This window comes from Treponema sp. Marseille-Q4130, assembly GCF_014334325.1.
Lineage (GTDB): Bacteria > Spirochaetota > Spirochaetia > Treponematales > Treponemataceae > Treponema_D.
In genome coordinates this window covers 115,344-346,029 of sequence record NZ_JACSET010000002.1, presented here as the reverse complement: position 1 = coordinate 346,029, position 230,686 = coordinate 115,344, and the positions used below count along the sequence as shown (strand labels likewise).

The following is a 230,686-nucleotide window of genomic DNA, read 5'->3' as shown; positions in this document are numbered from 1 at the left end:
ATATTGCCTTCGATGCCTTGTCCGATCTTTTCTATCCCTTCAGCCATTTCATACGGAGTTCTTACCCGAACGGCGGTCGCGGTACCGTTAATTAAATTGCCGTCCAGATTTATCAATAAAAATCCGTTGTCGCTCCATTCGGGATGCTTGTGCGTCAGCATCGTCGCGCCTCGCGCCCAATCGTATCGGGTGCCTTCGATGCCCCATTCTTCCGCTCCGTGTAGACATACGCGCAGCGTTCGTTCGGGTGTATAGCCGTCTTCGATCAATGCTTTGCATATTCCCATTATACAGCCGATACCGGAAGTATTGTCCGCAAAAGCCGTAAAATATGCGTCATAGTGTCCGATGAGGTAGACGATTTCGTCTGTCTTTCCCGGTATTTCACCGATGATACAATTTGTAATGCCGTTGTTGACAACGCTCACTTCCGCATTCAAAACGGCTTCAATCTCTCCGCCTTGCAGTTTTAATTGCTCTTTAAATAATTCGGCTTCCCTTACCGTCATTGAAAATGTCGGGAGATCGCAGTTCGTGGAAATATCTTGTACGCCTAAAGTGTCTTTCGACCACGAACAGTAGCCGCCTATTTGAACGATAATGACGCCTTTCGCTTTTTTGAATTTTGCCTGCGTAACCGGCCAATTGACCCACCAATCGTCGACCATGTTGATATCGATCAAAACATATTTTCCTTCGACATCTTTGTTTTCATAATCGATATCTCTGCCCTTGTTGACATAAACGATTTTTATTTTTTCATCTTCCGCCAAACATCTTGCTTGGAAACTCGAAAGCAAAACTTTCCTCGTATTCCCGTTGTGCATTTTGTAAGAAATGTCGGCCCGCTTAAATTCGAAATTGTCTACGACGACGGGATCCTTATGCACGTTTTTTAAGCCGATTCTTTTCATCTCATCGTGGAGAAAATCTCCTGCGGCAACTTCCGCTGCAGAACCGGACGTACGATAACCGAGATCGGGATTACTCTTAAACGAAATCAGTTTTTCCATCAGATTAAGGGTATAATTTAAATCCAAGTGTTTGCTGAACGTCGCCATCATAATTTCACTCCCATAAATTTAATTTTTGTTTTCGTAGATGATATCGCCGTCGAATACCGTCATGAGCACTTTTGTGTCGGGTATTTTTTCTTCATCGACAGTAAAAAGATTTTGATCGAGTACGGCTATATCCGCCAGCTTTCCTCTTTCCAATGTGCCTAATTCTTTTTCTCGTCCCGATACATATGCGCCTCCAAACGTATAAGCCTTTAAGGCTTGCGACATTGTAAGCCGTTCGGACGGATTTACGCCCGTCGGCTTCCTATCATAACCGTTACGCGTAACGCCGTAGTATATCGTTTCAAACGGATCGAAATCGACGACAGGGTAGTCCGTCCCTAAGGCGAGGATTCCGCCCGATTCAAGGATAGAGCGGCACGGCCATTCCCAGCGGCATCGTTCTTTTCCCAATCGTATGAGCTTTTCGTTCGCATCGAGGGCTAGATGGCGCGGCTGCATAGACGCTATCACCCCCAGCTGTTTAAAGCGCGCTATGTCGTCGGGGTGTATGTTTTCAATGTGCTCGATTGAATTGCGTATTAAACGGTTATCGTTTACCGCATTCGATTTTTCAAAACAATCCAAAGCCAATCTTACCGAACCGTCGGCGATGCAATGGAGTCTCACGCTGAAGCCGTATCCGTTTGCATTTATGATACATTGTTCAAAATACTCTTCGGAAGCGGTCAGCAAACCCGACGTATCGGGTTTATCGTCGTACGGTTTCAACAGATATCCCGTATACGTTGAAGTTACGCCGTCTATGACGCCTTTCAGTCCCGTAACTTTGAGCTTATCCGAGCAATATTTTTTCTTCAATTCGGCAAGCGTTTTTTGATCTTTATCGGGCCCGATGGCGGGATTCAAATTTATTCTGACGGTTAATGTACCGGCTTTATCCATGCGTTCCAAAGAATCGTATTTTACGCCGTGTAAAATTCCCGAAACGTCGCAGAACGTAGTAATGCCTACTTTTGAGAGTTTACGCATTAAGTCCGTATTGACTTCATCGCTGATCGAATCGGTGGGTACAAACGTTTTACTCGACGCCAATTTGAACCAAGCGTTTTCTCGCAAAATTCCGCTCGGTTCTCCGTTCGGTAAAAGTACGATATTGTTCCCGTATTCCGGCTTGCCGGTACCTATGCCTATTTCATCGAGTGCTTTGCTGTTAAGCCATCCCGTGTGCGCATCCGCCGCGGCGAGGTAAACAGGCCTGTCGGGAATAGCGCGATCCAACGATTTTTTCGTCGGCAGTTCGGCGTTGTTCCAATTTGCGGGAAACCATCCCTGTCCTATGATACAGTCGTATTCAGGATGAGCGTCTGCAAAAGCTTTTACCATTGACACGCATTCCTGTTCCGAATGCGAGTACAGTATGTCGTTGATAAAATACTTGCTGTCGTACAAAGCTCCCATGGAATAATGGCCGTGCGCATCGCATATTCCGGGCATTATTAAGCAATCGCCGAAATCGTAAACACACGTATTTGTTCCGTGGCAGGATAGGATTGCCGCCTTTTCACCGACGGCGATAATTTTATTGCCGCTGACGGCGACGCCGCCGGGAAACGGCAAAGAGCCGTCTCCCGTAAAAATCGCATTACTTAAAAATATTTTATCTGCGATATTATTGTTCATACATATCTTTTACTTTACGATAAATCCTGCGATTGTGAATCCGATTATGGTTAATATATAGCCTATCAAAGCGTACGGAAACGTTCCGAGCATTTGGTAGTATGGCTTGATTTCCACCGCGCCCGATGTGATCATAACGGCATCGCCTGCGACAAAAGTCGTGCTTCCGAGCGTCGCCGCGCATACCAGTGCCATGCACGACAAAAGCGGATTGACTCCCAATGCGACTGCGATAGGCACGACTATGGGAGCAAATATCATGGAACCGTCCCAAAAACCGCCGGCAAAAAACACATACGCGCCGCAGAACGCGAATACGATCGCGGCGAATATGGAACCGTTGAGCAGCGGAGTAAGAACGGTGATGACATAGTCGGTCATACCCGTCGTCTTGTTTATCTCTACGAGAGTCAGCGCAAGAGCGATAGTCGCGTCGACGGTAAGCATACTTGCGATTCCTTCAAAAGAATGCGAAAACACCTCCGTCAGTTTCAGCTTTTTTTCAAATACGATGATGCCGACTACTACGACTATAGCGCCCATACAAGCGACCATAACATTTTTCGTGACGATCGTAATCGTAACGATGGTGATCATAGTAGCGAGGAATTTTAAAGGATTGTTTTTTGTTTGCGTTTCGCTGGAATTCGCAGAGTCCGCATGTAATTCTTTTCCGTCAAGGGATTCTTCTTTCGAACACACTATACCGGTTTGCATCGCCAATTCATTATCTTTTTTGGTGATTCCGAGCAGCGGGAATACTCCGATGATGATAAGAAAACAGATGAGCAATAAGATGACGGGATAAAATAAAAACGGCATACCCGCAATATATGCGCCCAAGCCCGTTCCGTTTACCCGTACGTTCATCTCTTCGAATAAACCGGAATAAAAAGCCGCCCATGTCGATACGGGGATCAATACGCACACCGGTGCTGCCGTACAATTGACCAAAAAACCGAATAAAGTGCGCGGAATTTTATGTTTATCGCAGATATTCTTCATAGCGGTCGAAACGGCCATATTGTTCAAATAGTCGTCGACAAAGATCAGCCATCCCATTGCAAACGTGATAAGCATCGCTTTTCTGCGCGTATTTGCATACTTTCCCATCCAATTTGCAAATTCGAGAGAGTAGCCCGATACGTCCAAAAGCTTGATCAATATGCCGAATAGGGAAAGCATAACGACGAGATATCCGCAGGTACCTGCCGCCCACGCAGTCTGCAGTTTGTCGAGCCATACGGTCGGAAAAGTAAATCCTCCGATCAAAACGGAACCGACCAGCGTTGCTACAGTAAACGACAGCAACATCCGTTTCGTCCAAAACACGAATACAAACATGACAATTGTAGGTATCAGAGAAATAAACCCCAAGTGCATGGTTTCCATAAATCGCCTCCTCAATAAATTTGATAAATCTATCTTTCGGGACAGGAAAACAAATTTGTTAATGAGACATTATAAATTAAACCATCTCATTGATATATCATTAATATATCAATGAGATGGTACCACAGAAATACGAATTGTCAAGGAAATAATTAAAAATATTTTATGATTTTTTTGCGATCATTATACAAATACCGCACTTATTATAAGGAAAACAGAAAAAGCGCGATTGCCTTTTTGAAAGCTTCGTTTTCGAATATTTTTTTCAGATCTATCTTTTAAATCCGCCGATATCCATACTCAAATATTTTAAAGCGCTTTCTTTGTCGTCGTTTTTTATTGCCCTGATAATATTTTCATGGTACAGGTTGAGGGTGTCGTTTGAAATTTCCGCCCAATTTTTCCAGTAATTCTGAATGAAAAAACGTGTCAGATTTTTTATGGCGTGTTCCAAACTGCTTAACGCATACGCATTGCCGTGCAGTTTGAATAATTCTATGTGAAATAATGTACTGTTTTGCCATTCACTCACCGCATCCGTATTCGTGAGATTTTTGGTATATCCCAATAAATAATCCAATACGCCGGGATTGCACATAACGATTTTTTCCCAATTTTTATCCAAAAAGCCGCACTCCAATATCAATCGGTAGTTCAGCATTTCGATTAAATCTTCTTGTTTGAGGACGATTAATTCATAGCCGTATCTCGGGATGCTTTTAAACACGTTTTCGCTGCAAAGCTCTATCAAAGCGTCTCTGATGGGAGCTCTGCTGAGTTTTAGATGTTTTTCCAAATCAGCTAAATTGATAATATCGCCCGGTTTTATAACATTTGTCGTCACGAGATCGTAAATTTTTTTATATGCGTCTTGTTTTAACGAATTTTTTTTTATTGTAAGCTTGTTGTTTGCCACAGATATGCCCTTAAGTTTACGTCAATATACCGTAAGTCGGATTTTCGGTAATTAATTATATCATAATTTACAACCGTATAGCAACGCTCCGTGTGTTTCCTTGCTTTGCATCTGTGCATGATCGGGGGCACCGCCGCTTCTCACGTACGCGTCTGCAGGCACACGCTGCAAAGCCTTGCGACTTACGCCAGATTCGACGTAAGCCATGATTTGAACGCTTCGTAATCGTTTTCCATCGGGACGGCGTTGTCGGGGAGCTGCATCACTTGCATGAGCCTGTCGGGCATGGGCGGCTCTCTTCCGCAGGCTTCGGCGACGGTTTCGCTGAACTTTGCGGGATCGGCGGTTTCGAGGATGATGCCGACGCTCTTTTTTTCCGTGACGAAGCGCGCCCAATCGGGGATATTCGGCGTGAGACCGGGCTTTTCGCTTGAGCCTTTGATGCCGCCCATGAGATTTTGCATGGAGCCGCTTCTGATGTCGTCCCACGCTTTCCACGCTATCGCTCCGTGCGGATCGGTGATGTATCCCGTTTTTGCGTGACACGATCGGACGGCGTTCATAATGCCGTCGTTGTCGAGCCAGTACGATGCAAAGAGATGCCGCACTTGTTCAAGCGAATACATTGCGGCTATGCGCTCGTAGTTGCTCGGAGCGCCGACATCCATCGCGTTTGCGTATGTTTCGACGGACGCTCGCGCGCGGTATTCTCCGGTGGCGATCCAGTCGGGAACGGTGTGATTCGTATTTGTTGCGGCGATGAAACCGGTGATCGGCGCTCCCATTTCGCGTGCGATGAGACCCGATGTGAGATTTCCGAAATTGCCGGACGGAACGGACATGATGACGGCAGGGTCGTCGATTTTGCTGTCGAGCTTTGCTCTGTCGCGAGAAGCGAGAGAAGCGTACATATAATAAAAGCTCTGCGGCAAAAGGCGCGCGATGTTTATCGAATTTGCGGAAGAGAGGCGAAAAGTTTTTCGCAATTCGGCATCGGTAAAGGCGGTTTTGACGAGTTTTTGGCAATCGTCGAAAGTACCGCGCACTTTGAGCGCTCGTACGTTTCCGGTAAAGGTCGAAAGCTGTTTTTCCTGCAGGGCGCTCACTTTTCCTTCGGGGTAGAGGATCGTCACGTCGAGACCCGCCACGTTGTGGAATGCGCTTCCGACGGCGCTTCCCGTGTCGCCCGAAGTTGCGACGAGGATGTGGAGCGTACCCTTTTCGGTTTTATTAAAAAACGACATGACGCGCGCCATAAAACGTGCGCCGAAATCTTTAAACGCGCATGTCGGTCCGTGAAAGAGTTCCAGCACATAGGTGATCGAATCGAGGGGAACGAGTTTCGGCGAAAACGGATATGCGTCTTCGATGATACCTTTGAGTTCGTCGTCCGGGATTTCGCCTTCGACGTAGGGTTTTGCCATATTGAATGCGATATCGCGGAAACACGGAGCGGGCGTTTTATTGATAAAGGTCCGATCGATGTGCGGAAACGATTCGGGCATATAGAGGCCGCCCGTTACGGGATTCATGCCGCTCATTACGGCGGTTCGAAAATCGGTTTTTACGCTTGCCTCTCGCGTATCGGTGTACTTCATATCATATCCTTCCGAAAATTAATAATATCGATTTTATCGTTACATTCCGTAGAGTATCGCCTGCACCGTTTGCGAAGCGATTTTTTTGCGGCACGCTTCGACGGCGAGATATTGCGATGTCCCGCTCTCCGATGCCGTCTGCCGCGTTTTATATAACACTGCTCCGTTTTGCATATCGATGCATACAATGTCGGCGACGAGTGTGCACGCATAGGTGCCGTCATCTTTGCGTTCCGAAGGAGCGGCGAATTTTATCGAACCCGATACCATAAAACCGGATGAGTCGCCGACGATGGCGCGCGTCGCTTTGTAAAGAGACGCGATGCTTTGATTCAGATAATTGGGAGAAGGGATGGGAGAGTTTCCCGATCGGACGCCGGAATTGATAAAGTCTCTCAGAATGTAGCGCGAATTGGTAAGTGCGCGCCCGTTTTCATCGAAATCGAACACGTAGAGAATGCCGCTTTTTTTTGCCGAGTCGGTTCGGACTTTGTAAGGTGCCGTAACGCTCGCGGCACGGGCGGCTTTGACGGTTTCGGGATTCGAATTGACGGGTGTCGGATAAAAGGTTACGACCGCGTTGAACGACGAAGTCGGAACTTCGGGCATAAATTCGATGCGTCCGTTTTCGTCCGTCGTTAAAACGATTTCGTCGTAGACGATCGAATCGTCCGTGCGCGATGCGGGGTATGAAACGGTGATCGGCATGCCGGGAACCTCTTTCCCCTCCACATCTTTTACGAGGAGCGTATACGCCGACGGAAAAGGGACGTGCTTTACCGTTTGCTTCGGAAAAGAAACGATGTTCAAAGCGATGCCGGAAATCCTCGTTAAAAATTCGTTTTGTTCGATATCGGCAGGACTCGGCGTTTCAAGTGCGCCTTCCGCGGCCGGTAGGGGAAGTGCGGATTTTGCGCCTTTTTTCGATGCATACGCACCGGATAAAAAAGCCGAAAAAAGCAATACCGCCGGAGCGATCGAACGGTATCTTTTTATTAAAACAACCATAGGAACCCTTGTTGAAATTATTAATTTAAAAATCGAATGCACAATACGTTTGAAAACGGAATTTCGCTCAAAGAACTCGAGCGCGGCAAAGCGGACGGGGTATCGCCGATTATAAGCCTGTAATTTCAAAAGTCGTCATTCATCTATACAGTATATCGTCTTTTTGAAAAAATCTCAAGATTTCGGATTGTCAAATTTCCCGCTTGCCCTGTTGCTCAAAAGGCGCCGTCTATCTAAAATAGGCATACTATGAGAAGTACGAGGGCGGTCGTTTATAAAAACAATTTGATACACAATCTTTCCGTCGTTAAATCCTTTATTAAAAACGATGTGAAAATCTGCGTGGCGGTGAAAGCGAACGGTTACGGCTCGGGCGCGGTTTTTGCCGCAAAGACGGCGCTCGCTTCAGGCGCATCGTTTTGCGCGGTTGCGACCGTAGACGAAGGGATCGAGCTTCGTGAAAGCGGCATCGCCTCTCCGATTTTGCTTTTAAGTCTGTGTACGCCCGACGAGATGAAAGACGCCGTTTTATATAAGCTTACCCCCCTCGTGTGCGACGAAGCCTATGCCGAACTTTTCAACGTCGCTGCCGGAAAATATGCTGCCGGGAAATTTCCCGTACATCTTGCAGTCGATACCGGCATGCGCCGCATAGGATGCTCCGTCGATGAAGCTTCGCTCTTTGCAAAGCGCATCGTAAACTTGCCCCACCTTGCACTCGGAGGGGTGTGTACGCATTTTTCTTCGGCGGATGAAACGGATGAGGCGGCGAGGCGGTATACGGACGATCAATTTTCGCATTTTATGTGCGCCGTCAAATCGATCGAAGATGAAGGTATAGACCCTGGCATCAGGCACTGCGCGGCGTCTGCTGCGCTGATCGACCGGCCGGAAATGCAGCTCGATATGGTGAGACCGGGGATCCTTATGTACGGCTATTTTGACGGGAGCATCGACGGCGCTTACTGTGCCGAGCGGGGAAAGCCGTGTACGCTCGAACCCGTGATGGCTCTTGAAAGCGAAGTCGTTGCGATCAAATCGATAAAAAAAGGGGAGGCGGTTTCGTATAACCGCACGTGGACAGCCGAATGCGATACCGCCCTCGCAACGCTTCCGATCGGCTACGCCGACGGATTGCCGCGCGGCGCATCTCCCGGTCTGTGCGTCGCGATAAACGGAAAAAACTATCCCGTCGTCGGGCGCATCTGTATGGATCAGTGTATGGTCGATGTCGGCTCAGGCGGCGTCCGCCGTTGGGATAAAGCTCTCATATTCGGCCCTGAAAATTCCGGTGCGCTGCAGACGGCGGCGGACATTGCAAAGGCTTCCGGCACGATTTCGTATGAGATTTTGACGGGGATCGCAAAGCGCGTGCCGCGCGTAGAAGTGTAGCGCGGAAATGTTGTTTGCCGAACATTAACAAAAATGCATAATGCGCTTCGCATCGGCGGCAAGGTAAAAAGAGCCTGAAACGAGCAGGACGGCGGAAGCGGCTTCGGCTTTTTCGAATGCGCTTTGTACCGCTTTTTCAAAATCGATTTCACAAGTGAACGAAAGGTGCGCGCTTTTACAGGCGGCCTCTGCGCGTTCTATGTCGCCGTGTTTTGTAAATCCCGGTTTTGTCAACGTGATCGAATGAAATGTGCCGCGAAAAAGGCGGGCAATCGCTTCGACATTTTTGTCGGCTGCAAGCGCAAAAAGCAGATGGCGCGGGCGGGACGGGAAGAGGGAAGTGAGGGCGTCAAGCGTATTTTGCATACTCAAGACCGTATGCGCTCCGTCAAAGACGACGACGGCATTGCGGTAGGGTATGATTTCAAAGCGGGCGGGGAGGCTTGCCTTTGCGAGTCCCTTTTCGATAATGGCCTCATCGATTGAGGGCAGTGCCGTTTTTACCGCGAGGGCGGCTTGAGCCGCATTTTGTGCCTGCACCGAGCCGAGCATACGCAGTGTCGTTTGTACGGGACGGGAAAACAGAGGGCTTTCGAAACATAGGTTCATACAGCAATCATTTGTATACGAAATTTCTCGAAATCGTATCATATCGTCTAAAAAAGTGCACGATGTATCAAGTTTTTGAGCTTTTTTTTGAAATATTCGGTAGACAGAATGTGTCGTTTGATGCGAAACGATGACGGGGATGCGCGGTTTTATGATGCCCGCTTTTTCCGCGGCGATTTTTTCAAGCGTGTCGCCGAGGTATTCGGTGTGCTCGAGTTCGATCGGCGTAATGCAGCAGAGTTTCGGCGTGACGACGTTTGTCGCGTCGAGCCTCCCGCCCAATCCGACTTCGAATACGTTCCAATCGGTGCGCGCTCGACGAAAGCACAAAAACGCGTAGAGCGTCACAAGTTCGAACCATGTAAGAGTGCGCGGTATTTTTTTTTCGCTTTCTGCCGATTGCACCGCATGCATCAATTCCGCTGCAGCGTCACTGTAGACCGCGTCCTCGAAAAAGCCGCCGGGTGTCGCGATGCGTTCACGGAAATCGCTCACGTGCGGAGAAGTGTAGAGACCGACGGAAAAGCCTGCTTCCTGCAAAATGCATGCGATCATCTTTGAAACGGAGCCTTTGCCCTTGGAACCGGCAATGTGAATGCACGGAGACGAGGCTTCGGGATGTCCGAGCCGTTCGCAAAAAAAACGCATCGTGTCGAGCCAAAACATATTTTTTTGCGGAAGCTTTTCAAAATTGATAAAAGAATCGAGCCATCTTTCAAAGCTGCGCATCGAAGGAACATATTCCATGACGGCGAGTATAACACGGATTTGCAGGAGAGCACAGGGGTTGTCTCAAAAGTCGGTTCCTATAAACGTGGCATTGCAGGAAGTGTCAACTTCCGAAAATGCCGCGTTAGTGCGCAAAAGCGCACACGTATATGGGCGAGTTTTCAAAAGAAAACGGTTTGCTCTGCAAACTTGCAGTTAAAAGTGCCGCGCCATTTCAGCGGCGCTTTTAAACGTTACTTTTTCAACAGCCAGTCGCGAAACGTCCGGAGTGAAATCGTCCGAAATGTCTCGATCTCGCGGTTTGCAAAACGCGAGATTTGTGCTATTGTTATTTTACTATGAAATTATGCATACACAATGCGACGGTGCTGAACGGCATTTCGCAGATGGGCGACTGCGCCGTTTTAATCGACGGCGGGAAGATCGCCGATATATTTTCCGAAAACCGTTTTCGTCAAAAGTCATTCGATAAAGACGTCGCCCTTATCGACGCGCGCGGCATGTACGTCGCCCCCGGTTTGATCGACACTCATATACACGGCTTTAAAGGGCACGGTACGGACGATTGTACGACCGAAGGCATACTCGAAATGTCGGCCGACCTTGTACAGTACGGAGTTACTTCCTTTAATCCGACGATGTATCCATCCGATGAAGCGACGATGATTTCGTCGATCAAAGCGATCGTGCGCGCTATGGGAAAGGAAAGGGGCGCGAGGATTATGGGGATACACCTCGAAGGGCCTTTTATTTCGCCGTATAAACTCGGCGTGCAGCGCCCCGAAACGGTAAAGAGCGTCGACCTCGATTTGATGGAGCGGTTGTGGGAAGCGTCCGAAGGACACATCGTAAATATGACCGTCGCTCCCGAATTGAAGGATATGCGGCGCCTCGCGCTTATGTGCATCGATAAGGGGATCGTGCTGCAGGCGGGACACACCGATGCCGCTTACAGCAATATGGTCGAAGGTATGCAGGCGGGGATTTTTCACGCGACTCATTTTTTCAATGCGATGAGTCAAATGCATCACCGGAACCCCGGTGCGGTAGGAGCGGTTCTCATTCATCCCGAAATGACGTGCGAAATTATCGCCGACGGCGTGCACGTACACCCCGACCTCTTTAAACTTTTGCAAAAAGACAAGACGAGCGATCAAATTGTCCTCGTCACCGATGCGCTTACTCCGACCGAAGAGAGAGGCGATCATTTGACGGCGAACGGCGAAGAAGTCGTTTTCAAAGACGGCTGCTTTCATCGGAAATCGGACGATGTCATAGCAGGTTCCTCGCTTACGATGATACGCGGATTGAAAAATCTCGTAGCCTTCGGTTTTCCTTTGAGCGATGCATTAAAGTGCGCGTCGGCGAATCCTGCGCGTATTATGAAGTATCAAAAAAAAGGCATGCTCGTGCCGGGGTACGACAGCGACGTCATCGTCTTCGATAAGGATTTTGTGCTGCGCTTTGTGATGGTGCAGGGACGTACGGTCAAAAATACGTTTTAAGTTGTTGCGGTATTCATTTTAATAATTAATAATAGGAGCTTAGTATGCGGGTTATCATCAAAAAAGATTACGATGCGTGTTCGGCTTGGGTTGCGCAGCACATTGCGCGGCGCATTGTCGATTATAATCCGAGCGGATCGAATCCCTTTGTGCTCGGGCTTCCGACGGGCAGTACGCCTATCGGAACCTATCGGGCGCTTATCGAATTATACAAGGCGGGAAAGGTTTCATTTAAAAACGTCGTCACGTTCAATATGGACGAATACGTCGGTCTCGACGACAAACACCCGCAAAGCTATCATTATTTTATGTTCGATAATTTTTTTAATCACATCGATATCGATAAAAAAAATATCCACATATTGAACGGGATGGCACAGGACAAAGAAGCCGAATGCGCCGCTTATGAAAAAGCGATCGAAGCTGCGGGCGGCATACGTCTCTTTTTCGGCGGCATCGGAAGCGACGGGCACATCGCGTTCAACGAGCCGGGTTCGTCGCTCGCATCGCGCACGCACGCGGCGACACTGACGAAAGAAACAGTCGATGCGAACGCTCGGTTTTTCGGCGGCGACCTTTCGAAAGTTCCGACTCAGGCGCTGAGCGTCGGTGTCGGAACCATCTGCGATGCGGATGAAGTGGTCATCATGGCGACGGGCAGGGTAAAAGCCCGTGCGGTCGCTCAGGGCGTCGAAGGGGCGATTTCTCACCAATGGGCGGTAACGGCGCTTCAGCTGCATAAAGATGCCGTAATCGTGTGCGACGATGAAGCGAGCGAAGAGCTGAAAGTGAAGACGGTGCGCTATTTTACCGAAATCGAATCGCATATCGAAGAAAAGGCGCTGTGACGGATTTGCGCGTTGCGCCGTTTTTGGAACGCTTCGGCTTTTCGCTTTCCGCGTACGATGTCGAAAAAATCACGTGTGCTCTCCTTGCCGATATGCATCTTTCGCTCGATGTAAAAGGAGGCGGAGATGAGCTTATGCTGCCGACGCACAGAACGCTTCCCGCCCTGATCGAGACCGGCAAAACGGCTGTCGTCATCGACGCGGGAGGAACAAACTTCCGCTCCTGCCTCGTTTCGTTTGATGCTGCGGGAAAACCGATGATCGAAGGCGTGCGCAAAAAGGCGATGCCCGGAACCTGTCCAAAAGAAGCGTTTTTCGATGAAATCGCGGCGAACCTCGATTACATCAAAGATGCATCCGATACGATAGGTTTTTGCTTTTCGTACGGCATGGAAATGCTTGAAAACGGGGATGCGAAGATACTCGAACTTTCGAAAGAGATGAAGGGGAAGGGCATCGTCGGTTCTCTTGCAGGCGCTTCCCTTTCCGAAGCACTCGTTCGGCGCGGCTGGAAAAAAAAGGCGCGTATCGTCGTCGTAAACGACGCGGCGGCGGCTCTCCTGGCGGGCTTTGCGGGAAAGGCGGAAGGCAAATCGTACGATTCGTATGCCGCCTTTATACTCGGCACGGGGATCAATTCCGCCTATATCGAATACGAAAAAATCGGAAAACTCTCCGGTATAAAGCGCCTTGAAAATCAAATCGTCGTCTGCGAATCGGGCTCTTTTTCGGATTTGCCGAAAAGCGTATTCGATACGGAACTCGATGCGGCATCGACGACGAAGGGCATGTATACGCTTGAAAAGATGTGCGGCGGCGTCTATCTCGCACAGCTCGCTTCCCTCATGCTCGACCGTGCGTGCGTTTCAGGGCTCGTTTCGGAAAAAGCGGCAAAACGGCTCGACAGCTCGGGACGGCTTTCGCTTTCCGACATCGACGGCTTTTTGCATACGCGCTCGGCGGATAATGCCCTGCTCGCGGGTGTCTCCTTTGCAGCCATGCCTTCCGATTTCGATGCGCTGTATTCCGTATTCGATGCGCTTATAGAACGGGCAACGCGGATTGCCGCCGCCGCAGCTTCGGCTGCAGTGATAAAAACCGGCAAGGGAAAAGACCCTTCGCGTCCCGTGTGTCTTTTGTGCAACGGAACGACCTTTTATAAAACGCACGATTTTGAAAAGCGTTTTCGCTCATACGTATACGATGCGCTCACCGAAAAGCGAGGAATTTATTTTGATGCGGTATCGGTACAGGACGATATCGCGATCGGTACTGCCGCGTCGGCGCTCGGAACGGAATCCGTCTAATGTGCGGGCGGCGATTCGAATCGGGTGAAAGGATGTCCGTATGCCGTGCCTGCCGCAGGTAATTTTTACTACGGTTGGTTTTACCGTTGACAGGGAGCGTGCAGTTCTTTATACTCAGAAAATACGCGGACGATTAGCTCAGCTGGTTAGAGTACCTGGTTTACACCCAGGGTGTCGGGGGTCCGAATCCCTCATCGTCCAAACATACTCCGTACGTCGGCGTACACGTTTCAATGATGTCAGATAAAAAAAAATACGCAAAACATTTTTTACTCGACGTACGGACGGCTGTCGAATATGTGCGAGAGGTGCTCGACTATTTTGATGCGGACGAAGAGCTCGGCTGCACGGAAATCGGTGACGGAAATATCAACTATGTGTTCAAAGTGTTCGGCAAAACGAGCGGCAAGTCTCTCGTCATAAAACAGGCGGACACGCTGCTTCGCTCATCCGGACGTCCGCTCGACATGCATCGAAATAAAATCGAAGCGGAGATTTTGAAAATCGAAAAATCGCTTGCGCCCGACTTTGTGCCCGAAATCTATCACTATGACGAAGCGATGTTCGCACTGTCCATGGAAGACATTTCGGCGTATAAGAATTTGCGCAAAGAGCTTGCCGCGGGGAAAATCTTTCCGGCATTGAGCGATGAGCTTTCGACCTTTCTTGCGGATACGCTGCTTCCGACGACGGATTTGGTTATCGGAAGAGCTGAAAAAAAAGAGCGCGTCAAGCTTTTTACGAATCCCGAACTCTGCGATATTTCCGAAGATTTGGTGTTTACCGAACCGTATTGGGATTACAAAAAGCGTAACGTCGTCATACCGGAAAATGCGCATTTCGTCGAAAAAGCGTTGTACGAGGACAAAGCGCTGCACGCGTGCGTCGCGCGCCTCAGAGACGATTTTATGAATCACGCGCAGGCGCTCGTTCACGGAGATTTGCATTCCGGTTCCATCTTCGTAAATGAAGGCGGCATAAAAGTAATCGATCCGGAATTCGCGTTTTACGGTCCCATGGGCTACGATGTCGGAAACGTCATCGGAAATCTCTTTTTCGCGTATGCGAACGCGTACTGGACGAAGCCTGAAAATGCGGAATTTTTATCGTGGCTGCAAAAGACGATTGCGGACGTTTTCGATTCGTTCAAAACGAAGTTTGAAAAAAAATACGATACCCTTGTCGAATTCCCTCTGTATAAAAACGAGCGCTTTAAAAAAGCGTATACCGAAGGGGTGCTCGCCGATTCGGCGGGTTATGCGGGGACGGAAATCATCCGGCGAGTCGTCGGGGATGCGAAAGTGTCGGAAGTGACTTCCGTGACGGATACCGCGCTGAAAGTACCGCTCGAAAGGAGTCTCATCCTGCTCGGAAAAACTTTTATAAAGCGGACGGACGATATGAAATCGGGAAGCGATCTTGTGCAGGCGGCAAACGATATTTTCGGCTGCGCAAAGCGGGGTGAACTATGAAGCGGTGTGATTTCGATTTGCCCTTTTTGCTGAGATACGAAAACGTCGCGTGGTACGAAAACGGAAAAGTGCGCATATTGGACAGACGCATCTATCCTACGGAAATAAAATTCGTCGAATGCGCTTCGTATCGGGAAGTCGCACAGGCGATCGCCGATATGGTTACGCAGAGCGCCGGTCCCTATACGGCAGCCGGTATGGGTATGGCGCTTGCGGCTTACGAAGTAAAAGACAAAAGTACCGCTTCTCAGCTCGATTTTTTGCGCCAAGCGGCGCACGACATATCGCATGCAAGACCGACGACGGCAAACAGAATGAGTATCGTCACGGAGGGCTGCCTCAAAGCGGCCGAAAGCGCTCTTGCTGCCGGAAAAAACGTGTGTGAGGCGATCTTCGAGCGGACAATCGATTCGCTTGAGCGCCGCTACGGCACGATGGAAAAAGTCGGCGAATACCTCGCTTCTCTTTTTCCGAAAGGCGGAACGGTACTTACGCAGTGCTTCGGCGAAACGATCGTCGGTATGATGCTGCGTGCGGCGAAAAAAAACGGTAATGAGTTGAAACTCTACTGTACGGAAACGCGGCCCTACCTGCAGGGTGCGCGCCTTACGTCGAGCTGCTGTTATGAAATGGGTTTCGATACGACGGTCATCACGGACAATATGGTCGCCTACGCGATGCAAAAAAAAGGCATCGACGTCTTTACGTCGGCGGCAGATACGATCGCTCGCGACGGACACATCGCAAATAAAATCGGCACGTTTCAAATCGCGATTTTGGCAAAGCACTTCGGCATTCCGTATTTTGTGACGGGCATACCGGACGCGGATAAAATGACGATGCGCGATATCGTCATCGAAGAGAGAGACCCGTCCCTCGTGCTGAGTTCTGGCGGAAGGGTGAATACGCTTCCGGGCGTCAAAGGAATCTACCCTTCGTTCGATATTACGCCTCCGCATTTGATAAGCGGCATCGTTACCGATAAAGGCGTTTTTACGCCCTATACGCTGAACGACTATTTCAACACGAAAGCGGATGAGTATTATTGATGAAAAAAAGGCACACGGCGGAGGTAGGACAGATATGTATGACAAAGAGCGCAAAGCCATCGTCGATTTCGGCAAGCGTTTGATTTCGGAGCATCTTACATCGGGGACAAGCGGAAACATAAGCATTTTCGATCCGCGAAAAAAACTAATGATCATCAGTCCGTCGGGTATTCCGTATTTCGATACGAAAGAAAGCGATATCGTCGTAGTCGATCTTGACGGAAAAATCGTCGAAGGGGACAGAAAGCCGTCGAGCGAATGGGCGCTTCATGCGGCGATGTACGCGGCGAAAGCCGAAGCGAGGGCGGTCGTACACACGCATTCGATGTACTGCACCGTGCTTGCATGTCTCCATGAGCCCATCCGCGCAGTTCACTATGTCGTCGCGGATGCGGGTGCTCCGGAAGTTCCGTGCGCTCCGTATCGAACTTTCGGCACGATCGAATTGGCGGAAGCGGCAAAAGAAGCGATCGGAAAAAGCGATGCACTTCTTTTGGCAAATCACGGTATGCTTGCCGTCGGAAAAGATTTGCCTTCGGCATTCGGTTTGGCGCGCGGCATGGAATTTTGCGCCGAAGTGCAGTACCGGGCGATGTGCGCGGGAAAACCTTTCGTGCTGCCGGATGAAGAGATGGAGCGGGTTATCGAAAAATTCAAAGGCTACGGGCAGGTAAAAAACAGATAGGTGCAAGGCTCTGTCCGAAAGCGAACGCTTTGAACCGAGCCGGACAAAACAGACGCGGGAACGCTCGGTACGGGTTCTTTTACCCTTATCGGCGTTTCCCGATCACTCCATCGGATTTTTTACGTCGCTTCGAAATAAAAACAAATCCTGTATTTTCAGCGAATAAGAGGTGCTCGCTTCGTTGCGCTGTTCGGCTTCGCTTACGAGGGGGATGCTGAATGCGTGACTTACGGGCGTATAACCGTTTGCGCTCACTTCCACCGTAAACGTAAAGTATTTGCTTTCACCGAGTTTTTCCGCTTTGAAAGGCTTTACCCAAAACGAATACGATCCGTTTGTCGGCGCGTATGTTTTGCACGGATTCGACCACGTTTTGTCGATCATATCGGCATTGTGCTCGTCGCATTTAAGCGTGATCGTACAATCGATAAGCGGCTCAAAAGACGCACCGTCGAAAACGGTTCCCGAAAAAATCGGAAAATTGAACGAAATCCGAGGTTCTTCCGAATGTACGCTCGGCGCAATATCCTTGTGATACGGACGTTTTACGGAATTGATGACGCGTATGGCTTCCATAGTGAGCGCGTCGATATCGGCTTTTATCTGCGGCATCGGGATGTTCATCGTATGTACGATACCGCGTCCGGAAACGACGTAGCGCGGCGGAATGCGGTTGAGCACATAGCTTACGGCATCGATCCGGCAATCTTCGCAGTCGCAGGTAAGCCATGAAGGCCTCGTTTCGTTGAGCCGTTCATACATGAGAGCGACGCGTGACGTTACCAATTCTTCCATTACGTTGTGAACTTTCATATTCCTCCCGCAAAACTCCCGCATTTCAAAAACCGTATTTCATTTTGTTAATATTAATTTAATTTCCGCCCTTGCGGGTATAGGATGCGAGTCCTCCCGCAAGCAGAATCGCGCGGCTGCGCTTGCTTAAATCGTTTGTGCCGTTGATTTTTTTCCCGTTTACGGCTATCTCGAACGGAGATCCCGTTTTCAACGCTTCGGCGATATTTCCGATTTCAAGCGTATCTCCCTGTTTGATTATATCATAATCGGCGGGATTTGCAAATTCCATCGGAATGATACCGTAGTTTATGAGGTTCGCTTTATGGATACGTGCAAAGCTTTTTACGATGACCGCGCGTACGCCCAAGTACATGGGACCGAGGGCTGCGTGTTCGCGGGAAGAGCCCTGTCCGTAATTTTCACCTGCAACGATAAAGCAGCCGGAAAAACGCATTCGTTCGGCACGCTCGTAAAAAGTTTCATCGATACGCGAAAAAGTGAATTTGCTTATCTCGGGGATATTCGAACGGAACGGAAGCACTTTCGTTCCCGCCGGCATGATATCGTCGGTCGAAATATTGTCTCGAGCTTTCAGCAGTACCGGCAATTTGAGAGAGGATGCGCACGGAGGGCAGGGCGGACATTTTTTTATGTTCGGCCCGCGGAGCACTTCGACTTTTTCCGCTTGTTCCTGAGGAAGCGGGGGGATGAGGAGCCCTTCGTCTTTCGCCGCTTTTTTAATAATTTTTGCATCGAGCCGCGCATCGGTTCCGTCGAGGAGACTCACTCGCTTCGATCGCACGTAGGCGCAGTCGGTATATGAAAGCGTTTCCGCTTCGATAAACACGCCCGTAACTGCGGAGGCAGCCGCGGTTTCGGGTGAGACGAGGTAAACCTTTGCATCGGCCGTTCCGCTTCTGCCTTTAAAATTGCGGTTGAACGTGCGAAGCGATACTCCCTCGCTGTTCGGCGCAAAGCCCATGCCGATGCACGGACCGCACGCGCTTTCGAGGATGCGGAAGCCCGCTTCGATGAGCGTACCGAGAATGCCCGCTTTTTCCGCCATCATGAGCGTTGCCCGGCTTCCCGGCGCTATGCCGGCTTCGACTCCCGGAGCTATGTGTTTGCCTTTGACTATCGCTGCGACCGTTTCCAAATCGTCGAGGGAGCTGTTCGTGCACGAGCCGATGACCACCTGCGTTACCGGTTTTCCCGAAAGATTTTTTACCGGAACGACGGCGTCAGGAGAATGCGGCTGGGCGGCGAGTGCCGACAGTTTCGTCAAATCGATTTGGATGATTTTATCGTATTCGGCGCCGACGTCGGCTTCCTGTTTCGTCCAATCTTTTGCCCTCCCCATCGACGCGAGAAAGGTTTTTGTTTTGGCGTCCGACGGGAAAACGGAACAGGTTGCGCCGAGTTCCGCGCCCATATTCGTAATCGTTGCGCGCTGCGGAACGGTGAGCGTTTCAACGCCCGAACCGAAATATTCGTAAACCGCGCCGACTCCTCCCTTTACCGTTTCCCGCCTCAGCACTTCGAGGATGATGTCTTTTGCGCTGACTCCTTTTCGAAGGCATCCGGTGAGCTGTACGCCGAAGATTTTCGGCATCGCCAAGTGAAAGGCTCCGCCCCCCATTGCGACGGCGACGTCAAGTCCGCCCGCTCCGATGGCGATCATGCCGATACCGCCGCCGGTCGGCGTGTGACTGTCGCTGCCGAGCAGCGTTTTACCCGGCTTTCCGAAACGCTCGAGGTGTACCTGATGACAGATGCCGTTTCCCGGTCGTGAAAAATAGAGACCGTATTTTTCGGCGATGCTCTGCAGGTAGCGGTGATCGTCCATATTTTTAAAATCGGTTTGCAGCGTATTGTGGTCGACATAGGAAACGGAGAGTTCCGTTTTGACGCGGGGGACGCCGATCGTTTCGAATTGGAGATAGGTCATCGTTCCCGTTGCATCCTGCGTCAGCGTTTGATCGATACGGATCGCGATATCGTCTCCTCTCCGTATCGGCTCTCCCGGAACAAAGCGCGTATCGGGACATGCTTCGGGAATGATGTGCGCCTGTAATAATTTTTCCGTGAGCGTTAGGGACATAGCGTTACCTCGATATTTTACACGAAATATATTTTAACAGATTTTATACTTCTGTTCAACGCGCCGATGTACGGCCGATGTACGGTACACATCGATCTACCGATGTGTCCACTTTATGTGTGCCGCATGTGCCTGTCCTCATATACGCACGTTCGACTGCGCTTCAAACTTGCTTGGATTTTTTCGTAAAATTGTGCTATGCTTATCGATATGAAGCGTGCGGTGCGAATATTGACGATCGGTGTTCTCGTTGCGGTTTTTTTTATCGCATCGTGTTCGGACAATCAAGCCGTCATCGCTTCCGATACGGGCGAAACGCTCCGCGCAAAAGCGGCCATAAAAGATGAGGATGCGTTGTGGACGCGCGAAGTTGAAAAAGAGCGCCTTATGCGGACGATCGAAGCAAACGAAGCGCTTTCGTCTTCGGTAAAACTCAGCCCCGAATCGCTGATCGCTTCTCTTTCGTCCTCCGAAGCGGTGTATCCCTGCATACAAGGATTTGCAAGTCTCGATACGACTCTCATGTCGAGCGAGCTGCAAATGGCGCTCGACGCTTTCGTTTCAGCTCTTTCCCGCAACGAGAGTGCGGACGCGTCGTTTGCTCCTGAAAATTTGTTTTCATACGTCTTTTTTCTTTCCGATTTGAAAAGCGGATGGAAAGCACATTTCGATTCCGACTTCCCCGCCGCGCAAACGCTGCTTTTTGTTTCGTCGATTTACGGTTCGCCTTTTATCGACGATGAGGGGGCGGAAGTTCCCGTGCGCTTCGGATTTTCAGGCGGCTTTATCGATGTGCTGCTGTATTTTGAAAAAGACGGGGAAACCTATACGATCAGTAATATCGAAATACGGAAATGGGAGCGGGTCAATGGAAAATAATAATTTAACCGGCATAGAGCGCGAGCTCGTACTCCAATACCTGATCGACGGAAACGTTCCCGTCACCGTAACGCCGATGGAAAAAGACGGTGCGGCAGGAGACGCGATACACCCGCTTTCGTCGGCAGTGTTTCCCGTCGCGCTCAAAGCAGAACAGCTCGCTTCGGGCGGCAGCGGCATAATTTTATTAAAAAATCCGCCGCAGTCGGTGATCGGCTTTGCGGGAAAACGCGTTCGCATCGAATTTTATTTCAACCGTGTCGGCCTTTTTTTTATTACGGAAATGCGCTCGGTAAAATCGGGACTCGCCTTTGTCGTTCCCGAAGCGATTTGCCGTATCAAAGATACGGAAGCGAAGCACGATTACGATTTTTCCGCGACGGTCTATTATTCGTGCAGCAACAAAGCGACCGTCAACTTCGACTGCGTGCCGTGTGAAGGCTACGAACTTTTCGCGCGTCCGGTGTGGGCTTCGATCGCGCTCGAACAGCAAAAGACGGCAAAGGCTTATCTTGAACGATTTGTCGCCCAAGCAAAAAAGGAAAAAAATGCGGGCAACGGTCTGCAGCTCATTCCGATATGCCGCTACCTCACGGAAAGGCGCACGAAAATCGAATCGTTTTCGGGAAGCGTAAAACCGCTCGATATCCTGTACGTCGACCACGAGCGCATCGTTTTCGGAAGCGTCGATGAAAATTTTCAGCTTTCGCGCGGTGCCGAATACGCGCTCAAATTGTCGTTTTCACTGCACGAAGGTCCAGTCGCAAGCCGCGATGTCTTTGCTACCTGCGCGCCTGCGAAAGTATACAGTGCGGAAGCGAGAGGTCGCACGTGCGCTGATTGCGTCTACACGTCGCTGCAGGAAGAAGACCTGAGATTCATATACGAAAAAGCGACGAAAAATTTATACCTGTGACCGGCTTGATGCCGTATCGCCTTCCTCTGTTTTCTTTTCGCCGTCTTTCTTTTGTCCGTTTTCCGAATCATATACGGTAAATTCGAGCCGTGTGTCCTGCGGTTTGTTCCCGAGCAAAATCGCAACGGGGTGCAAAAGCGGTATGTTTTCGCAGATGATCTTTATGATGACGGTGAGCGGGACGGCGAGGATCATGCCGACAAAGCCCCACATCCAGCCCCACAGAGAGAGCATGACGAGGATGACGAAGGGGGAAATGCCGAGGTTGTGCCCTTCGATACGCGGTTCGACGAAATTGCCGAGTACCATATTGACCGTCGTTGTTCCCGCAACGATAAAGACGATGGGAGCGGGATGCGGAAAAAACTGCAATAACGCAAATACGGATGTCGCCGCGACCGAAACGATCGAACCGAAGTTCGGGATAAAGTTCAGCACGAACGCAAAAAATCCCCATACGATCGCGAAGTCGAGATCGACGACTTTTGCCGCAGCATAGATGAGCACTCCCGTCGCAAGAGAGATGAAAAATTTTATCGAAATGAAGCGCACGACTTGCGTCATCGTCCGCTTGACGATTTCGAAAAGTCGGTTTTTCATTCGCCCTTCAAAAGCTTCTCTGAGCTTTTCGCCCGTGACGTGCATTTCGACGAGCAAAAAGATAAACATCAATACGATGACGAGTATGTTGCGGACGATGGACACCATATTCGCCGAAAGCGAAAACAGCATACGGCGCATCATAACACCGATATTGAACTGTTCCCCGAGCGCGGTCTGCAGATTGTAAAAAAAACTTTTATCCGCATCGAAACCTAAATTGAATTTATTTGCAAAAAATTTATAGATTGAAAGAAATTTCGATTCGTATTTCGAATATTCGGAAAGGATCGTACGGAGGCTTGCAAATACGAGAGTGCCGAGCACCGCGATAGCGACGACGAATAGAATCGTGACGACGGCGATGTTGAATACCCACGGCAAGTGAATTTTATTCATACCGCGGACGATCGGCAAGAGTACGAATGAAAACATGATCGCGATGATGACGGGAATGACCACGCTCGCCGTTACTTTCAAAACAACAAAAAGCAAAATCGTTGCGATAAAAATCAATAAATATGCGATCTGCCGTGAAATCTGTTCTCTGCCGGTCATCGCTTAGACTCCGCGCTTTGCGCTTATCGTATCGAAGCCGCATAGCGCTCGCAGCACTTCGGGGACGGTAACAGAACCGTCTTCGTTTTGATAATTTTCGATGATCGAAAGCATCGCGCGTCCGACTGCGATTGCCGTTCCGTTCAGCATATGGACGTATTTGTTTTTGCCGTCGTCGTCTTTGTATTTGATGTTGAGACGCCTTGCCTGGTAGTCGGTACAGTTCGACGTCGACGTTACTTCTCCGTAGTCACCTGCGGGATGCGCTTCGTCCGCGCGGCCGGGCATCCACGCTTCCAAATCCCATTTGCGGTATGCGGGCGCTCCCAAATCTCCGGTGCACGTATCGACGACGCGGAAGGGGATACCGAGCCCCGTAAAGATTTCCTCTTCGATCAGGCGGAGCTTTTCGTGGATTGCGTCCGATTCTTCGGGCAGACAGTATACGAACATTTCGACTTTATCGAATTGGTGAACGCGGTACAAGCCTTTGCTGAAATGCCCCGCCGCTCCCGCTTCGCGTCTGAAACAGTGCGAAAGTCCGCAGTAAAAAAGCGGCAGCTTCGATTTGTCGAGTATTTCGCCCGAGTGATAACCGCCGAGCGTGATTTCCGCCGTCGCGACGAGGCATGTGCCTTCGTCTTCGATACAGTAAACGTTCGATTCGTTGCCGCGCGGATTGAAGCCGATGCCTTGAAGCACTTCCTGCTTTGCGATGTCGGGCGTGACGAAGGGCGTAAAGCCGTGTTTTCTCAAAATGCCGAGCGCATACATGATGAGCGCCTGTTCGAGAAAGACCGCTTCGTTTTTAAGATAATAAAATTTTTGTCCTGAAACCTTCGTGCCCCGCTCGAAGTCGATGATATCGAGCGATTCTCCGAGCGCCACGTGATCTTTCGGCGGGAACGAAAAAACGCGCGGCGTGCCGACTTTTTTTACTTCGAGGTTTTCCGTATCGACTTTTCCGATCGGGCAAGCCGGATGCGCCATATTCGGAATTTTCCGCGCGGCTTCTTCGAGCTTCGCTTCCGTTTCCGTCAATGTTTTTTCCGCATCCGCGATGGCATCTTTGAGCTCTTTCCCTTTTTCGATAAACTCCCGGCGCTTTGCCTCTTCGAGCTTTCCTTTCATTGCTGCGGCGTTTTCATTGCGCTTTTGCTGTAGCTGCTGCAGACGCGTGACAAGAGATGTCCGCTCGTCGTAAAGGCGCACGACTTCATCGGCGTCGGCCGTCATATTGCGGTTTACGATATTTTGTTTTACCGCTTCAAGATTGTCTTTGATAAATTTATAATCGAGCATATTTTATTCCTTGTTAATTAATAATGGGACTATCCGAAAATGTCGGTTTTCAGCGGCTTCCCCTGATTTTTCTGCGCGCTATTGCAAAGCGTACGTGATCGTGACGGTCGAACTCACTTCGATTTTTCCGGACGATATCGGTGTTGCGGCTCTGGTGCTCATTGCCGCCGGTGCGTAGTTCATCATGCTGATGCCGCCACCACCGCTTTCTTCGGTGATAGTAATCGCTTCTCCGATTTTGCAGCCGCTCGCTCCCGCTAAAAGCGCTGCCGTCTCCTGCGCCTGCCTTACGGCGAGCGTACGCGCTTCACGAATGAGAGCCGTGTCGTCCGCGACGGTAAACGTGAGGGAGGTAAGTTCGTTCGCTCCTGCTGAAATCGCCGTATCGATGACATCGCTTACAAGGGCGGTGTTGTGTACAACGATCTTCATTTCGTTCCGTACTCGATAGCGTCCGACTGACTGCCTCCCGCCATCCCATGATTCCTGCCGATATATGCTGTAGTTCGTCGTCGTTATATCGTTTGCGTTCACTCCCGAAGCGACAAGCGCAGCGCGTACGCGCGTCATGATTTCACTGTTCCGATCCGCGGCGGTTTTCGCAACCCATTCCTGCGTTACGACCGAAACGACGACGGACGCTTTATCGGGTTCTGCTTCCGAGACGCCGCGGCCTGTTACGGTGATCGTCCGCGAGGAGGCTTCCGCTTTTTTTACGAGCGAACACGACAGCGATGAAAACAGCACGACAGCCGCTATGATAATTTTAATAAACCGTTTCATATATTCCTCTGGTTCCTCCGTTCGATGTATCAACAATCTCCGCTTTCGATTTTTATTAAAATCAAAAGCCGTTCGTTGTTTCCGCTTACCGGATATCGACGTACATACGTTTCAAATAAATGCTGCGTTTGCGCGCGGACTGCCACTGTTTACTCTCCGGCCACTTTTGCAAAAGCTCATCGTATGCACCGATCGCGCCTTTGATATTTTGCAGTGCGGATTTCGCTTCGAGCGTTTGCCCCTTGAGATAGAGCCCTTCGTCGATACGGCTTGTCGCACGCGCAAAAAAAAGCTCGAGGAGGGCGAGTGCGCGCGCATAGTTTTTTTCATCGTATGCGCTTTTCGCTTTTTCAAGCAAATCCGATTCGCCGAGCGCGTAGTCGTCCGCGCTGAGATCGGCTGCCGAAGCCGATCCTGTTTGGTTTTGTGCGCTTTGCGAAGATGCGGAATCGTTTTCATCCGCCGAAGCTTGCCGCATCTGCGTTGTACCGGAAGCTCCGCTTTCACTTTCGCCCGATGCTCCGTATTCGGAATCTGCAGTCCGTCCGGAAATCGGAGTGCTGCCTGTTCCCTCTTCCGAAAAACTTTCCGTGCCGTTTTTTGCAGTTTCGAAAGGAGCGGTTTCCGCGTTTTCTCCTCGTTCGTCGCCGGCCGAAGAGGCGGGACGGGGCGGGACGATATCCGCGTACGAAGGAGCGGTGATGCGTTCGGCCGCGCTTCCGACTTTATCTTCGACGATCACTTCGAGCCGGTCGTCGATAGCGTCTCCGGTGAGTATATCGTTTTTGTAAAAATGCAGTATCGCTCTTCCGGCATTTTTTGCACGGAGCGTAAAAATCGTGTCGGCATCTCCGAGTTTTTTTCCGAAAAACGACAGCAGTTTCGTACCGTCCGTCTCTCCGAGATAGATCCATCCGCCTCCGGGATAGACGACATCGAGGTATTGATTTTTTGCGATATGCACCGATCGCGACGGAAGTGTTTTCGTGTCGATTTCATCCGTTTCGTCGAGCGGATCCGTCTGTTCCCGCGAGGAGTCCGTACCGTTTGCTGATCTGTCGGCGGAAACGCTTTCCGCTTTTTCCGCGTCCCCTACTTTTGAAAGGGCGGGGATATCCGCTTGCCGTTTGCGGACATTTTGCACCGAGCGTGTCGTTTCGCCTGAAGCGTTCGTCGGCTTTGTGCTTTTTTGTGCCGCGTTCGTACCGGCTCGTTTCGTATTTCCGACTGCAGCGTTTGCACTTGTCTGCGCGGCGCTTGCACTTACCTGCGCAGTATTTTCTCTTGCAGCGTTCGCCGTCGGGACTCTTTCATCTTTCGGTGCGGCGTCTTTTTGAATCGGATTTGAAAGCGCTTCGTTTCGCACGGTAAAATCGGCACCGTCGTTTTCCGAAAATCCTTCCCGTACGACAGGTTCGTCTATGGCAGAACTTCCGCGCATGGCCTCTTCGCTTTTTTCGGGAAGATCGCTTCGGATGCGCTCGGAAAGATTTTCCTCATTCGAAAACGCATCTTCAAGTTTGCCGGAGGTTTTGACCGGCTTCGGCATTCTTTCCGCATCCGTCACTTTTTCCGTATCGGGCATGGCGCGCTCTTCGTTCGAATCGCCGTCCGTTTTCGCTTCGTCCGCGAGAACTTTTTCACTCGTACCGGCGGCGCTTGAGCTTTCATCCTTCTGCAAAGCGTCGTCGTTTTTTTCGTGTATTGCTGTGTTTTCGTTTTCCGCCGATTCCGAAACTTCGTCACGATGTTCCGATTGGCGGGAAGAAGCGACGCTTTCGGTTTGCGTTCGATTATCTCCGGCTCGTTCGTTTTTCGGAAGAGACGCGCAGGATACGAAAAAAATCGACAGGCAGACAGCAGCCGTAAACGACGCTTTTATCGATTCGCGTGCAAAACTTGAGGTGCGCTTTACTATTATTAATTTCGAGTTCCGAAAACCTTGAAACTTTCCGACGTGTTCGTCCGCCATTCGCTTGATCGTTTTTTTCACGGAGCGGCCCCCAATATATCCGAAACGATTTTATCGTTCGCACGGCGCAGGTCTTCCATCTCTTTGCCCTCAGGCGGCGTAAACCATCGATCCGTATCGGTATCGCTCCACGCATCTTTCACTTCGCGCGAGGCGATATAATCCTTTTGCTCCTGCGGACCGTCGGGAGCAAGGAGCTCCTGTGTCGGCGTAAAGGTGCGTTCGGCGGCGGGCGCTCTGCGCGTCTTTTTCGATTTTTGTGCGATAAAAACTGCGAGCGCGATGCATGTCATCAAAATAAGCGTACCCGAAATGAAGGCGACGTATTTTTTCCTTCCGTAAAAGAGAACTTTGATACCGTCGAAAAAATCACTTTTCCCGATCATCGCTTTTTTTCTCCGCGGCTTTCGCTTTTTGCGCCGCTTCTTTTTCGAGGCGTTTTTCTTCTTTCACTGCGCGCTCGCGGTCGGGATCGGTTATCGTTCCGTCGGGATTGTGAATGCGTTTTGCTGGCCTCGGCGGAACGGTCGCTTCTTCGGGCGGCACGTCCTCTTCGATAAAGTCGTCATTGCTTTCGGAAATGACCGCGCCGAGCTTTATGTCTTTGTCGAGGCGGAGCGAAAGTATTTTCGACACGCCGGACTCTTCCATCGTGATGCCGAGCATCGTCGTAGCTCCCATAACCGTTTTTTTGTTATGCGTAATGACGATGTATTGACTCACGTTTGCAAAAGAGCGCAGCGTCGTCACAAAACTTGAAACGTTTTTGTCGTCGAGCGCCGCATCGATTTCGTCGAGGAGACAAAACGGAGAAGGGCGCACTTGGTAGGTCGCAAACAAAAGCGCAACGGCCGTCATCGTTTTTTCTCCGCCCGAAAGAAGGGCGATGTTTTCGAGCTTTTTTCCCGGCGGCTGCGCGTAGATGTCGATGCCGCTCGTGAGCACGTTTTCCGGATCGATGAGACGAAGCTCGGCTCTTCCGCCGTTGAAAAGGCGGCGGAACATATTGTGAAAATTCTTTTTGATTTTATTGTATGTGTCGAGAAACATTTCGGACGATTTCGATTTGATTTCTCCCGAAACGCGCTGCAGATTTTCGAGGCTTTTTTTCGTATCTTCGCAGTTCGTCTGCTGCCGCTCGTAGCGTTCTTTTTCTTCGGCGAATTCTTCGACCGCCATCAAGTTCACCTGACCGAGCGCTTTCAGCCGTTCTTTCGCGTCGGAAAGTTTTTCCCGAATTTCCGAAGCGGGTTTTGTGATTTTATACATGCGCTCTTCGAATTCCATAAGATCGCGCGAATGCGTATCCTGAAAATTCTGTTTGACGTTTTTGATTTCCGTGTCGGACGAGACGAGCAAAAGCGAAATGCGCTCGTACTGCGCCTGCAGCTTATTTTGTTCCTCCTGCTTTTGACGGAGCGCGTTCTGCTTTCCCGACACGCTCGTATTGCACGCGGCGATCGCATCGTCGAGCTTTTTCAGTTCATCCGCGAGAGAGAGACCGCGCTTTTCTATTTCCGAAAGCTCTTCTTCGGCGCCGGATATTTCCGCATTCAAATTTTCGGCGCGCTTGTTTTCCGAAGCGATCTCTCCGTCGGTATCGGAAAGCGTTTTTTGCTGGCTTACCAAAGTGCGGCGGAGCATCGATACCTGCTCTTCGGCCGCCGTAATCTGCTCGTGCATCTGCGCTTCGTTTACTTTGAGCTTTCCGAGCGTTTCTTTATATTCGTCGATTTTTTTCGAAAGGTTTTCATTTTCCGCATGCAGTTCGGCTATGCGTTCGTTGATCCCGGCAACGCGGGAACGGTTGTCGGAAATCTTTTGATCGATGGCGCGCTTTTTCGTCATGATCCCTTCGGGCGCGAGGAATTCGGTAATAAAGGCGGGGGAGGCTTTCATATAATCGTCGAGCGCTTTTTCAAGTTCTGCGACAAGCTTTCCCGTTTCAAAAAACGCGTCGGATGCTTCCTTCACCGTTTTGACGCATTCGTCGGCGGAGCGGGAGGGAGAAGCTGCAAAATCGGCAAAGATGTTTTTACGTCCCGCCGTAAAAATTTTCAGGCGGGCGATGACGTTGTCGAGCGTTTCTTTGGCGTTTTTCATCGCATTTTCGGAAAAGCCCGCGTCTTTTAATTTTGCGTCGAGCTTCGTGACGATGTCTTCGGTGATTGCCGTCAAATCTTTTTGCAAAAGCGTGCGCGCTTCACGCAGCGCTTCGATTTGCGATTGCGATTCGGAAACGAGTTTTTCGTTTCCGTCGATGCGGCTTCCCGCGTCGGTAATATGTTTGTCGAAAGATGCGATATTTTTTTTGATATCGTCGAGCTGCTTTGTCTTTTCGTAAAGCTGGGCGTTTTTTTCGTCGATTTCATCGTTCAGCGCATCGATCTGAACTCCGATCGCTTTTTTGTGCGCTTCGAGCTGTTCGAGTTTTTCTTTCGATTCGGAAAGGCGCACGTTGAACTGCTGAATCAGATCCTGTTTGCCGCTTTTTTCTTTTTGAATGCCGATTAAATCCGCCTGCTTGGCATACACTTCTTCCTGCATGGCTTTTACTTTGTCCATGTTTTCCGAAAGCGTATTGCTGATCGCTTCGATTTCGTTTCGGATATCGCCGCGTTTTTTTTCGACTTGTTTGAGATGCTCTTCGTTTTGCGCTTTCGTCTGCACGAAGTTTTTTAATTTTAATAATGTTAAATCGAGTTCGTCGTTGAATATTTCGTCTTTTACCGCGCGGTATTTGATCGTCTTTTCGGACTGCACTTTGAGCGTGTCGTATCTCCGTTTGACTTCCGAAAGCGCGATTTCGATTTGCTGAAGATTGTTCCGCGTGCGCTCAAGTTCCCGTTCGGCTTCCGCACACTCGGCTTTGCTCCGGCTTATGCCCGCCGCCTCTTCGAAGAGATAGCGCCGGTCTTCGGGCTTCGACGAAAGCACTTGATCGATCTTTCCCTGTTCCATGACCGAATAGGCCGCTTTGCCGATGCCCGTATCCATAAAAAGCGAGCGTATTTCGCGCGGGCCTGCCTGTCGGTTATTGATAAAGTATTCGTTTTCGCCGGAACGGTAGAGCCGCCGTTTGATTGCGATTTCGGGCGCTTCGAACGGGATAAGCCCGTTTTCGTTCATGATCGTGAGCGTCACTTCGGCGACGTTGAGAGGCGGACGGCGTTCGGTACCGTTGAAAATGATGTCTTCCATCTTGTCGGCACGCAGATTTTTCGAGCGGTTTTCGGCTAAAACCCATTTTATCGAATCGACGACGTTGCTTTTGCCGCAGCCGTTCGGGCCGAGCAGGGCCGTGATGCCGTCCGAAAAATCGATATGTGTTCTGTCGGCGAAGGATTTGAAGCCGAATATGTCGAGACTTTTAAGAAACACCTGTCCCCTCTCAAAGTGAAAGCTGTTTTTACATTATACACGATATGGCAGCCTCAATCAACTATTCGGAAACGGCATCGGCTGCGACGATTTCGCCGCAGTAGAGCATTTTCGGGTAGACGACGATTTTAAGTCTCTTTTCGAGCGCGCTGTAGCGCCGCATTTCGTACTCGTCCCCGACGACGATATTGATTCCCGTTTTGCCTGCACGTCCCGTGCGCCCTGCGCGGTGGATGAAAAAATCGTCGTCGTCGTTTAAATCCATTTGAACGACGTGCGAAACGCCTTGAAAATCGAGTCCTCGGGAAGCGACGTCGCTCGTAATCAAAATACGGCAGCTTCCGCTTTTAAATCGGTCGAGAGCACGCTTGCGCTTTTGCTTGTCTTTTTTTGCGTAGAGGGATTCGCAGTCGATATTTTTATATTTGAGTTTCGATGTGATGTTTTCGACTTGATCGCCGCGGCTCGTAAAAACAAGCATCTTTTGTATATCGAGGGCGGCAATCAGCTTTTTCAGCGTATCGATTTTATCGCGGCTTTCGGCGTAAATTGCCCAGTGTGAAATGCGCTTTCGAAGCACGTCTTCTTCCGGCAGCGAAATCGATTCGCATTCGGCAAAAAACGCTCTTACGGCTTTCGTTACCGTCGCCGAACATCCGACAAGCTGTACGCTTTTCGGAAAAAGCGAGACGAGGGATGCGAGGTCGTCTTTGATCTCTTTTTTGACGAGCCGATCGACTTCATCGAACACCGCTGCGCGCAATCCGTTCAGTTTTAATTTTTTTAAACGCGCGAGCTCCAAAAGGCGCACGGGGCTTCCGACGGCGATTGCGGGATTCCCTTTTAAAAGCTCGGTTTGCCGCCGTATCGGCGCGCTTCCGGCAAAGAGCGCGCATTTTGCGTTTGAAATCGACATGGCAGCGTCTCTGATTTGGGAAGAAAGTTCGAGCGTCGGAGCGACGACGAGGATTTTTACGCCGTTTTTTTCGTCCTTTTCCATGCCGTCTATGAGCGGTAAAAGATAAGCGAAGGTTTTACCGGTACCCGTTTCCGACTGAAAGAGAAGATTTTTCCCTTCTGCAATGAGGGGGATCGTCTTTTGCTGTACAGGCGTCGGTTGTACGATCAAAAGCGTCTGAAGTTTTGCGCGTATTTCGGGAGAAAGGAGCGAAAATGCGTTTTGCGTGTCCATGCGCAAACTATAGCGCAAAAACGGAATTGCTGCTATAATATTTTGTCATGAAAGCAGGCATAGATACATTCGGCTGCGATCACGGGCGCTCCGGGATCGGCTCATACCTCCATTCGTTTGCGGCTAATCTCCCGCTTTCAGGCGATGTCGAATTCGAACTCTTCGGTTCCGAAATCGATCGGTACACGTATAATTCGGTGCGCGAAATTCCGTTTCAAGCGCTCTCCGTTCCCGACAGTCTCGGCGCCGAGCGTTTATGGCATTTTTTTCGCCTGAAAAAATTCGCACAAAACGCAAAGTACGATGTCGTGCTCTATCCCGCCATCGAGCGCGTGCTGCCGCTTTCGTTTAAAACGCCGGGAGTCGCCGTCGTCAACTCCATCGTTTCCGTCATGCTCAAAGAAAAGGGCGACGGTATGATGCGTATGCAGATAAAGAGGGGACTTGCAAAGGTGCAAAAGATCGTCGCTGCGAGCGAATTTTTGCGAAATGATTTGATAGGACTCGGCATCGACGAAGCGAAAATCGAAATCATCCACAACGGTATCGACCACCGGCTCTTTTTTCCGCAGCTGCAGATCGATGCCGAAACGGTAACCATAAAACCCTTTGCGATAAAGCGGCCGTATTTTATCTACGGTTCGCGTCTTTCCGGGCCTGAAAAAAAGCACATCGAACTTATAAAAGCCTTTGCGCTTTTTAAAGAGCGCACGAAGTCTCCGCACCGCCTCGTCATCGCGGGCGCCGAAGGACCCTCGTCCGAAGAAGTGCATAGAGCCGCCTCCCTTTCTCCCGCGGCGTCGGACATCTTTCTTACGGGGTTCTTTCCTCACGAAAGTTTTCCGCTTTTATACGCGGGAGCCGATGCGTGCCTTTTCCCGTCGGTCAACGAAGGAGTGGGGCTTCCGATACTTGAAGCGATGGCGACCGGCATTCCCGTCGCATGCGCGAACGCAGGTGCGCTTCCCGAAATGGGCGGGGAGGCAGCTCTCTATTTCGATCCGAACGATATCGAAGAAGTCGCCTCCGCTATGGAAAAACTCGTGTCGGATTCCGCTTTCCGCGAAAAGATGATCGCATCGGGTCTTCAAAGGGCACAGCGTTTCAGCTGGGAGACGACGGTGACCGAAACGATCGAAGTTATGAAAAAGATTGTACGGTGAAAGTATTATTGCATACTTTTATATACAATATAAGAAAGTTTCGAAAGTAAGTCCTTGTAAACACCGAAAAACCACGGAAATCAATTTTTACCTAAAAGGTCGGATGTCGAGCTTTTTGAAAAGCAAATGACACTACAGTTTTTCGATCTCCGCTTCCGAAAGACCGGTCGCTTTCGCTATCACTTCAATGCTCAGTTGCATACCTGATAAAATTTTTGCCGTTTCCCGCTTTGCCTGATAAGCTCCTGCGGCAATACCGTCGCGTCGTCCTTCTAAGAGTCCGTCTCTTCTGCCTTTGCGTACCCCCGCAGCAACGCCCCGCTCAAAGCCGATCTTTTCACCCGCCATGCGTAAGTCATCTTCTCTGATGTTTAACGACATATACCAGCTCCTGAATTTTTCGTTCCGTTTCGCTTTTTCGACAAGCTCATCGATGTGCTGTGTAAAACCGCTCGTCGCCCGCCTCTCGCAAAGATACTGCAGCAACGCGCTCAATTCAGGCTCATCTTCTTTACCGTAGGCACCCACATTATAAAACACCTTAGCGCTTTTGTCATCAAGAAAAAGAGTACCGTCTTCACTGCATACGTTGCGGAATGTATAAACGGGCAAGCCCTCTCCGAAGGGATCCTGCGTACAGATAAAGATGACATAGCTCTCTTTCAGTTCGGCGTAGTTTTGTCCGCGTAAGAGGTTATCGACATCCATAAGGCTTTGGTAATAGCGTGTGCGTTTGGGAAGAGAAGGCGGGATCGATGTTTGTATTTCTATATCGAAGATGCGCTGGGGTTCTGAGACATAGACGTCGAGGCGTATGCCCTTGCTTTCGTAAAAGGGCGCTATCGTTTTTTGCAGGGAGGGGTATTCTATTTTACCGACTTTGATGTGTAATAAGCGCTCCAATACGCCTTTACAAATTCTTTTGTTTTTCATGACCGTACCGAACATAAAGTCATCGGTAAAGGAGAGTTCTTCGACAGGTTTATGGGTATATTCCATAGCTGCACCTTCGGTTGTTGAGATAGTGCGGCAAGGAAGCCGCTGTAATATATATCGCCTGCAAAGTGATAAATTACGCGGTTTTTTGTAAAAATAAACGGGAATATCGTTTCCTGCGCGGGGAACTTCGCGCTCCGCGTTCGTTGCAAGTTGCGCGGGGAACTTCGCACTTCGTGCTCGTTGCAAGTTGCGCGGGGAACTTCGCGCGATGTACGGCACAGTGTCGCCTTTCGTCTCCGTATGAAACTCATTACCCATTACACATTACCAATTACTCATTAGAAAATACCCATTACACATTGAAAATTGATTTCCGTGCCGAAAAACCGCCTGCTTTTGTATACAGCTTAAGAAGAATTCGATAAAAAGTGCTTTATCAATCCGTACGTTCGCGTAGCGTAAACTGTACCTAAAACACAAAATCCGTAAAGTAATTTTTTGTACGAAAGTATACACAACATCTCCGTTGAAATTCGTATAAAAACAGGTTATACTGTAACAGTGATGGCAGAGAAACGCACCGATAAAAACAGTACACGTTCTCACAAAAAAACGCACAAAAATTTTGCAAAAGCAATTGACATAAGACGGCGTATCGGGCAAAATTCGCAGCCTCGCAGCCTCGCAGCCTCGCAGCCTCGCAGCCTCGCAGCCTCGCAGCTGAGGGCGAACTATAGCCGAATAAATTTACATTCAAACACACACGATTTTTCTCAACGAATAAAACGCACAAAGGGCGCACCGTCCCCGTGCGTTTTTTTATTTTTTGAAGTTCTACGGATTGGAACGGATCAAGGCAATGGATAATTGGTAATTGATAATTTAATTACACATTACAAATTCCCTATTAAAATGAGGAGGTATTTATGAAACATCTAAGTAACAAAAAGGGAGCCGCGGCGCTCGCCACAGCCGCAGTTTTGGCATTCGCTTTGCTTTTTACCGGCTGCTCGCAAACGACAGACGGCAGTTTCGGAGGAGGCTCCGGAAGTGGAGGAGGTATCGGGGGCAGTGCTCCGCAAGCGCCCCTTGTGTCAGGCGGTGCTTCGCTTATTTTAAGCCCTAATGAGCTCACTATCACTGTTACGGTAAAAACCGCCGATAACTCCCCTGTTACGGTGGAAGGCTGTACCGAAACGAAGCTTACAATTAATAACTGGGAAACAAAACTGCACGCAAAGGGTACGACCGTCATCCTGAAAGGCAACATCATCGAGCTTAAGTGCGGCATCGCTGCCGACGGCAATTCCAATAAACTGCTTGCCCTTAACGTACAGGGCTTAAGTACTTTGCAAGAGCTTGACTGCAGCAGCAATCGGCTTACCGCCCTTGACGTACAAGGCTGCACCGCTTTAAAAAAGCTGCACTGTTACAATAATCAGCTTACATCCCTTAACGTACAGGGCTTACACGATTTGCAAGATCTGTGGTGCAGCGGCAATCGGCTTACCGAACTTAACGTGCAGGACTTAAGTGCTTTGCAAGAGCTTCTCTGCTACGGTAATCGGCTTACATCCCTTAACGTACAAGGCTTAAGCAAATTGGATACGCTACGGTGCCGCGTCAATCGGCTTACCGAGCTTAACGTACAGGGTTGCATCGCTTTGAGAAGTCTTGACTGCACCGGCAACCGGCTTAATACCCAAGCGTTTATAAAAATCTTTAATGATTTACCGCAGATCCCGGCTTCCTACGTATATTCCGTACTATGTTATCTGTACACCGAAAAGACCGGCGTTCCCGAAGGCAATCTCAAAGACTTTAGCGCTCCTTCGGAACTGAAAGCAGCCTTCGACAACGCAAAAGCCAAGAAGTGGGCGATGTATAAATATGATGCAAGCGGGAATACGGTTAAGCTTTAATCCACCGATGTACAAATGATCGAATGCGCTGCGGACGATATTGTAAAATCGTCCGCGCTTCGCATTTACGCCGTCAAAAGCGAGCCTACGTCGAGATGGGTTTTATTTTGCACGATGTCTTTCGAAACGACGAGCTTTTTTTGCTCGCGGTCTTTGATCGACGGGAGTTCGTACATGATATCCTGCAGCATTTTTTCGACGATGCTGCGAAGTCCGCGCGCGCCGGTTTTTTGGCGGACGGCTTCGTCGGCGATCTCCCCGATCGCTTCATCGGTGAATTCGAGTTTGACGTTGTCGAGGGCGAAAGACGCCTGAAACTGCTTGGTGATCGCGTTTTTCGGCTCGGTGAGGATGCGCACCAAATCGTCCCGCGTGAGTTCTTTGAGCGCGACGGTGATGGGCATGCGTCCGATCAGTTCGGGGATGATGCCGAATTTGACGAGATCGTCGGGCGTGCAGCGGTTGAGCAGGTTCATGCGCTCTTCTTCGTTCATCATACCGACGTTGCTGCCGAAGCCCATCGCGCGCTCCGCAGTGCGCTGTTCGATGATCTTTTCAAGGCCGACGAAAGCTCCGCCCAAGATAAAGAGGATATTCGTCGTGTCGATATCGATCATCTCCTGATTCGGGTGCTTGCGTCCTCCCTGCGGCGGAACGCTCGCGTGCGTACCTTCGATGATTTTCAAAAGCGCCTGCTGTACGCCTTCACCCGACACGTCGCGCGTGATCGACGTATTTTCGCTTTTGCGCGAAATTTTGTCGATTTCGTCGATAAAGATGATACCGCGCTCGGCAGCTTTGATATTGCCGTTTGCAGCGTTTATCAATTTTAAAAGCACGTTTTCGACGTCTTCTCCGACATAGCCCGCTTCGGTGAGCGTCGTCGCATCGGCAATGGCGAAGGGTACTTTGAGCTTTTGCGCGAGCGTTTTTGCAAGCAGCGTCTTTCCGCTTCCGGTCGGCCCCATGAGCAGTATGTTCGATTTTTCGATGAGCACGTCGTCGTCTTTGCGCATGCTTTTCGGAACCGACATGCGTTTATAGTGGTTGTACACGGCGACGGAAAGCGTCTTTTTCGCTTCGTCCTGTCCGACGACATATTCATCGAGGTATTCTTTGAACTCTTTCGGAGTCGGCACATCGCTCATCGTAATCGGCGCGACTTCTCCTTCTTCCTGATCGAGCATGCTCTGACAGACGGCAACGCACTGATTGCAGATGTGGATATTGCCTGAAGGCGCTCCTACAAGATGACGCGATGCGTCTGCGGGTTTTCCGCAAAACGAACAAAACTGCGCGTCGCTTCCGAATCGTTTCATTGCTTTTTTCTCCCCGGCATAATGTGATCGACTATGCCGTATGCGAGCGCGTCTTCGGCCGACATATAAAAATCGCGTTCCATATCGGAAGCGACCTGTTCGATCGTCTTTTTCGTGTGGTGCGCAAAATAATCGATCGTCAATTTTTTCAAGCGCACGATTTCTTTTGCCTGGATCGAAATGTCGCTTTCCTGTCCCTGCACGCCGCCCCACGGCTGGTGGATCATAACGCGCGAAGAGGGAAGGGCGAACCTTTTTCCCGCAGTGCCGCCTGCGAGGAGGATTGCACCCATGCTTGCAGCCTGTCCCATGCAGATCGTTTGGATTTGGCACTTGACGTACTGCATGGTATCGTAGATCGCAAGACCTGAGGTAACCGATCCTCCGGGACTGTTTATGTATATGCTGATGTCTTTATCGGGATTTTCCGATTCGAGAAAGAGAATTTGCGCGACGACCAAGTCCGCCGTAATGTCGTTTATCTCCCCGTCGATAAAGATGATTCTGTCTTTGAGCAGCCGTGAAAAAATATCATAGGATCTCTCGACGTTTCCGCTCCGCTCGATGACGGAGGGGACGAGCGTGTTCATCCGTTCATTCATAGTCACATCCTGTATTACTACAATATACTAAAAAAACGAGGCGGCGTGGGTTCAGTTGCTTTCCCCTTTAAACAAATCGGCGAATGACATCGTATCTCCCTTTACCGTTTTCACTTCTTTATACAGTTCGGCGTAAAGCTTTTGCTCTTTTGTGTCGTCGATGAGATATTCTTTCGCTTTTGCATCTTCGTAGTGTTTTTTCACTTCGTCGACGCTTATGCCGCCCCTGTCGGCGATTTCTTTATAACGCGCTTCGACATCTTCGGGCGTAACGGAAATATTGCGCGCGCGGATCAAATTGTCTACGATGATTCTGCTTTTAAGCATTTTTTCGCTTGAGGGCGCCCACTCTTTGAGTATATCGGCTTTCGTCTGTTTTGCCGACGAAAACATTTTGTCAAGCTGTTCCGGCGTCGTCTGAAACTGCTGCGCCATCGAATACCAGCGGTTCTCGAGTTCCGCATTGAGCATGGAAGAAGGGATATCGAAGGGATTTTTTTCGACGAGCTGGGAAAGCAGATCGTTGTTTTTGATTTCCACGATGCGCCGCTCCTTCGCGCTTTCCATATTTTTTACGATATCTTTTTTTAAGTCGTCGAGCGTTTTGTATTTTTCGCTCACGTCCTGCGCAAGTTCGTCGTCGAGCGCGGGAAGATTGCGTATTTTGATTGCGGTAACCGTTACGCCGATTTTTTTTGTCGTACCCGCAAGTGTTTCGTTTTTGTCGTCTTTTGCGTATGTTTTCGTAATCGTTTTCGTTTCGCCTTTTTTCATGCCGATGACGTCGTCGTCGATGCGGTAGAACGTACCGTCCGTTCCCGCTGTAAAGACGAAGTCTTCGCGCTTTGTCCCTGCGATTTCGTTTCCGTTTTCGTCGAGTTCGGCATAATTGATCGTGACGATATTGTCCTTTTCGACTTTTTCATCGTCTTTTTTGTCGATGACGACCGCATTGCGCTCCTGTACGGCTTTGAGTTCTTCATCGATCTCTTTGTCGCCGATTACGACCTGCGGCTCTTTTATCGTAATGCCCGAAAAGTTTTTAACGTCGACTTTGGGATACACGTCGTAGGTGAGCGAAAAACTTAAATCTTTTGCAGCGTCGAGTTCCGGCATTTTTTCCATGACGGGCTCGGCGTAGGGGAGAGGGCGGTTTGCCTTTTCCGCATCGTCTTCAAAGATTTCGTTGAGCGCTTTGTCGATTATATCGCTTACCGTATCGGCTTTGATGCCGTCTCCGAATTTGCGCTCGAGAATATTCGCCGGCACGTGACCTTTTCTGAAGCCGGGGATCTGCGCCTGCTTTAGATATTTGCCGAGCGTTTCCGCGTATGCGGCCGCGACGTCTTTTTGTGAAACGGTGACGGTGAGTTTTACCGCCGATTTTTCAAGGTCGGTGAATTCTTTTTTGAGTTCCACGCTTCGCTCCTTACCAGTAATCTCCGTACGAATAAAAAAAGCGATTCAGATTGCTCCGAATCGCTTTTGGTTTCAAGCGGGAAACGGGAGTTGGACCCGCGACATCCACCTTGGCAAGGTGGCGCTCTACCACTGAGCTATTCCCGCAAATAATTCTTTGCGTTTTCCGGCGCTGTAAGCTTCGGTACTCGAGCGGGAAACGGGAGTTGGACCCGCGACATCCACCTTGGCAAGGTGGCGCTCTACCACTGAGCTATTCCCGCAAATCTGTATGTCGCAACACCTCAGGCAACGGAATTGCGAGAGAAGGGACTTGAACCCTTACGCCGTAAGGCACCGGAACCTAAATCCGGCGTGTCTGCCGTTTCACCACTCTCGCATAAAGAGTGCGTGCCTTCTCGTCTCACACAAGGCTTGAGCCATGCCGGCTTCGAACCGACGACCCACAGATTAAGAGTCTGTTGCTCTACCAGCTGAGCTAATGGCCCGTACTCAATCCACGACAGTGGCTGAATGTTGTAACTATAGCAAAAATAAAATAAAATGGCAAGTACGTCGTACGATTTTTTTAGGGCTTACGCATGAGAATCTATATTCCCCAAAAAATAACCATTACCGTAAAAAAATCGGCTGCACTCCCGGCAACAGCCCTGCCGTTTGCGCGGGGAACTTCGCGCTTCGCGCTCGTTGCAAGTGCCGCGGCAGACCGTGATTGGAATCGAACTGCGCAAAATTTCTTCGAAATTTTGCTTGCCATCGGTCAGAGCGGCTCGGCGGCATTGCCGCTGCCTCGCGTTCCGCCTTTTTTATATATTATACGCTTTTTTCCGTGTATACATTTTTCATGCGTAAGCCCTGACGATTTTTTTGTAGCACGGCAGGTTTTTTGCAGTACTGCAGGAATCGGCGAAGACGGTGCGGATGAGGGAACATTGCGTTTAGCGTGACTCGAACACGCAACCTACGGATTCGAAGTCCGTTGCTCTATCCAGTTGAGCTATAAACGCTTTTGCAGGATTTGGCGCCGCACCGAACGTCCGGCTCGCGGACACATCGTCGGGTAACCGTTTTATTAATTAAGAAAAGCGGGTGCCTGGTGGGGATTGAACCCACGACAACCAGATCCACAATCTGGCGCTCTACCACTGAACTACAGGCACCGTAGCGCATTTGCAATGCCCGAAGACTATAACAAATTTTTTGACGGTACGTCAAGAGCGCGATGCGCGAAGTTCCCCGCACATAGTCCCCCGCTTTTATCATCGCACGGCTTTTATTTTTTTTCGCGCTTCATCGGAAATTTTCAGCGCGTCCTCCTGCAGCTTCAAATGCGTGCCGTACATGGATGCCGCAAGCGCGTCGATTTTTCCGCCTTCGCCTTTCGTTTCGGCAAATACGCGCTGTCTCAAGCGGACTTCCCGCACGAGCGTATTATCTTTTTCAAGAAGGGCGATGAGATCCCAATGCCAATTCAAATCGCTCGGAGGGAAAAGCGGCGGAGGCGGATCTTTTCGGCGCGAGTTCGCTTCGGCGACGATTTGCATCAAGCCGGGCGCGCTGTCTTTACCGAGCACTTTCGTCATATACGGTTTTCCGAAAACGCATATCATCCCCGTTTCATCGAGCTTGTAATCGCCGAAATCGATCGGCGTCTTTACGATATTTCTGATGCGATTACTTCGTCCCGTCACGCAGGTAAAGATGCTCGCGCTCGAAACGATATGCTTTGCGACGGAAAAAGTTTTCCCCGTGTCGTCGAAGGACGCGAGGTCGTCCGTGTACGGCATCGTCGTCTCCCAAAAACGGAGCACGTACATACCGTCATCGCTTACATAGTACGAGCGTATTTCAGGCGCTCTCGGATAGGGTGCAAGACGTATGCTCTGCCGCTTGCACACACCCTGCCAATAACCCCTAAGCTCGCCGCCTAAGAGCGCGGAGGGACTGCCGACCGAATCGACACGGAGTACAAAATCGAGATAAAGTTCGTTTCCGATGACGGCGACGGGGATGCGCGTTTCGTATTTTTTTTTGCCGTTGTATTTGACGACGAGTTCCCACGCGCCGCTCTCATAGGGAAGGACATTTCCGTTTGCATCGTAGCGCGGGGGACGATTCAAAAGGTCTTCCGCCGTCACCGTAAGACGCTCGGCTTCTTTTGTCGTCGCAGTACACAAAAATCGTTCGGACTGTTCTGCAAAGGCTTCGGGTTCCGCCGCTCTGTCGTAAAACCAGCCGTAATACGTTTTTAAGATAAGGGCGATATCGGTCGGTTTCACTGCCGCCTTTTCTGCAGTATTCTCCGGTACAAAAAATACGTAGCGGTCATCTCCCGTCCAAATGCCTTCGAGCAATGCGGGAAAGTTTACCGTCTCCCGTTCGGGAACGCTCACGTAGTCCCAGCCGTACATAGCGGCAATCGTACGCGCGTCGAGTTCCGTTTGCGCACAAAGAAAAGCGGAGAAAAAAACAAAAAGCGGCAAGAGGCGAAGGGCTTTACCCATATCTATCATATCGGCAAATTTTCCCGATATACGCACCGTATTATGCGATGAGCAAAGTAATCGAGTTTTGAAACAGCCTCTCTACACTTTGTATAGAGCATATCGAAAACTCACCTTAATATCCTTTCATGATGAAGACATGGATTACCTAAAGCCTCTCACTTACGCCTCGCGCGTTGAAAAGGGCTGCGTTTCACGCTATCATTGTGCGGTATGCCTATAAGCGTTACGGCGGAAAAACTTGCGTTCGGCGGAGCGTCCATTGCGCGGGTAAACGGCAAAGCGGTCTTTATCCCCTATGCGATTCCGGGCGAAATGCTCGACATCGAAATCATCTCTTCAAAACGCGATTACGATGAAGCCGAAATCGTGAGCATCATCGCGCCGTCATCTCACAGACGGATTCCCCTGTGTCCGTATTACGGAATCTGCGGCGGTTGCAATATGATGCATATAGACGATGCGTATCAGCGCGAGCTTCGAAAATCGGTGCTCGCCGACTGCTTTTTGCGGGCGGGAATCGATGTGCCGGAAATCGATGTGGTTGCTGGAAAAAGCACGGGCTACCGCGCGCGGTTTTTGCTGCACGATGGCGGGCTTGTCGTACGCAACGGGGAATCGATCGTACCTGTAACTCGCTGCACGGTCGCGACGGATGCAGTGAACGCGTGGCTTTCCGAAACGGCTTTCGAAAAGCGTCCGCGCGGTCTCCTCCGCATATTCGGCGACGAAAGAGTCGTAAGCGCGAATTCGAACGGCAAAAAAATCGTTTCGGTACAGTGCGCGAAATCGGAAGAATCGGAAACGGTAAAAACCGTGCAAAGTGCGCGCGGAAAAAAAATCAAAACGCCTCCTAAGCGATTTTCGGGAACGCTTGCATCGCCCGATACGGCGGTAAAAATCGCACTCGGAAGAAAAGAAATCGGCTTTGACGTCCGGGGGTTTTTTCAATCGAATATCGATGTGCTCGAGCGCGCAATCGAAAAAGTATGTGACGGTCTTTCGGGAAAAAACGCGCTCGACTTGTATGCGGGCTGCGGCACCTTTTCCGTTTTTCTTTCGGACAGTTTCGAACACGTAACGCTCGTCGAACACAACCGCGATGCCCTCGTCTTTGCCGAACAAAATATGGCGGGAAAACGGCACGCGAGTTTCGGTGTCAGCGGAAAAACGTGGGTACGCAATTTTGCAAAAACCGCTCCGCTTTTCGACGCCGCCGTCGCCGATCCGCCGAGGAGCGGAATGGAAAAAGAAACGTGCGACTGGCTTTGTAAAAGCGGCATTCCCCACATACGCTCGCTTTCATATGATCCCGCAACGCACGCGCGCGATGCGGCAAAGCTTGTCCGTTCGGGCTATCACCTCACATCTCTTTCTCTGCTCGATTTTTATCCGAATACGTGCCACATCGAAAGCTTGGCAATCTTTGAAAAACGAGCCGAATAAGGTAGGCAGAATGCAAGGATTGTCTAAATTTCTATACAGCTTTATACTCTTTTTAATATTTTCGGTTGAAAATACGCTTTTTTCACAAAGCCGTGCAACCCTTCGGCGCGATTTTGCAACCGAAGAGCCGAATTGGACGCTGACGCTCAACGGTAAAATCATCGCGCCTCCGCAGGCGACGTCCTACGGTTTTGCAGTCCTCACCGACGGCCGTACAGTGTATGCCTCACGCGACGACGGTACCGTCCTCTGGCAAAAGGAAATGGGCGGTAGAATCAGCCCCTACCTCACCGTACTCGACGGCGATTTCCTTTTAACCGTTTTCCGCGGCAATACGCTCACGCTTTTAAATCCCGAAGGACTTTCGCTGTGGTCGGTTCGCGTACCCTTTACGCTTGCAGCTTCTCCGTTTATCGGGCGGGATGCGCGCATCTTCGTGTGCGGAAAAAATGACATCGCATGCTACGGCATCAAGGGCGTGTGCAAGTGGCATATCCGAACCGAGGAGCAAGATATGCAGCCGATACAGGAACTGCCCGACGGGAGCATCGTCGTTCTGCTTGCAAAACCGGACGGCGGCAGAACCGCCGCACTTCGCATATCGCCGTTCGGGGAAATTATGGAAAAATTCGCGTTTACCGGAATCGTCGCGTCCTGCGTTTCATCCCCGCAAGGCGGCATTCTCGTGACGCTGAAATCGGGGGGCGCAGGGTTATGCGCACTCGACGGCAAAAATAAAACGACGACAAAGTGGGCGCTTTCCCGAACGGCAGGCGGACTTCCGCTTCTCGCAAACGACGGCAGTTTTTTTATCCCCTATTCGACGACACGAGCCGCGCTCGTGCAGCCTGCAGGAGAAGATGCCGCCGTCACGTTTTATAAACTGTCCGACGGAGAGGCTGCAACGCATTATCGCGTTTCCGATATCGACGTTTTGCGCATTTCGTATGTCAAGCCCTTTTTGCGCGGCATGGCGTTCGCGGATGCAAAAGGAGCTGTCTTTTGTACCGAACGCGAAAGCGTCGTGTGGAGCGTGCGCCTTCCCGACATGAACGGCACCTCCGATCCGTGGAATTATCTTCTGTATACCGAAAGCGGCTACCTCATCGTGTGCAAAAAATCGTGGACGATCGCGGGTTTCCGCGTCGTACAGAATGTCGGAGGCGAAAAGCTGCAAAGACAGGATCGAGGAAATTACGGCGCATTTTTTGCAAAAGAAACTCCGCTTTACGATATATATGAAATCGAGGGAAAACTCGATGCGGGATTAACCGGAAGCGAACGACGGGCGGCGCTCGAAAGCGGTATGTACGGTCCGCTCGAAAAATCGTGGATGTCGGAATTGCGCAGCGCGTGCGATGCTTACCGTTCGGCGATCGCAAACGCATCATCTGCGGGAAGACGCGAAAAACGTTCGATTTTTATCGAAGACGTTGCCGGCACCGACGCGATGTTCAAGCAGCTTTCACGATTCGGCACGAGCGCCGAAAGCGAAATCATCGCGCGCCTCATCGATGCCGAAGGGATCGGCGTACATTTGCCGATGCTCATCACACAGGCAGGAGAATGTGCATACGATCCTTCGGGCAGTATGCTCGATTCGCTCGACAAAGCGTTCCGTACGATACCCGCACAAAATACGCGACTTTTGCAAACCCTGTGTGACGCAGTCTTTTCGATATGCCGCTTTATGGGACGCCCGGCCTTTTATCGGCACGGCAAAGATATACTCGCCCGCCTTTTGTACCCCGAGTACGATGCAAAAGTGAGAGCGTATGCGGGACAGACGCTGCAAAAAATCGCTGCGCTCGGAAAAGAGCAGGCGTAAAAAAACAAAGGTTTAAACGAGCCGATGAAATGGCGCGACTCGTTTAATTTCGAGTTTTCTTTCGAAAACTCGCGGATATATATGTGCGCGAGCGCACACTAATTCAACAGTCTCCAAAATTGATATTTTGTTCTCGATAAAAGAACGAATTGACGCAGCGTCGATATTTTGCTATTATACTGGAACATCCGCCCGGATGGTGGAATTGGCAGACACGCTAGCTTCAGGTGCTAGTGAGCGTACGCTCATGGGGGTTCAAGTCCCCCTCCGGGCATATTCGAATATTTCAGGAAAAAATAACTTCTTAACATATTAATCGCAATCAAAAAAAGATTCGGGACTTGAACTCGTGAGCGAGCGTATCCCTATCACACAGCGCGCCGTAAACATCGTAATAAGGAATTGCAGTCGGGAGCGCCGAGCAATATCGTTGCAATCCACCCACGTACTGCACGTGAACCGTTTTCTAACAAAAAAACCTCTGAAAACCGGATAGGTTTTTCAGAGGTTCATACATACCGCCTGCACAGAAAATATTGGCTGCAAAAAATTGAAACGCGTTTTACTCTGCGGGTTCGAAATCGTCGGGATATTCGACGTTTGTGTATACGTTTTGCACGTCGTCGTTTTCTTCGAGCTTGTCGATGAGCTTTTGCACTTTTTCGGCCGTCGCCGCATCGACTTGCGCGTTCGTATCGGCGACCATGCCCACTTGCGCGGAAAGCGATTCGAGTCCCTTTTCCTGCAACGCTTCGAGTACGCCGTCGAAAGCGGAAGGATCGGTCGTCACGGTGATGATACCGCCGTCGTTTACGATATCGTCCGCGCCCGCTTCGAGACCGACTTCCATAACCGTATCTTCCGATACTTTTTCGGCGTCGTATTCGATCGTTCCTTTGCGCGCAAACATGCGGGAAACCGAACCCGTTACGCCGAGCTTTCCGCCGTTTTTGTCGAAGATGTTGCGTACGTCGGCTGCCGCGCGGTTTTTATTGTCGGTAAGCGTTTCGACAAGGACGGCCACTCCGCCCGGTCCGTATCCTTCGTAGACGAGCTCTTCGTAGGTTTTTCCGTCCGTGTCGCCGGTACCTTTTTTGATCGCGCGTTCGATATTGTCTTTCGGCATACTCGACGCGCGCGCTTTTAAGATGGCGGTGCGGAGTCTGGGATTCGAGTTCGGGTCTCCGCCGCCCATGCGCGCAGCGATTGAAATTTCTTTAATAAATTTTGTAAACATTTGGCCGCGTTTTGCGTCGGCGATTCCTTTTGCATGTTTAATCGTTGACCATTTACTGTGTCCTGACATGGTTTATCGAACTCCTCTGAAAAAATTACTGAATAATGATTGTTTTGTAACTATAGCATAAAACGAATATGACTGTCAACGATGTGAAAAGCGTGTGAAAAGCGATGTCTTTAACCCGCAGGGTGCGGCGGCATTAGATGCTCCGCGAGATAATAGACAGTTTACCCGTATTCTGATATAATGGATAAAATGAGTACGATTAGGCTTTCTCCGTCGCTGCTTTCCGCCGATTTTGTGAATTTGAAAGCGGCACTCGCATTGATGGAACAAAAACGCAGCGCTTCCGTGCACATCGACGTGATGGACGGAAGCTTCGTGCCGCAGATTTCATACGGGCAGCCGGTTATCGCTTCGCTGAGACCGCATACGAAGTTGCCGTTCGACGTCCACCTCATGGTCGAACATCCCGAGCTTCAAGTCGATGCTTTTGCCGATTGCGGCGCCGACTGGATCACTTTTCACATCGAAGGAACGGTACACGTTCACCGGCTCATCGAGCGCATCAAATCGCTTGGCAAAAAAGCGGGCATCGCGTTCGTACCGTCGACGCCCGTTTCCGCGCTTTCCGAAATTTTGCCCTTCGTCGATCTCGTGCTCGTCATGACGGTCAATCCGGGCTTCGGCGGGCAAGCCTTTATTCCGTCGTGTGTTAAAAAAATCGAAGCGCTCGCTGCAATCAAAAAGGAAAAAAATCTTTCATTCGATATTTCCGTCGACGGCGGCGTCAACAAAGCGACGGCGCCTCTCGTTATCGGTGCGGGTGCCGATATCCTCGTATCTGGCTCCGCATTTTTCAAAGGCGAATTCGATTTGGAGTCGATATGATCGATACCGTAAAACGTTTTGCGCTCGTCCTTGCCGTCTTTGTTTTTTGTGCGGCGGCCGTTTTTTCCGCATCCCGTGAAGGGCAGGTCGCTCTCGCTCAAGGCTGCGATGCATTTAAATCGGGCGATTGGTATTCGGCGATGATTTCGCTCCGTAAAGCGGCCGCCTATCCCGAAAATGATACGGCTGATACGCGCTATATGCTCATCGCGGCGGAAATGTATGCCGGCGCGTATGCCGAAGCGCTCGCCGATTGCGATTATTACCTTCGGGTTTTTCAGGGCGGTCCGTATGAATCCTACGTGCAGTATCAAAAAGGGCGTGCGTCTTTTTATCTCGGAGACTATGAAAAAGCGGTTTTGCTTTTGAGCGATTTTTGTCATCAGTATGCCGATCACGAAATGTACGCGTCGGCTTTGTTTTGGATCGCCGAATCCTTTTATGTCGGCTACAATTACGATGAAGCGCTTCCGCTGTACGAGCGCATCGTACGCGAATTTTCCTCCGATGCAAAAGCTCAGGCGGCCGAACATCGCATTGAAGCGATCGCACAGCGCACGCGTGAAGAAAAATTATTATATCTCCTGAAAAAAACGGGAGAAGCGTATTTGGCGGCAAAAGAAGATTACGAAAAGCAGCTGCACATGTACGATGCGGTGAGCGTCACTTCTTCGGGGAGCGAAAAAAGGGCGGCCGATTTGCAGAAAAAAAACGAAGCGCTCGCGGCGGAAAATAAACGCCTGCAGGCGGAGCTTACCGATCTGCAAAATAAACTTGCTTCTCAAAAAGCCGAAGCGAACGAGCGCGTGCTGCGCCTCAAAGCGAAAGCGCGCGAAGCGGAAGCGCTCATGAAGGAGGAGGCACAGTGAACGGGCGAGTCTTTTTGCGCGGCGCCGTCTTTGCCGTCTGTTTCGTCTTATCGTTGTCCGGATATCTTTTTGCGAAAGAGGGTGCGGACGCGAAGACCGTGACCGTATCTTCGGGAAACGCAAAACTCGTGCTTCGCGGGGAGCGGGGAACCTTTCAGCTCTATGCGCTCGGAGAAGACGGGAGCGAAACTGCGGTTCTTTCAGGAGCGGATGCGTTTACGTCGACGTATTTTTCCCTCCTCGCCGGAAAAAAAGAATACCGTTTAAGTTCGTCCGGCGGAGCGGCAACGGGTGCGACTGCAAATCCCGACGGCGGAACGCTCGTCTATAAGCTGCACAAAATTGCAGATGTTACGGTCGATTTTTCGTTTGCAAGGTCTCCCGAAAGCTCTTTCGACGATATCGTAAAAGTTCGCATTTCCGTCGTCAACGCGGGAAAAAAAACGAACACCTTTGCGCTCAAGGGCGTATTCGATACGGTGCTCGGAGAAAAGACGAAAACGCATTTTTCGACGGCGGATATAAAATCGATCAATGCGGAAACGCAGTTTCACGATATGAGCGCATCCCGCTGGATTTTGTCGCGGGGGCAGGAAGCGGCCGTGCAGTTTTTATTGTACGGAGCGGATACGACAAAGATCGAAGAGGCGACGCTCGGCAATAAAGACGTGCTTTCCCTTCCGATGTGGTCTCCGGTTTTTGTTCCCGTCCGTTCTTTCGACAGCGTGACGTCGTACAACAATTCCGCGCTCGCGGTAAATTGGCCGAAAGCGTCGCTCGAAAGCGGGGCGGAAGCGGAAGTCGTTTTTTATATCGCGCTTTCCTCCGACGGGACTGTGCCGAAAGGTGGCGCATATATCGCTTCTTTCGATAAAACGCTTCCTGTGGATGATAAAGCGAATGAAAACTCGAAAGCGATCGTCGGCGATGAAAGCGCCGTCCCCGAATGGAAGCTCGACAAAGCGTACGTCGCTTCTCTTTTGCAAAGAATACAGGCATTGAGCGATTACGATGCCGATGCGGATGAACTCGCGGAACTCAACGCGGAACTCGATGCGATCCTCGAGCAGCTGAGGCGGCGATAAATATGCCGCGCGATGTTCTCGATGTCGCTTCAAAAATGCTCTCTCGCAGAGATTTCCCTTCTGCGATAAAGCTCCTCGAAGGGCGAAGCGAAATTTACGAAGGCAATTTCGATTACTATATTTTGCTCGCACACGCGTGTCTCTATGCGGGAGACGCGGGAACGGCGTCGATGTATTATCAAAAGGCGCGGGAGATAAAGCTCACCGATACCGGCTTGCTTTTGGGACAAGCCGCTCTTTTTTTGCGGCGGGGCAATACCGACCGCGCGGTGCAGTATTATCTCGAAGTGCTCGACGGCGATCCCGAAAATAAAACCGCAAAAAGGGCGCTCGAATTTATTCGAACGCGGGGCGATTACGATACGATTTGCCGATGGATAGACAGCGGAAAGATCGAACGGTTTTATCCGCCGCTCGGTGTGAATATCGGAAAGATTTTAGGAATCGCCGTTCCTGCGGCGGCCTGCGTGCTGGGAGCGCTTTTTATGCTGCTCATTATCCGATTTCCGCGAAACGCTCCTGAGGGGGAGAGGGCGGACTTATCGGCGCTCGCGCTTTCTTCCGACGAAACGAAATTCGCTCAGGAAAAGGATATGGCGTCTTCGGCCTATGCGTTTATCCTGTCGAACAAAGAGATAACCGAAAGCTATGCGCGTTCTCAGCGGTATTTTCAAGCCTATCGCGACAATGCGGCGCAGAGCGAAATCAACCGGATCTTGCATTCGAACGCATCGCTTTCGATCAAACAAAAAGCGCGCGTTTTGATGAGCTATCTTTCACCTCCGACTTTCGACACGATAGCCGACAATCCCTCGTATGAAGATGCGGTGAAAAATCCCGTGCTCTACGAAGATTGTTATGCCGTCTGGTCGGGACGCGTTTCAAATGCCGTCACGCAGGGTACTTCATACCGTTTCGATCTGCTTGTCGGCTACGAAACGATGGAAAAAGTCGTCGGCATCGTGCCGGTGCAATTCCGATCCGATCCGGGGATTACGAGCTCGCTTCCGGTCAAAGTGCTCGGAAAGATCGTATTCGATAACGGAAAGATGAATCTTGAAGGGCGGTCGGTGTATCAAAGCGTAAAGGATTTTCTCGAAACGCCGTAAACTGCAGTTTTTTATGTGATTTCCGCGTAAAACGACAAAGTTTCGGCGATATATATAGAGGGCAGCTCTAAAAAAATCGAGTCGATTTCGGGAGTCTGTCCGAGTTTTGCGGCGCCCCGTTTTGTGCGAAAGCGGTGCGGAAAAAAATTGATAAAGGAAGGTGTGTAATGGCAACGGCAGCTGTAAACCAGATGGCGGATAAGTCGGAAAAATTAAAGGCTTTGGAAGCCGCTCGGCTCCAGATCGAAAAGCAATACGGCGCGGGTTCTCTGATGAAGCTCGGCACGAAGGCGGATACAGCGGGTTTCGACGTAGTCCCCTCCGGCTCGATTTTGCTCGACGAAGCGCTCGGCATCGGAGGGTATCCTCGCGGACGCATCATCGAAATGTACGGGCCGGAGTCTTCGGGAAAGACGACGCTTGCCCTCCATGCGATCGCCGAAGCGCAAAAGCTCGGAGGCATCGCCGCTTTTATCGACGCGGAGCACGCCCTCGACCCCCAGTATGCGAAAAGCCTCGGCGTCAATATCGACGATCTTTGGGTATCGCAGCCGGACACGGGAGAGCAGGCGCTTGAGATCGCAGAAGATTTGATCCGCTCGGGTGCGGTCGATATCATCGTCATAGACTCTGTCGCGGCTTTAACTCCGCAGGCGGAAATCGAAGGAGAAATGGGCGACAGCCACATGGGTTTGCAGGCGCGCCTTATGAGCCAAGCGCTCAGAAAACTCACGGCGATCATCGGCAAGTCGAATGCGATCCTCGTGTTTATAAATCAAATCCGCATGAAGATCGGCGTCATGTTCGGAAATCCGGAAACGACGACGGGCGGCAATGCGCTTAAATTTTATTCGTCGGTGCGTCTCGAAATCCGCCGCATAGAATCGATCGAAGGGAAGGGCGACGAAGACGCGATGGGAAACCGCGTGCGCGTAAAAGTCGTCAAAAACAAAGTCGCCCCTCCGTTCCGCAAAGTCGAGCTCGACATCTATTTCGGAAAAGGCGTATCCGCTTCGGCGAGCCTCCTCGATTCTGCGGTAAAGCACGGCCTCATCGAAAAACGCGGCGCGTGGTATTCTGCGGGAGAAGATAAAATCGGGCAGGGTAAAGAAAACGCGGTGCAGTTCCTCGAAACGAATAAAGACTTTGCCGCAAATATCGAAAAAAAATTGCGCGCCGAACTCTTTCCGGGGCAAGCGCTCAAGATGAAAGACGGCGCGGCAAAGGGCGATGCGGGAAAAGCCGACGCAAAAGCGGAAGCGGCAAAACCCGCCGCACAAAAAGCGGATGCTCGCTCTGCCGCCGATGTGAAAAAAAGCGACGGGGTAAAGGCGGGGGTAAAACCCGCGGCGAACGAAGAGGAGCTTTTTTGATTGCATGAAGTGACGCTCGGTATCGGCTCGAATATGCCGTACCGCTCCATGCCGTCGATCGATATAGTAAAGGCGGCCTGTGCGGAGCTGCGCCCGCTTTTCGTTACGTTTGCCGCTTCTTCGCTGTACCGCACACAGGCGCTCTACATCGCCGATCAAAGCGATTTTTACAATATGGTCGTCTGCGGCGCCGTCCGCGAAGGGCTTACGCCGCACGATCTCCTTGCCGAAATTCACAAGATTGAAGCGAAGTACGGACGCAACCGTAAAAAAGAAGTGCGCTTCGGACCTCGTTCCCTCGACATCGATATCGAACTTTTCGGCGATATGGAAATCGACGACGAAACTCTTACGATCCCGCATCCGAGAATGCGCGAAAGAGCCTTTGTGCTTGCCCCGTTCCTCGAAATATTAAAGCGCCGTGCCCGCGGAGATGATGATAGGGGTGCGGCTTCTCTTTTGATAAAAAAATACGGTGCGGATTTGGAAAAGCTCTCCGATCAGCGCATAGAGCGCTGCAGCGATTGATAAAACTGAGACGCGTAAACGCAATGCGAAGCTTGCGGAAACGGTGCGACGGATTTTTAGAACCGATTTTGCTTTTTTAAGTCGAGAGTCGAAAAACGCTCATCGCATTTTTCTTTTATGGGAGACGCGCGGAAATTTCTGCGCGGGGAACTTCGCGCTCCGCGCTCGTTGCAAGTTCCGCACTGCTCGAAATCTTCGCGCTCCGTCTTGCCACTGCCTTTCCGTGCAAGTATAATGAAAAACGCGAAAATAATTTGCAGTGCGCACAAAACGATTGGAGTACCTATGTCAAAATATCCTTTTGAATCGATCGAACCTAAGTGGCAAAAATATTGGGAAAAAAATAAAACCTTCAAAACGACGGAAGACGAATCGGTGCCGAAAGAAAAGCGGCGCTACGTTCTCGATATGTTTCCGTATCCGAGCGGCGCGGGCTTACACGTCGGACACCCGGAAGGTTATACGGCGACCGATATCTATTGCCGCTATCTCCGCATGAACGGGTACAATGTTTTGCATCCGATGGGCTACGACGCATTCGGTTTGCCCGCCGAAAACTATGCGATTAAAACGGGCACGCATCCGGCAACTTCGACGATGGCGAACATCGAACACTTTACGCAGCAGATCAAAGCGCTCGGTTTTTCCTACGATTGGGACAGGTGCGTCATCACGTGCAAAGAAACTTATTATAAATGGACGCAGTGGATTTTTTTACAGCTGTACAAGCGCGGTCTCGCTTATGAAACGGATTCTCCGATAAACTGGTGTCCGAGCTGCAAGACGGGGCTCGCAAACGAAGAAGTCAAAGAAGGAAAATGCGAACGCTGCGGTTCTCCCGTTACGCGCAAAACGATCCGGCAGTGGGTTTTAAAGATCACCGCGTACGCCGACAGATTGCTCGAAGATTTGGACGAACTCGATTGGCCTGAAAGCGTCAAGCTCATGCAGGAAAACTGGATCGGACGATCGACGGGAGGAGAAGTCGATTTCGCTGTCGCAGGCAAAGACGGCAAAGCGAGCGGAGATAAGCTCACGGTTTACACGACGCGAGCGGACACGCTTTTCGGTGCGACGTACATGGTTATCGCGCCCGAACACCCGCTCGTTTCAAAGCTTACGACCGACGAGCAAAAAGAAGCCGTCGCCGCATACGTCGAAAGCGCCGCAAAAAAATCCGACCTTGAGCGCACCGATTTGGCAAAAGATAAAACGGGCGTGTTTACCGGAAGCTATGCGATCGACCCGGTAAACGGTCGTGAGATTCCGATTTGGATTTCGGACTACGTACTTATTTCGTACGGCACCGGTGCGATTATGGCCGTTCCCGCGCACGATGAGCGCGACTGGGACTTTGCAAAAAAATTCGATTTGCCGATCGTAAAAGTCGTCGCATCGAAAGAAGAAGCCGCTTCCCTCGGCGGCGGAGACGAAAAAGCGGGACAGGCGATTTTATTGAACGCCGCAAAAGACGAGGCGGCATATCGAAAACTTGTCGAAGCGCATCCCGAAATCTTCAACGTCGCCGATGCGTGCACGAGTGCGGACGGGTATTCGATCAACAGCGGTGCCTTTACGGGAACGGCTACGAAACAGACGATCAAAGACATGATAGCATGGCTTTCCGAAAAGGGTATCGGCAAAGAAGCGGTAAACTATAAACTGCGCGATTGGATTTTCAGCCGACAGCGCTATTGGGGCGAGCCGATCCCGCTCGTGCATTGCCCGGCCTGCGGCGTCGTTCCCGTCGACGAAAAGGATTTGCCCCTCGTATTGCCCGATGTAAAAACCTATCAGCCGACGGGCACGGGGGAAAGTCCGCTTGCGGGGATCGACGAGTGGGTGAACTGCACGTGCCCCAAGTGCGGCGGAAAAGCGAAACGCGAAACGAACACGATGCCGCAGTGGGCGGGAAGCTGCTGGTATTATCTGCGCTATCTCGACCCGCACAACGGCGAGCGTTTTTGCGCTCCCGAAAAAGAAAAATACTGGATGCCGGTCGATCTCTATGTCGGAGGTGCCGAGCACGCGGTGCTTCACCTTTTGTACGCGCGCTTTTGGCACAAAGTCCTCTACGATATCGGAGCCGTGTCTACGAAAGAACCCTTCCGCCGCCTGGTCAATCAGGGGATGATCACGTCGTTTGCATACGAGCGCAAAAATAAAACCCTCGTGCCAACCGACATGGTCGAAGAAAAAGACGGCGTCTATATCGAAAAAGCGACGGGTGAAAAACTCGAACGCGTCGTCGCAAAGATGAGCAAGTCGCTGAAAAACGTCGTAAATCCCGACGAAGAGATACAGCTTTACGGCGCGGACAGCGTACGCATGTACGAAATGTTTATGGGGCCGCTGACGATGTCGAAGCCGTGGAATACGCAGGGCATCGTCGGCATAAACCGCTTTCTCGAAAAAGTGTGGAACGTGAGCGAAAAGGAAATCGGCGATATCGATATCTTCGGCACACTCGACGACGCTTCTCTTGCATCTGCGCGGAAAACCTACGCGCAAACGGTAAAAAAAGTGAGCGACGATACGGCAAGCCTTTCGTTCAATACGGCGATCAGTCAGATGATGATTTTTATCAATGAAGTGTCGAAGCTTTCCGTCGTGCCGAAAGTCATGTGGGAAGGCTTTGTCAAAATGCTTTCGTGCTACGCGCCGCATTTGGGCGAAGAGCTGTGGCAAAAACTCGGTCACGACGGGACAGTCGCATACGAATCGTGGCCCGCGATCGACGAAAAATATTCTGCCGACGATACGAAAACGATAGCCGTTATGGTAAACGGAAAACTCCGCGCAACCTTTCAAGCGGCAAGCGGTACGCCGAAAGACGAACTTGAAAAGACGGCGCTTGCGGAGGAAAGCGCTGCAAAGCACATCGAAGGTAAAAAAATTGTTAAAATGATTGTCGTGCCGGATAAACTCGTCAATATCGTCGTACAGTGATTCGGCGGCGGGATGCGGCGGGGATACTTCGGAACACGGTGATAAGGGGCGTAAAGCGATGAGCGGATTGCATTATAAAGCGGTTATCTTCGATATGGACGGCACGATCCTCGACACGCTCGACGATTTGGCATCAAGCGTAAACTACGCCCTCGAAGCGAACGGTTTTCCGAAGCGGACGCGCGAAGAAGTGCGGCGCTTTGTCGGAAACGGTGCGGTAAAATTGATTCGGCGCGCAGTGCCCGAAGGTACGGCGGATGCCCTTTTCGATAAAGTATTCGAAGATTATAACGCCCGTTATAAAGCTCACTGCGCCGATGCGACAAAACCCTACGACGGCATTCCCGAACTGCTCGCGTCTCTGCGCGCGTCCGGCATAAAAACCGCTGTTGTTTCGAATAAGCCGGATGAAGCCGTGCGGATTCTTGCCGAAATGTATTTTCCCCGCCTTTTCGATGCCGCCGTCGGAACGAGAGACGGTATCAAAACGAAGCCCGCACCCGATTCGGTGTTTGAAATTATTAAAAAAATCGGAGCGGAAAAAAAAGACTGCGTGTACGTCGGCGATTCCGAAGTCGATATAGAAACTGCAAAAAATGCGGGCATCCCGTGCATCAGCGTTTCGTGGGGTTTTAAGGAAAGCGAATTCCTTGCCGAACACGGAGCGCAAAAAATCGTCAATAACGCAAAAGAGCTTTCGGCTGCCGTCGGTGCGTGACGGAGCGTTTAATCCGTCGCCTTGCCGATAAGCCATTTTCCTCTGCCGTAGTAGATAAAAAAAGCGACAGCGGTCGCAGTCCACGTGATCGGATAACAGGCGACGACGGTTAGAAGCGTGTTATGCAGCGGAACGGCTGTGAAAATCCACGCGACGCGCAGCACGCATACGCCGAGCATCGTTATGATCATAGGCTTGAACGTTTCGCCCGTACTGCGGATCGTGCCGGAAAGTATTTCGATCGGAACGTAGGCGATAAAAAAGAGCGGCAAAAAATGCAGCAGCGATTTTCCCTGCTCGATTACCGCTTCGTCGTGCGTAAAGAGCAAAAAGAAATATTGTCCGAAAAGATAAAAGATCAGCGTATAAAAGAGGGCAGCTCCTCCCGCCATACCGAGCCCCTGTATCGTCGCCTTTTTCATACGATCGATTTTGCGTGCGCCGTAGTTTTGACCGGCAAAGGTTGTGATTGCAATGCCGAAGGAGCTTACGGTCATCCAAAAGACGGAATCAAGCCTGCCGTATGCCGCCCATGCAGCTGCGGCGTCCGTTCCGAATGAATTGATATTCGATTGAATTATTAAATTTGAAACGGTATAGAGCGATGCTTGCATGCCGGCCGGAAGTCCTATTGCACTCATGCGTGAAAGGAGGTGCGGCGTAAAACGGATTTTTCCGATGACGAGGCGGGCGTAGCGGTTCGGTTCCCGCATGAGTTTTACGAGCGTCAAAACCGTACAGATGACTTCCGAAATAACGGTTGCCCACGCCGCCCCCGCAACTCCGAAGCGGAAGACTGCAACGAAGAGGAGATCGAGGAAAATGTTCGCGACGCAGCCTACAACGAGTATGATAAAGGGGCTTTTGCTGTCGCCGAGCGCGCGCAAAATGCCCGATCCGACGTTATAGACGAACATCGGAAGGGCGCCGGCAAAAAAGATTCGGAGGTAGGTTACCGAAAGCGGAAAGATATCGTTCGGTGTCGATATCGCTTTCATCGCGGGAGCGGAAGCGAAAACGCCGGCGACGGACATAAAGATGCCCGCCCATATCGACATCGCCATAGCGGTGTGTACGGCTCGGCTCAGCTCGTGCTCGCGTTTGGCGCCGTAAAATTGAGAGATTATGATCGTTGCGCCGCTCGATACTCCGAGAAAAAATCCTACGAGGAGATTGACGTAGACGCCGCTTCCTCCGCTTACGGCGGCAAGGGCTGCTTTGCCGAGAAATTGCCCGACGATAACGGCATCGACCGTATTGTATAGCTGCTGAAAAAAAGTGCCGAGCAGAATCGGGAAAAAAAACGAAAGGAGCGAGCGCCATACCGGTCCTGTGAGGATGAAAGCGGATGTGCCGTTGTTGCCGTCACGCGTCATGCGTTTTACTGTACCGCGCTTTTACGCCTTTGTCCAGTTTGTACGAAAGCGAGTGTAGAAAGCGAGCACGCGGGGCATTCGCTGTAATAGCGTTCTTGACAAATAGGAGCGATTAAAGAAATATTAGCAAGTAAATATAAATTGAAAATAGGAATTGCGACTTCGTAAAGTGAAGATAAAACCATGAATAAAACTTCACGACTGCCGTACATCATCGGTTCTTTTTTGCTTATTGCCGTTTGGTTAGTGTGATATGCGTGTCCTTGCTCCGTGCGGGAAATTGCTATATACTGATTATATGGGTGGTATTCAAAAAAAAGGCGGACTGCTTGCCGCGGCCGCAAAAAAAACCGATGCGAAAAGCGGAGCGAAAGCTGCTCCGGCAAAAAAAACTCAAGCGAAAGAAAAGCGCGCCGAATCTGCAAAATCGAAGAGCGCAAAGCCGAAAACGGCAGCGAAAAAAACGGCTTCCGCCGCCGGTAAAAAAAGCGCGGTAAAAGAAGCGAATAAACTGTCTGCAAGCGCTGCAAAAAAAAACGCGGCGAAAACAACAACCGGAGCTTCGCGGGAAGCAGCGAAAACCGCTTCGGGCGGAGCGCATTCGGCGGCTGCAAAAAAACTTTCCGACATCGCCAAGCGGCCGACTCCGAAACACGGCATATACGATGAAGACAGCATTTTGCACCTCGAAGGGCTCGAACACATACGGCTCCGGCCCGGCATGTATATCGGCAGTCTCGGCGACGGATCGAACGAAAACGACGGCATCTATATTTTATTAAAAGAAGGTATCGACAATGCGGTCGACGAATTTTCTCAAGGCTTCGGAAAGCGAATCGATATCGATATCCGCGACGGGCGCGTAAAAATCCGCGATTACGGGCGAGGCATTCCGCTCGGCAAACTCGACGACTGCGTGTCGAACGTAAACACCGGCGCAAAGTACAACAATACGGTGTTCAAGCAGGCGATCGGTATGAACGGCGTCGGCATCAAAGCGACGAATGCGCTCTCTTCGTATTTTCGGGCGGCATCGGTGCGCGACGGCAAAATGGCCGTCGTCGAATACGCGCACGGCGAAAAGACGGGCGAAAAACTCGGCAAAGCGAAAGACGGCGTCAAAAACGGCACCTATCTCGAATTCGTTCCCGACGAAGAAATTTTCGGCCCGTACACGTTCAATATGGATATGGTCGAAAAGCGTTTGTGGAATTACGCTTACCTCAATCCGGGGCTCCTCATCAGCTGCAACGGTAAAGAATATAAAAGCGAAAAAGGATTGGAAGATTTGCTTTTAAACGAAATGGGAAAGAGCAAGCCGCTCTATCCTATGTTTTCGTATAACGGCAAAGCGATTCAATTCGTCCTCACGCATACGAACAGTCTCGACAAATTCGTTTATTCGTTCGTAAACGGACAGAGCACCGAAGACGGCGGTACCCACGTAACGTCCTTTCTCGACGGCTTTACGAAGGGTATCAGCGCCTTTTATAAAAAAGAATACGACGTACGCGATGCGGCGGGCGGGCTTTTCGTCGCGCTCAAGATCGGCATCGACAATCCCATGTTTACGAGCCAGACGAAAAACAAGCTCGGCAACGTCGAAGTGCGCTCGCCGATTATGAAAGAAACGCAGTTCGCGATCGACGATTGGCTGCGTCACAATCCCGACGTCGCAGGCGCGATCGAAGAAAAAATTATTAAAAATCAAAAAGCGCACGCCGAAATCAACAACGTTACCGACAAGCAGATCCGCGAAGCGGCAAAAAGCGTTACGCTCAAAATCCCCAAACTTAAAGACTGCCGCTATCACGTGCAGGACGGAGAAGAAGGCGCGGAGTCGATGATCTTTATAACGGAAGGCGATTCGGCAACCGGCTCGATGGTCGGCTGCCGCGACGTTGCGACGCAGGCGATTTTTTCACTCCGCGGAAAACCCGAAAACATGTACGGCAGGCGGAAGTCGGCGCTCTATGAAAACGAAGAACTGAAAAACCTCACCTTTTCGCTCGGTATTCAAAAGGATATCGAAGATCTCCGCTACGATAAAATCGTCATTGCAACCGATGCCGATAACGACGGCTTCCATATCCGAAATCTCGTGCTCACGTATTTTTTGCTGTATTTCGAAGAGATAGTTTTACGCGGTCACGTGTACATCCTTGAAACGCCGCTGTTCCGCGTGAGAAATAAAACGACGACGCGCTACTGCTACAGCGAAGCGTCCCGCGACAAAGAATTGAAAGCGCTCGGAGCGGGCGCGGAAGTGACGCGATTTAAAGGCTTGGGCGAAATCAGCCCGAACGAATTCGGACAGTTTATCCGTCCGCGAAAAGAAGGCGACGGTGAAGACCGCGGTATGCATTTGACTCCGGTGTCGATCGAATCGCTGAAAAACGTGCCGAAAGTGCTGCAGTTTTATATGGGAAAAAATACGCCCGAACGCAGAAACTTTATCGTACATCACCTCGCTTCCGAAATCGACGCGTAAGCGTATCGGTCGGCGCCTTTGACTCGGCGTGTGCGCATCGGTTCGGTGAATCGAAAGATGCGTGTCAGAAAGTGAGAGCTTTTAAGACGACTTCATTCGTATATGTTTTTATACGGAGGATTTTATGGATAAGGCGGAACGGATCAGAAACGAAAAACTCGGAGCAGGCCTCATAAAAGCGCTTTCGCTTCGGCACTTCGACGCTTATTACTGCGCGTCATGCGCGGAAGCGGCTGAAAAAATTCTCTCACTCATACCGAAGACGGATGTCGTATCCTGGGGCGGCTCCGTGACGATGGAAGCGCTCGGCGTCATAGATCGCGTAAAAAAAGGCGGATGGCGCGTCATCGACCGCAGTACGGCACAGTCGCAGGAAGAGAAAATCGAAATCATGCGGCGCGCGCTTTTGTGCGATACGTATTTGACGGGAGCGAACGCGATTTCGGAAGACGGCGAAATCGTCAACGTCGACAGAAACGGCAACCGAGTTGCAGCGATGACGTTCGGTCCGAAAAGCGTCATCGTCGCGTGCAGTATGAACAAAGTCGTAAAGACCGCCGAAGACGCGACTTCCCGCGCGCGCAATACGGCGGCTCCCGTCAATGCACAGCGCTTCGACATACGAACGCCCTGCAAAACGACGGGAAGCTGCGCCGACTGCAAAAGCACCGACAGCATCTGCTCGTACATCGTGCACACGCGCTTGTGCAAACCCGCGGGAAGGATCAAAGTCGTCCTCGTCGGAGAAACGCTCGGGTTTTAATCATAAAAAAATTGACAACAAAGAAGTATCAACTTTGGTTCAAAATGAACCGTGGCAAGAGCACGACCCCGGTGCAGGGATACAGGAATATACATTGTCTGTCATACGTCCTTTACAGCAATTAAAATTGGGAGATTAACGATGAAAAAAAATATTATAGTTTTACTGCTTACAACCGTTGTGTTTTGTTGTACGGCGAAAGAAAGTCTCCCCGTGATCGAAACCGTATTCGTGCAAGGCGGAACGTACAATTGGAAAAAGCTGCTGGGTATCGGTTCCGAAGAAGTAACGGTTCCCGATTTATACGTACAAAAATATGAAACGACGCGCAACGAGTGGGAAGCATTTATAAATGAAACCGGCAAAAAGGAATTCTATAAGATTACGGCGGTACAGCTGAATTATTATAATCTCATGGCGTATCCCGAATCGGCTGCTGTGGGTATGACATTTTATGAAGCGCTCGAATATTGTAACTGGCGAAGCAAAAAAGAAGGGTATACGCCTGTTTATACGTTAAAAGGAGATATGCCGGTACAAAGCTCGTATACGTATCCCGAACCGGTAAAAATGCCTGAGATTGTTGTGAATAAAAAAGCGGACGGATACAGACTTCCGGAAGAAAGCGAATGGATATATTTTGCACTGGGCGGTTTGGAGGGAATAAAAACGAAGTGGTGGGAAAAGAGGCCGGTAGAAAGGTATGCATGGGTTGCTACGAATTCATCATCGACCGAGCCGGTGGGAAAACTTGAGCCGAACCCTGTCGGTTTATACGATGTATTCGGGAACGCATGGGAATGGTGTTGGGATATAAAGCCGAATTCCGCAGGTGAGGAAGGAATAAATAAATCACGTCTTTCATGTGGTGCTTGTGTAAGTTACACAAAATCTCAAAATGTAGGGAAAGATGTGCTTTTATTTATGGCGGTCTTGGCAAAAAAAGGCGGTAGCGACCCCTTGGAAAGATATTATACAGGGGTTCGTATGGTTCGGAACGCAGCGGGTATTAGTGAATCGGCACAAGGACTTTTCGGCAGCCGTTATTCGGCGGGTAAGAGAGTATATGCTGCGGATAACTTGAATATTCGCGCAGCTCCGAATGTACGGGGTGAAAAAGTCGTACTGGCAGGAAAGGGAAGTCCGCTTACGGTACTTGAAGAAGGGAAAAAGGAAACGATAGACGGCATAACGGCTCCGTGGATAAAGGTACGCTTACATGACGGCACGGAAGGCTGGTGCTTTGCAGGATATGTTGCGGCGCAAAAGCCGTGAACGAAATACCGGCTTGATTTCAGCGGGGTGCGGTAAGAGCGGAAGCGAAAGAAGGGAAAAGAGAATAAGTCTCTGCCCGCCCTCTAATCGACCTTCTCCGAGAGCCTCTCCGCAAGGAGGCAGGCGCCTTCGACTATCGCTTCGTGTTCGACTGGCGCTATCCGCGCGTACAATGTGTCCGCCGTATCGCCGGGCATGACGTCTACTTTTTTTTGCACGAGGATCGCCCCCGTGTCGCAGCCCGAATCGACAAAATGCACGGTGCAGCCGCTTTCCTTTTCGCCTTCGGCGATGACCGCTTCGTGTACGCGCCGTCCCCACATACCCACGCCTCCGAATTTCGGAAGCAGGGCGGGATGCAGATTGATGATCTTTCCGCCGTACTCGCCTATTATGGGGCCGCATAAAACCGTAAGCCAGCCGGCAAGAACGATCGCGTCCGCTTTGTGTTTTTTGCATGCGGCGAGAGCCGCGTTCGAAACGGAGAGGCGCTTTTCATCGCGCGATGCGGCCTCCGCTTTTTCTTTTCCGAGTACCGCGTACGCGCTTACGAGCTCCGTCGCGACTCCCGCCTTTTTTGCGCGTTCGAGCGCATAAGCGTCTTTTCTGTCGCTTACGACGAGGCTGACACGGTAGGGACACGAAGCGTGCGATTTTTCATAATCGATGAGCGCCTGCAAATTCGTGCCGCTTCCCGAAACGAAAACTGCGATCGAAAGCATTTCATTCCTCAAAGAGCGTCATCGCTTTATTGCCTTTGACGTTTCCGCGGATTTCTTTTTCGGATGCGGCGACGCGCCCTATCGTATAGGCTTTCATGTCGGGGATGCCTTTGACCGAAAAGCGCTTTGCGTGTTTGTTGAATCGATCGACGATCGCGCAGGCGTCGCTTTTTTTTACTGCAAGCACAAAGCCGATTCCCATATTGAAAGTTTCGAACATGCGCTTTTCGTCGGCTCCCCGCCTTACGAGCTCCGCAAAAATAGGGGGCACGTCCCAGCTTCCGTTTTTAATAATCGATATGAGCTGTTTTTGATTTTCCTTTGCACGGGGATACATGCGCGGGAGATTTTCATAAAATCCGCCGCCCGTGATGTGTACCATGCCGTGTATCGAAGTCCGGTACGTTTTGAGTACGTCCATAACCGGCCGCACGTAGATGCGCGTCGGCGTCAAAAGTACATCACCGATCGTTTTTCGATCATGCTTTCCGTCCGAACAAAAAGGTTCGCTGAAATCGGTAACGAGTTTTCGTACGAGCGAATAACCGTTCGAATGAACGCCTGTCGACGAAAGACCGATGAGTACGTCTCCCGCTCGTGTTTTGCTCCCGGTTATAAGCTCTTTTTTTTCACCGATGCCGACGCCGAAACCCGCGACGTCGTATTTGCCCTTGTCGTAAAAGCCCGGCATTTCAGCGGTTTCGCCTCCGAGCAGCGCGCAGCCCGCATCTTTGCAGCCTGTGGCGATTCCTTCTACGATTTTGCCCGCGATCTTCGCATCGAGCGAACCGCAGGCGATGTAGTCGAGAAAAAAAAGCGTCGGCACACCTGAGCAGAGGATATCGTTGACGCTCATCGCAACGCAGTCGATGCCGACGGTATCGTATTTTTTCATCTTAAAGGCGATGTCGAGTTTTGTGCCGACGCCGTCCGTACCGCTTACCATAACGGGTTCTTTGATGTGTTTCGGCACGGCGAACATACCGTTGAAGCTTCCGATACCCGTCAAAAGTCCCGGGATCGCGGTTTTCGCCGCCGATTTTTTGTATTCGTCGACCGCTTTATATCCTTCGCCGACGTCGACGCCGCTTTTTTTGTAATCGATGGTTTTCGCCATATCGCCCCGCCTTTATCGAAATAATTACAAACCGTCTTCCGAAAATAGTGCTGTCTCAAGAGTCGGTTACTTTTGGACAGCTCCACATTTAGTCAGATATTATTAATTAATAATTTTTACTAGCACCGCAGCTGTACGCTTCGGATCTCTCCGGGCACCGCTACGGGATATTCGCCTGTAAAGCAGCCTTTACAGTAACCGTATTGTTCGGGATTGCACGAGCGAAGCGCTTCGAGCATACCGTCCATACTCAAAAACGCGAGCGAATCGGCACCGATCTCTTCGCGTATCGCTTCGACGTCGTGATCCGATGAGATGAGTTCCGCTCTGCGCGGCGTATCGATTCCGAAATAACACGGAAATTTTACCGGCGGGCTCGAAACGCGTAAGTGTACTTCTTTTGCGCCCGCTTTGCGCAGTATTTGAATGAGGCGCCTGCTCGTCGTACCCCGTACGATCGAATCGTCTATGACGATGACGCGCTTTCCGTTTATTTCGTTTTTGATCGTATTGAGTTTGACGAATACGGTATTTTCCCGCTCTTTTTGCGTCGGTGCGATAAACGATCTGCCGATGTATTTATTTTTGACGATACCCGTCGCATAGGGAATGCCCGCCGCCCGCGAATAGCCGAGTGCGGCTCCGAGTCCGCTGTCGGGCACTCCGATGACGACGTCCGCCGATACGGGATTTTCTTTTGCAAGCATCGCTCCCATGCGAAGCCTTGCTTCCTGCACGGGGATTTCGTCGAGTATCGAATCGGGACGCGCGAAGTATACGTATTCGAAAATACACGATCGCTTCGATGTCTTTTCCCCGAACTCGAACGAGAGTACGCCGTCGCCGTTGATGATGACGATTTCGCCGGGACGGATATCGCGCACGAAATCGGCTCCCATCGCATCGATCGCGCAGCTTTCGCTTGCAAGCACCCAGCCGCCTGCGAGTTTTCCGAGACAGAGCGGGCGGATGCCGTTCGGATCGCGCGCACCGATGAGGCAGTCCTGCGTCATAACGCAGAGCGCGAACGAACCTTTGATAAGCTGAATCGTATCGGTAAGTGCGCGTTCGAGTCCCTTTTTATAGCTTTTTGCGATGAATTTGACGATAACTTCCGTATCGCTCGTCGAATTGAACGTCGAGCCGCTCTCTTCGAGCATTTCGCGAAGCTGTTCGTAATTGACAAGCTGACCGTTGTGCGCAACGGCGACGGTGCCGAGCTTGAAGCGGTAGACCATGGGCTGTGCGTTTTCGATCGTACAGCCGCCGGCGGTCGCATAACGGACGTGCGCGACGGCGATCCTTCCCGAAAGAGCATCGAGGTCTTCGCGTTTAAAAACGTCGGCGACAAGCCCCATAAGCTTATGTGCTTTGACGTCGCTTCCGTCCGATACGGCAATCCCCGCGCTTTCCTGACCGCGGTGCTGCAGCGAATACATACCGTAATAAGCAAGGGAAGAAGCGCTCATCGAAGCCGTATCGCCGGATGCATTATTCAAATACACGCCGACAACACCGCATTCGTCATGGAGAACATCTTCTTCATCGGTTAAATCGTTCATACCGCCGCCGTCCGTAAAATTGTTAATTAATAATCAGAGTTCTTTTTCGATGCGGCCGAGCATTTCGACATAGGCTTCTTTGACGTTGCCGAGGTCGCGGCGGAAGCGGTCTTTATCGAGCTTTTCGTTCGTCTTTGCATCCCAAAAACGGCATGTATCCGGCGAAATCTCGTCGGCGAGAAATATGACGCCGTCTTTATCCTTACCGAATTCGAGCTTAAAGTCGATAAGGCGCACTCCGCAGCGCAAAAAGAAATGCGTGAGGATCGTGTTGACTTGAGCCGTGATTTCGTAAACGCGATGGAGCTCATCCCACGTTGCAGCTCCGATAGCGACCGCGTGGTAATCGTTGATGAGCGGATCGTCGAGCTCGTCGCACTTGTACGATATTTCAAAAACCGTCGTTTTAAGCTCCGTTCCTTCGGGCACTCCGAGACGTTTACTGAACGAACCCGCGGCGACGTTCCGCACGATCACTTCGAGCGGAATGATTTTCACTTTTCTGCAGAGCACTTCGCGGTCGGAAAGTTTTTTAATAAAATGCGTCGGCACGTCCCATGAATTGAGCAGCTCGTAGAGCTTTGCCGAGATTTCGTTGTTCATGATGCCCTTGTCTTCGATCGTGCCTTTTTTTGCACCGTTAAACGCCGTCGCGGAATCTTTGTATTCCATAATGACGAGATCGGGATCGGAAGTTGCAAAGATTTTTTTTGCTTTGCCTTCGTAGAGCTGTTCTTTTTTAACGACGTTTTCGTTCATAGCGATACTCCATTGCCGCCCTGCTGCGCGGCGTCATCCGCAAGTTTTTTGCGAAATTCGATAAGCTTTGTTTTTATTTCGGGATATTTCAATGCAAGAATTTCAAGGGCAAGATAAGCGGCATTTTTTGCGTTTCCGATGCCGACGGTCGCGACGGGAATCTGCGGCGGCATCTGCACGATGGAAAGGAGCGCGTCGAAACCTGCAAGACCGTTCGAACCTTCCGATACGCTTTCAAGAGGCACACCGATAACCGGCAGCACCGTCATACCCGCGATCACGCCGGGTAGGGCGGCTGCAAGACCTGCACCGGCGATGATTACTTCGGCGCCTTCACGTTCGACTTTTTCGACCGCCGCACGGAGCAGGTTTCCCGTACGGTGCGCGGAGATGATAAACGCTTCGTACTCGACGCCGAAGTCTTTGAGTACATCGGCAGCCTTTGCCATTTTTGCCGTATCGGATTTCGAGCCGAAAAAGATTGCGACTTTCATATACGAACTATATCACAACGATCGCGCACAATCAAGGTTATGTAAAAAAAATATCGGCATCGCCTTGTGGGAATGACAATTTCCAAAATCGATGACGAATTCGAGCGACAAACAGCTTATCGGGTAATGTACAAAACTCGCCGTAAAGGTTATCATAGCGCCTATGAATGATGCAAAAAGCGCTTGCCGCATTGTGGTTGCTGCGGCTTTGAATCGATTTATCGCCGAAAAAAATCCGGATGCATCGAGCATTGATGCCGGCAGTTTGACGCTGCAGACTCCTCCCGATCCCTCTATGGGCGATATCGGCGTTCCGATGTTCGCCTATGCGAAACTTTTCCGACTCGCACCTCCCGCGATCGCACAAAGTGTCGTGCGCATTATCAATTCCGAAACGTCGTTTGAAGAGATCTCCGTATCTTCCGTCGGCGAATTCCTTGCTGTGGGCCCCTACGTAAACGTCAAGCTCGATAAATCGGCGGCTTCTTTTGCCATCCTTTCGCGTATCGCCCAAGAGGGAAGCGAGTACGGTTCGAAAGGCGACGGCGGGGAAAAGCCCTTCGCCGGAAAGCGGGTTATGGTCGAATATTCGAGTCCGAACACGAATAAACCGCTCCATCTCGGACACATGAGAAACGATGCGCTCGGTGAAAGCGTGAGCCGCATTTTAAAAGAAGCCGGTGCGGAAGTGTACAAAGTGAACATCATCAATAACCGCGGCATACACATCTGCAAGTCGATGCTCGCGTATAAACTCTTTCACGAAGCAAAAGGCGACACGCCTGAAACGCTCGGCATAAAGGGCGATCACTTTGTCGGCCGGTGCTATGTCGAATTCGATGCGTATGCAAAAGAGCATCCCGAAGCCGTATCCGAAGCGGAAGAGATGCTGAGAGCGTGGGAATCAGGCGATGAGGATGTGCGCGCGCTTTGGAAAACGATGAACGATTGGACGCTTTCGGGTATCGAAAAAACCTATACGCGCACCGGCGTATCCTTCGATAAACTCTATTTCGAAAGCGAAACCTACCTCAAAGGTAAAGACGAAATCAAAGCGGGACTTGAAAAGGGCATATTTTTCAAAGCTGCCGACGGATCCGTGCGCATCGACGTGAGCGAAGTCGTCGGAAGTAAAGATGACCGCGAGCACGAAAAAGTGCTGCTCCGGAAAGACGGTACATCCGTCTACATGACGCAGGATATCGGTACGGCGATCAGCCGGCATGACGACTGGCCGTTCAACCGTCTCGTCTATGTCGTCGCAAGCGAACAGATCTATCATTTTAAAGTGCTCTTTTACATACTGAAAAAACTCGGCTTCGATTGGGCGAATGACCTTTATCATTTAAGTTACGGTCTTGTCAATTTGCCGAGCGGCAGAATGAAAAGCAGGGAAGGCACGATCGTCGACGCCGACGATTTGATCGACGAACTGCACGCCCAAGCTTTCAAGGAGATCGAAGCGAAAGGCAGAGAAGCGGAAGTCGGAGATGCTGACGATGTCGCGGAAAAGATTGCGCTCGCAGCCCTCCATTATTATTTATTGAACGTAGCTCCTGTCAAAGATATGCTCTTTAATCCCGAAGAGTCGCTGTCCTTTACCGGAAACACCGGCCCCTATCTGCAGTACATGGGTGCGCGCATCGCGTCGATTTTGCGGAAAGCGGAAGAAAGCGGCATCGCTCCGGATAAAAGCGGAGAAGCCGTTTCTCTTCTTTCGTCGGAAAGCGAATGGGATTTAATAAAAAAACTCGGCGACTTTCCGTCCGTCGTCGCAAAAGCTGCGGAAGCGCTCGATCCGAGCGTGGTCGCGCAGTATTTGTACGACATAAGCAAAGCGTTCGGCAAATTCTATCAGCAATGCCCGATCCTCGCCGCGGAAAAAACGGAGCTCGTGAGAGGGCGCCTCTTCCTTGCCGAATGCACACTCACCGTTTTAAAGAACGCGATGTATCTCGTGCTCGTGCCGTATTTGGAAAAGATGTAGAGGAGCGGGGCAGCGGAAGAGACATCGCCAACAGGACGAACGTACCAAAAATGTACACCATAAAAAAATCATATGAGTAAATAAAAAAAGCGGAACGCGAGGCAGCGGTACTGCCGCCGAGCCGCTCAGACCGATGGCGCGCAAACTTTTTTAAAAAAGTTTGCGCAGTCCGATTCCGATCACGGTCTGTCGCGGCGAACGGCAGGGCTGCTGCCGGGAGTGCAGCCGACTTTTTACGTTACATACTATTTTTTAGCGAATATAGTTTTTGGTGCGGTTGCCCTGTGCATATATTGGCGCTTCAGCCTAATAGCGCTTTATGAGTGACTGCGTGCCGTCTTCGCCCAATCCTTCTTTTTCGAGCGCTTTATAATTTTCGAGTACGTGTTCGAGCACTCCGAGATGCAGTCCCGCTTTTTTCGCTTCTTCATCGGCGAGCGTCATGTCTTTAATAAAATGCTTGAGCTTAAAGCCCGGAGCGTAGTCGCCCGCGATGAGCTTCGGGCCGAACGCGTCGAGCTGCTTGCTTCCTGCCGCTCCGGTCGCAACCGATTTTAACAATACGTTCAAATCGAGGCCCTTTGCTTTCGCGTACGCAAACGCTTCGCACACGCCCGAAAGTGCGCCCGCGATCAGTATTTGATTCGCCATTTTCGCATGCTGACCGTTTCCCGCTTTGCCCTGATAATTGATATTCGTTCCCATCGCTTTGAAAAGCGGCATACACGCTTCGAAATCTTCTTTGTCTCCGCCTGCGAGAATGGAAAGCGTACCCGCTTTTGCACCCGTGTCGCCTCCGGTAACCGGCGCGTCGATCACGTGAAAGCCCTTCGCTTTTCCTTCGCGATACAAACGCTCGGCAAGCGTCGGGCTCGTCGTCGTCATATCGATGAGATATGTTCCCTTTTTCGCGCTGTCCATAATTTTTCCGGGAGAAAAATACACGTCTTCGACGTCGGGCGGAAAGCCTACGATCGTGATAACCGCGTCGGAGCCTTTGACGCAGTCCGAAATGCTGTCGCAAAAGACGGCGCCTTCGGAAATGACGTCTTCGACGTTTTGCTTATGCCGGGCGAATATGCGAAGCTCGAATCCAGCTTTCATGAGATTGCGAACCATCGACTTTCCCATGATCCCGACTCCGATAAAACCGATTTTTTTCATACTGCCGCTCCTCCTGTACCGTATTGTCGTTTTCATTTTATATAAAACGACAGGTTTATACTACCGGAAAACGGAGTGATGTGCGGCTGCATCGCTCACGGATGGAATTCGAAAACCCTCGCAAGTTGACGCGTTCTTTTCAATGTGCGACAATAAGCTATGAAGCGTATAGCGATATTTGCCGCCACTTTGCTTTGCGTCTGTGCTTCGTGTACGCGCGTTCCCGAAATGACCGAAGAAGAAATTGATTCGGCGATCGAAGCGATGAACGGCGAAATGCTTTCGCACACTCGATCGAAGCCGTGGACAGGCGGCCCCTATGTTCCGGGAAGGGCGGGCGGTACGTGGTACGATTCGGTTATGACCGATCCGAAAACGTTCAATCACTATATCGCCGAGCGCGATGCATCGTCGAGTTCCCTTATCGCGCAGACGACCGATTTTCTTTTCGATTACGATCCGACGCTTCGAAAGTGGTCGCCGCGCGCCGCCTCTTACGCGATCGACATCGACAAGCAAAAAGGGACGCTCACGCTGCACTGTACGCTCCGTGACGATATGTACTGGACGTATTACGATTCGCCTGAAAAGATTCCCGTTACGAGCGACGATGTCGTTTTTTGGTATGATGAAATTGCGGGTGACAAAGCCTTTCAAAGCTCCGGTTATCCGCAGCAGTTTATGACGATGGACGACGGTTCCGTCCGCCATATCGATATCGTAAAGATCGATGAAAAGCGTTTCGATTTTCTGTTTCCGCGCATCGTCGCCGAACCCCTCCTTGCAGTCAATATGAATATCTGTCCGTCGTTTATCTATCGTCCGGCAAAAGAGACGGGAGGTATCGATGCGGTAAAAAATCTTTTCAGCATCGCGTCTTCTCCGCGATCTCTCCCTTCGGCGGGTAAGTGGTATATCGCAGAATATGCGCCTTCTCAGCGCATCGTGCTCAAGCGCAATCCTCACTATTGGAATAAAGATGCAAACGGAGGCGCGGAACCTTATCCCGAAGAAAAAGTTTTGCAGATCGTCGGAGATCAAAACACGGATTACCTTTTGTTCCGTCAGGGAAAACTCGAAACGTATCAGCTCCGTCCCGAAGACGTAAACGAAGCGGTCGCCGATCAAAGAGATTTTACGGTATTCAACGCTGAAGGCTCTCTCGGATCTTCTCTGTGGTCGTTCAATCAAAATCCCGTAAACGAAGAAAAACCTTTTTATTCGTGGTTTACGCAAAAGGAATTCCGTCAGGCGATGAGCTGCCTTTTAAATCGCGAGCGCATCATCGTGCAGACGTATCGGGGGCTTGCCGAGCCGATGTACTATTTTTTCTCTCGTGCAAATCCGTACTACAATCCCGACATCACGCTCCGCTGGCGTTATAACATCGACGAGGCAAAAAAAATATTAAAAAAATGCGGCATGGAAGAGAAGGGCGGCATTCTCTATGATTCGAATGGCGCTCTTGTCGAATTCGATTTGGCGATTCCGTCGACGAGTACGCTTGCAAACGATATCGCGCAGATCATCGCCGACGAATGCGCAAAGGCGGGCATAAAGGTAAACGTCCGCCAAGTCGATTTTCAAAAGCTCGTCGAATCTTTGACGGCAACTTACGATTGGCAGTCGGTGATCATCGCGCTCGGCACTCCGCTCTTTCCGTCGCAGGGGAGCAACGTGTGGCCCTCGTCCGGAAACCTACACTTGTGGTACCCGCTGCAGGCGGCTCCCGCTACCGAATGGGAAGCGCGTATCGACCGGCTCTACAGTAAGGGAAATTATACGATAGATCGGGATGCGGCCTTTGCGATTTGGAACGAATACCAGCGGATTTTGCTCGACGAGTGTCCCGTCATCTATCTCGTCCGCCCCCGGAGCTTTTTTGCGATTCGAAACCGATGGGATCAGTCGAACGTGTATTACGACAATTTGAACGGTGCGATGCTTGATTACGTTTTTTTAAAACAATAGGACACTGTGATGCGTAGTACGGATAAAATCAATATTAATAATATAATCGCTGCCGCCTTCGGCTCGCTTTCGTTTCCGTGGCGGAGGTTTCGAAAAACTTTTCCGCTCGCGTCGTATATAAGCGCCCGTTTTATTACGATGCTTGCCCTTCTTTTTTTGCTCGGCCTTTCGATGTTCGCTCTTATGGCGCTCGCTCCCGGCGATATCGTCGACCGGATGATGACGCAGCAGATCATGTCGAGTGCGCAAAGCGCTCCTTCAGCTTCCGGCGCAAAAGCCGACAACGCGTTTTCTTCCGAACAGATGGCATCCCTCCGCGCGGAGTACGGACTCGACCGTTCCTTTTTCGTGCAGTATTGGAAGTGGCTCGGCCGCGTCGTCGTTCATCGCGATTTAGGCGTGTCTCTCGTTTCTCGCGCACCGGTTTCTTTTTTGATAAAATCGCGCCTGGTCAATTCCGTCGTGCTGAATCTCATTTCGCTCGTGTGCATTACCTTTACGTCTTTTTTGCTCGGCGTCTACCTTTCAAGCAAAGCGGGTACGAAACTCGATACGGCTGTAACTTTCGTCGCGCTTTTTTTTCACGCGTTTCCGGGCATACTGCTTTTGATTTTGCTGCAGCTCTTCGCATCGGCTACCGGTCTTTTTCCGGTGACCGCTTATCCCGATTTTCCGTTTTCGCTCTCTCCCGGACGATTTGCGCTTTCTTATATGCATCACACATTTCTTCCGCTCTTCGCTTCGTTTTTGGGCGGCACCGTCGCCACGCTCCGCATGATACGCGCGACGATGCTCGATCAAATGGGAATGCCCTATATCACCGCTTTGAGATCCCGCGGTACGAGCGAAAAACGGGTGTACTTCAATCACGCGTTCCGCAATACGCTCAACCCGTATATCACAGGAAGCGCGAATTTGCTTGCGGGTCTTTTTTCGGGCTCCCTTGTGCTTGAAATCATCTTCGCCTATCCGGGCATCGGGCGTCTTATGTATGAAGCGGTTTTGCAGGAAGATATCAATCTCGTGCTTGCGAACAGTATGTTTATTTCGTTTCTCGTTCTCGTCGGTATGATCGCATCCGATATCGCGCTCGCCTTTGTCGATCCGCGCATCCGCTACGGAAGTCAGTGAGGCGCGCATGAAAAAATTTATTAATTTTTTAAAGACGAAACGCATCGCATTCGCTTCGCTTATCGTCATTGCAATTTTATATATCGTAATGCTCTTTGCGGAATTCGTTGCGCCCTATCCCGCATCGATGAGTTTCGGCCGCGATACGTTTCATCCTGCGAACATCCGCATAACGAAACGGGGAATCGTAGCACAGGAATGCCGCGTCCTCGATCCCGTTTCGTGGAAATACGCGCGCGTCAAAGGAAAGTACCGAAGGGTAACGTTTTTTGTAAAAGGCGAGTCTTACAAATTGCTCGGGCTTATCCCGTGCAGCCGACACCTTTTCGGCACGATCCCCGACGAAAAGGGCGAACTCTATCCCGTCTTTATCCTCGGCGCCGACAATCTGGGACGCGATCTTTTTTCGCGCATCGTCTACGGAAGCCGCATTTCCCTTACGATAGGTTTTGCCGCATCCGCCGTTTCGCTCCTGCTCGCCGTCCTTTTGGGCGGGCTTGCGGGATTTTACGGAGGAGCTGCGGACTGGGGTCTCATGCGCCTTGCGGAATTTTTTATGCTCATTCCGAGCTTGTATCTCATTTTATTTTTGCGATCGCTTTTGCACACACAGACGGACAGCGGTGCTTCTTACGCGCTCATCACGCTGATCCTCGCCTTCGTCGGCTGGCCGTCGAGCGCCCGAACGATACGCGGCATGGTGCATGCGATAAAGCGTGAAGATTTTATTCTCAACGCGCGGCTTGAGGGAATCCCGCCGGCAGTTATCATCTTCGGTCACATCATACCGCAGACGGCGAGCCTTCTTATCGTAAGCGTTGCGCTCAGCGTGCCCGGTTTTATCATGAGCGAAACGACGCTTTCGTACCTCGGACTGGGTATCAGCGATCCTGCCGTCAGCTGGGGCTCTCTCATCAACCGCAATATTTCGACGCTTTCGAATCTGCAAAATTATCCGTGGCTGCTCGCTCCGGTTCTTTTGCTTTTGACCGTAACGCTCGCGTTCAATTTTTTAGGCGACGCGCTCCGCGATTACTTCGATCCGTATCACGCGGTTTTCGCCGGAAAAAAGTTTCGGCGAAAAAATACACACGCTTTCGGCGAGATCCGCCGTACCGCTTCCTCCGCTTTCGACATAGGCGCGGCGGACGATACGGAAAGTGCGCCGGATGTGCAAAGTGCGTATCCGGCGGCACGTAATTTTCTTTCGGTCGAAAATCTTTCGGTTACCTTTACCGTTTTCCGTGAAGGAAAACGCATCGATGTCTATGCCGTGCGCGGCGTTTCGTTTTCGATGCAAAGGGGAGAAGTGCTCGGTATTGTCGGGGAATCGGGAAGCGGCAAATCGGTGACGGTAAGTGCGATCCCGGATCTCCTTCCGCAAAACGCGTTTCGATCGGGACGCGTGTATTTCGAAGGGATGGAGCTATCTGCGCTCGGTGAAAAAGAGCTGAGGGCATTCCGCGGTAAAAAAATCGGCATGATCTTTCAAGAGCCCGCGCTTTCCTTTGATCCGCTGCAAACCGTCGGAAGCGTGTTTTTCGAAGCGCTCCGCACGATTGACAAAAGCTGTACAAAGGATGCTGCGTATGAAAAAGCCGAAGCGCTGTTGAAAGAAGTAGGACTTCCCGATCCGCAAAAAAGGCTTGCAAGTTATCCGCACCAATTTTCGGGCGGCCAGCTGCAAAGGATCGGCATAGCGCTCGCTCTCGCACAGGGCTGCGAACTGCTCATTGCGGACGAGCCGACGACAGCCCTCGACGTGACGATTCAAGCGCAGATCGTTTCGCTTCTTATGCGCCTGCAAAAAGAAAGGGGGCTTTCGGTCATCTTTATCAGCCACAATATCGACATCGTTTCGCGCATCGCAGACCGCATCATCGTCATGTACGGCGGAAAAGTGATGGAAGAGGGTAGTGCCGAATCGATCGTGCGATCCCCCCGCCATCCGTATACGAAAGCGCTCCTCGCATCTTCCGCAAACTTCGGCATGCATTATACGAAAGAGCGCATGAAATCGATTCCGGGAAAAGTATGCGATCCGTCCGCTCCCGAGCGGGGCTGCCCCTTTGCTCCGAGATGCGCCTTTGTGCGCTCATCCTGCGCTACCGACGGAAGGTCGTGCCCGGAGATGAAAATCGACGGAGGAGCAAAAAAATGAGCGGCGCGATAATCGAAGTACGGCATCTTTCTAAAACGTTCAGCTTCGAAGCGGGATTTTTTGCGCGCGGAGAGCGGACGGTGTACGCGGTAAACGACGTATCCTTTTCGATACGGAGGGGAACGACGTACGGCCTCGTCGGAGAATCGGGCTGCGGCAAAACGACGACGGCGCGCCTTTTGGTCGGCATGTACTCACCGACATCGGGGGAAATACGCTATGCTCCGGAAGAGGGGGAAGCGCGGAACATCGCATCGTACACGAAAAACGAAATGCGCGCTTACCGCGAAAAAGTAAAATATATTTTTCAGGATCCCGCACGTTCGCTCAACCCGCGTATGAACGTTTTTGAAATCCTGACTTCGCCGCTTCGCTATTCGTCGAAACGGAGAGGAAAAGACGATGCAAAAGAAAGGGCGGTAAAAATTATTAAAGAAGTCGGTATGAGCGAAGTCGACCTTTTCCGCCGCCCGTCGGAATTTTCAGGCGGACAGCGGCAGCGCATTTCGATTGCGCGCTCTCTTATCATGGAACCCGAAGCGCTCATCTGCGACGAAGTGATTTCGGCGCTCGACGTTTCGATTCAGGGACAGATTATCAATCTGCTCGACGATCTTCGAAAAACGCGGAGTTTAAGTTTTTTGTTTATTACGCACGATTTGAAAGCCGCTTCTTATTTTTGCGATGTGATCGGCGTCATGTACCGCGGCATCCTTGTCGAAGAAGCTCCTGCCGCCGATCTGTATGAGACGAAATTGCATCCGTATACGAAGCTTTTGTTCGACGGCGCGCTCGGAAAAGAAGCGGCATCGAACGCGGAAGTAAAGACGACGCTCGAAGCCGAAAAGGGCTGCCCCTTTGCGTACCGCTGCCCTCATGTGGAAAAGGCGTGCTGTGAAACGCTTCCCGAATTGACAGAAACGGAAAGCGGTCACCGCGTGCGTTGCCTTCTTGTACAGTAGCGGATGCTTCCTTAAAATGCGGCATTGCAGAAAATGTCGATTTTCGAAAATGCCGCATTGGTGCGCAAGCGCGCACACGTACATCCGCGAGTTTTCTGCAAGAAAACGGTTTGCTCTGCAAACTTGCAGTTAAAAGCGCCGCGCCATTTCAGCGGCGCTTTTAAACCTTCGATTTTGCGCGCCGGTATGTATGCGATGGGCTAAGCCGTCCGCCGACTTCCTATTTCATTTATTCGGTTTTTAATTTTTCGAGCATGCGGCGGAACGCGCTTCCGTCTTTGTGCAGTTCGCGCGATCCCCTCGTGATTTTGCACAACGACATACCGAATCTCCTTGCGATTTCCCGTTGCGTCGTACCCTTGTCGATTTCTTTGACAAGAAGCCACCTGTTTGCAAAATCCTTCCGTTCGGCAGGCGTAAAAAGACAGCCGAAAAAATCACGGATAAAGCGCTCGTCGTCCGTTTCGGCGATGAGGCGGCAGAGTTCCAGAAAACTTTCTTCGAGCGTTTTTTGTACCGCGCCTTTTTTTGTGTGTTTCACTGCCTGTGTGCTCATAACCCGCTTTCGCCCCTGCGTTGAAATCCTATGCATAGTATCACGAAAGCTTGTAAAAGTCCAATATCTTGTGTACTATAATTGTATGACCGATGCATTAACTTCTCTCGAGCGGCAATACGACGAATGCTTTGAAGGCGAACTGCGCATGCTCGCCCGCCGTCGCAAACAGGATAAGGATTTGACGATCGAAACGCTTGAGATGACGCTCAATGTGTTGTATGAAATCGACGGAAACAATTGGCAAGGACGCAGCGCCGTCGTACAGCGCGCCCTCGACGCGCAGATCGACGCATACGAAAAATTTATCAACGATTGGAAAAAAGAAAAAGATGCAGGGCAGGCTCATTCGGTGTGACGCGTGAGCGGGGAATGGCGTTTTAAGAATTGGGAAGAGACACTCGGTGAAAAATTGAATTGGACATTGTCTTTCGAACAATATAAAGAAGATGAAACGATGAGTCTTACAAATACACAAATGACTGAAATTGAAGATATTTTAAAACAAAGCCTACGACATAAATTCATGCATTATAATCCCGAACCTGCCGTAATGCTTTTTCATACCCGCTTGTTAGGAAAAGACAGAATGGCATTGTTCTCATTTATTCATTCCTTAAAGCAGTAACGCTCGCCGAACATCCGAAAGCTCATATTCATACACTGCTTGCAATTCCGTATAATCCGTATGAACCGAAAGAATACGGCCGCTGGACAATGCGCGGGATGGTTGATTTGGAATATGAGCTAAAAGTTGCGGCAGAATTTTGGGACTTTTTAGGCGGCACCGGATCATACGAAGCATTGTTGAATATTTTTGAAAAAGTCGGAATTGAATTGCGTTCCGAAATCGATGCGTATTTTGCACAGCATAAATGATAGGAAAAAAAGGTTCAAGATTATTGCAATAAAAAACCACCGCACCGTACAAAAACCCTCGCGGTGCGGCACGGAGAAACGGCAGTGATACACATAAGGACGGCGGACAGCGCGGAGGCCGAACCGCTGCGCAACGTCGGCGCCCCTCTCGGCCGCTCCCGCGCTCCACGCCATAACAAGTCCGTCGCCGGTCGCGGTTTTGACAAGTCCCGTACCGGCTTTCGTTCCCGCGACGACGACATCGACCGAAAGCTCTGTCACTTCCGTCTTTTTGGCGACCCTTTTATTTTTTCAAAGCAGTCGCATCGCCGCCTGCAGCTTTGACCGCTTTTTCGACGGCTTCAAGGATCGCACGGGAGGTATTCGTAGCTCCCGAAACGGCGTCGACGGCGAGCGTCTGTTTTTTTACGATCGCATCGGGGATCTTTGCGAACGCGGGATCGGAAAGACCGGGCGTTTCTTTGTGCGAAACGACTTTAATGCTTTTGATCGCATTTTTTGAAAAGGTTACTTCGAGCGTTATATCTCCGTTGTTGCCCTTCGCCGTTCCTTTGTACGTTCCCGCTTTGTACGAGACATCTTTACCGCCCGCATACAGCGAACACATTCCGATTACGACCGCCGCAATCACACACAGCTTTTTCATAAAATTAAGCCTCCTGTTATTTTATACCTTTCGATATTTGCTTCGAATAATAAACGATATTCGAAAAAATCTCCAGACGCCCGTCACATATCTCCGTTCACATTCGGGCTTTCGCGCTTCGAGATTTCATCGGCACGGGCGATCAGCTTTTTTGCCGTATCGATTTCAGCCGAAAAAGGATATTTTTTCGAAATCTTTTCCAAGCGGGTCTTTATACGGGAAGCTTCGCGAACGTCTTTTTCCACGAGGAGCGTATATGCGTATTCGGTCTGTATGGACGAAGGCATATTTTTCATTCGTTTCATAAAATCGATTTGCGTTTGCGTTATTAATTTTTTCAATGTGCCGTCGTCCCGATCGCCGATCGACTCATAATAGATGCGCATACAAGTCAATAAGCCTTTGGCTATACCTGAAAGAGCGTGGTTTTCCGAAAGCTCTTTTTCGATAAGCGCGCACACTTCTTTCGGCTCATCGGTTTCAGTCCGTGCAAGAAAGCGCACCGCGCGTATCGATGCGGCATAGACGCTCTGCGTATCGTCGGTTTCATTAAACCATTCGGAAGGGATGTCTTCGAATTTTACGCCGCGGTACTGCGCCGCGCTTATTTTTTCGCAGGCCCAAAACGATTTACGCATATTTTTATGTTTTAATAAATCGAATAATTGCTTTCCGTCGGTATTGAGAAATTTCGTTTTTATCGGCAAAATCGAAACGATCGCAAGATACGCATTGACAAAAGCGGGAAACAAAAATGCGTGAGGGAAAAACAATACTCCGCTGCCGATGCCGGATACAAAGGCGAAGATGCAGACGAGCGCCAAAAATGTGTTGCCGAAAGCGCCGCCTGAAAGATAGAGCGCAAAGGGGAACGTACCGTTTTTCATATCGGGCACTTCCATAGCGCAAAAGCCGAGCGCTCCGGGAAGTTTATAGACAAAGCGCCGCAGGCGTCCGTCCCGCCGCAAAAAAAGATGATGGGCGAAACCGATTGCAGCGAATGTATAACCTGTCAAAAGACCGAAAATCAAATGCCCGAATTCGTGAACGATTACCGCAGAAGCAAACGAAATATACCATGAAGCACCCAGTAAAACGATCGTTAGGATCGTCGGTAAAAGAGCGTCTGAAGTAAATCCGTAGTCGCGTACCCATGGGCGCGCGATAATCGCAATGAGAGCGACGATGTACAGGATAAAAAATATTTTTGAAAATCTACGGCGGTTTTTCATTTTACCTCTCATAAAAATTTTTTCGGTATATATTCCGTGCGATCGCCAAAAGCTTCTCTTTTGTGTTTTCTTTCGGATCGTCGAGTACCGTGTCGAAGAGTTCTTTGAGCACGCGCCCCATCTCTTTTCCCCGAGGTATTCCGGCGTCTGCAAGATCGTCTCCGCTTACCGCCAAATCCTTAAGCGAAAGAGCGGAGTTTTCTTTTTGCACGGCTTCGATCCGCTTTTTCAGTTCGACGAGATTTTTTCCGACAGCGCTGTCGTGCATTCGCACGGGTTCCTTCTTCATGCCGTAGATATCGGCAAGGCGCAAATCGAAGAGGTCGTCGATAGACTCCGTTCCTGTGCGTACGATAAAGCGGCGGACGGCGGCATCGCTCCATGCGCTTTCGTAATGGAACATGTGTTCGGCTATGAGGTGCGAAACCGAAGCGACGGTTTTTGCCGGAAAGCGAAGTCGTGTGAGGATTTTTTTCGTCATTTCGGCGCCTGTCCGTTCATGGTTGTAAAACGTTATCGTTTCGATGCCGTTTTCAGTGAGTATGCGCTTTGTTTTCGGCTTTCCGATATCGTGGAAGAGGGCTGCAAGGCGGACGGTAAGATTGTCTTTCGGTGCGCCGTCGCAGGCGTAAAAGAGGTGATCGAGCACGTCGAAGTCGTGAAAGCCGCGAGAGTCGGACTGGAGACAGCCTCGTCCTTCGAGGAGTTCGGGGATAAAAAAAGCGAGTATGCCCGTTTCTTCGAGCATTTTCAGCGCGACCGAGGGTTCGTCGGAAGCCAGCATTTTGATGAATTCGTCACGAAAGCGCTCGATCGAAATTTTTTGAACGACGGCGAGCGTTTTCTCCTCGAAAATATCTGAATATGTATACTTTTCTATACAAAATTTTAATTGCGCGGCGAATCTGATCGCGCGGACCGGGCGGAGTCCGTCTTCTCCGAAGCGTTCGTGCGGATTTCCGACCGCACGGATGAGTTTTTCTTTGATGTCGGCTCTGCCGGAAAAGGGGTCGACGAGTTTTCCGTCGGCGAGGTCGACGGCGATCGCATTCATCGTAAAGTCCCGCCGCGAAAGGTCGTCTTCGATCGACGCCGCATAGGCAACGCTGTCGGGATGCCGTCCGTCCGAATAGCCCGATTCGGTGCGGAAGGTCGTCGTTTCGATGTGGTATCCCATGAGGTGTACGGTTACCGTCCCGTGCGCGATCCCCGTCGGAACGACGCGGTGAAAGAGACGCATGACGTCTTCCGGCTTTGCGTCGGTTGCGACATCGTAATCGTGCGGGGAAATGCCCATGAGCATATCGCGTACGGCTCCTCCGACGAGATAGGAGCGGAAACCGCCGCGGGAAAAAATCTCGTGCATTTTTTTGAGGACGGAGGGAATTTTTATATTTTTTGCGCTACTATACATGTATGAGCGATTATAAGTTTTCCGAGCGGAAAAAGTCTATACGCTGCACGATCTTTACCGGAGGCGATGCCCCGGAGCCCGAAGCGGTCAAATCGCATTTCGTCTCCCATGTGCCCGACATCGTCATCGCTGCGGATTCGGGACTCGATACGCTCAAGCGTTATGCGGACGCGTTCAAAAGCGGCGAAGCGGCGCACATCGATTTGACGCCCGATTTCATCGTCGGGGACTTCGACAGCATTTCCGATGTAAAGCTCATCGATCTGTACGACCGGAACGATGATGAAAGTCCGCAGTTCGGAGAAAAACGGGGAGAGGTGCGCATTGAACGTTTTCCCTGCAACAAAGATTTTACCGACACGGAGCTCGCCTTGGATGCGGCCTTCCGTGAAGCTTCTTTACAAAATGCAATTCCGTTTATCACGCTCATCGGCGGCGGGGGAGGCAGGCTCGACCACCTTTTGGCGATATGCGATTCGTTTTGTACCCCGCAGCATGCCGACCTATGGCTTCTTCCGAACGAAGCCGTCCGGCTGCTCAAAAGCGGAACTGCTTGCGACATCTTAGATTTAAAACGGGATGACATCGTTTCCGTTGCCCGCACGGCTTCTTCCCGTACCGGAGGAAAGCTTATATCGCACGGTCTTTTTTGGGAAGGTTTTCGAAGAGAGGGTATGCCGAGCATCAGTAACCGTATTTCGGAAAATTATTTTACGGATCGAAAGCCCGTGACGCTTACCGCATGCGAAGCGGATTTTTTGCTCATCCTGCCGCTATCCGCAACGGTTACATTCCGGCCGCAAGAAAATCGATGAGGCGGGAAGCGAACATGCACACAAAACCGAAAGCCGCCGTAAAAATCATGACGGCTGCCGATACGATATAAAGAGCGCGGTGCGGGCTATCGTTTTTGAGCGCATAGCAGAGTGAAACGGCAAAGCCCCAAACGGAAAAGACGAAGAGCACGATCGAGGCGAGAGAAGCCGCGCTTAAAATAACATATTGATTTTCGTCGAGAAAATTTTGATAATTTCCGATCGCGTAAAAGACGAGGAGCGAAAATAAAAAGAGGGCGAAAAATAAAACGGTGCGCATGACGAGCCGGTATAAAACGGGTTTCGAATCGTCCTTTTCAATTTCTTTACCGCCCATCGCTCCACCTTGCAGTTATCGCAAAAAAGATTATAATTTCGAGTATACAGCAAAAACATACATAGAGGAAGTATGAAAAAGGTTATCGCGATATTTTTTATTTTACTTGTTTCAGCGGGCGTCGTATTTTATTTCGGATGGACGCAATTCAAAGTCGAAGCGGGCGAATGCGGCGTGCTCATATCGAAGACGAGCGGCGTCAACCGCGAACCCGTTTTGCCGGGCAGATTTTCGTGGCATTGGGAATGCCTGCTTCCGACGAACGCGGTACTCCGTGTATTCAGCTTAAAACCGCGTACGGTGACGAAAACCGTATCGGGTTCCCTCCCGTCGGCTGATGTGTACAGTACCGCCTTTCAATCGGCTCCCGATTTTTCATATCGATTCGATTTTATCTGCACGGCCCGCGTTACGCCTGAAAATATCATCGCCCTCGTAAAAAGCGGCATCGTCACCGACACCGAAAGTCTCGATGCATATCTCGATTCTTCGTGCACGGCCCTTGCGGGAAAAGCCGCATCGTATATTTTAATAAAAACATCCGACAGTACCGACTTCCGACCGGAAACCGTTACGTCGGAAGAACTCCTCGAAGGAGTGAGCGCATCGGTCGATTATCCGAACATCGTCTTCGACAACTTTGCCCTTTTTTCGTCGAAGCTGCCCGACCGCACATTGTACAACAGCGCGCGCGATGCGTACATCGAAGCGCAGCATATGCAGCAAGCGCGCACGGAGGCGCGGAACAGAGACATAACCGAACTATTAAAAACCTATCCCGAATTGCAAAGCAGTTTTTCAGGTACGACAAAGAGCGGTCGATGACAAAACGTCTCTACGGTTTACGCGGAGCTTCCGGCGCGGAAAATACGGCCGAATCGATTACGAAAGGGGTGTGCGATATGTGCACATCTATTTTTAAACTTAACAATATCGCGTCGGAAGACGTCGTATCGATACAGTTTACGATGACGCAGGATTTGGACGCAATAAATCCCGCATCCGCGCTCAGATGCGGACAAAACGAAATCGACGTTTCCGCCTGCGCGCTTTTTTGCAGCCAAGAAGCTTCTGTCCGCGGCATGGCGAAAGGTATGATCCGCGTGCTCGTCACCGCATACATGGACGAGGGCGCCTCCGTGCGCCACGTATACATAAACGGAGCGGAAACGCTGCGCCCCGATTTTTCCCAAAAAACTACTTGACGAAATTTATATTATTATATAGTATGTGCCGACCTGCAGCGCCGATTTAGCTCAGCTGGTAGCAGCGCGTGATTTGTAATCTCGAGGTCCAGGGTTCGAATCCCTGAGTCGGCTTTTTGGGGAGTTTCCAGAGTGGTCAAATGGGACAGACTGTAAATCTGCTGGCTATGCCTTCGTAGGTTCGAATCCTTCACTCCCCATTGCAAAAAGCCCGTTGCCTGTAACGGGCTTTTTCTTTATACTGATACTATGCCGGCTTTTTTTGACGACGGTCTTCATTTTGAGTGCAATCGATGTTCCCGCTGTTGCAGAATCGAACCAGGTTTTGTTTTTCTCTCGCAAAGCGATTTGACGGATCTGTGCCGATGGTTTAATCTGTCCGAAGATGAATTTATTAAAACCTATTGCCGTCTTGTTCCTCAATATGACGATGAATACCTTTTATGCTTAAAAGATACGGAAAACTACGACTGTATTTTGTGGAAAGACGGCTGCACCGCTTACGGCGCGAGGCCGGTGCAGTGCAGAACATATCCCTTTTGGACGGGATTTTTGACGGATAAAGAATCCTGGGAAAAAGAGGGAGATGCGTGTCCCGGCATAAACCGCGGAAAGCTTTGGACGAAAGAGGCCATAAACGCATCGCGCGCCGCGTACGAAAATAACGAACCGCTCAAATTCAAGCGCGGAGGAAAGTGCAGATGAAGGTATATTTTTGGGGAGTGAGGGGTTCCGTTCCGACGCCTCTTACGCCTCGGCAGATTCAGGCAAAAATAACCGCAGTCGTTCAGCGCATTACGCAAAAAGACATCGCATCGGAAGACGCCCGCGAACGATTTATCGCTTCGCTTCCCGACTGGCTGTACGGCACGACGGGAGGCAATACGCCCTGCGTTGAAATAAAAAGTGCAAACGGTACGGAGATCGTGCTCGATGCGGGTTCGGGTTTGCGCGTACTCGGAAAAAACGGCACAAAACCCGCCGACAATCATTATAATCTGCTTTTATCGCATTTTCACTGGGATCATCTGCAGGGATTTCCGTTTTTCGACGCGATCTACGATCCTTCGGTCAAAATCGATATCTATTCCGCCTTTCCCGCAGCTCCTCGCATTCTTGCAACTCAAATGTCGCGCCCGTATTTTCCGGCGCCTTTTGACGTCTGCGCCAAGCGGATCACTTTTCACACGGTAAAATCGGGCGAACCGTTCAGCGTCGGAGGAGTTCCCGTATGTTGCTGCAAAATGTCGCATCCGGGAAATTCGTATTCGTATGCGATAAGCGAAAACGGGAAAAAATTCGTATATGCGACTGATGTCGAGCTTTCGCAAAGGGATTTCGGAAAGACGCCCGAGCGCATAAAAGTCTTTCAGGACGCCGACGTCATCGCTCTCGATTCGCAGTACACCGTCGCCGAAGCTTATCAAAAAGAAAACTGGGGTCACTCGGCGTTTTGCTATGCGATCGATTTTGCCGTTCACTGGAATATCAAATCAGTGTACCTCTTTCATCACGAACCGACATACGACGATAAAAAACTCCATTCGATTTTGCATGCGGCGCGGTGGTACGCGCAGTATATCGAGCACGCGAATATGCAAGTTTACCTCGCGACGGAGGGCGCGGAGATAAACCTATGACGGACGATGTAACCAAACCCGCATCTCTTTCGTTTTTATACGAGTTTTCACCGAACGAGACGGCGCTCATCGCGCGTTTTTTCCGCGAGCACGAAGAAAGCATTCCTTCCGGTCTTGAAAAATTTGCGCACGCCGTGGAAAAAGCGGTGTACGATTCCATTTCGATCGGAGATGCGGAGCGATTTTATTCATGAGTCAAAAAAAATCCGGCGGCGACGGGGAGCGCGATAGACGCGGCACGAGGACATTCGTCACAAAAGGAAAGCGCGTTTTTTACATAGCGCTTGCCGCACTCGTGCTCGGCGCAATCGTCGCGTCTCTTTTTTTTATATACGAAACACGGTCTGTATCGAGCGCGGAGAGGGCGGTAACCGAGCGCGTCGAAGTTCCCGAAGGGATGACGGTAAAAAAATTCGCTCGTACACTCAAAGAAAAAAAACTTATTAAAAATGAAAATGCGTTTTACCTTGCCGCACGCTATCCGTTTTTCCGATTTCTTGCAGGAGGTGCAAAGCTCAAGCTCGAAAGCGGCGTATACCGCATTTCAAGCGGTATGAGTATCTCCGACATATTCGCCCTCGCATCGTCGGGAAAGAGGGAATACGTGCGCACATCCTTTCCCGAAGGATTGACGATTTCGAAAATCGGCGAGCGCCTCGAAAATGCGGGTATCTGTACCGCAGCTGATTTTAAAGCCGCAGCTGTAAACGGTGAGCTCATAAAAAAATACGACATACGCTCATCGACCCTTGAAGGATATCTCTTTCCCGATACCTACTTTTTTACGCCCGACATGGCATCTTCGTCGGTCATCGACATGATGGTAAAAAATTTTTTCGAACATATACGCGCAAATCCTACGCTCGCATCCCTTTCTCCTGACGAACTTCAAACGACGCTCGTTCTCGCGTCCATCGTCGAGAGGGAATACCGCGTCGCGGACGAAGCGCCTCTCATCGCAAGCGTGTTCAAAAACCGCATCGCAAAAAATATCGGCTTGTATTCGTGCGCGACGATCGAATACATCATCACCGAAATACAGGGCAAAGCGCACCCCGACGTCATCACCTACGACGATTTGAAAATCGACAGTCCCTACAACACGTATAAGTGGGCGGCTCTTCCGCCGACTCCGATTTCGAATCCCGGCATGATCGCGCTCGAAGCGGCAGCCGACACTCCGAAAACGAATTATTATTATTTTCGCCTCACAGACGAAAAAACGGGACGCCACGCATTTTCGGACTCATTCGGCGAACACATCAAAGAAGGCGTTCGCTATACGACAAAAAAGGCGGCGGAAAACTGATGGCTTCTCTCATATCGCAGGATACGATCGAAGCCGTCCACAGTACGTCCGATATCGTTTCGATTGTCGGAGAATACACGAAATTGACGAAGCGGAGCGGCAACGATTGGTGGGGCTGTTGTCCGTTTCACAACGAAAAAACCGCGTCGTTCCACGTCGACGGCGATAAAAAATTGTATTACTGCTTCGGCTGCCATGCAAGCGGAGATGTTATCAAATTCGTTACGGAGACGGAAAAGGTCTCTTACGCCGATGCCGTGCGCTCACTTGCAAAGCGGGCGGGAATCGAAGTGACGTATTCGGGGGGCGACATACCCGAGCGGCCGAAAGACGACGGCATAAAAGATCTCTATATCGATCTCTACGAACGCACGGCAACTCTCTTTCACTATCTGCTCACGCAGACGCCCGGTGGAAAAGATGCGCTTTCGTATATCACCGGACGAGGTATTACGGCCGAAACGATAGCGACGTTCAAACTCGGCTATGCACCCGCCGACAGGAGCTGGCTCAAAAAATTTTTGCGCGGAAAAAACTTCAGCGACGCCTTCCTTGCGGAATCGGGGCTTTTCAGCAAAAACTATCCCGACACGGCTTTTTTTTCCGATCGCCTCATGTTTCCGATTTTCAACAGGAGAGGGCAGTGCTGCGCATTCGGCGGCCGCCTGCTGCACGGAGACGGACCGAAGTATTTGAATTCGGGGGATTTGATCCAGTACAAAAAAGGCGAAACGCTCTATGCGTTCAATTTCGCCAAAAATAAAATACGTGAAGAAAAAAAAGTCATCTTTTGCGAAGGCTATATGGACTGCATCGCCTACCACCAGTGCGGTATCACCTATGCGGTAGCACCGCTGGGGACGGCGCTCACGGAAGAACAGCTTCGCATTGTGCGCGGTTTTGCGGACACGATACTGCTTTCTTTCGATTCGGACAAAGCGGGCGAGGCGGCGACCGTGCGCGCGATCATCATGTGCCGCTCGTTTGATTTTACGGTAAAGATCATCAGACTGTCGGAAGGTAAAGACCCGGCGGAGATCATGGCAAGCTATGGGGCAGAGACCTTGACAAATGACGTAAATAATGCTATATTGGATAGTGACTTTCTTTTATCCAAATTGGGCAGCGATTTTGCTGTCGATACCCCCGAAGGCAAAACAAAGGCATCGCTCGAGTTTTTTCGGTATGTCGACGCGCTCCGCTCCGATATTCAAAAAGAGTCATGCCTTGAGCAGCTGTGCCAGGCATTCAATCTAAAGCCGGAGGCTGTTAAGAGAGATTTTGAAAATCGTGAACAAGCCCGCGACCGCTTAAAAAACCGGCAGCAATCATCGACAGGCAGACAGAATTCGGACATTTCCCTCAACGCCGAATTGCGAACCGTTCTCGCCGTCATAGCCGAACTCGACCTGTATACGGTCATGCGCGCGGAAATAGCCGTTGACGATTTTGAAGACCCTCTCGCAAAAAAATTATTTATTATCTTGGAAGATTGTTTCAGAGAAAAGACCGTATCGATAAGCAACATACTGAACCGATGCGACGATGAAGAACTCGGACGGATGATAACACGTGTCATATCGTCGGGAGAATTTTCCCGAAACGGGAAGCGCATCGTGGAAGACGGTATCAAACTTATCAAACGGAATGCGCTCGAACGCAAACGGAGCGCGCTCATGAGCAGAATCCGATTATTCAATCCCGCAACGGAAAGCGATCGAGAACAGCTCAAATCGCTCCTTGCAGAAAAAATGAAACTCGACAGCGAATTAAAACAGTAATAAAACAGGTACCGAAAAAAAATATGGATCAACAAAAAGATCAAAACGACCGTGAGATGGATCCCAATGTGCAAAAACTTTTCGAATACGCAAAAGAAAAGTCGGCCGTCACGTGGGACGAAGTGATCGATATGCTGGGACAGGATTTCGTCAATTCCCCGAAAATGGAAAACGTCCTCCAGCTTTTTTCAAGCGAAAATCTGCAGATCGTCGAAAGCGATGATTTACTCGCCGAAGAAGAAAGCGATGAGCCGGAAGAAGATGACGATGGGGAGACAGAGGACGACGCTATCGCGGATGACGACATAGCGGACGGCGTTCCGAGCGAAGCGGTCGATGTCGCAAAGGCCGTCGACATCGTCAAAAGCAGGCTCGTCAACAGCGACAAAGAGACGAGTATCGACGATCCGATCCGGCTTTACCTGCGAGAAATCGGAAAAGAAAATCTGCTCACCGCCGAACAGGAAGTCATTCTGTCCAAAAAAATGGAAAACGGTAAAAACATCATCAAAGACGTCATCAAAAATTCCGGCATCATGATTCCCGAATTTTTCGCCGTCGCGCAAAAAGCGTTTACGAGGATCGATATCCACGAACCCGGACGCCCGCGAAAAGAGATAAACGAAGAGATGGCGGAAAAGCGGCGGCTCAAAAGCTGCTACAGCGAATACATCAAACCGGTGCTGCCCGAAATCAAACAGTACATGACGATCAAAAAACAGCTTTTCGAAACCGACCAAACCGTCCGTATATTCGATGCACCCCAGCTTGCCTCTCTGCATAAAAAAATTCAGCCCCAACTGCAGCGGATCGACATACAGTCGGAAGAACTCGACAAATTTACGCTGAAGTTCCGCGACGCTATGCAAAAGATTGCCGACTATCATCAAAAGCAGGAAAAAAAGATGAAAGAGCTGCGCGTCGTCAACATAGCCGACCTCCGCAGTCTCGGTCGTCGTATCGCCATCCGTTCCGAATCGCAAAAGCTCGAAAAAGAACTCAACATGACGACCGACGATATCCGCGATATCTACACGCAGATACAAAAGATCGACAGAAAGCTCTACCGCCTCGAATACGAATTCGAAAACAGCGTTGACGAAATTTTGAGCATGGGCAAAGAGATCGAAAGAGGATCGGCGATGATGGAGCAGGCGAAAAACAAGCTCATCAATGCGAACCTGCGCCTCGTCGTTTCGATCGCAAAAAAATATACGAACCGCGGTTTGCAGTTTTTCGATTTGGTGCAGGAAGGCAATATCGGACTCATCAAAGCCGTCGAAAAATTCGAATACCGCAAGGGCTTTAAATTTTCGACGTACGCGACGTGGTGGATCAGGCAGGCGATCACGAGATCCATTTCCGACCAGGCGCGCACGATCCGCGTTCCGGTGCACATGATCGAACAGATCAACAAAGTCGTTCGGGAATCGCGGCAGCTCATGCAAAAGCTCGGACGCGAACCGAGCGACGATGAAATCGCACAGCAGCTGGGCTGGCCGGTCACCCGCGTCAAGCAGGTAAAAAACGTCGCGCGCGAACCGATTTCGCTCGAAACGCCGATCGGCGAAGAAGAGGATTCGCTGCTCGGAGATTTTATCGAAGACAAAGAAGTCGAAAACCCCGCCTCCCAGACGGCGGATACGCTGCTTCGCGAACAGATCCGCTCGGTGCTCGACACGCTGCCGCCGCGGGAACAGGAAGTGCTCAAAATGCGATTCGGGCTGGACGACGGCTATTCGCTCACACTCGAAGAAGTCGGCTTGTACTTCAACGTCACGCGCGAGAGGATCCGGCAAATCGAAGCGAAAGCGCTCAGGCGCCTCCGCCATCCGCGCCGCGCGAACGGTCTTCGCGACTACATCGATCCCGCGCAACAATAGCGTGTCAACAATAGCGTAGACACAACGTTTTTTTTATTATACAATAGGACGTTACAGACCTCTGAAAATTGCAATTTTTAGAGGTCTTCCTTAGATGCGGTAATCTGGAAGGGTATAATCGACATGGTGATGACAAAGGTTTTCGACAAATTAAAAGATCTGCAGGAAATACTCGTACACAAATACGACCTTGAAAAAAAAGTGCGCGAAGCGCCGAAGCAGCTTTCGTCACAGGAAGAACTGCTCGATCGCATGAAAAAAGAATTTATCGGAAAAAACGCCGACTACGAAGAAGCGCGGGCAAAAGTCGCCGAGCTGCAGAGAGAGCTCGATGAAGCGGTCAAATCGCGCGAATCCGGCGAAAAAGGCATGGACAACATCACAACGCACCGCGAATACGAAGCGCTCGATCGTCAGATTTCGGAAGCGTCGCTCAAAGAGCAGGATATCCGCAAAGATCTGCAAAAAGAAGAAAAGACGCTTGCCGATTTGAACGACAACTTAAAGCAAGTCGAAGCGATGATCAAATCCCAGGAAGCCGATCTCAACGCCGGCCGCGCATCGCTCGACAAAGAACTCGATTCGTACAAAAGCGAACTCGCATCCCTGCAAAAAAAAGAAAATAAAATAACACCCGACCTCGATCAGGAAATATTGTTTAAATTCGAACGCATCATCCGGCGCAACACGCAGGGCATCGTCGCCGTCAAAAACGGTGTATGTCAGGGCTGCTGTATGTTCCTTCCGGCGCAGTTCGCAAATGAAGTGCGCAAAAACGAAGATATTCTGTTCTGTCCGTACTGCAGTCGCATCCTCTATTACGAAGAGACCTCCGAAGATCAAAAACAGAACTTTACGGGCAGCCTCGCAAACCTCGATGACGATGACGACTTTGAAGACGATTTCGAAGACGAAGACGAGGAAAACGAAGAAAAAGAAGCGGTCGGAGAAGACGACGAAATCTTCGATGAAGACGACGATATCGAAGACGAAGAAAACGACGACGACGATATCGAAGATGAAGACGAGGATCAGTCCTAAGCGATTCGATTCAGAGCGTACAAATGCCGGTGCGAAAAAGTGCCGTGCATAAAATTGTTAATAATACGGATGGGATATAACCGCGCGGGTATTCTCTGATGAAAGAGCATACCCGTGAGGCAAAGTCCGGGCTCCGCCGGAAAAAATGCCGGGTAATCACCGGGCGGATGCGGAAACTGCAGAAATGCAAAGCCCGCCTCCGACAGACAGTGCAGCAGAAAATATACCGCCCGTTGTAAAACGGGTAAGGGTGAAAAGGCGGTGTAAGAGACCGCCGCGCATCCGGTAACGGGTGCGGCAGTGCAAACCTCATTCGGAGCAAAACTAAGCGGCAGCGGGTTTCCGGACCGTAACTGCAGGTAGGTTGCTTGAAACGCAGGGTAATCTGCGTTCGAGACAGATGGTTATGTCGGCTCACAGCCGATACCAGAACCCGGCTTACCGTCCCATCCGTTTTTTTTATTAGGTCAAATGTCGAGTTTCGGCGGTTTCCGAACGTGATTTTGTTAAACAGTATGAACGGCAGCAGTAAAGAAGCGCATATATTCAAACGCAAAAGCAATCTCGTACGCAATGCACTCATCGCGTTTTCCGTGTGCCTGGTTGCCGCCGCCCTCGTGTTTTCGTTTTATCGATTCGTTTTTCCGCGCCTCGCATCCGGATCCGTGTACGCGCTTTCCAAAAGCTGGAAATCCTACGACTATGAAAGCGTATACGAAACAAGCAAGGGTATCTTGCGCTCGTCCCCGTTCAACAATGCCGCTCTCACGTACCACGGATATGCGGCGTTTTACCTCGGCGTATCGTCTCTCGATAAGATGAACGAACAGAATTACCTCGACGAAGCGATCAACAGTTTGCGTCTTGCGCTGCTCGATGCGCAAAATTCGCTGAAATCCCAGCTTGCATACATGCTCGGCAAAGCCTACTTTTATAAAAATACCGTTTCGTCGTATTATTATGCCGACCTCGCGGTAAAATATCTCGAACTGGCAAAAGCGCGCGGTTACAAAGCCGACGACATAGCCGAATATCTGGGATTAAGCTATGCCGCGCTCGGCATGACGATGGACAGCATCGCTTCGTTTACGGAAGCGCTCCTCGTGCGGGAATCCGATACGCTTCTCTTTTCGATCGCGGAGCAGTATCATAAAGCGGGGCAAAATGCGGCGGCGGAGCAGTACCTCTTCCGCGTCATAAAAGAATGCGACGACGAAAATTTAGTCTTGCAAAGCCGTATGCTCCTCGGTAGTATTTACATTGCTGAAAACAAATACCGTGAAGCGACGGAAGAATTTTTAAGCGTTTTGGGAAAAAATGAAAACTCCGCCGATGCGCATTACAAGCTCGGCATACTATATGAAAAACAGGGCGATATGGTGAAAGCCAGATCTGAGTGGCGAAACGCGCTTCGCATTCAGGTAAATCACCGCGGCGCTTTGGAAAAACTGGCGGACTAAATCGTTTCGGGAGGCATAGCAAAATGGGTCTGTTTGATAATTTTTCGATCGATATCGGTATCGATCTCGGTACCTGCAATACGCTGATCTACGTACGCGGCAAGGGCATCGTCATAGACGAACCTTCCGTCGTCGCCGTCGAAAAAGGGACAAAGAGAGTCAGAGCCGTCGGTGCGGAAGCTAAGAGTATGCTCGATAAAACGCCGAGCAGCATCATCGCGATCAGACCGCTCGCCGACGGCGTCATCGCCGACATCGACAGTACCGAAAAGATGATCAAATATTTTATCTCGAAGATCACGCCCCGCCATCAGTTTTTCCGCCCGATGCGTATGAGAATCGGAATTCCCTCGTGTATCACCGATGTCGAACGCCGTGCGGTCATCGAAGCCGCTCTCCGTTCCGGCGCAAAACAAGTCGAAACGATTGCGGAATCGAGGGCAGCCGCAATCGGCGCAAAGATCCCGATTTTCGAGCCCGCCGGTCACATGGTATGCGACATCGGAGGGGGCACGACCGAAGTCAGCGTCATATCCCTCGGCGATATGGTCATCACGAACGCGATCCGCGTCGGCGGCGACAAATTCGACGAAGCCATCGTCAAGCACGTCAAAAGCGTCCACAATTTAATAATCGGCCGCCAGATGGCCGAGCGTTTGAAAATTCAAATCGGAAACGCCACCCCCGACAAGACGATCGAAAAGATGGAGCTGCGCGGAACGGACGCGATCACCGGTCTTCCGCGCCGCCTCGAAATAGACAGCGTCGAAGTCAGAGAAGCTCTCAAAGATCCCGTCACGCGGATCGTCGAAGAGATCAAGAGCACGCTCGGACATACGCCGCCCGAACTCGCCGCCGATATCGTAGACCGCGGCATCGTTATGACAGGCGGAGGCTCCATGCTCAAAGGGCTTCCGAAGCTCATTTCAAAAGAAACGGGAGTACCCGTCATCCTCGTCGAGCATCCGCTCGAATGCGTTGCGATCGGAGCGGGAGAGGCTTTCGAACTGTTTAAAGACAGATCGGTCGACCGCGCGATCTATGCGAACCTCAACGATTAGCGGCGCCTCATGCATATCCGCATAAAATCGTCGTTTCGATTCAGATTTCCCGAATTCGTCCTCGCTTTGCTCCTCCTCGTTTCGGGCGTTTTTCTCGCGTTTACGTCAGGGAGCTTTGTCGTCGATTTCAGCCGCATCGGTTTTTCGATTTTTTCGACGGCGGAAAAGGGCGTTTTTTTCGTGACGAATTTCGCCGGACGACAGTTTACCGCAGTGCGCGAACTGTCCGATCTGAAACGAAATTACGACGAACTCGTCCTCAAACTGCAAAATTACGAACAGATGCAGCGGACGAATGCGGAAATACGCAAAGAAAACGAACAGCTCAAAGAGCAGCTCGATTTCGTTAAATCGCTCGAACAAAAAAATTACCCCGCCCAGATCATCTCTCGCAATATAGACAAGCTCTACGCATCACTCACGATAGATAAGGGAAGCGTAAACGGCATCGGAAAAAATATGCCGGTCATCGCATACCAAAACGGTAACATCGCCCTCGTCGGAAAAGTCGTCGAAGTCGGTCGATTTACGAGCACGATCATGCCGGTGTACAGCATAAACTGCACGGTTTCGGCACGCATTCAAAATACACGCGATTTGGGACTCGTATCGGGATTCGGTGACGATACGAAACTTGCGCTCAAATACATTAAAAAACGCGTCATGGATACGCTCAATTACGGAGACGTCATCGTGACGTCGGGCGAAAACGGAAACTATATGCGCAATATGCCGATCGGCTCCATCTCCGAAATCCGCGTCGTAGAATACGATTCGTCGCTCGAAATCGACGTCGCTCCTCTCATCGATTTTCCGCGTCTCGAAACGGTCATCGTTGTAGATGTCAAAAGCGAAACGGAGGAAAGGCGATGAAGTCGTACATCGTATCGGCGATCGTTCTCTTTTGCGCTGTGCTCATTGAAACGGCAGTCCTCTCGAATATCGCCTTTCTTCCGGCCGTTCCCGATATCGTACTTTTGTGTTCGCTCTATATCGCGTTTTTAAACGGCAAAACGTCGGGCGAAATAAACGGATTCGTTTCGGGTGCGTTTTTGGATTTTCTTTCAGCCGCTCCGTTCGGTTTTCATTGCCTGTACCGGACGCTCATCGGGTACGTTTTCGGCGTACTCGGACGCGTTTTCAATTCGGACGGGATCGTTATGCCCGCCTTGTGCGCGTTCGGAGCGACCTTATTGAAAGCGTTTTTCGTGTGGATCATTTCGCTTCTCTTTCCGTCGTCCCCCGCAGTGTACCGTGTGTTGTCCGTACCGTTTCTGTTCGAACTCGCATGCAATACGATCCTTGCGCCCCTCGTTTTTAAATTCCTGTCGCTGTTCCGCTCGTCGCTTTCAATCGAAAGGAGGAGCGCGCTGTGACGGACGATTTTTTACAAAAGCGTCGACCTCCCGTTTTTTCCAAAACGCAGCGCATTATCTTTTTGCAGACCGCGATCGTCCTGTGTTTTGCGCTCTACGTCTATCGCCTTTTTTCGATGCAGGTCGTTCTCTCCGATACGTACCGCACCCAGTCGCGAACGATTTCAAGCCAAGTTTCCCGCATCCCCGCACAGCGCGGCGAAATATTCGACAGGAACGCGACCGTACCGATGGTCATCAATACCGATTCGTTTGCGGTCGAAATAACGCCTGCGGAGATACCGGCAGGGCATTACGACACGGTCGCTTCCCGTCTTGCCCAGTACCTCGGCGTTTCGAAATTCGATATCGATAAGCGTATTCCGCAAAAGCAGCGAAAATCCTATACGGCGATCACCGTGCGCACGAACGTTCCGTTTGAAACTATTTCGAATATCGCCGAAAACAAAATCGATCTGCCGGGTGTGTCGTGGGTATCGCGGCCGAGGCGGAACTACGTGGAAACGGGTTCTCTTTCCCACATCATCGGCTACGTCGGAGACATCACACAGGAAGAGATCAACGTTTTATACAATCAGGGTTATACGCGAAACAGCGTCGTCGGTAAAACCGGAATCGAGCGGCAGTACGATCAGCTTTTGCAGGGAACAAGCGGTCTTGAAAGCCGCACCGTAGACGTGCGCGGACGGATCCTTTCGGACACACCCGACGTTCGTCCGCCCCAGCCGGGAAAAAATCTCGTATTGACGATCGACTCGCGTATTCAGACGCTCGCGGAAAAGACGCTCGGGAATAGGGTAGGGGCGGTCGTCGTTTTAAAACCTGCGACGGGTGAAATACTCGCACTCGTATCCTATCCGTATTTCGATCCGAACATATTCAATTCCGACGACTACGCGCAGGAATATGTAAAACTCCGCGACAGTCCCGAAAAGCCGCTTTTAAACAGGGCAGTCGCCGCCCAGTATCCGCCCGGTTCGACATTTAAAATCATCATGGTATCGGCTCTTTTGCAGGAAAAAAGTTTTTCTCCGTTCGAAAAAATCGAGTGCAAAGGAAAACTTCTTTACGGCAACCGCACCTTTCACTGTCATCTCAAAGAACCCGGACACGGCTGGCTCGATTTGAAAAATGCGCTCGCTCAGTCCTGCGATGTCTACTTTTGGACGATCGGACGCGATTATCTCGGCATCGACAAGATTGCACAGTATTCGACTATGTTCGGCCTCGGAAAAAGCGCCGAAATCGATTTGCCGAATCAAGTGTCGGGTTTTATTCCGACGGCACAGTGGAAAGAGCGAAAGTATCACGAGAGGTGGCTCGGCGGCGACACGATGTCCGCTTCCATCGGACAGGGCTATATTCTCGCCACGCCTCTCCAAGTCGCCGACATGATGGCGATGGTGTGCACGGAAGGAGTCGTGTATAAGCCGCACCTGCTCAAAGAAGTGCGCGATCCCGTGACAAATGAAGTCATTACGGAAGTAAAGCCGGAAGTGTTATTCAAATCAGACATACCGGTCGACGTGTGGAAAACGGTTCAGGAAGACTGCCGTTATACGATCACCGACGGCACGCCCCAGTACCCGATGCGCAATAAGCGTTTTCAAAGCGCAGGCAAAACGGGAACGTCGGAAGTCGCACAGTATAAAAAAAGCTGGCACTCGTGGATGGTCGCCTATGCACCCTACGATGCGCCGGTCGAAGATCAGATCGTCGTGTCGACGCTCGTCGAAGCGGTAAACACGTGGGAATGGTGGGCGCCTTACGCGACGAATATCATCATACAGGGTACGCTGGCAAATCAAAGCTATGAAGAAGCCGTAAACTCACTCGGCTTTCATTATCTCCTTGCGAACGGGAACAGACAGGAGTAGGGCAGTGAAGCTGAAAATCATCGATGCATTCGATTACATCCTTTTGATCTGCGTTCTCATCCTTACCGCATCCGGTATCGCATTTATCTATTCGTCGGCGATCAATTCCGACGGTATCCTCGTCACGAATGAATACGTCAAACAGATCGTATGGGCTTCCGTCGGCATCTTACTTGTAGTCGTAACGGCGCTCTACGATTACCGCAAAACGGCGCGCTACGCCTATATTTTATATGCGGCTCTCGTGCCCGTGCTCTTATATACGGTCGTATTCGGCCGCCACGTCAACGGCGCGAACAGCTGGATCGGCATCGGTCACTTCGGCATACAGCCGTCCGAATTCGGCAAAATCATTTTTATTATATTTCTTGCAAAAAAACTTTCCGACAGTCAGGGCGAAGTTCCCTTAAAACGATTTTTGATCGCCGCCTCGATTTTCGCGCTTCCCGTACTGTTGATACTTGCACAGCCCGATTTGGGAACGGCGAGCGTTTACATCCCGATTTTTCTCGTCATGTGTTTTATGGCGGACATTCCGCTGCGCTACATAGTGTTCGTATTCGCCGTCGGAATGGGGACGATTTTTTTGACCGTGCTCCCCGTTTGGAACAACGTCATCGCGCATCGGAAAATTGCCGCAATCGGAGCGCTCACCGATATACGCTTGCGTCTTTTGCTTATCGCCGCCTCGCTTTCGATTGCGCTCATCGGGATCGTCGTACGACGCTATTTGCGCGGACAGCGGTATTTTTACTGGATCTCATATGTTTCGCTCATCATCGCGCTGTCGTTATTCGGCTCATACGGAGCAGGGCGTGTCCTAAAACAATATCAAATCAGCCGTCTCATCGTTTTTCTCGATCCCTCGGTAGACCCGAAAGGAAGCGGATGGAACATCATCCAATCGAAGATCGCGATCGGAGCCGGCGGCATATTCGGCAGATCTTTTTTACACGGAACGCAGAGCCACTATCGATTTTTGCCCCAGCAGAGCACCGACTTTATATTCAGCATTTTGTCGGAAGAACTCGGCTTTATCGGAGGTCTGGTCATCTTCGTGCTCTACGGCATTATATTTTTTCGGACGCTGAAAATCATGCGGAACTCGACGGGCTACGGTTTGTATATTGCAGCGGGCATACTCGCCATGTTCTTTTTCCATTTTTTCGTCAATATCGGTATGGTTATGGGCATCATGCCGATCACCGGGATACCGCTTTTGTTTTTGTCGTACGGTGGTTCGTCGCTGTGGACAGCAATGGTCGCCGTAGGGCTCCTCATGAGTATCAATTACCACCGATACGGTTTGGATGCGTAGAGTTAAAGCCGTAAAAAATAAAACGGATAAATTAATAAAAATAACCGGCATTTGAATAATTTTAAAATTCGAAAATTTACTCGCTGTATCAATTTTAGGTTTTTCCCGACATTCCGGTAGACAGAATTCGGCACATAAATAGCATTTTCGGCAATACCCGCAAAAATAGGGGAAAAACGCTCTGTTTTAATGGGTATTTCGTATATCTGTTGGTAGACAGAATATACATTATGGGATGTAATTTACAGTGTGAAAAAAGACGATTGATTTTGATGGATGCAAATGCCGGGTAACTTGAACTTGTTTGATCGATCCCACCCACGTGCGTCTTTCTATCATTGTTTTTAACCGCAACACCGCAGGTGTTTTGTCGGCTTTGAAAACAGTGCTATGTGGTTTATTCTAAAATTCCATCAAACTCCCTTTTTCAAAAGTCCATTCCGGAGTTTTTAATACTTCATCCTCTACAAAATACCACGGATTTATATTTTCATAACTTTTTAATATATGGAACTCTTGTGAAGGCATATAACTTTGACCGAGTAACATTATCTTTCTTCCCGTTTTTTTATTAATTGCTACATCCAATACCAGAACAACATGTCCTGGACTCCCTCCGTAAATAAAAAAATCACCCGGTGTGATATTACCTATGGATTTTCTTTTTGCTTCTTTAGAAAGTGAATATGTACCGGCATAGCTATAAATAAATTTTAAATAATCATCAAAGCTGTCTCTTACAACCTCTTTTTTATATCCGCTTTTCCAAGTTACATTATTTCCCGAAATAATAAGTTGTTCACCATTAAGAAAGCGTTCAAAGGGAACAATCATTCCATTTGTAATATGAAAAGTTATTTCTGAATACTTGCCATATTTATATAAATATTCAGCTTTTAATTTTATTACTGCATCTGCACATTGAATTAAATCTGTTTTTAATAATGGAAAGTCAAAAACTGAAATATAAACTTTATTTCCTTTTTCATTGCCATTGTACAATAAAACAGGTGAGCCGTATTTTTTTAACGGAAATGTTCTTAAATAATTTCCAAATGATTTTTCTTCCACTGCAATCCTCTCATATCCTTCAGGAAGTAAAAACCTTTCAATTATTGAATTTCCTTTTTGATTAATATTTTGAGAGTATACTTCTATTACTGTAAGAAAAAGTAATCCTAATAAAATATGTTTTTTCATTTTTCTCCCCTGTGCCGAAGGCGTCCACATAAAATACTCGATAACGCATCACTTGAGATAGGTATATCGTTCATGCAAAACGCCCCCAATGCCGGGCGCCCGTCTTAAACATTCGCTTACATTAAGGATCCTTTTAATCTTTTTTCAGCTCTTCTACGAGACGCTTAGCCGCATCTTCGTTTTCAGGTCTCACGTATACGGACCACAGGTACGGGCTGTAATTTGGGTTGATGACTTTGCGCATATTGATCTTTGCGCCGCAGCCGCACGCGACTTCCGTCTGTACCCAGCCGGTGCCGTAGGAGATGCCGTTTTTTTTGAGCAGCTTTTTGAGCGCTTTGAATTCGTTGTGATTCCGACTTTCATAGATTTCGACTTTTTTTCCGAATAAAAGCATATCTACCTCGCATAAAAATTTTTGCAGAAATTAGAACCTCCGGATCGTTCTACAAAGAATCGATCCTACACGTGTTCGCTTCCTCATTATACCACGTTCCGAGCCGATACTGCAAACCTTATGCAAGTTTTTCGAGGCGCTCTCTGATAAATTCGCTTTTTTCTTTGAGACCGATTTTTCCGAGTTTTAAAAACAGCATATTCGGTTTTGCCGCGTCGAGCCATACGCTGCCCGAACTTTCTTTTATCAGCTGCAATACGCGATCGACCGAAATGTCGGACACTTTTGCAAATTCGATTTCGACGACGCCCTTCGATTCTTTGAGCGCGCTCACCGAAAGCTTTTTGCACAGAATGCGTATTTCGGCAAGCGACAGGAGGCTCGCAACTTCGTCGGGCACGGGACCGAAGCGGTCTTCGATTTCGTTCATCACCGCGATCAATTCGTCGTCCGTCTGCACCGACGCGATTTTTTTGTAGATTTCCATTTTCGTCTCCGCCGAGCGCACGTAGGCGTCGGGGATAAAGCCCGTGTATTCGAGTTCCATGAGCACTTCGCTCTGCGTTTTGTAATTTTCAGAGGCGGTAAGGCGTTCAACCGCTTCGTTCAGCAATTTCAAATACAACTCGAATCCGACGGCATACACGTCTCCCGACTGGTCGCGGCCGAGCAGGTTTCCCGCCCCGCGGATTTCCATATCTTTCATTGCGATTTTAAATCCGCTTCCGAGTTCGGTAAAATCGCTGATGACTTGCAGGCGCTTCATCGCAACTTCGGAAAGAGACGTATTTTCGGGATATAAAAGATAGGCGTACGCTTTCCGGTCGCTCCGCCCGACACGCCCGCGGAGCTGGTAGAGCTGCGATACGCCGTACATATCCGCCCGGTCGATGATGATCGTATTGACGTTCGGTATGTCGATGCCGTTTTCGATGATCGTCGTCGAAACGAGCACGTGAAATCCACCGAGTTTAAAACGGCGGAAGATGTCTTCAAGTTCGACGCTCATCATCTGTCCGTGCGCGACGTCGACGAGCATTTCGGGGACGAGCCGTTCGATTTTGCGCCGCACTTCAGAAAGGGATTCGACTCGGTTGTGCAAAAAAAACACTTGCCCTCCCCGCTCCGCTTCCCGCCTGATTGCCTTCGCTACGCGTTCGTCGCTGTACGGCTCGATCGTCGTTTCGATCGCCTGCCGGTTTTGCGGAGGCGTCGCGAGCAAGCTCATATCGCGGATTTTCAGCAAACTCATGTGGAGCGTGCGGGGGATCGGTGTCGCCGAAAGCGCAAGGCAGTCGATATTCGCTTTCATCTCTTTGAGTTTTTCTTTATCCTTTACGCCGAAGCGCTGCTCTTCGTCGATTATCATAAGTCCGAGATTTTTAAAGACGACATCCTTTTGAATGACGCGGTGCGTACCGATAACGATATCGATATCGCCCGATGCGAGGAGAGTTAAAGTCTTTTTTTGTTCCGCATGCGGAACAAAGCGCGAGAGGACTGCGATTTTGACGGGGAAATTCGCAAAGCGTTCGACGCAGGTTTCGTAATGCTGTTCGGCAAGGATCGTCGTCGGCGCCAAAAAAACGACTTGCTTTCCGCCCATTACCGCTTTGAACGCGGCGCGCATCGCGATTTCGGTTTTGCCGTAACCGACGTCTCCGCAGATGAGGCGGTCCATCGGAACGGGTTTTTCCATATCGCGCTTGACTTCTTCGGTGACGACAGCCTGATCTTTCGTATCTTCGTAGGGAAAGGCCGCTTCGAACGAAGTCTGCCATTCGGTATCTTTCGGAAACGGAAACCCCCTCGACGCTTTTCTTCTCGAATACAGGTCGATGAGCTTTTTTGCCAAATCTTCGACGGCTTCCTGCACTTTGCGCTTTCGGTTTTCCCAGCTTTTGCTGCCGATTTTATCGAGCTTGGGGGCATCTCCTTCGCTTCCGATATAGCGCTGCACCATGTTCACTTGTTCGATCGGAACGAAGGCGACCTCTTTGTCCGCATACTCGAGCTTTATATAGTCCCGCTCATTGCCGCCGGCTTTTACGCGCTCGATGCCGCAAAAGATGCCGATGCCGTACTGTACGTGCACGACATAGTCGCCGGGGGTGAGTTCGACGAAAGTATCGATCGCGGCGCTTTTCGCTTTTTTCAGCGATTTCGGCACCGCCCGCCTTCTGCCGAATATTTCGTTTTCCTGTATGACGATGAGCTTTAAGTCGGGGATCGAAAAACCTTCGGATATCGCTTCGGGAAAAACGGCGAGCGCATAGCGTTTTTCGATCGGAGCGGAAGAGCGCTCGAGCGTGCGGTGTTCATGCGTACACTCTTCGTGCGGTTTTGCATCGCTTTCGTTCGAGGAGTTTTCGTTTCCGCGCTCTTCGGTAAAATCTCTAAGTAACTCCGCGATACGCCGCTCCTGGTTTTCGCCGTCCGCGAAGACTGCGATCTTCCAGCCGGCATACTGCAGCTTTTCGATTTCCTCTTTCAAAAACGGAATATTACCGAAAAAGCTCCGCGATACTTCGCACGGAAAGACGATATCGGACGGAGATTCGTCAGTTGAAGCTGTGTCCGCACGGGAAACCGTATGAAAAAGTATACTTCTTGAGATGGTTTTTAAGTTTTTTTGAAAATCGGAGAGCATTTGTTCGGGCGGGAAGGCAGGAAACGAAAGACGCGCTTTTCGATACATACCGCCGTATTCCCGAACGATCGTTTCTTCGGCGTTTACGAGACGGTCGTAATCGAAGAAAAAAACGGTCGTCCGCTCGCCGATATAGTCCGAAATCGTAGAGCGTTTTTTCCACAACACGGGATATAAGAGCTCTTCCCCTTCGCACGATTTTGCCGTTTCAAGCTCGGAAAGCATATTCGAAAGGACGGCTTTCGCTTCTTTCGTAAACGGAAGGTGTGCGCGAAAATTTTTGCGAAGCGGCTCTTTGTCATCCGGTGCGCCTGCATCGGAGAACTCATCTTCGTCGGAAGACGGCGTCTCACCTGCACTCGTGTCATCCGCCGTATCGGAGTGCCTGTCCACATCGGAAAACGGCGTCTCCCCGTTTTGTGATGCCGCATCCGACAGCCTCATTTCGTCTTCGGCGCTCACGGCCGTCGATTCATAGGCTTCGATCGCATTTTTCAAATCGGTCAAAAGCGCATCGTCCCAAATCACTTCGCGCATCGGGGAAATAAAAACGCTTTCGAGGGAGCCGGTCGTCGTTTGCGTATCCGTATCGAAAGTTTTGATCTGTGCGACGGTATCGAAGTCGAAAATGATGCGGCACGGAGCGGCGCTGCCGGGGACGAATACGTCGAGCACTTCGCCCCTCAAACTGAACTCTCCCTGCACGTAGACGCGCGGCGCTCTCGTATAGCCGAGAGCTGAAAGCCTTTCCGCCGTTTTTATCGTGTCGGTGCGCAAGCCGCGAAAAAGAGAAAACACGCGGCGCTTTACCGATTCGGGAGGCGGAAGCGGCGAGAGAAAAACGCGTTCGCTTACGATAAAGGTCCTCGGCTTTTGAGAAAAACCTTCCCTCCCCGCTCCGGCAAGTTTTGCAAGAGCCGCCGCGCGCTCTCCGAATACGGCCGCTCCCCGCGATACCGGACGATAGGGTATCATACCCCACCAGGGTATATCGATTATCTCCGCTTCGGGAAAAATCGAAGTCAAATCGGTGCGGATATCGATCGCTTCGTTTTCTCCGGGAGTGACAATGACGATGTCGGATGAGCGCGAATCGAAGGATACTCCTCCCGATACGCTTTCTTTAAACGCCAGAGATTTTATGCGTTCACAGTATTCGGCGATAAAATAGGCCGAAAGAGAGCCGTGAAGTCCTCTGACCGAAAAAGGAAAGCGGCACGAGGCATCCGTCAAACGGGAAACGGCATCGCGCATGGGAGGCCATGAGTGTATTGCTTCTTTGATAGAATTTGTCGATAATGTATACATACGGTTTGTCCGATACTATAGAAAAGGTCTATTACCCTTATACCTTTTGGGAGACGTAATTGAAACGTGCTGTTTTTTTGATTATATCGTGTTTCACCTTCTTTGGACAGTCGGCATTCGCACAAAGCCGTATGCAAAACGCAGCGGTTTCGATAAAGTTTTACGATAAAACTATGTATTATCCCGATGCTGCGGATTCGAATCCCGTGTTTATTCACATAACGGTGCGCAACACGGGGACGGATACGCTGCGTTTTAAGCTCGCCGACGACAGAATGTTTTCGATCGATTTCAATGCGTATACGATAAAAAACGAACGCCTTGCACAAACCGAAACGCTTATCCGAAAACGCACGACAAATCAAACGGTGTATTTCCGGGAAATCGCGCTCGAAGCGGGCGAAGAATATTCGTTCATCGAAAACTTAAAAGAATATCTTACCGTTGCAAATCCGTCGGTCTACTACGTCGATCTTGCCTTTTACCCCGAGCTTTACCGCACGAGAGACGAGCGCATTTCGTCGAACAGACTCACGCTCGAAGTGCGCCCTTCTCCGTCGGCCGCTTCGTCTTCATCGATTCCCGTCGAAGCGGGAACCATGCGTATCCTGCAGCCTGAAGCGATTCCGCCGGATCAAGTCGTAGAGCGGACAATCGTCGCGCGGCAAAAATCGCTGTGGGATCAGTATTTTTTGTATATGGACGTCGAAGCGATGCTCGAACGTACACCTTCTCAAAAGCGGCGCTATCGTGCGGCTTCGGCCGACGAACGCGAGCGCATGGTCGACGCGTATAAATCGGATTTGATGCAGTCGCGGATCGACGGTGATATCGTTTCAGTACCCGAGCGCTTTCAAATCGAAAAGACGGTGTATTCGCAGACGGAAGGGAGCGTGCTTGTCACCGAATGGTTCAACAACCGCACCTATTACGAAAAGAAAAGCTATACGTATCGTCTTCGCCAAAGGGAAGGCGTTTGGCAAATCTACGATTACACGGTCGTAAATCTGGGGACGGAATGAAAGCGATCATCATCTGCGACGACGAAGAAGTTATCGGCAAAGTCGATGCGGCACTCGCATCCCTGTCATATGATACGATTATCTATCGCTGGCTTTTAAAAGCCCTTGACAATATCGAAGAGATCCGGCCGGATATCGTCGTCGTGAGCGCGTCGGATTATCCGCGCCATTGGAAAACATTGACGCAATTTATTAAAAGCGGCATCGGAGGAAAAATCCCCGACGTCGTACTCTACGTACCTTCTTCTTTTTCGGTAGCGGAAAAAAAGAAAGCGCGAAAGCTCGGCGTCAAAGGTATATTCGCTTCATGCGATGAAAGCGGCATCTCTCTTTTCCGCTCGATCGTCACTTCTCCTATAGGAGGACTCTCACCTTCTCCCGAAGAAATCGAAACGGATGTGCCGGATTCGGATTCGGAATCGGATGAGATATCGAAGACAGAGGCTTTTTCGATTGAGGGGCTTACGAGCGGCAAAGCGGGAACGGCCGTTTTTACGCATCCCAAAACGGGAGTTTTCGTTACCGGAAAGATACGGAGTCTCTCTGACGGAAATGCGGAGTTCACGGTCGACATCCCCGCCCTTACAGCGGGAATATCTTGCGGAGACAGGATCGAAGAGCTTTCGCTTCGCACGGCGGGCGTTCCGACGTATTGTACGGCTTCCGTCATAAGTGAGGAAAACGAAATTATTATACGGCCGGATAAAGCATGAAATCGAAACAGCAGGCAAAATTTTTTTGTGAAAACTGCGGTGCTGAAGTTCCCGCGGACGCGCGAGTATGCAAAAACTGCGGACGTTTTTTTTCTTCCGTGCGCTGTCCCAACTGCGGTGCCAGCGGAAGCGCTTCGAAATTTGCAAAAGGCTGCCCCGTCTGCGGCTATGCGATGGATTCGGGCACTTTCAACATATCGGCATATTCGGAAGAAGAAAAAGAAGAAGTCCACCGTCGTCTTTCCGGCGCCGAACAGAAAAAAATAAAAAGCGCTTTTGCCTCATACGAAAGAAAACGCGCAAGAGGAGCAGGCAGCGCGCTTCCGCTTTGGGTGTACGCCGTCACGCTCGCAGTCCTTTTAGGAGTCGTCGCGGCCGTCGTAAAGCTTGTACGGTGAGAAGCGACGCCGCCCCTAATAATAAAATACGCTAAACTTCCGCCGCAATATATTTTTTAATTTTCTTTCACAGGCATAATTATTCCAACTTGTTTACAAAGTTTTATGAGTTCGTCAAAAAATATATTTTCGGAATTTGTTAATATTATTTTTTTCTCATAGTTATTGAATATCCTGTATTTCGTTTTACAATGTGCCGCTTCTATAAATATTGAGAGATTCGCGTCCGTTTTTAAATTTAAGCCGAACATTCTACGGGTGCGAAATTTATAAAATATCAATTTTTCATTTTCGTAATCCGCGCGGATCGTTTTACGATAAGGTATTATGCCGCAATTTTGCATACCTAAAAAGAGTATGCATAAAAAAGTACACGAACCGATTACATAAAAAATCTTTTTTCGCATTTCGGCATCCGAAGCCGCTCGACGGTTTCTTTCAATACGTAAACGTGCTGTAAATCGCTTTAAAAGTATCAGCGTAGCGGTCGAAATCTTCGGGAGTCGAAGAAAAAGTCAATACGTACGCTTCGGTTCCGCTGATCGACACGAACTGCATCTGCTGCAAAGCGATTCCGTTGAGCTCGCCTGAAAATATCTGATAATCGTCGCCTTCTTCGATGAGTTTAAAATTCGCGTAAAGCTTTTTCAGCACTTCCCTTCCCGCTTTTATCGAATATTTTGACGGAAGTTTTTCTACGGTCAAATTAACGTTTTCCTGAAACGTATCGTTTTCTTCGATCGGAGAATACAGGATAAACACGGTCGCGGAATCCGTCCGCTGTGCGAGCCAAAGCGAAGGAATCGTTATGGAATAGTTGTCTATCTTTATCTGCATACCGTCGTCGCCGAACGCAGATGTTACAAACGCCAAAAACAAAACCGCCGCCAGAGCCGTCGCTTTTTTCATACGAACCTCGCTGTTATTTTTTGTGAATCGGGGCTGATTTCAATTAAAACTGTAAAACCGCAATAGGGTCATATCATTACTTATTGTGTAAAGTCAATATGTATGAATGGAAAATTCGAAAATAATTGGGCATCTATACGCGATACCGTACGGAATACATCTTTTTGCTGTACATTCCGTATCGTAAGGTTTTTCCGAAAGCAGTCGCGTCATTGGCAACCCGGAAAAAGCAAAGCCGGAAGAGGGATTCGCTATGCGGAGCCGGACCGCAAATCCGGAATTGCGGAAAAGAGCAAGTAGGTGTTTTGCCGAACATCTTCCCCTCTTGTTTTTTTAAAGCGCAAAGCCGCGCGACGAAACCGTGATAAAGCGTATGCACGGCTGTACACGCGCTTTAAAATCGCTTACAATAATCGTATGATATTCCGTGCAGCCCTACCGTCGGATATCCGCGCGATTATGGATATCGAGGCGGCATCCTTTGACGCCGCTACGCGCGAAAGCGAAGAAGTTTTTTTATCGCGCATCGAAATCTGCAAAAACTGTTTTATCGTCTTCGAAGATGAAAACTCGCGTGTACTTTGCGGCTATTTCAGTGCGGAAAAATGGGAGCACATTCCCGACGGCGACAAAGCCTTTTCGCTCGAACACGATCCCTCTTTTTCGCACCGTCCTACCGGCAGCGTACTCTATTTGAGCTCCTTTGCCATACTCCCTTCATACCGCTCAAAAGGCATCGGAAAAAAACTTTTCGCCCAATCGGTCGACCGGTTTTCGTCACAGAATCCGGAAGTAAAAACCGCACTTCTCCTCGTAAACGAAGCGTGGCGGGGTGCACTGCACATCTACAAAAAAAACGGATTTTCGGAATTCCGCCGCATCGAAAATTTTTTTACCGAAGACGGCGTAAAAACGGCCGGTATCGTCATGACGAAAGCTCTGTAAAGCGGCATCACATACGCACTCGATTTTGATTTTGACTAAATACGGTAAATCAATTACAATACGGCTTGTCAGGGAATGCAGCGTAAGACGGATGCCGGCAAAGCGCGCAAAAAACCTCTCTGAAAAATCGCGGATGCGCGATTATCGATTTTTATCAATGAGGTATTTGTATGAAAGAATCCGAAGCGAAATCTTCCCCGACGGAAAGTTGCGGCATCACGAGCGCGCTCTTTACCGACTTTTACGAACTCACAATGGCGCAGGGCTATTGGAAAGAAAAAATGAACCGCCCCGTCGTCTTCGATATGTTTTTCAGGCGCCAGCCGTGGGCGGGAGGTTTTTCCGTCCTCGCGGGAAACGAAACGCTCCTCGACGTTCTCACGTCATTCCGATTTGAAGAGACCGACATCGCTTACCTCGCCGAACAAAAGATATTCGATAAAGGTTTTCTCGATTATTTAAAGGATTTTTCGTTCGGCGGAGACGTCTACATGATGGACGAAGGTTCCGTGATTTTTCCGCAGGAACCGCTTATCCGAATCCACGCAAATCTCATCGAAGCGCAGATCGTCGAAGGATTGATTTTAAATTACGTAAACTTTCAAAGCCTCATCGCAACGAAAACGTCTCGCGTATGGCTCGCATCGAACAAGGGAAGCCTCATGGAATTCGGTTTGCGACGAGCGCAGGGCCCGGACGGAGCGATGAGCGCATCGCGCGCAGCTTTCATCGGAGGAGCTGCGGGAACGTCGAACACGCTTGCCGGAAAGCGATACGGCATCCCGGTTATGGGAACGATGGCGCATTCGTGGATCATGTCGTTTTCGTCCGAGCTCGAAGCCTTCCGTGCGTACGCGAAAATCTACCCCGAGCATTCTGTCTTTTTGATCGATACCTACGATACGCTGAAATCGGGGATCAAAAACGCGATCATCGCGGGCAAAGAGCTCGCCGAAAAAGGATATAATTTCGGTGTACGCCTCGATTCGGGCGATATCTCCTATCTGTCGACGGAAGTGCGGAAAGAACTCGATGCGGCGGGCCTGCCGAACGCGAAGATTTCCGTTTCAAACGAGCTCACCGAAGACATCATTTCAACGCTCGTCGCCGAGCGCGTTCCGATCGACAGCTGGGGCGTCGGCACGCACATGGTAACCGGCGGAAAAGAATCGTCGTTTACGGGCGTGTATAAGCTTGCCGCCCGGCACGATGAAAAAACGGACGCCCTCATCCCCGCGATGAAGTTTTCGGACAATCCGGCAAAGACGACGAACCCAGGCATAAAAAACGTGTTCCGCCTCTACGACGAGTGCGGTATGGCGAAAGCCGATATCCTCGCCCTCGACGGAGAAAAAATTGAAAAAGGAAAAGAATACCGATACTATCACCCGATGATCGACTATCGCCAATTCGCTTTTACGGCTTCCCGCGTCGAACCGCTTTTAAAAAAGCGAGTCGAAGGCGGGAAACGCACGACGGCGCGCATTCCCGACAGCGAACAGCTTGCGATAAGCCGGAAGACGATGCGGGAACAGCTCGAAACGCTCGACGAATCGTATAAGCGCTTATTGAATCCTCACATCTATAAAGTGTCCATAACGGAAAAACTGAAAGATTTGAAGCTGCACTTTATCAAAGACAATATCGCGCGCGGCGAATAAAAAAAAGCCGCCGGAAGAACCGCGCAGTACCGCACTTTACAAATGCAAAATCCGGTACTGCGCACGAAGCGAAAGCGAACGAAGTTTTCGCCGAAAGCATATTAAAAAATACTTTCAAAACTCGCTATTTAGGATATTACTTTTTGCCGCAAGCGCGGTACAGTTTTTTGAGGATCGCATTTCCGAAAATGCCGCCCGCGACGAGCGCAATGAAAAAGATCCAGCCGGAAAGCGAAAAGTTTGCAATCGGCGTATAGAGCGCTCCGACGTTGCAGCCGTTCGAAAGTCGCGTACCGAATCCCATCGCAAAGCCGCCGACTGCATAAATGAGGGCGTCGATGGGCGTAATTTTAAGACCGCTCGTAAAGACCTTCGTAAACATGCCGGCCATAAGCAGATAGATAAGAGTCCCGACGACGATGCCGATATTTTGCATATTCATCGGATTTTCGGTAAAGGGCACCGTAAAGGGGCCTGCGGGCTTATTAGCAAACGATGTAATCGCATCGGTTGAGACACCGAAAACTCTCAGGAGTCTTCCGAACCAAAAGCCGAACGGCGTCGACGCGCCCCAGCCTTCTTTCGTAACGCCCATCAGCAGCGTAAACAAAACCGACAGAATCACCGCGCCTTCGACAAGTGTCCACGGTTTTACAAAAAGACGGTCATAGGTAGCGCCGCTCAAAATTGTATAGTGCGCGCTGTCGAGGTCTGAAAGTTTTTCCTGCACTGTTTCCGTATCGACGCCGGTGTACGTATTCGATTGCTTGCGCTTTTTTTCATAGAGATACGAGAGTGCGATAACGATACCGGCAAAGACCATCGTTACGGCTATCGCTCCGATGTACTCGATACGCTTGTTGCCGCCGAACCAGTCGGGAATAAATACACCGCTCGGGAAGGTCGCCGTCGAAACGAGGGATTTTTTTACCCAGTCCGCTTTCGCCTGGATCGGAAAGCCGACAAATACGCCGATGCCGAAAAAGAGGAGCGTAATGAGCGCGCGCGGTAAACCGGTTACCAAATCGGTGAGCGTGCCGGTCGCACAGCACGACGAACAGCTCATACCGAAACCGAACAAAACGCCGCCGATGACAAGTCCCGCATTGATCGGGTTGACCCAGAGATCGTACTTTGTCGCGTCGCCGAAAATCAAAAACGATGCGGTGAGGATCGCCGAAAGAACAAACATGAGCATGAGAGCGCGCATGAGCTTTGTAGAACCTGCGCGATAGGCGCGGTTGATACTGCCGGCGAATCCGAAAAACGAACGCGAAAGCACATAGCCGAGCGCGAGCCCCATGACCCAGCGGAAAAAAACCATATCCGTTTTTAATAAAACGGATCCCGACGCGATGCACAAAATAAGCAGCGCGACTCCGATAATCTTTTCAATCGTTTTCATATTATCTCCCTTAATAATTAATAATTAATTGAAATTATAAGCCGTGACGATGGGCTTTCTGTTTTGCACTTTATCGGTAAAGTATTCGTATTCGCTCACGCCGAGAAAAGAGCCCATGATATTGTACACGTTTTTCCAGCCGCTGCCCTGCAGCGCGCAGATTGCGTTATAGCTTCTCTGGCTCGAACGGCAGTGCAAGTACACGGGTTTGTCTTTCGGTATTTCATTCATGCGCTCTCGCAGGGCGCTGAGGGGGATGTTGACCGCGTTTACGATGTGTCCCGCTACATATTCTTTCGGCTCTCGCACATCGACGATGTACGCATTCGCTTCAACGAGTTCGCGAACTTTCGTAACGGGTACTTGTTTAAACACTCCGTTCAATATGTTGAGACCGACAAGCGCCGCGTGATTGACGATGTCTTTTGCGGTACCGAACATCGGTGAATAACACAATTCGAGCTCTTTCAAATCTTCGAGCGTTCCGTGCAGCATAATGCAAGTCGCGATGACATCGATGCGCTTATCGACGGCCCCCTTACCTATCGCCTGTGCGCCGATGATCGCTCCTGACGGTTTTTCGAAAATCAATTTGAAAAAGAGCGGATTCGCATTCGGCATAAGAGAGACTTTATCGCCGGGGATGACGTACACGTAATCGTAATCGATTCCCGCTTCTTTACACGCCTTTTCGTTTAAGCCGGTGCACGCCGCATTGAAATCGAAGCAGCGGATAACCGATGAACCGATGACGCCGGTGTTGCGGTGCGGAATGCGGTACATATCGTCGGCGGCCGCTCTCGCTTCTCTTTGGGCGGGACCTGCGAGCGTGAGGCGCGTTTTTTTATTTGTGATAAAATGCGTCACTTCGACCGCATCGCCTACGGCGTAGATGTCGGGAACGTTCGTGCGGTAATTGTGATCGACGAGGATGCCGCCCGTCGCACCGAGCGCGACGCCTGCAGATTTTGCAAGTTCGGTTTCAGGCCGTACGCCGAGCGCCATGATGACCGCCCCTGCAGCGATCTTTTTGCCGCTTTCGGTCGTAATGTCTTTTTCGCCGATCTCTTTGATGCCGTCGCCGAGGACGAGAGCGACGCCTTTGTCGTACATTTCTTTATGCAAAATCTGTGCCATATCGTGATCGAATGGCGCGAGCACTTGGTCGAGTTTTTCGACGATCGTGACGTTTTTTCCGGCAAGCTTAAAGTTTTCGGCGACTTCGATGCCGATAAAACCGCCGCCGACTACAACGATATCGCTTACCGAGTGCTCCGTAACGTAATCGTCGATCTTTTTGATATCGACGACGTTGCGTACCGAAAATACGTGGCTTCGATCGATGCCCGGAATCGCTCTCGGCATGACGGGAGACGCGCCCGGAGAAAGGACGAGCGTATCGTAGCTTTCGTCGAATTCTTTTCCGCTCGTCAAATCCTTGACGCTAACGGTTTTTTGCGCGGCGTTTACTTTGAGCACTTCGTGCGACGTTTTCGCGACGATATTGTATTGTTTTTTAAATTGTTCGGGCGACATAAGCACGAGATCGTCGCTCTTTTTTACGATCCGGCTCAAAAAAAAGGGCAGCGAACAGTTCGAGAATGAAACGTTCGGCCCCTTTTCAAACATAATCACTTCAGCACTTTCATCGAGCCTTCGGGCACGGGCGGCAACGGAAGCACCGCCTGCGACTCCGCCGACGATTACGATCTTTTTTGCCATTTTTTTTCAATTACCTCCTGTTTTAGTATGTTATTGAGTATACATCCCATAATAAAAAACTGTCAAGATTGATACAAATATTTTTCTATAATTGTTACATATCTCAAAAATAAAAGCATACATCGACAAGTTCGGCAGCGAAAATACAGGTATCGAAAACGGTAAAGATGACACCAAACCTTCCTGTCAACAAAAATTTGATTTTCCTTTACAAGACTGGAAAAGTCGAGTTATGATAGACTATTACGGTATGGATATTCGAATAGCCTCCATCATCAATATCTTATTCGACGCGAACGATTATATCTCTTCCATCGTTATCGCGGAAAAATTGGGTATCAGTGAAAGCACGCTGTTCCGCCTGTTGCCGCAGCTGGAGGAGTGCACGGCATCCTACGGTTTGTCCCTTTCCAAACTGCGCGGCAGAGGTTTTATGCTGAGCGGCAGCGAAAAGGCGAAAAAAAACCTCATTGCAGATTTTGCGCAAAAAAATTACAAGCCCGAATTTTCACCGGCGGAAAAAAGCTTTTTAGCCTTTCTCCATCTGCTCAATGAAAAAGACGCGGTAAAGCTCGCCTCCCTTGCAAACGTTTTAAAAATATCGGAAAGCGGTGCTGCAAAAATCGTATCCGAACTTGAAACACGTCTTACCGGCTCAGGCTGCGAAGTCATCCGCAAAAGAGGTTTCGGCACCTGTATCGGCGGAAACGAAATCGCAGTCCGCCTCGCAGCTCTAAACAGCGCCTGCCTCTATGTAAATTTCAACGAATTGATGAGCCTGCTCTACGCCTACATTCATCGCAGCGCATCGGAGCGGAACATATTAAAACTGTATTCATTTACATCCGCCGTCTTTGAATTTTTCGATGCCGAAACAACGATAAAAAATAATTTCGATATCGTCGAAACGATCGAACGCAGTACCGGCGTTTCTTTTTCCGATATCGATTTTATCCTCATGTTTTTATACATCGGCATAACGGAACTGCGACGCAAAAACGGTTTTTTTATAGAGCCGTCTGCGGACGAACGGACCGAAAAGGATGAAAGCGAAGCAAAGATTGTGCAAGCCGTTTTCGATGCGGATTTTTTTACCGACGGCGATCCTCAGTACGACAACGAAATACGGGTTTTGACGGAAGTATTTCAAAGCACGGAAGCGTACAACAATATCCTGCCGAATCAAAAAGAATACGAACGGATCGCCGAAGATTTTATAACTTTTATCGAAGGCGCTTTGGACGGCCGCGTCGCGGAACAGAAAAGAACGGCATACATCGTTTACCTGCAGATACTGCACTTGATAAAAAGGCACAAGGGACTTTTTTCCATTCAGCAAAATACATCACGCCTTGCCGAAAATATCGTTCTCAAAAACAACGGTATGCAAAAAATCGTCAAACCTGCGGCCGAATACCTGCAAAAGCGTTTACACATTCCCGTTTCCGAAGAAGACGGAAGCGTTATGCTCGGCTTTATCTCTCCTTTTTTCGAGCGCAATACGCGGAAAATTTCCGCCGGACTCGTATGCGCTTCGGGTCTCGTCGTCAGCAGCATATTGAAAGAAAAACTCGGCAAAGCTTTTCCCGAATTGGATCCGATCGAAACGATTTCCATCCGAAAATTAACCGATGCATACGTAAAAGAAAACAATATCGATTTTATTATTTCGTTTATCGAAACCGCGCCTCTTGCAGTCCCTGTTGCTCATATTTCGGTCAGGCTCGAAGATTCGGACATAGAACAGGTAAAATCGATACTGCAAAATATACGACGGGGGTATGAAAATGCTGGCTGATTTTATTTTACAACACAAAACGTTCGCACTCAAAGCGCAGTTTGCGACATGGCAGGATGCCGTAAAAAAAAGCGTCGATCTGCTCATCGGCTGCGGATGCGCCGCCCCTTCGTACTACGAGGCCATACTGCAGTCGGTACGGGATTTCGGTCCCTACTTCGTAATCGCCCCCGGCATCGCGATGCCGCACGCGCGGCCTGAAAGCGGCGCGTTGAAACTCGGCTACAGCTTGGTGTGTTTGCACAAGCCGATCGCCTTCGGACACAAAACGAACGATCCCGTCGACATCCTGCTGTGCATTACGGCGCCCGACAAACAATCCTTAAATGAAAAAGCGATCATCGAAGTGATGACGCTGTTCGACAACGACGATGCGTTACAGGCTTTACGCAAAGCGGAAACGGAAGCCGATTTGGAAAAAATACTGAAAACTGCGGAGGCGCATACATGATTGCACAAGAGATAACGATTCAAAATCCGACGGGATTACACACGAGACCGGCAAACGATTTTATCACGCTGGCAAACACTTTCGGCTGCGCGATTACGATTCGCAAAGGCGATAAAAGCGCAAATGCGAAAAGCATTATCAAACTGCTGCGCATCGGAATTTCGCAAAACGACGTCATCACGCTGGAAACCGACGGCGACGACGAAAAAGAAGCGATGGACGCTTTGACGAAATTTCTGGCCGAACTGAAGGAGTAGCGCGGCATGTATAAAGAATTGCACGGAACGGTATTATCCGACGGCTTGTGTATCGGACGGATTGTAAAATCGGCGCACCGAAAAAAACGGGATACGGAGCAAAAGATAGGCGCTGATGCGATCGACGCCGAATGCGCCCAATTTCAAAACGTAAAAAATACCGTCCGGCAAAAACTCGAAGCGCTCATGCGCAAAGCCGATGCGGATTCGGACAAGGCACAGGCCGATATTTTAAAAAGCTATATCGCGATTTTGGACGATCCCGAACTCGAAAACGACGTCGTCGAAAAAATAAAAAACGATTTCGATACGCTGCAAGCCGCCCTCGCCCGCACCGCCGACGAATATGTCGAAGCTATGAGCGCTTTGGAAGACGAATACCTTCGCGCACGGGCGGACGACTTCAACGAATTGTTTTCGATGCTGCTCTTTTGCACGGATCCCGAAACGGCACAAGCACCGCGCTTGACGGAACCGTCCGTTTTGGCGGCCTATGCGGTCACGCCGGTCGATATGGCCGAATTGGATAAAACGCTCCTTTTGGGGATCGTCTGCGAAACGGGCAACAGAACATCTCACGCGGCCATCATCGCGCGTGCAAACGGCATTCCGATGCTTTCGAATATCCCCTACGGCACAGCGGAAAACGGCGATACCGTCATCATCGACGGAAAAGCGCTGTTCGTAAACCCGGACGAAGAAAAGATACGGTCGTACGAAAAAAAATACGCCGAAGTGCAGGCGGAAAAGCGTTCTTTGCAGACGCTCACGGAAAAGAGAGCCGTGACGCTCGACGGTACGGTTATAGAACTCGAAGCGAATATCGGTTCGGAAGCGGAAGCGGAAAGGGCTTTGCAGGAACGCGCGGACGGCATCGGTTTGTTCCGCACCGAATTTATTTTAAATGAAAATCCGGATCGCATTCCGTCGGAAGAGCGTCAATACAAAATCTATGCGGCCGTTTTGAAAGCGATGCACGGAAAGCCCGTGACGATCAGAACCTTCGATATAGGCGGAGATAAACAGTACCCGTGCCTGGCGATGCCGAAAGAGGAAAATCCGTTTTTAGGCTGGCGCGGCATACGTTTTTGTTTGGACAATAAAGATTTTTTTTACACGCAGCTGCGCGCGCTTTTTCGCTCAAGCACGGAAGGAAAACTGCACATCATGTTTCCGATGATCACGGAAGAAGAGGAAGTGCGAAGGGTTTGCGAAATCGTTTCGGAAATAAAAAGCGATTTGGACGCCCGGCGCATTCCCTACAGTAAAGACGTGCAAATCGGCATCATGATCGAAACGCCGGCTGCCGCCCTCATCGCGGAACGGCTCGCTCCCCTCGTCGATTTTTTCAGCATCGGTTCGAACGATTTGACCCAGTACACGCTCGCCGCGGACAGGGGCAACGACAAGATAAGCGCCCTCTACCGAGAATCGCATCCTGCCGTATTGCGTCTTATACAAAACGTCATCGAGGCGGGCAAAAAATACGGCAAACACGTTTCCGTCTGCGGAGAGATGGCGGGAGACGTTTCTTTTACAAAAAAATTGCTCGATATGGGATTGCGCTGCTTCAGCATGTCGCCGGCGAACATACAAAAAGTCAAAAGAGCGATTCTTTCGGCAACAATAGAGGAATACACAGAGGAATGATCATGGAAGATCTGATATACAGATTGTCGCTGCTGACCGAAAACAAAGTCATCGCGGAGACGACAAAAGAAAAAATCGTTACAATGATTTCTCATTTGGATTCCAAATACGGGATTTCGCTGAACGAAGAAAACGGCAGCCGCTTCGTCACGCATTTGGCGATGGCGCTCACAAGAATCGAAAAAGGAGAAGGCATCACCGAAGTTTCCGATACGATGATAAAAGAAATCGAACTGGAAAAGAATTTCGCTGCGGCTAAAGCGCTCGCCGAAGAACTCGAACGCGATATCTTCAAAACGGAATTCCCGATGCAGGAGCGGTATTTTATTATCACCAATTTATTAATACTTATGGACGAATAAGGAGGCGTTATTATGCTAAAGAAGATCGCCGTCGGCGGACAGATGGATAAACAGCTGATCGCAAAGCTCATCGCGCAGTACGGAGGCGAAGAGGTTGCGGTCGACATAAAGGGCGATATCGAAGCTGCTATGGGTGTCAAAACAAATGCGTACGATTACTATGTCGGCGCATGCGCTACCGGAGCCGGAGCGGCGCTCGCTATGGCCATAGGTTTGCTCGGAGCGGACCGGTGCGTTTCGCTCAGCATTCCGGGTAAAATTTTAAGCGACGAAGAGATAGCGCAAGCGGTCAACGACGGGAAAAAAGCATTCGGTTTCGTCAATACCGACGCGGAACGGGTACTGCCGGTTTTGGTACAAGCGATACTGAAAAAAGAAAACTAGAAAAACTTAATAAAATCTTTCAGGAGGAAAAAGAAAATGATTTTTCACATCAATGTATTGACCGTTTTGGTCATGGCGGCTTTGGGAGGACTTTCGTCCCTCTTGGCAAATCAAAGCATCGCCGTCTTTCACGACGGACTGAGACCGCTCTTGCCTCAGTACTTGAACAAAGCGATGGACAGACGGAGTCTCTTTGCGACAAGTTTTGCACTGTCGTTCGGTCTCGTTATCGGATTCGGCTTGCCGACATCGATTACGGGAAAAATCATCATCGTGCATACGATTCTGCTCGCCTGCGATATCATCGGTACGGCGTTCAACGATACGAAACGCGGTATGATTTTGTCGGCGGCGGTCGGCTGCGCATACGGCATACTCCTGCTCTTCGGTATGCAGGCGATCATGAATCTGTTTGCAAAAATGCCCATCAACTTTACCAGCAATTTAAGCAGCGTCGGAAATTTGATCATCATTTCGTTTTGCGTGTTTCCCGCAATCGCCGTCGCTTACCAAAAGGGCGTCAAAACGGCAGCCGTCGTCCTCGTATTGACGATGCTCATCAAGCACGTTACCTCTCTCTACGGAAAATTTACGGTCAACGGAGTAAAGGTCGCGCTCAACGCGGACGGTATGGCTCTTCTCTTCGGTATCTGTGCGATGCTTGTCGTCGCCGCCCGCGTCAAATCCGATAAAACGGGAGAAGCGACGAAAGTGTTTTCGCTGTTCGAAGACAATATCGCGCGCATACGTAAAAACGTCGTTTTGCTTGCGATAAGCGGAGGCGTCGTAGCGCTTGCGACGACGCTACTCTTGATTTCCGAAGGCCCCGCGTCGCTGACTTTGACCGCAGAGGGAAATTACACGGAAGCCGCGATGGTAGCGCTCGGAAGGATGCTCGGCTTTATACCGCTCGTCATGACAACCGCTATCATGTCGGGTGTCTATTCGCCTGCCGGAACGAAAGCCGTGCACGTCCCCGCCCTCCTGCTCATCAACTTCGGCATAGTCGGTCTGGTCGGATCCTTCTTTATCGGCGCGCTGATCATGGTCATCGAAATCCTCTTGCTCAACGTTATCGCAAAAGGTATGGATAAATCGCCCGGATTAAAGGATTTGGGAGACAATACGCGGACGGCCATGTCGAAAGTGTTGGATTTGGCGCTCCTCGTCGGCGGTATGATCGCCGCAAACGCCATCGCACCGACGATGGGATACATCCTCGTCATCGGTTTGTATTTCTTAAATCAGAATTCGAAAAAGCCGATACCGACGATGGCGGTGGGACCTGTCGGCGCGATATGCACGGGTATTTTGGTAAACATTCTGCACGTGATAGGATTATTCCCCGTCGCAAAATAATTTAATAATTTAATAGGCGAGTTTTGCGGATCCGATGCGCCGTAAAACTTGCCGTGTCATCGATATACGAAAATTGAAAGAGGTTTTTATGCTTGCAGACGGTTACACGCTGATGCACGAACACATTCATATCGATCTGTCGAAGGTAAAAAACAATGCGGACTGCCGGCTCGACTGCAGGGAAGAGACGGTCGCCGAATTAAAAAAGCTCTATGCAAAAGGCGTACGAAATATAACCGAAGTTACGAATATCGGCATGGGAAGAGACGTACGCTATGTCGCTTCCGTCGCCTGTGAAACGGGTATCAATATCCTCTGCGCTACCGGCTTTTATAAAGAGCCTTTTTTGCCCGAGTATATCTATGAAAAAAGCGAACGCGACATCGCCGGTATCATGATCAAAGAAATCGCGGAGGGTATCGACGATACGGAAATCAAAGCGAGCATCATCGGCGAAATCGGCTCAAGCGAAAATGCGATAAGCGATATCGAAAAAAAAGTGTTCAATGCTGCGATCATCGCGCACAAAGAGACGGGCACCCCGATAACGACGCACACGACGCTCGGAAAACTCGGAGCGGAACAGATCGCCCTTTTTAAAAAGCAAAACGTCGATCTCGGCCGCATTTGCATCGGACACCTCGATTTAAGCGGCGATATAGACTATATACTCAAAATACTCGAATCGGGAGCATACGTCGAATTCGATACGATCGGAAAAAACAATTATATGCCGGACGACGTCCGTATCTCCATGCTGCAGGAAATCGAAAAAAGAAATTTAATCGACCGCATATTTTTTTCGATGGACATCACGCGGAAGTCGAATATGGAACACAAAGGCGGCATAGGCTATTGCTATCTTTTCGACACGTTTATTAAAAATCTGCTCGGTGCGGGATTCAAAGCGAGTTCGATAGAAAAAATATTAAAAGAAAATCCGAAAAAATTTTACGGACAGACAGAGGACAAACACTGATGCGCGCATATCCGCTCGAATCCGTCAGCCTGCGCGGCGCGATGGAAAAACAATTTGCATTGGTCGATATCATCACAAAACATTTCAGCGGTTCCGAATTTCTTTCTACAGGGGATTTGGGACTCAATACCGCCGTTCATAAACCCGTGTGTACCGAAACTGCGGAAAAAGTGTTGGCCGAATTTTTCCATGCGGAAGCATGTATGTTGACGCGGGGAGCGGGCACGCAGGCGATCCGCTGGGGACTCATGTCCGCGCTGCACCCGTCGGACTGCATCCTCGTACACAGCGCACCGATGTACCCGACGACGGAAGTGAGCGTCGCATCGATGGGGCTCCGCGTCGTACGCGCAGACTTCAACGACGATGAAAGCATCCTTCGCGAACTCCGGGAAAACGATATCGCGCTTTGTCTCGTGCAGCATACGCGCCAAACGCTCGACGATGCCTACGATCTGCAGCACGTAATCGATTTGATAAAAAACGCAAAACGAGAAACGGTCGTACTGGTAGACGATAATTATGCGGTTATGAAAACCGAAAAAATAGGCTGCGAATGCGGTGCCGATCTGTCCGCGTTTTCGCTTTTCAAATTATTGGGGCCCGTCGGCATAGGCTGCCTCGTCGGAAAAAAATCGCTCATCGACACGGTGTGCGCGTACAACTATTCGGGCGGCGGACAAGTGCAGGGTTTCGAAAGCATGGAAGCGCTGCGTTCGTTGGTATATGCTCCGGTCGCCCTTGCGATTCAGGCGGAACAAAACGACAGGCTCTTGCGTGAACTGAACGACCGCGAAAAATTTCCGTACGTACGGCAGTGTCTTTTAGCAAACGCGCAGTCAAAGGTACTGCTCGTCGAATTCGACAAACCCGTCGCACAAAAGGTATTGGCCGCCGCCGAAAGATTGGGTGCACTGCCCTATCCCGTCGGTGCGGAATCGAAATTCGAAGTGCCGCCGCTGTTTTATCGGGTATCGGGAACATTTTTGAAAAAAAATCCCGAACTGCGCGATACGATGATCAGGATAAATCCGAACCGCAGCGGAGCGCAAACGATCATTCGAATTTTAGACGAAGCGTATAAAGCTGCGACGGCGGATTAAAGGTTTAAGGAATATCAAGGAAGGCTATGTTTTTACAAACGCTCATACGGCGAAATCAAAAACTCGTACGCGCGGCATACAAGCTGCATAAAGATTGCAGGATTTTGCCCGATTCGTATATCATCGATGTCGATATGCTTTTGCAAAATGCGCGCCGTATTGCGGATGAAGCGAAGCGATGCGGCGTATGCCTCTACTATATGACAAAGCAGATCGGGCGAAATCCGTATATAGCACAAAAACTGGAAGCGCTGGGTTACGACGGCTGCGTCGCAGTCGATTTTAAAGAAGCGGAAACGATGATGAAGTACGGCGTAAAACTCGGGCACGTCGGTCACCTCGTGCAGATCCCGAAAGCTGCGGTAAACGATATCGTAAACTATGCCCCTGAAGCGATTACGGTCTATTCCGCAGAAAAAGCGAAAGAGATTTCCGATGCCGCGCTTCAAGCGCACCGAATACAAAATATCATGCTCCGCATTGTCGGAAAAAGATCGAATATATACGCGGGACAGGAAGCGGGATGCACTGTGAGCGAACTGGAAGAATTAATAAAAAAAATACAAACGTACAAAGGGGTAAAGCTCTCAGGCTTAACGTCGTTTCCGTGTTTTTTATACGATGAGCGAACGCAAAGCGTCGAACGGACGAAAAACATCGAAGATTTGACGGAAGCAAAAACCTATATCGAATCGCGATTCGGCATACCGATCGAACAGATGAATATGCCGTCCGTGACGAGCGTGCGAACCGTACCGCTGATAAAAGAATCGGGCGGTACGCACGGAGAACCGGGACACGCGCTGACGGGCACGACGCCGTTTAACGTGCACGACGATTCGGCGGAAATACCGGCATACGTATACGTATCGGAAATCTCCCATACATTTAAAAACAAATCGTACTTTTACGGCGGCGGTTTTTATCCTCGCGGGCACTTTCAGCACGCGCTCATCGAAGACGGAGACGGCACACTCGCGATACAAAACGTATCGGCATTTCCCGCAGGAAACATCGATTACTATTTGGAAACGCCTTCGCGGCAAAGTATCGGAAAGACGGTGCTCGCGTGTTTTCGCACACAGATGTTCGTCACGAGATCGGATATCGTTTTGGTTGGGGGCATTCAAAGCGATGCTCCGTCGATTATCGGCGTGTATACGGGACAGGGTATAAAAAAAGAAGGTGATTGATAATGGCGCGATTTATCGTTTTAGTGATAGACAGTTACGGGGTCGGCTATATGGACGACGTGCTGCAAGTGCGGCCGCGCGATTACGGAGCTAATACGTGCCGTCATATTTTGGACAGCGTTCCCGATCTGTACTTACCGCATTTCGAGCGGCTCGGTTTAATGAACGCGCTCGGCTGTGATTACAAAAAGATGAAGATGAATGGAGATGCGGTATTCGGGAAATCAAGACTGCAGCATTACGGCGGCGATACCTTTTTGGGACATCAGGAGATCATGGGTACGCGCACGCAAAAACCGCTTATGAAGCCGTTTTCGTTTTATATCGATCAAGTGGAAGCGGCTTTAAAAGCTGCGGGGCATTCGGTAATCCGCCGAAAACAAAATGCCGAATATTTATGGGTAGACGATTGCGTCGCCGTCGCCGATAACCTCGAAACGGATCCCGGACAAGTATACAATGTGACGACAAGCTTCCGAAATATATCGTTTGAAAAAGAATTGGAAATCGCACAGATCGTGCGGAACGTCGTCGAAGTCGAACGGGTCATCGTGTTCGGCGGAACGAAGGCGACGACGGAATCGATCCTCGCTGCGGAAACGGAACGGGAAGGAAAATATATCGGTATCGATGCGCCGAAATCGCTCGTGTACGAAGAAGGCTATATGGTGCGCCATTTGGGGTACGGCGTCGTGCCGGAAGTGCAGCTGCCGTTTTTGCTCGGCAAAAAAAATATTCCGTGTATACTCATCGGTAAAGTTGCCGATATCGTAGCCAACGCTTCGGGAAAAAGTTTTTTGAACCTCGTCGACACGAAAACGATTTTGGATGTAACGACGGAGCAGATATCCTTATGCGATCACGGTTTTATCTGCGTCAACGTGCAGGAAACCGACCTCGCAGGACACGCGCAAAATCCCGAACGCTACGCCGAAGTTCTCGGTATCGTCGACGGCTATATCGGAAAAATCATCCGGCTGTTGAAAGAAGACGATATACTCGTCGTAACGGCCGACCACGGAAACGACCCGACGATCGGACATTCGCAGCACACGCGGGAATACGTCCCGCTTTTGATATACAAACAAGGTGTGCGCGCGGTCAATATCGGCGTCAGAAAAACGATGGCGGATACCGCCGCGACGGCAGCGGAATTCTTTTCAGCAGAAAAGCCCGAAGCGGGAGAAAGCTATCTGTCGTATCTCGTATAGAAAAAGATTGCGAAATTTGCAATTCCGGTGTATCGTATATACGATAATAATATGAGGATGATAAAAAACGGCAAAAAGACTGCCGGCGTTTTTATCTCGCCGTTTAATTGGCTTTATGGGAGGAAGAATGAAAATTCTCGTGGTATGCGGAAGCGGTTTGGGCAGCAGCTTTATGATGGAAATCAACATAAAAAATATTTTGAAAGAATTGGGGCTTTCGGATATTGAAGTTGAGCACACCGATTTAAGCTCCGCAAAAGGTATGCAGGCGGATATCTATATGGGTACCCGCGATATCACCAATCAATTTATCGGATTTAAAGGCGAGATAATCTCTTTGGACAATATGATCGACAAAGAATATATGAAAAGCAAACTCGTCGAAAAGCTCAAAGAGATGAAGGTTATCTGAATTGCCGATCGAAAGAGTTTTAATCGGCGATACGGCGCCGCCGCCGGTTATAACTCCCGCTCATTGCAGTGCCGCCGTAAAATCTCTCCGTAGGAGGAAAAGATGGGATTTTTTCGTTTTTTGATGAATGACGTATTGAGCGTTCCCGCCGTGCTCGTCGGATTGGTAGCTTTAATCGGCTTATTGATCCAAAAAAAAGATGCGTCGGAATGCGTAAAAGGCTTTATCAAAAGTATTTTGGGATTTTTGGTGCTTGGAGCCGGTGCATCGGTGATCGTCGGCGCCTTAGGCCATTTTTCGGGTATGTTTCAGTATGGCTTCCATATACAAGGAATTGTTCCGAACAATGAAGCCATCGTGTCCATCGCGCAAAAGTCGATGGGTTCCGAAATGGCGCTCATCATGTTTTTCGGCATGGTGGTAAATATTCTCATCGCCCGCTTTACGCCGCTGAAATACATATTCTTAACGGGACATCATACCATTTACATGGCAATTTTAATTGCCGTCATCCTTTCCGTCGGCGGATTAAGCGGCTGGCTGCTTATCTTAGTCGGCTCGTTGATTTTGGGTTTTGTCATGGCCGTTTTCCCCGCGTGGGCGCAGCCCGTTATGCGGAAAATCACCGGAACGAACGATATCGCATTCGGACACTTCGGTATCTTCGGCTATATGACGTCTGCATACATCGGCAAACTCGTCGGTAAAGATTCGAAATCAACCGAAGAAATTCAATTTCCCAAGTGGCTCGGATTTTTCCGCGATACGCCCGTTGCGATTTCCGTAACGATGGGACTTATCTTTATCATCTCGGCCATCGTCGCAGGACCCGAATACGTACAAACCAATGAAAGCGGCGGACAAAACTTTATCGTATTTTCGATTTTGCAATCCATCACTTTTGCAGGCGGCGTATATATCGTTTTGTCGGGCGTCCGCTTAATCCTCGGAGAAATCGTTCCGGCATTTACCGGTATTTCGCAAAAACTCGTACCGAATGCAAAACCTGCTTTGGACTGCCCCGTCGTATTCCCCTATGCACCGAACGCGGTTCTCATCGGATTTTTGTCGAGCTTTTTGGGCGGTGTCTTGGGAATGCTGCTGTGCATCGTGTTTAAACTGCCGATCATCATTCCCGGCGTCGTTCCCCACTTTTTCTGCGGCGCTTCGGCCGGCGTTTTCGGCAACGCGACCGGCGGACGCAGGGGCTGCTTTTTCGGTTCGTTTATACACGGCCTGTTGATTACATTCCTGCCGATCATACTCATGCCGCTGCTTGGAAATCTCGGTTTTGTCAGTACGACGTTCAGCGACGCGGACTTCTGTCTGGTCGGTATCGTCTTAGGCGGAATTATCAATATTTTCCACTGATCATCGGTATCATGTGAATAACGCTGGGGCTGTCGAAAAAGTAAACGACTTTTGAGACAGCCCCGCTTGCTTTTATCGGCGCACGGTAACAACGCCTGCCGCATTTTTACATCTTGCTCTCATTCGCCTGCACGATACATTTCGGTTCGCTTGCGTTCTCTTACTCCTCATCTTCGGGAAGTCGTTTTAAAAACCGTACGATAACCGGAAGCGATAAAAAACACGCAAGCACGTTCGCCGCGCTCTGCGATATTTCAAGACCGAACAATTCCATCGTCACTGAGCATACGATAACGATCGGAACGAAGAGGACGCCGCTTCGAAGCGAAGATATAAGGAGTGCTTTTCCCGCAAAGCCCGTCGACTGAAAAAGCATTTCGCCGACGATCGACAGAGGTACGAAAGGAAGAGAAGCGCATGCGGCACGGAGCGCAAAAGCTCCGATCGCGACGACTTTTTCATCGTTCCGCATGGAGCGGACAAGCTCGGGTGCGAATATAAAAGCTGCAAGGCCGAACGCGGACAAAAAAATCGTTCCCATAACGGCGGCGGTAAAAAAAGCAGTACGCACGCGGCTGTATTTTCCGGCTCCGTAGTTGAACGCGGATACGGGCTGAAATCCCTGCCCGATGCCGACGGCTACACAAAATAAAAAATTGGAAAGTTTTCCGACAATCGCCATAGCGGCGACCGCCGCATCTCCCCACACGGCCGCGCAGTTGTTGAGTACCATTGCGGAAACGCTGTGCAGCCCCTGCCGCGTCAAACTCGGAGAGCCGACTCTCCAAATGTCGAAACAGATTTCGCGCGACGTTTTCGAAAGCGCTTTTACGGAAAGGCGGCTCTGCGTCTTTCCGCTCAAAAACATGGATATCAAAATAACGACGGAGATATATTGACTTATCATCGTTGCAAAACCCGCACCCGAAACGCCTCTGTGAAATACGCACACCATAAGCCAGTCGAGAAAGATATTGATGATCCCGCCGCTGACAAGTCCGATCATCGCAAGAGCCGCCCTGCCCTCATAACGCAAAATATTGTTCGTCACGCAGCCGACGGTCATCGCGGGTGCCGCAAGGAAAATCCAAAATGCGTATTCGCGCGCATAGGGCAAAATCGTATCGGTACTTCCGAAAAGGCGGCACAGCGGATCGATGCATAAAAAGCCGAGGGCGATAAAAAGCAGTCCCGCCGCGAGCGCGAGAAAAAAACTCGTCGACGCGTAAACCGACGCTTCGTCGACTTCCTTTTTTCCGAGGTGCCGCGCGATATTGCTTCCCGCTCCGTGTCCGTGCATAAAACCGACCGCTTGAAAGATAGCCTGCAAACCGAATACGACGCCGACCGCGGCGGACGCGCTCGTACCGACGAGGCCTACGAAAAACGTATCGGCCACGTTATAGATATTGGTGACGAGCATGCTGACCGTCGTCGGAAAACCGAGCGAAAGCACAAGACGCGACGCGGGCGTTGCAGTCATTTTTTCATAGTAGCGGTTCCGGTCGATGTTCATAAAAATCAGTATAATCCGCTTTCGGAAAATGCACAATGCGCTTCCCTTGACTTTGTTCATATTTTCTACTAGGATATTGAAATATGAACAAGCGTTTTACTTTTATCCGGTACGTTTTATGCGCAGCTTTTTTGATCGCATCGTTTACAGGCTGCAGCAAAAGCGCTCAAAAGATCACCGTTTTTTCGAGCGCCGAAGAATACCGCAACGCGTATATCGCAGGTGCGCTCCGCGAAAAGTTTCCGCAGTATGTTATCGACGTGCAGTATATGCCGAGCGGCAATCAGATGGCAAAACTCATCGCTGAAGGAAACAGTACCGCATGCGATATCAGTTACGACATCGATTACGGCTATGCGGAAAAAGCGTGGGACTGCTTTGCGGAAATCGCATACGATACGTCGAAATACCTTCCCGATACGCTCTTTCGCGACGGGAGCAGGATCGAGCCGGACTACCGCAACGGCGGCTGCATCATATTGAACAATAAACTCATCGCGGAAAAAAAGCTTCCCGTGCCGAAATCCTACGGCGATCTGCTCGCACCCGAGTTTAAGGGATTCATATCGATGCCGAATCCGAAAAGTTCGGGAACGGGCTATATGTTTTTAAAAAGTCTCGTCAACGCGTGGGGCGAAGAAAAGGCTCTTGCATACTTCGACGATCTTGCCGAAAACATCCTCCAGTTTACGTCTTCCGGTTCCGGCCCTGTAAACGCGCTCGTACAGGGAGAAGCCGCCGTCGGACTCGGCATGATCGCACAGGCGGTCGAAGAGATCAACAAGGGAGCCGATCTCAGCATCGTGTTTTTTGACGAAGGCGCTCCGTACTGCCTCTACGGTATGGGCGTCATCAAGGGCAAAGAAACGAAATCGGCCGTCATGGAAGTGTACCGCTATATCGAAGATACCGTAAGTCCGAAAGACAAAGAACGATTTGTTCCGGAAAAGATCTATACGGACAGGGATTTTACCGTAAAAAATTTCCCGGAGCATATCCCCTATGCCGATATGAGAAGCAATACGCAGGAAGAAAAGGAGCGTCTGCTCGCAAAATGGCAGCATTGACAAAAACCAAACTCGAAATACAAAACCTTTCGAAAGCGTTTTCGTCGGAAACGCCCGTTCTCCACCACATCGATTTTACGGTGCGCGACGGAGAATTTTTATCGATACTCGGCCCGTCCGGCTGCGGTAAAACGACGCTGCTGCGCATTATCATCGGGCTTGTCGCCCCCGATACCGGTTCGATTTTAAAAGACGGAGAAGACATAACGAATTTTCCGCCGGCAAAGCGCAAAATGGGAATCGTTTTCCAAAACTACGCGCTTTTTGAAAATATGAACGCACTCGACAACGTGAGCTATGCGCTCAAAATTCGAAAGAGTACGAAAAGCGGCGCGGAAGAAAAAGCGCGAACGCTTTTATGCCGCTTCGGGCTTGAAAACGAATTGTACAAAAAGCCGAACAAACTCTCCGGCGGACAGCAGCAGCGGATCGCCATCGCGCGCACGCTCGCGCTGAACCCCGATGTCATACTCTTCGACGAACCGATGTCGGCGCTCGATGTCGACACAAGGCTTTCGCTCCGCGCCGATTTGAAAAGTATTCAAAGCGAATTCGGCTCGACGATGATTTACGTGACGCACGATCAGGAAGAAGCCTTTGCGATGAGCGACCGCATTATGGTTATGTATCAAGGCTCGATTCAACAGCTCGATACGCCCGAAGCGATCATACGAAAGCCGGCGAACGACTACGTCGAACGCTTTGTCAAGCGCAATATCCAAATAAAAATCGATTCGCTTTTGCCGTTTGCGACGAGGAACTGACATGCGCGTGCAAAAGCTTACGGCGGCGAAACTGCTGCTCATCGTGTTTTTTCTGTTCGCCGTTTTTTTCCCGCTTTCCCGTATGTTCGCGTGTATGGCGGGAACCGACGTCCTCTCCGTCGTCCGTTCGGGACGCTTTTTATCCGCGGTGCGCAATTCGCTCTCCGCTTCTCTCGCCGCAACGTGTATCTCCGTCGTTTTGGGTATCGTACTCGCGTTTTGTACGGAGCGCATAAACGGTAAAGGCCGGCACGTGTGGACTTTTTTGTTTCTCATCCCGATGCTCATCCCGTCGATCAGCACGGGTATGGGACTCGTCATTTTGCTCGGCCGGAACGGTATTCTCACGAATCTTTTGCGCCTTCCGCATCCGATCTACGGCTTCGGCGGTATCGTCGCGGGATCCGTGCTGTATTCGTTTCCCGTAGCGTATATTATGACGGCGGATATCATACGCTACGAAGACTCGCGCCCCTACGAAGCCGCGGACATACTCGGCATCCCGAAAGCGAAACAGTTTACCGCGCTCTTTGTACCGTATATCAGAAAGCCGCTCATCTCGGTCGTATTTACGGTTTTTACGCTCATCGTTACCGATTACGGCGTACCGCTCATGATCGGAGGCAGGTGCATTACCCTGCCCGTGATGATGTATGAAGACGTCATCGGCCTCCTCGATTTCGGCAAAGGCAGCGTCATCGGCGCGGTACTGCTCGTTCCCGCTGTTATCGCTTTTATCCTCGATACGATAAATCGCGACAAAGCGTCGTCGTCGTTCGGTATCCGTCCCTTTAAACGCATCGACAATCCGATCGCCGAAACCGTTGCGTTCGCGTTGTGTGCCCTTACGGGAGCGGTCATCGTTTTGCCTGCCGCGTCGTTTTTACTCATCAGCATCGTTCAAAAATATCCGATCGCGATGCAGCCGACTTTCGATAATTTCAAACGCGCGTTTTCGATGAACACCGGAACCTATCTCGCCAATTCCCTGCTCATATCGTCTTTCGTTTCGCTTCTCGGCTCCCTTAGTGCGTGCATCCTCTCGTATTTGACGGTCAGAACGCGCTCGAAGATTTCAAAGCCGCTGCATTTGTGCGCCATACTCACGCTTGCGATACCGGGTCTCGTCCTCGGTCTTTCATACGTTCTCTTTTTTAAGGGAAGCTTTTTATACGGTACCTTTGCGATCCTCATCATGGTCAATATGATTCACTTTTTTTCTTCTCCGTACCTCATGATGTATAATACGCTCGGAAAGCTGAATCCGAATTTGGAAATCATCGGAAGTACGATGGATATTCCGCGTACAAAAATCATCGTCGACGTCATTTTGCCGCAGGCGAAAAGCACCGTCGCCGAAATGGCGATGTATTTTTTCGTCAATTCGATGATGACGATAAGTGCGGTTTCCTTTCTCGCGACGACGGCGAATCAGCCGCTATCGCTTATGATCCCGTCGTTTGAAAGCCAAATGCTTTTCGAATGCGCGGGCGTCGTTTCGCTGTGTATCCTCGCGGTAAATCTTTTAATAAAAGCGCTTGTCATACGATACAAAAAAATCGTCGCGCAAAGAGATGCGGCATGAGTCTCACTAAAAATCAATTCGACGTCCTTTCGTTTTTTGCCCAAGCAAAAGGGCATCCGACGCAGCGCGACACTGCGCACGCGCTCGGAAAGTCGCTCGGACTGGTCAATAAAACCGTTGCGGAATTGAAAGCGCTCGGCTGTATCGACGAAAAAGGCGAGCCGACCGAAAAAGGAAATCTTTCGCTCGAACCGTACCGCGTCAAGCGTGCCGTCATCATAGCCGCAGGATTCAGCTCGCGTCTCGCACCGGTCACGCTCAGCACGCCGAAACCGCTCGTGCGCGTACACGGCAAGCGCATCATCGATTCGCTGCTCGACGCGCTTACCGCCGCCGGCATCACCGAAATATACGTCATACGCGGCTACCGGGGAGAGCAGTTCGAAGAACTCAAGCAAAGCTATCCGTCGATCCGCTTTATCGAAAATCCGCGTTACAACGAAGAAAACAATATTTCGTCGATGGTCGCCGCCTCAGGACATTTTGAAAACGCCTATGTCTGCGAAGCCGATTTGATTTTGCAAAAGCCCGGCCTCATTTCAAAGTACCAATACCACACGAATTATCTCGCCTTTCAAACCGACAAAACCGACGATTGGTGTTTTTACGAGCGGAACGGCTGCATTTCGCGCCTTTCGGTCGGCGGCGTACGCTGCTGGCAGATGATAGGTATTTCATATTGGAACGAAGAAGACGGAAAACGGCTTTCGCGCGACATCCGTGCCGTCTACGATATGCCGGGCGGCAAAGAGCGCTATTGGGATCAAGTGCCGCTCGAATATCGTCTCAAAGACTACAACGTGCGCATCCGCGAATGTGTCAAAAACGATATAATCGAAATCGACACGTTTCCGGAACTCAAATCGATCGATGCGGCGTATTGTTAAAAATTATTAAGAAAAGCAAGGAGCGTACAAGGAGCATATATGAGTAAAACGGTATATCTGGGCATAACGGGCGACATCATCCATCCCGGCATCATCAATATCATCAACGAAGGCGCAAAGAGAGGAGAGCTCATCGTCGGATTGCTCACCGATTCGGCTATCGTCTCGCACAAGCGCCTGCCCTATTTAACGTACGAACAGCGCAAAGCGGTCGTCGAAAGCATCAAAGGCGTTTCGCGCGTCGTGCCGCAGGAAGCGTGGAGCTACGTGCCGAATTTAATAAAATACAAACCGGACTATATAATTCACGGTGACGATTGGAAATCGAATTACTTAAGCAAAATACGAGATGAAGTGTTCGAAGCGATGAAAGCATGGGGCGGCGAAGTGATCGAAATCCCGTATACGCAAGGAATCAATTCGACCGCCCTCGTCGAAGGCGCAAAGACGATCGGAACGACGCCCGATATCCGCTTAAAAAGTCTCCGCCGCCTCATCGCCGCAAAGCCCGTCGTGCGCATCATGGAAGCGCATTCGGGTTTGAGCGGACTCATCGTCGAAAACGCCGAAGTGACGAAAGACGACGGCATCCACCGCTTCGACGGCATGTGGTCGTCGAGCCTCACCGATTCGACGGACAAAGGCAAACCCGACATAGAAGCGGTCGATTTGACGACGCGGCTGCAGAGTCTCACCGACATCCTCGAATGCACGACAAAGCCGATCATCTACGACGGGGACACGGGCGGCATCACGGAGCACTTCGTGTTTACGGTGCGCACGCTCGAACGGAACGGCGTTTCGGCGGTCATCATCGAAGACAAAGTCGGTCTCAAAAAAAATTCGCTGTTCGGGACGGACGTAAAGCAAGAGCTCGCGACCGAAGAAGAGTTCTGCCATAAAATCAGCGAAGGAAAAAAAGCGCAGGTGACAAAGGATTTTATGATCATCGCGCGCATCGAAGAGATCATCGCAGGCCGTTCGGTCGACGAAGCGCTTGCAAAAGCCTTTGCGAGCGTTGCAGCCGGAGCCGACGGTATTATGATCCACAGCAAAGACAAATCGGGAGAAGATATTCGAACATTTTGCGAAAAGTTTCGGAAAGAATACAAGAGCATTCCGCTCGTGCTCGTTCCGACGACGTACAATCAGTTTACCGAAACCGAGCTCGCCTCTTGGGGTGCAAATATAGTCATCTATGCGAACCACATGCTGCGTGCGGCTTACCCCGCGATGAAAAAATGCGCGGAAACGATTTTGCTCTCGGAGCGTTCCCTCGAAGCGAACGAACTGTGCATGCCGATCAAGCAGATACTCGAACTCATCCCCGGAACAAAATAACTTAAGGCGGTACCTATGATTCGACCGGAATATTTTTACGATCTTTTGCAAAAGCGCGGCTCCGATTTTTTTACCGGAGTACCCGATTCGCTTTTAAAAAATTTTTGCGCCTATGTGACGGACACGGCTCCCGAAGACAAACACATCATCGCGGCAAACGAAGGTTGTGCGCTTGCGCTCGCGTCGGGCTATCACTTGGCGACGGGAAAGACGCCCGTCGTCTATATGCAGAATTCGGGACTCGGCAATGCGGTCAACCCGCTTTTATCCCTCGCGGACAGCGACGTCTATTCCGTGCCGCTCGTCCTCCTCATCGGATGGAGGGGTATGCCGGCCGTCCACGACGAGCCCCAACATATAAAACAGGGCAAAGTGACGTTCGCCCTGCTCGATGCCATGCGCATCCCCTACGTCGTCACGGCGGAAAGCGAAGACGAACTTAATAAGCAAATCGATTACTGTTACGCATGTACGGAAAAAGCGTCGGCGCCCTTTGCCTTTGTCGTAAAAAAAGATACGTTTGCGCCTTACGCGCTCAAAAATAAAACTTCTTCCGATGCGGAGATGACGCGGGAAGACGCAATAGAGCGTATCGTGCTGCATTCTCCGAAAGATGCGGTCTTCGTCTCTACGACGGGCATGGCATCTCGCGAACTCTTCGAGCTCCGCGTTAAACACGGCATGAGCGGCGCGAACGATTTTCTCACCGTCGGCAGCATGGGGCACGCGTCGCAAATCGCGCTTTCGATCGCCATGCAAAAAAAGGATCGGCTCGTCATCTGTCTCGACGGCGACGGAGCGGCTATCATGCAGATGGGCGGACTTGCGACGATCGGCGTGCGAAAGCCGGATAATATGATACACGTCGTCCTCAACAACGGCGCCCACGATTCGGTCGGAGGTCAACCGACGGTCGGTTTAAAAATCGATCTTCCCGGAATTGCAAAAGCCTGCGGCTACGTGCATACGTATTCGGTAGAGGATGCCGCTTCGCTCGAAGCCGCCCTGGCAAATGCGCTCTCCGAAAAAAAGACGGCGTTTATCGAAGTAAAGATACGAAAAGGTGCGAGAGCGGATTTGGGACGGCCGACGACATCGCCTCGGGAAAATAAAAAAGCGTTTATGGAAGTCCTACGGAGGAATGTATGATCAAAGAAGCGGTTATCGTTGCGGGAGGATTGGGCTCGCGCTTCGGCGGACGGACGGAAGCGATGCCGAAAGGGTTTATCGAAATCGAAGGAGAGGCGATCGTCGAGCGTTCGGTGCGGAAACTCATCGCAAACGGCGTCGAACGCATCATCATCGGTACGGGACACTGCAGCGAATGGTACGACCGGCTCGCAAAAAAATACCCGTGCATCGTGACGGTACGGAACGACGATTACGCGAAAACGAGCAGCATGGGAACGCTTGAAGTGTGCGCGCCGCTCGTTACCGGAGATTTTTTTCTGCTCGAAAGCGATCTCATCTACGACGCCGTCGGATTAAAAGTGCTCGCAAACGATGCGCGCGAAAACGTCATCCTCGCATCAGGCCCGACGAACAGCAAAGATGAAGTGTACCTCGAAACCGACGAAAACGGCGTGCTCAAAAGCGTGAGCAAAAATCGAAGCGAAATTTCCTCCGTCGCAGGCGAACTCGTCGGCATCACAAAACTCGGCAAAAAAACGCTCGATGAAATGACGGTGTACTACCGAAAAGATTTTCCGGCACATATAAAAATCGATTACGAACAGGTGCTTAAAGCTGTTGCACAGCAAACGCCGGTCTATGTGCGCACCGTGCAGTATTATGCGTGGACGGAGATCGACGACGAAGCGATGTTCACCCGTGCGATCGAAACGATATGGCCGCGCATCGCCGAAAACGAAGAGCTGCAAAATATCCGGCGCGAAGTGCTCTTGAACCCGGGGCCTTCGACGACGACCGACAGCGTAAAATACGCGCAAGTCGTAAGCGATATCTGCCCGCGCGAGAGCGAATTCGGAGAACTCATGGAGTGGTGCTCGAAAGAGCTCACGAGATTTGTCGCAAAAGAAGACTCGTACGCGACCGTCATGTTCGGCTGTTCCGGCACCGGAGCCGACGAAGCGATGATCTCTTCGTGCGTGCCGCCGGGAGGCAAACTGCTCGTCGTCGACAACGGCTCTTACGGAGAGCGACTCGCGAAGATCGCAAAGATATACGATATCGATATGACGGTGTTTAAAAGTTCGACGTACGAAGCCCTCGATACGCAAAAACTCGAAAACGCTTTTCAGTCGGAAAACTATGCGGCGCTCGCGATCGTCTACCACGAAACGACGACGGGATTGTTAAATCGACTCGATATTCTGTGCCCGCTCGCAAAAAAGTACGGTATGATCACCCTCGTCGATGCGGTAAGCGCATACGGCGGCATGCCGATGGATCTCGAAAAGCTCGGAATCGATTTTATGACGTGCACGTCGAACAAACACATTCAGGGTATGGCAGGCATCGGTTTTGTCGTCGCAAAAAAATCGGAACTTGAAAAGCAAAAAGACTGGCCGATGCGGAATTATTATTTCAACCTCTACGATCAGTACCGCTATTTTCTCGAAACGAAGCAGACGCGCTTTACGCCTCCGGTACAGACTTTTTACGCGCTGCGCCAAGCGATCATCGAAACGAAACAGGAAACGATCGAAAAGCGCTTCGAGCGCTATACTGCGTGTTGGAACATACTGACGAAAGCGCTCGAAGAAATCGGTTTAAAGATGCTCGTAAAAGCGGAACTGCAGTCGCATTTTATCACCGCTATCCTTATCCCCGAAACGAGCGAGTATAGTTTTACCGCCCTGCACGATCACGCGAAAAAAGCCGGTTTTACGATCTATCCCGGAAAACTCGGAAACATCGATACGTTCCGCATCGCAAATATGGGCGACATACGGCCCGAAGAGATGGAGCGATTTACCGTCCTGCTGCGTGAATACATGCATTCCATAGGAGTTTGTTGATCGATGAAAATCGCCGTCGATGCGCGCATGCTCGGTTCGGGCGGAATCGGCACTTATATCGCATCTCTTTTGCCGTACTTTTTGGAAAAAAACGAATGTTTCATTTTCGGAGATACCGAAGCGATCGCTCCGTTCGCAAAATACGAAAATGCGGAAACCGCCGAATGCCGCGTCAAAACGTTTTCGCTTGCCGAACGCTTTGCCTTTCCGTGCGAATTGCGCAAAAAAATCAATTCGTGTGACGTGTACTATACGCCCTATTGCAATATTCCGTCCGGTATCGAAATCCCCGTTTTTTCGACGATCCACGACGTCGTCTTTCTCGACGTTCCCGGCCTTGCATCGAAAGCGGGGACAGCTGTGCGGAAATACTTTTATCAACGCGCCGTCGACAGATCCCGTGCAGTCTTTACCGTTTCGGAATTTTCGAAAGATCGTATCAGAGCGACGCTCGACTGTAAAAACCTGTCGATCGTCGTCGCATACAACGCTCTTCCCCTATGGTTTTCTTCAAAACCTTCTCAAACCGTACACAAAATCAGACAGTTGCTCTTTGTCGGCAATATAAAAAAACACAAGGGGCTTTCCGTTTTGCTTGCAGCACTGAAAAAAGCGCGGAAAACAGGCTTCGATATGCCGCTCGTCATTGCAGGAAATGCCGATAATTTTCGAACGCGCGACACCACGATTGCACAGGAAATCGCCTCGCTTCCCGAAAGCGCTGTTCGTTTTACGGGGCGCATTTCGGATACCGAACTTTCGGAACTCTATCGGACATCGACGCTGCTCGTTCAGCCTTCGCTCTATGAAGGTTTCGGACTCCCGCCTCTCGAAGCGCTTTCGCTCGGCACGAAAGCGCTCATATCGGATATCCCGGTGTTCAAAGAGATATACGAGGGATTTCCAGTCGTCTTTTTTAAATCAGGCGATTCGGACGATTTGGCCGAAAAGCTCGTCATCTGCGCAAATGATGAGAGACCGCTTCCGCCCCTTCCCGATCGCTATTCATATAAAAAATCCGCCGACATCATATTGGCCGCCCTCGATTTTTACCGCGCATAGCCGCCGATGCGCGCACGGAATACGGACTGCCTCGGTACAACGATATCGAATGCATAATGCGGCGATTGTTTTTTCGTTCTCGATGCGATACAATCGATTTTATGATAGATTATATTTCCGTTTTATTGTCGCGATACCCTTCTCTTTCGGTATGCGAAAAAGACATACGCCTCGCATACGAGTTCATCAAAACCTGCTATAAAAACGGCGGAAAGCTCGTCATCGCGGGAAACGGCGGAAGCGCCGCCGACAGCGATCACATCTGCGGAGAATTATTAAAAAGTTTTGTAAAAAAACGCCGGATCGAAAAATCGTTTATCGACGCGCTCAGCGCGATCGACGCCGAAGCGGGCGCATATCTTTCGGATAAACTCGAAGGCTCGCTTCCCGCGATTTCCCTCGCAAATCAAGCCGCTGTGATGACGGCAAGTTTAAACGACGTCGACGGCAACGCGCTTTTTGCGCAGCAGCTTAACGGTTACGGCAAAGCGGGCGACGTTTTTTTAGGCATTTCAACGAGCGGAAATGCAAAAAACGTCATCTATGCGGCGGTCGTCGCAAAGGCAAAAGGGATGAAAACGATCGCGCTTTCCGGCAAAACGGGTGGAAAGCTAGTGTCCCTGTCGGACGCTGCGATCGTCGTGCCGGAAAACGAAACGTATAAAATTCAAGAACTGCACTTGCCGGTATATCACGCGCTCTGCCTGCAGATCGAAGCGTATTTTTTTGCCGACTAGTTGTGTATCGTACGAGGAGATTTTTATGTACGCAAAAAAAATTGCCGTCGTCCTTGTCATGGTACTCTGTGCGGGATTCACATACGCGGCTTCCCCCAAACCGTACAATTACTACGAATCGGCGCCCGGTTATGCCGAACCTTTCGATTCGGATGACGATGCGTCCGCCTTTGACCGAAATATTCCGATCGACAGAGAGTACGAAGGAAGCGATCCCGTCGAAGGCTATTGGATCGCGACAAATCAGCGGACGGGAGAAGCGTTGTGCGGCTGGCACATGTTCGTAAAGGACGGCATATTGTACGGCGTCATCCTTTCGGCAAAGGGCGCGACGAACGAAAGCATCGCTTTCCGCGCACGAGGTCCCTATCCCGATTTTCCCGAAAAAGGCAAACTCGACAAAAAACCGATGTTCGGTCCGACGTGGATTTACGGTCTTAAAAATGCGGGAACGGGTCGATGGAAGAGAGGCTATATCATAAACCCCGACGACGGAAATTGCTTTCGCTGCAAAATTACGTTTTGTAAAGCGGACGGAAAACGGTATAAACGCGATTATATAAAAATGCGCGGTTCGCTTCGCGGCATCGGCATCGGCATAACACAGCTGTGGCCGGCGGCGACAAAGGTCGAAGCGTCAAGCATACGTTAAGGAGAAAAAGCGTGAAAGTTGCGATCGTACATGACTGGCTTGTCAATTACGGAGGAGCGGAATCGGTCGTCGAATCGATTTTAAAAATTTACCCCGATGCCGATATCTTTACGCTCGTATACGACAAACGCAAAATCGGAAATCATTTTAAAAATAATAAAATCCTTACAAGCCCGATGCAGCATCTTCCCTTCGCTTCCCGCCTGTACACAAAACTTTTGAAGTTTATGCCGAAAGCCTTCGAATCGTTTGACTTTTCAAACTACGATCTCGTCATCTGCTCGTCCTCATCGTGCGCAAAAGGCGTCATCACGCCGCCGGACGTTCCTCATATCGCATACGTGCACACGCCGATGCGCTACGCGTGGGATCTCTTTTTCGATTATCGAAAGCGAAGCGGCCGCCTTACCCGCTTTTTTATGGACAAGTGGATGCACGAAATCCGAGAGTGGGATTATATTTCGAGCCAGCGGATCGACACGCTGATCGCCAATTCGAAATACATCGCGCGGCGAATCGAAAAATTTTGGAAGCGGGATTCCGAAGTCATCTATCCGCCCGTGCATCTCGAAAAATTTACGCCCGTAAAAAATCCTTCACTCGATTATTACGTCGCATTTTCGCGCCTCGTTCCGTATAAGCGAATCGATATAGCCGTAGACGCATGCAAAGCGCTCGGAAAAAATCTCGTCGTTATCGGTTCGGGCTCGGAAGAAAAAAGCTTAAAAAAACGTGCGTCGGGCGCAAAAAACATCACGTTTACCGGCAGGATAAGCGATGAAAAACTGTGCGCATATCTGCAAAACTGCAAAGCGCTCATCTTTTGCGCGGAAGAAGATTTCGGCATCGTACCGCTTGAAGCGCAGGCGTGCGGGAGGCCGGTCATCGCCTACGGAAAAGGCGGCGCGTGCGAAACGGTCAAAGACGGAAAAACCGGCGTCTTTTTTTCGGAGCAGACGGCAGACTCCGCGAAAGAGGCGATCGAACGCTTTGAAACGCTCGATAAAAAGGGTACATTTAAAAGCGAAACAATCGCACGGCACGCGGCCGCCTTTTCCGAAGAGCGCTTTATCCGCGAGTTCAAAGCGGCCGCCAAGCGGGCGCGGGAAGAGGTACAATAGCGCGCAGATAATATCGCAGCATACGCTCTGTACGGCGTCTTATCGACTTGGTCAATACCGGAAAATGAAAATCGCTCTCTGTAAAAAAACGAATACCAACGCTTGAAATGCCGCCTATTTTACTTTATAATGATTTCGAAGACGATAAGTAGAATGTGGAGCATATAATGCAAAAAAAGATTTACGTTGCCGGTATGTTTGACGGCGATACTGCGAAAAAAGTTGAAAATGCCGTCCGTGCAGTAAGCGGCGTCACAAGCGTTACGGCTTCTCCCGAGAAGGCGCAAGTGCTTGTCGATTACGCCGATGATGGCGTATTGTCTGCGATCAACGCTGCCATTTCGGCGCTCGGTATCGATGTTCTCGATTAGCGTTTTGCAACGTTCTTGACCTTCATATCGGTTTTAGCTATGCTGTAATTATTTAGTAATACTAAAAATATTTTAGGAGCACAGCAGCATGGGCAAAACAATAGCACAAAAAATATTCGATGCGCACCGGCTCGACACGCCGTTTTCGGGTACATCCGTATTGAAACTCGACCGCGTATTTTGTCACGAAATCACGACCCCCATCGCGATCACCGATTTGATCGAACGCGGAAAAGACAGCGTATTCGACAGCGACAAAATCAAAGCGGTCATCGATCACGTCACCCCTGCAAAAGACAGTAAAACGGCGACACAAGGAAAAATACTGCGCGATTGGGCGCACCGGCAGCATATCAAAGACTTTTTCGACATCGGTCGAAACGGCGTATGTCATGCGATCTTTCCGGAAAGCGGCTTTGTACGTCCGGGCTTTACCGTCATCATGGGCGATTCGCACACCTGTACGCACGGCGCGTTCGGCGCGTTTGCCGCGGGAGTCGGCACGACCGACATCGAAGTCGGTATATTAAAAGGCGTGTGCGCATTCCGCGAACCGAAATCGATTAAATTTATATTAAACGGAAAACTCCGTCCGGGCGTTTTTGCCAAAGATGTCATCCTTTCGATCATCGCAAAAATCGGCGTAAACGGTGCGACCGACCGCGTTATGGAATTCATCGGTCCCGTCATCGAGGGCTTCGGCATGGAAGAGCGCATGACGCTGTGCAATATGGCGGTCGAAGCAGGCGGCACATCGGGCATCTGCGCTCCGGATATGCACACGGTCGACTACCTTTGGGAATTTATTAAAGACGATTATCCGTCGAAAGAAGCCGCCCTCGCCGACTACTCCAAGTGGACAAGCGATGCGGACGCCGAATACGAAAAAACGATATCGATCGACTGCAGTGAAATCGAGCCCGTGTGTACCGTCGGCTACAAACCCGACCAGGTCAAAAACGTGTGCGATATGAAAGGCACGAAAGTCGATCAAGTCTATATCGGCAGCTGCACGAACGGACGCATATCGGATCTCCGCATTGCGGCGGAAGTACTGAAAGGAAAACGCATAGCCGAAGGCGTGCGCGCCATCGTAAGCCCTGCAACTCCGAAAACGTACAAAACGGCGCTCAAAGAAGGCATCATCGATATCTTTATGGACTCAGGATTTTGCGTTACGAATCCGACCTGCGGCGCGTGCCTGGGCATGTCGAACGGCGTGCTCGCAGAAGGAGAAGTGTGTGCGTCCACGACGAACCGCAATTTCAACGGCAGAATGGGAAAAGGCGGCATGGTTCACTTGATGAGTCCCGCAACGGCGAGCGCAACGGCAATCGCCGGCACGATATGCAATTCATCGCTTTATCAGGAGGTATGAGGTGAAACAATTCGGAGGGAGCGTGCTCTTTCTCGACCGCTCCGACATCAACACCGACGAAATCATTCCGGCGAAGTATCTTACCGAGATTTCAAAACAGGCGCTCAAGCCCTATCTGCTCGAAGATTTAAAACTCGACGGTTTTAATCCGAAAACGGATATCGCAGGCAAGCGCGTCATCATCACGCGGGAAAATTTCGGCTGCGGCTCTTCGCGCGAACACGCTCCGTGGGCGCTCGAAGTGAACGGCATTTCCGTCGTCATTGCGGTAAACTTCGCGCGCATATTCCGGCAAAACATGTTCAACTGCGGCATGATGGCGATCGAACTCGATAAAAAATCGATAGACGATATATTCCGCACATTTTCGGATAAAGACGCCGAATGCAAAATCGTGCAAAACGACGACGGCAGCGCAAAGGTAAAGCTGATCGCAGGAAGCCTTTCCAAAAGCTATCCGTTTACGCTCGACAGTTTTGCAAAGACGCTCGTCGAAAACGACGGGTGGATCGGTTACGCGGATAAAAAATATTGATGCGTTTTTAAATTCGCACGGACAGGCCGCCGTGCGAATTATTATAATATGAATGTTATCCTATAGGGATTTTCACGTAATATCGGATAAACCTTTTTTAATATCTTTCTCATACTTGAGTATTTCATTCCCATATCATCGACAAGTATCTCATTCATAGTGTAATTAAGCGTTGCATATTCCAGATAATTTGAGATTGTTCTTTTCTGCCCGGCAGCAGCCGGTTTGAAAATATTATATGTACTGTCATCTATACGAACGGTAATTGTCTTTGCCGTTTTACGCCTCTGTTTCAGATATATTCATTTATATTCAAAATGTCAATCAGCACCCTCAGGATACGGCTTCGGAAATGGGATCTTTACATATAATCATCGGGATATTATTTTCAGCAAAATACTCGCGGTATTCATTTGGAATGCCGCTGTCCGTGATTACCATATCGAACTCCGAAATTTTTGCAAAATATACCGAACGCACTAAACCGAATTTAAAACTGTCTGCAACGAGAATTTTTTGTTGTGCCGAATTTATCACGGCTCGTTTTGTCGAAAATTCATAATTATTTTCACACGTAATCCCAAGGTCTAAACTGACTCCGCTTGCCGCAATAAAAGCTTTTGTTGCGCGGCTTCGATTAATCAAAGATATGGCCTCCGCACTTTCAAACATCTTTGAATTTTTATGAAAGTAACCTCCAGCAAAAACGATAGTACTGTTCGCCCTATTCCATACATGCATAAGCGTATTCAACGTATAACATAAAATCGTTAACTTTATGTTACTAGGCAGGTTTTGCGCAATAAAACTGCACGTCGACCCCGTATCAAGTATGATGCTGTCATTATCGGAAATCAAGCTTGCCGCTCTTTTTCCTATACTTTCTTTTTCCGCACGATGTATCTTTTCCGCTGATATTACAGAATAATTATATGCGGCATTTTGAATGTTTCCGGCATTGTATACGACAACACCGTTGACAAGCGATACGAGTTTTTCATCTTCTAGAAAAGAAACGTATTTCTTTGCCGTCATATAGGAAACATCAAGAATACTTGCCAATTTATTTAATAAAATAACCTTTTCTTGCTTTATCAGTTCCAATAATTTATCTTTTTTATTATCAAATTTACTCAAAAAAGCTTTCCTCGATATCGTATCATAATCGCATTAAAAAATAATTTCAAGAATCTTTACAAAATATCCGGATGATTTCAGTATGCGCGGTAAAAGCGGCATATTTCAACGGATCGTCAAAATATACCGCTTTAAAAGTTATTTCATTACTGCAAAAGAATTTTTTTCATTATAAAATGTTTTTGCGTTGGATTTATCGATAAGGTTTGTTCCTCCATCGATATATTCGGGTACTTTTTCCTTGTTTTTAAGCTTGATGGCCGTTTCAACTGCTTTTCGCCCCAAGACGGCGGGATCGTTCATAGCCGTACCGTTATAACGCCCGTCGATGATAGCTTTGACGGCTTCCATTAAACCGTCTACGCCTACAACGTATACTTTTTTCTTTGCCTGTTCAAATACTTGTAAGCCGCCGAGCGCCATATCGTCATTATGCGCATAGATGAGGTCGATGTCGGGATGAGCTTGTATGATATCTTGAGCGGCTTTGACTGCATTTGCACGGATATAATTGCAATACGGCGATTGTATAACGGTTATATTCTCTTTATCGACGGCGGTATGAAATCCGTCACGACGCGCCATCATTACCGAACCTCCGGCATCTCCTTGCAGCTCCAAAATCTTGCCTTTTGCTTTGCCTTTCCCGCCTAATAAATTTACCGCCAACTCGCCGGCCAGTTTACCCATCGTTCGATTATCTCTTCCGATAAAACAATCGACTTTATCATTTACGGGACGATCGACAGTGATAACGGGGATACCCGCTCTTCTGGCTCTTTCCAAAGCCGGTTTTACGCCGTCCGGATCGACAGGATTAATGATCAATGCGCTGACGCCGCGGTTTATCAAATCGAGAATATCGTTATTCTGCTTTTGAATATTATTTTGGGCATCCAGATAGATAAAGTCGATATTGTGCGATACCGCGGCCTCTTTAGCCGCATCCATCAACGCTACATAAAAAGGAGAATCCAAAATGCATTGTGAAAAACCGATCGATTCTTTTCTTTTTGCACTAAATGCAGACATCGTAAGCGTTGCTGCAAATAGTAAAACCATACACATTTTCTTCATACCATCCTCCGAAGATGTTTGGCTGTCATTGTTCCTTATAAAATCATACGATTTTATAGTTCAGTTTTTTTCCTCCTTGTTTACCGTTTTTTGGATTTCCGTATCGCTGTCATACGGAACCGAGACGACTTGCGACGCAAAGCGTCTCGGACGTACTCCCCTTACAGCGGTTTTATGTTTTTTTCCTTGTTATAAAATTATTTCCGATCAGTGCGGCAAGTATAATTGCACCTTTTACGATTTGCTGAAAATACGAAGGAACTCCTACAAGATTTAATATGTTTGTAATAATGCTTAAAAGGAAAACGCCTCCGAATGTTCCCCATACTCCTCCTATACCTCCGGCAAGACTTGCACCTCCGATAACGGTAGATGCTATCGCATCCGTTTCTATACCGCTGCCGGCATTCGGCTGCCCGGTCGATAACCATGACGCCAACATTACACCGGCAAAAGCGGCGAGTAAACCCGAAAGTATATATGCAACGGTTTTATTTCGTTTTATTAAAATACCGGATAACCATGCCGCAGTATTATTTCCGCCGATCGCATAAAAACTTCTTCCCAACGGCGTATACTTTAAGAAAAAAGCCGCGGTACAGGTTATGATAATCCAAATTATACCGCTGATGGGAATCGTATCGAATAAAAAACCGCTGCCTAAAAACCTGAAAGAATCGCTCAATCCGAAAACCGGTTTTCCGTTCGTTAATAACAGTGCAACTCCCCTAAGGCTGATCATCATCGCCATAGAAGCGATATAATCGGGTAAATTGAAACGCGTAATAATGGATCCTGTTATAAAGCCGGTGAACGCACCGAGTGCAATAGCTGCAAACATGGATACGAAAGTGGAACAGCCCAGATCTTTTGCTAAAATCGATGAAATCATTCCGGCTAGTGCGACATTTGAACCGACGGAAAGATCAATGCCTCCCGTTATGATTACAAAGGTCATACCGACGGCGACGATCCCCCCGACTGCCGATTGCTGTAACAAGTTAAAGAAATTTTGCCATGTTAAAAATCTGGGACTCAGGATAACGGCAATAAGGACAAAAAATAAAAGCAGCATAAACAAATTGTATTTTTTAATAAAATCAACCAAACTGATTTTTTTTAACGTATTCATTTTATATCCTCCCGGTGATAGCGCATTCCTGTATTTTTGTCGCATCCAGTTCATGTGCCGAAAAAGTTTTTATCAACTTGCCTTCATACATGACGCTGATGGCAGAAGCAACCGACAATAATTCATTCAATTCCGAAGAAACGATAATTATCGTTTTTCCTTTATCCGATAAATCTTCCAATATTTCGTACAATTCGGCTTTTGCTCCGATATCGATGCCCTGCGTCGGTTCGTCAACCAGCAGAAGATCGCATTGTTTTATAAGCCATTTCGAAAGGACGACTTTTTGCTGATTGCCGCCGGATAGCGTGATAACTTCATTGGCTATGCCGGGCGTCTTAATCGAGAGTTTTTTTACGTATTGTTCGGTTTCCGCATAAATCCGTTTATATTGAATAAAACCGAAACGCAGAAATTTTTTTATGCCCGCCAACGATGCGTTTTCCCATACCGGCAATCCTAAAACAAGGCCTTGTTTTTTTCTGTTTTCGGGAACCAAACCGATTCCTTTTTTGATCGCACTATAAGGATTTTTATTATGCATTTTTTTATTTTTATATATAATTTCGCCGGATAGAATCGGATCTATACCGAAAATCGAATGCAATACTTCCGTTCTTCCCGACCCGACGAGTCCGTAAATACCGTGTATTTCCGATTTGTTAATTTTCAGATTGACCTGTGAAATCGCTTTTGTCGTTACATCGTGCAATTCCAATGCCGTCTCTTTACTCTGTGTTTTTTCTTTGCGGAAAAACGTCTTAATCTCGTGACCGATCATCAACCTGACGATTTCTTCTTGCGTTATATCCTGCATCGATACCGTAGCTATATGTGTTCCGTCTAAAAGTATCGTGACGGAATCGCCGACATCGAATAGTTCTTCAAGCCTATGAGAAATATAAATGATGGTTATCTTTTTTTGTTTTAATGCAGCGATAATCCGCAGCAGCGATTTATATTCGTCTTTTGAAAGCGTAGCGGACGGTTCATCCATGACGATTATCTTCGCATCGCGGGCAACGGCTTTCAGTATTTCGATAAGCTGTCTGTGCCCGATCGTCAAGTCGCCTGCCAAAGTTGCCGGCGAAACGGAGATGTTGAATTCCTGCAATAACGCTATCGCTTTCTTATTCATCGCATTCCAATTGAGCATCATCCCATTTTTTACATTTTTATAATTGTTAAGAAAGATATTTTCCGCTACCGTCAGAGAATCTATGAGAGACAGCTCCTGGTATATTACGGCGACCCCCGCTTGTATTGCGTTTTGCGTATTGAGTACGTGCATTTCTTTACCGTTAATAAAAATTTTTCCGCTGTCTCGCTGACATGCGCCGGATAGAATTTTCATTAAGGTTGACTTTCCCGCGCCGTTTGCGCCGATCAAACACCGTACTTCTCCCCGATCGACGGAAAAGTCGACATCCGACAACGCTTTTACGCCCGGAAACGATTTAGAAATGCCTTCCATTCGAAGAATTTTATTTTCCATAAGAATCCTTTTGTTCATTTTTTTCTTCTATCTCTTCCATGCAATACGAAATATAGCGTGCAAATATTTTTTCATATTCGGATCCGGATGCGGCATCGGGCCGTACGCAAGAGGTTTCGTGTATCATGGTTTTTGCGGCGGCGGTATGGTTTTCGTATACTCTTTCCGATACTGCCGATACAAGCGCACAGCCCATGATTCCCGCATACGAACTCGTATTGACCAGTGAAATCGGTCTTTGACAGATATCGGCAAGTATGGAAAGCCAAAGGGGGTCTTTTGTTACGCCGCCGCACGCCACGATCTTTTGTATGTTTACGCCGCCCTTTTCCATCGTGTCTATGATATTTTTCGTACCGTAGCCCACCGATTCCATCAACGCTCTGTATATGTCGCCTCTCGTATGAGCCAAGCGCAACCCGCGGATTTGCCCCGAAAGGTAAGGGTTTTTATACGGCGTTCGATTCCCTTGAAAAAAATCGAGAGCGACAAGCCCTTTCGCGCCGATACCGGAAAGAGCTGCTTCATTTGCTAAGGTTTCCATCGTCAATTCCGAGTCATTGGCTGTTAAATTTCTGAACCACTTTATGACGGAACCGGCAGATATTTGTCCGCCTTCTATTACATAGAAATCCTTGATGAGCGCATTGCAATACGGTCCCCAGATTCCCGGCATATGTATTTCTTTTTTTGAAAAACAAAGATGCACAAAACTTGTTCCGAGTATAGCCGCTAAAGAATTTTCATCTACGACACCTAAGCCCAACATTCCCAAATAAGCGTCTATACCGCCTTCATAAACCGGGATTCCTTCCGGTATACCCGTCTCTTTTGAAGCTTTTTTTGAAATATAGCCGACGACGGATCCGACGGGATAGATTTCCGTTATTATTTTTTCAGTATAGTCGGCAAAGCCTATCGAATCAAAAAAATCGTTTTTCCATCCGCCGAACTTTGAAACATAGTGACCTTTGCATACGGCATTGCATTCCGAAGCTGCAAGTTTATCCGTTAAAAGATAATTTATCCAATCGAGCTGCTCCACAAATTTCCATGTTTGTTTATAAAGCTCAGGCTTGTTTTCTTTTATCCAAAGAACTTTCGCTATCAGCCATTCTGCAGAGCTTTCGCCTCCGCAAAATTTTAAAACTTCATCTTTCGTCGCATTGATCCTATCCGCCTGTTTCGAAGCCCTGCAGTCCATCCACATTACGGCATTCGCCAAAGGCTTACCTTGCTTGTCGATAGGGATAACGGTACTCGATGTGGCACAGATACAAACGGATGCAACGGCTTTCTTTTGGTTTTCGCTCAGCTGCCGAGCGGCTTTTTTTTGCGCACGGACAAAAGCCGCAAACCAATCTTCAGTGTTTTGTTCTACGCAACCGACACAGGGATATAACAAAGGATAAGCTTCTTCGGCAACGGAAATAAGCATGCCCTTTTCATCGATAAAGCCGACTCGTACACCTTGCGTTCCGAAATCTGCGCATAGAAAAATCTTCGAATTATTCATTTTCAGCTTCCTTGTTACAGATTTTCAGATTGTCGATAAAACAAGAACGCTCTTGTTTTAATCCATATAGTATCCGCCGTTGATATTGACGGTTTCTCCGGTTATAAAACCCGAATCGTCCGAAGCCAAAAAACACATTAAAGCGGCCATGTCGCTTTCGGTTCCGAGTCTTCGTATCGGTATTTTAGCCGCCATTGCAGCTTTTTTTTCTTCCGTCCAATAGCTCATCATTTCAGTCATAACGGCATGAGGGGCTATGCCGTTACATGTTATTCCGTAAGGACCCAATTGACGCGCGACGGAACGGGTTATTGTCAAAACCGCACCCTTTGATGCACCGTAAACGAAGGTTGTCGAATTATCGCCGTTTTTACCGGTTATAGACGAAACATTGACGATCCGTCCGTAATTTTGCTTTTTCATGATAGGCGTTACCGCGCGTATTGCGTATAAAACACCTTTTACGTTTATGTCCAGTGTTTTTTCTATGATCTCATCCGTTGTCTCTTCAATAGGTGCAGTCAATAACAATCCCGCATTATTGATAAGGATATCTATTTTCCCGAATGCTTTTACCACTTCATTTATGAGATTGTCTACTTGACTACGCTTTGATATATCACAAAGCACGGAAATAAAATCATATCCGGCCGTTTTGAATTCTTCAGCCGTTTTTTCTATTGCAAGTTTATCTATATCGGTCAGTACGATAGAGGCTCCTTCCATAGCCATCCGTTTGGCGGTTTCTTTTCCCATCCCTCGTGCCGATCCGGTAATGACGGCAACTTTACCTTCAAATCTGTTTTTCACTTTTGACTCCTTATTTGGCGTGATCACGTATCATGCTTCCGTTACGATTTTGATTCCGGCACTTGTGCCCAAACGATTTGCCCCTGCTTGTACCATCTTTTCGGCATCGGCTTTTGAGCGAATACCTCCGGAAGCTTTTACACCGAGTTTCGTACCGACCATAGCGCGCATCAATTTTACGTCTTCAACGGTAGCTCCGCCTGAACTGAATCCCGTCGACGTTTTTACAAAATCGGCGCCTTCATCGATACACATTTGAATGGCAAGCTTTTTTTCTTTTTCCGTCAATAAACACATTTCCAAAATAACTTTCGTAAGAATGTTACCGTTGCAAATTTTGACGATGGTCCGAATATCATTTGCAGCTTTTTCGTACAATTCCGATTTGAGCGCACCTATATTGAGCACCATGTCGACTTCTTGTACTCCGTCATCGATTGCCTGCTTTGTTTCATTTTCTTTTCCGAATGTCGACATCGCCCCCAGCGGAAAGCCTATAACGGTACATACTTTTACAGCGGAATCCCGGAGTTCCTTCGCACATAATTTGACCCACGTAGAATTTACGCACACGGAATGAAACGCATATTCCCTTGCTTCCGAACACAACTTAACGATAGCGTCTTCCGTTGCATCGGGTTTTAGTAACGTGTGGTCTATTATGGAGTTAAGTGCCGGATTACTCATACAAGCCTCCTTGTAAAATAATAAACAAATGATAAATTTCCACAATTCATTTAGTTTATATTTATATTTAAGCACGGTTTTTTGAATATGTCAAATAAAATTTAAATATTTTATAAAAATATAAAACAAAACCGATTTTCCCCTTTGCACATTTCAATAGCTTGTTTTCAAAAATCATGCTATCATGTTTTTCGTGAGCACAAATAAAATATCTATCCGCTTTTTCAATAATAAGGAAGTGCGTGCCGTCTGGGATGAAAAAAATTCCAAATGGTGGTTCAGCGTACTTGATATTGTCGGAGTTTTAAACGAACAGAGCGAATATGAAAAGAACCGTAACTACTGGAAATACCTCAAAGCAAAACTGAAAAAAGAAAATTCTGAGTTGGTTAGTACTGCTACCCAACTGAAATTGACCGCTGCCGATGGGAAAAAATATAAATCGGATGTGATGGACTATAATCAAGTAATAGAGCTTGCAAAAAATTTTCCCAATAACAAATCCGCCCCCTTCATTCAGTGGTTTACCTACAGCGATGAAACGCTCGACGGCAAAAGCAAAACAAAAGCCTATGCCCTTTTTGAAAGCTCGCTTTTCGACAGCATAGAAATCGGAACGGTAAACGGACTCAAGCAAATTCACGCATACCTGTTCGGCGGACTTTACGAGTTTGCAGGAAAAATACGGACAGTGAATATTTCAAAAGGCGGATTTAAATTTGCCGCTGCGGAATTCCTTCCGCAAACTTTAGACGGCATAGAAAAAATGAGCGATTCAACATTCGAACAGATTGCCGACAAATATATCGAAATGAATATCGCACATCCGTTTCGCGAGGGCAACGGAAGAACGACGAGGATATGGCTCGACTTGATGTTAAAACGCGCTCTAAAAAGATGCGTCGACTGGAGTAAAATCAATAAAAAAGAATATTTGGAAGCTATGGCGGAAAGTGTAACCGATTCAAGCAAAATAAAGTCTTTATTGCAAAACGCCCTGACCGACAAAATCGCTGACAGGGAAATATTTATGAAAGGCATCGACTATTCATATTATTATGAAGAGGCGGAGTAGACGATGCGATTCCGTTTTTATAAGTCGGTATCGGCTACTCGGAGATATCGATTAGTGATACGTCTTGCAGTTTTATTCGCAACTCTCGACATTCGACCTAAAAAAAATCGGTACCCACCCTCACCCGCTCTCCCGTCACGGGATTTGTAAACTCAAGGGCGACGCATTCGAACTCGAGCGCTTCGCCTCCGAAGCCTGCGTTATACAGTTCGTCTCCGACGACGGGAAGTCCGTTCCACGCAAGATGGCAGCGCACTTGATGGCGAAAGCCCTTTGCGATCGAACACTGCGCAATGATGCCCTCCGCCGTCCGCTCGGCGATTTTTATATGCGTCGTATAGAGCGCCCTTCCTTTTTTTTTCAACGCCGCTTCGTTCGAATCTTCGGTAACGGGTCTCACGCTTTTTCTCCCTTTTCCGTATGCGCGAAAATAAGACGATGCGGAAAACTCATCTTCTTCTTTCAACGGACGCACCGAAGCGATTTTCGGAAATCCGCCGAGCTTTATCGCATTCCCCTCGTCGTCGCTGCAAAGCGCACGGTATGTCTTTATAAAATCGCCCTTTTTTTGCGCCTCGGAAAAAAACGCATACGCTTCGTCCGTCGCCGCGATGAGCAAAAGTCCCGATGCCTGCGTGTCGAGCCGGTGAATCAAACCGTATTCGTACGGCTTTTTGCCTTTAACCTTTTGCAGTTCGGGAAAGAGGGTTGCGGCAAGCGTTAGGGCGCAGTTTTTTTCTCCTTCGAAAAGCGGAGAGGATGCCGTGCCGTGCGGTTTTTTGATTATTAAAAAAGGCGAATCGGCAGACGCTTCGCGAATCACGTCGATCCGTGAGATCGGCATGTCATCTCTTTTTCTTTGCATGATTTTTTCCCCACACGGGTACTTCTTTCGGATATTTTTTTTTGAGAGAAGAAAGCGTCCTTCGAAAGCGATCGGGAACGGCCGAGCGGAACGTCGAAAACTTTTTTTTACCCGGCAAACGTATCGTCAATTTTTTTGCGTGGAGCATGAGGCGAGCTTCGGGAAAAAGGTCGTCTTTTTTTCCGTAAACCGCATCTCCCAAAATCGGACAGCCGATGTATTTCATGTGTACCCGTATTTGATGCGTGCGCCCCGTTTTGAGACGCAGGCGCATAAGCGAATAGTTTCCGTAAGAGGCGATGCAGCGGTAAATCGTCCGTGCGCTCTTTCCGTCTTCCGTCTGAGTCGCGGCTTTAAAACGCTTTCTGTTTTTCGGATCGCGGATGATCTGCGTTTTGATGTCGCCTGCGAGAGCGGGCGGCCTTCCCTTTACGATCGCGATGTATTCTTTTTGCACGAAGCGGCGGGCAAACTGCTGTCCGAGCCACTCTTCGGCATCCCTGTTTTTCGCCGTAATGATGAGTCCCGACGTATCTTTATCGAGCCGATGCACGATGCCGGGTCTCCTCGAAGATGCGGCAAGAGACGGGGGCGTATCTTTTATGCGGGAAATCGAAGATCTGCCCCAGCGGTATAAAAGCGCGTTTACGAGCGTACCCGTCCAATTGCCCGCCGCCGGGTGCGTTACCATACCCTGCGCTTTATCGATGACGGCGACGTTTTCGTCTTCATACAGCACACTGAGCGCGATGTTTTCCGGTGTTATGTCGTCGGGAACATTATCGTCCCATTGCACATCGATGATATCGAGCGCTTTTACGGCGGCCGAAAGCTTGTGCTCTTTTCCGTTTACGAGGATTTCGATCGCACAGGATTTCAATTTCGAGCGGTTCATGCCGCCGGGAAGAGAGGCGATGTATTTGTCGAGCCGGAGGCTGCCCTGGAAATCGGCGGGAACTTGTACGCTGAAAGACGGCACCGCTAGTCTCCGCTTTGCGTTTCGAGCGCAAGCTCAGAAAATGCCGATCGCCCTTCCGCCTCGCTTACAGATTTTTTATCGGACAGCGTATTCAATTCCGCTGCATCCGATTTTTCAGATTCTCCGCTCGCATCGTTTTCCGCGTCCGCACCTTCCTGCGACGCTTTTTGCGCCTCTCCATCTGGATTCTCGGTATCGCTCCGAGTTCCGCCGGGCGGTGCCTCTCTCGGCGGCATATCGATGCGGACGGCATCTTCGTCTTCGGCTATCGGCGTGACGACGATGGGCGCTTTTTCTTTCCGCTCGAGTTTTTTCTTTGCGGCCTTCCGCCTGATCACCGAAACGAGGAGGTCGGTAAGCCCGATGCCGACGCTGATACCCGCCGATGTGAGTAAAATACCCGCCTGTTCGGCCGTCGAATAGCCGTTGCTCGCCGACGCTTTTGCAAAGGGATTCGGAAAATACTCGGAATCGAAACCGTGCTGCGCATAGCGTGCGGACGAATACACGATCGTCGACGTAAGCGTCACAAAGGGGAGCGCACCGAACGAAATGATTTCCGCCCTCCGCAAGTCTTTCATAAATTGAGGAAACTCATCGTCCGTATACGGGACAGGCGTCGTATCTTTCGCTTCTTTCGCACGGCACGGAAAAGCGATGACGCACAATAAAAGCAGGACTGCGCATTTTCTTACGCAAAGCCTCATAGCGCCGCCGTCTCCCGCTCGCCGAAAATAGCCGTTCCGATGCGCACTTCGGTAGAACCCTCTTCGATCGCGATTTTATAATCCGCCGACATTCCCATCGAAAGCGTTGTAAGATCGAAGGCGGGAAATTCTTTTTGCAGCTTTTCCGAAGCATCGCGGAGCGAAACGAAGGACTTCCTCACGGCAATTTCGTCGTCGGTAAAAGGCGCCATCGTCATAAAACCCTTCGGTACGATGTGCGGCGCATTTCCTTCGGCACAATAGCGAAGCGCTTCGTACATATTTTCGTATGAAAGAAAGCCCGCCTTCGACGCTTCCCCCGTGTGGTATTCCAATAAAATATCGATCGATTTATCAATCTTCGCGCACTGTTTTTCGAGCTCTTCGATGATGCCGAGCCTGTCGACCGATTCTATGCAAGAGGCGATCCGCACCGCGCGGGCGGCTTTGTTTTTTTGCAGCGTTCCGATGATGTGCAGTTCGGCAGACGGAAAGTCTTCATAAATTTTATTAAATTTTTCGTATGCTTCCTGAACACGGTTTTCGCCGAATGCGTTCTGTCCCGCTCCGATCGCCGCAATGACGGAAGACGCCGGATGAAATTTGCTTACGGCGAGGAGCTTTACGCTTCCCTCTTTTCTTCCAGCTTTCCGTTCGGCGTTCCGCACCGATTCGACGACTCGTTTGAGATTTTCCGCTATCCGTTCCGTATCCATAACCGCCTTCTTTTTATCGCACTTCACGAAAGTATAGCGCTATTGAGCGCATCGGACAACTGCAAAAGTTCTGCAAGAGACAGCGTCTCCGCCCTGAGCGAAGGATCGAGAGCTGCGCGTGTAAGCGCACGCTCGGCTCTTTCGGCGCTTCCGGTAAAAGCCGTTAAATTATTGCGGATATTTTTTCTGCGCGATGAAAAAAGAGCGCGCTGCATCTTTATAAAAAGAGACGGATTTTCACACGCGGGAAAATCGTTTTTTTTCGTCATAACGACGGCGCGCGAGGCGACGTGCGGCTTCGGCCAAAAATTTCCGGAAGCCAAATCGGAAAGCCCTTTGACGTCGTACGCCCACTGGCACAGCACCGAAAAAGACGAGCGCTCGTCCCCTCCTTCTTTTGCCGTCATCCGATCGGCGACTTCCTTTTGTACCGTAACGACAGCCTTGTCGAATCTTACGCCGTGCTCTATCGTGTCGGCGATGAGGGATGCCGCAATCGAATACGGGAGATTACCGAAAAATCTCGCAGGCAGCCCCGAATCCTCATACGCGCTTTTCCACGTTTTTACGGCATCGCCCGAAACGATTCGTAGCGCACCCTCTTCGATTTCCGCCTTAAAAAAATCCGAAAGCAGTTTTATAAATCCCTTGTCGATTTCGAATGCCCTAACGCGGACGCCCTCATCGAGCAAAAGCTTTGTCATGCAACCGAGTCCCGGCCCTATTTCCCATACGCGCATACCGCGCTCTATTTCGAGAGCACGGACGATCCGCTCACGCGCCTGTGCGTTTACGAGAAAATTTTGTCCGAATTTTTTTTGCATCGAAAAGCCGTTCGCATCGAGGAGAGCTTTGAGAGCTGCCGGTGAATTGTAGTCAGGGATCGTCATACGCAAAAGTCATAGTAGCCCGAACGGCGATTTTTGTAAATCCTGCATAACAAGGCAAGTACACCTCACTACTGTATTTTACAAAGTTCCGCACGACATCCGTACCCGTTACGCCATACGCACGTACGGGGCGCGTGCGAAAAAAAGCACGAGGAGTTTTATAAGTCCGTAGATCGCATTCATCACCGCTCCCGCAAAGGGCGCGAAAAACGGCAGGGCAAGCGAAAGCGCAATACAGACAATGCCCGCATAGACGAACACGGTTACAAGGGGCGAAACGAGTGCCGTCGCAACGATGCCGACGGGCATAAAGGTTCCGAAAAGCGAAAGCGTCACCGGAGCGGTGAACGTCTGTGCGCCGAGGGATGCGGCAAGAGGCGCGGAGAGTTTTTTAGGCAGAGCTCGAATCAAAAAAACGTCGAGCGTTTCCGAAAAAAGCAAAATGCCTAAAAGCGCTCCGTACGAAAGCATAAAAGCCGCGCTCAAAATATGAGCGGGCGCGATCGCGGCATGCAGGATAAAGGCCGCGCACAAAATCAAAACCGTATCCGCCCCCGCGATGCCGCACACGGAACACAAAAGGAGCAGTACGCTGCATAAAAACGCTCGCAAAAGAGAAGGCGAAAAACCTGCAAACCACACGAAAAGCGATACGGCGCAGAATTGAAAAATATACGATTTCGTTTTTCCGAAAATCTTCATACCCGCAAAAAGTGCGATACCCGACACGAGCGATAAGTGCATTCCCGAAAGCGCGAGGATGTGCGAAAGACCTGCATTGCGAAACGCGTCCGAAACCGCAGAGTCGGTGTATTCACGGGAACCCGAAAGGAGGGCGAGCAAAAGCCCTCCCGCCCCGCCCCACGCGTACATGAGACGGCGAAACTGAAGGCGCGAGAGCGCGCGGATATACGAGAGATTTCCGACAAAGGATCTTTTCCAGCCCAAGCTTTCGGCTTTTGAAACGAAAAAAACGCCGCGCTTCCCCGCCGCACCCGAAAGGAAAAGCCGCGCGCCGCTTTCACACAGGACGGCACCCTTTCCGTAAGAAGCCGAATAGAGTTTTCCCGGAAAATACGCTTCGACCGTTTTTTCGTCGATAAACACCGTCATGTGCCCGCGCGCGGAACTTTTTACGCCGGCTTTCGATACGACGAAGTCGGGTGCAAATTCGAGCGAATACGCGCCGCTCTTTTGCGATTTTACGGGATTTGATACGACGGTACCGTACATCGAAACGATATCGAGTGTCGGGACGAGGGATGCGAACGCGTGACGGTTTTTAACGGGAACGATGCCGCCGTACGCCAAAACGGATGAGATAATCGCCGCACAAAAAAGAGGGTGTTTAAGTCTTTTTCCTATCACCATTTAAGCCTCGCGAGCGCGTCGCGGGCTGCGGCAATCACCGGTTCGGGATAGCTGACATAGGTCACGTACAAAAGCGTGTCGAACGACGATTTATTGCCGATCCTGCCGAGCGCGCCGATAAGAGCGAGCGCAATCGTGTCGGACACCTTTGCGCCGCTTTCGGTTTGTCTGTTCAACGCTGCGAGATGGGACGCAAGGCGGGATGAAGCGTCGACCGGCGCTATGTCAGCGACGGCGTTTATCGTTTTGACAAATTCGCCGTCGGTCATAACGCCCGCGCTGTATTCGCGCTCGGCGAGATCGAAAAACGAAAGCACTGCCGGAGCCGAACGCGTCCACTTGTTTTTTACGATAACGTCGAGCGCATCGACTTGCAGGCCTACCGTTTCCCTCGTTATCGACGAAGCGTTGTTCGCTATATATATCGTCTCCGACAGCACATTTTCGGCGATTTCCGATTTAAAAGCTGCGGATATTTTTTCGTTTTTGATGAGCACATCGAACAGCGGCCGTATGTCGCTTTTGACGTTTCCTTCGCGGATGATGGCGATCACTTGCGGAAGCGATTTGTCGGACAGGAGCGCTATCGCATCGTCGATATCTTTACCGTATTGCGGCCACTTTTGCTGTCGGCGGGACGCAAAGAGTACGGAAAACGAACGGCTGTCTCCGATTTCACCCAGTGTACGCACGGCCGCTTTTACGACGCCGTTTTCACCGGCAGCGCCTTGAGCGTTTGCGAGGTAGTCGTTTAAAAGAGCGACACAGGGTTCGGGAGGAAGAGAATCGCGGAGAGCGAGCATTTTATTGAGGAGGGCAATGCGCACCGTATCGCTCGAAAAAAGCGAAAAGAGTTTTACGAATTTTTCCGAAAGCGCTTCCCGCCCCCCGTAGTCGAGAGAAGCGACCGAATCGGGGGGAAGCGCGAGAATACCCGCAAGCGCAAGTCCGTCCAAATCGCGGTCGTTTCCGAGCAGCGCTTTGTGTTCGAGCGCAAAATCGATCGCTTCTTTTGAGAGAAACACAGCGTCTTCTCCGGAACTTTCGCGCACGGCTGCCGTTTTATCGGCGATATTGCCTTTGACAAATCGTATGCGAAGCGAAGCGGAAGAAGCAAAACAGGAAGCGCATGCAAACGCGATAATCGTCCTTATAAAACATCTGTTCATTTTCACCTCGTTGATAAAACAAACGATCAAGTCTATCCGTTACCGACGGCACCGGCGATCAATGCATCCGTCGTGTCGGGTATCTTCGTATCGGACAGTTCATAGGCAAAGGCGGTATCGGATCCGGCTGCCCCTTCGGCTTTTTCCGCATCGTCCCGCATCTCCGCTCCGTGCTCCGCATCTTCGAGATTTTCCACAACAGAAAGAAGCTCGTATGTTCTGCGCTCTTCGGGCGACATGATATTATACACGAAACTCAAAATTTGGTTTTTCATCTGGGGTTCGACGTGCACGCATTCGAAGTGAAGGCGCGACTGGTCGATGTTGCTATTGTATTCGACCGTGCGTACGACGCCGAACATGATTATCAATTTTCCTTCGATTGTAAATTGCAGTTTCAACTGAATATTCGGTACGCCTTTTCCTCCGATTCTCACCATAGCTCCCGATTCGGAAATATCTTCGATAAGGCAGCGGTAGCCCGGCTGCGTTTCGACTATATTGTAATCGATCACTTTATCTTTAATAATAAAAAGACTCGCATACATATTGCACTTTGTGCGTACCGCATGCCGCTTTTGCGTACGCAGCAGTTTTTCCGTGTGCTTGAGATACAGCACCGCTTTGCCGAAAAACACACCGCTTCCGATCACAGTCGTATCGAAAATATAGCGCGCATCGCCGGTGCGCCAGAGGTACACGCTTATCGATTTTCCGATCCAATCTTTGCTTTCGACGGGCATCTGGCCGTTTTGCGTCGGAAAACTTATCGTCAGCTCACGCGCGTTGTTGACGATCTTGGCCGCAAACACGCCCCTTCCCGCAAGCACAATCCTCAGGCGCAGTCCGCTTTCGAGCGAATGGGTCGAAGTCAGTCCGCGTTTTTGCGACGCTTCCGCTTCGACATGAGTGCGGTATGCGTAGAGCTTTGCGAGCAGATGCTGCATCCCCGGATCGTTTGCTCTCTCCGCATTCGATTTGATTTCGGAGATACAGCGTGAAAGAGCAGGCTTTGACCAAAACAGCGAATGCGGATCGTCAAGACCGCACACGGCGGCAGTACGCCACAAGAGGCTTATTTCCGAAAGCGAAAAACGGGAATCGAAACCGGTCAAAAAAAATTTTATTTTTTTTCGATACATCTGCGCGAAGGTCAGAACAACGATAATGGCCGCAAGAGCGGCGATAACTTTTAGGATATACACAAGAGCCTCAATATTATATAATTGTTTTTATTATATTGCATATTATATCACAAATCGACAGCTTTTCATAGTGTAGCGTATGGAAACACCTGTAAACCTGCGGCGGAACGCCGTCTTTGCCGCATCCCTATGCCTCTTTGTCATCCCGCCGCTTTTCGCAGGTTCGGTTCCGGCGCGGGCATTTTCCTCGTGGACATTTCCGATTAAACCGCTGTGCTATGCGGTGCTCGCATTTGTGCTCGTACGTTTTTCATTTCCGCCTTCGACCGAACGCACACAACACAATGCATTTCGCTTTGTGCAGACCGGCTGGGCCATCGCTTCGTTCGGCTCTCTGTGCGTCATCGCTTCAGTCGTTGAACTTGCTGTGCGTTTTTCGGGCGGTACAACGAACCTGTATCCCGCGCTTCCGTCGTCGATTGCCGAAACGTTTTTTTGCATTGCCAATTTTGCGTGCGCTTCGTTTTATGAAGAAGCGATCTACCGTCTCTATCTCCCCGAAACGCTCGGCGCAATTTTGAAAGACGTTTTTTTAAAAAGCAAAAAATGGAAAAAACGCGCTCAAGCGACCGTGCAGATTTCCGAAACGCTTTCCGTCGCCGCGTTTGCGCTCTCTCATCGCTACCTCGGTCTGCCGTCGGTCGTAAACGCTTTTTTTGCGGGCATCGTACTCCGCATCTGCTGCAAAAAAAGCGGTACACTGTGGACAAATACGGCTGCTCATTTTGCGTACAATATGCTCTCCCTGGTTTTATTTGCCCACATGCAATAACGTATTGTCCGAAAGCCCGGTTGCAACCGCCTTATTCGGCATAGAATACGCGGCCTGTCCTTCGAGGCGGCATCTCTCGATCGGCTGCAGGCACACCCAACACGCAGTGGCCGATCCCTTCGAACTCGCCTTCAATACCGAGCTCTTTTAAGATCGCTTTACCTTCATCGCTTTCGAATTCTTCTTTCGCGCGGTGGATCCAACAGCTTCCGATTTTGAGCGCATGTGCGGCGAGCATCATGTTTCCGATAACGAGGCTCCCGTCGTAGACGCGGTTCGGCCAGTTTTTGTCGGCAAGCACGATGAGCACGACGGGCGCTCCGTAAAACGGATCGAAGCCCTCGTCCCAACCGCCGACTTTGCGGTTCATATCCGACAATCGGTCGCGGAGTTTTTTATTTGTCACGGCGACGATGATCGGCACCTGTTTTCCCTGCGCGCTCGCGGCATAGAGTCCCGCTTCAATGACGCGAGCGATGATTTCCTTCGACACGGCATCGCTTTTAAAGCTCTTTGTACTCCGCCGCGCTTTTATCGCATCGATGATTTCGTTCATAGTACCTCCCATAAAAACTTTTGCAGGAAGTTGCAACTTCCGAAAAAGTTTTTAGCGGTGCGCGAGAGCGCACACGTTCAATACTCGAGTTTGCGAAAATACACTGTATCGTATTCATTCGATTTTCATAAAAACGATATGTGTACATATCCTTCGCAAACATCCGCACAAACTCGAGATAAAAAGCGACGACGATATTTCAGACGGCGCTTTTTATCCTACCTCCATATTCTATCGATATTAACTTCTCCGCACGAGTAAAAAAGCGAAACCGCTACCTTCGGAAGCGTTGGGGTTATGCGTCGACTTCGAGCCGTATCGGACAGTGATCACTTCCTGTAACGTCGCTCAAAATCTCGCTCGATATTACGTGCGGTGCAAAGCTTTCGTTTACGCACTGATAATCGATTCTCCATCCGATATTTTTTTCCCTCGCGTGAAAGCGGTAACTCCACCACGTATACCGTTTGGGTTCCGCGCAAAACATTCGGAACGTATCCGTATAGCCGCGCGAGGTAAATTCGTCCATCCACGCCCGCTCTTCGGGAAGATAGCCCGCATTGCCTTCGTTCGCTTTAGGGTTTGCCAAATCGATCGGTTTATGCGCGATATTGTAGTCGCCGCACAGCACGACGTCGAAACCTTTTTTGACGAGCGTATCGAGATAGTTTAAAATCGAAGCGCAAAAGCCGAGCTTGTATTCGAGCCGTTTGCCGCCGTCTTGACTGTTCGGAAAATACGCGCTTATGACGACGAGTTTTCCGAAATATGCGCTCACGACCCTTCCTTCCTCGTCGTAGGCGGCATCTCCGAGGTATTCGACTTTGTCGGGCGCTTTTTTCGTATAGAGCGCCGTGCCGCTGTAGCCCGCCCTTTGTGCCGATGCAAAAAAGGACGTGTAGGTATCGGGCTGCAAAAGAGCGGACGAAAGCTGTTCGGGTTTTGCTTTCGTTTCCTGAATGCACACGATATCGGCACCGCAAGAGGCGAGCCAGTCGACAAATCCTTTTTTTTCAACGGCGCGGATACCGTTTACGTTCCACGAAATGATGTTCATACTTTCCCTATATCGCCATGTTCATGACCGTCCGCACTTCGTCGAGCGTTTTTTCCGCAACAGCGCGTGCACTTCGTATGCCGTCGGTGAGGACAGTTTTGATATACGCTTCGTCCTTTTCGAGTTTTTTCCGCTCGGCGCGGAGCGGGCGGAGTTTTTCGTTGAGGCTTTCGGCGAGCAGGCTTTTAAGCATTTTTCCGCCGCCGTCTCCGATACGCTCGGCAATCGATTCGGGAGCTTCATCCGTGCACAGCGAAATGAGCTGCAAAAGGTTCGCCACTTCCGGACGATTTACCGGATCGTAGGTAATCCGCCGCTCGCCGTCGGTTTTCGCTTTTTGTATCAAAGCCGCCGTTTCGTCTTCGCTCGCGCACAGCATGATCGCATTGCCGCGACTTTTGCTCATCTTTTGGCTGCCGTCAAGCCCTTTGATATTCGGCGTTTTCGAAAGGAGCGCATAGGGTTCGGGAAACACGGGAGCGTCTTTTGCAAAGCGGTCGTTGAAGCGCCGCGCGATCGTGCGCGTCATTTCGAGGTGCGGAAGCTGATCCTTTCCGACGGGAACGACGTTCGCTTTACAAAAGAGAATATCGCATGCCTGATGGACGGGATACGTGTACATGCCGGCGTTTACGTTTTTTATACCGGCGGACTGTATTTCCTCTTTGACCGTCGGGTTCCGCATAAGTTCCGCGTTCGACACGAGCGTCAAAAACGGCAGCATGAGCTGATTGCATTCGGGTACGCAGCTGTGCGGATAGATGACGACATCTTTTCCCGGTTTGATCCCCGCCGCGAGATAATCGATGACGAGCTGTTTCGTATTTTGGCTGATTTCGCGGAAAGCGTCGTGATCGGTGAGCACTTGGTAGTCGGCGATCAGCACCATAGTCGGAACGCCGAGATTTTGCAGCCGCACGCGGTTTTGAAGCGAGCCGAAATAGTGCCCGATGTGCAGCCTTCCCGTCGGACGGTCGCCCGTGAGTACGCGGTATTTTTTCGGATTGAGTTGAATATCTTTTTCGATTTCCCGGCTTTTGGCGAGAGAAGCTTCGTAGGTGCCGCTCTCGTCGGCATACTGTATTTCATCGCGTTCGTTCATTGCTTGAATATAGCACATCACGCGGATGTAAGCTATACTGTCGTCGGTTATGGATTTTACGGATTTTGCTGCGGGAAGCGACGACGGCGGAAGACGGGTCGACAGAGTGCTCCGCCGCTTTTTGCACGGCGTAAACCTTTCTTCCGTGTACGGCGCCCTCCGCAAAGGCCTCATCCTCGTCAACGCTCGACGCGTAAAACCCGATGCGCGCATCGAAAGCGGAGATGTCATATCGATCGCATCGTTTTTGCTGCAAAACGAAAACTCCTCCGGCAGCGAAAAATACGGCACCGATATCGAAAAAGATTCACACGAACACGTACCCACTTTATCCGGCGATAAAAATACTTCGGACAGCGAAAATAACCCGATCGAAAATCGGCGAGAGAACAAAGCAGCCCCCCTGCCCTACACCGTCATTTTTGCAAACGAACATTTTCTCGTCATCGACAAACCGTACGGTGTGGCGGTTCAAGGAAAAAATTCGATTGCCGAAAAAATCGCCGTCTATTACGATGCATCCGTGCCGAAAGAAAAACGCTCGCTCTCTTTTGTCGCAGGCCCCCTCCACCGCCTCGACAAAAATACGACGGGCATCCTTTTTTTTTCGTGGAGCCTTGAAGGAGCTGCATGGTTTTCGAGAGAGCTTAAAGCGCATCGCATACAAAAAAAATACATCGCGCTCATCCATGGTGCTATGGAAAGCGAATGCGTGTGGGAAGATTTTATTAAAAAAAACGATGAGCCGAAAGCGCTCTTTTATACCGTGCGCGTCGTGTCCGGCAGTACGGCCGGTGCGGGCGACGTACAAAACCTCGCAAGCGGCACGGGCGACGTGCAAAATCGTGCAAGCGGTCAAGCGGACAAAACCGTGTGCGCAGCAAACGGCGCGGCATCGGACTCGCTCGCCGCAATGCACGGCGCAAAACGCGCGATCACAAAAGCGAAGCCCCTTTGCCGCGCATCGTACAAGGGACGAAGCGTAACGCTCGTCGAATACGAAATCGAAACGGGGCGTATGCATCAAATCCGCGCCCAGTCCGCTTTTCACGGTTTTCCGCTTTTAGGCGATACGGCGTACGGAGGAAGCCGCATCGACAAAGCCCGAACTTTTTTTCTTCACGCGTACGAAGTGCGCATCGGCGAAAATCCCGTCGGTCTTCCGCCCGTCATCACCTCGTCGTTGCCGCACGCTTTCGAATCGTTCAACGATAAAATATTGCCGAATTGGCGGAAGTGGCTTATACTGTAGATAAGGATGTAAGGCAAAGCAGTGCGGATATTTCGTAATGTCGTAAGCGAATTGATTCAGCCGTTCAAACCCGATACCGTATACGCGCTCGTCGGCGGAAGCGGCACCGGTAAAAGCTATAAGGCAAAGCTCGTCGCCGCGCGTTTCGGGCTTCGCGCCATCATCGACGACGGTCTGCTCATTCAAGCCGATAAAATTCTCGCAGGACATTCGGCAAAAAGCGAACAGTCGTTTTTGGGTGCCGTCCGCGTCGCACTCTTCGACGACAAAGAACACCGCGACGAAATCGCGCGAAAAATCAAACGCCACCATATCAGACGCATCCTCATACTCGGCACGTCCGAAAAAATGGTTATGCGCATCGCCTCCCGATTGCAGCTGCCCCCACCGTCGAAGATAATCCGCATCGAAGACATTTCGACCGAAGACGAAATTGCGCTCGCCGTAAAGTCGCGCCAAATCGAAGGCAAGCATGTCATTCCCGTTGCGGCGGCGGAAGTGAGGAAGCTCGATCCGAAAATATTTTCAGGCGGTATCCGCTTCCGTTTTCACCGGCTCAATCCCCTCTCGCTCCTTCGCAAGGATAATAAAGTCGTCGAAAAATCGATCGTCCAGCCGGAATTTTCAAAGCAAAACCGTCTGCACGTTTCCGAAGCCGCGATCGTACGGCTCACCGTTTCATGCATCGCAGGCCTTGACGGAGCCATCGTCGTCAAAAAAATTTCGATCGCGGCGGACAGCCGCGGCTATAAGCTCACGATCACGATCGACATTCCTTCGGACGCCCAGTCCGCACCGGAGCTTCCGCTCACAAAGCGCGTCGACGGACTGCAAAAATCGATCATCGACGCCGTCGAAAGCACGACCGGCACTTTTATCGAAGAAGCGAATATCATCATCGACAAAGTAACCGAACGCGCTCCTGGGTAAGGCTGTCGGAAATTTATTTTATAAAAAAATTAATTAATAAAAAACTATTGAGCGTCCCCGTGTCCGACCGGCTTTCGCCGTTTTTTTGCAGCGCGGATCGGAACGCCGAGCGTCTGCAGTACCGAGCGTACGGCGAATTCGAGCTCCGTTCGCTGAGGATTCATCGGGAGCACGTACTTCCGGCATTCGCTCCACGTGCGTATGTAAAGCTCTCCGGAAGGCGTACGAAGGGCGACTTCTTTTTTCCAATCGGTGAGCGTTTCGATAAAATCCTGCACGATAAAAACGAGCTTCCTTCCGAGCCGCACGTCGGCGTCGGATGCGCTCAATTCATCGAGCGCTTGCAAATGCTTCATATAGGCGCTTTCAAACTCTTTGCTTTCGTACATGAGAGAAGTTGCCGCGGGCTGCAAGTACATATACAAGTCGGTTTCGAGCGCTTCGCGCACGATATCGTACGCGCGCCCGCTGTTGATGATTTTCAAAAGCTCTTCGGTCAGGCGGGACGCCGACACCGTTTCGAGGAGATGTGCGCTCTTTCGGATTTTGCATTTCAGCGAAAAAGGCATGCGCGCTCCCGTCGTCGCCGAATACTTTACCGCGCGCAGCATGCGCACCGGATCTTCGACGAATATGCGGTCGAGCGCGATGACCGGACGGAGCACATGCTTTTTGATATCGCGCACGCCGCCGACGTAATCGACGACCTGCTCTTTTACGGGATCGTAGTACAGCGCATTGAGCGTAAAATCGCGCCGCCTCACGTCTTCGTCCATAGAACCGAATTCGTTTCCCACCGAACCGTCGGCGGTCGAGCGGAACGTGCTTACTTCAAAGATTTTCGGCCCGAATACGACGTGTACGAGCCGGAAACGACGCCCGATGATGCGCGCGTTTCTGAAAATTCTTTTGATGCGATTCGGCGTCGCATCGGTGACGATGTCGAAATCTTTCGGAACGTTTCCGACGATCAGATCGCGCACCGCCCCTCCGACGATGTACGCGCTGAAACCCGCGCCGCGCAGCCGCTCGATTATCTTGAGCGCGTCGGCGTCGATTTTATCTTTTGAAATACCGTGTTCAAGTTTTGTATAGATGAGAGCCTTTTTGACGGGTTTGCCCCGTTCGTCCGTTCCATAGCGAATAAGCACAATAAATTAATAATAAGGAATGAGTCCGTCCGCGTCAATACGTCGTATCCGATTGTTCGGATCTTTTCATGAGAAACGCTACAGCGAGGCGAGCCACGAAAGTATGTCACGCTCGACTTCGGCCTTGTTAATTTCGTTGAAAAGCTCGTGCCGCGCGCCGTCGTATGTTTTGACGGTGAGTTTTTTTGCTCCGTTTTTGCGATAGATCGCACAGAGTTTTTCAACCGTTTTGCCGTAGCCGCCGACGGGATCGGCACTGCCGTAGATTATTAAAATCGGTAAGTCGGACGGGATTTTTCGTATGTTTGCACCTTTGTGGATTTTCATAAGGCCGTGCGTCAAATCGCAGTAAAAGCTCGCCGTCGGATTAAAACCGCAGTACGGATCGGCGATGTAACGCGCGACGGCGTCTTTATCGCGCGAAAGCCACTCCTGCCCGTTTACCGAATCGGGAATTTTTTTCGTATATGCGCCGAAGGCCATCCGTTTTAAAAACGGAGACGCGCGTTTTTTTCCTTTGAAAAACGCGATCACGCGCGCAACGATATTGCCCAAAGCGACAAGAGAAAAGGCGGGACCGGCCGTACCGCATAAAATGCAACCGTCGATGAGGCGGGCATAGGTTTCGATAAAAGACTGCGCGACAAAGGAGCCGAAAGAGTGCCCGAGCAGCACCGCCTTTTTGCCCGGAAAGTCGGCTTTCGCTTTTTCGAGCGCTTCGCGAACGTCTTCCGTGACGCGCTCGAATCCGTTTTTATCCGCAAGAAGTCCGAACATGCCGGTATGTTTTTCTTCGGCGCGCTCGGCGGTTTTTCCGTGTCCGCGCACATCGTGAGCGTTCAGCACAAAACCGTTTTCCGCAAGCACGGTACCGAGCCGCTCGTATCGCAGAGCGTGTTCGACCATGCCGTGAGAAAGCTGTACGATCCCCTTTACTTCACCGTCAGGGATCCACCGCGCGACGAAGACTTCTTCGCCGTCGCTCATCGTTTGAAAAAATTGCCGCCTCTGCATAATTTTATTATAACGGAATGAGACGTGCGTTGAAAAGAGAGCCGTTGACAGAGTATCTTTGAAAACCGTTTACATTTTCGACTTATCGCAAGATTTTCAAAGAGCCGAAAAACCTGCTCACAAAAAGAGATAGCGTAGAACATATATCCGGATATATTTAAAATGTGTCCGCGCTTTTCCGATAGCAAAAACAATCGCCATGTGCTATAATTGTGGCGATATATACACCGTATCACTCGCGGAGGAATACCGATGAACAATCGCTTTGTTTTTAAAATCGCTTTGGCTTTTGCGTACACCGTGTTTTTCATATCGGCACTCGCAGCTCAAGTGAATGAACCCGAACTGAAAAGCGTTTCCGACACTGTCGAATTTATTAACTACGTCGGGCCGCATACGCGGATCGATTCCCTTTCCGCGATCAAAGCCATCGGCTCTTCATCCGGAGGTGTCATCGCACGCTCGCGCGATTCGTATATGACCGCAGGCGACAGCGGAAAATACTATGTGATCCACGCCGTCGACCCGAATGAAAAAGGCAAATTCGACGCCGATATTTTTTTTATCGGGCAAAATGCGACGGTCGATCACATCGTCAACTTGCGCCGCATCATTTCAGCCTATCTTTCAGCGGCGTATAATTATTCCGAGCGCGACGCCGATACGCTTGCGGTTTTTATAACGGTGTACAACGCGGTCTATCGCTCCAATATCGACTATTTCAAATCGCGCTATAAAAATATCGTAACTAAAAATCTTACCGAAAGGCATGCGGGTCTTTCGGTGAGGTACGACGAATGGCCGGGTCGAAGCCAGATCGTGATCCCTCTCGCCGATGTCAACGGCGGCTTGAGCACGGTAGACACGTCGGCGATCAGCGATAAAAAGGTCGTTGAATCGATGAAAGAAGACGACGATCGGAACATCGAGAGCCGCAAGCAGATGGTCGACATCAAAGAACGCGAAGCCGACAATGCGAGCGAGCAGGCACAGAGCGCGCAAAAACGAGCGACCGAGGAACAGAAAAAGCTCGACGAAGAGCAAAGAAAAAACGAAACGGCGCAGAAGGAAGCGGAAGCGGCGCGCGAAAAAGCGGAACAAAATCCGGACGATAAAAAAGCGCAGGCAGAAGCAGACAAAAAAGAGCGGGCTGCGGAGGCGCAGCAAAAGAAAACCGACGAACAGGCCGAGCGTACAAAGCAGGCAAAAGACGAAGCTTCCGAAGCGCAGGCTCGAGCCGATAAAAAAGAAACCGAAGCGCAGCAGGAGCGTAAAGACATCGCAAAGGATCAGCAGGAGATCATCGAACGCGATGCTGCAAACGCAAGAGCGGGCGCCGTGTACGGTATGCAGCTGACCGACGAAAAAGAGCTTCTTTCGGGTTTGGTAAAAGTCAATTCTCAGACGGGTGAAGTCATCCACGCCTCCCCCGTCACCTTTGTACGCGACAGAACATATTACCCCGTAAGCGGCGGCTTTATAGCGATTGCCGGAAAAAACGCCGGAAACGCTGCGGTAAAGCTCGTCATCCTCGATCCGGACAATATGGAAATCACGAAAGAAAGCGATGAAACCGTTTCCGAACGCTCGGTCCTCGCTCGCGACGGTAAGGACTACTACTGCATTATCCGCGACGGAAGCGACTGGGTACTTGCAAAATACGACGAAAATTTGAAATTGCTTTTGAAATCGAAGGTACCGCTCATGGAGAGCTCCCCCGTTTCCGTTTCCGACAGCGTGATTGTCGTAACCGGAACGAACGGCAGGATCAAACTGCTTGCAAAAAGCGATCTGTCGGAGCTGCCGCCTAAAAAATAAAGCGGAACGCGGGATCATGACGAGCCGATTTCGAGTTTTGCAAAGAAATTCGGAATCGGGGTCGTGTGAAGCTATATCGAATTCCAAAAAGAGATTCGGAATCGAGGCTGTGTGACGCGATATCGAATTTTTAAAGAAGATCGGAGTCAATTAGGGCTGTCCAAAAAGTAACCGACTTTTGCGACAGCCTTTTCCGTCAATTGTCGGCTTTGTTTTCGAATTTTGCGCACGGCGGTATAAACATCATTTCGACGGTGCCCGTCGCGCCGTTTCTCTGTTTTGCAACGATGAGTTTCGCTTCCTGCGGCTCATAAGGATCGTCCCGCTTTCTGTCGCGGTGTATGAATATGACGACGTCGGCGTCCTGTTCGACCGCGCCCGAACCGCGAATCTGCGCGAGCGTCGGCTCATTGCCTTCGGCGTCGCGGGAAACCTGCGAAAGCGCGACGATCGGAATCGTAAGTTCACGCGCCAGCGCTTTCAGCGATTTTGAAATTTCCGCTACCTGTTCGAATACGGGCGCGCTCCTGTCTTCCGTGACGATGAGTCCGATATAATCGATAAAGATGATTTTGACGCCCTGATTGGCGACGAGGCGGCGTGCCATCGCGCGGATATCGAGGAGTTTCATATTCGGCGTGTCGATGATAAAAAGCGGCGCGTTATAGCAGCGACCGGCCGCGTCTTGGAGGCGCTGAAAATCCTGCATCTGCAAAAAGCCCGAGCGCAGTTTATTGCCCGGGATGCGCGACACTTGCGAAAGCAGGCGCTGGCCGATAAGTTCGTACGACATTTCGAGCGAAAAAAATCCGCACGGGATCTGCTGGTCGACGGCGATGTACTCCATCATCGACAGCGCAAGTGCGGTTTTTCCGATGGAAGGCCGCGCGCCTATGACGATGAATTCGGAATTTTGAAAACCGCTTGTCATCGTGTCGAGTTTTGAAAATCCCGACGGCACGCCGGTAAACTGATTGCGGCTTTTGTATCGCTTGTCGATAAGCTCGATCGTTTCGGCGAGCACATCGTTTATGCTGCGGATCTTTGTCGTTTCGTTGCGCTGCGAAAGCGCGAATATTTTCTGTTCGGCTTCTTCGATGAGCTCAATGCTTTCGTGCGTTTCATCGAACGAAGAAGCGTGCATTTCCGATGCGATTTTGATGAGATCCCTGCGGTAAGCGCAGTCGAGGACAATGTCGGCGTAGTATTCGATATTTGCGCTCGTCGGCACTTTGCCCGTCAAATCGGCGATGTAAGCCGCCCCGCCCGCTTTTTCGAGGCTGCCGTCTTTCGTGAGCTGATTGATAACGGTGAGCGTATCGCCTTTGATATTTTGCTGCAAAAGCGACAGCATCGCCTGATAGATGATTTGATTTTGGAGCGAATAAAAGCGGTCTGCGCGGAGAATCGTAACGATATCCGTCGCGGCGTTCCAATCGAGGAGCAGCGCGCCGAGGACAGCCTGTTCGGCGTCCGCATTGTGCGGCGGAATCTTATCTTTTAACATTGCAGCTGCCATAGTTTTCTCCACACGCTTTCAACAGATTATCCCCAAGATATCCACAGCTTTGTCTCTTTAGACGGCAAAAGCCGGCCGCTCCTCGGGAACGCACCGGCCTTCGCCGCAATCTGCTCAATATTCGCTTATTAAAAACGAGATAAAACTGCCTCAAAAGCCGGTCGGCTTTTCAGACAGCCACATTCCCGTTGTATCCGGACGGAAAATTACGCTTCGGCTCCGTCCGATTGCGCGCTTTCCTGCGAAACGCTTTCGGAAGTTTCCGCTCTGACCGCTTCTGCACCTTTGTTTGCGGAATTTTCACCTGCGCTTTCGGCTTTCGCCTTTTTCGCTTTGCCGTCGTCGGCAGCGTCTTTCACTTCGGTGCTCTCTTCGCCCTTTACCGATACGACCATCTGCGCGATCTGCGATTCATAGAGTTTTACGTTGAAGTGGTAGTTTCCGACCGATTTGATCGACACGCCCGGAATTTCGATGCGTTTGCGCTCGATTTCAAATCCGTTCTTTGCAAGCAGGTCGGAAATGACTTGGGCGGAAACCGCACCGAAAAGCTTTCCGTTTCTGCCTGCCGGCATCGTGATCTCCAAATGCAACGCTTCGAGTTTTTCTTTGAGGCTCGCCGAATCTTTGCGCTTTTGCTCTTTGCGCGCTTCTATTTCGGCTTTGCGGCTTTCAAAGAACGCAACGGTCGCGTCGTTATACGGTACGGCGAGTCTGCGCGGTCGCAAAAAGTTTCGGAAATATCCGTCGGCGACGTTTTTGACGTCTCCTTCTTCTCCGAGCGTTTTAATGTCCGTGTTCAAAATGACTTTCATGTTCAAGCTCCTCTTAAAAATGGTATTGCACCGCCTCTATACGCGTTCGGCTGCGGCGGCACTTTGTATCGTTCGGGCGCGTCACCAGGAGTCGGATCGCATACCCGATCAATTAAATAGTTTTTCAGTCGGCTACGTAGGGCAACAGACAGATATTGCGCGCGCGTTTGATAGCCGCTGCAAGTTCTCTCTGGTGTTTTGCGCAGGTACCGGTGATGCGACGCGGAAGAATTTTACCGCGTTCGGTCATATAGCGGCGCAGGCTGTCCGCGTTTTTGTAGTCGATCTTCGTTTTGTTCGCACAAAAGCGGCACACTTTTTTGCGGAAATAAGTTTTTCCGCCCTTTCTTCCCGCTCCTTTTTCCTCCGCCTCGTCGTCGCTCATAGTCGTTGTATCGAGAGCGGCTGCGTTCATCTTTTCTTCAGCCGAAACAGCGGCTGCGCTTTCGTTATTCAATTCGTCTGCCATTATAATCTCCAATTACATTAAAAAGGAATATCTTCGGGGAACCCGTCATCGGTCGGCGATGATGAAGCGCCGTACTGTCCCGTCTTTTCGGACGGCGCTTTCGGTTGGAATCTCGGAGCACCCCCGGACGCTTGTCCGCCCTCCGATTTTCCGCCGAGCAGCTGTACCGAATTCGCAACGACGACGACTTTGCTGAAATTCTGTCCGTCCTTTTGCCAGCGGTCCTGCTTCAGATAACCGTCGACGGCGATCTGCTTTCCTTTGAGCAGATACTGTTTCAAGTTTTCGGCAGTCCGTCCCCAAATCGTTATATCGAAATAATTGACTTCGTCGACCCACTGTTCGCCTTCTTTTTTGCTTCGGTTGACGGCGATGCTGATATTTGCCCGAGCCATTTGACCGTTGCCGACATACGCAAAAGAGCGTTCGTCCGCGCCGAGGTCTCTCGTCAAGCGCCCGATCAAAAATACATGATTCATATCCGTCATACTGCAGCCTCCGAAAGCGGGATCGACCCTCAGTTCGCTTCTTTTTCGTCGAGCTTTACAAACAGGTATTTGAGCATATTCGTGTTGAGTTTGAACTGTTTGTTGATTTCGACGATCTTTGCGGGATTGAGCTTCATCGTAAACAGGATAAAGCGTCCCCGTTTTTGTTTTTTGATTTCATAGGTTAAATCGCGGTCACCGAAGGGTTCTTCTTTTTCGATTTCGGCTCCGAATTCGTTTAAAACGCTGCGGACATCGTCAGCGCCTTTTTTTGACTTTTCCTCGTCGAGCGGGAAAACGGTCATCAGTTCGTATTTTCGCATACCGGCTCCTTGTGGTCATTTGGGAACTTCATACGAAGCTCCAAGGGGTGTTTTATTATATTATCAGATTGATGAAAAATGGTCAATTGTGTATACTTATCGATATGAAAGTATTTTTCCGAATTCTCTTCGTCATGGCATTTTTTCCGCTTGCCGCCGCCGCGTCCGACACATATCCGGATCTCGTGCAAAGCGGCACGGCGCAGCAAATCAAACGCGCATTTTTATTCGACGGAGACGCGCCTACCCGTACGATCGGAAAGGAACGAAACAATCTCCTCATCATGGCGATCATACACGATCGGGAGGAAGATATCATCAACGTGCTGCTGAAAGCGGGCATCGGCGTCGATGAAAAAAATCGGGAAAAGCGGACGGCCGTTTCATACGCGTGCGAATACTGCAGCGCCCCGAGCACATTTCGCCGCATTCTCGGTTCGGGTCGCGCATCCGAAAAGAAAATACACAAGCGCCTTATGACGCGCGATAAAAAAGGCAGATACGCCGCCTCATATGCGGAAACGAATCCCGCCGTCCGAGAAATCGTTACATCGTATCTGAACGAAAACGATATCGCCCTCCTCGAGCAAACGACAGAAGGCGGCGTACCGCTCCTTTCCGCTGCGGCAAATATCGAGCGACCGGCGGAAAGTACGGAAGCCGTTTTACAAGCGGCGGAAAACGCGAAAATCGTTTTACCGACGGCGGAAAAAACTCCGGAAGCCCAAGCGCAAAACGAGGATTCGCGCGCGCTTTCCGAAATGCCCGTAACTGATAACGCCGACGTAAGCGCATCCGACGGAACAAACGATGCCGCTTCCGAAAACGAAGATACGGCCGTACCTGAAAAAAGCGCCGCATTTGAAAAACCTGCAAGCGCCGAAGCGGATGCGGTTCCGCTGCCGCCGCCCGTGCTTCTACTTCCCGCTGTTCGCCCCTCGGCATCTCACGGCAAAACCTTTTTATACGATTACGCAGACGCGCCCTCCGACAGTGAAGACGCGGCGGCCGAAACGGTACAGAGCGAAACGATTATTAAAAACGTCAATATGCAGGATGAAAAAGGCGTTACGCCGCTTATGTTCGCGATAAAGAGCGCGAGCGTCGATCTTACCCGCACGCTGCTTAAAAGCGGTGCCGACGTAAACGCACGCGATAAAGAAGGTTGGACGCCGCTTATGTATGCGGTAAGAGTGCAAAACGATTCCGATCTCGTCAGTATGCTCATCGATGCGGGGGCTTCCGTCCGTGCAAAGAATTCCTACGGCGTGTCATCGCTCCTCATCGCAGCCGAATACTCGGAAAATCCCGACGTCGTTTCGCTGCTCCTCGATTCGTATTCCGCAACCGAAAGCGAAACCGCAAAAGCATTTATTCATACGATCACATCTTCAAATGTACCCCTCGCCGTCCAATGTGAAAAAATCCGATGCTTTATCGATAAGGGTGTGCCGATCAATGCATTTTGGGAAGGGAAAACTCCTCTCATGTACGCAGCCTCTGCCGGAAGGTCTACAGCCGTCATCGAAACATTGCTCGAAGCGGGTGCTCTTCCTTCGGCGCGCACGGCATCCGGTCTTCGCGCATTCGACTTTGCGCAAAAAAATCAAGCGCTCGAACACGACGATATCTATCGGTCGCTCAACGCGGACAACTGAGCATGCGCATAACGGGCGGCGTTTTAAAAGGCCGGCAGATCAAGTGTCCGAAAGGCGTTATCCGTCCCGCAATGGACAGAATGCGCGAATCCGTTTTCGCGATACTCGGCGGCCTCGATGGCAAATCCTTTCTCGATCTCTTTTCCGGTTCGGGCACTATAGCGATCGAAGCGGCATCCCGCGGAGCGGAGCGCGTCGAACTGTGCGAAAAAGATAAAATCAAAATCCCCGTCATACTCGAAAACGTCGCCGTCGTCGAACACGAGCTGGGCTTCATCGTCAAATGTCATTTTATGCCGGTTGAATATTTTATTAAACGCTGTAAAGACAGCTTCGACTATATCTTTTTCGACCCGCCCTTTCCGTATAAGTTCCACGCCGAATTAATAAAAAACGCCGCTGAAAACGGCATATGCAAAAGCGGCGGCACGATCATCGTGCATCGGCCGGAAGAAAAATCGATGCCCGATAAAATCGGAGAGCTTATCCGCACGGATATGCGCACCTACGGCCGCTCGGTCGTCGACTTTTATTCCTTAATAATCTGAAAAAAGTAAAAAAAATCCTTGACTTTTATAAGAAACGTGGTACTATAAGTATGGTAGGGTAATTGTTGTTAATTTTGCAGGCATAGCGGTGACGGATGAATTAAAAAAGAAGATAATCGAAAAACAGGGGAACGCGGGATTTATTAAAACAACCGATACTCCCGTCGCTTCTCTTTCCTCCGGACAAAAAGCAGGACTGAACCGCACCGGCAATACCCTCTTCAACGAAGGCAATATCGAGCAGGCACGCAGGATATTCACGGCGACGGGTTATTCCGACGGATTGACGCGCGTCGGAGATGCCTACGCGAAAAAAAACGAAACGATCAAAGCGCTCAAGCAGTATGTGCTTGCACACAATTCAAAAAAGTCGGAACCGATCTATGAATGCATGGCCCGCGTCATATCGGCAGTATTAAAGAAAAACAGTTAAACGAATTGCAACAAAGGAGTATACATCAATGGAAGCAACGATCGAAAGCATTGAAAGTACCGAAACGGAAAACGAAGAAGAATTCTTTTCCGATGAATCCTCTGCCGATGAAAACCTGACCGTCGACCGTATTTCGGAGCTTTCAAAAGGCGGCTATCAATTATTAAAAAGCAATAAAATTACCGATGCGAAAGATATGTTTAAAAAAATCCTCGACATCGAAAACAATAATAATTACGCTCTCGTCGGACTCGGCGATTCGGAACGCAAGCAGAATAATTACAACAAAGCGATAGGCTATTATAACGACTGTCTCTCCTATCATCCGGGAAACAACTACGCTCTCTTCGGTCTTGCCGACTGTTACAAAGCGCTCAACCAATACCGAAAAGCGATCGATATCTGGGAACAGTACCTCGTGCACGACGACCGCAACATCACGGTGCTCACGCGAGTAGCCGACGCATACCGGAAAATACACGACTTTAAAAAATCGAAAGAGCTGTATTTGAAAGTGCTCGACATGGAAGAAGACAACGCGTATGCGCTCATCGGACTCGGGCATTTGCACTACGACTTTAAAGAATACAAAGATGCGCTCTACTATTGGGCGAAGATGCTCGAACTCAACGAAAGCGCCGTCGATATCCGTGTCCTCACGTCGATCGGAAATTGTCACAGAAAACTTAAAACCTTCGAAAACGGCGTCGCCTATTTCGAGCGCGCGCTCGCACTCGACCCGAACAATTTTTACGCGCTGTTCGGACTCGCCGACTGCTACCGCGGCATGAACCAGCAGTACCGTTCCATCGAATACTGGAACAGAATCCTCGCGCTCGATCCCGACAACAAAGTGATCCTCACGCGTTCGGGCGATGCGTACCGCAACACGGGCGACTATAAAACCGCCGTCGAATACTACAACAAAGCGCTCGACATCGCCTTCGATGTATATGCGGCTCTCGGGCTCGCGCTCATCTGTAAGGGCGAAGGCAAATACGAAGAAGCGGCGGAGCGGCTTTCAAACCTCATCCGAAACGACGCAAAAAATTACCGCCTGTACATAGACCTAGCCGACTGTTACGTAAAGCTCAACAGAAAACAGGATGCCGTCGCCGCCCTCGAAAGCTTTCAAAAACAGGGCATACGCTGTCCGCCTATAAGCGATATGCTCGACAAGCTGAAAAACAATAAGCCGATCTATTGATGTGCACGCCGCGCTTTATTAATTTTTGTCGGACATGTCTCGATCATGAATAAAATCGCACTGGCAGGTCTCTTGCCCGAAGAACTGTGCGTTTCTCTATCCCTCTCCCCTTCGTTCCGCGGGAATCAACTGTTTCAGTGGATCGGAAAGGGAGCCTATTCGTTCGACGCGATGACGAATATGAGCGCAGCCTTACGTGCAACTCTTGCCGAAAAAGCGATACTCCGCTCGACTCGAGTGTCCGCCGTGCTGAAAGCGGACGACGGCACGGTAAAGTTGCAGATAGAAACGGAAGACGGACTTGCAGTCGAAACGGTGCTCCTCACCGACAGGGCGGGTCGGAAGACCGCCTGCGTTTCCTGCCAAGCCGGCTGCGCGATGGGCTGCGCCTTTTGCAAAACGGGAACGCTCGGCCTTGCCAGAAATTTGAGCGCAGCGGAAATCGTCGAACAGTTTTTATATCTCGAAAAATATGCGGGACTGCTCGACAATATCGTCTTTATGGGTATGGGAGAGCCGCTTTTAAATCTCGATGCGGTGCGGAAAGCGATCGCCGTGCTCACCGACAAGAGGGGGAGAAATCTTTCAAGCCGCCGTATCACGATTTCAACCGTCGGCATCGTACGCGGCATATACGATTTGGCGGATAAGGGGCCGGCAGTACGCCTCGCCCTTTCGCTTACGACCGCCGACGAAACCTTGCGCCGGGAACTTATGCCGGCGTCGTTGACGAATTCTTTACACGATTTACGTCAGGCGATTTCGTACTACATCGAAAAAACGGGAAAAAGAGTTACGCTCGAAGCTGTGCTGCTTTCGAGCAAAAACACGAGTGAAAAAAATGCGGATTCTCTCATTGCCTTTGCAAAAGATTTGGACGTCCACATCAACCTCATTCCGTGGAATCCCGTCGAAGGGCTTTCCTTTGCAACGCCCAATCAGGAGGAAACGGAGAAATTCGTTTCGCGCCTTGAAAAGGGAGGACTCAACGTAACGCTCCGTATGCATCGCGGAAAAAGCATCGCGGGTGCCTGCGGTCAGCTCGGCAAAACGGAGACGGGCGTTGCATCTGCCCGCGCCGGAAAGCGTATCGAAAAAATAGGGAAATCGATTTTATCCAAGTCCGATAATAAGTCGTAAAGATCATAAAAGAAGGCGGATGCCGTGTTGCAGCTTTGCAAGATTACCGAAAAGCCCGCAACGGCCGTCGTAAGCCGCACGCTTTTACTGCAGCGGTGCGAAGTATCCGCTCTCGTCCCTGCCGCTTCGGTTCATGAGATAGGTTTCAACTTCGACCGGTAAAAACGCGCGCCCCATATCCGTGTTGAGAGACGACACATATGAAAGCTGATAGCGGCCGACGGGAAGATTTCGCAAATCATCGATGACGGAGGCGAGTCCTTCCTGTCTGAAAACGTAATAGGATGAGCCTTTTGTATTTTCTTCGAGGTAAGCGATTTCGGGATCGGCTGCGCCCTGCGTAAGGAGGACGGGTGAAAACGCGATCGAATTGTTATTGAAATATGCGGTAAGTTCGGAAAGTCCGTACTTTTTAAAAGCGTTTTGCGTCACGCGTCCCGCGCTTAAAAACACGACGGCGCGTTTTGCTTCCGCGTTTATGAGATCGTTTGCGGCAAGGCGCAGCGCGAGGTCGAGGGGCACTTCGGCCGACACGGGCGTTTTTAAAACGTTTATGCCGAATTTTTCCGCTGCGCGCGGAGAGCCTTTATATTCTGTTGCAGGCACGGCGCCTGCACAGACGATGCGGAGCGTCCCCTCGCCTTTCATCGCAGATGCAAGAGAGCACACGGCGCTTTGGATTTGAGCTTCGTAAGCCGCGCTTTCTTTCGACCTGTCGATGATGATCGTAAGGTCTTCGATTTTATTGTTCGACGCGGCACCGATAAGCTTTTGCTGCAAAACGGGACGCTTTCCTTCCGTCAAATAAAAGTTTTCTTCGCCGAGACCGACGACGCTTTCGCGGCGGCGGTTTTCGACGGAGAGTTCGACGACAACGAGCGGAAATTTATCGGCATTGACGCGTTCGATCTGTACGAAAAGTCCGCCGATAAGCTCCTGCATTTTCGTCATCACATACACTTCGTTCGATTTCATATCGGTGACCAGGACATTGCCGTTCGCATCGGGCACCGCGCTCGTCAGACGCGACGGAGCGTTTCCCGTGTTCGCACTTTCGTATGTCGCTCCCGTTTCGAGGTCGACCGAAATCACTTTGTTCGAATCACAGACGACGAGAAAGTCGTTCCACGCTTTCATCGATTCGGGAAAGCGGAAGGTTTTTTCCCTCACCAGCGTGCGGATGAAGTTGCCTGCAGTATCGAATTGATAGATGCCGCCGGTCACGTTGTCGGCGACGTAGATGCTGCCCGAAACGGATGCGATGCCGGTAGGTCCCTGAAAGCCCGCAAAGCCGTTTTGCGCCCTTCCGAAATAAAAGAGCGCGTTTCCGTCTTTATCGAATACGTCGACGCGGCTGTTTCCGTAGTCGGTCACGTAGATGTTTCCGTTTTCGTCTTCGGCGAGATATTGCGGGCCGACGCACTGTCCGACGCCGCGTCCCTTCGAGCCGATATATTTAATAAATTTTCCGTCGGGGTTCAAAAGCGAAAGCCTGTCGCCCGCACTTTCGCTGACGAGCATATTACCGCCTTGAAGCGCAATCACGTCGAGCGGCCGATCGAATCCGTTGATCGGTCCTTCGGCGCGGCGCACAACGGTACCGTTGACGTTTATCTTCAAGAGTTCGTTGGAACCGTAAGCGACGACCCACAGAGTGCCGTCGGCGAGCGGAAGAGAGGAAACGGGTTCGCTGAACACGAGGACATCTCCGTTCATGCCGGGAAAGCTTCCCGCTTCCGTATAGCGCGCGTCTTTTCCGTAGGCATCGCCCGTCACGCGCCGCTCGCTCACGACTTCGATCCTGTTTTGCATGAGGATGCCGCCCCGGCCGTTTTCGTAGGCTCTCTTCCACGATGCGAGCGCTTCGCCTTCAAGGCCGCTTCGATAATAAGCTTTGCCGAGCCAGACGAGTATCAAATTGTCGTCGTTCTTGTATGAAAGGGAACGTTCGAACTGCAAAATCGCTTCGTTGAACGCGCCTCGGTAGTAAGCCTGCACGCCGCGTCGGAATTCTTCGGCCGCAAAACCTTCGTCGGCAGTGCGCATCCTTCCGGGAGCGGAAAGACCTGCCGTATCCTCTGCAAAAAGAGAAGCGGCGAACAGCAGCAATAAAAGGAGCGCTTTTTTCACCGCGCGAAAAGAAACCCCACTAGGGAAAGCATTTTTACGTATCGATTTTTTTGCCGAAAAGTCTGCATGCGGAGCATGAGAAAAAATATGTTTCATCGCACGTCCTTAAAAGCCGAGAGTTGCGCGACGTGTTCTTTGATGACGGCATTCGACCCGTCGAGCTTTTGCGCTTCCGTAAGATATTTTGAAGCTTCTTCCATGAGGCCGAGTTTGAAATATACCCACCCCAGTGAATCAAGACATGCGGCCGATTTCGGTTCGGATGCGACCGCTTTTTTGCAGTAGGTCAGCGCTCGCGTCAAATCGGTATTTTCGCATGCGAGCACGTATCCCATGCCGTTCAGCGATGTGAGATTTTCGGGGTCGGTTTCAAGCGATTTTTCATAGTAAGCGAGACATTTTTTGACGTCGTTTTGCTCCCACGCGATAAATGCGATAGCCGCGTAAACGGATGCGTTGCGGTAACCCGTTTCGAGCAGTTTGTTGAGTTCGAATTCGGCAAGACGTCTGCGGCCGGAAAGCGCGTAGATGACGGCGAGGAGAAAGCGGCACTGCAAAACGCGCTCGAGTTCCGTACCCGACGTGACCACCTGTTCCAAATACAAAAGCGCGTCGTCGTAGTGTTCGAGCTTCGCATAGCACAGCCCTATGTAATACGCGAGCTCTATGCCGTCGATCCCCGTATCCTGAGGAAGCGCGAGAAAAAACGCGAGAGAGTCCGCATATTTTTTTTGCTTATACAGCAGTATACCCTGCCGCAATATGTCGGGAGTTTCGGATGATTTTTTTGCTTCGTTTGCCATAGCCCCACCGCCGCATTATTTTACACCGAAAACGAAATGCCGTCCACTCCTTTCGCAGCGCGCACTTCGGCATAGATACGAGAGACGGCGACAAAACCTTTTTCGCATACCGCATTGTCGCTTGCATCTCCGCCGTGCGTAACGATGTCCCCTCCGCAAAAAAAGCTGTACCGATCGCCGTCGGGGCCGGCGAGCACGTGAACGGCATCCCTGTATTCGCGAAACGATATTTCATCGGCAAAGGAAGCGCCGCCGTAGCGATCGAGAGACAAACCGTTGACGTTTACAAAAACGCACAGACCGTCGGGAGTACCGTCTCCGTTTGCCGTATGAGTAAGCGAAATGAGCGATGACAGATTGGAAGAAGCAAAATGCGCCATCGCATCGTAACGCCATAGGCCGTCCGAAGAGCGCACGCTGAAAGCTATCCCCGGCACTCCGTAGAGCACCGCCTGCCTCGCTGCAGCCGCAGTCCCCGAATAGAGAATATCCGTTCCGATATTTGCACCGCGGTTGATACCTGAAAGCACGGCATCTACGTTGCTTCCGATGATGCCGCTTTTGAGAGCCGTGATGACACAGTCGGCGGGCATACCGGAGCACGAATAGACACGCTGTCCGTGCTCCTTTATCCGAAGCGGCTTATCCATCGTAATGCGGTTCGAAGCGGCCGAGCGGTTTCTGTCGGGCGCAAATATCCACACTTCGTGACCGGCATCGGACAAGTGCCGTGCAAGCGTTTTTATACCGTCGGCGGAAAATCCGTCGTCGTTTGTTAAAAGCAGTTTCACCGTAAAGTCCTTTATTCGCCTTTACTTTACGATGTGCGCGCCGTCGGCGGGCAGAACACGGTACAAAGACGGATGAAAGCCGAATATCCTTTCGTACTCGGAAAGCTTCGTTTGAAACGCTTCTTCGTCTTCTTTTCTGATAAACGTATACAGGCATCTTCCGAAGCCCTTTCCCGTAATGCGTCCGCATGTAACGGGGTTTCGAAGCTGTTCGAGATTGGGCTCGAGTTCGCCGACGCGTTTTAATATCCAGTCGATTTCAGGACACGAAAGCTCGAACAGATCGCGCATGCTTTCGTGACTGTGGTTGACCGCGCGCGCAAATTTTCCGAAATCGTTTTTGACGAGGGCTGTCCGCGCATCGATGACGTCGTTATGTTCGCGCATAATGCACAAGAGTTTCCGCCTCGTATCTTCATTTACCGCGGAAAGCGTTTCGTTTATTTCGGTGACATTGTTTTCGTACTGCCAGCCGCCGTATACGCCCCGCTTCCGTTCGCGAAGATCTCCGAGCAAAAGCGCGTTTTCCGATTCGTGAATCGTGTTTTCATCCCACACGGATACGCGCGGCACCCTCGCATCGGTGAGGAGGATGAGCGAGTCGTCGAACGGAAAATCGACATAATCGTAGGCCGCACGCGCGTGATCGGTGATGAGCAGCTTTCCCGCTTTCGAATACAGGGCGGCAAAATTGTCGGCGTTGTAGTTCCCCGTCTGCAAAAACGATTTGTTGCCGCGCTCGATTGCCGCAAGCAGTTCCGCATCGCTCATGCCGCGCGAAAAGAGTTCGCGGAACGCGAGGGCGCTTGCCGCCTTTATCGCCGTCGTAATGCCGAAGCCCGCGGACGGGAGAATATCGCTGTATACGGTGATGTTCATACCGCCGAGCGTACATCCTCCTGCAAGGAATCCCGAAATGACGGCTTTAATCGCATTCGCCCAGCGGTCTTCCCTCCTGAATTTCAGCGACGAAAGGTTCGAGCGCTTCCGCTCGTTCATCTGCAAAAAGTAAAATTTCAGTACGGAATCGTCGCGCTTTGAAACGGAAATATAAACCGGAAGGTTTACCGCCATGGAAAGCGTTTTATCACGGAAAAACCACGAATGTTCTCCGATGAGATGAAAACGTCCGGGTGCGACAGCCGTTACTTTCGGAAAAACTTCATATTCTTGTTTGTGGGCACCTCTCACCTGTTTCATACGGCAGTCCGAATCCTTAAAAACGCCGCTTGTACTCGGCAGCGTTATATATTATACTGTTTTCCATTGTATACTAATGAGTAATTTTTTACAAGTTTTCTGCGTACTTTTTTCGGCGATTCTCGTGTCCGCTTCCATTCCGAACGAGTTTTTTTTGCTCGGATGCCCCTCTATCGCCCTTATTTCGCTCGTTCCGCTCTATATCGTCGTCGCCGAGTGTTCTTCGTATAAAAGCGCGTTTCGGCTCGGCGCCCTGCATACGTTTTCCGTCCACCTGTTTTCGAGTTTTTGGCTCGCCTTTTTTAAAGATTTTGCAATTTTTACACTCGGTGCATCGGCACTCGGCACAGGTCTCATCGGTGGTATTTTGGGGCGTATGCTCTACGTACCCTACGCACGATACGGCGGATGCAAAAATCTTCCCTACGCGCAGGAATCGGCATGGTCGCGAAAACGCCTTGCCGAAGGAGCGGGACTTTTATCTTACGACATTCCGTTCCGCGTCTTTTGGTTTTCGTGTACGTATACGCTTTACGAATGGTATAAAGCGTCGGGAACGGGTTTTCTAGCATATCCGTGGGGTACGCTTTCGTCGAGCGCGTTTCCGTGTCGGCTCTTTATGCAGATCGCGGATATCACCGGAACATACGGCATTTCGTTTTTGTTTGCGCTGTGTTCGGCAGTCTGCGCGGAAGGACTTTTACTGATCAAGCATACGCCGCATCTTCTCAATCCCCTTGCTTCACTTTCGGCGCTCAAACGTACGGCGCACGTGTGCATCGCGCTCTTTGCGCTTTCGTTTGTATACGGCGCTTTTCAATATGCAAAACCGCGTACTCCTGAAAAAACGCTCAACGCCGTCTTGGTACAGCAAAACAGCAATCCGTGGAACGAATCTTCCGACCAAGCGTCGATCATCGCATCGGAAAAACTCAGCGAAGAAAAAATCGACGCATTGAAAGCGAAAGGGAAAAATGTGCACCTCGTCGTCTGGAGCGAAGGCGTTTTGCGTCATTCGTTTCCGAGCGGACAGGCCTATTATTCGCTCTACCCTCCCGAAGAGCCGCTTTTGGAATTTATTAAACGGATGAACGTGCCCTTTATCATCGGCGGCCCCTACGTCGCCGACGGAGAGATACGCAGGCTGAGCAACGCTTCTCTCCTCTTCGATGCCGAAGGCAGCTTCCGGGGCGCATACGAAAAGATTCACCTCGTGCCCTTTGCCGAAGTGCTGCCCGGAGAAGAATACGAATGGGCGGTCAATCTGATGGATAAGCTCGTCGGAATTTCGGCCGGATGGAAAGCCGGCGATCAATACGTGCTCTTCGATATTCCGTGTGAATGGAGCGAAGGGCGCGCAAAGAGGGCGTCGAAAATCGTATCGCTCGCAAAAGGCGCCGAAGACGAGGAAGCAAAAGACGAAACGCCGCTCGTGCGTGTCAGCGCGCCCGTCTGCTTCGGAGATGCTTTTCCGTCCGACGTGTGCGGTCCGCTTCACAGGTACGGAAGCGACGTGTTTATCAACATAACAGACGACTCGTGGTCGAATACGAAATCCGCCGAATACCAGCACTTCGTCATCGCCTCCTACCGCGCGATCGAATACCGCACGACGCTGGTACGCTCGACGAACGCCGGCTATTCGGTCGTGCTCGATCCCGCAGGAAAGCTCGTCGCCGATATGCCGCTTTTCAAAAGAGACGCGCTCGCCGTCTCGATCCCCGTCTATAAACATTCGACGACGGTCTATGCGCTTTTCGGAAATTGGCTTCCGTTCGTCTTCGGCGTTTTAATAATCGCCTATTGTCTCTACGTTTCGCTCGCTTTCGTTTTCGGCGATGACTTTATCTACGAAACGCATTAATAAAACGACACCGCTATTGCATTGTCTCTCGAGCGATACTTGAGCGATGACAGCTTGTCACGCGCTCGATTTATTTTTATAATAAATAAGCTAAAAGGAGGCATTATTGCCATGAGCAAATTTATCATCAAAAAGGCAAAGACAGGACTTATGTTCAACTTTGTCGCGTCGAACGGCGAAGTCGTTGCAACCTCTGAAGTGTATACGACAAAAAAAGCGTGCAAAAACGGTATCGCAAGCGTCCAGCGGAATGCGGGAGCCGACGTCGAAAACCTTGAAGATAAGGCCGGCGTTCACGTCAAAGGCGCAAAGTACGAAACGTATAAAGACAAGCGCGGCGAATTCCGCTTCCGCCTCAAGGCGACGAACGGCCAAATCATCGCCGTCGGCGAAGGCTATAAAGCGCTCGCAAGTTGCATGAACGCGATCAAGTCGATCAAGACGAATGCGCCGAGTGCGGAAATCGTCGATGAAACCAAAGCCGAAAAGGTAGAAGCAAAAAAGCCCGCGGCAAAAGCGAAAAAGGCCGGATGTACCGCCTGCGGCTGCAAATCTAAAAAATAAAGAACCGGTTATGGGGTTGTTCAAAAACTTTGGATGACCACCTGATTTACCATGCGATGTTTAAAATTACGTCATTACGATACAAAGACTTGATTTTAAACTCGACGGGCTGTCGAAAAAGGAAGCGGCTTTTGAGACAGCCCCTTTTCATTATAGAAATTTATTAATTAATAAATTTAATTATCGAGTTCGGAAGCAGTAATTATGCGGCAAAAAAATGCCGCATCGAAACAGACCCAAGGAGATCGAACGAAAATGGAAAAATTTTTCAAATTGAAAGAGAGAGGAACGACGGTACGCACCGAAATCACCGCCGGCTGCACGACTTTTTTGGCGATGGCGTATATCCTCGCCGTAAACCCCGCGATCCTTTCACAGGCGGGCATGAATGCGGCAAGCGTCTTTACCGCAACGGCGATTGCGGCGGGCATTGCGACGCTCGTTATGGCATTTACCGCGAACCTGCCGGTCGCCCTCGCACCGGGCATGGGGCTGAACGCGTTTTTTACGTTTACCGTCGTTTTGGGCATGGGCTATTCGTGGCAGACGGCGCTCACCGCCGTTTTTCTCGAAGGTATTTTATTTATCGTCTTATCGATTTTTAAAGTCCGCCAAGCGCTCATCAAAGCGATTCCCGCAAACTTAAAAAAAGCGGTTGCAGTCGGCATCGGTTTATTTATCACCCTTATCGGTCTGCACGACGGCGGCATTGTTTCCGGAGATACCGGAACGATCATCGGTTTTGTGCCGATGAAAGGCGCTGCCCTCGTCGCGATCATCGGCCTCGTCATCACGATCGTTTTACTGTGCTTAAAAGTAAAAGGCGCGATCATCATCGGCATGATTTTGACGACGATCATCGGCTACCCCTTCGGCGTAACGAAGATTCCCGAAGGCTTCAGTCCCTTTTCACTTCCTGCAGCCCCGCTTTTCTTTCAGTTCGATTTTTCGACGGTGCTTTCGCTGAAATTTTTCACCGTGTTTTTTACGTTCCTCTTCGTCGATATTTTCGACACGATCGGAACGCTCATGGGCATCGCCGAACAGAGTAATCTGAAAGATAAAAACGGCGACATCAAAAACGTCAACGAAGCGCTCCTCTCCGATGCGGTCGGAACGGTCGTCGGAGCCGCGCTCGGCACGTCGACGATAACGAGCTTTGTCGAAAGCACTGCAGGCGTCGCCGAAGGCGGACGCACGGGTCTCACGTCGGTAACCACTGCAATCATCTTTTTCGCAGCTCTCTTTTTGAGTCCGCTCTTTTTGCTCGTGCCGTCTGCGGCTTCCGCACCGGCGCTCATCGTCGTCGGCTTTATGATGATGCGGGCAGCGGCAAATATCGAATTTACCGATCTTTCCGAAGGCATCCCCGCTTTTATAACGATCATGACGATGCCGTTTTCGTACAGCATCGCAACGGGCATTTCGTGGGGCGTTATGAGCTACGTCGTCTGCAAAGTCGCTTCGCGCAAGTTTAAAGACATTTCCGCGCTGACGTGGATACTCTTTGCCGTTTTCGTTGTAAAGACCGTACTCGACGCAATGTAAACACTATGGCAGACGAAGCAAAATACGCGCGCCCGAGCTGGGACGAATATTTTATGGAAGTCTGCCGCACGGTCGCAAAGAGGGCAACCTGCGACCGCGGCAGAAGCGGCTGTGTCATCGCGCGCGACAATCAAATTCTCGTAACCGGCTACGTCGGAAGCCCTGCAGGGCTTCCCCACTGCGACGACGTCGGGCATTTGATGCGGAAAATGATCCACACGGACGGCACGATTTCACAGCATTGTGTGAGAACCGTACACGCCGAACAGAATGCGATCTGCCAGGCGGCAAAGCGCGGCATCGCGATCGACGGCGCGACCGTGTACTGTAAGATGACGCCGTGCAGAACCTGCGCCATGCTCATCATCAACTGCGGCATAAAGCGCGTCGTGTGCGAAATGCACTACCACGATGAAAAAGATTCGCTCGATATGTTCAAACAGGCGGGCATTCCGATCGAACACGTAAACGACAAAACGCAAACCTACAGCAATATGTAGCTCGGTTCGCATATCGGTACGCTTTTATCGGAAGCGCGCTTATGTTCCGCCTTTGGCGTATGCGGCGAGCAGTCCTTCGGCGACACCGGGATTCGTTATAACCGACGGGCCTCCGATGCAGCCGCATTCGCACGCCATCACTTCGACGAGATTCGGCGTGTTTTCGTTTTTCGCAATTTTCCCCTGATTTATCATTCCGTATGTCGCAAGCTTTTTCATACCGGCTCTGTCGAGTCCGTTGATTTGGGCGGCTTTGAGGATGCTTTGATCTTTGAGCCGCACCCGCACCGCTTCCGCTACCCCGCCCGTCTTTGCAAAACCTCTTCCCGTCGACGTCGGAATGTGATCGGGCAGTTTTGCAGGGAGAGAAGCGATATCGATATTTTTTGCAATAAAAAACGCGCGGAGTTCTTCGACCGAAAGCACGTAATCGACCGCATCGTCGTCGAAACCCTCCCTCCGCTTTGCAAGGCAGGGACCGATAAACACGGTAACGCAGTCGGCATCTTTTTGCTTTGCGATCTCCGCCGTGTAGTGCATGGGGCTTCGCGTTTCGGACACGCAGGGCTTCAAAGCCGGCACGTGAATATTTACCGCGCGCACATACGCCGAACAGCATGACGTCGTCATAAGCACATCTTCGCGCGCCATACGCTCTTCGAATTCTTTCGCTTCTTTATCCGCGCAGATATCCGCTCCGATCGCGACTTCGAGTACGTCGTCGAAGCCCGCGGCTAAAAATGCCGCTTCGAGCTGACCGGGAGCGGATTTGAATTGAGCTGCAATCGAGGGCGCATAAAGCGCGACGACACGCCGTTTTTTTTGCATGATATGTTTGATAACGTCGACGAGCTGGCTTTTATCCATCATCGCACCGAAGGGACACTCGCTCATGCAGCGCCCGCAAAAAATGCATTTATCGTAATCGATTTTTTCGTGTCCCGTTTCGTCTTTGCTGATCGCGCCGACGGGGCATGCTTCTTCGCAGGGTACGGGAATTTTAATAACCGCATGATACGGACAGTTTTGCATGCACAGCCCGCAGTTGACGCACTTCGCTTCATCGATAACCGCTCTCCGGTCTACCGTGATCGCTTTGCGCGGACAGTTCATCATGCACGGGCGCGCAAAACAGCCCTGACACGCGTTCGTAATCATGTAGTGCGTTTTTACACACGCGTTGCACGCATCCTGCAAAACGGTGAGCATGGGCCAGGTCGGAGAATCCCGCTCGAGAGCATCCTTCGCGTATTCGGCAAGCGGGCGGTCGTCGTCGTAATTTTCGATCGATATGCCGAGCCTGGCAAGGACTCTCATGCGCAAAATCGCCCTGTCGTGGTAGATACAGCAGCGTATCGATTTCGAGTCGAGAGGCGCCATTTCGCGAGGGATATAATGCACGCCTTCGGTAAGTTTGCCGTCGAGTTGGAGGCGCGCGATACGCACGAGAATTTCACGCTTTACATTTGCAGCGTTGTTGTTGATATTGAGCATCGTTTTTCCTTAATGCACTGTTTTGTTTACGCGCGGCAGTATAGCATATTTTTACAATTTGCGCCAGAAAAGGGAATGCACGGCGCAATTTCAAATTCCGTGCCGGCAAAACACTCACATTTTGATTGTCAACCTATTGTATTTATTGAACACTGATTGTAAACTCGCGCTATGAAAATAAACAACACTCGCTTTATCTTTATCGTTTTGTTTGCGGCGATCATCTGTGCGGGCTGCTTTATCGCAGTACCTATAGGTCCCGGCGGCATTCCGATCGTCATGCAAAATATGTTCGCCGTGCTCGCAGCTCTCACGCTCGGAGGCTTCGGCGGATTTTTTTCGGCGCTGCTCTTCGTCGCAGCCGGCGCGCTCGGACTTCCCGTCTTTTCAGGCGGTGCGGGCGGGATCGCGCGCCTTTTGGGGCCGACGGGCGGATTTCTCATAGGCTATATACTCGCAGCTCTCGCCGCAGGCTGCATCGCACGAAAGCCGCGCGCAGGTGAAAAAGCATTCAGCACAAAAAACATCGTAAAGTTGTCGCTCGCCTCTCTTGCGGGATTTACGTTCATCTATGTTCCGGGTATCTTCCGCTTTATGCAGCTGACTCACCGAAGTTTTTCCGCATCGATTGCGGCCTGCCTCATTCCGTTTATCCCCGGAGATCTCATAAAGCTCGTTCTCTCAGTTCCGCTTGCGGCAAAGCTCCGTACGATTGCCGCTCGCTATTTTACCGACAAAAGCGAATGACGCAGGACGATTTACTTCCGTACGTCACTTCGTTTCCGAACGGCGCTTCCCTTTCCGTCGAAAAGGTGACGAAAACCTTCCCCTCGTATGAGGGGGATCAAAGGTTTACCGCGCTTTCGGAAGTATCTTTTTCGCTTTGCGAAGGAGATACCGCCCTCATCGCGGGAGCGAACGGTTCGGGAAAAAGCGTACTCATGTCGATCATCGCTTCCCTTGACAAAGCCGATTCAGGTACGGTGAAAATCCTATGCGGCGGAAAAGCGGCACAGTGCGGACTTGTATTTCAAGAAGCCGAAATGCAGCTTTTGGGAGAGACGCCGATCGAAGACGTGATGTTCGGCTTAAAAAATATCGGATTAAAAAAACGGGAAGCCGAACGAAAAGCGCTCGACGTGCTTGCGGAAGTAGGTCTCGCGGGAAAAGAAAAATCGAGCGCACGATTTTTGTCGGGAGGTGAAAAAAGACGGCTTGCCGTCGCGGGCATCATAGCCCTCGATATGCCGCTCGTCATATTCGACGAACCCTATGCGAACCTCGACTATTCGGGCGTGCGGCACGTGAACGCGCTTATCAAACTGCTGAAAAAAAAAGGAGTGACGATCATCATCCTCACGCATGAGCTCGAAAAATCGCTTGCGCTCTGCAACCGCTTTATCGTGCTGTACCGCGGAAAAAAAGTGTTCGACGGAAAGCCCGCCGAAGGATTGGCGCAAAAGCTCGAAGCTTGGGACATCAAAAATCCGCTTGCTTCCTACAAAGATCTTCGGGATCTCGAATGGTAAGACTTTTCGGCTACCGAAGCGGTTCGTCTTTTTTGCACAAATGCGATGTGCGCATAAAACTCATTTCGCTTTTTGTGCTCGGCACTTTCATTTTCATCTTGCCCCGAAACGCCGTGATCGCCTGTATCGCGATTTTTTTTGCGCTTTCCCCTGCCATCCGCTTTCCGATGAAAGAAATCCTTTTGTCGCTCAAGCCCGTTGTGTATTACGCGCTTATACTTTATAGTTCGTCGATAGTACCCGCCCTTTTCGCTCACGCTCCCTTTCCGCTTCCGTTCATCCCTTCCGAACGCGACATCGTCATTTTGTGCCGTCTCGCCCTCGCCTTTTTAATCGCAAACGCGATTTACCGTACGACAAGTCCCCTCGAACTTCGAGAAGCAGTCGAATCGATCGAAAGAGGTGTCGTGCGGATATTTCGGCAAAGAGCGGAATACCGCCGGCTGCTTTTTTCGGAATCCTTATCGCTTTTAATCGTACTCATCCCCGAAGTATTCGCCGTGTGGCAGGCGGTTTTTCGGGCGTGGAAAGCGAGGTGCGGAAAAAAAGGCATCCGCATGGTGTTAACCCTTTTTCCGGTCTTTATTTCCGTGTGCATGAAGCGTACTTATATAATGTCGCTCGCTCTAAAAGCCAGGCGGCCCGAAAACACGTAAAAATCGCAAAAAAACGAAGAATTTTCGACGCGGCATCTTGCAATATCAGCTGTAGCGCTGTATAGTATTATCATATCGTTTAAAACGCTATATTTAGAGTACAAGTTTTAAACAATTTGTTATAAGGGATCGATATGCGGTGTCCGTATTGCGGCAGTCTCGACGACAAAGTTATAGAATCGCGTACGATGGCAAACGGTGAAAGCATTAGGCGGCGTCGCGAATGCCTCGGCTGCGGCTACCGTTTTACGAGTTACGAGCGTATCGAAGAAAAACCCTTTATGGTCGTAAAAAAAGACGGAAGGCGCGAACCCTTCGAGCAGGCAAAGCTCGAAAAAGGCATCAGCCGCGCCCTCGAAAAACGGCCGGTGTCGATGCGGATGGTCGAACAGATCGTATCCGAAATCGAAGACAAGGCCGTCATGCGCGGAAAGGTGAGCCGCGAAATCTCGACTGCGGAATTGGGGGAACTCGTGCTGCAGCGTCTGTATGAAATCGACAAAGTGGCGTACATCCGCTTTGCTTCGGTATATAAGCATTTCGAAAACCTCGACGAATTCATCACCGAGGTAAAAAATGTGGAGGGGAAACAAAGGTGAGCGACCAGGCTGTATTTCCGGAATGGCGGAATTTTTTGGGTGAGAGCGGAGATAAAGAGACGGCGGGATTTATTAAATCCGTCGTAAAGCGGTCGGGCGATATTGCAAACTACGACCGCAAGAAAATCGAATCGGCGATCGGACGCGCGATCGAAGCGGTCGAAAAGCGAAAGGATCCCGAACGGGCGGAAAAGCTTACGGATTCGGTCGAAGAGCGGCTCCGCCTGCGCCTTGCAGGAAGCAGAACGCATTCTATCCCCGCCATCGAAGAAATTCAGGACGACGTCGAAAGCGTCCTCATCGAAAATAACGAAGTCGAAGTCGCAAAAGCGTATATCCTCTACCGCGCGCGGCACGAAGCCATTCGCGGTGCAAAGAACCTCATGCTCGACATCAACAAAACGATGGACGAATATTTGAGCCGAAGCGATTGGCGCGTCAAAGAAAACGCGAACGTCAATTTTTCACTCGGCGGTCTCATCTTGAGCAATTCCGGCGCCGTTACGGCAAACTATTGGCTCAACAATATCTATCCGAAAGAAGTGGCGGACGCGCATAAAACGGCGGCCTTCCACATTCACGACCTTTCGATGTTTTCCGGCTACTGCGCGGGCTGGTCGCTGAGGCAGCTCATTCAGGAAGGACTCGGCGGCGTTCCCGATAAAATCACATCGACGCCCGCAACACACCTTTCGACGCTCGTCAACCAAATGGTAAACTTCCTCGGCATCATGCAAAACGAATGGGCGGGCGCTCAAGCGTTCAGCTCTTTCGACACCTATCTTGCGCCCTTCGTCAAAATCGACAATCTTTCGGAAAAGAGCGTGCGGCAGTGCATCCAAAGCTTTTTGTTCGGCGTCAACACGCCGAGCCGCTGGGGAAGTCAGGCGCCCTTTACGAACGTCACGCTCGACTGGGTGTGTCCCGACGACCTCAAAAACAAAAAAGCGATCGTAGGCGGCGAAGAACAGGAGTTCATGTACGGGGATTGCCAAAAAGAGATGGATATAATCAATAAGCAGTTTATCCTGCTCATGCTCGAAGGAGACGCTTCGGGGCGGGGCTTCGGCTACCCCATCCCGACGTACAATATCACAAAGAATTTCGAATGGGAAAGCGAAAATGCGGAATTGCTTTTTAAAATGGCATCCCAATACGGCACTCCCTATTTTCAAAATTTCGTCAATTCCGATTTGAATCCGAGCGACGTGCGCTCCATGTGCTGCCGTCTCCGCCTCGATAAACGCGAGCTTCGAAAACGCGGCGGCGGACTTTTCGGCTCCGACGAGTTTACCGGTTCCCTCGGCGTCGTTACCATCAACCTCCCGCAGATCGGTTTTCTCGCAAAAGACGAAAAAGCCTTTTTCAAGCGGCTCGACTATCTCATGGACATCGCGCGCGACAGCCTGTGCATAAAGCGCAAAGTGATCCAGCACCTCCTCGATACGGGACTCTACCCCTATACGAAGCGCTATCTGCACACGCTCGACAACCACTTCAATACGATAGGACTCTGCGGTATGAACGAATGCTGCCTCAATTTTCTCGGCACATCGATCGTCGATCCGAAAGGCAAAGCCTTTGCCGAACGCGTGCTCGACTATATGAGAAGCCGTCTCGCCGACTATCAGGAATCGACGGGAGAACTTTTCAACCTCGAAGCGACGCCCGCCGAAAGCACGTCGTTCCGCCTCGCTTCCCATGACAAAAAGAATTTCCCGGGAATCATCACGAGCGGCACGGACGAAAGCCCCTTTTATACGAATTCGACGCAGCTTCCCGTCGACTATACGTCCGACATTTTCGAAGCCCTCGATTTACAGGAAAGCCTGCAGACGCGATACACCGGAGGCACGGTTTTCCATACCTTTATGGGCGAACAGATAAAAGACTGGAGGGCGTGCCGCGATTTGGTAAAAGCGGTTACGGCGAACTACCGCGTACCTTACGTGACGATTTCTCCGACCTATTCGATTTGCCGGAGCCACGGCTATTTGAACGGAGAACACTTCGAGTGTCCGAAGTGCAAAGCGGAAAAGGAAAGAGAGCTGCGTTTAAAGCTCGAACGGCTCGAAAAAGAAAAAGAGGCAGTGCTCGCCTCCGAGCGCGCGTAGAAATACGGCGGCCGGAAGAACTGCCCGCGGGACTGCTGCGTACAGCAGATCTGCGGCATAGTACAGCCGATTTTATACGGGTGCGTTTTCGGAGCGTTTTCCGGTACGCATTGCTGAATATAGCGTAAAAAACTTGACATAGGGTCAAAACAACACTATAATTAGCGCATATATCATATCTAATACATATATGATATATTTACAACTATGGGCTTTAGGGGGAAATTGCTATGACTGAATTGAAACGAACGATCAAAGAAATCGATGCGGATATCGAAGCGACGAGGGCGGCGCTTGCGGACGTACACGGATCGGAAACCGAAGTGTATGCGCGCATCGTCGGCTATTACCGCGCAGTCCGCAATTGGAATAAAGGCAAACGCGAAGAATACGATCACCGGAAAATGTTCGCCATTCCCGAAAGTGCGGCGTACGAAATTACCGAAGCGGACAGCGCATGTGAGTGCGCATCCCCTGCACGAGTTACACAGCCTGCGGCGAAAGCCTCCGCCTCACGCACATCGGGTTTTGAAAAAAGCGGCAGATGGGAACTCTTTTCGAGAAAAACCTGTCCCAACTGCCCGCCGGTACAAGCGTATATCGCAAAGCTTTCGATGAGCGGCAAAACGATCGACGTCGACACCGATGAAGGACTTGCCGAAGCTGCAAAAAAAGGCGTATTCGCTTCTCCGACAGTCATCGTCTATGACGAATCGGGTGAAGAAAGCGCGCGGTGCCACAGCGTTGAAGAGCTCGACGCAGTATTCGCTTCCGTCACCGCATGACGGAAACTTCGATTCCCGAAACGCTCCTGCACGCAAAAGCCGGTGTCCTCATAAAGACGACGCTCGTCGATTTTCCCGGGCGCGTCGCCTCTTCTCTTTTTTTGTGCGGCTGCAATCTCCGCTGTCCCTATTGCTATAACGCCGGTCTCGTGCTCGGCGGAAAAGCGACAGCGGACGATGTTTATGCGACGGCGGAAGAAGTCTTTTTACACCTCGAAAAACGGAAAAATGTCCTCACGGGTTTTGTCATAAGCGGCGGAGAGCCCCTCGTAAATCCGCTTACGCCCTACCTCGTCCCTTATGCAAAAGCGCTCGGCTACCGTGTAAAGCTCGACACGAACGGCACATTGCCCGACGAACTGAACGCTCTTATCGAAGACGATAAAATGCGCCCCGACTTTATCGCGATGGATATAAAAACCTCCCCGTCGCGCTACGGCGAACTTTTAGGCAGCCTGAAAGCGGAGGACAAATCGGCTGCGGTAAAAATCACGGAGGATTTTTCATCCCGCATTGCACAAACCGTCCGTCTCACGTCTTCTCTCCCGCCTTCTTCGCGCGAATGGAGAACCGTGCTCGTCCCGCCCCTCGTAACAAAGCGCGACATAGAAGAAATGGCCGCCCTGCTCCCTTCCGACGCATCGTGGAGATTTGCGCAGTTTCGAAACGAAAACTGCATCGACCCCGCATACAACGATATCGTCCCCTATTCCGATGCGGAAGCCGCTTCTCTCGTCGCATACGCAAAAACCTTTATTAAAGATTCCGAACTCCGCTGATACGAAAGATGCGAGCCGACGGCGTTTTACGGATAAGCTGTCCACGTACGTCCCCATTTATCAAAGCGGTATCCTATCATGGCAACCGTACCAGATATGTATGTATAAAAAAGCGTACAGGTAAATAAAAAGGCGGAACGCGAGGCAGCGGCACTGTCGCCGAGCCGCTCTGACCGATGGCAAGCGAAGTTTTTTGCAAAAAAAATTCGCGCCGTCCGATTCCGATTACGGTCAGCCGCGGCGAACGGCAGGGCTGCTGCCGGGAGTGCAGCCGATTTTTACGTTACTCACTGTTTTTTAGAGAATAGTTTCTGATACGGTTGCCATATATATGCTGTCGGTAACCGTTTTTAAAATTGCAAGAATCTTGCAGTTCTTGCACGAATTCTTGCAAATCTTGCAAGAACGGGAAACTTACCGTATGCAGGATGAGGGCATCGAAAAGGTCTCGAACACCTTATTGACAAAAATAAAAGAAATATGCTATGCTCGGTTTTATCACGGCGGCATAGCTCAGTTGGTAGAGCATACGGCTCATATCCGTAGTGTCTGTGGTTCAATCCCACATGCCGCTAACAAATCTACACGATTGTGCATATCAAGCGATATACGAATAGGCTTTCGACAATCGGGTAATTTACAAAACTTTCCATTCAAGCTACTATATCCGTAAACAGTTATGGAAACATTTAAAGCTCCGTTTAAAGGGCGATCCCTCCTCAATTGGATCGATTGGTCGCCGGACGAAATCGAAACCCTGCTCGACATCGCATGTACCGTAAAAGCGGAAGCGAAACGGGGAGAAGTTCACGCTCGCTTTGCCGGAAAAACTATCGCACTTATTTTCGAAAAACGATCGACGCGCACGCGAAGCGCTTTTGAAAGCGCATTCGGCGAAGAAGGCGGGCATCCGGTTTTTATGTCGACGCAGGACATCCAGCTCGGTGCAAAAGAATCGGTCAAGGACACGGCGCGCGTGCTCGGACGGATGTTCAACGCGATCGAATTCCGCGGGTTTAAACAGGAACACGCAGAAGAGCTCTCCCGCTGGTCGGGCGTTCCCGTCATCAACGGGCTGACCGACGCCTTTCATCCGACTCAGGCGCTCGCCGATGTGATGACATTGAAAGAGAGGTTCGGGAAACTCAAAGGACTCAAATGGTGTTTTTGCGGCGACGGCAGAAACAACGTCGCGCGGAGCCTCATGCTCATTTCGGCAAAGCTCGGAATCGACTTTTCGGTCTACAGCCCCAAAGAGCTTTTCCCGGACGAAGCGATTCAAAAAATCTGCGCTCCGTTCGCCGCTCAGTCGGGAGCAAAGATTGCGATAAGCGATGATAAAAGCGTCGTCCGCGGTGCCGACTGTCTCTATACCGACGTATGGGTGTCGATGGGAGAAGAAGCGCTGAAAGATGCGCGTACAAAGCTGCTCTCTCCTTTTCGCGTAACGGAAGAGCTCATGAGAGAAACCGGCAAATCGACATCCGTCTTTATGCACTGTCTGCCTGCGGTCAAAGGCGAAGAAGTGAGCGAAGCGGTGTTCGAAAGCGAAGCGAGTATCGTATGGGACGAAGCGGAAAACAGAAAACACACGATAAAAGCTATTATGCTCGCCATAATGTGACGATACATAAAATAAGCGGTTTTTCCGCGCATAAAGCGCGCGAGGCAAACTCGATTACCGGTTTTTAAGGAGTTTTTATGGGAGTTGTTATGAAAAAGATTGCCCTGTCTTTTGCGGTCATTATGCTCTGTGCCGCAGCTTTGACGGCACAAAAAACGACGCAGCCGAAGCTTGATGAAAGCAAATGGTCTTCGGTTACTTATTTTAATGTACCACTCTATAAAGTGCTGCAGACGGAAGACGCGTATGTCGTCATCTATGCGAAAAATAAAGTCGGAGCAGGTTCGACGACGATCCCTAAAAAATGGGCAAAAGGCAATACCGAAAATCCGCGCAAATTGAAATTCCGCACCGTGCGCGGAACTCTCAAGCCCTTTATGACGGTCGTCAAAGACGGCGGCAAATTCGTGCGCGTCATTTTAAGCGTGCCGCCGACAAAGGATACCGATTTTTGGGGCATAGCCGATCCCGATAAAGTGACGGATATCGATAAAGATACGCTCGAAGAGCTCGACTTAAACTGAAGCTGTCTCTCATGCAACTGCTCACCGAAACGCAAATCGCATCGTTTTGCGATTTTATCGATCGGCATGATTTTTTTTACATCTGCGGTCATAAAGAGCCGGACGGCGACTGCATCTGTTCGTGCATCGCGCTCGGTATGCTCGTTCAAAAAAAAGGCAAAGAGTTCCAGCTGCTTTCGGCGGGACCCTTTAAACGAACCGAAATCAAACGATACGAAGATCGATTTTCACCGTCGATGCGCTTTTTAAGCGAAGAAGAGCGCAAAAAGAGCGCACTCATCATCACGGACTGCTCGGAATACGCTCGGCTCGGAGATATAGACGGCGATATGCGCAATCTCGATACCTGCGTCATCGATCACCATAAAACGGCCGCCGCTCCCGAAGGCGCGCTGTGCATCATCGATTCGTCCGCCCCTGCCGCCTGCGCAATCGTTCAGTTTTTGTATGAAAGCGTTGCAGGCTCCATGCCGAAAGAGACGGCGGAAATACTCTTTACCGGTTTGTGCACCGACACGGGATTTTTCCGCTTCCTCGAATCGGATTCCGCCGAAGTGTTCAAAGCAGCTTCCCGCCTCGTCGATGCGGGCGCAAATCCGAGAGCGACCTACGACTTTATTACCGGCGGAAAACCCTACGATACGCGAAAGCTCCTCGCCTCAACTCTTTCGCGCGCGGAACGCTACCTTGACGGAAAGCTCATCGTCACAAGCGAAACGACGGACGATACGCAAAAATGGGGCGCCGAAGGCCGCGATTCGGACGCGTTGTACACGCTGCTTCTCGCCGTTGAAAAAACGCTTGCCGTCGTCTTTGTGCGGCAGGAAAGCGAACATTCGTGTACGATAGGTTTTCGTTCGCGCGGAAACGTCGACGTGAGCGCCATTGCGGCAAAATTCGGCGGCGGCGGACACAAAAACGCGTCCGGCGCAAGTTCGAGCGGAAAGATCGATACGCTCATCCCCCAAATCGTCAAAGAATTCGCGCGCGTTTTATAATTCATAGAGCATCCTCCCCGCTTTTCACAAGCATTCCGATATGTATCCAAGTCACCCTCACCAGAAACTATTTTCTCTAAAAAACAGCATTTAACATAAAAAATCGGCTGCACTCCCGGCAGCAGCCCTGCCGTTTGCGCGGGGAACTTCGCGCTTCGCGCTCGTTGCAAGTGCCGTGACAGACCGTAATCGGAATCGGACTGCGCAAACTTTTTATTAAAAAGTTTGCTTGCCATCGGTCTGAACGGCTCGGCGACAGTGCCGCTGCCTCGCGTTCCGCCTTTTTTATTATATGTTTTTTTCGCGTATACATTTCTGTTGCGGTCGGCATGACGGTATACCACGTATTCGTTGACATCTCCCGTTCGGGAGGATAAGATATATTCATCGGAAAGGATTATCGATATTCAAAGGAGCGTACAATATGAGCATTAAAAAGGTAGTTGTTGCGGGCGGCGGCGTATTGGGAAGTCAAATCGCATTTCAAGCGGCATACAAGGGATTCGATGTTACGATATGGCTGCGTTCCGACGCGTCGATCGGACGGTCCCAGCCGAAAATCGACAGGCTGCACGGAATATACCTTGCCGAATTGACCGATGCCGAAACGAAAATCGGCACAAAGGGAGCGATCTTTTCAAGAGGCCTCATAGACGACAGCGAGCATATAAGCGCCGAAAAAATCGCCCGTCTCAAAAAAAATGTCGAAACGGCGTATAAAAATCTTAAGCTCACAACCGACCTTGCTTCGGCAGTCAAGGACGCCGACATCGTCATCGAAAGTATGGCCGAAAACCCCGAAGCGAAAAAAGCCTTTTACGACGCGCTTTCGGCCGTCCTTGAAGATAAAACCGTCGTCGCGACAAATTCATCTTCGATGGTGCCGAGCATGTTCCGCGATCACGTCAAAAATCCGAAACGCTATTTGGCCATCCACTTTGCAAACAATATCTGGCGCAACAATATGGCCGAAATCATGGGACACGACGGAACCGATCCTGCCGCATTCGATGAAGTCGTCGCCTTTGCAAAAGCCATCGGCATGATACCGCTTAAAGTTTTAAAAGAGCAGCCCGGCTATCTCCTCAATTCCATGCTCATCCCGTTTTTGACGGCAGGGGAAGCCCTGCTTGCAAACGACGTCGGAGACGCGAAGACCATCGATTTGGCATGGAAACTCGGCACGGGAAGCCCGCTCGGCCCCTTTCAAATCCTCGACATCGTCGGTTTGGAAACGGCGTACAACATTACGATGAACCGTCCCGACTCATCCGATCCGGCCTCGCTCCACGGACGCATCGCGAAAATCCTGAAAGGTTACATCGACCAAGGCAAAACGGGTATCAACGCGGGCGAAGGTTTTTACAAATACAAATGATTTATCTGTGCCCGCGCAAAATTTTACGCGGGCAGTGCTTACACACTTTTTACTTCCGTTCTTTTTTTCGTTGAGCTGCAATATCGGTATCGTAATCATAGTCGGCTATCAACATATTCATATAATGCTAATCTTTTTAAGAAAGAAGGGACTCGCATGGGCAAAAATTCTCTTGACTTTTCGGGGGGGGGGGTATAATAGAACAAATTTTATCCCATTGCGAGGAGACATAAAATGAAAAAAACAGTATTGGTCGTTTTGGGAATATGCTGTTTGAGTGCAAACATATTCGCAAAATTCGTAATCAGTCCGACTATCGGTATTTCCAATTTCCATTCGACGGAACTTTTATACGATGACGGAGAAAAGAATACCGTGTCGTGGACGTCCATGAATTTCGGCGTATCGCTGGGAACTGTAAATGAAAGCGGGTTTACCTTTTTATTTTCGACGGATTTTTTTGCTGTCGGCACGATGAAAGTTGCAAAAGAATTTTCTTCATCGGATAAACAAACGGGCACGGTTGATTTTAAAGGCGGGCCGTTTATAAACGTAACTCCTTTACTTGGCTATACGTACCACGGTATCAAGAATCTGTACCTTACATTTGCAACAGGACTAAACTTGGGCTACGGAACCTTAAAAGTAACGAAGTTTACTTTTTCAGGTGTTACATCGCCTGCGCTTGACCTTCAATTAAATTTGGCAAATATCGGTATCCCCTTTTACATCGGCGCGCAGTATTATTTTACCGAAAAAATAGGCATAAATCTGGGCATACAGGACGCCGTCGGCATCGGTTGGGTCTGGTACAATACAAACGGATTAGGCTCTTTACCGTATTTCGGAACAGGCGACATTGACGTACCCGCTTTTACAAATGTCTTTTCGTTAAAAATCGGCCCCGTATTCAGACTGTAACAGTACATATTTTTTATAACGGTCGCCTTGAAGCATCGGCTTTCAGGCGGTAAAATCTTGTTCCAACCGGCTTTCCGCGTCTTGCCCTCGCGGTCTGCCGGTGTTTTTTTTACTCGTCGCGCCCCGCCGCATAGCTTGGCATAAACATTGCTATTCGTTTTATAACATCAATCGAAAGGAGATAAAGCTATGCAACGAATCGATGAATTGCCGAACCTCGTCAAAACGGGAACGATTTCCCGAACGGAAGCCGTTAAGCGTATCTCAGAAAGCATATACCGCGAACCCTACCGTTTCGGTCTTATGGGATTCGACGAAGATTTTAAGAGCGAAATCATCCTGACTTTTTTGCAAAAAGGAGGACAGGTATTCGATCGGTTCGACGAAAATTGCGGTGCGTTCCGCTCCTATCTCTACGCTTTCGTACAGGGTTTGATTTTGACGCAAAAACGCGAAGAGATACGGCGATTTGTCGCTGACAATACGATAAAAACATTTTCACCATCCGAAATTGCAGAGCACTTGCAGGACGAGGGGTCGCTTACCGTTGCGGAAAAGGCTGCAGGCTACGCGCCGGTTTCGAACACGAAAATTTGGAAAGCGCTCCCGAAAAGATGTAAAGCGAAAAACGCGAGCGATGCGAAAACAGCTCTCATCCTCGCGCTGAAATCGAGCTATTATATTCCCGCATCTTCGGTCGATAAAGTGTGCTCGTATTGCAAACTGCAGAGCGCGGAACTCGAGCGCCTCATCGCGGAACTCAATTCACTTTTGTATTCGCGGATCGAACGACGCAATATGATCATCAGGCGGCGGGACAACGCGTATTATTTTCATCGAAAATACTATATGCAGATCAAAATGTGCGACAAAGAAAAAACCGATATGGAGCGGCTTTTGAAAAAATATCGCAAACAGACGGAAAGCTGGAAACACAAAAACAGAGAATTGCAGCAAAGCCGTTGGCGCGTCTGCCCGACAAATAAAATGATCGCAAACATACTCGGCATCTGTGAGCGGCAAGTGAGCCACTACATTACGAAAGCGCAAAAACTCATAAGCGAAGAACAAAACGAAACCGAAACGGCGGATAGCCCCGAATAAGGTACGGGAAACGCGCGGAAAGGACACGGAAAGAACCGGTTGACTGTATACGTAGAGCCTTTACAGTAGTACCGTCATTTTCGAAAGACTATTCGGATGCTTTTTGCAGGAGGTCTTATGACAAAACACAACCGTCGGTACAAAGATTCGGTTTTCGTCGACTTTTTCGGCGAAGATAAAAATGCAAAAACGAACTTTCTCTCGCTCTACAACGCGCTCCACGACACTCACCTCGACGCATCTACGGAGCTGGAAGCGCTCCGCCTCGAACAGGTCATGTACATGGCTTTTCGTAACGACGTCGCTTATCTCATAGACGGTAAAATCATCGCCCTCACAGAACATCAAGCCACAATCAACGCGAATATGCCGCTCCGATTTCTGCAGTATGCCGCTCGCCTCTACGAGCGCATTCAAAACCCGCGCGACCGTTATCTCAAGTATCTGAAAAAAATCCCTACGCCCGAGTTTTATGTGTTCTATAACGGTGAAGAAGATTATCCCGAAAAAGCGACGTTACAGCTTTCCGACGCCTTTATGACGCTGCCTGAAAAACCTGCGCTCGAAGTCGTTGTCAGCGTGACGAATATTAATTATACTAAGGGAAGTAGAATCTTGCATACGTGCAAACCGCTGAAAGAATACGCGCTGTTCGTTGAAGCCGTACGGAAACACTTGAAGCTCGACACTGAAAACGGTTTTAAGAACGCGATCAAAGAGTGCATACAAAACGACATCCTGCGGGAGTACTTACAAAGAAAAAGCAGGGAGGTGGTGAATATGTTAATTGCCGAATACGATTACGATGTAGACATCGCCGTACAGCGGGAAGAAGAGCGGGAAATCGCTCTGCAGGAAGGCATTTCCGAAGGCTCATATCAAGCGAAACTCGAAACGGCGAAGCTGATGCGGACGCACAACTACCCGATTACGGAAATCTGCACAATGACCGGTCTTTCCGAAACGGAAGTCGAACGGTTGTAACGCTTTTTTTGCGCAAATAAAACTCCTCCGCGTTGCGAAACTTTTGCTTCCGCTGTATGATGGATGTATGAAGCTCTACCTCGCTACGAACAATGCGCACAAAAAGCGCGAAGCGGCGGAAATCTTTTTGCCGCACGAAATCGTCACCCCTGCAGACGAAGACATCGATTTTGATCCGGAAGAAACGGGAGCGACGTTTTTCGAAAACGCTTTGATAAAAGCGCGCGCTCTCTACGACATCGTGCGCTGCCCTGTCCTCGCCGACGATTCGGGCATTTCGGTCGACGCGCTCGGCGGGAGACCCGGTATTTTCTCTTCGCGCTACGGCGGACGGGATTTTCCCCGCGGGAGAGCGGACGGCAAAAAGACTGCACAGGATGCGCAAAATCGTTTCCTCATCGAAGAGCTGAATGACGCGCTTTCAGAGAGTACCGGCGATTGCCATTTTTTGCATGGCAAGCGGAGTGCGCATTACACCTGTTCGATGGTGCTCTATTTAGGAGGCGAGCGCATGTACGCCGCACAGGAAACGATGGAAGGGCAAATCGTCGCATCGATCGAAGACGCGCGGGGAAACGGCGGCTTCGGCTACGATCCGATTTTTTTTATCCCCGAAATCGGAAAAACCGCAGCGGAACTTTCCGACGAAGAAAAAAATGCGATCTCCCACCGCGGAAAGGCCGGGCGCAGTATGCGGCGCATCATCGAAATGCTCCGATGATCCATTGAAAAAAGTGAAAAAAATAAAAAAATCGCTAAAGTTTTTTGCTCTCCGTGCCGATAGTGTAAAAGGATCGAAATTTGCGGCGCGACTTGTCAAGCCGTACCGCCGCCGATTTACGATTCACTTGCAGAAAAGTGTAGATGTAGCCTTGTAACACAGATGCACTTTTTTGCAAACCGGCAGAAAGGATTCTGCCGTACATCTATTCCACGGAGGAATACCTATGGTTATCAACCACAACATGTCGGCATTTTTTGCCAGCCGTCAACTCGGCGTCACCGGTGTCAGCCTTGCAAAAGATATGGAAAAGCTTTCATCGGGCGAACGGATCAACCGCGCAGGAGACGATGCGTCGGGGCTTGCAGTATCGGAAAAGATGCGCAGCCAAATCCGCGGTTTGAACCAAGCGTCGACGAACGCGCAAAACGGCATCAGCTTTATCCAAACGACCGAAGGTTATCTGCAGGAAACGACGGACATCATCCAGCGCATCCGCGAACTGGCAGTCCAATCGTCGAACGGCATCTACAGTGATGAAGACCGTATGCAGATCCAAGTCGAAGTTTCTTCCCTCGTAGAGGAAATCGACCGCGTCGCAAGTTCCGCTCAATTCAACGGCATGAACATGCTCACCGGCCGCTTTGCCCGCCCGACGGGAGAAAATACGGTTACCGGTTCCATGTGGTTCCACATCGGTGCGAACATGGATCAGAGGATGCAGGTGTACATCGGTACGATGTCGGCAACAGCGCTCGGACTGCGCGTACTCGGAACGGAGGAAAAAGTTTCGGTTTCAACGCCGGAAGATGCGAACCGCGTCATCGGCACGCTCGACGAAGCGATCAAACGGATCAACAAACAGCGGGCGGACTTGGGCGCGTATCAGAACCGTATGGAATACGCAATCCGCGGACTCGATATCGCAGCCGAAAATACGCAGGCGTCGGAAAGCCGCATCCGTGACACGAACATGGCAAAACAGATGGTCGAATTTACTAAAAATACCGTTTTGCAGCAGGCAGGAACGGCGATGCTCGCACAGGCGAACGCGCAGACGCAAAATGTCTTGTCATTACTGAGATAGTGTAGTACACTTATAGAGGGAAAATGGGTTCCGCCCTATTTCCTTGTGTACGGTCGCTATCGAGCATGCGTTCGGACATGCTTTTGTTCTTTGACAATGTGCAATCCATAGGTTGTGGCGGCAGGAAAAATCGGCTTGTAAAAAGGCTGATTTTTCCTGCCGTAACGGGTCTGAATCTGCTTTCCGGGGGCGCACTAACCGGAAAGTCAGCCCTCACGGCAAGGACGCAGAGCACGATGTTCTGCGGGTACGTAAACATGGAGGGCACAAATTATGATTATCAATCACAATATGAGTTCGCTCTATGCGGAACGTGTGCTCGGCATTTCGAATGCCAACATACAGGGAAACATCGAGAAACTCGCTTCCGGCGAACGGATCAACAAAGCCGGAGATGATGCATCGGGTCTTGCAGTGTCCGAAAAGCTACGGAGTCAAATCCGCGGTTTGAACCAGGCGGGGCGAAACATCGAAAACGGTGTATCGTTTTTGCAGACGACGGAAGGCTATCTTCAGGAAACGACGGATATCCTTCAGCGCGTCCGCGAACTGGCGATTCAAGCGTCGAACGGTATCTACAGCGATGAAGATCGCATGCAGATTCAAGTTGAGGTTTCTCAGCTTGTGTCGGAAGTCGACCGAGTCGCAAGTCAAGCGCAATTCAACGGCATGAATATGCTCACGGGCAGTTTCGGCCGCTGGGACGGCGCAAAGACGATGCAGTTCCATGTCGGTGCAAACGTCGACCAAAACGTTCGCGTCTACATCGGCACGATGACGGCAACGGCGCTCGGCTTGAAAAACGCAAACGGCGACAACGAGCAGATTTCGATCGCAACGCCGGACTTGGCAAACGCCACGCTCGGTGCCGTAGACAACGCGCTGCTTCGGGTAACGAAACAGCGGGCGGATCTCGGTGCGTATCAAAACCGCTTCGAGATGGCGTCGAAAGGCGTAAACGTCGCTGCGGAAAATATGCAGGCTGCCGAATCGCGTATCAGAGATACCGAAATGGCTGCGGAAATCGTGGACTACACGAAAAACTCGATTCTCACACAATCGGGTACCGCGATGCTTGCACAGGCAAACAGCCAAACGCAAAACGTTTTAGCGTTGCTGCAATAAAATCGGATTATTGTCCGAGAGACAACCGGATGTCGTCTTTTTGACAATAAACGTAACGGAAAGGATGCGCCCCTTCCCGTTCTTTTTCAGGAGGATTGCCCTATGAATACAATTACCAGCAGTATCGGGCAGGCTTTGGCAATGGATGGCCAGAATTATTTCAAAGTCGCTCCGCAGATGCTCGGTTCCGGTACGACGACGGCGGGAGTCGTCCGCTCGGTACCCGGAGGAGCTGAAGTAGCGCAAAACATTGCACAAAATCTTGCCGAAATACGGGAAAACGTACAGCAGCTCCAGCGGCTGTCCGATATGGTGATGGGACGCCGATCCCTGCGCTTCAGCGTCAATGAAGAGCTCGGTGAAGTCGTTATCAGCGTATTGGATCCGAGCACCAATAAGGTGATAAAGGAGATACCGTCCGAAGATATACAAAAGATGAAAGTCAGCATGAAAAAAGCGATCGGTTTGCTTTTTGATGAAATGATTTAGTCGCATCTTGCGGACGAACGCGGATTATGCCAGGATTGAACATACCGGGTGTCACCGACAAATACAACACGAACGACACGGTAGAAAAACTTATGAAGGTTGAGCGTGTTCCGCTGACAAGGGAGCAGGACACGCTGAAAACCTACCAAGCGCAGCAAAACGCGTGGCGGGATGTCAACAGAAAGCTGACGGAATTCCGCGACAGCGTTAAAACCCTGTATTCCTATGAAAATCCGTTCAACAATAAACTCGCCTCATCGTCCGACGAATACGCGATTACGGCGGATGCGAATCGAAGCGCACAGTATCAATCGTTCAAAGTCAATGTCATACAGCCGGCAACAGCCGACCGTTTTTTGACGGCGGAACTCCCCGACAATACAAAGGTTCCCCAAGGCACCTACACATTTCGTGTCGCCGACAAATCCGTTTCGTTCAACTGGAAAGGCGGTTCGCTCACCGATTTTTCAAAAGCGCTCAACAAGAGAGGCGGCGATCTTATCAATTCGCTTGTCATCGGATCGGGAGCGGGAACGAAAACGATCCTCATCGAATCGAAAAAAACGGGAGAAGCGAATCGCCTCACGTTTGAAGACGAAGCGAAAACCTTTGCGATCGAAACAAAGATGATAAGCCCTGTAAAATCGGATGCGGCATCGTTCGGGAAAACGAAAACGGAATTCCGCCCCGCCCCGCCGCAAACGACTTCTCTCGAACAGGAAGGGCTTCCGCGCATCGCAAATACGCAGATCGCCGTTTCAAACGGAAAAATCTCGATCCCGCCGAGAAGCGGATTTTCGCTCGCCGTGCCGCAGGGAAATGACGGAAAGCGCATTTCGTTTACGCTCGCGCCGGCAGCTGTTGAAGACGTAACGGAGGCGCTTAATAAAAGACCGCTTGCACCCGAACTTCCGAATGCGGGTTACGCGTCGTTTAAGGACGTCGTCATCGACAATAATCCGTCGGACACGCTGCTTCCGAAAGGCGAAGAGACAAGGAGCGCGGATCTTTTGCCCGTAACGTCGAGCGGCATCGTCTACGCTGCCATGAGCGACGGAAGCGAAAAAGAAATCGCGACGCCGAATATTTTGACGAGCGATAAAACGACTGTCGATATCGACATGAAGGATTATCCGGGTATCGCTGCGATCGTGATTAGAAACCGGAACACGGGAAGCGCTTTTACGATGTCGTCCGTTTCGCTCTACGATCCGAAATCCGCAGGCGGGTTTACGCCGAACAACGCAGCATCGACGGCGCAGGATGCGATCATCACGTACGAAGGCATTACGATCAAGCGGCCGACGAACGATATCGACGACGTCGTGCCAGACGTAACGCTCCATGTACACGAAAAAACCGAAAGGACGGCGACGATCAAAATCGATCCGGACGTCAAATCGGCAAAAGACGCGCTCATCACTTTCGTCGGAAAATACAACGAATCGCTCGCGCAAATCAATATCCTTTCTCAAAACAAAAGTGAAATCGTCGACGAGCTCACCTATCTTTCCGACGACCGGCGCGAAAAAGAAAAAGAGCGGCTCGGGCTTTTTATGGGCGACTTTTCCCTTACGAGTATGAAATCGAATTTCCAAGCGATCCAAAGTGCGCGCTATCAGGCAAAAGAGGATGCGGTCATAACGATGCTCTCACAGATCGGCATTTCGACAAACGCGAGCGGAAGTACGGGCGGTTATACGGCGAGCCGCCTCCGCGGGTATCTTGAAATCGATGAAAAAAAACTCGACGCCGCTCTCGCCTCGCATCTCGAAGATATTAAAAATATGTTCGGCTATGACAGCGACGGTGACCTCATAACCGATTCGGGCATCGCATACCGATTGGATCGTGAACTCGGCGCATACGTCCAAACCGGCGGCATCATCGGCACGAAGTTGAGTACACTCGGCACGCGCATCAAATCGTCCGAAACGAAGATAGCGCAACTTGAAACGCAGATGGACAAAAAAGAAAGAGAGCTTCGAAAAAAGTTTGCAAGCATGGAAGGATCGCTGAGCAGCCTCGAAAGCCAACAGACGACTATTTCGAATTTTATACGGCAAAACAACAGAAGCAGCGAATAACAAAAAAAATTAATATAAGGAATTGTTATGGATTTATTTGTCAACGGTGCAAAAATCGACGTAACGCTTGAAGGGGAAAAGACGATCGGAGATGTGCTGCGCTCTTTTGAAGCGACCTGCGAAGAAAACGACGCGGCGGTTATCGGCATACGCGCGGACGGACAAAAAGTCGACGCTTCTTCGTTCGACGAATACGCAAAGCTTCCGCTCCAAGCGTCGACGAAAATCGAATTCGAAGTCGTGACAAAACAGTCGATAGCCGATTCTTTTAAAAAGCTTTCAAGTCTTTTTTCGTCTCTTGCAGAACGCATGGAACGCGTTCCCGTCGATCTGCAAAGCGGCAAAGGAAAGGAAGCGACAGCCGCGATCGCAGAGCTTGCCGACGATATCGAAGTTTTCTGCCGCACGGCTTCTCTCGCATCCCTGTTCCCCGACACCTACAGCGCGATCGTCGTCGACGGAAAACAGGTATCCGATTTTTTTGCCGACCTTATGCCCGTACTTTCTGAATTCGAAGCAGCACTCAAAGCGAACGATACGGTGCTCGTCGGCGATTTGGCCGAATACGAAATATGCCAGCGCTTAAAGCTTGCTGCAAAAGCGCTGGAGGTTTTCCATGCGCTTTAACGCACCGAGCGGCATCACCCCGCTGCAAGCGCGCCTTGCGACGAAGTACTACGCATACCTCCTCATCCCCGCCTTTATCATACTCGTTTTTTTCGTCATCTACCTGTTGTATCAAATACGAAAGCGCATCCGCTCTTCACCCGAATGGCTTGAAGCGCAAAAAAAGCGGCCGACGACGTATAAAGATATCGAAAAAACGGCAAAGCGACTTTCGCTTTCGAAAGCCGAAGCTTCTCTTTTGTGGGAAATCTGTCGCGCGAATAAAGCGCCCAATATAAGCTATCTCATCTACAATGCGGCTGAAGTCGATAAACTCTTCAACGCTCAGTATGCCGCAATGGTACAAAACGGCATCGACGAAAAAAAGATCACATCGCTTTTCCGTCTGCGGCATAAAATCGAAATACAGGATGCGGCGGATACGTGGATCACATCGACGGCAGGCATACCCGAAGAGACAAAGCTTTCGTTTTTGCTGTCGCCGGGCGTACAGATCCGATGCGCGCTGAAAAAAAATACGGCTGAAAATATGACGCTTTCGATTCCGCGAACGCTGTACAACACGGAAAACAAACCCGCCCCGCTTTCAAAAAGCGATTTTGTGTTTATGACGAGGAGCGGGATGACCTACCGTTTTCAAACGCGCGTCATCCGCTATTCGATCGGTTTCGACGACGGCGCTGAAATGATACTGTCCCACACGAACGCTCTGCACCCGCAGACGAAGCGGAAATCGAAGCGTAGCGATATCAACGTTCCCTGCGTTTTTTCAGCGGTAAACGACAGACAGGAAAAAACAAAACCGCACAACGGCATCCTTGCAAACGTTTCCGGGGACGGCTGCGCTATCGTGACGAATCTTCCGATAAAAGAAAACCAGCGACTGCGCGTTTCGATCATGCTTTCGGAAAACACATACGAAGCGACCGGACTCATCGTTGCAGTTCATAAAAACCCCGCAAACAATACGTTTTCACTCGGTATCCTCTTTACGGATATATCGGACGAAGCGCGGAACCGCATCTTCGCATACGTGTATCGATACAATATCGTGCCGGACGAAGAGCGGAATATCCCGTCTTGATTATTAAACTTTATTACGGTATCGTACAGAAATGAGAGTTGTAGAAATTCGGAACATCTGCCGCGAAGAAGGCAGCATTTATTATCTCCGCAAATTCAAAGGAGACGCCGTCATAGAGCTTCCCGGAGGCGATTTTGAAATGCCTGTGGAGTTCTGCATAGAAACCGATCCGTTCGGCGCAAAAAAAATCGACATAATCATTTCGGAGTCGATCAACTATCCCGTCGTTCCGATTAAAAGCGCATTGAAGACATACATCATCACAGCGGATTCAAAAGGGAAGCTGCCCTTATGACCTTTACGACGAAGAGCGCCGAAGAAACCGAAACGCTCGGACAAAAAATCGGCGCCTTCCTGAAAAAAGGCGACATACTTGCCATGCGCGGCCCTCTTGCCGCAGGAAAGACGACGCTCACCAAAGGCATCGCACGTTCCCTCGACATACGCGATGAAATCACGAGTCCCACTTTTTGCCTCATCAGCGAATATTCGGGAACGATGCCGCTCTACCACATGGACGTCTATCGTCTCGACGGAGCCGAAGATTTTATCAATCTCGGAACGGACGATATGCTTTACGGAGAGGGCGTGTGCGTTATCGAATGGAGCGAAAAGATCATGAGCGAGCTGCCCGATACGGCGATTACGATCGACATCGGCGTAAACGACGACGGCACGCGTACCGTGCGCATCTCCAACTGGCCGCACGAAGCGATACGATAGTCCGCGCTCAGGTTTTTCGGGAGGATTATGTGAAAGCGCTTGCGATAGATTCCGCCGGAACGCGCCTTACGGTTGCGGCAAAAAACGATGATGCCGTCGTCTCTTCGGTCTACAACATCGGCATGAAACAATCGGAAACGCTCCTTCCCGCAATCGACGCCGTCGTATCGAAAGCGGGCTTACGGATCGCCGAACTCGACTATACGGCGCTCTGCCGAGGTCCGGGTTCTTTTACGGGACTCAGGCTCGCCTTTGCCGCGCTCAAAGCCGTCGAACAGGCGACGGGCGCGCCCATCTACGGCATCCCGACACTCGAAGTCTACGCCTATCCCTACCGCGCCCTCCCCTTTCCCGTCGTTTCCGCAATCGATGCGAAAAAAAACAGATTCTATGCGGCGATTTTCGAAAGCGGAACGGAAATGCTTCCGCCCGGAGATTATGAAATCGAAACGATACTGCGTGCCTTAAAAGATGCGAAAGAAGCGCTCTGCACGGGCCCCGATGCGAAGCGTTTTGCCGAAGCCGCCCGACAAAACGGTGTCGGCACAAAGCTGTATGCGCTCGATTTTTCGGAACTTACGACCGACTCGCTCTTTGCACTCGCCGAAGCGAAAATCGCAGCGGGAGAAAAACCGCTTGCCGATTTCGACGGCCCCGTATACATCCGCGCAAGCGAAGCGGAAGTCAAACGAAAGGCGATAGTCTAGCGAAAACTCAGCCCTATCTCGGCGGCGGAGTGTGCACTTCCACGACCGAACGCCTGCAGTGCGGCTTATATTCCGACACAAAAAACGGTGCGGGCGACAGCCCCTCACCGCCCTTTCAAAAGTTCCGATATCGATGCGAGCGCTCCCGCGTCGGGAGAAGAAGCCGCTTTGTTTTCCTTTTGGATCGCTTTAAACACTTCTTCGCGGAATACTTTAACGCTTTTCGGCGCTTCGATTCCGACTTTAACTTGATCGCCGCGGACTTCGATGATCGTGATCGTTATATTGTCGCCGATTTTAATCTGTTCGTCGACTTTGCGCGAAAGGATGAGCATATCACTTTCCTCCGCGTTTTTTAAGCGCGTCGATTATCGCGTATTTCGTCGTCCAGCGACCGTCGCTCAAAATCACCTGCACGCACAGCTTGTTTTTTTTATTGATGACGAGGGGTCCCTGCAGATTTGCGGTAACGGCGCCCCCGTCGGGCGGAACGGTGACGACCGCCATGACGATAAGGTCTTCGGGAGAGTGCACGTCGATTTTTTTTAAACTTTCATCGTCGATGTCCGCTTCGTAATCGTCGCAAATCAAAAACGGATCGATGAGCAAAAATGCAAGGCGCTCGTCGTCGAGGGACTGCAGCCAGATGAGCGGCGCCCATTCCGATTCCATCGTCGCGTATTTTTTATAATCTTCAAAACCGAAAAGTCCTTCGGGAAAGGTAACGATGTGATTTTCTTCGACGCTCTTTACGCCCATCGCCTTTGTCTTAACGTCCATTGAAGCTTACCTCAAATAATCGAGCAGCGTACTCGAATACAAACGCGCGGCCGTGCTCAGCGTCGCCTGATGCGTAAAATCCATCATCTTCATATCGGATGCGGCTTTCGTCAAATCGAGATCGCCCTCGCTTGAGATGCGCTGCGTTACGTTGAGCGCCGTTCCCGAATTGCGTTTTACGTTGAGTTCCGCCCGCTCGTATTCGGAACCCGATTTTGCGATTCTTGTGGTCAAATTGTTAAGACCCTGATCGATCGAACCGAGCACGCGTCCGCCGATCGCTTCGTGGTCGCCGGCTAAAAGCGCATTGCGGAGAGAGATAACCGCATCGAACATGGAACCGCCTGAAGCGCGCACGCCGGAAGCGAGATTGTACGGCGGCTTTTGACTTGCGTCTTTGATAATGCCGAGGTCGGCGAGTGCGGAACCTGAAACATCTTCGAGCCACAGCTGCCGCGCATCCGTCGTAGTGAAATTCAGTGCCTTTGTCACGGGATCGAGCGTCGCCTTTACCGCAGCTTCGCTGTCGTTTATCTTTGCGATAAGGGAATACACGTTGTCGCCCGCGTTGATTTTAATTTCCGCACCGTCTACGGCGATAACCGAGTCTTCCCCCGCTCTCCAGCCGGTCGTATCCCTTGCGCCGAAAATCTGCTGGGGCTCCGCCCAAAAAGTGCGCACGCCCGCGTTGTCCGTCGTCAAATATTTATTTTCGTCGATTTCGACCTGCGTTTCCGAAATATTTCCGTTATAACGCACCCCTTCGATGAGCGGCACGCCCGAACCTGCGACGTTTCCCATTTCGACGTCGAAGGCTTTCACTTTCGTGTCGGTACCGGCAAAGAGCGAGTTTCCGTCTTCCCCGATCGCGTTTGCATTTTGCACGAGCTCTTTTAAAAGCTCGTCGACTTCCGCCGCCATGTTTTTCATATCCTCGCCCGTGTAGATGCCGTTCGCACCGGTAACGGCGAGTTCTCTCACGCGGTGCATAACTTCGAGCGAATTCGTCATATAACCTTCACGCTGCATAAAAAGCTCGGAAAGCGTTTTGGCATTTTTTTCGAAGTTTTCGATGCGCGCCGCATAGGACTGATAACGCACCAAGTGCCCTGCAGCGATCGGATCGTCGCGCAGTTCCTGAATACGGCGCTGGCTGCCGATTTGATTATTGATTTTATTGAGACGGGATTCCTGCAGCCGCAGATTCGACTGCACATCCATATTATTCATCTGTGAACTCACCCTGCGCATATCGCACCTCCGTATTCGGCTTTACCCCGATTTTATGCTCTGATCCTGTTAATAATCGTATCGACGAGATTGTCCCACGTACTGATAAACGAAGCGGCGGCATTGTAGCCGTGCTGGAATTTAATAATATCCGCAAGCTCTTCGTCTATGTTTACGCCGCTGACGGACTCCCTCAGCGTGCGCAAATCTCCCATGATTTTATTTTGATTTGCCGTTTGAGTTGCCGCCTGCTCTCCTTTCAAACCGACGTTCGTCACGCTGTCGGCAAAATAATCGTCGAAAGTGCGCTTGTGTCCGATCATCACCTGCGTATTTCTGATCGAAGCGATTTCGATCGCAGCTCGTCCGTCGCCCGACGCGAGAGCGCCGCGCGTATCGGCAAAGCCTGCAGCGACGCTTTTGACGTCTCCTCTGATAAGCGGATTTACCGCGATATACGCGGACGGATTTACCTGCGGCGTCACCGCAAATTGAGCGCCGTCGGCAAGACCGTCGGCCGCGTCCGCACGAAGGTAATCGTATGCGCCTTCTTCTCCGCTTTCGCGCAAAATGCCCGCATAGCCGGTCAAAAACATTCCGCTGTCTTCGACGTGCCGTATGACAAAATCGGGATTCGATTGCGAAAGAGCCGTCGTCGCTTTCAGTACGAGATTGTTGTTTCTGTCGAGATAGGCTTTTACTTCTCCGTTCGAATCGTTGATCCGGTCGATGACATCGGCAACCGTATCGGTAGCGTTGTATGCGACTTCGATCCTGCCTTCGGGCGCGGAAAAGGTCATCGTACCTGCAAGACCTATTTGCTCCTGCGAGTTCAATTTATGTCGTCCGGTAAAGCGGAAAATATAGGATCTGTCCATTACGCCGTCCGCATCGTAATCGTAATTACCGCGCACGTTTTCGACAAAGGGATGAGACGTAAAAAAGTCGAGACCCGTCGTACCGTTCATGCCGGTTGCATTACGGTGCACGTCGTTTACCAAATCGGAAAAGTTCATCGTCATCGTATTGAGCGACTGCATTTCATTTCTGATATCGACGTCGCGCAGTTTGATGAGGGAACCGAGTCTGCCGCCTTTTACGACAGCGTCGTTTTTCGTATCGCCCCAGATGAGACGGGGATTTCCGTTATTGTCGACAACCGTACGAAGGTCGAAGCTGCGCGGGATGCCGCCCTGAACGAGCACGCGCCCGTCGACGTGTACCATGAATTCGTCTTTATCGCGGTCGCTCGCCGTACAATTCACGAGTTCCGAAAGCTTATCGACGAGGAGATCACGCTGGTCGAGCAAATCGTTCGGATTGTCTCCCATACCGCGCGAGCGCACGATCTCTCCGTTGAGAGCGGCAATCTGTTCGGCATAATTGTTGATCTGCTTTACCGTCGCGTCGATATCGCCGTTTATGAGCGTGTTCACTCCCTGCAAACTTTCGTAGCGTTGGTTTATCGTATCGGTAAGCGAAATACCGCGCGTGACGATCGCCTGACGGGATGCGATGTTTTCCGGATGAATCGACAGCTCCTGCCACGCTTCCCAGAATTTATCCATAGTGCCGCGGATCGAAACGTCGTCGGGTTCATTGTAAATCTGCTCGAGCATCGTATAGTATTTGCTGCGCGTATCCCAATACGCTTCCTGATTCGCCTGTTCGACGATGCGCCGGTCGAGCAGTTCGTCGCGGATCCGCCGTATGCTCGTCGCACTCACGCCCTGCCCGATCATACCCGGCTCTTCGGGACGTTCGAGTTCCGGAAGATACAGCGGATCGAATTCCTTAAACGCGACGCGCTGGCGCGAATAGCCTTCCGTATTCGCATTCGAAATATTGTGTCCGGCGGTCGTGATCGCCGTCGTATGCGCCATGATACTGCGCTTACCGAGCTCTATTCCCGAAAATGTCGAACCCATACATCACCTCTCAAAATCGCTACAGGGTATTTTATTAATTAATATAACGTATTGACGACGACGCTCGACGGCTTTGCTCTCATGATCTTTCCTGCCTTCGAATACACCGTCGCCCCGCTCTGAGGAAAGGCTTCGTCAAGTACGCTTTGAATAAAATCCCTCGCAACCGCTATGTAATTGCCGAGCGTTCTGTTCGCCGTTTTCGATCTGACGAGCTTTCCGCGCACTTGCGTCAAAAGCGGTAACATCGCCTTTTTCGCTTCGTCCTTTCCGCCGGTCGAAAGTGCGTTTCTCGCTTTTTCCGCTTCTTCAAAACCTTCGGTAAGCTTCGTGATCGCGGAAATCGATTCTAGCACGCCGTCCCATTTTTTTTGCAGCACCGCCGTACGCAGCGCCGATTGTCGTTCAAGCATACGATCGAGAATTTCGTTTTCGCGCAAAAGCAGCCGTTCCATTTCGGTTATGTCCGCCATATACAGATTACCTCATGTTGATTATCGGTGCGGAAAAACGACGACTTTACGATTTTTTTATATAAGTCGAAAAAACGCAAAAAAATGCTTGCCATTTTTCGGCCGATCCGCTATTGTTTTATGGAAAATGAAACGGATTCGAATAAGTCTTTTATGTATTTTCGCGCTCGCACTGCCTCTTGCAACCCTCGCCTCGGAAACGATTTCCGCCGACGCGCAAAAGGAAATCGACGGCTTTATGACCTTGCGTATGAACCTCGCTTCCAGCGCTTCCCCCGAGAGCGCGCTTGCAAAAATCGAATCCTACGCCGCAGAGCATTTTTCCGAAAACGTGCTTGCATCTTTTACCGATGAAGAAAAATTGATCTTCGAGAATTTTAAAATCCTCGAACAGTACAATTATATGCGCCAAATCCCGTCGATGGAAGGCTCACTCAAATCGCTCATACGCACGCAGTACGATAAAAACGACGCATACTTTTCGGCGCACAAAAACGAAGCGATAAACAAATGGCTGTGGTGCACGGCAGCCGATATGCTTTCGTGCAATTTGAGCTATGCGACGGTCGGCGTCATCATGCACGACGGCATCGCCGTAAAAAAATATTACCAAAAAGCGCTCGACGAAGACCCCGCTATGTCATACGCGCTCACGAATATCGCACAGTGGTATTATTTCGCACCGGCCATCGGCGGCGGGAGCAAAACGAAAGCGGGAGAGTATTTCGAGCGCGCGGTAAGGGATGCGAGAACCGATGCGGAAACGTATTTTGCCAAGATTTTTCTTTCGCAGTTTTTATTCGACGACAAAGCCCTTGAAGCGGAAAGCGCAAAGCTGCTCGGCGAAGCGGACGCCCTTCAAAGCGGCGGAAGCTATATCGCATGGATCAGAAAAATCAATAAAGCCGGTTATTCGCTTTTGCAGTACAATGCAAAAAAGATGACGCCCGCCGACATCGAAAAAAAACTTGCAAAACGAAATTGATTTAAAGAGAGCTTTCCGCTTTCAGAGATTCGAGGGCATTTCGAAAAACTCGCTTTAAGGGATTTTTCGAAATCGATTTTTAAACAGCATATAAAAAGTTTAAAGGAGCCGTATCCTCCTTGCGGCTCCTTTTTTTATTAAGTCGAAAGTCGAGTTTCGAGAGTATTTTTAAATATTCGGACAGTTTCCCTAATTTACAGCGCGAGTATCGTATCGATCACCCGATCGACATAGTCGACGTTCAAGTCTTCGATCGTTCCCAAATCGATTGCGGCGGACGACTGTTCCTCTATCGGAATTTTCGCAAGCACCGGCAGATCGTAATTTTTTGCGATCGCTTCGATATTGCTTTTGCCGTACACGTTGATGACTTCGCCGCACTTCGGACATTTGACATAACTCATATTTTCGACAAGCCCCAAAATCGGGATCTTCATCATCTGCGCCATCTTGACCGCTTTTTCGACGATGACGCGCACGAGCTGCTGCGGAGAAGATACGACGACGATACCGTCGACCGGAAGCGATTGAAATACCGTGAGCGGCACGTCGCCCGTACCCGGCGGCATATCGACGAACATATAGTCGACGTCCTGCCAAATCACGTCCGTCCAAAACTGCTTTACCGCGCCGGATATGACCGGCCCCCGCCAGATGACGGGATCGGTATTGCTCGCAAGGAGAAAATCCATAGACATGAGCTGAATACCGCCGTCCGTCGTTACCGGATGAATTATCTGCTCGTCCCCTTCGGCGCGCGCCGAAGAGAGACCGAAAGCTTCGGGGATCGAAGGACCGGTTATATCGGCATCGAGGATCGCCGTGCGTTTGCCTTTACGATTCATAGCACAGGCTAAAAGACAGGTGACGAACGACTTTCCGACCCCGCCCTTTCCGCTTAAAACGCCGATCACTTTTTTGACGCTGCTGCCTTCGTGCAGCTTTGCGCGAAAATCCCGCTGCTCGCAGCTTTTGCCGCACGAGTCGCAGCCGCCGTTGCAATTTTGTTCTTCTGACATCGTATGCCTCAACTTGAATTACGACCGCTTTCCGAAAACCGCAGACGTTTTCCGCAAGAGCCGTATGTATAATGTACTCATAAAAAACGGCGGCGTCAACTTCGGGGAGCGCCGATAGAACAGCTTTCCGAAAACCGTACCGTCAACTTCGGCAAATCGGGATTGAATATCGCGCATAATTCGGGAGTATATCGCAAAGAATATATGGCGTCAAAATACGGAAGGCAAGTTTTTCCGTTTACGCAGATATAGAATATACACAAAGATAAAGGACAGGAACTGTGCCGTTACAATCCGTATGATTTGCAAATGATCGCTTCCCCTGCTCGACACAACGTGAACTATATTGATAACGGTATTGTTAAAAAAGTGGTCTGCCATGCCCGCCCACAAAGAGCCGGTCATCCTGTATAAAAAACTCATCTTTAAACCGTAGACGAACGAAAACGCTACGTAGCCGACGCTCAAAAGCAGCATCGAAGCGAAGTCCGTTTGCCCTTCGATAAACGCACGTGCCGGCATTGCTATATGCCACAGGCCGAACAGCAAAGCGCTTATAAAGACAGTCGCCCGAAAGTCATACCGTTCGCGCAAAATCCGCGTAAAAAGTCCGCGGAACAAACCTTCTTCCATCCATACGTTGAGGATATTGAATAAAAAAATAAAACCGATTCCCACGCTTACAAACTCGTTTTTTTTTATCAGCGAAAAACTGCCGGAAGCTATCGTTAAAAAAGGAGACGCTCCCTGCACATACAGCACGATATATTCGGCCGCATAGGCAAGTACATAAAAAACGAAACCCAAAACTAAACCCAAGCCGATATGTTTCAGCCGATTGGCGCACGTAAAACCTATATCCCGCCAATGCAAGCCCGATACGAAAAGCACGACGAAAATTACAATGATACCGCACACTTTATGAATGAAGTTTTCACCGATAACGCTTTCGTCCGTTTTGAGCGCCAAATATTCCCACAGGCGAAACGCATAGCATATAAGGTATATTGCAATACATACCGACAGGGGATATTGAAAGACGGCTTTGCCGATTGCCTTTTTATTTTGTTCCATTCGTATGCTCCTTCGTCCGTGTCGGGCGATAAATCTAAAACTCGTGATTAAAAGAAAAATTAAAAGCCGTGCCTGTAACTGAGTGCAATGCGGTTAAAATACCATTCGCGGCCGCTTTGCTGCAAGCCCGTTAAAACGTCTTTTGAAGCGGAAGCCTTTTCGGTATAGCTGCGGCGGCTTGCAAATTTAAACTGCAGGGTAAGACTGTCTTTTTTGGAAAATTCAAATACCATAATCGGGCTTATCGATATGGTCATAAAATTCGGATTCATCGAATGATATCGGGCTGCGAAATCTTTTGTGCCGTTCAGCTGACCGCTCAATTCGGTTTGCACACCGACCGTTTGCAACACGAGCGGCATTTGATAGGCGGCAATAAAACTTACCGAATACTGCCAGCCGTTTATTTTTTCGCCTGCAAGCTGGTACAGCCACGGGTTCCCGTTTTCGCCGCCTGAAGTGATGCCTTGATAAGCTAATTTGTAGGCTGCATAGGCGACAATGTGGTTCCAATCGCCGGGTTTGACCGCGGCAAAATCGAACATAAAAGCGCTCTGAAACCATGCCTCCCAAAATGCGCTTTTAAAAGCACGATCGTCGTATGCAGCCGCTATGGGATTCCATGCCGCAATCCCCTGAAGATTAAGCGAACCGGCTTTAATAGTCCATCCGATACCGATCGAACTGCCGGCGGAAAAATTTAAAAAAGCGATAGGCGAAAAACTCACTCCCACGCCCGGCGCAATCGATACGGGGCTTAATTCAAACTGCCCGTATACTCTGAGCTTGTTTCCGCTTACGAGCGGATTATCTCCGAAGGGAACGGGAATTGTATAACCTGCCGTTCCCGTTACGCTAAGCTTCACTCCGCCGTACAAACCGGTCAATGGAGCAAAATGCACGCCGCCGGTTGAAGGAACGGCATCCGTTTTCGGATAATAGGCAAAATCGGTTGTAATCGAAAAATCCCACGGAGTCTTCGGTTCGGTATCTTCGGCAAAAGCTGTCCCCATTACAGCAAGCAGGACACAAACCGCAAACACTTTCTGTTTCATATACATAAACGTACATAAACTCCTGTAAAATATATTTCGAAGAGAACCGATCTGCCGCACTCGGTGTCATTCGATCCCTCTTCGCGTACCAGTATACCGCAAAAACAAAAAAAATACGATTCGCACGGAAGCCGCACGCCGGCGTTGCGCCTTTTGCGTTTAATTGTTATGGTAGCCTTTATGGTTGCGATCGAACAGGTATCTCCGGAAGCGTTTCCTCCCGAAGACAATCTCTTTCAAACGGCGTTTTGGGGGACATTTAAAAAATGCGCCGGACAGGAACCGTATTTTTTTTCGGTGACTTTTACGGACGACGCGTCGTCATCCGTGTACACCTTTCCGTTTTTGGCGCTCCTTCGATCTCGTCACGACGGCAGCTGTTATGCATACGCGCCGAAAGCTCCGTCGATTGCGCTGCCGGCCGAACAGAGAGGCACGCTTCTCGAAGAGCTCGCGCTCGCCCTCCGTCCCCATGTTCCGGAAAACTGCATTTGCCTGCGCTGCGATTTGGCGTGGCGGAGTCAATACGGCGGAAAAGAAATCGTCAAGCCTGAGACGGCACAGCTTGCGCTCAACTGGGGCACGAAAACGCATAAACTGCGGAAATCGCCGAAAAATCACCTTGCACCCGACACCGTCATTATCAATTTATCGCTTACGCCCGAACGGATCCTCTCACGCATGAGGGGGACGACGAGGAACTGCATACGCCGCTCATACCGGGGCGGAATCGATTTTGCCGTCGGCGGCATCGATATACTGCACGATTGGTACGCGCTGTACGAAGAGACGGCAAAGCGCAAAGGTTTTTATTATGAAAGCGAAGAGTATTTCAATACCTTGTTTTCGCACAAGCGCATTCAGGAAAATACCTTTCACGAACCTCCGCCGGGGAAAAAAATCGAATCGATAAAAAAAGAGATCATACCGCTCGCCGCCCCCGCTCCGCTTCCGCAGTTCCATATCATGACCGCATCGAAGGGCGGCAAACTTCTTTCGGGAATCGTCATCGCGCTTTCGGGACGCAATGCGTATTATATGTATGCCGGTTCCGGTACGGAATTGAGAGAGCTTATGCCGAACTACGGACTCCAGTGGGAAGCGATACGCTTTGCACGCAGCAAGGGATGTACGCGCTACGACCTCATGGGCATTCCGCCGAACGACGATGCATCGAATCCGATGGCGGGGCTCTATCTTTTCAAAACAGGATTCGGCGGCGAAAAGGTACGCTTTGCGGGCAGCTGGGATTATCCGTACGATGAAGAAAAGTACACTTACTTCAGACTCGAAGAGCAGATGCGGTAAAAGGATGTGCGATCATTTAATAATTTTCAAAACCTGCAATTTTCCGAGTATCCGCTTGCACGGTTTCCGTAAATCGGGATAGGGCGATTCGAACGCCCGACATCTTGCTCCCAAAGCAAGCGCGCTACCGGCTGCGCTATATCCCGAAAGCGAAAGGAAGTATAGCCCGAATGCCGATCTTTGTAAATCGCTCGAAAGCGCAGTCTCATCTTACGAGTTCGGCTTCCGCTTCAAGTTCATCGCCCCGCAGTATCGCATCGGTACAAGGGTTTAGGATGCGTACACGGATATCGCTCCCCGGAAGCGGCACGGGAAGTTTCGCACAGCGGACTTTGCAGTGAATGAAATTTTCGGTTACCGCTCGGATATGAAAAACTCCGTCGCCTTCTTTTGCGTTTTCCGCAATCGCGCGCACGGTCGTGCCGCAAATCGATTCGATATAAGCCGTTTTACTTTGCAGGGCAAAATCGGAAAGCAGATGCACCCGTTCGCGCACGGCAGCCGAAGGAACTTTCGGCTTCATCGAAAAAGCGCGGGTTCCCGGACGCGGAGAAAAAGGAAAGACGTGAACATATGCAAAACCGCACGCGCGGCAGAGTTCAAGTGTTTTCTCAAAATCTTCATCCGTTTCGCCGGGAAAACCTGCAATGATGTCGCATGCAAAAAATGCGTTGCCTTTCGCCCGTCTCAACATTGAAACCGATCGGAGGATATCGTCCGCGCGATAGCTTCTGTTCATGGCAGCGAGAATCGCATCGCTTCCGCTCTGTACCGAAAGATGAAAATGAGGGCGCACGAGCTCGTCTTTGACGATGCGGCAAAAGCGGTCGTCGACGAGTTCGGGATACATACTCGATATGCGAAATGCAACGCCGCTCGTTTCATCGAGCGCTTTTTCGAGGAGGTCGGCGAAGGTATAATACGCGCCGTCGTATTCTCCGCGGTACTGCGCAATATTGACCGCCGTAAAAATGATTTCGTTTTGTCCCTCCGCTTTGAGGGAAGCGATTCGGGAAAGCACGTCGCGCACCGGAAGCGAAACCGATTTTCCCCGAGCGATTCGGATCGCACAATACGAGCAGGCGCTGTCGCAGCCGTCCTGTATTTTTAGGGATGAACGCGAATGCGCAAGAAAGGTATCGGTCGCCAAACGGAAAGACGCTTCGGCTTTTCCCGAATGCGATTTCGTATCGGAAAAAAGCGTCGACGAGAGGAGGTTCGAAAAATCTTCCGCGGAAAATATTTCGTGCGTTTCGATAAAATCCGAAAGGAGAGACGGAACATCTGCGAGCCTGTCTTTGCAGAGCCCCGGAAGGACTGCGACGCGGGGAGCGAGTTCGGCAATTTTATCCGCGGCAAGCTGGGCATAGCAGCCCGTAACGATGACGGAAGAAGCCGGACATTTTTGCAAAAGCAATCGGATTTCGCGCCGCGCTTTTTGCTCCGCCTTTTGCGTTACCGCACACGTGTTTACGACGCACACAAGCACATCGTGAAGAACTTCGCTTGCAGCCGTCGGAGGTATCATGGAAACGGAAAAACGGGCATCGACGAAAAAACGCGCCGCCGACTCGCTTTCGATTTGATTGAGACGGCAGCCCAAAGTTTCAAAGATGATTTGCGGCAAGGTACACCTTGTCGATCATTGCAGACGGGAAGCGACGCGGGCTTTACCGCTTTGCGCATCGGAAGAAGCGGCATTGAGCAGGAGCGCTTCGTCGTAAGCTTCGGCCGCTTCGTAATAATTGCCCGCCATTTCGCGCGCATAGCCCAGCCGCGTCCACCAGCGGTCGAGCAGCGGCTCCTTTTTTACCGCGGCGGAAAGAGAGATATCCGCGTGCTGATAGCGCGCTTGGCGGATATAGATTTCACCCATAAAATAATATGCCGCTCCGACGCGGGAAGCGCTTTCGGGAGCGTTTGCGACATAGCGCTGAAACTGTTCGAGCGCGCCGTTATTTTTTCCGAGATAATATTTCGCTTCTCCCAATATTTCGATGAGACGCAGATCGTAGGGACTGACGGCAAGTCCGTCCGCAGCACGCTGCTCCGCTTCCGCGTATTGCCGGTTTCGAACGAGCGACCAGCACAAAACCACGTAGGATTCGATGCGCGTCCGATCGCGTGCGATTTCCGTTTCGCAGATTTGAATCGCCGCCGCATAGTCGCCGTTTTGATAGAGGACGAGCGCGTCACGTTTTTGCGCGCTTTGCCTGCGCTGCGCCTGTGCGGGAGGTACCGACTGCACGGAAGGCGTCTGCGGCGGAACGGTTTGCACAGAGGAAGTCTGCGGCAAAGTCGATTGTGGAGCAGGCGCTTCGTTTTGCGCTTGAGGTGCGGGAGCGAGAGCATCTCCGGGTACGGCTTGCAGAGAAGACGATTGCGGAGCGGGAGCGGTTTGAGGAGAAGGAGCCGGTTCGGCTTCACCCGAGATTTGAGAAAAAAGCGGAACGGCAAAGGCGATAGCCAATGCCCCTATAATCGATCGTCGTAAAAATCGCTGCATACTATTTTACCATCGTACATTTGCCGGTAAAAGTGCTGCCCGGTTCAAGCACCACCTGTTCCGCCGTGATATCGCCGTCGAGCGAACCCGTCGCCGTAACGAATACCATTTTTTTTGCGGCGACGTTGCCCTTCACTTTTCCTTTGACGAGTACGCGGAGCGCCTTTATGTCCGCTTCGACGGACGCACCGCTGTCTATAACCAGATCGCTCGTCGCATCGATGCTGCCCTTTACCTTGCCGCGAATCATAAACGGCTTTGCAAAACGGATGCTTCCCGTAAACGCGATATCGCTTTCTATGACGGTATCGAACGCTTCTTCTTCGAGATCGAACAGATCTATATCTTTTACATCGAACATGGCTACACTTTAACGTGAAAAAATTGCTCGGTCAATACGGCGGGCAATGACATACAGGGGTAAAGATCAATTTTTTTCCTTATTAATAAATTGCCTATCCCTTGCTATTTTATGTGCGAGGGTTTATTATAAAAGCGCATATTCTATTATAGTAATTGTGGCAATACCGAAGCAGCGCTCTTTGCTGTAAGGGCGCATAGAGGAGGAAATATGGCTGTTGTGAAAAAATCCGCTGCAAAAAAGACGGCGGTAAAAAAGGCAAGCACCGGTAAAGCGACAAAAAAAACGACTGTAAAAAAAGCCGCTGCGAAAACGGTAAAAAAGACGGCTGAAAAAAAAGCGTCCGTGAAAAAAACGGTAAAAAAAGTTGCCGCAAAAAAGACTCAGGCAAAGGCGAAAGCCGCCGCAAAGCCTGCAGCGAAAAAGAGTGCGGCAAAGAGCGGCATCGACTTTACGGCGGAAATGATCAAAAAAGCGAAAGCGTATCAAAAGTCGCTCGTGCTTCCTGAAGGTGATGAAGAGCGCACGATATGCGCCGCAGCAAAGATCGTCTCGAAGAAAATCGCAAAAAAAGTGACGCTTCTCGGCTCCCGTGAAAAAATCGAAAACCTTGCGCGCGCTCTTAAAGTTTCGCTCGCAGGCATCGACATCATCGACCCCGCAACCTCTCCGTGGCTCGACGATTTCGGTCAAACCTATTTTGAACTCAGACAGGGAAAGATCAACAAAAAAACGAATCTTCCCGAAGTGAGCGACGCTGCGGCGGGCAAAGCGTATATGCTTTCCGATTATTTGAGCTTCGGTGCGATGATGGTGAGAAAAGGTTATGCCGACGCCATGGTAAGCGGCGCGCGCTCGTCGACGGCAGCCCTCCTCCGCGCGGGATTAAAAGTTATCGGCACGGAAAGCAAAACGGCATCTTCGTGCTTTGTCATGGATATGCACGATTCGTCGTGGGGCTATAAGGGTTTGATGATTTTTTCCGACTGCGCGGTTGTCCCCGAACCGGATGCCGAACAGCTTTCCGACATAGCAGTCGCTGCGGGAAAATCGTGCAAAGCGCTTTTAGGCTGCGACCCGTGCATCGCACTCCTTTCCTTTTCGACAAAGGGTTCGGGCGGCGCTCAACCTTCGGTTCTCACGGTACAGGAAGCGGTACAAAAAGCGCACGCAAAAGCGCCGTCCCTGTTGCTCGACGGAGAACTGCAGGCGGATGCGGCGCTTATCCCGTCCGTCACCGACAAAAAAGCTCCCGGCTCTCCGGTAAAAGGTAAAGTGAACACGATCGTATTCCCGAACCTTTCGGCCGGAAATATCGGCTATAAACTCGTGCAGCGCCTCGCCCATGCGGATGCCTACGGTCCGATTCTGCAGGGTTTTGCCAAGCCGATAAGCGATCTATCTCGCGGCTGTTCGGTCGATGATATCGTCATAACGGCGGCGATCACGCTCGTACAGGCGGGAAGCGCCGTATAAATGAAAATCAGGAACAGCTTTTACCTGCTTTTTTGCATCATCGTCCTCGCCTCGTGTAAAACTGTTCCGAAGCAAAGGCCCGCATCGGAAGCGCCTGAAACGCCGAGCGGGCAAAACCTTTCCGTTTCGGCCGAAGAAAATTCCGCACCTTCTTTCGGAAGCAAAAAAAACGATCGCGAAGAGATACAGCACAACCTTACGCTTTTGTTTGCAGGCGATATCATGGCGCATAAGCCGAACTATTCGATGAGCGATTATTCACTCATCTGGAAAGACATCACCCCGCTCGCCCTCTCTTGTGATTTTTCTTTTGCGAACATCGAATCTCCCGTCGACGACAGCCTGCCGTACTCGACATATCCGCGCTTCAACATGCACTCCGAATATCCCGAAGCGGCGATCAGCGCGGGTTTTAATGTCTTTTCTCTCGTAAACAATCACTCGAACGATCAGGGGCTTTCGGGTATGAAGCATACGCGCGAGTGGGCGGAAAAAACGGAGAGCGCACACAAAGGCACGGATCGCGAAGTCTTTTTTTCGGGATTAAAAAAATCGGGCGGAGATGCGATCGGGTATAAAATTATTAAAAAAAACGGATGGACGATCATTTTCTGCGCGGTAACGGAAGTGCTGAACGAAAAAGATTATATCGAATACATGAACTACGTGCCGCCCGCGCCCGATGCGAGGGAAGCGTTCGGAAACCGTATACGGCGCATCAGAGCGGAAAACCAGTGCGATATTTTTATCCTTTCGATTCATGCGAACGTTCCGGAATACATCCGGAGCGTCTCCGCTTCGCAGCGCGCGTATTATTACAAACTGCTCGACTGCGGAGCTGACATCATTTGGGCAAATCACCCGCACGTAGTACAGGAACGCGAGTTTATCGGAAAAAAATCGGAACGGCGTTTTTCGAAGCTCATACTCTACGCGAACGGCAATACGATAAGCGCGCAGCGTACAAAGCCCGCCTTTGACACGCCCGACGCTCCGCACGAATATACGGGCGACGGACTTTTATACAAAGTGATCTATTATAAAAAAGAAAAAGGCGGCATCGCGATCCTGCACGAAACGAAAGCGCACTACATAACGACGTACATCACGACGGCATATCAATTCGTCATAAAATATCTCGACGACGATTTTATCGCATACCTTGAGAACGCGGGACGGCGGGACTGGATGCGCTACATCGCCGCACGTAAAATCATCATGGAAAACACGCGGGTACGAAAAACATGGCTATAGATTACAAATCGCTTCCGGTATACGAACAAAAGCAGCGTATTTTGGACACGCTAGCGCACAACCAAGTGATCGTCGTGCAAAGCCCGACCGGCAGCGGCAAAACGACGCAGATTCCGGTCATCCTCTACGAAGCGGGCTACGCCGAAACGGGCATCGTCGCGGTAACGCAGCCGAGACGGATCGCAGCGCTTTCCGTAAGCGAATTCATTTCAAAGCAGCTCGGCACGACCTATCCCGGACTGGTCGGATATAAAATGCGCTTCGAAGATAAAACGGATGCGACAACGAGGATTAAAATAATGACCGACGGCATTTTGCTGCAGGAGATGAAGCTCGACCCGTGGATGTCCAAGTATTCGGTCGTCATGGTCGACGAAGCGCACGAGCGAAGTTTGAACATCGACTTCGTACTCGGATTGTTAAAACGTGTTTTGGCCGAACGCAAAGATTTCAAAGTCATCGTTTCGTCGGCGACGATGAACGCCGAAGCCTTTTCGTCATATTTCGACGGATGCCCCATCGTTACGATCGATACGGTTACCTTTCCCGTTACCCTCGTCTACGATCCGCCGGCCGTCTCGGCAAGCACCGTATCGGATGCCGCATGCGATGCGCTTTTAACGAAAATCGAAAACACGGTCGAGCGCGTTCTCGACAACAGAATCGACGGCGGCATTTTGATTTTTTTGCCGGGAGAAAAAATTATTAAAGACTGCCTTTTCCGTCTCGACCGCTCGCCCTTCGCTCGGAAAATCCACACGCTGCCGCTCTACGGCAGGCTTCCGAAAGAAGAGCAGGAGCGCGTTTTCGCCCCTCCCCCGTTCGGGAAAAAGAAAATAATAATTTCCACGAATATCGCGGAAACGTCCGTCACGATAAGCGACATTACGACCGTCATCGATTCGGGACTCGCAAAGCTCAATTTTTACAATCCGCACACGTACACGTCGAGCCTCGTCGAAACGGCCGTTTCAAAAGCGTCGTGCAATCAGCGAAAAGGAAGGGCTGGACGCACGTGCCCCGGCAGCTGTTACCGCCTCTATCGGCGCAAAGATTACGAAACGCGTGAAATGTACACGACCGAAGAAATCTACCGCACCGATTTGAGTGAAGTCGTTTTACGCATGGCCGAACTCGGCATTACGAATTTTTACGACTTCAACTTTCTCTCCCCTCCTTCCCGTGAAGGAATCGCAGGCGCGGTCGAAACGCTCGTCATGCTGAAAGCGATAACGAAAGACAATACACTCTCGTCTGTCGGAAAACTCATGGTCGAATTTCCGCTCGAACCGCGGATAAGCCGCATCATCGTCGAAGCGATTATGAAATATCCCTCCGTTCTCGAAGAAGCGCTCGTCGCAGCCTCTTTTCTTTCGGCCAATTCCCCCTTCGTACTTCCTCCCGGAGAAGAACTTGAAGCGCGACGTGCGCACCATGCGTTCCGCGACGTACAGGGCGACTTCGTTTCCTATCTGCACATATTCCGCGCGTACCGCGGCGCTTCCAACAAAGCGCGTTTTTGCAAAAACAGTTTCCTTGACGAGCGCGTCATGGCGGAAATCGAAAATATAGACATACAGCTTTCGCAGATCGTCGCCGATATGCAGATCCCGATCACCGGAGGCGGAGCGATGAGCGATTATCTGTGCTGCATAGCCGCGGGCATGATGCAGTTCGTATGCGTGCGCGAAGGAAAAGACAATTACAAAACGCTGACGACCGAACACATCTGCATCCATCCGGGAAGCAGCATGTTCCGAACCGATCCGCTGTACATTGTCGCGGGGGAAATCGTGCGCACGTCGCGCATGTTTGCCATGAGCGTATCTCCCTTGACGAGGACGCTGCTCGACGCGATCGATCCTGAGCTGCGCGAAAAACTTGAAAAAAAATGTACACGGAAAACCAAAGCGTACGAAACGGATATCGCTTTTGCAAAACAAAAAGCGAAGAGCGAAAGCGCAAAGCCGAAAAAAATCATTAAAGAGATAAAAGACGAAGATTGCGTTTCGTTCGGCGGAGAATCCTTCGCCCTTAAAAAGATAAAAGGCAAAAAAACCGTATTTTTACCGTACAAAGCTTTTATCAAGGCGGCAAAAAGCGAAACCGACGAAAGCCTTGTAAAACAGGTCGGAGGACTCCGCTGCAAAATAGTCTTCGAAAACGGCTATACGCTGCTCGACGGCGAAAAGCTCGAACTTGCTTTAAAGCTTGCAAAATCGATTTCGCTTTCTCCGATGCCGGAAAACAAATTCGACAAAAAACTCAACATCAGCCTTGCCGATGAAAGCGCGTCCGCACGCCTTTCCGATGCACTCGACATCGTACTGGGAGTGGCGGTCGCAAAACAAAAGAGCAAAGAGTACGGCTTCGTGTGCCTCTTTACCGACGGCAACGGCACCTATTGGTTTAAAGTGTCGCGCGGCTTTACCACGGCGCTCAACGAAAGTCTTTCATCGCTCGAACTTTTGAGCGACGACGTAAACGCCGACTTTACCGAAGCGCAAAAAGAAAAAGCGAACCAAGTATACCGCTCCCTCCACTCGCTGTATGAAAGTTAAGAGCACATAAATTCCGAGCAGTGCGGAGGAATTTATGTGCGTCTCCTATAAAAGAAAAACGACTCGGTCGTTTTTCAACTTTCGACTTATCGCATAAATTCCGAGCAGTGCGGAGGAATTTATATGCTGATAAAAGAAAAACGATTCAGTCGTTTTTCGCCTCTCGACTTATCGCATAAATTCCGAGCAGTGCGGAGGAATTTATGTGCGTCTCCTATAAAAGAAAAACGGCTCGGCCGTTTTTCGTCTTCACAGGCGCGTATGCGATGCGGGCACATTGGAGCACTTCATACGCGATTTGAGACGAGTAAAGGTGTAACGGAAGAACGGCATTATGTTCCGCGCTCTTATGAATCCTTATGCGTTGTTACCGCTTTTAGGCAAAAATTGATTTCCGTGCGTGCGGAATCCCTGCCGTTGACACGCTACGCCGTTTTCGATATAGTGGTATCGCTTTTGCGGTAGTCGTATAACGGCTCATTACCCCAGCCTTCCAAGCTGGAGACGAGGGTTCGACTCCCTTCTACCGCTGAAGAAAAGAGTTTGCGAGTTGCAGACTCTTTTTTTGTTTTAAATATAATGTACGTTTTTTAGATAAGGGAGTCGAAGCGAATGAGCGCCGAGCAAGGCGAGGGAGAGGCGGCAGGGATGCCGCCGAAAGCGAATGAGCCGGCCTGTAGGGAGCGTGCAGGAGGCACGCGACCGGAAGGCGACTCCCTTCTACCGCTTAGGAGACTGATTTGAAACTTTTCAAGTCAGTCTTTTTTTTACCGAACACATATCTAGCAAGCAAAGGGAATCGAAGGCACAGTGCCGCGCGGCAGGCGCCGCGAAAAGACGGCAAGGATGCCGTCGTCAGGCACTGTGCACGGTTTTGCGGTAAAAAATACTTGAGATATACTATCAAATATGACAGTATATAAACATGGGAGCGCGATATACCGTCACCCTGACAGCTCATACAAAAAAGATGATCCGAAAAATACCGCGGACAATCCAGGAAACATTTGCGTTTCTCGTCGAAGATATACAGAAAAACGGTGCGATCAGGAAAAATTGGCAAAATTTTTCCGAAATCGGCAAAAATCGATATCATTGCCATCTGAAGTACCACCGGATCGCTTGCCGGACATGAGAAAAAGGAAGGTTTAAAAGCACCTCTGAAATAGCTTCGTATCTTAAAAGAAAATATCCCCGACGTGCAAATCATTGACGACAATACCCCGCAGAACATCGAAGAGAGGGATTATTTTCAAAAGATTAAAGCGCGTCTCACTCCCGCAAAAGTGCTTAAAATTCGTCTTTTTTCGGAGGTTTGGTATGAAATACGTGTATCCTGCGATTTTCGAAGACGACGACGGAAAAATCGGCGTAACTGTTCCCGATATTCCGCACTGTCATACTTTCGGCGACAATATGGTGGATGCCATCGAAATGGCGAAAGACTGCATTGAAATGATGCTCGCAAGCTACGAAGACGACGGGCAGGCGATTCCGCCGGCAAGCAAAATTAATAAAATAAAAACGCGCGGAACCGTGTCTTATATCCTCGCGGACACGGACGAATGGCGAAAAGAATTTGACGGCAGGGCGATAAAAAAAACGCTTTCGATCCCCGCGTGGCTGAACACAAAAGCCGAAAGGGCTTCCGTCAATTTCAGCCAAACGCTGCAGGATGCCCTGTGTCAAAAACTCGGCATCGCACGGTAAATCACACGATTTATTTTCGTAGTCGCGCAGTCACGCGGATACACAGATCATGGAACTCTTTTTGCGTCATGCCGTATTTTTCCGCGAACTCCGAAGCAACGACATCTTCATCTGCCGTATCATCCTTAAACAATGCGGTATCGAAATCGGCGTATATCTCCGCTTCTCTTTTCGTAACCGCATTCGGCCAGTACGGTTCTTCGATCTCATTGATAATTTTCATCGTCCGGTAATTGCCGGTTTGCACATCTATCGCCTTGCCCCAGTCTCCGTCGGGCGCAAAATCGGCATAGCCCATGACGATGCCGTGATAAATAAGGCACTCGTAATCGTAAAACACGACCGATAAAGCGTTGAACGGCGTCCACCGCTTCGCAGCCTCAAAAACCGCGTATGCGATTTCAGTCAGCTCCGCCTTTGTCGGCTCTCCCGTTACGACGACGTTATACACATAGCGTTTGACCGTCGGGAACGACACGTCCTTTGTCGACGCGATGCGATACTTCCCTTTAATTTCAGGCGGCACGACGTATTCTCGCACCGGCGGTGTTCGTTGTATCTCTTGCACGGGCGGAGTTTCCGCTTTTTTCTTTCCGCCGGTAAAACAGTTTCGAATCGAGCTGACGGCATAGCTTATCATGATAAAAAACATGATTACGGATAAGCAGCCGGTATCTGTCGGTTTTTTGGTACTCATAGTCGCCCCCCATCGTAAAATAGATCGCGCACTAATGCGGCATTTCCGAAAGCTGATACTTCCTGCAATGTCGGATTTTGAGAAATGTTTAACGGAACCGTAATATACGCAGTATCCCTATTATATCAGCGAACGTATTGCGTTACAAATCGATTTTAATTATGCATAAATATACTATTTTATCGCATATTTATACAATTAAATCGTCAGGCGAAAATCGCGCCGACCCCATTAAAACAGGCCGATTTTGCACGGTTTTTTGCAAATTTCGGAAAAAAATATTAATTTTTGATATCCACGCCATTGCATAAATATACGGTTTTTTGCGAAATTCTTTTTGTTTTGCTCGCTTGAAAAATCACTAAAGGTGAGTTTTTCGAGATGCTCATAAAAAGGAGATGTCCGCAATCAGCTTTAACGTTCATATACCGAGATGCGTTGCGATATTCGATTTTAGCATGATCTTTGTCTCCTATTTTATCATACGTCAATGCACGAATCTCATAAAATTCGGAATTGCAAAAATTAAAACTGATGTCGTAATTAAAAATACATGCATTGAAATCGGAAAGCGCTTTTTTATATTTTCCCAACGCATAATAACATAATCCCCGGCCATACAGAAAATCGGATTTTTTTATTATTTTGATTGCGCGATTATAATATGTTACAGCTGTTTCATAATCGGCATTGCAATAATACATATATCCTATACGCTTATAAATTTCCGCATCGGCGGTTTGCAGCGCATACGCTTTTTTATAATATACAAGCGCATCATTATACATATTTTTCATAGCGAAGATATCGCCTAATACCGTATAAGCATCTTTCAGCATAACAGCGTCACCGGACAACGAAACGAATTTTGCTAAATCCGAGGCTGCCATTTCCGTATCGCCGGAATCGAAAAAGAACATACCGCGTTTATACAATACAATCGGATCATCAGGATTTTCGGAAAGAACCGTATTATAGCCGAGAACGGTTTTTACGTCTCTATTGTGAAGCGTTTGTAATTCTTCATTCAATTCAATCGCGGCAGCATCGTTGTCATTATCTTGTAGAATCCTTTTCACATCGCGAAGGGCGACATCGTAATCACGCATATCGGCTAAGATAAGAGCCCTGTTTAACAATAAATTTTTATCATCCGGATTTTTTTTCAAGAGATAACTTAAATCATCGACGGCATTTTGCATATATAATGTCCGGTAATAAATAAGAGCGCGTTTTAAACGTACCGCATCATCATCCGGATATTGAAACAATATTCTCGAATAGAAATGAACGGCATCTTCATAGGCTCCAACTTCGATCGCCGTCTTTGCACCTCTCATAAGGATATCGACGGCTCCGTCCGACAGTGTAAGCGTTCCGCAAGAAGACAATATCGTTGCCGCGGCTATAATAATGATAGTTTTTTT

Annotated in this window: 210 protein-coding genes, 13 tRNA genes and 1 other RNA gene (2 of these 224 only partly in view); 131 read left to right on the top strand and 93 right to left on the bottom strand. The window is 50.2% G+C overall.

Going from position 1 to position 230,686, the window contains the following annotated elements; all coding sequences use genetic code 11:
- The 6 genes from H9I36_RS03490 to H9I36_RS03465 form a co-directional block, all read right to left on the bottom strand.
- Positions 1 to 1,013: the 5' portion of a M28 family peptidase gene (locus H9I36_RS03490; protein ID WP_187383991.1), read on the bottom strand. 883 nt of this gene lie to the left of the window's left edge; the window shows 1,013 of its 1,896 coding nt (coding positions 1-1,013); it begins with the start codon at positions 1,011 to 1,013; its stop codon lies beyond the left edge, outside the window.
- A 69-nt stretch (positions 1,014 to 1,082) separates the two neighbouring features.
- Complete coding sequence (locus H9I36_RS03485) at positions 1,083 to 2,705, bottom strand: amidohydrolase (RefSeq protein WP_187383990.1); 1,623 nt, start codon at positions 2,703 to 2,705, stop codon at positions 1,083 to 1,085.
- Between the two features lie 9 nt (positions 2,706 to 2,714).
- Positions 2,715 to 4,097, bottom strand: coding sequence for a Na+/H+ antiporter NhaC family protein (locus H9I36_RS03480; RefSeq protein ID WP_187383989.1), 1,383 nt, complete (start codon positions 4,095 to 4,097; stop codon positions 2,715 to 2,717).
- A gap of 271 nt (positions 4,098 to 4,368) precedes the next feature.
- Positions 4,369 to 5,013 (bottom strand): GntR family transcriptional regulator, encoded by a 645-nt coding sequence (locus H9I36_RS03475; protein WP_187383988.1) that lies wholly within the window; start codon positions 5,011 to 5,013, stop codon positions 4,369 to 4,371.
- A gap of 182 nt (positions 5,014 to 5,195) precedes the next feature.
- Positions 5,196 to 6,611 carry a threonine synthase gene (thrC, locus tag H9I36_RS03470; RefSeq protein WP_187383987.1) on the bottom strand — a complete coding sequence of 472 codons (1,416 nt, stop codon included), beginning with the start codon at positions 6,609 to 6,611 and terminating at the stop codon, positions 5,196 to 5,198.
- 39 nt (positions 6,612 to 6,650) lie between these two features.
- Positions 6,651 to 7,619 (bottom strand): hypothetical protein, encoded by a 969-nt coding sequence (locus H9I36_RS03465; protein WP_187383986.1) that lies wholly within the window; start codon positions 7,617 to 7,619, stop codon positions 6,651 to 6,653.
- 249 nt (positions 7,620 to 7,868) lie between these two features.
- Between H9I36_RS03465 and alr the strand changes: the two genes are divergently transcribed.
- Positions 7,869 to 9,011 carry an alanine racemase gene (alr, locus tag H9I36_RS03460; protein ID WP_187383985.1) on the top strand — a complete coding sequence of 381 codons (1,143 nt, stop codon included), beginning with the start codon at positions 7,869 to 7,871 and terminating at the stop codon, positions 9,009 to 9,011.
- Positions 9,012 to 9,035: 24 nt separating this feature from the next.
- Here the strand turns inward: alr and H9I36_RS03455 are convergent, their stop codons facing one another.
- A complete protein-coding gene (locus H9I36_RS03455) occupies positions 9,036 to 10,367 on the bottom strand; it encodes a bifunctional folylpolyglutamate synthase/dihydrofolate synthase (protein WP_187383984.1) in 1,332 nt (443 codons plus the stop codon).
- Positions 10,368 to 10,687: 320 nt separating this feature from the next.
- Between H9I36_RS03455 and nagA the strand changes: the two genes are divergently transcribed.
- From nagA to H9I36_RS03420, 7 genes are all read left to right on the top strand, one after another.
- Positions 10,688 to 11,854 (top strand): N-acetylglucosamine-6-phosphate deacetylase, encoded by a 1,167-nt coding sequence (gene nagA / locus H9I36_RS03450; protein ID WP_187383983.1) that lies wholly within the window; start codon positions 10,688 to 10,690, stop codon positions 11,852 to 11,854.
- A gap of 44 nt (positions 11,855 to 11,898) precedes the next feature.
- Entirely contained in the window at positions 11,899 to 12,702 is an 804-nt protein-coding gene (gene nagB, locus H9I36_RS03445) for a glucosamine-6-phosphate deaminase (RefSeq protein WP_187383982.1), read from the top strand.
- Positions 12,699 to 14,009, top strand: coding sequence for a hexokinase family protein (locus H9I36_RS03440; protein ID WP_187383981.1), 1,311 nt, complete (start codon positions 12,699 to 12,701; stop codon positions 14,007 to 14,009). The genes nagB and H9I36_RS03440 overlap by 4 nt, the downstream gene beginning before the upstream one ends.
- 127 nt (positions 14,010 to 14,136) lie before the next feature.
- A tRNA-Val gene (locus H9I36_RS03435) sits at positions 14,137 to 14,210 on the top strand.
- Positions 14,211 to 14,242: 32 nt separating this feature from the next.
- Entirely contained in the window at positions 14,243 to 15,481 is a 1,239-nt protein-coding gene (gene mtnK / locus H9I36_RS03430) for an S-methyl-5-thioribose kinase (RefSeq protein ID WP_255422640.1), read from the top strand.
- Complete coding sequence (locus H9I36_RS03425; RefSeq protein WP_187383979.1) at positions 15,478 to 16,530, top strand: S-methyl-5-thioribose-1-phosphate isomerase; 1,053 nt, start codon at positions 15,478 to 15,480, stop codon at positions 16,528 to 16,530. Before mtnK ends, H9I36_RS03425 begins: the two co-directional genes overlap by 4 nt.
- Positions 16,531 to 16,564: 34 nt before the next feature.
- Complete coding sequence (locus tag H9I36_RS03420; protein ID WP_187383978.1) at positions 16,565 to 17,215, top strand: L-fuculose-phosphate aldolase; 651 nt, start codon at positions 16,565 to 16,567, stop codon at positions 17,213 to 17,215.
- A gap of 102 nt (positions 17,216 to 17,317) precedes the next feature.
- On the opposite strand, the gene H9I36_RS03415 is transcribed toward H9I36_RS03420, so the two are convergent.
- The gene (locus H9I36_RS03415; protein WP_187383977.1) at positions 17,318 to 18,028 is read right to left on the bottom strand and encodes a late competence development ComFB family protein; all 711 of its coding nucleotides are present in this window, start codon (positions 18,026 to 18,028) and stop codon (positions 17,318 to 17,320) included.
- Positions 18,029 to 18,086: 58 nt separating this feature from the next.
- On the bottom strand, positions 18,087 to 20,111 hold the full coding sequence (locus tag H9I36_RS03410) for an aconitate hydratase (protein ID WP_187383976.1): 2,025 nt from the start codon (positions 20,109 to 20,111) through the stop codon (positions 18,087 to 18,089).
- A gap of 198 nt (positions 20,112 to 20,309) precedes the next feature.
- On the opposite strand from H9I36_RS03410, the gene H9I36_RS03405 reads away from it, so the two are divergent.
- Together H9I36_RS03405 and H9I36_RS03400 are read left to right on the top strand one after the other, a co-directional pair.
- Positions 20,310 to 20,990 carry a hypothetical protein gene (locus H9I36_RS03405; protein ID WP_187383975.1) on the top strand — a complete coding sequence of 227 codons (681 nt, stop codon included), beginning with the start codon at positions 20,310 to 20,312 and terminating at the stop codon, positions 20,988 to 20,990.
- Entirely contained in the window at positions 20,980 to 21,906 is a 927-nt protein-coding gene (locus tag H9I36_RS03400; protein ID WP_187383974.1) for a hypothetical protein, read from the top strand. The genes H9I36_RS03405 and H9I36_RS03400 overlap by 11 nt, the downstream gene beginning before the upstream one ends.
- On the opposite strand, the gene H9I36_RS03395 is transcribed toward H9I36_RS03400, so the two are convergent.
- From H9I36_RS03395 to H9I36_RS03365, 7 genes are all read right to left on the bottom strand, one after another.
- Positions 21,895 to 23,064, bottom strand: a complete 1,170-nt coding sequence (locus H9I36_RS03395) for an AI-2E family transporter (RefSeq protein WP_255422639.1) — start codon at positions 23,062 to 23,064, stop codon at positions 21,895 to 21,897. The two genes, H9I36_RS03400 and H9I36_RS03395, sit on opposite strands and share 12 nt — an antisense overlap.
- Before the next feature lie 3 nt (positions 23,065 to 23,067).
- Positions 23,068 to 24,366, bottom strand: coding sequence for a serine--tRNA ligase (gene serS, locus H9I36_RS03390; protein ID WP_187383973.1), 1,299 nt, complete (start codon positions 24,364 to 24,366; stop codon positions 23,068 to 23,070).
- Between the two features lie 78 nt (positions 24,367 to 24,444).
- Positions 24,445 to 25,149: an SIMPL domain-containing protein gene (locus H9I36_RS03385; protein WP_187383972.1), complete on the bottom strand. Its 705-nt coding sequence runs from the start codon at positions 25,147 to 25,149 to the stop codon at positions 24,445 to 24,447.
- An 85-nt stretch (positions 25,150 to 25,234) separates the two neighbouring features.
- Positions 25,235 to 27,142, bottom strand: coding sequence for a hypothetical protein (locus tag H9I36_RS03380; protein WP_187383971.1), 1,908 nt, complete (start codon positions 27,140 to 27,142; stop codon positions 25,235 to 25,237).
- Positions 27,139 to 27,507 (bottom strand): hypothetical protein, encoded by a 369-nt coding sequence (locus tag H9I36_RS03375; RefSeq protein WP_187383970.1) that lies wholly within the window; start codon positions 27,505 to 27,507, stop codon positions 27,139 to 27,141. The genes H9I36_RS03380 and H9I36_RS03375 overlap by 4 nt, the downstream gene beginning before the upstream one ends.
- Entirely contained in the window at positions 27,491 to 30,502 is a 3,012-nt protein-coding gene (locus H9I36_RS03370) for a chromosome segregation SMC family protein (RefSeq protein WP_187383969.1), read from the bottom strand. Before H9I36_RS03370 ends, H9I36_RS03375 begins: the two co-directional genes overlap by 17 nt.
- Positions 30,503 to 30,563: 61 nt before the next feature.
- Positions 30,564 to 31,694 (bottom strand): DEAD/DEAH box helicase, encoded by a 1,131-nt coding sequence (locus H9I36_RS03365; RefSeq protein ID WP_187383968.1) that lies wholly within the window; start codon positions 31,692 to 31,694, stop codon positions 30,564 to 30,566.
- A gap of 47 nt (positions 31,695 to 31,741) precedes the next feature.
- On the opposite strand from H9I36_RS03365, the gene H9I36_RS03360 reads away from it, so the two are divergent.
- Entirely contained in the window at positions 31,742 to 32,857 is a 1,116-nt protein-coding gene (locus H9I36_RS03360) for a glycosyltransferase family 4 protein (RefSeq protein WP_187383967.1), read from the top strand.
- A 132-nt stretch (positions 32,858 to 32,989) separates the two neighbouring features.
- On the opposite strand, the gene H9I36_RS03355 is transcribed toward H9I36_RS03360, so the two are convergent.
- Positions 32,990 to 33,856 carry an Rpn family recombination-promoting nuclease/putative transposase gene (locus H9I36_RS03355; protein WP_187383966.1) on the bottom strand — a complete coding sequence of 289 codons (867 nt, stop codon included), beginning with the start codon at positions 33,854 to 33,856 and terminating at the stop codon, positions 32,990 to 32,992.
- A gap of 866 nt (positions 33,857 to 34,722) precedes the next feature.
- Between H9I36_RS03355 and H9I36_RS03350 the strand changes: the two genes are divergently transcribed.
- Entirely contained in the window at positions 34,723 to 35,718 is a 996-nt protein-coding gene (locus H9I36_RS03350) for a leucine-rich repeat domain-containing protein (protein WP_187383965.1), read from the top strand.
- Between the two features lie 65 nt (positions 35,719 to 35,783).
- Here the strand turns inward: H9I36_RS03350 and clpX are convergent, their stop codons facing one another.
- From clpX to H9I36_RS03300, 10 genes are all read right to left on the bottom strand, one after another.
- The gene (clpX, locus tag H9I36_RS03345) at positions 35,784 to 37,037 is read right to left on the bottom strand and encodes an ATP-dependent Clp protease ATP-binding subunit ClpX (RefSeq protein ID WP_187383964.1); all 1,254 of its coding nucleotides are present in this window, start codon (positions 37,035 to 37,037) and stop codon (positions 35,784 to 35,786) included.
- Positions 37,034 to 37,639, bottom strand: coding sequence for an ATP-dependent Clp endopeptidase proteolytic subunit ClpP (gene clpP, locus H9I36_RS03340; protein ID WP_187383963.1), 606 nt, complete (start codon positions 37,637 to 37,639; stop codon positions 37,034 to 37,036). The genes clpX and clpP overlap by 4 nt, the downstream gene beginning before the upstream one ends.
- A 51-nt stretch (positions 37,640 to 37,690) precedes the next feature.
- On the bottom strand, positions 37,691 to 39,058 hold the full coding sequence (tig, locus tag H9I36_RS03335; protein WP_187383962.1) for a trigger factor: 1,368 nt from the start codon (positions 39,056 to 39,058) through the stop codon (positions 37,691 to 37,693).
- Between the two features lie 75 nt (positions 39,059 to 39,133).
- Positions 39,134 to 39,205 (bottom strand) — tRNA-Gly (locus tag H9I36_RS03330).
- Positions 39,206 to 39,249: 44 nt separating this feature from the next.
- Positions 39,250 to 39,321 (bottom strand) — tRNA-Gly (locus H9I36_RS03325).
- Between the two features lie 35 nt (positions 39,322 to 39,356).
- Positions 39,357 to 39,437 (bottom strand) — tRNA-Leu (locus H9I36_RS03320).
- A gap of 36 nt (positions 39,438 to 39,473) precedes the next feature.
- Positions 39,474 to 39,546: transfer RNA gene (locus tag H9I36_RS03315), tRNA-Lys, on the bottom strand.
- A gap of 445 nt (positions 39,547 to 39,991) precedes the next feature.
- A tRNA-Arg gene (locus tag H9I36_RS03310) sits at positions 39,992 to 40,065 on the bottom strand.
- 81 nt (positions 40,066 to 40,146) lie between these two features.
- A tRNA-His gene (locus tag H9I36_RS03305) sits at positions 40,147 to 40,218 on the bottom strand.
- Positions 40,219 to 40,317: 99 nt separating this feature from the next.
- Complete coding sequence (locus H9I36_RS03300; protein WP_187383961.1) at positions 40,318 to 41,562, bottom strand: hypothetical protein; 1,245 nt, start codon at positions 41,560 to 41,562, stop codon at positions 40,318 to 40,320.
- Positions 41,563 to 41,775: 213 nt separating this feature from the next.
- Between H9I36_RS03300 and H9I36_RS03295 the strand changes: the two genes are divergently transcribed.
- From H9I36_RS03295 to H9I36_RS03285, 3 genes are all read left to right on the top strand, one after another.
- Positions 41,776 to 43,008, top strand: a complete 1,233-nt coding sequence (locus tag H9I36_RS03295; protein ID WP_187383960.1) for a class I SAM-dependent RNA methyltransferase — start codon at positions 41,776 to 41,778, stop codon at positions 43,006 to 43,008.
- Between the two features lie 10 nt (positions 43,009 to 43,018).
- A complete protein-coding gene (locus H9I36_RS03290) occupies positions 43,019 to 44,836 on the top strand; it encodes an outer membrane protein assembly factor BamB family protein (RefSeq protein ID WP_187383959.1) in 1,818 nt (605 codons plus the stop codon).
- Between the two features lie 190 nt (positions 44,837 to 45,026).
- A tRNA-Leu gene (locus tag H9I36_RS03285) sits at positions 45,027 to 45,110 on the top strand.
- Between the two features lie 288 nt (positions 45,111 to 45,398).
- Here H9I36_RS03285 and H9I36_RS03280 read toward each other — a convergent pair.
- A complete protein-coding gene (locus tag H9I36_RS03280) occupies positions 45,399 to 46,142 on the bottom strand; it encodes a YebC/PmpR family DNA-binding transcriptional regulator (protein WP_187383958.1) in 744 nt (247 codons plus the stop codon).
- 189 nt (positions 46,143 to 46,331) lie between these two features.
- On the opposite strand from H9I36_RS03280, the gene rpe reads away from it, so the two are divergent.
- The 8 genes from rpe to H9I36_RS03240 all read left to right on the top strand — a co-directional run bounded on the left by rpe (position 46,332) and on the right by H9I36_RS03240 (position 55,598).
- Positions 46,332 to 46,967, top strand: coding sequence for a ribulose-phosphate 3-epimerase (gene rpe / locus H9I36_RS03275; protein WP_187384048.1), 636 nt, complete (start codon positions 46,332 to 46,334; stop codon positions 46,965 to 46,967).
- Positions 46,964 to 47,836 carry a tetratricopeptide repeat protein gene (locus H9I36_RS03270; protein ID WP_187383957.1) on the top strand — a complete coding sequence of 291 codons (873 nt, stop codon included), beginning with the start codon at positions 46,964 to 46,966 and terminating at the stop codon, positions 47,834 to 47,836. Before rpe ends, H9I36_RS03270 begins: the two co-directional genes overlap by 4 nt.
- Positions 47,833 to 48,921, top strand: coding sequence for a hypothetical protein (locus H9I36_RS03265; protein WP_187383956.1), 1,089 nt, complete (start codon positions 47,833 to 47,835; stop codon positions 48,919 to 48,921). The genes H9I36_RS03270 and H9I36_RS03265 overlap by 4 nt, the downstream gene beginning before the upstream one ends.
- 2 nt (positions 48,922 to 48,923) lie before the next feature.
- Positions 48,924 to 50,030, top strand: coding sequence for a tetratricopeptide repeat protein (locus H9I36_RS03260; RefSeq protein ID WP_187383955.1), 1,107 nt, complete (start codon positions 48,924 to 48,926; stop codon positions 50,028 to 50,030).
- 167 nt (positions 50,031 to 50,197) lie between these two features.
- Positions 50,198 to 51,403, top strand: coding sequence for a recombinase RecA (gene recA, locus H9I36_RS03255; protein WP_187383954.1), 1,206 nt, complete (start codon positions 50,198 to 50,200; stop codon positions 51,401 to 51,403).
- A 9-nt stretch (positions 51,404 to 51,412) separates the two neighbouring features.
- On the top strand, positions 51,413 to 51,931 hold the full coding sequence (gene folK, locus H9I36_RS03250) for a 2-amino-4-hydroxy-6-hydroxymethyldihydropteridine diphosphokinase (protein WP_370586945.1): 519 nt from the start codon (positions 51,413 to 51,415) through the stop codon (positions 51,929 to 51,931).
- A 285-nt stretch (positions 51,932 to 52,216) separates the two neighbouring features.
- Positions 52,217 to 54,880 (top strand): leucine--tRNA ligase, encoded by a 2,664-nt coding sequence (leuS, locus tag H9I36_RS03245; RefSeq protein ID WP_187383952.1) that lies wholly within the window; start codon positions 52,217 to 52,219, stop codon positions 54,878 to 54,880.
- Between the two features lie 58 nt (positions 54,881 to 54,938).
- Positions 54,939 to 55,598, top strand: a complete 660-nt coding sequence (locus H9I36_RS03240; RefSeq protein ID WP_187383951.1) for an HAD family hydrolase — start codon at positions 54,939 to 54,941, stop codon at positions 55,596 to 55,598.
- An 8-nt stretch (positions 55,599 to 55,606) separates the two neighbouring features.
- Here H9I36_RS03240 and H9I36_RS03235 read toward each other — a convergent pair whose 3' ends face one another.
- The gene (locus H9I36_RS03235) at positions 55,607 to 56,974 is read right to left on the bottom strand and encodes an MATE family efflux transporter (protein WP_187383950.1); all 1,368 of its coding nucleotides are present in this window, start codon (positions 56,972 to 56,974) and stop codon (positions 55,607 to 55,609) included.
- A gap of 298 nt (positions 56,975 to 57,272) precedes the next feature.
- Between H9I36_RS03235 and H9I36_RS03230 the strand changes: the two genes are divergently transcribed.
- The 3 genes from H9I36_RS03230 (at position 57,273) to H9I36_RS03220 (ending at position 61,503) form a co-directional block, all read left to right on the top strand.
- On the top strand, positions 57,273 to 59,465 hold the full coding sequence (locus tag H9I36_RS03230) for a toprim domain-containing protein (protein WP_255422638.1): 2,193 nt from the start codon (positions 57,273 to 57,275) through the stop codon (positions 59,463 to 59,465).
- A gap of 124 nt (positions 59,466 to 59,589) precedes the next feature.
- Entirely contained in the window at positions 59,590 to 60,228 is a 639-nt protein-coding gene (locus H9I36_RS03225) for a lactate utilization protein (RefSeq protein WP_187383949.1), read from the top strand.
- A 141-nt stretch (positions 60,229 to 60,369) separates the two neighbouring features.
- Positions 60,370 to 61,503 (top strand): SUMF1/EgtB/PvdO family nonheme iron enzyme, encoded by a 1,134-nt coding sequence (locus H9I36_RS03220; RefSeq protein WP_187383948.1) that lies wholly within the window; start codon positions 60,370 to 60,372, stop codon positions 61,501 to 61,503.
- A gap of 83 nt (positions 61,504 to 61,586) precedes the next feature.
- Here H9I36_RS03220 and purN read toward each other — a convergent pair whose 3' ends face one another.
- From purN to purE, 5 genes are all read right to left on the bottom strand, one after another.
- Positions 61,587 to 62,225, bottom strand: coding sequence for a phosphoribosylglycinamide formyltransferase (purN, locus tag H9I36_RS03215; RefSeq protein WP_187383947.1), 639 nt, complete (start codon positions 62,223 to 62,225; stop codon positions 61,587 to 61,589).
- A gap of 1 nt (position 62,226) precedes the next feature.
- A complete protein-coding gene (gene purM / locus H9I36_RS03210) occupies positions 62,227 to 63,342 on the bottom strand; it encodes a phosphoribosylformylglycinamidine cyclo-ligase (RefSeq protein WP_187383946.1) in 1,116 nt (371 codons plus the stop codon).
- Between the two features lie 119 nt (positions 63,343 to 63,461).
- The gene (purF, locus tag H9I36_RS03205) at positions 63,462 to 64,904 is read right to left on the bottom strand and encodes an amidophosphoribosyltransferase (RefSeq protein ID WP_187383945.1); all 1,443 of its coding nucleotides are present in this window, start codon (positions 64,902 to 64,904) and stop codon (positions 63,462 to 63,464) included.
- A 33-nt stretch (positions 64,905 to 64,937) separates the two neighbouring features.
- Complete coding sequence (gene purC / locus H9I36_RS03200; RefSeq protein WP_187383944.1) at positions 64,938 to 65,663, bottom strand: phosphoribosylaminoimidazolesuccinocarboxamide synthase; 726 nt, start codon at positions 65,661 to 65,663, stop codon at positions 64,938 to 64,940.
- Positions 65,660 to 66,157 (bottom strand): 5-(carboxyamino)imidazole ribonucleotide mutase, encoded by a 498-nt coding sequence (gene purE / locus H9I36_RS03195; protein WP_187383943.1) that lies wholly within the window; start codon positions 66,155 to 66,157, stop codon positions 65,660 to 65,662. The genes purC and purE overlap by 4 nt, the downstream gene beginning before the upstream one ends.
- 163 nt (positions 66,158 to 66,320) lie before the next feature.
- On the opposite strand from purE, the gene argS reads away from it, so the two are divergent.
- Positions 66,321 to 68,144, top strand: coding sequence for an arginine--tRNA ligase (argS, locus tag H9I36_RS03190; protein WP_187383942.1), 1,824 nt, complete (start codon positions 66,321 to 66,323; stop codon positions 68,142 to 68,144).
- Between the two features lie 306 nt (positions 68,145 to 68,450).
- On the opposite strand, the gene H9I36_RS03185 is transcribed toward argS, so the two are convergent.
- Complete coding sequence (locus H9I36_RS03185) at positions 68,451 to 69,308, bottom strand: NAD(P)-dependent oxidoreductase (RefSeq protein ID WP_187383941.1); 858 nt, start codon at positions 69,306 to 69,308, stop codon at positions 68,451 to 68,453.
- Positions 69,309 to 69,467: 159 nt separating this feature from the next.
- On the opposite strand from H9I36_RS03185, the gene H9I36_RS03180 reads away from it, so the two are divergent.
- Genes H9I36_RS03180 through H9I36_RS03165 form a run of 4 tightly spaced genes read left to right on the top strand, consistent with a single transcriptional unit; the run spans position 69,468 to position 75,533 of the window.
- Positions 69,468 to 71,279: an ABC transporter substrate-binding protein gene (locus H9I36_RS03180; protein ID WP_187383940.1), complete on the top strand. Its 1,812-nt coding sequence runs from the start codon at positions 69,468 to 69,470 to the stop codon at positions 71,277 to 71,279.
- A 9-nt stretch (positions 71,280 to 71,288) separates the two neighbouring features.
- Positions 71,289 to 72,410 carry an ABC transporter permease gene (locus H9I36_RS03175; RefSeq protein WP_187383939.1) on the top strand — a complete coding sequence of 374 codons (1,122 nt, stop codon included), beginning with the start codon at positions 71,289 to 71,291 and terminating at the stop codon, positions 72,408 to 72,410.
- Between the two features lie 7 nt (positions 72,411 to 72,417).
- On the top strand, positions 72,418 to 74,571 hold the full coding sequence (locus H9I36_RS03170) for a dipeptide/oligopeptide/nickel ABC transporter permease/ATP-binding protein (protein ID WP_187383938.1): 2,154 nt from the start codon (positions 72,418 to 72,420) through the stop codon (positions 74,569 to 74,571).
- Positions 74,568 to 75,533 (top strand): oligopeptide/dipeptide ABC transporter ATP-binding protein, encoded by a 966-nt coding sequence (locus H9I36_RS03165; RefSeq protein WP_187383937.1) that lies wholly within the window; start codon positions 74,568 to 74,570, stop codon positions 75,531 to 75,533. Before H9I36_RS03170 ends, H9I36_RS03165 begins: the two co-directional genes overlap by 4 nt.
- 229 nt (positions 75,534 to 75,762) lie before the next feature.
- Here H9I36_RS03165 and H9I36_RS03160 read toward each other — a convergent pair whose 3' ends face one another.
- Positions 75,763 to 76,089 carry a Trp family transcriptional regulator gene (locus tag H9I36_RS03160; RefSeq protein ID WP_187383936.1) on the bottom strand — a complete coding sequence of 109 codons (327 nt, stop codon included), beginning with the start codon at positions 76,087 to 76,089 and terminating at the stop codon, positions 75,763 to 75,765.
- Between the two features lie 85 nt (positions 76,090 to 76,174).
- Between H9I36_RS03160 and H9I36_RS03155 the strand changes: the two genes are divergently transcribed.
- The 3 genes from H9I36_RS03155 to H9I36_RS12855 are packed head-to-tail and all read left to right on the top strand — an operon-like array spanning position 76,175 to position 76,968.
- Positions 76,175 to 76,447, top strand: a complete 273-nt coding sequence (locus tag H9I36_RS03155; protein ID WP_187383935.1) for a hypothetical protein — start codon at positions 76,175 to 76,177, stop codon at positions 76,445 to 76,447.
- A gap of 3 nt (positions 76,448 to 76,450) precedes the next feature.
- On the top strand, positions 76,451 to 76,717 hold the full coding sequence (locus tag H9I36_RS13020) for a TdeIII family type II restriction endonuclease (RefSeq protein ID WP_370586942.1): 267 nt from the start codon (positions 76,451 to 76,453) through the stop codon (positions 76,715 to 76,717).
- Positions 76,684 to 76,968: a TdeIII family type II restriction endonuclease gene (locus H9I36_RS12855; protein ID WP_370586944.1), complete on the top strand. Its 285-nt coding sequence runs from the start codon at positions 76,684 to 76,686 to the stop codon at positions 76,966 to 76,968. The genes H9I36_RS13020 and H9I36_RS12855 overlap by 34 nt, the downstream gene beginning before the upstream one ends.
- On the opposite strand, the gene H9I36_RS03145 is transcribed toward H9I36_RS12855, so the two are convergent.
- The 4 genes from H9I36_RS03145 to H9I36_RS03130 all read right to left on the bottom strand — a co-directional run bounded on the left by H9I36_RS03145 (position 76,882) and on the right by H9I36_RS03130 (position 80,260).
- A complete protein-coding gene (locus tag H9I36_RS03145) occupies positions 76,882 to 77,229 on the bottom strand; it encodes a hypothetical protein (RefSeq protein WP_187384055.1) in 348 nt (115 codons plus the stop codon). The two genes, H9I36_RS12855 and H9I36_RS03145, sit on opposite strands and share 87 nt — an antisense overlap.
- A gap of 22 nt (positions 77,230 to 77,251) precedes the next feature.
- Positions 77,252 to 77,614 (bottom strand): FMN-binding protein, encoded by a 363-nt coding sequence (locus H9I36_RS03140; RefSeq protein WP_187383934.1) that lies wholly within the window; start codon positions 77,612 to 77,614, stop codon positions 77,252 to 77,254.
- A gap of 83 nt (positions 77,615 to 77,697) precedes the next feature.
- Positions 77,698 to 78,846, bottom strand: coding sequence for a zinc metalloprotease (locus H9I36_RS03135; protein ID WP_187383933.1), 1,149 nt, complete (start codon positions 78,844 to 78,846; stop codon positions 77,698 to 77,700).
- Between the two features lies 1 nt (position 78,847).
- Positions 78,848 to 80,260 (bottom strand): CCA tRNA nucleotidyltransferase, encoded by a 1,413-nt coding sequence (locus H9I36_RS03130; protein WP_187383932.1) that lies wholly within the window; start codon positions 80,258 to 80,260, stop codon positions 78,848 to 78,850.
- A 2-nt stretch (positions 80,261 to 80,262) separates the two neighbouring features.
- On the opposite strand from H9I36_RS03130, the gene H9I36_RS03125 reads away from it, so the two are divergent.
- Positions 80,263 to 81,075: a motility associated factor glycosyltransferase family protein gene (locus H9I36_RS03125; protein WP_187383931.1), complete on the top strand. Its 813-nt coding sequence runs from the start codon at positions 80,263 to 80,265 to the stop codon at positions 81,073 to 81,075.
- Here the strand turns inward: H9I36_RS03125 and H9I36_RS03120 are convergent.
- On the bottom strand, positions 81,047 to 81,412 hold the full coding sequence (locus tag H9I36_RS03120) for a hypothetical protein (RefSeq protein ID WP_187383930.1): 366 nt from the start codon (positions 81,410 to 81,412) through the stop codon (positions 81,047 to 81,049). The genes H9I36_RS03125 and H9I36_RS03120 overlap by 29 nt on opposite strands.
- 72 nt (positions 81,413 to 81,484) lie before the next feature.
- Here H9I36_RS03120 and H9I36_RS03115 point away from each other — a divergent pair, with 72 nt between their 5' ends.
- The 18 genes from H9I36_RS03115 to rodA all read left to right on the top strand — a co-directional run bounded on the left by H9I36_RS03115 (position 81,485) and on the right by rodA (position 97,363).
- Entirely contained in the window at positions 81,485 to 82,237 is a 753-nt protein-coding gene (locus tag H9I36_RS03115; protein WP_187383929.1) for a hypothetical protein, read from the top strand.
- Positions 82,234 to 82,617: a chorismate mutase gene (locus H9I36_RS03110; RefSeq protein WP_187383928.1), complete on the top strand. Its 384-nt coding sequence runs from the start codon at positions 82,234 to 82,236 to the stop codon at positions 82,615 to 82,617. The genes H9I36_RS03115 and H9I36_RS03110 overlap by 4 nt, the downstream gene beginning before the upstream one ends.
- A gap of 40 nt (positions 82,618 to 82,657) precedes the next feature.
- Positions 82,658 to 82,731, top strand: a tRNA-Thr gene (locus H9I36_RS03105).
- Between the two features lie 4 nt (positions 82,732 to 82,735).
- Positions 82,736 to 82,817, top strand: a tRNA-Tyr gene (locus tag H9I36_RS03100).
- Positions 82,818 to 82,866: 49 nt separating this feature from the next.
- Entirely contained in the window at positions 82,867 to 83,322 is a 456-nt protein-coding gene (locus H9I36_RS03095; RefSeq protein WP_187383927.1) for a YkgJ family cysteine cluster protein, read from the top strand.
- Positions 83,319 to 84,257 (top strand): MBL fold metallo-hydrolase, encoded by a 939-nt coding sequence (locus tag H9I36_RS03090; protein WP_187383926.1) that lies wholly within the window; start codon positions 83,319 to 83,321, stop codon positions 84,255 to 84,257. The genes H9I36_RS03095 and H9I36_RS03090 overlap by 4 nt, the downstream gene beginning before the upstream one ends.
- Positions 84,254 to 84,451 carry a hypothetical protein gene (locus tag H9I36_RS03085; RefSeq protein ID WP_187383925.1) on the top strand — a complete coding sequence of 66 codons (198 nt, stop codon included), beginning with the start codon at positions 84,254 to 84,256 and terminating at the stop codon, positions 84,449 to 84,451. Before H9I36_RS03090 ends, H9I36_RS03085 begins: the two co-directional genes overlap by 4 nt.
- Positions 84,448 to 85,566 carry an endolytic transglycosylase MltG gene (gene mltG, locus H9I36_RS03080; RefSeq protein WP_187383924.1) on the top strand — a complete coding sequence of 373 codons (1,119 nt, stop codon included), beginning with the start codon at positions 84,448 to 84,450 and terminating at the stop codon, positions 85,564 to 85,566. Before H9I36_RS03085 ends, mltG begins: the two co-directional genes overlap by 4 nt.
- Positions 85,566 to 87,347: a DNA primase gene (gene dnaG, locus H9I36_RS03075; RefSeq protein WP_187383923.1), complete on the top strand. Its 1,782-nt coding sequence runs from the start codon at positions 85,566 to 85,568 to the stop codon at positions 87,345 to 87,347. The genes mltG and dnaG overlap by 1 nt, the downstream gene beginning before the upstream one ends.
- 23 nt (positions 87,348 to 87,370) lie before the next feature.
- Positions 87,371 to 89,230, top strand: coding sequence for an RNA polymerase sigma factor RpoD (rpoD, locus tag H9I36_RS03070; RefSeq protein ID WP_187383922.1), 1,860 nt, complete (start codon positions 87,371 to 87,373; stop codon positions 89,228 to 89,230).
- A gap of 129 nt (positions 89,231 to 89,359) precedes the next feature.
- Positions 89,360 to 90,271 carry a zinc ribbon domain-containing protein gene (locus H9I36_RS03065; protein ID WP_370586941.1) on the top strand — a complete coding sequence of 304 codons (912 nt, stop codon included), beginning with the start codon at positions 89,360 to 89,362 and terminating at the stop codon, positions 90,269 to 90,271.
- Positions 90,272 to 90,337: 66 nt separating this feature from the next.
- Positions 90,338 to 90,728: RNase P RNA component class A (gene rnpB / locus H9I36_RS03060), an RNA gene on the top strand.
- A 58-nt stretch (positions 90,729 to 90,786) separates the two neighbouring features.
- Positions 90,787 to 91,731, top strand: a complete 945-nt coding sequence (locus tag H9I36_RS03055; protein ID WP_187383920.1) for a tetratricopeptide repeat protein — start codon at positions 90,787 to 90,789, stop codon at positions 91,729 to 91,731.
- Positions 91,732 to 91,754: 23 nt separating this feature from the next.
- Entirely contained in the window at positions 91,755 to 92,792 is a 1,038-nt protein-coding gene (locus H9I36_RS03050) for a rod shape-determining protein (protein WP_187383919.1), read from the top strand.
- Between the two features lie 9 nt (positions 92,793 to 92,801).
- Complete coding sequence (gene mreC, locus H9I36_RS03045; protein ID WP_187383918.1) at positions 92,802 to 93,665, top strand: rod shape-determining protein MreC; 864 nt, start codon at positions 92,802 to 92,804, stop codon at positions 93,663 to 93,665.
- Entirely contained in the window at positions 93,662 to 94,168 is a 507-nt protein-coding gene (gene mreD / locus H9I36_RS03040; RefSeq protein WP_187383917.1) for a rod shape-determining protein MreD, read from the top strand. Before mreC ends, mreD begins: the two co-directional genes overlap by 4 nt.
- A complete protein-coding gene (mrdA, locus tag H9I36_RS03035; protein WP_187383916.1) occupies positions 94,165 to 96,045 on the top strand; it encodes a penicillin-binding protein 2 in 1,881 nt (626 codons plus the stop codon). Before mreD ends, mrdA begins: the two co-directional genes overlap by 4 nt.
- 4 nt (positions 96,046 to 96,049) lie before the next feature.
- The gene (gene rodA, locus H9I36_RS03030) at positions 96,050 to 97,363 is read left to right on the top strand and encodes a rod shape-determining protein RodA (RefSeq protein ID WP_187383915.1); all 1,314 of its coding nucleotides are present in this window, start codon (positions 96,050 to 96,052) and stop codon (positions 97,361 to 97,363) included.
- 402 nt (positions 97,364 to 97,765) lie between these two features.
- On the opposite strand, the gene H9I36_RS03025 is transcribed toward rodA, so the two are convergent.
- The 3 genes from H9I36_RS03025 to mfd all read right to left on the bottom strand — a co-directional run bounded on the left by H9I36_RS03025 (position 97,766) and on the right by mfd (position 102,918).
- Positions 97,766 to 98,563, bottom strand: coding sequence for a DUF4846 domain-containing protein (locus tag H9I36_RS03025; protein ID WP_187383914.1), 798 nt, complete (start codon positions 98,561 to 98,563; stop codon positions 97,766 to 97,768).
- A 133-nt stretch (positions 98,564 to 98,696) separates the two neighbouring features.
- A complete protein-coding gene (locus H9I36_RS03020) occupies positions 98,697 to 98,960 on the bottom strand; it encodes a hypothetical protein (protein WP_187383913.1) in 264 nt (87 codons plus the stop codon).
- Between the two features lie 118 nt (positions 98,961 to 99,078).
- Positions 99,079 to 102,918: a transcription-repair coupling factor gene (mfd, locus tag H9I36_RS03015; protein ID WP_187383912.1), complete on the bottom strand. Its 3,840-nt coding sequence runs from the start codon at positions 102,916 to 102,918 to the stop codon at positions 99,079 to 99,081.
- A 173-nt stretch (positions 102,919 to 103,091) separates the two neighbouring features.
- On the opposite strand from mfd, the gene H9I36_RS03010 reads away from it, so the two are divergent.
- The 3 genes from H9I36_RS03010 to H9I36_RS03000 are packed head-to-tail and all read left to right on the top strand — an operon-like array spanning position 103,092 to position 105,051.
- A complete protein-coding gene (locus H9I36_RS03010; protein WP_255422637.1) occupies positions 103,092 to 103,940 on the top strand; it encodes a hypothetical protein in 849 nt (282 codons plus the stop codon).
- Complete coding sequence (locus tag H9I36_RS03005) at positions 103,937 to 104,653, top strand: hypothetical protein (RefSeq protein ID WP_187383910.1); 717 nt, start codon at positions 103,937 to 103,939, stop codon at positions 104,651 to 104,653. Before H9I36_RS03010 ends, H9I36_RS03005 begins: the two co-directional genes overlap by 4 nt.
- Positions 104,650 to 105,051: a zinc ribbon domain-containing protein gene (locus H9I36_RS03000; RefSeq protein WP_187383909.1), complete on the top strand. Its 402-nt coding sequence runs from the start codon at positions 104,650 to 104,652 to the stop codon at positions 105,049 to 105,051. The genes H9I36_RS03005 and H9I36_RS03000 overlap by 4 nt, the downstream gene beginning before the upstream one ends.
- 438 nt (positions 105,052 to 105,489) lie before the next feature.
- On the opposite strand, the gene H9I36_RS02995 is transcribed toward H9I36_RS03000, so the two are convergent.
- Positions 105,490 to 105,960 (bottom strand): hypothetical protein, encoded by a 471-nt coding sequence (locus tag H9I36_RS02995; RefSeq protein ID WP_187383908.1) that lies wholly within the window; start codon positions 105,958 to 105,960, stop codon positions 105,490 to 105,492.
- A 417-nt stretch (positions 105,961 to 106,377) separates the two neighbouring features.
- Between H9I36_RS02995 and H9I36_RS02990 the strand changes: the two genes are divergently transcribed.
- The gene (locus H9I36_RS02990) at positions 106,378 to 106,905 is read left to right on the top strand and encodes a GNAT family N-acetyltransferase (RefSeq protein WP_187383907.1); all 528 of its coding nucleotides are present in this window, start codon (positions 106,378 to 106,380) and stop codon (positions 106,903 to 106,905) included.
- 170 nt (positions 106,906 to 107,075) lie between these two features.
- Positions 107,076 to 108,566: a nicotinate phosphoribosyltransferase gene (locus H9I36_RS02985; RefSeq protein WP_187383906.1), complete on the top strand. Its 1,491-nt coding sequence runs from the start codon at positions 107,076 to 107,078 to the stop codon at positions 108,564 to 108,566.
- 136 nt (positions 108,567 to 108,702) lie between these two features.
- Here the strand turns inward: H9I36_RS02985 and H9I36_RS02980 are convergent, their stop codons facing one another.
- On the bottom strand, positions 108,703 to 109,971 hold the full coding sequence (locus H9I36_RS02980; RefSeq protein WP_187383905.1) for a YeeE/YedE family protein: 1,269 nt from the start codon (positions 109,969 to 109,971) through the stop codon (positions 108,703 to 108,705).
- A 24-nt stretch (positions 109,972 to 109,995) separates the two neighbouring features.
- Positions 109,996 to 111,693: an FAD-dependent oxidoreductase gene (locus H9I36_RS02975; protein WP_187383904.1), complete on the bottom strand. Its 1,698-nt coding sequence runs from the start codon at positions 111,691 to 111,693 to the stop codon at positions 109,996 to 109,998.
- Positions 111,694 to 111,943: 250 nt separating this feature from the next.
- Here H9I36_RS02975 and H9I36_RS02970 point away from each other — a divergent pair, with 250 nt between their 5' ends.
- The 13 genes from H9I36_RS02970 to ulaA all read left to right on the top strand — a co-directional run bounded on the left by H9I36_RS02970 (position 111,944) and on the right by ulaA (position 124,223).
- The gene (locus H9I36_RS02970) at positions 111,944 to 113,491 is read left to right on the top strand and encodes a BglG family transcription antiterminator (RefSeq protein ID WP_187383903.1); all 1,548 of its coding nucleotides are present in this window, start codon (positions 111,944 to 111,946) and stop codon (positions 113,489 to 113,491) included.
- A complete protein-coding gene (locus H9I36_RS02965) occupies positions 113,475 to 113,942 on the top strand; it encodes a PTS sugar transporter subunit IIA (RefSeq protein WP_255422636.1) in 468 nt (155 codons plus the stop codon). The genes H9I36_RS02970 and H9I36_RS02965 overlap by 17 nt, the downstream gene beginning before the upstream one ends.
- On the top strand, positions 113,939 to 114,199 hold the full coding sequence (locus H9I36_RS02960) for an HPr family phosphocarrier protein (protein WP_021329861.1): 261 nt from the start codon (positions 113,939 to 113,941) through the stop codon (positions 114,197 to 114,199). Before H9I36_RS02965 ends, H9I36_RS02960 begins: the two co-directional genes overlap by 4 nt.
- Before the next feature lie 6 nt (positions 114,200 to 114,205).
- Positions 114,206 to 115,849: a phosphoenolpyruvate--protein phosphotransferase gene (ptsP, locus tag H9I36_RS02955; protein WP_187383902.1), complete on the top strand. Its 1,644-nt coding sequence runs from the start codon at positions 114,206 to 114,208 to the stop codon at positions 115,847 to 115,849.
- A 2-nt stretch (positions 115,850 to 115,851) separates the two neighbouring features.
- Positions 115,852 to 116,211 carry a PRD domain-containing protein gene (locus H9I36_RS02950; RefSeq protein ID WP_187383901.1) on the top strand — a complete coding sequence of 120 codons (360 nt, stop codon included), beginning with the start codon at positions 115,852 to 115,854 and terminating at the stop codon, positions 116,209 to 116,211.
- A 12-nt stretch (positions 116,212 to 116,223) separates the two neighbouring features.
- A complete protein-coding gene (locus H9I36_RS02945; RefSeq protein WP_187383900.1) occupies positions 116,224 to 116,595 on the top strand; it encodes a DUF2620 family protein in 372 nt (123 codons plus the stop codon).
- 36 nt (positions 116,596 to 116,631) lie between these two features.
- Positions 116,632 to 117,954: a YhfT family protein gene (locus H9I36_RS02940; protein ID WP_187383899.1), complete on the top strand. Its 1,323-nt coding sequence runs from the start codon at positions 116,632 to 116,634 to the stop codon at positions 117,952 to 117,954.
- Between the two features lie 88 nt (positions 117,955 to 118,042).
- Complete coding sequence (locus H9I36_RS02935) at positions 118,043 to 118,933, top strand: phosphotriesterase family protein (RefSeq protein WP_187383898.1); 891 nt, start codon at positions 118,043 to 118,045, stop codon at positions 118,931 to 118,933.
- Positions 118,933 to 120,036 (top strand): aminotransferase class V-fold PLP-dependent enzyme, encoded by a 1,104-nt coding sequence (locus tag H9I36_RS02930; RefSeq protein ID WP_187383897.1) that lies wholly within the window; start codon positions 118,933 to 118,935, stop codon positions 120,034 to 120,036. The genes H9I36_RS02935 and H9I36_RS02930 overlap by 1 nt, the downstream gene beginning before the upstream one ends.
- Before the next feature lie 26 nt (positions 120,037 to 120,062).
- On the top strand, positions 120,063 to 121,229 hold the full coding sequence (locus H9I36_RS02925) for a YhfX family PLP-dependent enzyme (RefSeq protein ID WP_187383896.1): 1,167 nt from the start codon (positions 120,063 to 120,065) through the stop codon (positions 121,227 to 121,229).
- 2 nt (positions 121,230 to 121,231) lie between these two features.
- Entirely contained in the window at positions 121,232 to 122,440 is a 1,209-nt protein-coding gene (locus H9I36_RS02920) for a phosphopentomutase (RefSeq protein ID WP_187383895.1), read from the top strand.
- Between the two features lie 127 nt (positions 122,441 to 122,567).
- The gene (locus H9I36_RS02915; RefSeq protein ID WP_021495724.1) at positions 122,568 to 122,852 is read left to right on the top strand and encodes a PTS sugar transporter subunit IIB; all 285 of its coding nucleotides are present in this window, start codon (positions 122,568 to 122,570) and stop codon (positions 122,850 to 122,852) included.
- 102 nt (positions 122,853 to 122,954) lie between these two features.
- The gene (gene ulaA, locus H9I36_RS02910; RefSeq protein WP_187383894.1) at positions 122,955 to 124,223 is read left to right on the top strand and encodes a PTS ascorbate transporter subunit IIC; all 1,269 of its coding nucleotides are present in this window, start codon (positions 122,955 to 122,957) and stop codon (positions 124,221 to 124,223) included.
- 160 nt (positions 124,224 to 124,383) lie between these two features.
- On the opposite strand, the gene H9I36_RS02905 is transcribed toward ulaA, so the two are convergent.
- Positions 124,384 to 125,739: an MATE family efflux transporter gene (locus tag H9I36_RS02905; RefSeq protein WP_187383893.1), complete on the bottom strand. Its 1,356-nt coding sequence runs from the start codon at positions 125,737 to 125,739 to the stop codon at positions 124,384 to 124,386.
- Positions 125,740 to 125,822: 83 nt separating this feature from the next.
- On the opposite strand from H9I36_RS02905, the gene H9I36_RS02900 reads away from it, so the two are divergent.
- The 14 genes from H9I36_RS02900 to H9I36_RS02835 all read left to right on the top strand — a co-directional run bounded on the left by H9I36_RS02900 (position 125,823) and on the right by H9I36_RS02835 (position 140,220).
- Positions 125,823 to 126,806 (top strand): extracellular solute-binding protein, encoded by a 984-nt coding sequence (locus H9I36_RS02900; protein WP_187383892.1) that lies wholly within the window; start codon positions 125,823 to 125,825, stop codon positions 126,804 to 126,806.
- The gene (locus H9I36_RS02895) at positions 126,794 to 127,570 is read left to right on the top strand and encodes an ABC transporter ATP-binding protein (RefSeq protein WP_187383891.1); all 777 of its coding nucleotides are present in this window, start codon (positions 126,794 to 126,796) and stop codon (positions 127,568 to 127,570) included. The genes H9I36_RS02900 and H9I36_RS02895 overlap by 13 nt, the downstream gene beginning before the upstream one ends.
- Before the next feature lies 1 nt (position 127,571).
- Positions 127,572 to 129,155, top strand: coding sequence for an ABC transporter permease subunit (locus H9I36_RS02890; protein WP_187383890.1), 1,584 nt, complete (start codon positions 127,572 to 127,574; stop codon positions 129,153 to 129,155).
- Complete coding sequence (locus H9I36_RS02885; protein ID WP_187383889.1) at positions 129,152 to 130,042, top strand: phosphocholine cytidylyltransferase family protein; 891 nt, start codon at positions 129,152 to 129,154, stop codon at positions 130,040 to 130,042. The genes H9I36_RS02890 and H9I36_RS02885 overlap by 4 nt, the downstream gene beginning before the upstream one ends.
- Before the next feature lie 39 nt (positions 130,043 to 130,081).
- Complete coding sequence (aepX, locus tag H9I36_RS02880; RefSeq protein ID WP_187383888.1) at positions 130,082 to 131,383, top strand: phosphoenolpyruvate mutase; 1,302 nt, start codon at positions 130,082 to 130,084, stop codon at positions 131,381 to 131,383.
- 15 nt (positions 131,384 to 131,398) lie between these two features.
- Positions 131,399 to 132,532 (top strand): phosphonopyruvate decarboxylase, encoded by a 1,134-nt coding sequence (gene aepY / locus H9I36_RS02875; protein ID WP_187383887.1) that lies wholly within the window; start codon positions 131,399 to 131,401, stop codon positions 132,530 to 132,532.
- A complete protein-coding gene (locus H9I36_RS02870) occupies positions 132,529 to 134,364 on the top strand; it encodes a 2-aminoethylphosphonate aminotransferase (RefSeq protein WP_187383886.1) in 1,836 nt (611 codons plus the stop codon). The genes aepY and H9I36_RS02870 overlap by 4 nt, the downstream gene beginning before the upstream one ends.
- Positions 134,365 to 134,367: 3 nt before the next feature.
- A complete protein-coding gene (locus H9I36_RS02865) occupies positions 134,368 to 135,426 on the top strand; it encodes a glycosyltransferase family 4 protein (protein ID WP_187383885.1) in 1,059 nt (352 codons plus the stop codon).
- Positions 135,427 to 135,527: 101 nt separating this feature from the next.
- Complete coding sequence (locus H9I36_RS02860) at positions 135,528 to 136,163, top strand: D-sedoheptulose-7-phosphate isomerase (protein WP_187383884.1); 636 nt, start codon at positions 135,528 to 135,530, stop codon at positions 136,161 to 136,163.
- A 25-nt stretch (positions 136,164 to 136,188) separates the two neighbouring features.
- Positions 136,189 to 136,815: a DUF2147 domain-containing protein gene (locus tag H9I36_RS02855; protein ID WP_187383883.1), complete on the top strand. Its 627-nt coding sequence runs from the start codon at positions 136,189 to 136,191 to the stop codon at positions 136,813 to 136,815.
- 11 nt (positions 136,816 to 136,826) lie between these two features.
- Complete coding sequence (locus H9I36_RS02850; RefSeq protein WP_187383882.1) at positions 136,827 to 137,936, top strand: glycosyltransferase; 1,110 nt, start codon at positions 136,827 to 136,829, stop codon at positions 137,934 to 137,936.
- A gap of 167 nt (positions 137,937 to 138,103) precedes the next feature.
- Positions 138,104 to 138,307 carry a heavy-metal-associated domain-containing protein gene (locus H9I36_RS02845; protein WP_187383881.1) on the top strand — a complete coding sequence of 68 codons (204 nt, stop codon included), beginning with the start codon at positions 138,104 to 138,106 and terminating at the stop codon, positions 138,305 to 138,307.
- Between the two features lie 88 nt (positions 138,308 to 138,395).
- A complete protein-coding gene (locus H9I36_RS02840; RefSeq protein ID WP_187383880.1) occupies positions 138,396 to 139,685 on the top strand; it encodes a 3-isopropylmalate dehydratase large subunit in 1,290 nt (429 codons plus the stop codon).
- A 1-nt stretch (position 139,686) separates the two neighbouring features.
- A complete protein-coding gene (locus H9I36_RS02835; RefSeq protein ID WP_187383879.1) occupies positions 139,687 to 140,220 on the top strand; it encodes a 3-isopropylmalate dehydratase small subunit in 534 nt (177 codons plus the stop codon).
- A 333-nt stretch (positions 140,221 to 140,553) separates the two neighbouring features.
- On the opposite strand, the gene H9I36_RS02830 is transcribed toward H9I36_RS02835, so the two are convergent.
- The 7 genes from H9I36_RS02830 to deoC all read right to left on the bottom strand — a co-directional run bounded on the left by H9I36_RS02830 (position 140,554) and on the right by deoC (position 148,074).
- Positions 140,554 to 141,357, bottom strand: a complete 804-nt coding sequence (locus H9I36_RS02830; RefSeq protein ID WP_187383878.1) for a DeoR/GlpR family DNA-binding transcription regulator — start codon at positions 141,355 to 141,357, stop codon at positions 140,554 to 140,556.
- Positions 141,358 to 141,495: 138 nt separating this feature from the next.
- On the bottom strand, positions 141,496 to 142,434 hold the full coding sequence (locus H9I36_RS02825; RefSeq protein ID WP_222864626.1) for a substrate-binding domain-containing protein: 939 nt from the start codon (positions 142,432 to 142,434) through the stop codon (positions 141,496 to 141,498).
- A gap of 172 nt (positions 142,435 to 142,606) precedes the next feature.
- Positions 142,607 to 143,566 carry an ABC transporter permease gene (locus tag H9I36_RS02820; protein ID WP_187383877.1) on the bottom strand — a complete coding sequence of 320 codons (960 nt, stop codon included), beginning with the start codon at positions 143,564 to 143,566 and terminating at the stop codon, positions 142,607 to 142,609.
- Position 143,567: 1 nt separating this feature from the next.
- Positions 143,568 to 145,079, bottom strand: coding sequence for a sugar ABC transporter ATP-binding protein (locus H9I36_RS02815; RefSeq protein WP_187383876.1), 1,512 nt, complete (start codon positions 145,077 to 145,079; stop codon positions 143,568 to 143,570).
- Complete coding sequence (locus H9I36_RS02810; protein WP_187383875.1) at positions 145,051 to 146,577, bottom strand: FGGY-family carbohydrate kinase; 1,527 nt, start codon at positions 146,575 to 146,577, stop codon at positions 145,051 to 145,053. The genes H9I36_RS02815 and H9I36_RS02810 overlap by 29 nt, the downstream gene beginning before the upstream one ends.
- Positions 146,578 to 146,634: 57 nt before the next feature.
- Complete coding sequence (locus H9I36_RS02805) at positions 146,635 to 147,387, bottom strand: SDR family NAD(P)-dependent oxidoreductase (RefSeq protein ID WP_187383874.1); 753 nt, start codon at positions 147,385 to 147,387, stop codon at positions 146,635 to 146,637.
- A 30-nt stretch (positions 147,388 to 147,417) separates the two neighbouring features.
- Positions 147,418 to 148,074, bottom strand: coding sequence for a deoxyribose-phosphate aldolase (gene deoC, locus H9I36_RS02800; RefSeq protein ID WP_187383873.1), 657 nt, complete (start codon positions 148,072 to 148,074; stop codon positions 147,418 to 147,420).
- Positions 148,075 to 148,267: 193 nt separating this feature from the next.
- Here deoC and fic point away from each other — a divergent pair, with 193 nt between their 5' ends.
- Complete coding sequence (fic, locus tag H9I36_RS02795; protein WP_370586939.1) at positions 148,268 to 149,149, top strand: protein adenylyltransferase Fic; 882 nt, start codon at positions 148,268 to 148,270, stop codon at positions 149,147 to 149,149.
- A gap of 97 nt (positions 149,150 to 149,246) precedes the next feature.
- Here the strand turns inward: fic and H9I36_RS02790 are convergent, their stop codons facing one another.
- The 8 genes from H9I36_RS02790 to H9I36_RS13015 form a co-directional block, all read right to left on the bottom strand.
- Entirely contained in the window at positions 149,247 to 149,993 is a 747-nt protein-coding gene (locus tag H9I36_RS02790; RefSeq protein WP_187383871.1) for a pseudouridine synthase family protein, read from the bottom strand.
- A 1-nt stretch (position 149,994) separates the two neighbouring features.
- Positions 149,995 to 150,993: an RluA family pseudouridine synthase gene (locus tag H9I36_RS02785; protein ID WP_187383870.1), complete on the bottom strand. Its 999-nt coding sequence runs from the start codon at positions 150,991 to 150,993 to the stop codon at positions 149,995 to 149,997.
- A 2-nt stretch (positions 150,994 to 150,995) separates the two neighbouring features.
- Positions 150,996 to 151,700: a hypothetical protein gene (locus H9I36_RS02780; RefSeq protein WP_187383869.1), complete on the bottom strand. Its 705-nt coding sequence runs from the start codon at positions 151,698 to 151,700 to the stop codon at positions 150,996 to 150,998.
- Positions 151,697 to 152,416 (bottom strand): YggS family pyridoxal phosphate-dependent enzyme, encoded by a 720-nt coding sequence (locus tag H9I36_RS02775; RefSeq protein WP_187383868.1) that lies wholly within the window; start codon positions 152,414 to 152,416, stop codon positions 151,697 to 151,699. Before H9I36_RS02775 ends, H9I36_RS02780 begins: the two co-directional genes overlap by 4 nt.
- Positions 152,417 to 152,439: 23 nt before the next feature.
- Positions 152,440 to 153,306 carry a 16S rRNA (adenine(1518)-N(6)/adenine(1519)-N(6))-dimethyltransferase RsmA gene (rsmA, locus tag H9I36_RS02770; protein ID WP_187383867.1) on the bottom strand — a complete coding sequence of 289 codons (867 nt, stop codon included), beginning with the start codon at positions 153,304 to 153,306 and terminating at the stop codon, positions 152,440 to 152,442.
- A 108-nt stretch (positions 153,307 to 153,414) separates the two neighbouring features.
- Positions 153,415 to 154,677, bottom strand: a complete 1,263-nt coding sequence (locus H9I36_RS02765) for a ComEC/Rec2 family competence protein (protein ID WP_187383866.1) — start codon at positions 154,675 to 154,677, stop codon at positions 153,415 to 153,417.
- The gene (locus tag H9I36_RS02760; RefSeq protein WP_187383865.1) at positions 154,671 to 155,846 is read right to left on the bottom strand and encodes a hypothetical protein; all 1,176 of its coding nucleotides are present in this window, start codon (positions 155,844 to 155,846) and stop codon (positions 154,671 to 154,673) included. Before H9I36_RS02760 ends, H9I36_RS02765 begins: the two co-directional genes overlap by 7 nt.
- Positions 155,847 to 155,878: 32 nt before the next feature.
- Entirely contained in the window at positions 155,879 to 157,051 is a 1,173-nt protein-coding gene (locus H9I36_RS13015; RefSeq protein WP_187383864.1) for a flagellar brake protein, read from the bottom strand.
- A 79-nt stretch (positions 157,052 to 157,130) separates the two neighbouring features.
- Here H9I36_RS13015 and H9I36_RS02750 point away from each other — a divergent pair, with 79 nt between their 5' ends.
- The gene (locus tag H9I36_RS02750; RefSeq protein ID WP_187383863.1) at positions 157,131 to 157,823 is read left to right on the top strand and encodes a CPBP family intramembrane glutamic endopeptidase; all 693 of its coding nucleotides are present in this window, start codon (positions 157,131 to 157,133) and stop codon (positions 157,821 to 157,823) included.
- A gap of 31 nt (positions 157,824 to 157,854) precedes the next feature.
- On the opposite strand, the gene H9I36_RS02745 is transcribed toward H9I36_RS02750, so the two are convergent.
- From H9I36_RS02745 to trpS, 3 genes are all read right to left on the bottom strand, one after another.
- Positions 157,855 to 158,379, bottom strand: a complete 525-nt coding sequence (locus H9I36_RS02745) for a nitroreductase (protein ID WP_187383862.1) — start codon at positions 158,377 to 158,379, stop codon at positions 157,855 to 157,857.
- Positions 158,380 to 158,674: 295 nt separating this feature from the next.
- Complete coding sequence (locus tag H9I36_RS02740; RefSeq protein WP_187383861.1) at positions 158,675 to 159,436, bottom strand: exodeoxyribonuclease III; 762 nt, start codon at positions 159,434 to 159,436, stop codon at positions 158,675 to 158,677.
- 7 nt (positions 159,437 to 159,443) lie between these two features.
- A complete protein-coding gene (gene trpS, locus H9I36_RS02735; RefSeq protein WP_187383860.1) occupies positions 159,444 to 160,538 on the bottom strand; it encodes a tryptophan--tRNA ligase in 1,095 nt (364 codons plus the stop codon).
- Positions 160,539 to 160,587: 49 nt separating this feature from the next.
- Between trpS and H9I36_RS02730 the strand changes: the two genes are divergently transcribed.
- Positions 160,588 to 161,790: an RluA family pseudouridine synthase gene (locus H9I36_RS02730; RefSeq protein ID WP_187383859.1), complete on the top strand. Its 1,203-nt coding sequence runs from the start codon at positions 160,588 to 160,590 to the stop codon at positions 161,788 to 161,790.
- 21 nt (positions 161,791 to 161,811) lie between these two features.
- A complete protein-coding gene (locus H9I36_RS02725; RefSeq protein WP_187383858.1) occupies positions 161,812 to 162,720 on the top strand; it encodes a hypothetical protein in 909 nt (302 codons plus the stop codon).
- Between the two features lie 44 nt (positions 162,721 to 162,764).
- On the opposite strand, the gene pcnB is transcribed toward H9I36_RS02725, so the two are convergent.
- Both pcnB and H9I36_RS02715 read right to left on the bottom strand, forming a co-directional pair.
- Positions 162,765 to 163,871, bottom strand: coding sequence for a polynucleotide adenylyltransferase PcnB (gene pcnB / locus H9I36_RS02720; RefSeq protein WP_187383857.1), 1,107 nt, complete (start codon positions 163,869 to 163,871; stop codon positions 162,765 to 162,767).
- A 78-nt stretch (positions 163,872 to 163,949) separates the two neighbouring features.
- The gene (locus H9I36_RS02715) at positions 163,950 to 164,885 is read right to left on the bottom strand and encodes an alpha/beta hydrolase (protein WP_255422635.1); all 936 of its coding nucleotides are present in this window, start codon (positions 164,883 to 164,885) and stop codon (positions 163,950 to 163,952) included.
- Between the two features lie 252 nt (positions 164,886 to 165,137).
- Between H9I36_RS02715 and H9I36_RS02710 the strand changes: the two genes are divergently transcribed.
- Positions 165,138 to 166,703, top strand: a complete 1,566-nt coding sequence (locus H9I36_RS02710; RefSeq protein WP_187383856.1) for a P83/100 family protein — start codon at positions 165,138 to 165,140, stop codon at positions 166,701 to 166,703.
- 196 nt (positions 166,704 to 166,899) lie between these two features.
- Here H9I36_RS02710 and dnaB read toward each other — a convergent pair whose 3' ends face one another.
- The 5 genes from dnaB to rpsF all read right to left on the bottom strand — a co-directional run bounded on the left by dnaB (position 166,900) and on the right by rpsF (position 170,317).
- The gene (dnaB, locus tag H9I36_RS02705) at positions 166,900 to 168,222 is read right to left on the bottom strand and encodes a replicative DNA helicase (protein WP_187383855.1); all 1,323 of its coding nucleotides are present in this window, start codon (positions 168,220 to 168,222) and stop codon (positions 166,900 to 166,902) included.
- A gap of 206 nt (positions 168,223 to 168,428) precedes the next feature.
- Positions 168,429 to 169,037, bottom strand: a complete 609-nt coding sequence (rplI, locus tag H9I36_RS02700) for a 50S ribosomal protein L9 (RefSeq protein ID WP_187383854.1) — start codon at positions 169,035 to 169,037, stop codon at positions 168,429 to 168,431.
- Between the two features lie 124 nt (positions 169,038 to 169,161).
- Positions 169,162 to 169,422, bottom strand: a complete 261-nt coding sequence (rpsR, locus tag H9I36_RS02695) for a 30S ribosomal protein S18 (RefSeq protein WP_231364258.1) — start codon at positions 169,420 to 169,422, stop codon at positions 169,162 to 169,164.
- A gap of 101 nt (positions 169,423 to 169,523) precedes the next feature.
- Positions 169,524 to 169,994, bottom strand: a complete 471-nt coding sequence (locus H9I36_RS02690) for a single-stranded DNA-binding protein (protein ID WP_187383853.1) — start codon at positions 169,992 to 169,994, stop codon at positions 169,524 to 169,526.
- Between the two features lie 29 nt (positions 169,995 to 170,023).
- Complete coding sequence (gene rpsF / locus H9I36_RS02685) at positions 170,024 to 170,317, bottom strand: 30S ribosomal protein S6 (protein ID WP_187383852.1); 294 nt, start codon at positions 170,315 to 170,317, stop codon at positions 170,024 to 170,026.
- Between the two features lie 104 nt (positions 170,318 to 170,421).
- On the opposite strand from rpsF, the gene H9I36_RS02680 reads away from it, so the two are divergent.
- The 5 genes from H9I36_RS02680 (at position 170,422) to rlmN (ending at position 175,303) form a co-directional block, all read left to right on the top strand.
- Positions 170,422 to 171,975: an ankyrin repeat domain-containing protein gene (locus tag H9I36_RS02680; RefSeq protein WP_187383851.1), complete on the top strand. Its 1,554-nt coding sequence runs from the start codon at positions 170,422 to 170,424 to the stop codon at positions 171,973 to 171,975.
- 2 nt (positions 171,976 to 171,977) lie between these two features.
- Entirely contained in the window at positions 171,978 to 172,523 is a 546-nt protein-coding gene (gene rsmD, locus H9I36_RS02675) for a 16S rRNA (guanine(966)-N(2))-methyltransferase RsmD (RefSeq protein ID WP_187383850.1), read from the top strand.
- A gap of 88 nt (positions 172,524 to 172,611) precedes the next feature.
- Entirely contained in the window at positions 172,612 to 172,956 is a 345-nt protein-coding gene (locus tag H9I36_RS02670; RefSeq protein ID WP_187383849.1) for a hypothetical protein, read from the top strand.
- Positions 172,957 to 172,984: 28 nt separating this feature from the next.
- Positions 172,985 to 174,163 carry a tetratricopeptide repeat protein gene (locus H9I36_RS02665; RefSeq protein WP_187383848.1) on the top strand — a complete coding sequence of 393 codons (1,179 nt, stop codon included), beginning with the start codon at positions 172,985 to 172,987 and terminating at the stop codon, positions 174,161 to 174,163.
- Between the two features lie 45 nt (positions 174,164 to 174,208).
- Positions 174,209 to 175,303 carry a dual-specificity RNA methyltransferase RlmN gene (gene rlmN, locus H9I36_RS02660; protein ID WP_187383847.1) on the top strand — a complete coding sequence of 365 codons (1,095 nt, stop codon included), beginning with the start codon at positions 174,209 to 174,211 and terminating at the stop codon, positions 175,301 to 175,303.
- An 84-nt stretch (positions 175,304 to 175,387) separates the two neighbouring features.
- Here rlmN and H9I36_RS02655 read toward each other — a convergent pair whose 3' ends face one another.
- The 4 genes from H9I36_RS02655 to H9I36_RS02640 all read right to left on the bottom strand — a co-directional run bounded on the left by H9I36_RS02655 (position 175,388) and on the right by H9I36_RS02640 (position 180,227).
- Entirely contained in the window at positions 175,388 to 177,433 is a 2,046-nt protein-coding gene (locus tag H9I36_RS02655) for a hypothetical protein (RefSeq protein ID WP_370586938.1), read from the bottom strand.
- 92 nt (positions 177,434 to 177,525) lie between these two features.
- The gene (locus H9I36_RS02650) at positions 177,526 to 178,236 is read right to left on the bottom strand and encodes a tetratricopeptide repeat protein (RefSeq protein ID WP_187383845.1); all 711 of its coding nucleotides are present in this window, start codon (positions 178,234 to 178,236) and stop codon (positions 177,526 to 177,528) included.
- Between the two features lie 20 nt (positions 178,237 to 178,256).
- Positions 178,257 to 179,027, bottom strand: a complete 771-nt coding sequence (gene surE / locus H9I36_RS02645) for a 5'/3'-nucleotidase SurE (protein WP_187383844.1) — start codon at positions 179,025 to 179,027, stop codon at positions 178,257 to 178,259.
- A 21-nt stretch (positions 179,028 to 179,048) separates the two neighbouring features.
- The gene (locus tag H9I36_RS02640) at positions 179,049 to 180,227 is read right to left on the bottom strand and encodes a galactokinase (RefSeq protein WP_187383843.1); all 1,179 of its coding nucleotides are present in this window, start codon (positions 180,225 to 180,227) and stop codon (positions 179,049 to 179,051) included.
- A gap of 76 nt (positions 180,228 to 180,303) precedes the next feature.
- Here H9I36_RS02640 and lnt point away from each other — a divergent pair, with 76 nt between their 5' ends.
- From lnt to H9I36_RS02620, 4 genes are all read left to right on the top strand, one after another.
- Positions 180,304 to 182,091 carry an apolipoprotein N-acyltransferase gene (lnt, locus tag H9I36_RS02635; RefSeq protein WP_187383842.1) on the top strand — a complete coding sequence of 596 codons (1,788 nt, stop codon included), beginning with the start codon at positions 180,304 to 180,306 and terminating at the stop codon, positions 182,089 to 182,091.
- A gap of 111 nt (positions 182,092 to 182,202) precedes the next feature.
- The gene (locus tag H9I36_RS02630; RefSeq protein ID WP_187383841.1) at positions 182,203 to 182,655 is read left to right on the top strand and encodes a YegP family protein; all 453 of its coding nucleotides are present in this window, start codon (positions 182,203 to 182,205) and stop codon (positions 182,653 to 182,655) included.
- Between the two features lie 255 nt (positions 182,656 to 182,910).
- Positions 182,911 to 184,203 carry an NCS2 family permease gene (locus H9I36_RS02625; RefSeq protein WP_187383840.1) on the top strand — a complete coding sequence of 431 codons (1,293 nt, stop codon included), beginning with the start codon at positions 182,911 to 182,913 and terminating at the stop codon, positions 184,201 to 184,203.
- Between the two features lie 5 nt (positions 184,204 to 184,208).
- A complete protein-coding gene (locus H9I36_RS02620; protein WP_187383839.1) occupies positions 184,209 to 184,703 on the top strand; it encodes a deoxycytidylate deaminase in 495 nt (164 codons plus the stop codon).
- A gap of 39 nt (positions 184,704 to 184,742) precedes the next feature.
- On the opposite strand, the gene H9I36_RS02615 is transcribed toward H9I36_RS02620, so the two are convergent.
- The gene (locus H9I36_RS02615) at positions 184,743 to 186,197 is read right to left on the bottom strand and encodes a monomeric [FeFe] hydrogenase (RefSeq protein WP_187383838.1); all 1,455 of its coding nucleotides are present in this window, start codon (positions 186,195 to 186,197) and stop codon (positions 184,743 to 184,745) included.
- Positions 186,198 to 186,368: 171 nt separating this feature from the next.
- Here H9I36_RS02615 and H9I36_RS02610 point away from each other — a divergent pair, with 171 nt between their 5' ends.
- The 25 genes from H9I36_RS02610 (at position 186,369) to tsaB (ending at position 208,842) form a co-directional block, all read left to right on the top strand.
- The gene (locus tag H9I36_RS02610; protein ID WP_187383837.1) at positions 186,369 to 186,944 is read left to right on the top strand and encodes a biotin transporter BioY; all 576 of its coding nucleotides are present in this window, start codon (positions 186,369 to 186,371) and stop codon (positions 186,942 to 186,944) included.
- Entirely contained in the window at positions 186,941 to 187,726 is a 786-nt protein-coding gene (locus tag H9I36_RS02605; RefSeq protein ID WP_187383836.1) for an energy-coupling factor ABC transporter ATP-binding protein, read from the top strand. Before H9I36_RS02610 ends, H9I36_RS02605 begins: the two co-directional genes overlap by 4 nt.
- A complete protein-coding gene (locus tag H9I36_RS02600; protein WP_187383835.1) occupies positions 187,720 to 188,382 on the top strand; it encodes an energy-coupling factor transporter transmembrane component T family protein in 663 nt (220 codons plus the stop codon). The genes H9I36_RS02605 and H9I36_RS02600 overlap by 7 nt, the downstream gene beginning before the upstream one ends.
- A 134-nt stretch (positions 188,383 to 188,516) precedes the next feature.
- Positions 188,517 to 188,981, top strand: coding sequence for a transcriptional regulator NrdR (gene nrdR, locus H9I36_RS02595; protein ID WP_187383834.1), 465 nt, complete (start codon positions 188,517 to 188,519; stop codon positions 188,979 to 188,981).
- On the top strand, positions 188,978 to 191,095 hold the full coding sequence (locus H9I36_RS02590; protein WP_187383833.1) for a ribonucleoside triphosphate reductase: 2,118 nt from the start codon (positions 188,978 to 188,980) through the stop codon (positions 191,093 to 191,095). Before nrdR ends, H9I36_RS02590 begins: the two co-directional genes overlap by 4 nt.
- A 230-nt stretch (positions 191,096 to 191,325) precedes the next feature.
- Positions 191,326 to 191,880, top strand: a complete 555-nt coding sequence (gene nrdD / locus H9I36_RS02585) for an anaerobic ribonucleoside-triphosphate reductase (protein WP_187383832.1) — start codon at positions 191,326 to 191,328, stop codon at positions 191,878 to 191,880.
- The gene (locus tag H9I36_RS02580; RefSeq protein WP_187383831.1) at positions 191,877 to 192,659 is read left to right on the top strand and encodes a radical SAM protein; all 783 of its coding nucleotides are present in this window, start codon (positions 191,877 to 191,879) and stop codon (positions 192,657 to 192,659) included. The genes nrdD and H9I36_RS02580 overlap by 4 nt, the downstream gene beginning before the upstream one ends.
- A 502-nt stretch (positions 192,660 to 193,161) precedes the next feature.
- Positions 193,162 to 193,234 (top strand) — tRNA-Met (locus H9I36_RS02575).
- A gap of 104 nt (positions 193,235 to 193,338) precedes the next feature.
- Complete coding sequence (gene argF, locus H9I36_RS02570; RefSeq protein WP_187383830.1) at positions 193,339 to 194,283, top strand: ornithine carbamoyltransferase; 945 nt, start codon at positions 193,339 to 193,341, stop codon at positions 194,281 to 194,283.
- A 77-nt stretch (positions 194,284 to 194,360) separates the two neighbouring features.
- The gene (locus H9I36_RS02565) at positions 194,361 to 194,807 is read left to right on the top strand and encodes a hypothetical protein (RefSeq protein ID WP_187383829.1); all 447 of its coding nucleotides are present in this window, start codon (positions 194,361 to 194,363) and stop codon (positions 194,805 to 194,807) included.
- An 11-nt stretch (positions 194,808 to 194,818) separates the two neighbouring features.
- Positions 194,819 to 195,805 (top strand): DHH family phosphoesterase, encoded by a 987-nt coding sequence (locus tag H9I36_RS02560; protein WP_187383828.1) that lies wholly within the window; start codon positions 194,819 to 194,821, stop codon positions 195,803 to 195,805.
- Positions 195,806 to 196,229: 424 nt separating this feature from the next.
- Complete coding sequence (locus H9I36_RS02555) at positions 196,230 to 197,183, top strand: 3-hydroxyacyl-CoA dehydrogenase (RefSeq protein WP_187383827.1); 954 nt, start codon at positions 196,230 to 196,232, stop codon at positions 197,181 to 197,183.
- Positions 197,184 to 197,417: 234 nt separating this feature from the next.
- Positions 197,418 to 198,104: a DUF2715 domain-containing protein gene (locus H9I36_RS02550; protein WP_187383826.1), complete on the top strand. Its 687-nt coding sequence runs from the start codon at positions 197,418 to 197,420 to the stop codon at positions 198,102 to 198,104.
- 189 nt (positions 198,105 to 198,293) lie between these two features.
- Entirely contained in the window at positions 198,294 to 199,208 is a 915-nt protein-coding gene (locus H9I36_RS02545) for a helix-turn-helix domain-containing protein (protein WP_187383825.1), read from the top strand.
- Positions 199,209 to 199,325: 117 nt separating this feature from the next.
- Positions 199,326 to 200,192, top strand: coding sequence for an Rpn family recombination-promoting nuclease/putative transposase (locus H9I36_RS02540; RefSeq protein WP_187383824.1), 867 nt, complete (start codon positions 199,326 to 199,328; stop codon positions 200,190 to 200,192).
- A gap of 67 nt (positions 200,193 to 200,259) precedes the next feature.
- Positions 200,260 to 200,913 carry a non-canonical purine NTP pyrophosphatase gene (locus H9I36_RS02535; protein ID WP_187383823.1) on the top strand — a complete coding sequence of 218 codons (654 nt, stop codon included), beginning with the start codon at positions 200,260 to 200,262 and terminating at the stop codon, positions 200,911 to 200,913.
- Positions 200,914 to 201,139: 226 nt separating this feature from the next.
- Positions 201,140 to 202,000 (top strand): flagellin N-terminal helical domain-containing protein, encoded by an 861-nt coding sequence (locus tag H9I36_RS02530; protein ID WP_187383822.1) that lies wholly within the window; start codon positions 201,140 to 201,142, stop codon positions 201,998 to 202,000.
- Between the two features lie 273 nt (positions 202,001 to 202,273).
- Entirely contained in the window at positions 202,274 to 203,125 is an 852-nt protein-coding gene (locus tag H9I36_RS02525; protein WP_187383821.1) for a flagellin N-terminal helical domain-containing protein, read from the top strand.
- 102 nt (positions 203,126 to 203,227) lie between these two features.
- A complete protein-coding gene (locus H9I36_RS02520; RefSeq protein ID WP_187383820.1) occupies positions 203,228 to 203,614 on the top strand; it encodes a flagellar protein FlaG in 387 nt (128 codons plus the stop codon).
- Between the two features lie 26 nt (positions 203,615 to 203,640).
- Positions 203,641 to 205,701 carry a flagellar filament capping protein FliD gene (gene fliD, locus H9I36_RS02515; protein ID WP_187383819.1) on the top strand — a complete coding sequence of 687 codons (2,061 nt, stop codon included), beginning with the start codon at positions 203,641 to 203,643 and terminating at the stop codon, positions 205,699 to 205,701.
- A 27-nt stretch (positions 205,702 to 205,728) separates the two neighbouring features.
- Positions 205,729 to 206,328: a hypothetical protein gene (locus H9I36_RS02510; protein WP_187383818.1), complete on the top strand. Its 600-nt coding sequence runs from the start codon at positions 205,729 to 205,731 to the stop codon at positions 206,326 to 206,328.
- Positions 206,318 to 207,412 (top strand): PilZ domain-containing protein, encoded by a 1,095-nt coding sequence (locus tag H9I36_RS02505; protein ID WP_187383817.1) that lies wholly within the window; start codon positions 206,318 to 206,320, stop codon positions 207,410 to 207,412. The genes H9I36_RS02510 and H9I36_RS02505 overlap by 11 nt, the downstream gene beginning before the upstream one ends.
- A gap of 31 nt (positions 207,413 to 207,443) precedes the next feature.
- Entirely contained in the window at positions 207,444 to 207,707 is a 264-nt protein-coding gene (locus H9I36_RS02500; RefSeq protein WP_187383816.1) for a hypothetical protein, read from the top strand.
- Positions 207,704 to 208,135, top strand: a complete 432-nt coding sequence (gene tsaE, locus H9I36_RS02495; RefSeq protein ID WP_187383815.1) for a tRNA (adenosine(37)-N6)-threonylcarbamoyltransferase complex ATPase subunit type 1 TsaE — start codon at positions 207,704 to 207,706, stop codon at positions 208,133 to 208,135. Before H9I36_RS02500 ends, tsaE begins: the two co-directional genes overlap by 4 nt.
- Positions 208,136 to 208,164: 29 nt before the next feature.
- Positions 208,165 to 208,842 (top strand): tRNA (adenosine(37)-N6)-threonylcarbamoyltransferase complex dimerization subunit type 1 TsaB, encoded by a 678-nt coding sequence (tsaB, locus tag H9I36_RS02490; RefSeq protein ID WP_187383814.1) that lies wholly within the window; start codon positions 208,165 to 208,167, stop codon positions 208,840 to 208,842.
- A gap of 104 nt (positions 208,843 to 208,946) precedes the next feature.
- Here the strand turns inward: tsaB and csrA are convergent, their stop codons facing one another.
- From csrA to H9I36_RS02465, 5 genes are read right to left on the bottom strand one after another with little or no spacing between them, the layout of a single operon-like run.
- Positions 208,947 to 209,177 carry a carbon storage regulator CsrA gene (gene csrA / locus H9I36_RS02485; protein WP_187383813.1) on the bottom strand — a complete coding sequence of 77 codons (231 nt, stop codon included), beginning with the start codon at positions 209,175 to 209,177 and terminating at the stop codon, positions 208,947 to 208,949.
- Position 209,178: 1 nt separating this feature from the next.
- A complete protein-coding gene (gene fliW, locus H9I36_RS02480; protein WP_187383812.1) occupies positions 209,179 to 209,622 on the bottom strand; it encodes a flagellar assembly protein FliW in 444 nt (147 codons plus the stop codon).
- Positions 209,623 to 209,628: 6 nt separating this feature from the next.
- Positions 209,629 to 210,873 carry a flagellar hook-associated protein 3 gene (locus H9I36_RS02475; protein ID WP_187383811.1) on the bottom strand — a complete coding sequence of 415 codons (1,245 nt, stop codon included), beginning with the start codon at positions 210,871 to 210,873 and terminating at the stop codon, positions 209,629 to 209,631.
- Positions 210,874 to 210,905: 32 nt separating this feature from the next.
- On the bottom strand, positions 210,906 to 212,780 hold the full coding sequence (flgK, locus tag H9I36_RS02470; RefSeq protein WP_187383810.1) for a flagellar hook-associated protein FlgK: 1,875 nt from the start codon (positions 212,778 to 212,780) through the stop codon (positions 210,906 to 210,908).
- Between the two features lie 38 nt (positions 212,781 to 212,818).
- Positions 212,819 to 213,253: a hypothetical protein gene (locus H9I36_RS02465; protein WP_187383809.1), complete on the bottom strand. Its 435-nt coding sequence runs from the start codon at positions 213,251 to 213,253 to the stop codon at positions 212,819 to 212,821.
- A 127-nt stretch (positions 213,254 to 213,380) separates the two neighbouring features.
- On the opposite strand from H9I36_RS02465, the gene H9I36_RS02460 reads away from it, so the two are divergent.
- Positions 213,381 to 214,238 carry a hypothetical protein gene (locus H9I36_RS02460; RefSeq protein WP_187383808.1) on the top strand — a complete coding sequence of 286 codons (858 nt, stop codon included), beginning with the start codon at positions 213,381 to 213,383 and terminating at the stop codon, positions 214,236 to 214,238.
- Between the two features lie 194 nt (positions 214,239 to 214,432).
- On the opposite strand, the gene H9I36_RS02455 is transcribed toward H9I36_RS02460, so the two are convergent.
- The 4 genes from H9I36_RS02455 to H9I36_RS02440 are packed head-to-tail and all read right to left on the bottom strand — an operon-like array spanning position 214,433 to position 217,386.
- Positions 214,433 to 215,257, bottom strand: a complete 825-nt coding sequence (locus H9I36_RS02455) for an Mrp/NBP35 family ATP-binding protein (RefSeq protein WP_187383807.1) — start codon at positions 215,255 to 215,257, stop codon at positions 214,433 to 214,435.
- Between the two features lie 18 nt (positions 215,258 to 215,275).
- Positions 215,276 to 215,434, bottom strand: coding sequence for a hypothetical protein (locus H9I36_RS02450; RefSeq protein WP_187383806.1), 159 nt, complete (start codon positions 215,432 to 215,434; stop codon positions 215,276 to 215,278).
- A 33-nt stretch (positions 215,435 to 215,467) separates the two neighbouring features.
- Complete coding sequence (locus H9I36_RS02445; RefSeq protein WP_187383805.1) at positions 215,468 to 216,331, bottom strand: CPBP family intramembrane glutamic endopeptidase; 864 nt, start codon at positions 216,329 to 216,331, stop codon at positions 215,468 to 215,470.
- Between the two features lie 59 nt (positions 216,332 to 216,390).
- Positions 216,391 to 217,386 carry a hypothetical protein gene (locus H9I36_RS02440; protein ID WP_187383804.1) on the bottom strand — a complete coding sequence of 332 codons (996 nt, stop codon included), beginning with the start codon at positions 217,384 to 217,386 and terminating at the stop codon, positions 216,391 to 216,393.
- Positions 217,387 to 217,566: 180 nt separating this feature from the next.
- On the opposite strand from H9I36_RS02440, the gene H9I36_RS02435 reads away from it, so the two are divergent.
- Complete coding sequence (locus H9I36_RS02435) at positions 217,567 to 218,694, top strand: lipid II:glycine glycyltransferase FemX (protein ID WP_187383803.1); 1,128 nt, start codon at positions 217,567 to 217,569, stop codon at positions 218,692 to 218,694.
- Between the two features lie 73 nt (positions 218,695 to 218,767).
- Here H9I36_RS02435 and H9I36_RS02430 read toward each other — a convergent pair.
- The 4 genes from H9I36_RS02430 to H9I36_RS02415 all read right to left on the bottom strand — a co-directional run bounded on the left by H9I36_RS02430 (position 218,768) and on the right by H9I36_RS02415 (position 221,561).
- Positions 218,768 to 218,840: transfer RNA gene (locus tag H9I36_RS02430), tRNA-Pro, on the bottom strand.
- 59 nt (positions 218,841 to 218,899) lie between these two features.
- Positions 218,900 to 220,321, bottom strand: coding sequence for a tRNA (N(6)-L-threonylcarbamoyladenosine(37)-C(2))-methylthiotransferase MtaB (gene mtaB, locus H9I36_RS02425; protein WP_187383802.1), 1,422 nt, complete (start codon positions 220,319 to 220,321; stop codon positions 218,900 to 218,902).
- A gap of 15 nt (positions 220,322 to 220,336) precedes the next feature.
- Positions 220,337 to 221,200, bottom strand: coding sequence for a tetratricopeptide repeat protein (locus H9I36_RS02420; protein WP_187383801.1), 864 nt, complete (start codon positions 221,198 to 221,200; stop codon positions 220,337 to 220,339).
- Between the two features lies 1 nt (position 221,201).
- Positions 221,202 to 221,561, bottom strand: coding sequence for a bactofilin family protein (locus H9I36_RS02415; RefSeq protein ID WP_187383800.1), 360 nt, complete (start codon positions 221,559 to 221,561; stop codon positions 221,202 to 221,204).
- 444 nt (positions 221,562 to 222,005) lie between these two features.
- Between H9I36_RS02415 and pta the strand changes: the two genes are divergently transcribed.
- From pta to H9I36_RS02390, 5 genes are all read left to right on the top strand, one after another.
- Positions 222,006 to 223,037: a phosphate acetyltransferase gene (gene pta, locus H9I36_RS02410; protein ID WP_187384042.1), complete on the top strand. Its 1,032-nt coding sequence runs from the start codon at positions 222,006 to 222,008 to the stop codon at positions 223,035 to 223,037.
- On the top strand, positions 223,038 to 224,291 hold the full coding sequence (locus H9I36_RS02405) for a CapA family protein (RefSeq protein WP_187383799.1): 1,254 nt from the start codon (positions 223,038 to 223,040) through the stop codon (positions 224,289 to 224,291). It abuts the gene before it with no gap.
- Positions 224,282 to 226,852 carry a helicase-related protein gene (locus tag H9I36_RS02400; RefSeq protein ID WP_187383798.1) on the top strand — a complete coding sequence of 857 codons (2,571 nt, stop codon included), beginning with the start codon at positions 224,282 to 224,284 and terminating at the stop codon, positions 226,850 to 226,852. Before H9I36_RS02405 ends, H9I36_RS02400 begins: the two co-directional genes overlap by 10 nt.
- A gap of 458 nt (positions 226,853 to 227,310) precedes the next feature.
- Positions 227,311 to 227,383: transfer RNA gene (locus H9I36_RS02395), tRNA-Gly, on the top strand.
- Positions 227,384 to 228,172: 789 nt separating this feature from the next.
- Positions 228,173 to 228,562 (top strand): type II toxin-antitoxin system HicB family antitoxin, encoded by a 390-nt coding sequence (locus H9I36_RS02390; protein WP_187383797.1) that lies wholly within the window; start codon positions 228,173 to 228,175, stop codon positions 228,560 to 228,562.
- A 10-nt stretch (positions 228,563 to 228,572) separates the two neighbouring features.
- On the opposite strand, the gene H9I36_RS02385 is transcribed toward H9I36_RS02390, so the two are convergent.
- Both H9I36_RS02385 and H9I36_RS02380 read right to left on the bottom strand, forming a co-directional pair.
- Positions 228,573 to 229,259 carry a hypothetical protein gene (locus H9I36_RS02385; RefSeq protein ID WP_187383796.1) on the bottom strand — a complete coding sequence of 229 codons (687 nt, stop codon included), beginning with the start codon at positions 229,257 to 229,259 and terminating at the stop codon, positions 228,573 to 228,575.
- A gap of 281 nt (positions 229,260 to 229,540) precedes the next feature.
- Positions 229,541 to 230,686 carry the 3' portion of a tetratricopeptide repeat protein gene (locus H9I36_RS02380; RefSeq protein WP_187383795.1) on the bottom strand. 3 nt of this gene lie beyond the right edge of the window, so only the last 1,146 of its 1,149 coding nucleotides appear in the window; its start codon lies beyond the right edge, outside the window; it ends in the stop codon at positions 229,541 to 229,543.

Coding starts and splice junctions, on each gene's coding strand:
- H9I36_RS03485 (WP_187383990.1), bottom strand. CDS start 2,705: ATGAACAATAATATCGCAGATAAAATATTTTTAAGTAATGCGATTTTT.
- H9I36_RS03480 (WP_187383989.1), bottom strand. CDS start 4,097: ATGGAAACCATGCACTTGGGGTTTATTTCTCTGATACCTACAATTGTC.
- thrC (WP_187383987.1), bottom strand. CDS start 6,611: ATGAAGTACACCGATACGCGAGAGGCAAGCGTAAAAACCGATTTTCGA.
- H9I36_RS03465 (WP_187383986.1), bottom strand. CDS start 7,619: ATGGTTGTTTTAATAAAAAGATACCGTTCGATCGCTCCGGCGGTATTG.
- alr (WP_187383985.1), top strand. CDS start 7,869: ATGAGAAGTACGAGGGCGGTCGTTTATAAAAACAATTTGATACACAAT.
- H9I36_RS03455 (WP_187383984.1), bottom strand. CDS start 10,367: ATGGAATATGTTCCTTCGATGCGCAGCTTTGAAAGATGGCTCGATTCT.
- nagA (WP_187383983.1), top strand. CDS start 10,688: ATGAAATTATGCATACACAATGCGACGGTGCTGAACGGCATTTCGCAG.
- nagB (WP_187383982.1), top strand. CDS start 11,899: ATGCGGGTTATCATCAAAAAAGATTACGATGCGTGTTCGGCTTGGGTT.
- mtnK (WP_255422640.1), top strand. CDS start 14,243: ATGATGTCAGATAAAAAAAAATACGCAAAACATTTTTTACTCGACGTA.
- H9I36_RS03425 (WP_187383979.1), top strand. CDS start 15,478: ATGAAGCGGTGTGATTTCGATTTGCCCTTTTTGCTGAGATACGAAAAC.
- H9I36_RS03420 (WP_187383978.1), top strand. CDS start 16,565: ATGTATGACAAAGAGCGCAAAGCCATCGTCGATTTCGGCAAGCGTTTG.
- H9I36_RS03415 (WP_187383977.1), bottom strand. CDS start 18,028: ATGAAAGTTCACAACGTAATGGAAGAATTGGTAACGTCACGCGTCGCT.
- H9I36_RS03410 (WP_187383976.1), bottom strand. CDS start 20,111: ATGTCCCTAACGCTCACGGAAAAATTATTACAGGCGCACATCATTCCC.
- H9I36_RS03405 (WP_187383975.1), top strand. CDS start 20,310: ATGCTTATCGATATGAAGCGTGCGGTGCGAATATTGACGATCGGTGTT.
- H9I36_RS03400 (WP_187383974.1), top strand. CDS start 20,980: ATGGAAAATAATAATTTAACCGGCATAGAGCGCGAGCTCGTACTCCAA.
- H9I36_RS03395 (WP_255422639.1), bottom strand. CDS start 23,064: ATGACCGGCAGAGAACAGATTTCACGGCAGATCGCATATTTATTGATT.
- serS (WP_187383973.1), bottom strand. CDS start 24,366: ATGCTCGATTATAAATTTATCAAAGACAATCTTGAAGCGGTAAAACAA.
- H9I36_RS03385 (WP_187383972.1), bottom strand. CDS start 25,149: ATGAAACGGTTTATTAAAATTATCATAGCGGCTGTCGTGCTGTTTTCA.
- H9I36_RS03375 (WP_187383970.1), bottom strand. CDS start 27,507: ATGATCGGGAAAAGTGATTTTTTCGACGGTATCAAAGTTCTCTTTTAC.
- H9I36_RS03365 (WP_187383968.1), bottom strand. CDS start 31,694: ATGGACACGCAAAACGCATTTTCGCTCCTTTCTCCCGAAATACGCGCA.
- H9I36_RS03360 (WP_187383967.1), top strand. CDS start 31,742: ATGAAAGCAGGCATAGATACATTCGGCTGCGATCACGGGCGCTCCGGG.
- H9I36_RS03355 (WP_187383966.1), bottom strand. CDS start 33,856: ATGGAATATACCCATAAACCTGTCGAAGAACTCTCCTTTACCGATGAC.
- H9I36_RS03350 (WP_187383965.1), top strand. CDS start 34,723: ATGAAACATCTAAGTAACAAAAAGGGAGCCGCGGCGCTCGCCACAGCC.
- clpX (WP_187383964.1), bottom strand. CDS start 37,037: ATGAAACGATTCGGAAGCGACGCGCAGTTTTGTTCGTTTTGCGGAAAA.
- clpP (WP_187383963.1), bottom strand. CDS start 37,639: ATGAATGAACGGATGAACACGCTCGTCCCCTCCGTCATCGAGCGGAGC.
- H9I36_RS03300 (WP_187383961.1), bottom strand. CDS start 41,562: ATGGGTAAAGCCCTTCGCCTCTTGCCGCTTTTTGTTTTTTTCTCCGCT.
- H9I36_RS03295 (WP_187383960.1), top strand. CDS start 41,776: ATGCCTATAAGCGTTACGGCGGAAAAACTTGCGTTCGGCGGAGCGTCC.
- H9I36_RS03290 (WP_187383959.1), top strand. CDS start 43,019: ATGCAAGGATTGTCTAAATTTCTATACAGCTTTATACTCTTTTTAATA.
- H9I36_RS03280 (WP_187383958.1), bottom strand. CDS start 46,142: ATGTCAGGACACAGTAAATGGTCAACGATTAAACATGCAAAAGGAATC.
- rpe (WP_187384048.1), top strand. CDS start 46,332: ATGAGTACGATTAGGCTTTCTCCGTCGCTGCTTTCCGCCGATTTTGTG.
- H9I36_RS03270 (WP_187383957.1), top strand. CDS start 46,964: ATGATCGATACCGTAAAACGTTTTGCGCTCGTCCTTGCCGTCTTTGTT.
- H9I36_RS03260 (WP_187383955.1), top strand. CDS start 48,924: ATGCCGCGCGATGTTCTCGATGTCGCTTCAAAAATGCTCTCTCGCAGA.
- recA (WP_187383954.1), top strand. CDS start 50,198: ATGGCAACGGCAGCTGTAAACCAGATGGCGGATAAGTCGGAAAAATTA.
- leuS (WP_187383952.1), top strand. CDS start 52,217: ATGTCAAAATATCCTTTTGAATCGATCGAACCTAAGTGGCAAAAATAT.
- H9I36_RS03240 (WP_187383951.1), top strand. CDS start 54,939: ATGAGCGGATTGCATTATAAAGCGGTTATCTTCGATATGGACGGCACG.
- H9I36_RS03235 (WP_187383950.1), bottom strand. CDS start 56,974: ATGACGCGTGACGGCAACAACGGCACATCCGCTTTCATCCTCACAGGA.
- H9I36_RS03230 (WP_255422638.1), top strand. CDS start 57,273: ATGGGTGGTATTCAAAAAAAAGGCGGACTGCTTGCCGCGGCCGCAAAA.
- H9I36_RS03225 (WP_187383949.1), top strand. CDS start 59,590: ATGGATAAGGCGGAACGGATCAGAAACGAAAAACTCGGAGCAGGCCTC.
- H9I36_RS03220 (WP_187383948.1), top strand. CDS start 60,370: ATGAAAAAAAATATTATAGTTTTACTGCTTACAACCGTTGTGTTTTGT.
- purN (WP_187383947.1), bottom strand. CDS start 62,225: ATGCTTTCGATCGCAGTTTTCGTTTCGGGAAGCGGCACGAATTTGCAG.
- purM (WP_187383946.1), bottom strand. CDS start 63,342: ATGGCGAAAACCATCGATTACAAAAAAAGCGGCGTCGACGTCGGCGAA.
- purF (WP_187383945.1), bottom strand. CDS start 64,904: ATGAACGATTTAACCGATGAAGAAGATGTTCTCCATGACGAATGCGGT.
- purC (WP_187383944.1), bottom strand. CDS start 65,663: ATGAACGAAAACGTCGTTAAAAAAGAACAGCTCTACGAAGGCAAAGCA.
- purE (WP_187383943.1), bottom strand. CDS start 66,157: ATGAAAGTCGCAATCTTTTTCGGCTCGAAATCCGATACGGCAAAAATG.
- argS (WP_187383942.1), top strand. CDS start 66,321: ATGAATGATGCAAAAAGCGCTTGCCGCATTGTGGTTGCTGCGGCTTTG.
- H9I36_RS03185 (WP_187383941.1), bottom strand. CDS start 69,308: ATGAAAAAAATCGGTTTTATCGGAGTCGGGATCATGGGAAAGTCGATG.
- H9I36_RS03180 (WP_187383940.1), top strand. CDS start 69,468: ATGAAGCGTATAGCGATATTTGCCGCCACTTTGCTTTGCGTCTGTGCT.
- H9I36_RS03175 (WP_187383939.1), top strand. CDS start 71,289: ATGCGTAGTACGGATAAAATCAATATTAATAATATAATCGCTGCCGCC.
- H9I36_RS03170 (WP_187383938.1), top strand. CDS start 72,418: ATGAAAAAATTTATTAATTTTTTAAAGACGAAACGCATCGCATTCGCT.
- H9I36_RS03165 (WP_187383937.1), top strand. CDS start 74,568: ATGAGCGGCGCGATAATCGAAGTACGGCATCTTTCTAAAACGTTCAGC.
- H9I36_RS03160 (WP_187383936.1), bottom strand. CDS start 76,089: ATGAGCACACAGGCAGTGAAACACACAAAAAAAGGCGCGGTACAAAAA.
- H9I36_RS03155 (WP_187383935.1), top strand. CDS start 76,175: ATGACCGATGCATTAACTTCTCTCGAGCGGCAATACGACGAATGCTTT.
- H9I36_RS03140 (WP_187383934.1), bottom strand. CDS start 77,614: ATGAAAAAGCTGTGTGTGATTGCGGCGGTCGTAATCGGAATGTGTTCG.
- H9I36_RS03135 (WP_187383933.1), bottom strand. CDS start 78,846: ATGAAAAACCGCCGTAGATTTTCAAAAATATTTTTTATCCTGTACATC.
- H9I36_RS03130 (WP_187383932.1), bottom strand. CDS start 80,260: ATGTATAGTAGCGCAAAAAATATAAAAATTCCCTCCGTCCTCAAAAAA.
- H9I36_RS03125 (WP_187383931.1), top strand. CDS start 80,263: ATGAGCGATTATAAGTTTTCCGAGCGGAAAAAGTCTATACGCTGCACG.
- H9I36_RS03120 (WP_187383930.1), bottom strand. CDS start 81,412: ATGGGCGGTAAAGAAATTGAAAAGGACGATTCGAAACCCGTTTTATAC.
- H9I36_RS03115 (WP_187383929.1), top strand. CDS start 81,485: ATGAAAAAGGTTATCGCGATATTTTTTATTTTACTTGTTTCAGCGGGC.
- H9I36_RS03110 (WP_187383928.1), top strand. CDS start 82,234: ATGACAAAACGTCTCTACGGTTTACGCGGAGCTTCCGGCGCGGAAAAT.
- H9I36_RS03095 (WP_187383927.1), top strand. CDS start 82,867: ATGCCGGCTTTTTTTGACGACGGTCTTCATTTTGAGTGCAATCGATGT.
- H9I36_RS03090 (WP_187383926.1), top strand. CDS start 83,319: ATGAAGGTATATTTTTGGGGAGTGAGGGGTTCCGTTCCGACGCCTCTT.
- H9I36_RS03085 (WP_187383925.1), top strand. CDS start 84,254: ATGACGGACGATGTAACCAAACCCGCATCTCTTTCGTTTTTATACGAG.
- mltG (WP_187383924.1), top strand. CDS start 84,448: ATGAGTCAAAAAAAATCCGGCGGCGACGGGGAGCGCGATAGACGCGGC.
- dnaG (WP_187383923.1), top strand. CDS start 85,566: ATGGCTTCTCTCATATCGCAGGATACGATCGAAGCCGTCCACAGTACG.
- rpoD (WP_187383922.1), top strand. CDS start 87,371: ATGGATCAACAAAAAGATCAAAACGACCGTGAGATGGATCCCAATGTG.
- H9I36_RS03065 (WP_370586941.1), top strand. CDS start 89,360: ATGACAAAGGTTTTCGACAAATTAAAAGATCTGCAGGAAATACTCGTA.
- H9I36_RS03055 (WP_187383920.1), top strand. CDS start 90,787: ATGAACGGCAGCAGTAAAGAAGCGCATATATTCAAACGCAAAAGCAAT.
- H9I36_RS03050 (WP_187383919.1), top strand. CDS start 91,755: ATGGGTCTGTTTGATAATTTTTCGATCGATATCGGTATCGATCTCGGT.
- mreC (WP_187383918.1), top strand. CDS start 92,802: ATGCATATCCGCATAAAATCGTCGTTTCGATTCAGATTTCCCGAATTC.
- mreD (WP_187383917.1), top strand. CDS start 93,662: ATGAAGTCGTACATCGTATCGGCGATCGTTCTCTTTTGCGCTGTGCTC.
- H9I36_RS03025 (WP_187383914.1), bottom strand. CDS start 98,563: ATGAAAAAACATATTTTATTAGGATTACTTTTTCTTACAGTAATAGAA.
- H9I36_RS03020 (WP_187383913.1), bottom strand. CDS start 98,960: ATGCTTTTATTCGGAAAAAAAGTCGAAATCTATGAAAGTCGGAATCAC.
- mfd (WP_187383912.1), bottom strand. CDS start 102,918: ATGTATACATTATCGACAAATTCTATCAAAGAAGCAATACACTCATGG.
- H9I36_RS03010 (WP_255422637.1), top strand. CDS start 103,092: ATGTATTATCCCGATGCTGCGGATTCGAATCCCGTGTTTATTCACATA.
- H9I36_RS03005 (WP_187383910.1), top strand. CDS start 103,937: ATGAAAGCGATCATCATCTGCGACGACGAAGAAGTTATCGGCAAAGTC.
- H9I36_RS03000 (WP_187383909.1), top strand. CDS start 104,650: ATGAAATCGAAACAGCAGGCAAAATTTTTTTGTGAAAACTGCGGTGCT.
- H9I36_RS02995 (WP_187383908.1), bottom strand. CDS start 105,960: ATGAAAAAAGCGACGGCTCTGGCGGCGGTTTTGTTTTTGGCGTTTGTA.
- H9I36_RS02990 (WP_187383907.1), top strand. CDS start 106,378: ATGATATTCCGTGCAGCCCTACCGTCGGATATCCGCGCGATTATGGAT.
- H9I36_RS02985 (WP_187383906.1), top strand. CDS start 107,076: ATGAAAGAATCCGAAGCGAAATCTTCCCCGACGGAAAGTTGCGGCATC.
- H9I36_RS02980 (WP_187383905.1), bottom strand. CDS start 109,971: ATGAAAACGATTGAAAAGATTATCGGAGTCGCGCTGCTTATTTTGTGC.
- H9I36_RS02975 (WP_187383904.1), bottom strand. CDS start 111,693: ATGGCAAAAAAGATCGTAATCGTCGGCGGAGTCGCAGGCGGTGCTTCC.
- H9I36_RS02970 (WP_187383903.1), top strand. CDS start 111,944: ATGGATATTCGAATAGCCTCCATCATCAATATCTTATTCGACGCGAAC.
- H9I36_RS02965 (WP_255422636.1), top strand. CDS start 113,475: ATGAAAATGCTGGCTGATTTTATTTTACAACACAAAACGTTCGCACTC.
- H9I36_RS02960 (WP_021329861.1), top strand. CDS start 113,939: ATGATTGCACAAGAGATAACGATTCAAAATCCGACGGGATTACACACG.
- ptsP (WP_187383902.1), top strand. CDS start 114,206: ATGTATAAAGAATTGCACGGAACGGTATTATCCGACGGCTTGTGTATC.
- H9I36_RS02950 (WP_187383901.1), top strand. CDS start 115,852: ATGGAAGATCTGATATACAGATTGTCGCTGCTGACCGAAAACAAAGTC.
- H9I36_RS02945 (WP_187383900.1), top strand. CDS start 116,224: ATGCTAAAGAAGATCGCCGTCGGCGGACAGATGGATAAACAGCTGATC.
- H9I36_RS02940 (WP_187383899.1), top strand. CDS start 116,632: ATGATTTTTCACATCAATGTATTGACCGTTTTGGTCATGGCGGCTTTG.
- H9I36_RS02935 (WP_187383898.1), top strand. CDS start 118,043: ATGCTTGCAGACGGTTACACGCTGATGCACGAACACATTCATATCGAT.
- H9I36_RS02930 (WP_187383897.1), top strand. CDS start 118,933: ATGCGCGCATATCCGCTCGAATCCGTCAGCCTGCGCGGCGCGATGGAA.
- H9I36_RS02925 (WP_187383896.1), top strand. CDS start 120,063: ATGTTTTTACAAACGCTCATACGGCGAAATCAAAAACTCGTACGCGCG.
- H9I36_RS02920 (WP_187383895.1), top strand. CDS start 121,232: ATGGCGCGATTTATCGTTTTAGTGATAGACAGTTACGGGGTCGGCTAT.
- H9I36_RS02915 (WP_021495724.1), top strand. CDS start 122,568: ATGAAAATTCTCGTGGTATGCGGAAGCGGTTTGGGCAGCAGCTTTATG.
- ulaA (WP_187383894.1), top strand. CDS start 122,955: ATGGGATTTTTTCGTTTTTTGATGAATGACGTATTGAGCGTTCCCGCC.
- H9I36_RS02905 (WP_187383893.1), bottom strand. CDS start 125,739: ATGAACATCGACCGGAACCGCTACTATGAAAAAATGACTGCAACGCCC.
- H9I36_RS02900 (WP_187383892.1), top strand. CDS start 125,823: ATGAACAAGCGTTTTACTTTTATCCGGTACGTTTTATGCGCAGCTTTT.
- H9I36_RS02895 (WP_187383891.1), top strand. CDS start 126,794: ATGGCAGCATTGACAAAAACCAAACTCGAAATACAAAACCTTTCGAAA.
- H9I36_RS02890 (WP_187383890.1), top strand. CDS start 127,572: ATGCGCGTGCAAAAGCTTACGGCGGCGAAACTGCTGCTCATCGTGTTT.
- H9I36_RS02885 (WP_187383889.1), top strand. CDS start 129,152: ATGAGTCTCACTAAAAATCAATTCGACGTCCTTTCGTTTTTTGCCCAA.
- aepX (WP_187383888.1), top strand. CDS start 130,082: ATGAGTAAAACGGTATATCTGGGCATAACGGGCGACATCATCCATCCC.
- aepY (WP_187383887.1), top strand. CDS start 131,399: ATGATTCGACCGGAATATTTTTACGATCTTTTGCAAAAGCGCGGCTCC.
- H9I36_RS02870 (WP_187383886.1), top strand. CDS start 132,529: ATGATCAAAGAAGCGGTTATCGTTGCGGGAGGATTGGGCTCGCGCTTC.
- H9I36_RS02865 (WP_187383885.1), top strand. CDS start 134,368: ATGAAAATCGCCGTCGATGCGCGCATGCTCGGTTCGGGCGGAATCGGC.
- H9I36_RS02860 (WP_187383884.1), top strand. CDS start 135,528: ATGATAGATTATATTTCCGTTTTATTGTCGCGATACCCTTCTCTTTCG.
- H9I36_RS02855 (WP_187383883.1), top strand. CDS start 136,189: ATGTACGCAAAAAAAATTGCCGTCGTCCTTGTCATGGTACTCTGTGCG.
- H9I36_RS02845 (WP_187383881.1), top strand. CDS start 138,104: ATGCAAAAAAAGATTTACGTTGCCGGTATGTTTGACGGCGATACTGCG.
- H9I36_RS02840 (WP_187383880.1), top strand. CDS start 138,396: ATGGGCAAAACAATAGCACAAAAAATATTCGATGCGCACCGGCTCGAC.
- H9I36_RS02825 (WP_222864626.1), bottom strand. CDS start 142,434: ATGAAGAAAATGTGTATGGTTTTACTATTTGCAGCAACGCTTACGATG.
- H9I36_RS02820 (WP_187383877.1), bottom strand. CDS start 143,566: ATGAATACGTTAAAAAAAATCAGTTTGGTTGATTTTATTAAAAAATAC.
- H9I36_RS02815 (WP_187383876.1), bottom strand. CDS start 145,079: ATGAACAAAAGGATTCTTATGGAAAATAAAATTCTTCGAATGGAAGGC.
- H9I36_RS02810 (WP_187383875.1), bottom strand. CDS start 146,577: ATGAATAATTCGAAGATTTTTCTATGCGCAGATTTCGGAACGCAAGGT.
- deoC (WP_187383873.1), bottom strand. CDS start 148,074: ATGAGTAATCCGGCACTTAACTCCATAATAGACCACACGTTACTAAAA.
- H9I36_RS02790 (WP_187383871.1), bottom strand. CDS start 149,993: ATGCCGATCTCACGGATCGACGTGATTCGCGAAGCGTCTGCCGATTCG.
- H9I36_RS02780 (WP_187383869.1), bottom strand. CDS start 151,700: ATGAGGCTTTGCGTAAGAAAATGCGCAGTCCTGCTTTTATTGTGCGTC.
- H9I36_RS02775 (WP_187383868.1), bottom strand. CDS start 152,416: ATGGATACGGAACGGATAGCGGAAAATCTCAAACGAGTCGTCGAATCG.
- rsmA (WP_187383867.1), bottom strand. CDS start 153,306: ATGACGATCCCTGACTACAATTCACCGGCAGCTCTCAAAGCTCTCCTC.
- H9I36_RS02765 (WP_187383866.1), bottom strand. CDS start 154,677: ATGGTGATAGGAAAAAGACTTAAACACCCTCTTTTTTGTGCGGCGATT.
- H9I36_RS02760 (WP_187383865.1), bottom strand. CDS start 155,846: ATGAACAGATGTTTTATAAGGACGATTATCGCGTTTGCATGCGCTTCC.
- H9I36_RS02750 (WP_187383863.1), top strand. CDS start 157,131: ATGGAAACACCTGTAAACCTGCGGCGGAACGCCGTCTTTGCCGCATCC.
- H9I36_RS02745 (WP_187383862.1), bottom strand. CDS start 158,379: ATGAACGAAATCATCGATGCGATAAAAGCGCGGCGGAGTACAAAGAGC.
- H9I36_RS02740 (WP_187383861.1), bottom strand. CDS start 159,436: ATGAACATCATTTCGTGGAACGTAAACGGTATCCGCGCCGTTGAAAAA.
- trpS (WP_187383860.1), bottom strand. CDS start 160,538: ATGAACGAACGCGATGAAATACAGTATGCCGACGAGAGCGGCACCTAC.
- H9I36_RS02730 (WP_187383859.1), top strand. CDS start 160,588: ATGGATTTTACGGATTTTGCTGCGGGAAGCGACGACGGCGGAAGACGG.
- H9I36_RS02715 (WP_255422635.1), bottom strand. CDS start 164,885: ATGCAGAGGCGGCAATTTTTTCAAACGATGAGCGACGGCGAAGAAGTC.
- H9I36_RS02710 (WP_187383856.1), top strand. CDS start 165,138: ATGAACAATCGCTTTGTTTTTAAAATCGCTTTGGCTTTTGCGTACACC.
- dnaB (WP_187383855.1), bottom strand. CDS start 168,222: ATGGCAGCTGCAATGTTAAAAGATAAGATTCCGCCGCACAATGCGGAC.
- rplI (WP_187383854.1), bottom strand. CDS start 169,037: ATGAAAGTCATTTTGAACACGGACATTAAAACGCTCGGAGAAGAAGGA.
- rpsR (WP_231364258.1), bottom strand. CDS start 169,422: ATGAGCGACGACGAGGCGGAGGAAAAAGGAGCGGGAAGAAAGGGCGGA.
- H9I36_RS02690 (WP_187383853.1), bottom strand. CDS start 169,994: ATGACGGATATGAATCATGTATTTTTGATCGGGCGCTTGACGAGAGAC.
- rpsF (WP_187383852.1), bottom strand. CDS start 170,317: ATGCGAAAATACGAACTGATGACCGTTTTCCCGCTCGACGAGGAAAAG.
- H9I36_RS02680 (WP_187383851.1), top strand. CDS start 170,422: ATGAAAGTATTTTTCCGAATTCTCTTCGTCATGGCATTTTTTCCGCTT.
- rsmD (WP_187383850.1), top strand. CDS start 171,978: ATGCGCATAACGGGCGGCGTTTTAAAAGGCCGGCAGATCAAGTGTCCG.
- H9I36_RS02665 (WP_187383848.1), top strand. CDS start 172,985: ATGGAAGCAACGATCGAAAGCATTGAAAGTACCGAAACGGAAAACGAA.
- rlmN (WP_187383847.1), top strand. CDS start 174,209: ATGAATAAAATCGCACTGGCAGGTCTCTTGCCCGAAGAACTGTGCGTT.
- H9I36_RS02650 (WP_187383845.1), bottom strand. CDS start 178,236: ATGGCAAACGAAGCAAAAAAATCATCCGAAACTCCCGACATATTGCGG.
- H9I36_RS02640 (WP_187383843.1), bottom strand. CDS start 180,227: ATGAAACAGGTGAGAGGTGCCCACAAACAAGAATATGAAGTTTTTCCG.
- lnt (WP_187383842.1), top strand. CDS start 180,304: ATGAGTAATTTTTTACAAGTTTTCTGCGTACTTTTTTCGGCGATTCTC.
- H9I36_RS02630 (WP_187383841.1), top strand. CDS start 182,203: ATGAGCAAATTTATCATCAAAAAGGCAAAGACAGGACTTATGTTCAAC.
- H9I36_RS02625 (WP_187383840.1), top strand. CDS start 182,911: ATGGAAAAATTTTTCAAATTGAAAGAGAGAGGAACGACGGTACGCACC.
- H9I36_RS02620 (WP_187383839.1), top strand. CDS start 184,209: ATGGCAGACGAAGCAAAATACGCGCGCCCGAGCTGGGACGAATATTTT.
- H9I36_RS02615 (WP_187383838.1), bottom strand. CDS start 186,197: ATGCTCAATATCAACAACAACGCTGCAAATGTAAAGCGTGAAATTCTC.
- H9I36_RS02610 (WP_187383837.1), top strand. CDS start 186,369: ATGAAAATAAACAACACTCGCTTTATCTTTATCGTTTTGTTTGCGGCG.
- H9I36_RS02605 (WP_187383836.1), top strand. CDS start 186,941: ATGACGCAGGACGATTTACTTCCGTACGTCACTTCGTTTCCGAACGGC.
- H9I36_RS02600 (WP_187383835.1), top strand. CDS start 187,720: ATGGTAAGACTTTTCGGCTACCGAAGCGGTTCGTCTTTTTTGCACAAA.
- nrdR (WP_187383834.1), top strand. CDS start 188,517: ATGCGGTGTCCGTATTGCGGCAGTCTCGACGACAAAGTTATAGAATCG.
- nrdD (WP_187383832.1), top strand. CDS start 191,326: ATGACTGAATTGAAACGAACGATCAAAGAAATCGATGCGGATATCGAA.
- H9I36_RS02580 (WP_187383831.1), top strand. CDS start 191,877: ATGACGGAAACTTCGATTCCCGAAACGCTCCTGCACGCAAAAGCCGGT.
- argF (WP_187383830.1), top strand. CDS start 193,339: ATGGAAACATTTAAAGCTCCGTTTAAAGGGCGATCCCTCCTCAATTGG.
- H9I36_RS02565 (WP_187383829.1), top strand. CDS start 194,361: ATGGGAGTTGTTATGAAAAAGATTGCCCTGTCTTTTGCGGTCATTATG.
- H9I36_RS02560 (WP_187383828.1), top strand. CDS start 194,819: ATGCAACTGCTCACCGAAACGCAAATCGCATCGTTTTGCGATTTTATC.
- H9I36_RS02555 (WP_187383827.1), top strand. CDS start 196,230: ATGAGCATTAAAAAGGTAGTTGTTGCGGGCGGCGGCGTATTGGGAAGT.
- H9I36_RS02550 (WP_187383826.1), top strand. CDS start 197,418: ATGAAAAAAACAGTATTGGTCGTTTTGGGAATATGCTGTTTGAGTGCA.
- H9I36_RS02545 (WP_187383825.1), top strand. CDS start 198,294: ATGCAACGAATCGATGAATTGCCGAACCTCGTCAAAACGGGAACGATT.
- H9I36_RS02540 (WP_187383824.1), top strand. CDS start 199,326: ATGACAAAACACAACCGTCGGTACAAAGATTCGGTTTTCGTCGACTTT.
- H9I36_RS02535 (WP_187383823.1), top strand. CDS start 200,260: ATGAAGCTCTACCTCGCTACGAACAATGCGCACAAAAAGCGCGAAGCG.
- H9I36_RS02530 (WP_187383822.1), top strand. CDS start 201,140: ATGGTTATCAACCACAACATGTCGGCATTTTTTGCCAGCCGTCAACTC.
- H9I36_RS02525 (WP_187383821.1), top strand. CDS start 202,274: ATGATTATCAATCACAATATGAGTTCGCTCTATGCGGAACGTGTGCTC.
- H9I36_RS02520 (WP_187383820.1), top strand. CDS start 203,228: ATGAATACAATTACCAGCAGTATCGGGCAGGCTTTGGCAATGGATGGC.
- fliD (WP_187383819.1), top strand. CDS start 203,641: ATGCCAGGATTGAACATACCGGGTGTCACCGACAAATACAACACGAAC.
- H9I36_RS02510 (WP_187383818.1), top strand. CDS start 205,729: ATGGATTTATTTGTCAACGGTGCAAAAATCGACGTAACGCTTGAAGGG.
- H9I36_RS02505 (WP_187383817.1), top strand. CDS start 206,318: ATGCGCTTTAACGCACCGAGCGGCATCACCCCGCTGCAAGCGCGCCTT.
- H9I36_RS02500 (WP_187383816.1), top strand. CDS start 207,444: ATGAGAGTTGTAGAAATTCGGAACATCTGCCGCGAAGAAGGCAGCATT.
- tsaE (WP_187383815.1), top strand. CDS start 207,704: ATGACCTTTACGACGAAGAGCGCCGAAGAAACCGAAACGCTCGGACAA.
- csrA (WP_187383813.1), bottom strand. CDS start 209,177: ATGCTCATCCTTTCGCGCAAAGTCGACGAACAGATTAAAATCGGCGAC.
- fliW (WP_187383812.1), bottom strand. CDS start 209,622: ATGGACGTTAAGACAAAGGCGATGGGCGTAAAGAGCGTCGAAGAAAAT.
- H9I36_RS02475 (WP_187383811.1), bottom strand. CDS start 210,873: ATGCGCAGGGTGAGTTCACAGATGAATAATATGGATGTGCAGTCGAAT.
- flgK (WP_187383810.1), bottom strand. CDS start 212,780: ATGGGTTCGACATTTTCGGGAATAGAGCTCGGTAAGCGCAGTATCATG.
- H9I36_RS02465 (WP_187383809.1), bottom strand. CDS start 213,253: ATGGCGGACATAACCGAAATGGAACGGCTGCTTTTGCGCGAAAACGAA.
- H9I36_RS02460 (WP_187383808.1), top strand. CDS start 213,381: ATGAAACGGATTCGAATAAGTCTTTTATGTATTTTCGCGCTCGCACTG.
- H9I36_RS02455 (WP_187383807.1), bottom strand. CDS start 215,257: ATGTCAGAAGAACAAAATTGCAACGGCGGCTGCGACTCGTGCGGCAAA.
- H9I36_RS02450 (WP_187383806.1), bottom strand. CDS start 215,434: ATGCGCGATATTCAATCCCGATTTGCCGAAGTTGACGGTACGGTTTTC.
- H9I36_RS02445 (WP_187383805.1), bottom strand. CDS start 216,331: ATGGAACAAAATAAAAAGGCAATCGGCAAAGCCGTCTTTCAATATCCC.
- H9I36_RS02440 (WP_187383804.1), bottom strand. CDS start 217,386: ATGAAACAGAAAGTGTTTGCGGTTTGTGTCCTGCTTGCTGTAATGGGG.
- H9I36_RS02435 (WP_187383803.1), top strand. CDS start 217,567: ATGGTTGCGATCGAACAGGTATCTCCGGAAGCGTTTCCTCCCGAAGAC.
- H9I36_RS02420 (WP_187383801.1), bottom strand. CDS start 221,200: ATGCAGCGATTTTTACGACGATCGATTATAGGGGCATTGGCTATCGCC.
- H9I36_RS02415 (WP_187383800.1), bottom strand. CDS start 221,561: ATGTTCGATGTAAAAGATATAGATCTGTTCGATCTCGAAGAAGAAGCG.
- H9I36_RS02405 (WP_187383799.1), top strand. CDS start 223,038: ATGAAAATCAGGAACAGCTTTTACCTGCTTTTTTGCATCATCGTCCTC.
- H9I36_RS02400 (WP_187383798.1), top strand. CDS start 224,282: ATGGCTATAGATTACAAATCGCTTCCGGTATACGAACAAAAGCAGCGT.
- H9I36_RS02390 (WP_187383797.1), top strand. CDS start 228,173: ATGAAATACGTGTATCCTGCGATTTTCGAAGACGACGACGGAAAAATC.
- H9I36_RS02385 (WP_187383796.1), bottom strand. CDS start 229,259: ATGAGTACCAAAAAACCGACAGATACCGGCTGCTTATCCGTAATCATG.